At 50.2% G+C, this 230,686-nt stretch carries 181 protein-coding genes, 2 pseudogenes and 1 riboswitch (2 of these 184 only partly in view); of the genes and pseudogenes, 26 read left to right on the plus strand and 157 right to left on the minus strand.

The window, feature by feature from the left end; all coding sequences use genetic code 11:
• The 13 genes from JET16_RS02485 to JET16_RS02545 all read right to left on the minus strand — a co-directional run.
• On the minus strand, positions 1-104 hold the 5' portion of the coding sequence (locus JET16_RS02485; RefSeq protein ID WP_199614001.1) for a carbohydrate ABC transporter permease. 766 nt of this gene lie to the left of the window's left edge; only the first 104 of its 870 coding nucleotides appear in the window; the start codon lies at positions 102-104; its stop codon lies beyond the left edge, outside the window.
• Complete coding sequence (locus JET16_RS02490) at positions 104-1,033, minus strand: ABC transporter permease (protein ID WP_199614273.1); 930 nt, start codon at positions 1,031-1,033, stop codon at positions 104-106. Before JET16_RS02490 ends, JET16_RS02485 begins: the two co-directional genes overlap by 1 nt.
• 265 nt (positions 1,034-1,298) lie before the next feature.
• Positions 1,299-2,642, minus strand: coding sequence for a four-carbon acid sugar kinase family protein (locus JET16_RS02495; protein WP_325176590.1), 1,344 nt, complete (start codon positions 2,640-2,642; stop codon positions 1,299-1,301).
• 50 nt (positions 2,643-2,692) lie between these two features.
• A complete protein-coding gene (locus JET16_RS02500) occupies positions 2,693-3,946 on the minus strand; it encodes a ribulose-bisphosphate carboxylase large subunit family protein (protein WP_199614003.1) in 1,254 nt (417 codons plus the stop codon).
• On the minus strand, positions 3,943-4,629 hold the full coding sequence (locus JET16_RS02505; RefSeq protein WP_233530944.1) for an aspartate/glutamate racemase family protein: 687 nt from the start codon (positions 4,627-4,629) through the stop codon (positions 3,943-3,945). The genes JET16_RS02500 and JET16_RS02505 overlap by 4 nt, the downstream gene beginning before the upstream one ends.
• Positions 4,629-6,632 carry an alpha/beta hydrolase family protein gene (locus JET16_RS02510; RefSeq protein WP_199614005.1) on the minus strand — a complete coding sequence of 668 codons (2,004 nt, stop codon included), beginning with the start codon at positions 6,630-6,632 and terminating at the stop codon, positions 4,629-4,631. Before JET16_RS02510 ends, JET16_RS02505 begins: the two co-directional genes overlap by 1 nt.
• Positions 6,633-6,695: 63 nt before the next feature.
• The gene (locus JET16_RS02515) at positions 6,696-7,970 is read right to left on the minus strand and encodes a Gfo/Idh/MocA family protein (RefSeq protein ID WP_199614006.1); all 1,275 of its coding nucleotides are present in this window, start codon (positions 7,968-7,970) and stop codon (positions 6,696-6,698) included.
• 85 nt (positions 7,971-8,055) lie between these two features.
• Positions 8,056-9,078, minus strand: a complete 1,023-nt coding sequence (pdxA, locus tag JET16_RS02520; RefSeq protein WP_199614007.1) for a 4-hydroxythreonine-4-phosphate dehydrogenase PdxA — start codon at positions 9,076-9,078, stop codon at positions 8,056-8,058.
• A 10-nt stretch (positions 9,079-9,088) separates the two neighbouring features.
• A complete protein-coding gene (locus JET16_RS02525; RefSeq protein ID WP_199614008.1) occupies positions 9,089-10,408 on the minus strand; it encodes a four-carbon acid sugar kinase family protein in 1,320 nt (439 codons plus the stop codon).
• A 12-nt stretch (positions 10,409-10,420) separates the two neighbouring features.
• Positions 10,421-11,929, minus strand: a complete 1,509-nt coding sequence (gene glpK, locus JET16_RS02530) for a glycerol kinase GlpK (protein ID WP_199614009.1) — start codon at positions 11,927-11,929, stop codon at positions 10,421-10,423.
• A complete protein-coding gene (locus tag JET16_RS02535; protein WP_199614274.1) occupies positions 11,926-12,882 on the minus strand; it encodes a transketolase family protein in 957 nt (318 codons plus the stop codon). The genes glpK and JET16_RS02535 overlap by 4 nt, the downstream gene beginning before the upstream one ends.
• 8 nt (positions 12,883-12,890) lie before the next feature.
• Entirely contained in the window at positions 12,891-13,742 is an 852-nt protein-coding gene (locus JET16_RS02540) for a transketolase (RefSeq protein WP_199614010.1), read from the minus strand.
• On the minus strand, positions 13,739-15,169 hold the full coding sequence (locus JET16_RS02545) for an L-fucose/L-arabinose isomerase family protein (RefSeq protein WP_199614011.1): 1,431 nt from the start codon (positions 15,167-15,169) through the stop codon (positions 13,739-13,741). The genes JET16_RS02540 and JET16_RS02545 overlap by 4 nt, the downstream gene beginning before the upstream one ends.
• A 303-nt stretch (positions 15,170-15,472) precedes the next feature.
• On the opposite strand from JET16_RS02545, the gene JET16_RS02550 reads away from it, so the two are divergent.
• Together JET16_RS02550 and JET16_RS02555 are read left to right on the plus strand one after the other, a co-directional pair.
• On the plus strand, positions 15,473-16,519 hold the full coding sequence (locus JET16_RS02550) for a LacI family DNA-binding transcriptional regulator (RefSeq protein WP_199614012.1): 1,047 nt from the start codon (positions 15,473-15,475) through the stop codon (positions 16,517-16,519).
• A gap of 29 nt (positions 16,520-16,548) precedes the next feature.
• Complete coding sequence (locus JET16_RS02555; protein ID WP_199614013.1) at positions 16,549-17,538, plus strand: SGNH/GDSL hydrolase family protein; 990 nt, start codon at positions 16,549-16,551, stop codon at positions 17,536-17,538.
• 482 nt (positions 17,539-18,020) lie between these two features.
• Here the strand turns inward: JET16_RS02555 and JET16_RS02560 are convergent, their stop codons facing one another.
• The 63 genes from JET16_RS02560 to dapA all read right to left on the minus strand — a co-directional run bounded on the left by JET16_RS02560 (position 18,021) and on the right by dapA (position 118,253).
• Positions 18,021-19,436 (minus strand): ABC transporter substrate-binding protein, encoded by a 1,416-nt coding sequence (locus JET16_RS02560; RefSeq protein ID WP_199614014.1) that lies wholly within the window; start codon positions 19,434-19,436, stop codon positions 18,021-18,023.
• Positions 19,437-19,729: 293 nt separating this feature from the next.
• On the minus strand, positions 19,730-20,578 hold the full coding sequence (locus JET16_RS02565) for an SDR family oxidoreductase (RefSeq protein WP_199614015.1): 849 nt from the start codon (positions 20,576-20,578) through the stop codon (positions 19,730-19,732).
• Entirely contained in the window at positions 20,565-21,650 is a 1,086-nt protein-coding gene (gene uxuA, locus JET16_RS02570; protein ID WP_199614016.1) for a mannonate dehydratase, read from the minus strand. Before uxuA ends, JET16_RS02565 begins: the two co-directional genes overlap by 14 nt.
• Entirely contained in the window at positions 21,647-22,678 is a 1,032-nt protein-coding gene (locus tag JET16_RS02575; RefSeq protein ID WP_199614017.1) for a zinc-binding alcohol dehydrogenase family protein, read from the minus strand. The genes uxuA and JET16_RS02575 overlap by 4 nt, the downstream gene beginning before the upstream one ends.
• Before the next feature lie 29 nt (positions 22,679-22,707).
• Positions 22,708-23,982, minus strand: coding sequence for a TRAP transporter large permease (locus JET16_RS02580; RefSeq protein WP_199614018.1), 1,275 nt, complete (start codon positions 23,980-23,982; stop codon positions 22,708-22,710).
• Entirely contained in the window at positions 23,982-24,452 is a 471-nt protein-coding gene (locus JET16_RS02585; protein ID WP_199614019.1) for a TRAP transporter small permease, read from the minus strand. Before JET16_RS02585 ends, JET16_RS02580 begins: the two co-directional genes overlap by 1 nt.
• Before the next feature lie 16 nt (positions 24,453-24,468).
• Positions 24,469-25,470 carry a TRAP transporter substrate-binding protein gene (locus JET16_RS02590; RefSeq protein WP_199614020.1) on the minus strand — a complete coding sequence of 334 codons (1,002 nt, stop codon included), beginning with the start codon at positions 25,468-25,470 and terminating at the stop codon, positions 24,469-24,471.
• 173 nt (positions 25,471-25,643) lie between these two features.
• Positions 25,644-26,345 (minus strand): GntR family transcriptional regulator, encoded by a 702-nt coding sequence (locus JET16_RS02595; RefSeq protein WP_199614021.1) that lies wholly within the window; start codon positions 26,343-26,345, stop codon positions 25,644-25,646.
• 141 nt (positions 26,346-26,486) lie between these two features.
• Positions 26,487-28,304 (minus strand): ABC transporter ATP-binding protein, encoded by a 1,818-nt coding sequence (locus tag JET16_RS02600; RefSeq protein ID WP_199614022.1) that lies wholly within the window; start codon positions 28,302-28,304, stop codon positions 26,487-26,489.
• A complete protein-coding gene (locus JET16_RS02605) occupies positions 28,294-30,150 on the minus strand; it encodes an ABC transporter ATP-binding protein (protein ID WP_199614023.1) in 1,857 nt (618 codons plus the stop codon). The genes JET16_RS02600 and JET16_RS02605 overlap by 11 nt, the downstream gene beginning before the upstream one ends.
• A gap of 229 nt (positions 30,151-30,379) precedes the next feature.
• A complete protein-coding gene (locus JET16_RS02610) occupies positions 30,380-31,987 on the minus strand; it encodes a hypothetical protein (RefSeq protein ID WP_199614024.1) in 1,608 nt (535 codons plus the stop codon).
• A complete protein-coding gene (locus JET16_RS02615) occupies positions 31,984-32,721 on the minus strand; it encodes a glycosyltransferase family 2 protein (protein WP_199614025.1) in 738 nt (245 codons plus the stop codon). The genes JET16_RS02610 and JET16_RS02615 overlap by 4 nt, the downstream gene beginning before the upstream one ends.
• 90 nt (positions 32,722-32,811) lie before the next feature.
• Positions 32,812-34,389 carry a fructosamine kinase family protein gene (locus tag JET16_RS02620; RefSeq protein ID WP_199614026.1) on the minus strand — a complete coding sequence of 526 codons (1,578 nt, stop codon included), beginning with the start codon at positions 34,387-34,389 and terminating at the stop codon, positions 32,812-32,814.
• On the minus strand, positions 34,386-34,763 hold the full coding sequence (locus tag JET16_RS02625) for an HAD hydrolase family protein (protein WP_199614027.1): 378 nt from the start codon (positions 34,761-34,763) through the stop codon (positions 34,386-34,388). Before JET16_RS02625 ends, JET16_RS02620 begins: the two co-directional genes overlap by 4 nt.
• 57 nt (positions 34,764-34,820) lie before the next feature.
• Complete coding sequence (locus tag JET16_RS02630; RefSeq protein ID WP_199614028.1) at positions 34,821-36,323, minus strand: hypothetical protein; 1,503 nt, start codon at positions 36,321-36,323, stop codon at positions 34,821-34,823.
• Positions 36,313-37,881: a nucleotidyltransferase family protein gene (locus JET16_RS02635; RefSeq protein ID WP_199614029.1), complete on the minus strand. Its 1,569-nt coding sequence runs from the start codon at positions 37,879-37,881 to the stop codon at positions 36,313-36,315. Before JET16_RS02635 ends, JET16_RS02630 begins: the two co-directional genes overlap by 11 nt.
• Before the next feature lie 3 nt (positions 37,882-37,884).
• The gene (locus JET16_RS02640; RefSeq protein WP_199614030.1) at positions 37,885-39,585 is read right to left on the minus strand and encodes an ABC transporter ATP-binding protein; all 1,701 of its coding nucleotides are present in this window, start codon (positions 39,583-39,585) and stop codon (positions 37,885-37,887) included.
• 26 nt (positions 39,586-39,611) lie between these two features.
• Positions 39,612-41,378: an ABC transporter ATP-binding protein gene (locus tag JET16_RS02645; RefSeq protein WP_267908644.1), complete on the minus strand. Its 1,767-nt coding sequence runs from the start codon at positions 41,376-41,378 to the stop codon at positions 39,612-39,614.
• A 16-nt stretch (positions 41,379-41,394) separates the two neighbouring features.
• On the minus strand, positions 41,395-42,021 hold the full coding sequence (locus JET16_RS02650) for an adenylate kinase family protein (RefSeq protein WP_199614032.1): 627 nt from the start codon (positions 42,019-42,021) through the stop codon (positions 41,395-41,397).
• A 38-nt stretch (positions 42,022-42,059) separates the two neighbouring features.
• A complete protein-coding gene (locus JET16_RS02655; protein WP_199614033.1) occupies positions 42,060-43,484 on the minus strand; it encodes a nucleotidyltransferase domain-containing protein in 1,425 nt (474 codons plus the stop codon).
• 10 nt (positions 43,485-43,494) lie between these two features.
• On the minus strand, positions 43,495-44,328 hold the full coding sequence (locus JET16_RS02660) for a nucleotidyltransferase domain-containing protein (RefSeq protein WP_199614034.1): 834 nt from the start codon (positions 44,326-44,328) through the stop codon (positions 43,495-43,497).
• 8 nt (positions 44,329-44,336) lie between these two features.
• Positions 44,337-46,364, minus strand: a complete 2,028-nt coding sequence (locus tag JET16_RS02665; RefSeq protein ID WP_199614035.1) for a PEP/pyruvate-binding domain-containing protein — start codon at positions 46,362-46,364, stop codon at positions 44,337-44,339.
• 15 nt (positions 46,365-46,379) lie between these two features.
• Entirely contained in the window at positions 46,380-47,699 is a 1,320-nt protein-coding gene (locus tag JET16_RS02670; RefSeq protein ID WP_199614036.1) for an HD domain-containing protein, read from the minus strand.
• A 345-nt stretch (positions 47,700-48,044) separates the two neighbouring features.
• Entirely contained in the window at positions 48,045-49,016 is a 972-nt protein-coding gene (locus tag JET16_RS02675) for a pectate lyase family protein (protein ID WP_199614037.1), read from the minus strand.
• Between the two features lie 5 nt (positions 49,017-49,021).
• Positions 49,022-51,073, minus strand: a complete 2,052-nt coding sequence (locus JET16_RS02680; RefSeq protein ID WP_199614275.1) for a beta-galactosidase — start codon at positions 51,071-51,073, stop codon at positions 49,022-49,024.
• Complete coding sequence (locus JET16_RS02685; protein ID WP_233530945.1) at positions 51,070-54,915, minus strand: glycosyl hydrolase family 2 protein; 3,846 nt, start codon at positions 54,913-54,915, stop codon at positions 51,070-51,072. The genes JET16_RS02680 and JET16_RS02685 overlap by 4 nt, the downstream gene beginning before the upstream one ends.
• Positions 54,912-55,928: a glycoside hydrolase family protein gene (locus JET16_RS02690; RefSeq protein ID WP_199614038.1), complete on the minus strand. Its 1,017-nt coding sequence runs from the start codon at positions 55,926-55,928 to the stop codon at positions 54,912-54,914. The genes JET16_RS02685 and JET16_RS02690 overlap by 4 nt, the downstream gene beginning before the upstream one ends.
• A 12-nt stretch (positions 55,929-55,940) precedes the next feature.
• The gene (locus tag JET16_RS02695) at positions 55,941-59,069 is read right to left on the minus strand and encodes a glycoside hydrolase family 2 TIM barrel-domain containing protein (protein ID WP_199614039.1); all 3,129 of its coding nucleotides are present in this window, start codon (positions 59,067-59,069) and stop codon (positions 55,941-55,943) included.
• Positions 59,066-61,165: a hypothetical protein gene (locus JET16_RS02700; protein WP_325176591.1), complete on the minus strand. Its 2,100-nt coding sequence runs from the start codon at positions 61,163-61,165 to the stop codon at positions 59,066-59,068. The genes JET16_RS02695 and JET16_RS02700 overlap by 4 nt, the downstream gene beginning before the upstream one ends.
• Entirely contained in the window at positions 61,137-64,232 is a 3,096-nt protein-coding gene (locus tag JET16_RS02705) for a glycosyl hydrolase 2 galactose-binding domain-containing protein (protein ID WP_199614041.1), read from the minus strand. The genes JET16_RS02700 and JET16_RS02705 overlap by 29 nt, the downstream gene beginning before the upstream one ends.
• A gap of 15 nt (positions 64,233-64,247) precedes the next feature.
• Positions 64,248-65,909 carry a hypothetical protein gene (locus JET16_RS02710; RefSeq protein WP_199614042.1) on the minus strand — a complete coding sequence of 554 codons (1,662 nt, stop codon included), beginning with the start codon at positions 65,907-65,909 and terminating at the stop codon, positions 64,248-64,250.
• Complete coding sequence (locus JET16_RS02715; RefSeq protein WP_199614043.1) at positions 65,909-66,757, minus strand: sugar phosphate isomerase/epimerase family protein; 849 nt, start codon at positions 66,755-66,757, stop codon at positions 65,909-65,911. Before JET16_RS02715 ends, JET16_RS02710 begins: the two co-directional genes overlap by 1 nt.
• Complete coding sequence (locus tag JET16_RS02720; RefSeq protein ID WP_199614044.1) at positions 66,754-67,851, minus strand: Gfo/Idh/MocA family protein; 1,098 nt, start codon at positions 67,849-67,851, stop codon at positions 66,754-66,756. Before JET16_RS02720 ends, JET16_RS02715 begins: the two co-directional genes overlap by 4 nt.
• Positions 67,832-70,183: a glycoside hydrolase family 95 protein gene (locus JET16_RS02725; RefSeq protein WP_199614045.1), complete on the minus strand. Its 2,352-nt coding sequence runs from the start codon at positions 70,181-70,183 to the stop codon at positions 67,832-67,834. Before JET16_RS02725 ends, JET16_RS02720 begins: the two co-directional genes overlap by 20 nt.
• Before the next feature lie 59 nt (positions 70,184-70,242).
• Positions 70,243-71,682, minus strand: a complete 1,440-nt coding sequence (locus JET16_RS02730; RefSeq protein WP_199614046.1) for a DUF5605 domain-containing protein — start codon at positions 71,680-71,682, stop codon at positions 70,243-70,245.
• A gap of 36 nt (positions 71,683-71,718) precedes the next feature.
• Positions 71,719-73,149 carry a DUF5060 domain-containing protein gene (locus JET16_RS02735; protein WP_199614047.1) on the minus strand — a complete coding sequence of 477 codons (1,431 nt, stop codon included), beginning with the start codon at positions 73,147-73,149 and terminating at the stop codon, positions 71,719-71,721.
• 211 nt (positions 73,150-73,360) lie between these two features.
• A complete protein-coding gene (locus JET16_RS02740; RefSeq protein ID WP_199614048.1) occupies positions 73,361-74,761 on the minus strand; it encodes an ABC transporter substrate-binding protein in 1,401 nt (466 codons plus the stop codon).
• Positions 74,762-74,879: 118 nt separating this feature from the next.
• Positions 74,880-75,581: a hypothetical protein gene (locus tag JET16_RS02745; protein ID WP_199614049.1), complete on the minus strand. Its 702-nt coding sequence runs from the start codon at positions 75,579-75,581 to the stop codon at positions 74,880-74,882.
• An 18-nt stretch (positions 75,582-75,599) separates the two neighbouring features.
• On the minus strand, positions 75,600-76,484 hold the full coding sequence (locus tag JET16_RS02750; protein ID WP_199614050.1) for an ABC transporter ATP-binding protein: 885 nt from the start codon (positions 76,482-76,484) through the stop codon (positions 75,600-75,602).
• A 1-nt stretch (position 76,485) separates the two neighbouring features.
• Positions 76,486-79,377, minus strand: coding sequence for an ABC transporter permease (locus tag JET16_RS02755; RefSeq protein ID WP_233530947.1), 2,892 nt, complete (start codon positions 79,375-79,377; stop codon positions 76,486-76,488).
• 7 nt (positions 79,378-79,384) lie between these two features.
• Positions 79,385-80,416, minus strand: coding sequence for an efflux RND transporter periplasmic adaptor subunit (locus JET16_RS02760; protein WP_233530948.1), 1,032 nt, complete (start codon positions 80,414-80,416; stop codon positions 79,385-79,387).
• The gene (locus tag JET16_RS02765) at positions 80,400-81,107 is read right to left on the minus strand and encodes an ABC transporter ATP-binding protein (protein ID WP_199614052.1); all 708 of its coding nucleotides are present in this window, start codon (positions 81,105-81,107) and stop codon (positions 80,400-80,402) included. Before JET16_RS02765 ends, JET16_RS02760 begins: the two co-directional genes overlap by 17 nt.
• Before the next feature lie 33 nt (positions 81,108-81,140).
• On the minus strand, positions 81,141-82,055 hold the full coding sequence (locus tag JET16_RS02770; RefSeq protein WP_199614278.1) for a carbohydrate ABC transporter permease: 915 nt from the start codon (positions 82,053-82,055) through the stop codon (positions 81,141-81,143).
• Positions 82,056-82,138: 83 nt separating this feature from the next.
• Entirely contained in the window at positions 82,139-83,005 is an 867-nt protein-coding gene (locus tag JET16_RS02775) for a carbohydrate ABC transporter permease (protein ID WP_199614053.1), read from the minus strand.
• The gene (locus tag JET16_RS02780; RefSeq protein ID WP_199614054.1) at positions 83,002-85,266 is read right to left on the minus strand and encodes a DUF5696 domain-containing protein; all 2,265 of its coding nucleotides are present in this window, start codon (positions 85,264-85,266) and stop codon (positions 83,002-83,004) included. Before JET16_RS02780 ends, JET16_RS02775 begins: the two co-directional genes overlap by 4 nt.
• Positions 85,263-87,395 carry a YIP1 family protein gene (locus tag JET16_RS02785; protein WP_199614055.1) on the minus strand — a complete coding sequence of 711 codons (2,133 nt, stop codon included), beginning with the start codon at positions 87,393-87,395 and terminating at the stop codon, positions 85,263-85,265. The genes JET16_RS02780 and JET16_RS02785 overlap by 4 nt, the downstream gene beginning before the upstream one ends.
• 30 nt (positions 87,396-87,425) lie before the next feature.
• Positions 87,426-88,325, minus strand: coding sequence for a carbohydrate ABC transporter permease (locus JET16_RS02790; protein ID WP_199614056.1), 900 nt, complete (start codon positions 88,323-88,325; stop codon positions 87,426-87,428).
• Positions 88,326-89,243: a carbohydrate ABC transporter permease gene (locus tag JET16_RS02795; protein ID WP_233531016.1), complete on the minus strand. Its 918-nt coding sequence runs from the start codon at positions 89,241-89,243 to the stop codon at positions 88,326-88,328.
• A 31-nt stretch (positions 89,244-89,274) separates the two neighbouring features.
• Positions 89,275-92,253, minus strand: coding sequence for an extracellular solute-binding protein (locus JET16_RS02800; RefSeq protein ID WP_233530949.1), 2,979 nt, complete (start codon positions 92,251-92,253; stop codon positions 89,275-89,277).
• A gap of 25 nt (positions 92,254-92,278) precedes the next feature.
• Positions 92,279-93,400 carry an ABC transporter ATP-binding protein gene (locus tag JET16_RS02805; RefSeq protein ID WP_199614058.1) on the minus strand — a complete coding sequence of 374 codons (1,122 nt, stop codon included), beginning with the start codon at positions 93,398-93,400 and terminating at the stop codon, positions 92,279-92,281.
• A gap of 248 nt (positions 93,401-93,648) precedes the next feature.
• On the minus strand, positions 93,649-96,816 hold the full coding sequence (locus JET16_RS02810; protein ID WP_233530950.1) for an S-layer homology domain-containing protein: 3,168 nt from the start codon (positions 96,814-96,816) through the stop codon (positions 93,649-93,651).
• Between the two features lie 400 nt (positions 96,817-97,216).
• On the minus strand, positions 97,217-98,110 hold the full coding sequence (locus tag JET16_RS02815) for an AraC family transcriptional regulator (RefSeq protein WP_199614059.1): 894 nt from the start codon (positions 98,108-98,110) through the stop codon (positions 97,217-97,219).
• A gap of 67 nt (positions 98,111-98,177) precedes the next feature.
• The gene (locus JET16_RS02820; RefSeq protein WP_199614060.1) at positions 98,178-99,242 is read right to left on the minus strand and encodes a sialidase family protein; all 1,065 of its coding nucleotides are present in this window, start codon (positions 99,240-99,242) and stop codon (positions 98,178-98,180) included.
• A complete protein-coding gene (locus tag JET16_RS02825) occupies positions 99,239-101,893 on the minus strand; it encodes a glycoside hydrolase family 78 protein (protein WP_325176593.1) in 2,655 nt (884 codons plus the stop codon). The genes JET16_RS02820 and JET16_RS02825 overlap by 4 nt, the downstream gene beginning before the upstream one ends.
• A 3-nt stretch (positions 101,894-101,896) precedes the next feature.
• The gene (locus tag JET16_RS02830) at positions 101,897-104,059 is read right to left on the minus strand and encodes an MGH1-like glycoside hydrolase domain-containing protein (protein WP_199614061.1); all 2,163 of its coding nucleotides are present in this window, start codon (positions 104,057-104,059) and stop codon (positions 101,897-101,899) included.
• A gap of 130 nt (positions 104,060-104,189) precedes the next feature.
• Positions 104,190-105,167: a sialidase family protein gene (locus tag JET16_RS02835; RefSeq protein WP_199614062.1), complete on the minus strand. Its 978-nt coding sequence runs from the start codon at positions 105,165-105,167 to the stop codon at positions 104,190-104,192.
• A 37-nt stretch (positions 105,168-105,204) separates the two neighbouring features.
• Positions 105,205-107,565, minus strand: a complete 2,361-nt coding sequence (locus JET16_RS02840; RefSeq protein ID WP_199614063.1) for a glycoside hydrolase family 95 protein — start codon at positions 107,563-107,565, stop codon at positions 105,205-105,207.
• A 78-nt stretch (positions 107,566-107,643) separates the two neighbouring features.
• Positions 107,644-109,371: a glycoside hydrolase family protein gene (locus tag JET16_RS02845; protein WP_199614064.1), complete on the minus strand. Its 1,728-nt coding sequence runs from the start codon at positions 109,369-109,371 to the stop codon at positions 107,644-107,646.
• 48 nt (positions 109,372-109,419) lie between these two features.
• A complete protein-coding gene (locus tag JET16_RS02850) occupies positions 109,420-112,131 on the minus strand; it encodes a hypothetical protein (RefSeq protein ID WP_199614065.1) in 2,712 nt (903 codons plus the stop codon).
• Positions 112,132-112,153: 22 nt separating this feature from the next.
• Complete coding sequence (locus tag JET16_RS02855) at positions 112,154-113,452, minus strand: alpha-L-fucosidase (RefSeq protein WP_199614066.1); 1,299 nt, start codon at positions 113,450-113,452, stop codon at positions 112,154-112,156.
• On the minus strand, positions 113,445-116,129 hold the full coding sequence (locus JET16_RS02860; protein WP_199614067.1) for an alpha-L-rhamnosidase: 2,685 nt from the start codon (positions 116,127-116,129) through the stop codon (positions 113,445-113,447). The genes JET16_RS02855 and JET16_RS02860 overlap by 8 nt, the downstream gene beginning before the upstream one ends.
• Positions 116,130-116,181: 52 nt before the next feature.
• Positions 116,182-117,351 carry an iron-containing alcohol dehydrogenase gene (locus JET16_RS02865; RefSeq protein ID WP_199614068.1) on the minus strand — a complete coding sequence of 390 codons (1,170 nt, stop codon included), beginning with the start codon at positions 117,349-117,351 and terminating at the stop codon, positions 116,182-116,184.
• Positions 117,348-118,253: a 4-hydroxy-tetrahydrodipicolinate synthase gene (gene dapA / locus JET16_RS02870; RefSeq protein ID WP_199614069.1), complete on the minus strand. Its 906-nt coding sequence runs from the start codon at positions 118,251-118,253 to the stop codon at positions 117,348-117,350. The genes JET16_RS02865 and dapA overlap by 4 nt, the downstream gene beginning before the upstream one ends.
• Before the next feature lie 281 nt (positions 118,254-118,534).
• On the opposite strand from dapA, the gene JET16_RS02875 reads away from it, so the two are divergent.
• The 6 genes from JET16_RS02875 to JET16_RS02900 all read left to right on the plus strand — a co-directional run bounded on the left by JET16_RS02875 (position 118,535) and on the right by JET16_RS02900 (position 124,149).
• Positions 118,535-118,798: a copper amine oxidase N-terminal domain-containing protein gene (locus JET16_RS02875; protein WP_233531020.1), complete on the plus strand. Its 264-nt coding sequence runs from the start codon at positions 118,535-118,537 to the stop codon at positions 118,796-118,798.
• Positions 118,795-119,112 (plus strand): copper amine oxidase N-terminal domain-containing protein, encoded by a 318-nt coding sequence (locus JET16_RS02880; RefSeq protein ID WP_199614070.1) that lies wholly within the window; start codon positions 118,795-118,797, stop codon positions 119,110-119,112. The genes JET16_RS02875 and JET16_RS02880 overlap by 4 nt, the downstream gene beginning before the upstream one ends.
• Positions 119,054-120,016 carry a copper amine oxidase N-terminal domain-containing protein gene (locus JET16_RS02885; protein WP_199614071.1) on the plus strand — a complete coding sequence of 321 codons (963 nt, stop codon included), beginning with the start codon at positions 119,054-119,056 and terminating at the stop codon, positions 120,014-120,016. The genes JET16_RS02880 and JET16_RS02885 overlap by 59 nt, the downstream gene beginning before the upstream one ends.
• A 62-nt stretch (positions 120,017-120,078) precedes the next feature.
• Positions 120,079-121,266: a copper amine oxidase N-terminal domain-containing protein gene (locus tag JET16_RS02890; RefSeq protein WP_325176595.1), complete on the plus strand. Its 1,188-nt coding sequence runs from the start codon at positions 120,079-120,081 to the stop codon at positions 121,264-121,266.
• Positions 121,267-121,432: 166 nt separating this feature from the next.
• A complete protein-coding gene (locus tag JET16_RS02895; RefSeq protein ID WP_199614072.1) occupies positions 121,433-122,755 on the plus strand; it encodes a prolipoprotein diacylglyceryl transferase in 1,323 nt (440 codons plus the stop codon).
• 29 nt (positions 122,756-122,784) lie between these two features.
• Positions 122,785-124,149, plus strand: coding sequence for an ABC transporter substrate-binding protein (locus tag JET16_RS02900; RefSeq protein WP_199614073.1), 1,365 nt, complete (start codon positions 122,785-122,787; stop codon positions 124,147-124,149).
• Between the two features lie 54 nt (positions 124,150-124,203).
• On the opposite strand, the gene JET16_RS02905 is transcribed toward JET16_RS02900, so the two are convergent.
• The 4 genes from JET16_RS02905 to JET16_RS02920 all read right to left on the minus strand — a co-directional run bounded on the left by JET16_RS02905 (position 124,204) and on the right by JET16_RS02920 (position 127,777).
• Complete coding sequence (locus JET16_RS02905; protein WP_199614284.1) at positions 124,204-124,920, minus strand: DUF421 domain-containing protein; 717 nt, start codon at positions 124,918-124,920, stop codon at positions 124,204-124,206.
• Positions 124,921-125,009: 89 nt separating this feature from the next.
• A complete protein-coding gene (locus JET16_RS02910; RefSeq protein ID WP_199614074.1) occupies positions 125,010-125,480 on the minus strand; it encodes a GtrA family protein in 471 nt (156 codons plus the stop codon).
• Positions 125,473-126,618: a glycosyltransferase family 4 protein gene (locus JET16_RS02915; RefSeq protein ID WP_199614075.1), complete on the minus strand. Its 1,146-nt coding sequence runs from the start codon at positions 126,616-126,618 to the stop codon at positions 125,473-125,475. The genes JET16_RS02910 and JET16_RS02915 overlap by 8 nt, the downstream gene beginning before the upstream one ends.
• Before the next feature lie 10 nt (positions 126,619-126,628).
• Positions 126,629-127,777, minus strand: coding sequence for an NAD-dependent epimerase/dehydratase family protein (locus JET16_RS02920; RefSeq protein ID WP_199614076.1), 1,149 nt, complete (start codon positions 127,775-127,777; stop codon positions 126,629-126,631).
• A gap of 254 nt (positions 127,778-128,031) precedes the next feature.
• Here JET16_RS02920 and JET16_RS02925 point away from each other — a divergent pair, with 254 nt between their 5' ends.
• Positions 128,032-128,760, plus strand: a complete 729-nt coding sequence (locus tag JET16_RS02925) for a FadR/GntR family transcriptional regulator (protein WP_199614077.1) — start codon at positions 128,032-128,034, stop codon at positions 128,758-128,760.
• 4 nt (positions 128,761-128,764) lie between these two features.
• Here JET16_RS02925 and prpB read toward each other — a convergent pair whose 3' ends face one another.
• From prpB to JET16_RS02990, 13 genes are all read right to left on the minus strand, one after another.
• Positions 128,765-129,691 carry a methylisocitrate lyase gene (prpB, locus tag JET16_RS02930; RefSeq protein WP_199614078.1) on the minus strand — a complete coding sequence of 309 codons (927 nt, stop codon included), beginning with the start codon at positions 129,689-129,691 and terminating at the stop codon, positions 128,765-128,767.
• 20 nt (positions 129,692-129,711) lie between these two features.
• Positions 129,712-131,127 (minus strand): bifunctional 2-methylcitrate dehydratase/aconitate hydratase, encoded by a 1,416-nt coding sequence (locus tag JET16_RS02935; RefSeq protein WP_199614079.1) that lies wholly within the window; start codon positions 131,125-131,127, stop codon positions 129,712-129,714.
• Between the two features lie 20 nt (positions 131,128-131,147).
• Entirely contained in the window at positions 131,148-132,260 is a 1,113-nt protein-coding gene (gene mmgD / locus JET16_RS02940; protein WP_233530952.1) for a citrate synthase, read from the minus strand.
• Positions 132,261-132,297: 37 nt separating this feature from the next.
• The gene (gene icmF, locus JET16_RS02945) at positions 132,298-135,564 is read right to left on the minus strand and encodes a fused isobutyryl-CoA mutase/GTPase IcmF (RefSeq protein WP_199614080.1); all 3,267 of its coding nucleotides are present in this window, start codon (positions 135,562-135,564) and stop codon (positions 132,298-132,300) included.
• A 19-nt stretch (positions 135,565-135,583) separates the two neighbouring features.
• Positions 135,584-136,726 carry an acyl-CoA dehydrogenase gene (locus JET16_RS02950; RefSeq protein ID WP_199614081.1) on the minus strand — a complete coding sequence of 381 codons (1,143 nt, stop codon included), beginning with the start codon at positions 136,724-136,726 and terminating at the stop codon, positions 135,584-135,586.
• Positions 136,727-136,750: 24 nt separating this feature from the next.
• Entirely contained in the window at positions 136,751-137,602 is an 852-nt protein-coding gene (locus JET16_RS02955) for a 3-hydroxybutyryl-CoA dehydrogenase (protein ID WP_199614082.1), read from the minus strand.
• Positions 137,602-138,795: an acetyl-CoA C-acetyltransferase gene (locus tag JET16_RS02960; protein ID WP_199614083.1), complete on the minus strand. Its 1,194-nt coding sequence runs from the start codon at positions 138,793-138,795 to the stop codon at positions 137,602-137,604. Before JET16_RS02960 ends, JET16_RS02955 begins: the two co-directional genes overlap by 1 nt.
• 20 nt (positions 138,796-138,815) lie before the next feature.
• Positions 138,816-139,946 (minus strand): dihydrolipoamide acetyltransferase family protein, encoded by a 1,131-nt coding sequence (locus JET16_RS02965; protein ID WP_199614084.1) that lies wholly within the window; start codon positions 139,944-139,946, stop codon positions 138,816-138,818.
• Positions 139,947-139,963: 17 nt separating this feature from the next.
• Positions 139,964-140,950, minus strand: coding sequence for an alpha-ketoacid dehydrogenase subunit beta (locus JET16_RS02970; RefSeq protein ID WP_199614085.1), 987 nt, complete (start codon positions 140,948-140,950; stop codon positions 139,964-139,966).
• Positions 140,951-140,996: 46 nt separating this feature from the next.
• Entirely contained in the window at positions 140,997-142,007 is a 1,011-nt protein-coding gene (locus tag JET16_RS02975; protein ID WP_199614086.1) for a thiamine pyrophosphate-dependent dehydrogenase E1 component subunit alpha, read from the minus strand.
• A gap of 162 nt (positions 142,008-142,169) precedes the next feature.
• Positions 142,170-143,828 (minus strand): DUF4091 domain-containing protein, encoded by a 1,659-nt coding sequence (locus tag JET16_RS02980; RefSeq protein ID WP_199614087.1) that lies wholly within the window; start codon positions 143,826-143,828, stop codon positions 142,170-142,172.
• A gap of 23 nt (positions 143,829-143,851) precedes the next feature.
• Positions 143,852-144,583 carry a phosphonate ABC transporter ATP-binding protein gene (locus tag JET16_RS02985; RefSeq protein ID WP_199614088.1) on the minus strand — a complete coding sequence of 244 codons (732 nt, stop codon included), beginning with the start codon at positions 144,581-144,583 and terminating at the stop codon, positions 143,852-143,854.
• A 457-nt stretch (positions 144,584-145,040) separates the two neighbouring features.
• Entirely contained in the window at positions 145,041-145,490 is a 450-nt protein-coding gene (locus JET16_RS02990) for a DUF6376 family protein (RefSeq protein WP_199614089.1), read from the minus strand.
• A gap of 154 nt (positions 145,491-145,644) precedes the next feature.
• Here JET16_RS02990 and JET16_RS02995 point away from each other — a divergent pair, with 154 nt between their 5' ends.
• Positions 145,645-146,916 carry an MFS transporter gene (locus JET16_RS02995; RefSeq protein ID WP_199614090.1) on the plus strand — a complete coding sequence of 424 codons (1,272 nt, stop codon included), beginning with the start codon at positions 145,645-145,647 and terminating at the stop codon, positions 146,914-146,916.
• 105 nt (positions 146,917-147,021) lie between these two features.
• Here the strand turns inward: JET16_RS02995 and JET16_RS03000 are convergent, their stop codons facing one another.
• From JET16_RS03000 to JET16_RS03070, 15 genes are all read right to left on the minus strand, one after another.
• Complete coding sequence (locus JET16_RS03000; protein WP_199614091.1) at positions 147,022-147,246, minus strand: virginiamycin B lyase family protein; 225 nt, start codon at positions 147,244-147,246, stop codon at positions 147,022-147,024.
• A gap of 42 nt (positions 147,247-147,288) precedes the next feature.
• Positions 147,289-148,659, minus strand: coding sequence for a (Fe-S)-binding protein (locus tag JET16_RS03005; RefSeq protein ID WP_199614092.1), 1,371 nt, complete (start codon positions 148,657-148,659; stop codon positions 147,289-147,291).
• Positions 148,652-150,070 carry an FAD-binding oxidoreductase gene (locus JET16_RS03010; protein WP_199614093.1) on the minus strand — a complete coding sequence of 473 codons (1,419 nt, stop codon included), beginning with the start codon at positions 150,068-150,070 and terminating at the stop codon, positions 148,652-148,654. The genes JET16_RS03005 and JET16_RS03010 overlap by 8 nt, the downstream gene beginning before the upstream one ends.
• Positions 150,071-150,072: 2 nt before the next feature.
• Positions 150,073-150,231 carry a hypothetical protein gene (locus tag JET16_RS03015; protein ID WP_199614094.1) on the minus strand — a complete coding sequence of 53 codons (159 nt, stop codon included), beginning with the start codon at positions 150,229-150,231 and terminating at the stop codon, positions 150,073-150,075.
• Positions 150,232-150,569: 338 nt separating this feature from the next.
• Positions 150,570-151,421, minus strand: coding sequence for an NAD-dependent epimerase/dehydratase family protein (locus tag JET16_RS03020; protein ID WP_199614095.1), 852 nt, complete (start codon positions 151,419-151,421; stop codon positions 150,570-150,572).
• 323 nt (positions 151,422-151,744) lie between these two features.
• Entirely contained in the window at positions 151,745-152,536 is a 792-nt protein-coding gene (locus JET16_RS03025) for a phytanoyl-CoA dioxygenase family protein (protein ID WP_199614096.1), read from the minus strand.
• Between the two features lie 12 nt (positions 152,537-152,548).
• Complete coding sequence (locus tag JET16_RS03030; protein WP_199614097.1) at positions 152,549-154,117, minus strand: extracellular solute-binding protein; 1,569 nt, start codon at positions 154,115-154,117, stop codon at positions 152,549-152,551.
• Between the two features lie 73 nt (positions 154,118-154,190).
• A complete protein-coding gene (locus JET16_RS03035; RefSeq protein ID WP_199614098.1) occupies positions 154,191-155,051 on the minus strand; it encodes a carbohydrate ABC transporter permease in 861 nt (286 codons plus the stop codon).
• Complete coding sequence (locus tag JET16_RS03040) at positions 155,045-155,956, minus strand: ABC transporter permease (RefSeq protein ID WP_199614099.1); 912 nt, start codon at positions 155,954-155,956, stop codon at positions 155,045-155,047. The genes JET16_RS03035 and JET16_RS03040 overlap by 7 nt, the downstream gene beginning before the upstream one ends.
• Before the next feature lie 118 nt (positions 155,957-156,074).
• Positions 156,075-157,811, minus strand: coding sequence for a cache domain-containing sensor histidine kinase (locus JET16_RS03045; protein WP_199614100.1), 1,737 nt, complete (start codon positions 157,809-157,811; stop codon positions 156,075-156,077).
• A gap of 16 nt (positions 157,812-157,827) precedes the next feature.
• Positions 157,828-159,420 (minus strand): response regulator, encoded by a 1,593-nt coding sequence (locus tag JET16_RS03050; protein ID WP_199614101.1) that lies wholly within the window; start codon positions 159,418-159,420, stop codon positions 157,828-157,830.
• Positions 159,421-159,619: 199 nt separating this feature from the next.
• Complete coding sequence (locus JET16_RS31035; RefSeq protein WP_199614102.1) at positions 159,620-160,444, minus strand: response regulator; 825 nt, start codon at positions 160,442-160,444, stop codon at positions 159,620-159,622.
• 20 nt (positions 160,445-160,464) lie between these two features.
• Positions 160,465-162,102 carry a GspE/PulE family protein gene (locus JET16_RS03060; protein ID WP_199614103.1) on the minus strand — a complete coding sequence of 546 codons (1,638 nt, stop codon included), beginning with the start codon at positions 162,100-162,102 and terminating at the stop codon, positions 160,465-160,467.
• Between the two features lie 65 nt (positions 162,103-162,167).
• A riboswitch (cyclic di-GMP riboswitch) is annotated at positions 162,168-162,260 on the minus strand.
• A 219-nt stretch (positions 162,261-162,479) separates the two neighbouring features.
• Positions 162,480-163,343, minus strand: a complete 864-nt coding sequence (locus tag JET16_RS03065; RefSeq protein ID WP_199614104.1) for a GNAT family N-acetyltransferase — start codon at positions 163,341-163,343, stop codon at positions 162,480-162,482.
• A 112-nt stretch (positions 163,344-163,455) separates the two neighbouring features.
• Positions 163,456-163,947: a DinB family protein gene (locus JET16_RS03070; protein WP_199614105.1), complete on the minus strand. Its 492-nt coding sequence runs from the start codon at positions 163,945-163,947 to the stop codon at positions 163,456-163,458.
• Positions 163,948-164,105: 158 nt separating this feature from the next.
• On the opposite strand from JET16_RS03070, the gene JET16_RS03075 reads away from it, so the two are divergent.
• Positions 164,106-164,660 carry a CGNR zinc finger domain-containing protein gene (locus tag JET16_RS03075; RefSeq protein WP_199614106.1) on the plus strand — a complete coding sequence of 185 codons (555 nt, stop codon included), beginning with the start codon at positions 164,106-164,108 and terminating at the stop codon, positions 164,658-164,660.
• 2 nt (positions 164,661-164,662) lie between these two features.
• On the opposite strand, the gene JET16_RS03080 is transcribed toward JET16_RS03075, so the two are convergent.
• On the minus strand, positions 164,663-166,498 hold the full coding sequence (locus tag JET16_RS03080) for a heparinase II/III family protein (RefSeq protein WP_199614107.1): 1,836 nt from the start codon (positions 166,496-166,498) through the stop codon (positions 164,663-164,665).
• Positions 166,499-166,662: 164 nt separating this feature from the next.
• Here JET16_RS03080 and JET16_RS03085 point away from each other — a divergent pair, with 164 nt between their 5' ends.
• Both JET16_RS03085 and JET16_RS03090 read left to right on the plus strand, forming a co-directional pair.
• Positions 166,663-167,130: a MarR family winged helix-turn-helix transcriptional regulator gene (locus JET16_RS03085; RefSeq protein ID WP_199614108.1), complete on the plus strand. Its 468-nt coding sequence runs from the start codon at positions 166,663-166,665 to the stop codon at positions 167,128-167,130.
• A complete protein-coding gene (locus JET16_RS03090) occupies positions 167,127-170,297 on the plus strand; it encodes an MMPL/RND family transporter (RefSeq protein WP_199614109.1) in 3,171 nt (1,056 codons plus the stop codon). The genes JET16_RS03085 and JET16_RS03090 overlap by 4 nt, the downstream gene beginning before the upstream one ends.
• Here the strand turns inward: JET16_RS03090 and JET16_RS03095 are convergent.
• On the minus strand, positions 170,294-171,073 hold the full coding sequence (locus JET16_RS03095) for a helix-turn-helix domain-containing protein (RefSeq protein ID WP_199614110.1): 780 nt from the start codon (positions 171,071-171,073) through the stop codon (positions 170,294-170,296). The two genes, JET16_RS03090 and JET16_RS03095, sit on opposite strands and share 4 nt — an antisense overlap.
• A gap of 113 nt (positions 171,074-171,186) precedes the next feature.
• Between JET16_RS03095 and JET16_RS03100 the strand changes: the two genes are divergently transcribed.
• The 3 genes from JET16_RS03100 to JET16_RS03110 all read left to right on the plus strand — a co-directional run bounded on the left by JET16_RS03100 (position 171,187) and on the right by JET16_RS03110 (position 176,494).
• On the plus strand, positions 171,187-173,568 hold the full coding sequence (locus tag JET16_RS03100; RefSeq protein WP_199614111.1) for an alpha-L-arabinofuranosidase C-terminal domain-containing protein: 2,382 nt from the start codon (positions 171,187-171,189) through the stop codon (positions 173,566-173,568).
• Between the two features lie 332 nt (positions 173,569-173,900).
• Complete coding sequence (locus JET16_RS03105; protein WP_199614112.1) at positions 173,901-174,776, plus strand: helix-turn-helix domain-containing protein; 876 nt, start codon at positions 173,901-173,903, stop codon at positions 174,774-174,776.
• A gap of 128 nt (positions 174,777-174,904) precedes the next feature.
• The gene (locus JET16_RS03110) at positions 174,905-176,494 is read left to right on the plus strand and encodes a S8 family serine peptidase (RefSeq protein ID WP_199614113.1); all 1,590 of its coding nucleotides are present in this window, start codon (positions 174,905-174,907) and stop codon (positions 176,492-176,494) included.
• Positions 176,495-176,817: 323 nt separating this feature from the next.
• Here JET16_RS03110 and JET16_RS03115 read toward each other — a convergent pair whose 3' ends face one another.
• The 9 genes from JET16_RS03115 to JET16_RS03155 form a co-directional block, all read right to left on the minus strand.
• Complete coding sequence (locus JET16_RS03115; protein WP_233530954.1) at positions 176,818-177,264, minus strand: hypothetical protein; 447 nt, start codon at positions 177,262-177,264, stop codon at positions 176,818-176,820.
• Positions 177,265-177,350: 86 nt separating this feature from the next.
• Entirely contained in the window at positions 177,351-178,577 is a 1,227-nt protein-coding gene (locus tag JET16_RS03120) for an RNA polymerase sigma factor (RefSeq protein ID WP_199614114.1), read from the minus strand.
• A 7-nt stretch (positions 178,578-178,584) separates the two neighbouring features.
• On the minus strand, positions 178,585-178,932 hold the full coding sequence (locus JET16_RS03125; RefSeq protein WP_199614115.1) for a YciI family protein: 348 nt from the start codon (positions 178,930-178,932) through the stop codon (positions 178,585-178,587).
• Positions 178,933-179,046: 114 nt separating this feature from the next.
• Positions 179,047-179,427, minus strand: a complete 381-nt coding sequence (locus tag JET16_RS03130) for a DUF350 domain-containing protein (RefSeq protein WP_199614287.1) — start codon at positions 179,425-179,427, stop codon at positions 179,047-179,049.
• Positions 179,428-179,463: 36 nt separating this feature from the next.
• Positions 179,464-180,771 carry a glutathionylspermidine synthase family protein gene (locus JET16_RS03135; protein ID WP_199614116.1) on the minus strand — a complete coding sequence of 436 codons (1,308 nt, stop codon included), beginning with the start codon at positions 180,769-180,771 and terminating at the stop codon, positions 179,464-179,466.
• 6 nt (positions 180,772-180,777) lie between these two features.
• Positions 180,778-181,014, minus strand: coding sequence for a hypothetical protein (locus tag JET16_RS03140; RefSeq protein WP_199614117.1), 237 nt, complete (start codon positions 181,012-181,014; stop codon positions 180,778-180,780).
• Positions 181,015-181,491, minus strand: coding sequence for a hypothetical protein (locus tag JET16_RS03145; protein WP_199614118.1), 477 nt, complete (start codon positions 181,489-181,491; stop codon positions 181,015-181,017).
• A gap of 1 nt (position 181,492) precedes the next feature.
• Positions 181,493-182,548: a potassium channel protein gene (locus tag JET16_RS03150; RefSeq protein WP_325176596.1), complete on the minus strand. Its 1,056-nt coding sequence runs from the start codon at positions 182,546-182,548 to the stop codon at positions 181,493-181,495.
• A gap of 58 nt (positions 182,549-182,606) precedes the next feature.
• A complete protein-coding gene (locus tag JET16_RS03155) occupies positions 182,607-183,050 on the minus strand; it encodes a VOC family protein (protein ID WP_199614120.1) in 444 nt (147 codons plus the stop codon).
• 104 nt (positions 183,051-183,154) lie between these two features.
• Between JET16_RS03155 and JET16_RS03160 the strand changes: the two genes are divergently transcribed.
• Positions 183,155-184,318: a LamG-like jellyroll fold domain-containing protein gene (locus JET16_RS03160; RefSeq protein ID WP_199614121.1), complete on the plus strand. Its 1,164-nt coding sequence runs from the start codon at positions 183,155-183,157 to the stop codon at positions 184,316-184,318.
• A gap of 40 nt (positions 184,319-184,358) precedes the next feature.
• On the opposite strand, the gene JET16_RS03165 is transcribed toward JET16_RS03160, so the two are convergent.
• Entirely contained in the window at positions 184,359-185,180 is an 822-nt protein-coding gene (locus tag JET16_RS03165) for a phosphotransferase (protein ID WP_325176597.1), read from the minus strand.
• An 86-nt stretch (positions 185,181-185,266) separates the two neighbouring features.
• Here JET16_RS03165 and JET16_RS03170 point away from each other — a divergent pair, with 86 nt between their 5' ends.
• Positions 185,267-186,220, plus strand: a complete 954-nt coding sequence (locus JET16_RS03170) for a DMT family transporter (RefSeq protein WP_199614122.1) — start codon at positions 185,267-185,269, stop codon at positions 186,218-186,220.
• A gap of 9 nt (positions 186,221-186,229) precedes the next feature.
• Here JET16_RS03170 and JET16_RS03175 read toward each other — a convergent pair whose 3' ends face one another.
• The 6 genes from JET16_RS03175 to JET16_RS03200 form a co-directional block, all read right to left on the minus strand.
• Positions 186,230-186,979: a cyclase family protein gene (locus tag JET16_RS03175; protein WP_199614123.1), complete on the minus strand. Its 750-nt coding sequence runs from the start codon at positions 186,977-186,979 to the stop codon at positions 186,230-186,232.
• 25 nt (positions 186,980-187,004) lie between these two features.
• Positions 187,005-188,024 (minus strand): phosphotransferase, encoded by a 1,020-nt coding sequence (locus tag JET16_RS03180; RefSeq protein WP_199614124.1) that lies wholly within the window; start codon positions 188,022-188,024, stop codon positions 187,005-187,007.
• Positions 188,025-188,107: 83 nt separating this feature from the next.
• Positions 188,108-188,986 carry an aldo/keto reductase gene (locus tag JET16_RS03185; RefSeq protein WP_199614125.1) on the minus strand — a complete coding sequence of 293 codons (879 nt, stop codon included), beginning with the start codon at positions 188,984-188,986 and terminating at the stop codon, positions 188,108-188,110.
• A 55-nt stretch (positions 188,987-189,041) separates the two neighbouring features.
• Positions 189,042-189,560 carry a peptide deformylase gene (gene def / locus JET16_RS03190; RefSeq protein WP_199614126.1) on the minus strand — a complete coding sequence of 173 codons (519 nt, stop codon included), beginning with the start codon at positions 189,558-189,560 and terminating at the stop codon, positions 189,042-189,044.
• 14 nt (positions 189,561-189,574) lie between these two features.
• The gene (locus tag JET16_RS03195; RefSeq protein ID WP_199614127.1) at positions 189,575-189,820 is read right to left on the minus strand and encodes a helix-turn-helix domain-containing protein; all 246 of its coding nucleotides are present in this window, start codon (positions 189,818-189,820) and stop codon (positions 189,575-189,577) included.
• A 108-nt stretch (positions 189,821-189,928) separates the two neighbouring features.
• Positions 189,929-190,258 (minus strand): antibiotic biosynthesis monooxygenase family protein, encoded by a 330-nt coding sequence (locus JET16_RS03200; RefSeq protein WP_199614128.1) that lies wholly within the window; start codon positions 190,256-190,258, stop codon positions 189,929-189,931.
• Positions 190,259-190,390: 132 nt separating this feature from the next.
• Here JET16_RS03200 and JET16_RS03205 point away from each other — a divergent pair, with 132 nt between their 5' ends.
• A complete protein-coding gene (locus JET16_RS03205) occupies positions 190,391-191,266 on the plus strand; it encodes a LysR family transcriptional regulator (protein WP_199614129.1) in 876 nt (291 codons plus the stop codon).
• A 51-nt stretch (positions 191,267-191,317) separates the two neighbouring features.
• Here the strand turns inward: JET16_RS03205 and tatA are convergent, their stop codons facing one another.
• Genes tatA through JET16_RS03220 form a run of 3 tightly spaced genes read right to left on the minus strand, consistent with a single transcriptional unit; the run spans position 191,318 to position 193,711 of the window.
• Complete coding sequence (tatA, locus tag JET16_RS03210; protein ID WP_199614130.1) at positions 191,318-191,503, minus strand: twin-arginine translocase TatA/TatE family subunit; 186 nt, start codon at positions 191,501-191,503, stop codon at positions 191,318-191,320.
• A gap of 21 nt (positions 191,504-191,524) precedes the next feature.
• Positions 191,525-192,100: a RidA family protein gene (locus tag JET16_RS03215; RefSeq protein ID WP_199614131.1), complete on the minus strand. Its 576-nt coding sequence runs from the start codon at positions 192,098-192,100 to the stop codon at positions 191,525-191,527.
• Between the two features lie 21 nt (positions 192,101-192,121).
• On the minus strand, positions 192,122-193,711 hold the full coding sequence (locus JET16_RS03220; protein WP_199614132.1) for a flavin monoamine oxidase family protein: 1,590 nt from the start codon (positions 193,709-193,711) through the stop codon (positions 192,122-192,124).
• A 254-nt stretch (positions 193,712-193,965) separates the two neighbouring features.
• Between JET16_RS03220 and JET16_RS03225 the strand changes: the two genes are divergently transcribed.
• Positions 193,966-196,185: a type IA DNA topoisomerase gene (locus JET16_RS03225; RefSeq protein WP_199614133.1), complete on the plus strand. Its 2,220-nt coding sequence runs from the start codon at positions 193,966-193,968 to the stop codon at positions 196,183-196,185.
• A 126-nt stretch (positions 196,186-196,311) separates the two neighbouring features.
• On the opposite strand, the gene JET16_RS03230 is transcribed toward JET16_RS03225, so the two are convergent.
• Positions 196,312-196,935 (minus strand): class I SAM-dependent methyltransferase, encoded by a 624-nt coding sequence (locus JET16_RS03230; protein ID WP_199614134.1) that lies wholly within the window; start codon positions 196,933-196,935, stop codon positions 196,312-196,314.
• A 139-nt stretch (positions 196,936-197,074) separates the two neighbouring features.
• Here JET16_RS03230 and JET16_RS03235 point away from each other — a divergent pair, with 139 nt between their 5' ends.
• Positions 197,075-197,368 (plus strand): hypothetical protein, encoded by a 294-nt coding sequence (locus JET16_RS03235; RefSeq protein ID WP_199614135.1) that lies wholly within the window; start codon positions 197,075-197,077, stop codon positions 197,366-197,368.
• A gap of 22 nt (positions 197,369-197,390) precedes the next feature.
• Here the strand turns inward: JET16_RS03235 and JET16_RS03240 are convergent.
• A pseudogene (locus JET16_RS03240) lies at positions 197,391-198,706 on the minus strand (deoxyguanosinetriphosphate triphosphohydrolase family protein).
• Between the two features lie 104 nt (positions 198,707-198,810).
• On the opposite strand from JET16_RS03240, the gene JET16_RS03245 reads away from it, so the two are divergent.
• Positions 198,811-199,263 (plus strand): cupin domain-containing protein, encoded by a 453-nt coding sequence (locus JET16_RS03245; RefSeq protein ID WP_199614136.1) that lies wholly within the window; start codon positions 198,811-198,813, stop codon positions 199,261-199,263.
• Between the two features lie 48 nt (positions 199,264-199,311).
• On the opposite strand, the gene codA is transcribed toward JET16_RS03245, so the two are convergent.
• From codA to JET16_RS03310, 13 genes are all read right to left on the minus strand, one after another.
• On the minus strand, positions 199,312-200,544 hold the full coding sequence (codA, locus tag JET16_RS03250) for a cytosine deaminase (protein ID WP_199614137.1): 1,233 nt from the start codon (positions 200,542-200,544) through the stop codon (positions 199,312-199,314).
• Between the two features lie 13 nt (positions 200,545-200,557).
• On the minus strand, positions 200,558-201,877 hold the full coding sequence (locus tag JET16_RS03255) for an FAD-binding oxidoreductase (protein ID WP_199614138.1): 1,320 nt from the start codon (positions 201,875-201,877) through the stop codon (positions 200,558-200,560).
• Positions 201,877-202,701, minus strand: a complete 825-nt coding sequence (locus JET16_RS03260) for a creatininase family protein (protein ID WP_325176598.1) — start codon at positions 202,699-202,701, stop codon at positions 201,877-201,879. Before JET16_RS03260 ends, JET16_RS03255 begins: the two co-directional genes overlap by 1 nt.
• A 459-nt stretch (positions 202,702-203,160) precedes the next feature.
• Positions 203,161-204,330: an MFS transporter gene (locus tag JET16_RS03265; protein WP_199614139.1), complete on the minus strand. Its 1,170-nt coding sequence runs from the start codon at positions 204,328-204,330 to the stop codon at positions 203,161-203,163.
• A complete protein-coding gene (locus JET16_RS03270) occupies positions 204,327-204,899 on the minus strand; it encodes a TetR/AcrR family transcriptional regulator (RefSeq protein ID WP_199614140.1) in 573 nt (190 codons plus the stop codon). The genes JET16_RS03265 and JET16_RS03270 overlap by 4 nt, the downstream gene beginning before the upstream one ends.
• A gap of 303 nt (positions 204,900-205,202) precedes the next feature.
• The gene (locus JET16_RS03275) at positions 205,203-206,036 is read right to left on the minus strand and encodes a phosphoenolpyruvate hydrolase family protein (protein WP_199614141.1); all 834 of its coding nucleotides are present in this window, start codon (positions 206,034-206,036) and stop codon (positions 205,203-205,205) included.
• 6 nt (positions 206,037-206,042) lie between these two features.
• Positions 206,043-207,269 carry a Tm-1-like ATP-binding domain-containing protein gene (locus JET16_RS03280; protein WP_199614142.1) on the minus strand — a complete coding sequence of 409 codons (1,227 nt, stop codon included), beginning with the start codon at positions 207,267-207,269 and terminating at the stop codon, positions 206,043-206,045.
• 36 nt (positions 207,270-207,305) lie between these two features.
• On the minus strand, positions 207,306-208,058 hold the full coding sequence (locus tag JET16_RS03285; RefSeq protein WP_199614143.1) for a sugar phosphate isomerase/epimerase family protein: 753 nt from the start codon (positions 208,056-208,058) through the stop codon (positions 207,306-207,308).
• A gap of 29 nt (positions 208,059-208,087) precedes the next feature.
• Positions 208,088-208,450, minus strand: coding sequence for a cupin domain-containing protein (locus tag JET16_RS03290; protein WP_199614144.1), 363 nt, complete (start codon positions 208,448-208,450; stop codon positions 208,088-208,090).
• Positions 208,451-208,479: 29 nt separating this feature from the next.
• On the minus strand, positions 208,480-210,009 hold the full coding sequence (locus JET16_RS03295; RefSeq protein WP_199614145.1) for an extracellular solute-binding protein: 1,530 nt from the start codon (positions 210,007-210,009) through the stop codon (positions 208,480-208,482).
• 29 nt (positions 210,010-210,038) lie between these two features.
• Entirely contained in the window at positions 210,039-210,920 is an 882-nt protein-coding gene (locus JET16_RS03300; protein WP_199614146.1) for a carbohydrate ABC transporter permease, read from the minus strand.
• Between the two features lie 17 nt (positions 210,921-210,937).
• Positions 210,938-211,849, minus strand: a complete 912-nt coding sequence (locus JET16_RS03305; RefSeq protein WP_199614147.1) for an ABC transporter permease — start codon at positions 211,847-211,849, stop codon at positions 210,938-210,940.
• Positions 211,850-211,855: 6 nt separating this feature from the next.
• A complete protein-coding gene (locus JET16_RS03310) occupies positions 211,856-212,857 on the minus strand; it encodes a Gfo/Idh/MocA family protein (RefSeq protein WP_199614148.1) in 1,002 nt (333 codons plus the stop codon).
• 296 nt (positions 212,858-213,153) lie between these two features.
• Here JET16_RS03310 and JET16_RS03315 point away from each other — a divergent pair, with 296 nt between their 5' ends.
• Together JET16_RS03315 and JET16_RS03320 are read left to right on the plus strand one after the other, a co-directional pair.
• Positions 213,154-213,714 (plus strand): helix-turn-helix domain-containing protein, encoded by a 561-nt coding sequence (locus JET16_RS03315; protein WP_199614149.1) that lies wholly within the window; start codon positions 213,154-213,156, stop codon positions 213,712-213,714.
• A gap of 40 nt (positions 213,715-213,754) precedes the next feature.
• Entirely contained in the window at positions 213,755-214,267 is a 513-nt protein-coding gene (locus JET16_RS03320) for a DinB family protein (RefSeq protein ID WP_233530955.1), read from the plus strand.
• A 7-nt stretch (positions 214,268-214,274) separates the two neighbouring features.
• On the opposite strand, the gene JET16_RS03325 is transcribed toward JET16_RS03320, so the two are convergent.
• The 13 genes and pseudogenes from JET16_RS03325 to JET16_RS03385 form a co-directional block, all read right to left on the minus strand.
• Positions 214,275-214,550, minus strand: a complete 276-nt coding sequence (locus tag JET16_RS03325) for a hypothetical protein (protein ID WP_199614150.1) — start codon at positions 214,548-214,550, stop codon at positions 214,275-214,277.
• Positions 214,547-215,917, minus strand: coding sequence for an amidohydrolase family protein (locus JET16_RS03330; RefSeq protein WP_233530956.1), 1,371 nt, complete (start codon positions 215,915-215,917; stop codon positions 214,547-214,549). Before JET16_RS03330 ends, JET16_RS03325 begins: the two co-directional genes overlap by 4 nt.
• Before the next feature lie 45 nt (positions 215,918-215,962).
• Complete coding sequence (locus JET16_RS03335) at positions 215,963-217,057, minus strand: ABC transporter substrate-binding protein (RefSeq protein WP_233530957.1); 1,095 nt, start codon at positions 217,055-217,057, stop codon at positions 215,963-215,965.
• A 46-nt stretch (positions 217,058-217,103) separates the two neighbouring features.
• Positions 217,104-218,240, minus strand: a complete 1,137-nt coding sequence (locus JET16_RS03340) for a BMP family ABC transporter substrate-binding protein (RefSeq protein WP_199614152.1) — start codon at positions 218,238-218,240, stop codon at positions 217,104-217,106.
• Between the two features lie 46 nt (positions 218,241-218,286).
• Positions 218,287-219,066, minus strand: coding sequence for an ABC transporter permease (locus tag JET16_RS03345; RefSeq protein WP_199614153.1), 780 nt, complete (start codon positions 219,064-219,066; stop codon positions 218,287-218,289).
• A 17-nt stretch (positions 219,067-219,083) separates the two neighbouring features.
• On the minus strand, positions 219,084-219,875 hold the full coding sequence (locus JET16_RS03350; protein ID WP_199614154.1) for an ABC transporter ATP-binding protein: 792 nt from the start codon (positions 219,873-219,875) through the stop codon (positions 219,084-219,086).
• A 197-nt stretch (positions 219,876-220,072) separates the two neighbouring features.
• A pseudogene (locus JET16_RS03355) lies at positions 220,073-221,404 on the minus strand (ISL3 family transposase).
• Positions 221,405-221,489: 85 nt separating this feature from the next.
• Entirely contained in the window at positions 221,490-222,209 is a 720-nt protein-coding gene (locus JET16_RS30475; RefSeq protein ID WP_267908653.1) for a CocE/NonD family hydrolase, read from the minus strand.
• The gene (locus JET16_RS30480) at positions 222,209-223,258 is read right to left on the minus strand and encodes a CocE/NonD family hydrolase (RefSeq protein WP_199614156.1); all 1,050 of its coding nucleotides are present in this window, start codon (positions 223,256-223,258) and stop codon (positions 222,209-222,211) included. Before JET16_RS30480 ends, JET16_RS30475 begins: the two co-directional genes overlap by 1 nt.
• 1 nt (position 223,259) lies before the next feature.
• Positions 223,260-224,444 carry an MFS transporter gene (locus JET16_RS03370; protein WP_199614157.1) on the minus strand — a complete coding sequence of 395 codons (1,185 nt, stop codon included), beginning with the start codon at positions 224,442-224,444 and terminating at the stop codon, positions 223,260-223,262.
• Positions 224,441-225,265 (minus strand): MerR family transcriptional regulator, encoded by an 825-nt coding sequence (locus tag JET16_RS03375; protein WP_199614158.1) that lies wholly within the window; start codon positions 225,263-225,265, stop codon positions 224,441-224,443. The genes JET16_RS03370 and JET16_RS03375 overlap by 4 nt, the downstream gene beginning before the upstream one ends.
• 277 nt (positions 225,266-225,542) lie before the next feature.
• Positions 225,543-228,086, minus strand: a complete 2,544-nt coding sequence (locus tag JET16_RS03380; RefSeq protein WP_199614159.1) for a beta-mannosidase — start codon at positions 228,084-228,086, stop codon at positions 225,543-225,545.
• A gap of 134 nt (positions 228,087-228,220) precedes the next feature.
• The gene (locus tag JET16_RS03385) at positions 228,221-229,084 is read right to left on the minus strand and encodes a sugar phosphate isomerase/epimerase family protein (RefSeq protein WP_199614160.1); all 864 of its coding nucleotides are present in this window, start codon (positions 229,082-229,084) and stop codon (positions 228,221-228,223) included.
• A 174-nt stretch (positions 229,085-229,258) separates the two neighbouring features.
• On the opposite strand from JET16_RS03385, the gene JET16_RS03390 reads away from it, so the two are divergent.
• Both JET16_RS03390 and JET16_RS03395 read left to right on the plus strand, forming a co-directional pair.
• On the plus strand, positions 229,259-229,765 hold the full coding sequence (locus JET16_RS03390; RefSeq protein WP_233530958.1) for a GNAT family N-acetyltransferase: 507 nt from the start codon (positions 229,259-229,261) through the stop codon (positions 229,763-229,765).
• A gap of 144 nt (positions 229,766-229,909) precedes the next feature.
• Positions 229,910-230,686: the 5' portion of a TrkH family potassium uptake protein gene (locus JET16_RS03395; RefSeq protein WP_456093977.1), read on the plus strand. It continues 561 nt past the right edge of the window; 777 of the gene's 1,338 nt are visible here — the first part of the coding sequence; its start codon is at positions 229,910-229,912; its stop codon lies off the right edge, out of view.

A 230,686-nucleotide genomic window follows, 5' to 3' on the forward strand; every position in this document is an offset into this window, starting at 1 on the left:
ATCGCAAGCAGATGAAGAAGCGGAAAGATCATCGTGGCCGCCGCCGCCGCCAGAAATGCGTAATTCGCCCATTGAAAGCACTTTTCCCCTAGCGATTGTCTCATTACCATAACCCCTGTTCCGATTTTCGTGCTAGACGGTTGAAGACCCACAAAAGCGCGAACCCGATGACCGATTGGAACAAGCCGATCGCCGTCGTTACGCTGTATTGCCCCTGCAGCACGCCCGCCCGGTATACATAAGTCTCTATAATGTCTCCTACCGAGTATGTCATCGGCGTCAACAGGTTGAAGATTTGATCGAAGCCAAGCTCCAAGAAATTGCCGATGTTAAGCAGGAAGAGCACTAATATCGTCGGGAACATCGAGGGAAGCGTAATATACAGCGTTTGCTTCCACCGGCTCGCGCCGTCCATGACGGCGGCTTCGTACAGGTTCGGATTTATTCCGGAGATCGCCGCCAGGTAAATGATCGTTCCCCAGCCGACTTCCTTCCATATTCCGGACAGTACGACAATCGTACGGAAATATTTCTCCTCCTGCATGAACAAGATCGGCTCGAACCCCATCCAGCCGCGCACTAGGTTCACGATGCCCTGCGACGACAGCAATTCAAACACGATGCCGCCTACGACGACCCAAGACAGGAAGTGAGGCAAGTAAAATAGGCTTTGCATCGTTCGTTTGGCGAGCATCCAACGCACTTCATTAAATAAGAGGGCGAGGATAATAGGCGCCGGGAAACCGAACACCAGTTGATATAACGCAATCGTCGCCGTATTACGGAGCACTTGGTAAAAATCTTGATACGTGAACAGGAAGGCGAAATTGTCCAATCCGACCCACGGACTGCCTAATATTCCATTGAAGATTTGGTATTTCTGAAACGCGATGACGCTCCCGGCCAACGGCACGTACTTGAATACGATGTAGAACGCAATTCCGGGAAGTATCATTAGGTACAACATCCAATGCTTCTTTACATTGCGGATAAATGCATTTTTCGATTTCTTCGGTCGCGGATCGGCCGTCATGGGGACGCCTCGTTCCGGACGGGTTGCCGCAGTCGATGCCATCTCTTCCCGTTCCTCCTCTCGCTGGTACATAGCCATCGTACTTCGTCTCGGATAGGAATCACAATCGCTACATCTTCCACTGCATGAGCAATTATGTGATTCTGGAGGAATGGTTTGCTTATCGGAGTTTCGGTTCATTTGCATTTGAAGTAATGAAGAAAGACCGGCCTTCAGTTTCGAAGGCACGGTCTGCTCGTGGCAACCAATTACCGATATTTGATATTCACGCTTTCCCCATACGCACCTGTTCGAAAAAGGTCTCCTGTCCGACCTGCCCGCCTTTCAATACGATTTCCAGCCCGTCCAAACGATCGTCACCGGAATATGCCCGGCAAAGCGGTCCCCCCGGAACAAGCGGCGCGATCATTTCCAAAGCGTATACGCCAAGCTGCTTCACCGCAAAACCCGACGTGTCCCCGCCGGCAATCACTACCCGTTTCAAACCGGAGGACAACAGCAGTTTTTTCGCGGCTTCTCCCAAGCGGCTGCCGATCAGCTTGCCGCTTTCGGCCGTTCCGAACCCATGCGCCTGAAGCCATTCCTGCGTTTGCACGATGGAGACATCTTCCGGTCCGAGCGCTGTGTATAAAATAACATTTCGGCCGTCGCGCAGCAGCCGCTCAGCCTGTTCCAACGCATCCGTGTCCGCCCCACCCTCCAACATTGAGTCGGCATGAATTCTTATGCCCGCAAATCCATGATTTTGCGCCCATTCGATCTGATCTTGCGTTACGGGCGAACAGCTGCCGGATATGACGAGCAGCCGGTCCGCAGGCTCCGCTTGGAAAGCAGGAGGAACCGGCGGAAGCTTTCCGCTTCGTCTCCAGTGCTTGACCAGCGCGTACTCAATGCCGGATGACCCGACCGCAAACAACGGTGCTCGTTCGCTTTCGCGAGAGAGCAAACCTCCGATTTTCAACAGGTGTTCATCCGTCAACACATCGAAAAGCAATATATCCGGCCGGCTGCCGCACCGTTGATTGTGTCGTTGCTCCAGCATCGGTCCGTCTAACTCCAGATCGAGAATATCCATCAATCCGATCGACTTTGCAGTCTGTTTCGTAAGATGAAGTCGAAGATCGGCTTCATTCATTGGCGTGACAGGGTGCCTGCTCATGTTCGGATGCCGGTCCAAACGAACGGTATGCTCCCCCGCACCGCAAAAATGATTTCCGAACACGGTGTACCGCTTTAAAGCGGGCGCTCCTGCCAACAGCGGAATATAACGTTGTTCCGGAAACAACTCCCTCCCGATGTCGATCGCTTTCCCGATGCTGCCCGTTTCCGGGGAAGAGTCGAAGGTCGAGCATATTTTATAGTGAACGATCCGGGAACCGAATTTTCTCAATGCGGCGAGTGCGGGCTTCAGCGTCCGTTCCATCTCTCGGGGGCTCATCGTCCGGCTGACGCCGGCCACGCCGAAGCCGTCGTATTCACGAAACTTCTCGTTCCATAAAGCCAAGTCGGGTACATCCATAAATAAAATAACGCGCAGTCCACCGTTTAATAGCGCTTCCAAGGCGTCGGTCGAACCGGTGAAATCGTCGCCGTAATAGCAAATTTGCACAGATTTCCCCCCTATCGCCTCGGGACTCTGGGACTCTGAAGAATCCCGATTCATCCGAAAGTGTCCAGCGCCTGCCTCAACTCTTCGTTCGTATGGGCGTACGTTTCCAGATCGGTTCCCTCCAACGCGGCCTCCCATCCTTGCACGAAACTGCGGAAGCCCGCACCGACGCCGCAGGGATGCGCATGAATGCCCCCGCCCGCGATATTCATCAAATCGACCGTCTGCAGCGTCCTGTACGTTTCAGGCGCGGCGCCGGCCCACTGCTTCGACGAAAGTACGGGCAGGACGGTGTCCGATTCACCGAACATCGGCGTCAAACAACTCCGGACAGATTCGATGACGGAAGCGTTGCTTTCGAAAAACTTGTTATTGAGCCCGTTGACGTGAAGATGATCGACGCCGGCCAACCGGCACAGCTTCTGATACGGCGCGAAAGACATGCCGAGATAAGGATACCGCGTCATCATTCCCCACTGATTGCGGTGTCCGTGGATGCATACGGGAGCGTGTTTTCTGAGATGGGCCAATCCCGAAATGCCGACGCTGTTGATGCTGACCATGACACAATTGCCTCCGTGTTTCACTACTGTGTCGAGGTGACGGAGCATCTGATCGATATCGTCGGTAATATTGAACGCGTACATCGTTTTTTTGCCGGTCGCGTCCGCCGCCCGCTCGATTTCCTCCATCGCGGCCTTGACCCGTTCGGACAACGGCGCATATGGCGGGTTGCCGTGAACTTCGTCATCCTTGATAAAGTCGATGCCGGCCGTCGCCAGCTCCCTTACGATCAACCGCAGTTGATCGGGTGTAAGTCCGATATTCGGTTTGATGATCGTCCCGATGACGGGACGTCCGTATACGCCGGTCAGCTCGCGAGTGCCTGTGATTCCGAACTTCGGACCGTCATACCGCTCCAGAAACTGCGGAGGGAGTTCAAGATCGATCAGGCGGAGTCCTGACAATTCTTCCAATTCGAACAGATTGCCCGCCACTGTCGCGAGCAAATTAGGTATTGAAGGGCCGACGTTCTCGTAAGGAAATGCAATCTTCACAATCCCGCGCCGGTATTCTCCTTTGTTTCCGGCGGGTACTTTCGCTCCCGGCAAAGAAGGAAATGCGGTTTTTTCCAGCGGTTCGACGGATATTATCCGGGCCCTGTGCCGTTCCTTCAAGTTGTCGGACTCATTGGGCAAAGCAACGAACGTCCCGGTCGACTGTTCTCCCGCCACTACTTCAGCGGCATGTTCAAGGGAAAACGCCGTTTCGATCCAATACGTTGCGACGATGGAGCCATTCATCGGCGGGATCCCCCTAAATCCGTATATTTCCCTAACCGTTCCAGCTCGGATTTGACGGACAGCACGCCGAGCCGCGGACTGGAATATACCGGAAGACCCGTTTCCCGCTTCAGCGCATCCTCCATTCTCGCCATCGACCCTTGCGCCAACACGAGCGCATCGGCCCGTGCTGCGACCGATATGGCCGCTTCGAGAATGAGTCGGTCGTGCTCCTCGGGCCGTCCGGCGACAAGCGCTTGATACGCGCCGCCGGCCAATGCGTCCAGCACTTCTACGCTGCGGCTCCCGGCTTCCTTCCGAAGCAGACGGCACGTCGGCTCAAGCGTGGTCGGCAGCGTCGCCAGCACTCCGATTTTTTCATATTTTTGAACCGCTTGCCGGGCCATCGCTTCGTCGATCTTGACGATCGGCGTGTCGAACATCGGCCGCGCCCAATCCGCTACCTCGCCGACCGACGAGCAAGTGTTGAATATGACATCGGCCCCGATCTCTTCGGCTTGACGATAATATTGCTGCAGCCGCCGCCTGACGGCCGGAGTCACTTTGCCGGCGCGCATTACGTCGGCGATCAGGCTGTCGTCGGTAATATTGACCAATCTGCACACCGGCAAATGCTCTCGAAACAATAATTGTATCCGTTCCGACAAACCTTGTCCCGTATATACTGCAACTACTGTGGGCATCAAGCGTCACTCCCCGCATTTACCGGATCGTGCCCGGCTGGCGATTCTTGCAGCCGGCCATCTTCATCAAGCCAACGGTCCAAATCCGGCAAATCGAAATATTGAAGCATCCCCGGCAAAATAAAGCTTTGAGAATCCGTTTCGTCGTAAAATGGTTCTCTTATCCAATCCGCGATGCTGCTCATACGGTTATCCATGCGGACGCCCCGGACGCGCGGTTCGAGCAATGCGGCCAATCCGGCGTAGATCGCATACCGGCCGTTTCCGTAAAGTTGAATATCTCCAGGATCGACGTTACTGAGGTTCGACGCCAGTTCGACCGCCCGCAGAACGTCATATGTGCGCACCGCGGCCATACTGTCGCCCAGAAGCATCAATTCGTCCGTATACTTGTCGAGTATTCCGAATCTCTTGAACGGGTTGTCCTGGGGCGAATTGAGATGAGGCAAAAGCGGCCCGATCCCTGTCGGGTTCAACACCATGGCGATTCTGCCGGACTTGCACGTTTCCCTGATCCACCGGTCGTGCGGCGTCAGTTGGTTCGTACCTCTGTCCCATACGGCGACCGTTACCGGGAGTTTGCGGCCGGCAAGCTCCGCGTCGAAAAATTGCAAAGCGTGATTCAACAATCCGCGCTGGCTCCACCAGACGGTGCGCCAGACGTGCATTCCTTCCACTTCTCCTCCGCCATACAGGCGCGGGTTAAGAGCGAAAGATTGCCTGCCGCGATAAACGGTTTCACGCAGCCAGTCCATCGCCCGTTGTTTGCGCACCGCGTCCGGGTATGCAAGACGAGTCTTTTCGAACTCTTCAAGCCGCTCAATATTTTCTTGGTGCACATTTTTCGGTCGTTCCAGCTCCCCGATTATTTGCCCGCTTTTAGTGCATAACAGCTGTTCGGCAGGAAGCAGAGTGATCTTCTCGTCGGATGGCACGTTCGGCCGTCCGACCAGATGTTTGGAGAAAAACCGGGTTGCTGCGCGAACGAGCGGCAGTGTGAACCGGTGCCCGAAATCATCTTCGTATATTTCCAGATTATCGCTCAAGCCGTGCATTTCCCAAAACCTTCGGTTGACGTCGACCGTATGGCGGGCGCCCTCGATCGGAACGGAATCGTATGTTGTCGCCAGTATAAGCACGGGCCGCGGAGCCATCGCCATCACAATGTCTTCGTGATCCAAGCCGAGCGCCGAAAAACCCGGCCATTTCTGCTCGGCGTCCTGCGCTTTACCGGTCATCAGGAAATACGGGCGGTTCATGATAAAGCCGCCTGGAGCGGCGGCCGCGATACGGCTGTCGTACATCATGACCAGCGAAGTTTGCGTTCCGCCTCCGGAATGCCCGCATACGCCTATCCTGGCAGGATCGACCTCCGGCCGCGAGCATAAGTAATCGATTGCCCGCACCGCATCGTGAAGCATATAACGCGCCAAGTTATCGCCCAGCGGCAAACATTGCCGGCCGACTTGCTCGTGCTCCGTGACGCTCGTCATCGGCGCGTGTTTCTCGACCGGATCGTAATAACCGAACCGCTCTCCCTGACCGATCGGGTCGACCGCCAGTACGACAAGACCGGAATGCACGAGATAGTGGCAAGGAGTTTGGTATTCGTCGCAATGCTTCGCCTGTTCGCGATGGCCGCACAGGAGCATCACCGCTCCGCGGGGCCCGGAGATACCGTCGGGAACATACAGATTGGCGGTGACGTACACGCGAGGACGAGATTCGAAGATCACCTTCTCGATGCGGAATCCGTTACCCTGTATGACACCGGTAATCCTCGGATTCAAAGGCGTATCGAGAGGCGGCAATCCGCCGAGGCACCGTTCGATACCCTCCCGAATTACCTGCTGGCGCCGCTTTAAGCCCGCGATGTCTTTGACCTCCGCCCGCGCGCGCTCTCCACTTTCGGCCGCCTTCAGCGCCGCGTCGTGAATCCACCGGGGCAGTTGGCTTTTTATATCGAAATTGGGGATTTGGGTCGATTCCAGCTTCTCATACATTTACACATCATCTCCCTTACTCGTTCTATGCACCAAACCGCGGACAACCTTCGGTTGCTCCTTTCATTCCAACAGTTCGGTAATACGCATCGGCTTGTTCGTTTGAACCGACTTCCAGACCGCTTCGCCGGTGAGCACAGATAATGTACCGGCTTCCGCGCCTGCAAGAATTTCGTAACGTCTGTTCGGATCGGGGCCAAGGAACAAATCCTCGAGAAGCAGCGGATCCCCTCCGCCGTGGCCTCCTTGCCGGTGAATGACATGAATCGTTTCCTTGGCGCCGAACAACGGGAAATAGTCGATGGTTTGTTCCGCCGTGTGATGCTGGCTTCGGCTTACGACTTCCTTCGTTTCGATTCTCCCCTTCGTGCCGTTGATCGCCAAGCGGTATCCTTCGTATGGCAGCGAGAAGTTGACGGAATAGCTCATGATCGCGCCTTTATCGTATTTGACGACGGCCGTATACGTATCCTCAATGTCGATATCCGAATCGAAGATGCAGGCGTCCGGGCGGTATCCGGAGTAGCTCCTCGCTTTCGTATCGAAATTGCTCAAATGATCGTCTACCGGTACAATCGCCTTCGAACGCGAAGACCAGCGCATATAATAAGCGCAATTCTGCTTTACGCGGCAAGTGCCGCAAAATCTTCCGTCTTCCTTCGCGGGATTGAGCTCGCCGTTCTGGCCGTAGTAATTAAGGGCTCCGTAAGCGAACGCTTCGACCGGCTTCTGATCGATCCACCAGTTGACGAGATCGAAATGGTGAGTGCTTTTATGGATGGACAGTCCGCCGGATATTTCTCTTTTGCGGTTCCACCTTTTGAAATAGCTGGCGCCGTGATATGTATCGAGATACCAGTTCAAATCGACCGAAGTGACTCTGCCTACCCGCCCCTCGAGCACCATTTCCTTGATTCTTGAATGGATGGGGTTGTATCGGTAATTGAACGTGACGTACAATGTCCCTTTGCTTTTCGACTGCGCTTCCAAAATTCGTTTGCAATCTGCAGAAGTTGTGGCCATCGGTTTTTCCGAAATGACGTCCATGTCGCGCTTAAGCCCTTGAACGATATAGTCGGCATGGGTGAAATCCGCACCCGCGACGATGACGACATCCGCCTTCGTCTCTTCGATCATCTGCGGGAATTGTTCGGGACGATACACCGGAATGCTATGAAGCTCCGGAAATTTGGCAAAACAATTGTCAAACCGGACCGGATCCGAATCAAGCAATCCGACAATTTCACAATGCGGACGGTATGTGTCCAGAATCGGCTTTATGTACATGCCGTTAGCTCTCGCGCTTACTCCGCATATCACGTATCTTTTTTTCGCCAAAACCGCTCCCTCGTTTCTTCGTTCATTGCTTGAGTTTCATTATACAAACTCCCGAAGGACGGGACGGTGTGGAACCCGACCCATTTTATAGGCCGATCGTGCCGTGTTGCGGCGAGAGGAGCGCGGCTTGCCGAATCGCCTCGACCATGCTAGACTCGTCGGCAATGCCGCGGCCCGCAATATCGAACGCCGTTCCGTGATCCACGCTCGTGCGGACGACCGGAAGCCCGACGGTAATGTTTACGCCCGCTTCCAAACCGAGCACCTTCACCGGACCGTGTCCCTGATCGTGGTACATCGCCACGACAATGTCGAAATCACCGCGAACCGCTCTGTAAAACAGCGTGTCGGCAGGCAGCGGGCCGTATACGCGTATGCCTTCCTCTACCGCTTGTTTGACCGCGGGAATGATTTTCGTCTCTTCCTCGCCCCGGCCGAATAAACCGCCTTCGCCCGCATGCGGATTGATGCCGCAGACGGCGATGGAGGGTGCGGGAATGCCGGTACGCTGCAGAAATTGATGGGACATGCGGATGACTCGCAATACGCGTTCCGGGTTGATCCGTTCGATCGCATCGATAATTCCGATATGAGTCGTTACATGAATCACTCTCAAACGTGGAGCGGCCAACAGCATCGCGTACTGTTCCGTTCCGGTCAAGCGGGCCAATATTTCGGTGTGTCCCGGGAAGCGGTAACCTCCCATGTGCAGCGCCTCTTTGTTCAACGGAGCCGTGCAAATGGCGTCGATCCGCCGTTCCAACGCGAGCTTGACCGCTTTTTCGACAAACAGGTAGGCGGCCCGCCCCGCCTCGGCGGATATACGGCCGTATGGAAGATCGGCGGGGACGGCTTTCATGTCGATCACATGCAGCGCCTCGCCGCCGTCATCCTTCCACTTGCATTCCTCAACCTCTTCCACCGGGCGTATCGCAATATCGACGGACGTTGCTTTCGCCGCCCGTATGATGCTTGCGTAATCTCCGATCACGACCGGACTGCAAATACTGTGAATGTCCGGCCGGGCAAACGCCTTCGCGATGATCTCGGGTCCGACTCCGGCCGCATCGCCCATCGTTATTCCGACGATCGGTTTCGTTTGGTTCATAGCTACCTCCTTAATGGCTTCTTAATGCGTCATGCAGCTGCACCAATGTATATTCATCGCCGAACGAACCGGATTTGGTCACGAATGAAACGTCCGTCTGGGCTCCGGATTTGAAGCCGCTTAAGACGACGCCCGGCAGCAGCTCGCCGGCCACCGTCAGCCTGTTTGCACGGAAAGCGCGGCATACCCCTCTGGACGTTTCTCCTCCGATAACGACAAGTTTCTCCGAGTGTTCCGCCATCCCAGAGGCCATCGCTGCCAGTTCACCCATCCGGTTGACAAGCGATGCGTTCAATTGGGCTGCCGTCATACCGAGTCGGACCGCCCAATTCGTCAATCGTCCGGCTGCTTGATCGGTATCTTCTATAATAAGAGCAGTGCTGCGACCGGACCGGAGTATGGCGCCGGCCCTTTCCGCCGCAGCGGACGACCGGTCCTCATTACCCGGAAGCAATGCATCAGGCGCAACCGTTACCGGGATAACTGCGCTCTGTTCGGCGAGTCGCCCGATCTGCAGCTTGGTCAACTGTGTCCGGCTCCCCGAAACGTATAAAACCGGCCCGTCATACTGCGTCGACTTATTATCGCCGCGCGTCGGAATCAGAGTATCCCCGCTCCCTCCAACGCCGGCTCTCGCACCGGCCAAAGCACTTGCCAATCCTGCAGCTCCGGCCCACAACACGTTGCGCCCGGAATCGTCTATTCTATTGACTAGGTTGCGCAAATCTTCATCCGTCTCCGCATCCGCCACAACATAACGAACTCCGGATTCAGACAGTCTCCGGAGTTCCGAATCGAATGCCGTTTGGTCGCGGCACGCTTCGACGGACAGCATGCCGGCTCCGTAACGCGACTGGCGGGAAAGCAGCGAAGGGATATGTCCTTCAACGACAGGATTCATGGGGTCCGCCGCCAATTCCGTCCGATGCACCGGCAAGCCGTGCACAAGCTGAACGCCCAAGCGTGTTGTTCTGCCCAACCGGGGTACGGCGGGCGCGAATATGCAGAATTCGAATTGCGCCGCTTCCAGAATGGCGTCGCATTCCGCGCCGATGTTGCCGCGAAGAGTGGAATCCACTTTCTTGTAGACAATTCCCGGACTGCCGTTCATCACGAACCGCGCGGCGGCGGCGGCCGTCAACGCGGCATCCCGGGCTGTGCTTCCCCTGCTGTTCATATCCAATCCGCATACTTCAGCTTCGGGAGCTACCGCAGCCGCCTGCCCGCTTTGTTCGAACAGAAGCACCTCCGCAGACCGCCATACCGGGAAAAACTGAACGACCGAATCCAAAGCACCGGTCAAATCGTCGGCAACCAACGCCACCTGCATCGTTGACCCTCCCTATAAAGGCTGCGCCTGCGAAGGCGACAGCACTCTTCCGACAGCTTCTTTCCAGCCTTGGACGTACTTTTCCCGAAGCTCCCGTTTCATCGCGGGCTTATATACGGCGATATCCTTCTGCAACTCCGCGATTTGTTCGGGGGACGTCCAAAAGCCGCTTCCCAGACCGCCGATATAAACCGCTCCCATCGCAGACAGCTCCGGCACCGCGGATTTGACGACGTCCGTCTGCAGCATATCCGCTTGGTACTGCATAAGAAAGCGGTTTTCCGTCGCACCGCCGTCCACCCTCAATTCTTTCAATGATATTCCGGATTCCTTCCGCATCAGTTCGACTGCGTCGTACACCTGGTACACGATACTTTCAAGCGCGGCCCGGGCGATGTGCGGCTTGCCCGAAGCCCTGCTCAATCCGACGATAGCCGCCCTCGCTTCCGCATCCCAGTATGGAGCTCCCAAACCGAAGAAAGCCGGCACTATGAACACTCCTTCGTTATCCGGCAAAGAAGCCGCCAACCGCTCTATTTCCTCAAATGTTCCCGCAAACCCCAGGTTTTCCTTCACCCACTTGACGCAATCACCGCTCGTATGAATAATCGCTTCCAAAGCGTAGCTCGCTTGCCCGTTCAATCCCCACGCGATTGCCGTCACCAAACCGTTCGCCGAGTCGACCGGCGTCGCGCCGGTGTTCATCAATACGGAGGTGCCAGTTCCGTAAGTAGCCTTCGCCGTCCCGGGTTGCAGGCATAACTGGCCGTATAACGCAGCCTGGGAATCGCCGATGACGCCGCATATCGGAATCCGTTCCGCGAACAAATCCGGGTCTTCGGTCACGCCGAAAGACTCGTCGGACGATTTAATTTGCGGAAGCAAGCTGCGCGGCATGCCGAATATGTCCAGCAGTTCATCGTCCCAATCGAGACTCCGGATGTTGAAAAGCAGCGTCCTGCTGGCATTCGTATAATCCGTCGCGTGAACGTTGCCCCCCGTCATTTTCCAGATAAGCCAAGCGTCAATCGTACCTGCAAGCAGCCTGCCTTCTTCGAGCTTAGCCCGAGCACCTTCGATATGATTCAGCATCCATTTATATTTCGTGGCGGAAAAATACGGATCGAGCATCAGCCCGGTTTTTGTGCGAACCGTATGTTCGATTCCATCCGCCTTATATTCCGAGCACATCCCGGCGGTTCTCCGGCACTGCCAAACGATGGCGTTGCTAAGCGGACGGCCTGTCTTCTTATCCCAAATGACCGCCGTTTCCCGCTGGTTGGTTATCGACAAAGCGGCCATTTGTCCGGGCTGTAGGCCAGCAGCATTCAATACTTCATGCAGCACGATCTTTACGTTCTCATATATTTCTAAAGGATCATGCTCCACCCAACCGGGTTGGGGATAATATTGGCGGTGCTCCCGGAAGCTCCGGGCGACGATGCGGCCGGAACGGTCGACGATCAACGCCTTCGTCCCCGAAGTGCTTTGATCCGCAACAAGCATATACCGCATCGTCATGCGCGTTCACGCCCTGCATTCAACATGTTCAAAGCGACCTGCTTGATATGCTCCGCGCTGATGCCGTAATAGTCGAACACTTGGGCCGTCTTCCCGGCAATGGCCGGTTCGTCGGGAATGCCGATAATTTTCATCGGGACGCAGCGGTGCTGCACGACGACTTCCGCGACGGCGGCGCCTAATCCTCCGTAAATGCTGTGTTCCTCCACCGTAATGATTCGTCCGGTCTCTTCCGCAGCTTTCTTGATCGCTTCTTCATCCAGCGGCTTGATCGTATGCATGTTCAAGACGCGGCAGCTCACGCCGCTATTACGCAGCGCTTCCTCCGCGTCAAGCGCGACGCGCACCGTCTCCCCCGCGGCGATCAGCGTGATGTCCGAACCTTCGCGCATTGTGACGGCTTTCCCGATGTGAAAATCGCAATGGCCTTCCGATTCGTATGAATCTTCCACAGGATTGCGGCCGATCCGGACATATACGCCGCCTTCATAATCGACGAGCGCTTCCGTCATTTTCTTCGTCTCGCGGCGGTCCGCCGGAAGGATGACGGCCAGCCCCGGAATCGCGCGGGTCACCGCGATGTCCTGCACGGAATGATGCGACATCCCGAGCGCCCCATAGCTGATTCCGCCGCTTATACCGATCAGCTTTACGTTCGTTGCCGAGTAGGCGACATCCACTTTTACTTGCTCGATAGCGCGCATGCTCAAGAAGCAGGCCGGGGAGGCGACGAACGGCTTCTTTCCGCTCCGGGCGAGCCCGGCGGCAATACCGACGATGTTTTGTTCTGCAATGCCGGTTTCGACGAATTGGTCCGGCAACTCTTCGGCGAACCGGCCCATCGACGCCGATCCCCGCGAGTCGCTCGTCAGCACCATCACGTCAGCGTCTTTTCTCGCCAGCTCGAGCAGTGTATCGCAGAGAATTTGCCGGTTGGCGATCGTGTTTTTCACGCGGTTTATCACGAGATCCCCGCCTTTCCTGCGCGATCCAGCCTGTCGATCTTGCCCCGCAATTCCTCCAGCGCCAACGCCAGTTCGATGTCGTTAGGCACGTGGTGGTGCCATTTCACTTGATTTTCCATGAAAGACACCCCTTTCCCTTTGACCGTGTCGGCCAATACCAATGTCGGTTTACCCGTCTTCTCGGGCACTGCGCGGAACGCGTCGAGCAGCCCGCCGATATCGTTTCCATCGACGGAAACAACGTGCCATCCGAACGCCCTCCATTTGTCGTCCAACGGTTCCAAACCCATGACGTCTTCCGTGCTGCCGCTGATCTGCAGCCTGTTTCGGTCAACGATGCCGATCAAATTGTCCAAGCCGTAATGCGCTCCCGCCATCGCCGCTTCCCATACCGAGCCTTCCGCCTGTTCCCCGTCGCCCATCAAGCAATACACGCGGTAATCTTTGCGGTCCCTTGCTGCGGCGAGCGCCATGCCCACGGCGACGGACAATCCGTGCCCGAGCGCACCCGTATTCATCTCGATGCCGGGCACTTTATTGTTCGGATGGCCGATCAGTCTCGTGCCGAATTGACAGTATGTGTCGAGCTCTTCCTTCGGAAAAAAGCCGCGGTCCGCCAATATGCACCATAACGATTCGACGGAATGTCCTTTGCTGGCGATAAACCGGTCGCGATCCACCCACATCGGGTTAGCCGGATCGATGCGCATGACTTCGCAGTACAACACGGTCAAAATGTCCGCATTGCTGAGCGATCCCCCGGTATGGCCCATTCCGGCGCGGTGGATAATTTTCAGCAGCTCTATTCGTATTTCCGCCGCTTTTCTTTCAAGCTCGAGCTTGTTCATAGAGATCCCCTCATCCATGAGCGGATTTCGCTTTCCGTCGGGTCGACGGGGTCAGGCTTCAAGCCGGGTATATAATTGCAGGCTTCGTATAAAGCTGGAACGACGTCTTTATGAATGCCGACGGAATGATGTACATAAGGGCCTTTAACCAACGTTTCTTCCCACAACGGCCAATCGTTCACTTCGACCCATACATAAGAACCTCTAGTATAAGGCCCTTGAATGCCGCGTGCTCTCCCGAGGAAAATCGAATATTCCCCATGGTCGCCGTCGAAGCGGGCCAACGTCATCGGACCGCCCTTAATCTCTCCTTCATGGGTGCCCGGCGAATGGTCGTCAAACAAGAAGTGTTTGCGAAGCTTCGGCTTGTTCTCGATACTGAGGGAAACCGGGAAGTTGCCGCAATGAAACAGGAGCTCGCCGTTCGGATTTTCCGGATGGCGAATCGTCAAATCGGCGAAAAACGTCGGAGCCTCGTTCATCGCCGCGGCCTGTACCATGACAGATGTAATCGCCCCGTGAATATCCGTCTCGCACGTAACCGGAATTTGCTCGTCCGTAAGTATCGCGTTCGCCAAGCACGGCATGATGCCGATCGCGTCCTGCAGCGACGACCAGCACTGGATGGCGATCGCGGTGCTTCCCGTCTTTGCCGCATAGCTCTTCATAGCCACTTTCAAAGCGGCGATCCGTTTGACGTCGTCTTCCGTAACATCCGAGTAATCAAGCGATGTTTTGATATACTCCACAGTTTCGCTCAACTCTTCGCCGCCGTTCTTTTCGATCCTTTTTACCGCAATCTTGATGTCTTCCAGAGTAATCGGATGAATTTCGATGCCGAACCGTTCCAACAGCTCGCCTTCATTGCAAATCATCGTCCAAAACGACGCCGGCCGCGGCCCGATTTGCAATATGCGCAGACTGCGGAAATGTTTGACCACGTTGGCGGCGGCGATGAAATTTTTGAATCCCCTTTCAAATACGGGATCGTCAACCCGGCTGTTCGTGATATAGGTGAAGGGGACGTTGAACCGCCGAAGCACTTTCCCGGTGGCGAACAAACCGCATTGCGTGTCGCGCAGGCGCATACCGTCTTCCAGAGGCGCTTCGTCTTGCGGTCCCCATAGCAAAACCGGTTTCCCCAACGCTTTGCCGACCCTCCCTACCGTATCTTCGGTCCCGAAGTTGCAATGCGGGAAGAAGACGGCATCGACCTGCTCGTCCTTGAACCGCTTTACGATTTGATCCGCATTGATATGATCGTCATAAAGCAAGCCTTCCTGGTTCAAACCTTCCAAGTCGACGATGTCGATCGAAAGACCGAAACTTTCCAGCTTATTTCGGATTAACGTTTTGTACCGGAACGCGTCCTCGGCGCTAAATACGAATCTCCTTGTAGGCGCATAACCGAGTTTCAACTTTTTCATAAGCTAAACTCCCTTCAATGTTTACTAAACAGAAGTTTTCGAAAATGTTTTACAGTGACGTACATAGGCTATATAGCAACAATTTCCATAACATGATCGTAGCACCGGGTTCGAAAAGCAGTCAACGATTTTTTCTAATATTATTTATAGATTTCACAAAATTATTTTAGTGAAGTTGATAATGGTACGATTAGCACCCATTTCACAATGTGTAACTTATTGATCTTTCAAGACCCAAATAGTACACTAAATTTATTTAGGGATTTTACAGTACTTCTTTCTAGAGATTGGAGCAAACGGATTATGAAGATGGAAGATATCGCAAGGATGGCCGAGGTGTCGAAATCGGCCGTCTCGATTGCGCTCAGCGGAAAGTCCGGCATCAGCGAGAAAACCCGGGAGAAAATATTGAGAATCGTCAAAGAAACGGGATATTTGCCGAGAAGCATGGTTAAAGCGGAGCAAGTTTACGGAGTGTCCAACACGCTCCGGTTCATAGCTTTCACAAATTCCGGCATCGTTCTGGAGCAATATTCGAAACAGCCGTTCTTTATGGAGCTTCTCGCCTTTTTGGAGGAGAAATGTCGTTCACTCGGTTATTCGTTAATGTATTCGGCCATCGATATGCAGTATTTCGATCGGGATATCGACAAATTTCTGAACGACGGCGGCGCAAACGGCGTCATCCTGCTCGGGACGAATTTAAATCGGGGACAAATCCGTCGGGCCGCTCAAGTGCAACCGAATCTCGTGGTGCTCGATACGTGCTTCGAAACGGATGACGTCAATTTCATTCTGATGAACAATATGAAAGGCGCCTACGATGCAGGTATGTATTTGCTCGGGCTCGGTCACCGTTCAATCGGTTATGTTCAATCGCAAGTCCGGATGCACAACTTTGATCGTCGCAAACAAGGATTTCTTGCGGCGCTTGAAGAGTACGGCCTGCAGGCGGATGAATCGTATTTCTTCACGGTATCGCCTACGTTTCTAGGGCCGCAGGACGAATTCAAGCGGCAAATTCAAGTTCGTCTGGAACGGAAAGAGCCGCTGCCGACCGCATTGTTCTGCGAGTGCGACTATATCGCTATCAGTGTTATCAAGTCGTTGGCTGAAATCGGCGTGCGTGTGCCGGAAGACATTTCGGTCGTCGGATTCGACAACATCGCGGAATCGACGATCGTCTCGCCCGAACTGACCACCATTCATGTGGAGAAAGAAAAAATCGCTTCCCTTGCGGTCGAAAAGCTGATCGATCTCATCGACAACAAAGATCAGGTGAAAACCAAAATCGTTGTCGACACCAAATTGGTAGAAAGACAGTCGTGCCGGAGTTTGCAGGAAAAGTAGCGGGATAGCCGGCTTATGGGGGGTTGGGGATGGAACGTTTTTTTCGCAATGCTCTCGATTTTCAATTAGTGGACGGAACGGTTGTGCCGCTGCGGTTTTCCAAAGCGCAAATGGCTTATTTCGAACCGACTCCGTATAAATTCCGCAGCTATAACGCCGCTGGAATATGCCTTGATTTTATAACGGATTCTCCTTTTTTCCGGATATCGTTTCGCGTGAAATTGAAACCGGGTACCAGCGAGCGTCTCTATTTTGATATTTTTGTAGACGATCAGCTTGTCTCCTTCCCTGCCGTTCTAATCTCCGGCAAGGGTACCGGCGATTGGACGGCGGAGCTTCCGATATGCAAAGGTCAGCCGCGGCGCGTCACCGTCTACTTGCCGTATCAGGCCAGAATCGCGGTCGAACGGATGAATGTCGCCGAGGGTTCGCTATGGGAACCGGCGGAGCCGTACGGCAAAAATTTGTTGTGTCTGGGCGACTCGATCACCCAAGGGATGAGCGCCGCCCATCCGTCGTCAACCTATACCGTGCTTCTGTCGCGGTTTCTGGAGATGAACCTGCTGAATCAGGCGGTGAGCGGATACGTGTTCGACCCGGAGACGATCGATCCGGAGCTGCCGTACCGTCCGGATCTCATAACTGTAGCTTACGGCACGAACGACTGGACGGTAATTGATAGCCATGAACGGTTCGAGGAGCGGGCTTCGGCGTATATTCGCAAGCTGACCGAGATGTACCCTAGCGTTCCGATTACCGTTCTGTCGCCGGTTTGGCGCGAGGATTGCGACCACGTGAAAAGGACGGGCTCGTTCGCCGATATTCACGATACGATTGAGCGCATATGCCGCGGTTTCGAGACGGTTCGTTTCATCCCCGGCTTGAAATTGACGCCACACCACCCCGCCTTCTTCACCGACGGCCTGCATCCGAACGACGAAGGGTTTTTGCACATGGCGATGAATGTATTAAAGTTGGGGCTGTTGCATCATGAAAAAAGTTCGCTTGCGCGGTCCTGAATGTCGAATTTCAGTGCTATAAGCGAAAAAGTTTCGCTTGCACGGTCCAGCGACAGACCAAAACAAAGAGCAGTTGGACAAGGGAGAACCTTGTCCGTCTGCTCTTATGCTTAGCGGGCCGCGCGTCCCATAAATACTAGAGCTGCTCAATTATATGACAACGACCATACCATCATAATATGGCAATTCATTGTACAAGTTTGGCAACACTTTTCCTTATTTTCATTGGAAATCTGGTGCTTGGCCGGCATTATGGCAAAACTATGTTTACAATCCGTCGTTCAGACAGCAGGTTATAAACACTGGATTGCCATACTTGTTGCGAACAATCATAATTCATCGAATATATCGCAATCCAACCGCCAAACATAAACTTACCATTGCCATAATGATTTTTTTACCCCAATTGGTCAGCCGATCAATCAAGAGGCCATCCCCTCAGTAGAGATTATCTACTTCAGTGACAGCCTCATGTTTGTAACTTACAGATGCGGGCTGATCCCGCCTTCGCTTTGTATCGCCTTCGTCTCGTCAATCGCTTTGTCCATTTCTTCGTTGACCACCCGCAACGCGGTCGGGGTGTCCTTCGATTCTTCGAAGATGAGCGGGCTGAATACCCCGCGCACTTTCGGATCGATGAACGTCAAGCCCGGTTTGCGCGGAGCAGGTGCGGCGTTTTTCAATGCAAAGAGCGCATTCATATCTTTATCCCTCAATCCGGGCACGTTTTGACCGAACGCTTCACGCACGGCATCGCTTAGCAAAGGAGATCTGATGCCCAGCTTGGCTCTTTCGATTTGCACCTCTTCCGAAAGCAGATAGGAGATGACATGGAACGCCAAATCTTTTTTGTTGGACTGCTTCGAGATATACAAGCCTCCCACGTAAGGCTGATATTTGGAATTCGGCGCTTCCTGAAAGACAGGCACCGGAGCGACGTCGAAATTCAAATCGGGATACTCTCTCGAGTAATTGTAGATCCAGGACTCGACATCTACCGCCATCGCCATTTGGCCTTTAGGGAAATCTCTCACGGTTGTGAACTGATTGCCGGGAATGTCATAGAACCGCCTAAGATTGTCTACAACTTTCATCCAATTGTCACTTACCATCGAAGCTTTGTCTTCGTCGGGGTCGAGCGCGGGCTCCGCGAGCTGATTTAGCATCATATAATATTCCGGATGCTGCTGGTAGCCTTTATAGGTGAGATCCCCCTCCTGGCGCGTCATATTTTTGGCCAATTCATATGCTTCGTCATACGTCATGCCCGGCTTCGGATAGTCCACGCCGAACTTATCGAAAATATCCTTGTTGTAGTACAACACATAATCGTATCCTTCGAAGGGCAGCGAATACAGCTTGCCGTCCGATGAGTTGAGCGACAGCTGCAAGTAGGACGGGTCCAATTTACCGGTGTCAAAGTTATATTTTTTGATGAGATCCGTCATGTCGTATTCCAGGCCGTACCTTCGCACGTACCGGTACGCGTTGCGTCGGGTGTCCTCGAAGATAATGTCCGGAATCGTTCCTTTCGCAATCAAGTCCTCGTAACGCGTGCCGTCGTCCCATAGCACATGCTTGATCTTGATGTTCGGAAATTTTTTTCGGATAAACTGGCCGATGTACTTTTCGAAATCATCCTGCTGCACATAACGTTTCGTTAGAAAGAGGTCGACGGTGTAAAAGAACAACGTGTCCTCCGGCGTAGTGTTGACCACGGTTCCCTCCGGATTGTCCGCGGTTTCGTTACCTCCGGATGTCTCGGTGTTCGCGTTGCCTTCCGAAGTTTCGGCGGTTTCACCGGCGTCGGCCGGTTCGCTGGGGCTTCCGCCAAAGCAACCGGTACCGCCGACCAGCACCAGGGCGATCGCAATCGGCACTAGTAAAAATCTTTTCATGACTCAACTTCCCCCTATCAAAATATTGTGTGGGTGAATTTTCTAAGTAAACGTTTTCACCCATTAACAGAGTATTTTGTTAGGTTAACGCAAACAATAGGGTTTTCCTGTCATGTATAGGGGGATTGATCATTGGTATGCCCTACCATGAAAATAATCGGAATCAGCTATTGCAATTATAGTAACTATTCATCATTCAAATCTCGGTTAGTTTCGCTCAATGGACAAAAGAGAACCTTGCACCAGCCTCAGCCGCCGCAAGGTTCCCCTTCAAGGTTGAGTAAACAGACAGATCAGACGCCAGAGTAAGACATGAATCCGCCGTCTACCGGAATCGTGATTCCCGTAACAAAGCCGGACATATTCTCATCCGCTAACCACAGCAAGGTTCCAAGGAGGTCCTCAGGAGTGCCGAATCTCCGCATAGGGGTATGAGATAATATCTTTTGCGATCTTTCCGTCAAGGAGCCGTCTTCATTGGTCAACAACCGTTTGTTTTGCACGGTCAGGAAAAATCCCGGGGCAATCGCATTCACCCGAATACCCGCCTCCGCCATATGCACAGCCAGCCATTGGGTAAAGTTTTCTATACCCGCCTTGGCTGAACTATACGCGGGAACCTTCGTCATTGGACACGGCGCGCTCATGGAAGACATGTTGATGACAACGGCTCCTTTTTTGCCCAGCATCTTTCTCGTGAACACTTGAGTCGGGATTAACGTTCCCAGGATGTTCAGATTAAACACATAGCTGAATCCTTCTTCCGTCAAATCGAAGAATGTTGTAATCTCTTTATTTTCAAGATCTTCCATTTTAAAGTTTTCGTTTGTTGTAATCCCCTGCGGATGGTTTCCACCCGCGCCGTTGATTAAAATGTCGCAGTCCCCGAACGTTTCGGAGACGATCTTTTCCGCAGCCTTCACGCTTTGGACGTTAAGCACATCGCAGGTAATGGCGATTGCTTCGCCGTTCATGCTTCTGATCTTTTCAGCAACCGCTTCTCCCTTTTCCGCTGTCCTATTAAGAATGGTCACTTTTACGCCTTGACGTCCGAGCTCGACAGCCATTGCGCCGCAAAGGACTCCGCCCCCGCCCGTGATAACGGCGACCTTCCCTTTTAAATTTTCATTAATCGGCAGCATAGGTTCCCTCCCGTTTAGACCTCTCCAAAGAATCCCAGATTCCCCATAAGTACATGATTCCGAGAGCTCGATCGTATAGCCCGTAGCCCGGTCTGCATTGTTCATCAAAAATATGCCGGCCATGGTCCGGCCGTGTATAACCGGTAAAGCCAATGTCATGATACGCTTTCACGATATCGCATATATCTACCGATCCGTCCTGCATCCGATGGGAAGTTTCGATAAAATCTCCATTCTCGTATACTCTTACATTCCGTATATGAGCAAACGGTATGCGGTCCCCAAACTCCCTGACCATCTCCGCTACGTTGTTCTCAGAGTTTACTCCCAATGAGCCGCTGCAAAGCGTGACGCCGTTGAAAGGGCTGTCCACCAGCTTCAGCAGTTTTCGAATATTAGCGGCATTCGTGATAATTCTCGGCAGTCCAAAAATGGACCATGGCGGATCATCCGGATGGATGCCCATCCTAATATCGTTCTCCTCGGCTACCGGAATGATTTGCTCTAGGAAATATTGGAGATTCCCCCATAGCTTCTCTTCCGTCATCCCTTTATACGACTCGAATAATCCGGTAAGATGCTTTAACCTCTCCGGCTCCCATCCCGGCATCTTGAAGTCCGGATTTTCCGCGATTTTCGAAACCAGCTCCATCGGGTCCATGTTTTCCACCTTCGCCATTTCATAGAAAAGGGCTGTTGAGCCGTCCTCCAGCTCTTTGTACAGATCCGTTCTCACCCAATCAAAGACAGGCATGAAGTTATAGCAGATTAACTTCACGCCAACTTGGGCAAGATTTCTGATCGTTTTTTTGTAGTTATCAATGTAACGTTCCCGCGTAGGGAGTCCCAGCTTGATATCCTCGTGAACATTCACGCTTTCCACGACATCAAGATGAAAGCCGTACCTGTCCACCTGTTGTTTCACTTCGAGAATTCTCTCGAGCGGCCACTCTTCTCCTGCCGGGAGATCGTGCAGCGCCCATACGATGCCTTCTACGCCGGGAATGTGCTTGATATGGCGCAGGGGAATCGGATCATTCCCCTCGCCGTACCATCGGAATACCATTCTCATTTCTGCACTCCCCCAACTTCCAAAACGACTTTTCGAACCTCGTTTGGATGTGTTTCAATCAGTTCAATGGCTTGATGAATATCCTCCAGCGCAAAGCGGTGCGTGACAAATGAATCGGCCTTTATTTTCCCGCTGTTAAACCATTCAATCACTTCAGAAAACTTGTCCGACTGCAAGCGTGATCCCACAATGGTCAGTTCGTTCTTCGTTATATGAAGCTGGGCGATTGCCGAAGGGGATTCGCTGAAGCCGAGCACGACAACTCTTCCCGCAACAGATGTGATTTCGACCGCCTGCTCAAATGTTTTTACCGTACAAACCGCATCGATCGTCACGTTAGGACCAACACCGTCCGTAATCCGCTCGATTTCCGAGTTCACATTATCCCTCAGGGGATTCAAGACATAATCGGCGCCGAGCGACCTGGCAAAGGCTAGCTTGTCATCGCTTAAATCCGTAATGATACAGGTCGCTCCTTTGATTTTGGCTGCTTGCAGCGCGCACAAGCCAATCGGACCTGCCCCCATAATAAACACGATGTCACCTGCTCTTACGTCGCCGCGCCAATTGGCTTGAGCGCCGATGGTGAACGGTTCGACCAGAACCGCCTCGTGCCAATCGAGCCGGCTTTCCACTTTATGCACGATTTTCTCGGGGAGGACCATATATTCCTGATAAGCTCCATCCTTGTGGACGCCGTATACCTGAAGCTGCGTACACACATTTTTGCGGCCGGACTTGCAGGCATAGCATTCTCCGCACCACTCGATCGGTTCCATGACGACTTTGTCCCCGATGGCCAGCCGTGTCACATCGGAGCTTGTTTCCACGATTTCCCCGACCATTTCATGCCCGATCACCCGTGGATAGGTCGCAACCGGCGACGTTCCGTGATAAATATGCATATCCGAACCGCAAATACCGACCAGCCGAACCTTGATCAGCACCTCATCCCCCCGTGTAATGCGGGGTTTTTCCTTCTCGATGATGTCAATCTTGCCCGGTCTGACGACTTGTATGGCCTTCAACGTTGTTCACTCCACTCTTCTTTATTGATCTAATTTAGTAATTTGGGTAGTAAAAGTGTAATTTCCGGAACGTAAGCAACCAGGAACAGAACGATCAGCTCGACCGCCAAGAACGGAAGCAAAGCTTTCGCGGCTCTTCCCAGCGTGACTTCCCCAATCCCCGATGCGACAAACAAGCACACCCCGACCGGAGGGGTTACCAGTCCGATAATCAGGTTTAACACCATCATGACTCCGAACTGCACAGGATCCATTCCGACGCTTGTCGCCACCGGCAGCAGAACTGGGAACAAAATGACCAGCGCTGCGATCGTTTCCATGAACATGCCCACAAACAGCAGCAGCAGGTTGATTAACAAAATGACGACGATTTTATTATCGGACACCGTCAAAATCGCTTCGGCGATCATCTGCGGAATTTGCTCGCTGACCAAAATCCATCCGAACAAATTGGCAAGGCCGACCAGAATCATGATGCCTGCGGTTGAGATCATGGACGAGATAAAAATTTGCGGCAAATCGCGGAAACGCAGCTCTTTATAGACAAACTTTCCGACGACAATCGAATAAAGCACAGCTATGATGGCTGCTTCCGTAGGTGTAAAGAAGCCTCCTAAAATCCCATATAAAATAATAACGGTCATCATAATCGCCCAGAATGCGCTGAGGAACGCCTTTCCAATAACGGAAAACGGTTGTCTTTGGCCTTTCGGATATTTCCGTTTCACTGAAATGATATACACCACAAGCATCAGCAGAACACCGATTAAAATGCCCGGTATCATTCCGGCAACAAACAATTTCCCTACGGAAATCCCGGTTAACGTGCCGACAATAATCATAGGCAAGCTTGGCGGGATAATCGGCCCGATCGTCGAAGCGGAAGCCACAAGTGCCGACGCAAAGCCTGCGTCATATTTCTCCTTCTTCATAGCCGGGATCAGGACGGAGCCGAGACTGGCCGTTTCGGCAAGAGCGGTTCCCGAGATGCCCGCGAACACCATTGAGGAGCCGACGGTGGCAAGCCCCAGACCTCCACGGATAAAACCGATGACGGAGTTGGCAAAATGAATGATCCGGTGGGTGATACCGCCTACGTTCATCAAATTACCCGCGAGCACGAAGCCGGGGATGCACAATAAGGTGAATGAGTCGATACCGGCATACATTTTTTGCGGAATAATATTCAACGGAATGTCCAGCAGCAACAAATAGACAAGCGCCGATAATCCCAAACTGAACGCGATCGGCATGCCAAGGAAAATCAATCCGATAAAAACGACGAACAAAAGCAGCGCCATCATTAGTGTGTACCTCTCTTTGCAGATAACTGTTCCATTAGGTTATGCAGTGAATAGAGGACCATTAAGAAGGCTGAAATGCAAATGCTCGCATAGGGAACGGCCATTGGGATCGGCATTGTAGAAGACTGTTGGCCTACACCCAATCCCGCAAACTCCATTCCTTTCATTCCGATGATGAACATTAAAAGAATAACGGCCACATTCAAGATGATGTCATAGAACCGTTTATTTCGGGGAGGCAGCTTGTTGATGAGCATGTCGACGTTGACAAATTCCTTCCGCTTAATCGCGAGAGGGGCGCCGAGAACAATGCCGTAGATAAACAGAAACCGCGCCAATTCTTCCGTCCAAATAAAAGAGAACGGCAGGAACCGGGATAAAATCTGGATGACGACAACTAGGATCAGCGCGGCAAAGACAATAAAGCAAGCCGTTTCGAGCGTCCTGTCGATCCACTTAAAGATTTTCACGCTTCGGGCACCCGCCTTATTCCATGTTCTGGATCTTCTCGTACAATTCCAGCTGCTCTTTGTTCAGACTGTTCTTAACCGCGGGCTCCATCGTTTGTTTAAATGCATCGCGGTCCACATCTTCATTGATTGTCATGCCTTTATCAATCAACTTTTGGCGATAATCGGCGATATCTTTGGCAAAAAGCTGCATACCATATTCCTGAGCTTCTGCTGCGGCTTCTTTGACCGCTTTCTGCAGATCAGGCGTAAGCGATTCCAACTGTTTGTTGCCTACGACCATATAAACCCACTGGCGAACGTGTTCGGTTTGGTTTACGTACTTCTGAACCTCATAGAACGAAGCGCTGTAAATCAAATCGTACGGATTTTCCTGACCGTCTATGACGTGCTGCTGCAATGCGGTGAATACTTCCTTGAAATCCATCGCTTGCGGCTTGGCGCCGACGCTTTTCCATGCATCCAGGAACAGCGGTACGTTCGGAACTCTTATCCTGAAGCCTTTCATGTCATCCGGAGAATTGACCGGTTCATCCGATGTCAGATTTCGGGGTGCCCGCAGATGATAATAGAGCGTTGTAACGCCGACTTTTTCGGAAATCTCTTGTTCGATTTCTTCTCCGATCTCGCTTTCAATAACCTTCTTCATATGGGCTTCATCGCGGAATTCATACGGTACGGCCATTAACGCGGCTTTTGGGGCCCAGTTGGCCATCGTTTCTCCCGAAATGGTCAAATCCGCCGTTCCGGCTTTAATACTGTTGAGCATGTCGGTTTCGCCGCCTAACTGGCTGTTCGGATATACTTTGATTTCAATCTGATCGTTCGTCTTTTGTTTGACCAGCTCCGCGAACTTAAGCGCTGTCTTATGCCAAGGGTGATTTTCGTCCGAAATATGTCCAAGTTTCCAGGTGATTTTCTCTCCGTTTGTTCCAGCAGCCTGATTAGTTTCAGACGCACATGCCGCTTGGGTAATAAGAAGAATGATACTGGCCAAAATTATGAACGTGTTTTTCACGAAACTTCCTCCCCTTTTAATGTTTCCATGATATGAATTGCTTCCATGCACATGAAAAACCGAGTAGCCGACATTAATTATACTAGTATGCAAGATATTGCAAAGGCATTCCTCCTTGACAGGGTATCATCAAAACCGATTGGAAGCGCGTTCATGAAGAGCGAGAAAATTTTCTACTGCTTGAAATAATGCGGATATTTCTTGATGAAATCATCCGTGCTGCTCTCCAGCCAGCGGATATGATCGCTCAACAAACGGTCCGCCTGATCGGCATTGTTCGAAATGACCGCTTCAAATATCGCCACGTGCTCAGCTACGAGCCGTTTCATATGTTTCGTTTCCAGCAGTTCTAAATATCGCATGCGATTCAAATGGCCCCGCATTTGATTGATGATCGACATCAACGTGGTATTGCCCATCGTCTCCAGTATGGTATGGTGGAACTTCTCATCCAGTTGAAAAAAGGTTTCAAAATTTTGTTCGTCAACCATCTTTCTCTGTTCTTCCAATATGCCCTTCACCTGGGCATGAAGCTTTTGAAACCGGCTGTCTTCCGGTTTCCACATTTTGGCCACTTCCTTAAAAGCGTTTGCTTCCAGGCATACTCTGACAAAGCGGGCCTCGTCGATCTTCTTCTTCGACATGTGTGCAATCCGGGCGCCGCGCTGCGGCAGCACTTCAATCAATTCCTCGGCCATCAACCGGCGAAACGCTTCCCGAATTGGCGTACGGCTTACTCCGAGCGTATTCCCTAGCTCCGCTTCGAACACCAGCTGCCCGGGCTCCAGGCGCAAGGTGACAATCGCGTCTCTAATCACTCGGTATGCGTGATCGGATAATGTCTCACTCTTTGTTGAAATATTTGGTAAATCCATAGTATCACCCACCTCAATGTAAGCGCTTCACCTGCTTGTATTATACTTGCATGCTTGCATGCAAGTCAATTCATTTTTCAGGTTGTTGTCATTCATTTTTCAGGTTGTACTACAAAAAGTCGGTACTAGGAGGATCGTTGGCTATTGGTACCACTGCGCTTGTAACCGGTACATTTCCGCGTAATATCCGTTTCTTTCGACCAATTCGGCATAGGTTCCCTCTTCTTCGATCCGCCCGTCTTTCAAGACAATAATGCGATCGGCCAGCTTCGCCACGCCCAGTCTATGAGAGATGAACACTACCGTTTTCCCTTGCGTGACTTGTTCGAATTGCCGGTATATTTCCACTTCCGCTTTCGCATCCAGCGATGCTGTCGGTTCATCGAGAATGAGCAGCTCGCTGTCGCGGAAATAAGCACGGGCCACGGCGATTTTTTGCCATTGGCCTCTGGACAGTTCCGTTCCTCCGAATTCTTTGCCAAGCAGTGTGTCGTATTCCTCGGGAAGTGTTCGGATCATGGCTTCCGCTCCCGATTGCAAAGCCGCTTTGTGAAGACGCTCCTTGTCTTCAATATTCTCGATCTGCCCTATGCTAATATTTTCTCCGACACTTAGCAGGTGGTACTTGTGGAAATCCTGAAATATTGCCGTCGTTTTTACTCTCCATGAATTCAAGTCGATTTCGTTCAAATCGATTCCGTCGATCATGACAGTCCCTTTCGTCGGCTTATATAATCCGAGCAGCAGTTTGACCAGCGTCGATTTTCCGCAGCCGTTATCTCCGATCAAAGCGATTTTTTCGCCCGGCCTGATGTCCAAATCAAGATCCTTCAAAACCATATAATCGTTACCGGGGTAAGCAAACCCGACGTTGCAAAATTGTATTCCCAGCTTCAGCGGTTGACCTGCGGGCAGTTCGATTCCCGTTCTTTCCTCTTCCGGCAAATCTAAATATTCGAAGAAATCCTCGATATACCGCAAATCGTTCTGGACGAGCGCCGTGGTCCACATCATATGGTTCAAATCTCTTTGAAACGACTGCACGGCACGAAGAAAAGCGGCCAGCTTGCCGATCGACAGCAGTCCTTTCGTTCCCAAGAGGAACATCCCTATGATGACGAGAGCGAAGGTAAACGTATGTCCCGTGGAACTGAAAAGATTCAACCGGTATTCACGCCTTGCCAGTTTCAGCCGTTCCCCGATTAATTGACGATTCAGCAACGTCCACGCTTGCAGCACATGATCCTTCAAACCGTACAGACGCAATTCCGACGCGGTATCCCGCGTAGTCATCATACTTCCCAGATATTGCAGTTGACGGCCGGGCGTCGTTTGTTTGCGATGCAGCAAATATTTTTCTTTCAACGATCTGACAAGCACGAGTGTGAAAGTCAAGCTGCCTGCGAATAATGCGAGCGGGATTGCCCAGTGAATGAACACCAAATAAAATAAAATCGAAACGAGTGAAAACACCTCAGTAATAATATGAAAAATAAAGGACATCGTTGTAAAGAAACGGCGGTCCATCCCCTTGTTCACGCGTTTCAACCGATCATAAAATTCTGATTGGTCGAAATCGGCCAATGACAGCCGGTACGCCTTCTGCATGATCTCCCTTTGGCAGCGTTCCTTGACGATTTCCTGAACATGGCTTGCGATCAGGTCGCCGAAAAATTGCATGAACCGCGATAATAATAAAGCCAGGACGAAAGCGGCCAACCAAACGGTCACTTGCTGAGATACGCCTTGTCTCCCGGCGGCGGCATCGCCGACCGCATCGATAAGATTCTGCAGAGAAAATAAAACGGCCAGCGGAATGAATCCTCTTACAGAATTGATAGCCATGACGACCGCCATTTCTTTCGGGGACAGCTTGGCGCATAACCTTAACAAGCGAAGCAGCGTGCCAAAGCTTCTCCTGTACACCTGCCATCGGGTAATACGTTCTTTACTCGACAACCGTACGTCCCTCCTTTGCATTTTCTTCTTGGTACCATTGAGACTGTATCCCGAATAATGCCGCATATTCGCCGTTCAAATTTAGCAATTGGTCATGGCTGCCGCTTTCCGCCAACCGTCCGTTCTTCAGAAAGAAAATGCGGTCGGCGAGACGGGCGGAACCCAACCGGTGGGAAACGATAAGGACCGTTTTGCCTTCGGATATTTCACTGAACTGTTTGTAAACCTCAAATTCGGAGTAGGCATCGAGCGCGGCGGCAGGTTCGTCAAGAATCAATAGACCGGCGTCACGAAAATAGGCGCGGGAGATCGCGACTTTCTGCCATTGGCCTCCCGACAAATCGCGCGACTCCTCGTATTGTTTGCCGAGCAACGTACCGTATCGATTTGGAAATTGATCGATAACAGGATGTATTCCGCTTTGGCTTGCCGCTTCCTCTACCTTTTCCGCATCGGTAAGCCGCTCCACTTCGCCGAATCCGATATTTTCTTCAGCTGTCAGCTGGTACCTCACATAATTTTGGAATACCGCCGCGGCCGTCTTCCTCCAGCTTGCAGGATCGATGTCGGCCAAATCGATGCCGTCGATCAATATACGTCCTTGGGTTGGTCTGTATAAACCCAACAGCAGTAAACATAACGTGCTTTTGCCGGCGCCATTCTCTCCTGCCAAGGCGATTCGTTCGCCAGGACGTATATGAAAACTCAATTGTTCCAGAGCGGGTCCAGATTGACCCGGATACGTAAAACTGACGTTATCGAAACGAATGCCTTCTTTCAAGGGAAATGGAGCAGGAATGCCGTTCTTTTTTTCTTCTTCATCGATCTGCAGAAACTCGGGAACTACTTGAAATTCGAAATAAAACCGGACTAAATCGCTTAATCTGTATGTTGCTGTGCCCATCACTTGCTGCAAGCGGTCAAGCAAATATAAGGTGGACACCACCGCTCCGAGAGAAGCGGTGCCTTGGACGCCGGCGAACGCCGCGGCGCCCATCATGACAAACAATAATATTAAATAGGCAGATTCTCCTTTCATCTTAAGAAGCGCCGTACTTTTTCTGGCCTGCCACAGCTCGGTGATCAAGGTACTAGTATATTGCTGCCATTTGTCGATGATGAACGGCCCGAGTTGAAACAACCGAACCTCTGCGGCGGATTGTCGATTGGTCGCCAGATTCCGCCAATAGCCCTGTTTTCTCCTTGTCGGAGATTGTTCATAATTAACCTGGACAAAACGCTTATTACTTTTAATATGAAAATAAACAACGGGCACGCAACTGAGAACAAAAAATATCGCATAAAACACGCCAAGCCGGTATATGGCATAAAAAATAACGATTAACTGCATGAACGCCCCGATCGCTGCGCCGATTCCTTCCAACACCCGCACCAATTGCCCCTGAACTCTTATGGTGCGTTCCAGATTATTGTAGAAGGCATTGCTTTCGAAGGATTCCAATCGCAATTGCATCGACTTGAGAAACGTTTGACGGTTCATGACGATGGAAGCCTTTTCATTCAAATGTGCCGCCAAATACGGCCGGATGGCGGAAGCAAATTGTTGGAACAAAATCGCTCCGACTAGAGTGGCTATTAAAGGGAGAAAATGAACTGCCACCCTAGAAAACGAATCGGACCAACCGGCAAAGACGGTGATTTCATCGATGAATCGGGTGATCGCCCATAACTCAGCCAGCCAGGTAAGTCCGCCGAACACGCTTAGCAGCAGAAGAGCAAGCGTCAGTGTCGAAGACGCGCCGATCAGTATACCGCCGATATAACGTGTAATTGAATAGATTTTTTGCGATTCATTGGAGACCTCTTTCCAATTTTGAAGTTTCAATGCTTGTATCACCCTTCTTGATTGCATCGGCTAATTGAAATACACCTTTATACGAAAGATAAGTCCCTCTAAATGTTATAGAGGGACTTATCTTTCGTTGGCCGTCATCGGAATCAGCTTTTGTAATTATATTAACGTTGTTTTCCAATTATTGTATAGGTGTAAAACTTTAATTCATAGGGCTAATGCGGCTTTTCCGACCGGTGAGCCGGTGTGCAGCTTTTCTCTTTTAATGAACCTTCGATTGACAATCTTCTTCTGCTGCTTTAAGTAATTGCATATCAAGATCAGTAAATATTTTTATATCTATTCTCAGGGCAGTTAAAATCTTAAATGGATCAACATAAGAATCTGATGATTTACCTAGGATAAAAGAAGGAGTCCTTCTTACTATAATACCGTTTATATAACATTGTAGTGCTATATTAGTATGTCCAATGAATTTTTTTACCCAAGGCGCTCCATATTGCCAACATTTGGGGCTATCTACCCAAGTATTTGCATACTTATCCATCGACCATTCGCTACCCATAGCAAATTGATCCCCCATTAGAACATCTCGTTGAGTTCTTAATGGGCTATTTGCAAATATTTTGGGACTTAAATTCACTTCATTTGCTATCAATTTCCAATTCCATTTTGTTTCATCAACAACCACCTCATGATCAGGTCTCATTCTTACAACAATGTCGTATTTATTACCTGATTGTTTCATTAACTGATGACAAGACCATATTTTATAATGCATTTTAACTGAATTATCCCAATCCTCAAATAAAGGATCTTGCTCATTTTCAACAACTACATAGTTTGTATCATAAACTTGTTGCAATTCATCCTTTCTTACAATAGTACTATCTTTTACTAGAGAGATAAGTGTGGGGTATTTTCTGCATATTTCTTCATAACCTTCATTTACTAACGCACTTTGATAAGCAACCAGGAATTTTCCTGTAAATACCCTTGAAGCCCTATTACCGCTACTAGGCTCAGTCCTTCCAACCGCTTCCCAAACATGAACAAATAAATCAATATTTGCACCCTTCATGAAGGTCTTTTTCCAGGACAAAAAGGCATCTTTCCAACCTCTAAGCTGCCCTGATATGCAAAGGGCTACTCGCGGTATATTATCATTATCATTGTTATTTATTCGAGAAAACTCCCTACTTATTTTTACAAACTCAATAATATTTTTTTTCATTTTCGGCCAAATTAAGTCAGCAAGTATTTTTTGAGCCTCCTGCCTATCATTCAAAGAATCAGGTAAAGTCATATTAATAGCTCGATAGATTTGCATTTCAATAACATCATGGGGTATTACTGGTAATAGATTAGCCTTTGCAATCTCATTAATAAGATGAACATATAAAACAGCTCTAGGTTCAGCCCAAAAATTTAAGTCTTCAATAGCTGTCCTAACAAGTATACTAATATTCTCTTTTGCTTTCATTGCTAGAAGATAATCCCTTACGTGGAAGCAAGAAAAGTGCTTCTTTAATATATCTTTTAAAACATTATCGTTTAACTCGATTCCTTCATATTTTAACTCTCCACATACATAAAGCAGGTTAACAATCCCTGCACGACCAAGTCGATTATTTTTTCGTCCCATCTCCAGCATTTCTGCTATCGGCATTAAGAGATATCTTCGATATTTAGATTTAAAATCATTTTCGTGTTGTACATCGCGTCGAAAACCTTCCAGAATAAATGGAAGTTGTGCTGGTTCTGACCTTTTATCAGATTCTAATTCGAATAATATTGAAGTATTTTCATTTATAGTTAGCTGATAATTATCATTCTGACTATTCCATAGATCTTCTATAAGTTTCTTCATTTTTTTATTAACCTTCGTTGTTCTAAATTTGTAGCAATACATTTTTCATACTCTTCAGGTGTTCCACAAATTATTACTTCATTTTCATTTATTACGGAATAACGTATATCAAGCCCAATATTAATTAAAACATTATATAATGGCGCTATAAAATATTCGTCTTTTATTTTCATATTATTTTTTTCAAAATAGTAGTATGCTTGGTCAAATAATGCTTTCTCTTTAAAATAATATAATCCGTCACAACATAAATTTGATATTTTTTCCTTTTCAGCTGTTTCTATTACCGAATTATTTATTCCTGACCTAACATATGACCAATTTTCCCCTTCTCCTATAAAAACTTCCAAATATCCGTCACATTCTTCTATCCACTGAGGTTTCTCAAAATTCAAGAGAAAAGTATCAATATTAAATATGAATACTTCTTCTTGTCTATTTATGTCATGTAAACCTAGAAATACGGTTTCTGCTTGACCGTTTGTTTCCTTTTCAAATACTTTAACAGTATAATTTTTGATTCCAAGTCGGTTTACTTCATTTGTAACAAACTCTTCGGCATTATAATCATTTCTTGTAAGAAACAAGAACTCTTCGTCGGAAAAATACTTTTCGAACGAAAGTATTGCATGTGAGAACACCGTTCTATCTTGTATAGGCAACATAAATTTGGGAATATTGTATCCCGCAGTAAAGAAACGAGAACTTTTACCAACCATAGGTATTACTATCATAGTATATCCTCCCAATATATGATCGCACTGTGGCTCTCCACTCGGGCTTTACCCTCCCACTTCACGCTGCCTATGCCCTTACATTTTTCATTACAGGAATTGCTCCTCAAATAACAGGAACAGTCTTATAGCGTTTGAGAGTAAGGCTCTCTGACGTATTGGATTATCTGAATGTAAAGGCAGCATGGATATAAATAGGAGAATTGTGATTGGCATTATTTGGTTAATCGTTATGTGATTTTTCATAAACCTTTGTTTCGAAAACTGCTTTTGAATATCTAAAACACGGTTCTTTTGATAGAATTTCAAATCCATTTCGTAATCGTTATTTATTTTAAAATCCATTGCACCAGCAATAATATAATCGTAAAGTCCTATAACAGAATGGGTAAGTTTGGCAATGTCATATCTTAAATCTCCATAGATCGAGAATTGTTTGTCCGACATTCCTCTAGGATCAATCACTTTAATTTGATCATCCCTACTACTATATAGAATATTACTAAAACAAAAGTCTCCATGTAAAACCGCTGGTATAATTGAATCTTTCTTAGAAGTCTGGATACATTCTTCTGCTATTTTAAGTATAGAGAGACAAGCTTGACCATTAAGAATCAACTCCTTTTGTAGATCAAACCCCGTACTTCTACTGAATTCTTCAAGCCTCGAGTATGTTTTCTCTTCAAATAGATTCTCTGCCATTTTTTTCAATTGAATAATGTTTATACTTTTTTCTTCAATTGGTTTTTCTATTTTATTTTCACAAAGCTCAAAAAAAGTGTTGCAGTGAGAAAATATTCGCTCCCAATAAACGACATTATTCTCACCATAAACATACAACTCATTTAAAGGAGTTAAGGGTAAATATTCCAAGATATAGTAAGGTTTCATTTCACAGTATCCATATTCATATACTTGAGGTGTATATGTTTTTATTTCCCATGGTATATTCCGATACCACTCGTATTCTGCCTTTATTTTTTTAGTTTTAGTTCCTGTTTTCTTTACATACCCTTGTGATATGTCTAGTGAATTAAAACTTCGTTCTGTAGTTTTCTTAGCACGAGTATTAAAGTATGTATTCAAATGTCCCAAATCGTACCAAGTGATAATATGTTCTTTCGTCATTGGATTTAACGTTTCATATTCACGAATCGCTCTTATAAAATCCCCATTTGCCGTTTCTAGTGATTGTACCAGTAATTTAATATTTGAAAATGAAAAATAACCGCACCATACTAGATCCTTCTCGAAGCTTTCTCCCCCCACAAATTCCCAGTCATACTCATGCTTAGTAGATGAAATGCCAATTGTATTCAATGATTCCGGGATATTTTCAATTAATGTATCACCATGCAAAACCTTTATCGCTTCATTAAAACTTCCCTTTCTGTTAATTACATAAAGCAATGAATCTGCCAAGCTAATTCCTTCCGGCACAAAAATAATATCTACTTTTAATTGTTCTAGCCTATGCAGGTCTTGTTCCAATATCTTATAGTTTTGTGGAAGAGATATTACTACGTCTTCGTCAATAGATTTTCTTATTATTGATATTTGTAATTCATATAATCTCTTATTTTCTATTGGCAGCATACATGGGGGTAATGATCCAAATTCTGCTTTCAATTCCTGATTAATATAATCACCTGATAATATAATTATCATTTATTTTTTTCCTTCTGTAATAACTCAATTATTTGATGATAATCCATACTTACAAACTCTGAAGGACGAATTGCTTTATCATCAATATAAAATCCATCATAACCACACCACGGTTTACCTACATATATTTCATCATAAGGTACTTGATTTGACTGTAACCAACTAATAATTACTGGTAATGTATTTGCATTTATTTTACCAACATTACCTTCATATGTTCTTACATTTCGACTAGTACATATAACAATCACAAAACCATCTCTTTTATAGTGACGAAGTTTTTCAATAACTGTTTGATTTGGTAATGATTCGTTATAATTACCATGTTTAGTTGTGCAAATGGTATCATCTAAATCTACAATAAGACGTTTCATATGATTACCGCCTTTTTTTCGCGATATGATATATTTGCAATTATTTCTTAAAGACTCTTATCTTATTATTGAAGAAATTGGAAGCGATTTGCCGGAACCGGTAGCGACTATATGCAACAGGGCTAACGGTAAGGGGTCATCAACCCTTACCAATGAATTCATCAAGAAACATCCGTCACAGTAATTTACCTGTAATAATACATCGGCCAGACATGATGCCATGTGATAGTCCTCTTTGCGATATGTGGCTTTATACAATTCCAATAAACCGTATATCATGCGAATATCAGGCTTTTTTATTTCAAAATTCCAATTCGGCTTTTTGTATTTACTTTCGCCAATATCTCCCACACCAATGCCTTTTCCTATGTTACGAAGTATAGTCCATAAAAAATCGTCCTCACACATACGATAGGCCATGGCATACAGCCAAAAAAAATCGGAATTCGCACGGATTGGCGTGAAAACTTTCCCCGCCGGACCGAAATATCCTTTGCGGTCAAGTTGTAACCCCTCTAACGAATAACCGTCCGTTAACATTGGTATAAAACAATTGTCTTCTTCTCGATATGCCTGACGGCCCCAAGCCATTACTTCCTCATAAGCCCAATTTTTAAAATCGTCCCCATCGGCCCCTAAAGTTTCTCCTAAAACAAATTGACATCTTTGCGCTGCCGCACGAGGTTTAAAAATTGTACCCTCATAAACCAGATGACCGTCAGGAATCAAATGAGCCAGTTGATATTGCGCACGGTCTCCACGAACCGCTGGGCCGTCACAATATGAATCCATACACTGGCTAAATTGATAGCCGCTGATACCGACATCATTTTGACGTGTTTCAATATAACGGTATGCAAGCCTCTTAGACCATGCTAATGGAGTTTTTTCACCTGACAGTTTGGATAACATGGCCGCCGCAAAGTACAGATCGCTGCCAGTATTTATAAATGTCAATCCTTCACCCCAGAAAAAAACGCTCCCGCTCTTGTACTCGTGATTCCATAAAGGGCCGAAAGGGATGTCGTAATCTCCGTGCCGATTGAAATCAAGATTGGACCAATTAAGTATATGGGCATTCCACATTGCTTCGATATAACGCTTTGTAGCATCCGGATTAACTTCCCACATTAAAAAATAATCAGGGAAACAGAATTTAACCTCGTGTACTTTTGTTTTATTTTCATTATAAACCGTTTCATGTTTTAACAAATCATAGGCTACATGTCCGCCCCATAACAAGAGGCCGTTTTTATCAGCGTGATCGGCAAACAGTTTTTTGTTAACAGCATCGGCAGCCTCACGGTAGGACGGATCCCCGGTCAGATAAGACATTGCCGCAAGCAGGCGAAACCAGCCTTGTTGATTCGATGGGTTTGACAATAGCGAATCAGAACAAACCTCAGCTGTATCAAGATGAATGGCTTCACCTGATTTCGGATCCAAAGCGTTCACGAAGAATGGTGTGGTTCCGGACCGGTCTTTTCCTTTCTTTAAAAAATAATTAACGTGGTTATGTAACGCGTCCATAATTTTATTCAGAAGATCGTTATGATACATTTTTCTCTCCTCTAGTATTATTTGAACTTAAGTCTTGCAAATTCATGATCACCAAAGGTATAGACGCAATAATAGGTTGTCCGTCTCTAATTATTTTTATATATAATATTGCATAAACCTGATTCTCTATTAAATTGATCTTCCAGTGTTTTTCGCCATACACTGAAGTTAACTCGACATCATCATCTTTATATTGGCAAATGAGACTTCCGACACCTTTTTGCCAGTTCAGCCTCCCTTCGCTGCCAATAAAATATGAATGTCTGCAATCACGATCCATTTGTAAGTCGACTTTAATGTCTGTAACTTGTTTTACCTTTAGATTTATGCTGACTCGCAAGTCTTCTCCCGAAATACTGCAACCCACCCCAATAATTAAACCATCAATATTATTATGCAATGAACTTATGAATACACCTTTCAGCTCCGTTTCATTTTCATCAAAAGAAAATAAACGATAACGGAATTCTTCTTGGTCTTTTGCAGCTGTTATATAGTTATTGGCTTTTAGTTTCAGTACCTGATCCTTTACTTTTCCTTCATATAGATTTTTAGGAACGATAAGATCTTCGGCCGCGTCGAAATAACCCCATATTCTCGCTGACGGCAACTGCTTCTTTATTTTATATTCCTTGTTCATGCAGTATTTTTGCAGTTTTTCAGGAATATAATGATATAAATTATTGTATAAATAGCATACGAACTCCACCGAATCGAAAGCATCAAATTTAACGACTAAATCATGAAATTCCTTTTCATCAAATATTCCGTTACAAGTTAAGTCTCCGATATCGGAAAGCTCGGACAGTTTGACGGGAAGTCTTTTCACTTTCAAATAAGTCTTGAAAAGATGAGCACTGCTTACCAGAACGGACATGCTTGGCTTGATTACATCAATGTTTTTAATGCTTGGGACCGAATATTCCAACAAGTCCTCATACATAATTTTTTTCTGTTTCGGTATTCTTTCCTCTTGCCTGACCGGCAATTTATGTATCAACGGATCGTAACAGTTCATAATATCTTTCGGATATTGATAAACCGGGAAATATTTATGAAAATCCAGATGAATGCCGTTCTTGTCATTCGCCGGGCGATAATTTCCTAATTCATATTCAGCGGAAGGTACTACTAAAGAAATATAACCGAGACTTTCTAAAACGGATCGATTGAATTCCGGGTCATGGCAAAAAAGATCGAGGTCACCTCTGCGCCGTACAAATTTATGCTCCCCGGTCAGCAAATAATTCGTGAATCCTTTTACCGCAATTGGCTTTTTGTCCGACTTATACGCTTCAATATATTGTTCCATAAATGAAATCTTTAGTTCCAAATCGCGAACCGCGATTTCATACTGTTTTTCCAAATGGCTTAAAATTCTCGAATTTAACCATGGCGGGCATTCATCCTTTAAGCGAAATAACAGCCTCGTATCAAGTCGGTGAAAATCAATAAGGTCAAGCAACTTTTCTTCATCAATTTCTTTCGAATGATGAATATCCTGCTTCCCGCCTCCAGCCCACTTCAATATGTCTAAAATATTTTTCATTCCGTTCATGGATCATGCCCCTTTTTCTTCCAATGTATATTGGGTGGTTACTAATTCTTGATAGATGGAACGGTTGGCGAGAAGCTGCTCATGCGTCCCTTGTTCTGCCACGGAACCGTCTTTCAATACGTATATCCAGTCCGCATTCGTAATAGTGGTTAATCTATGCGCAATAATAATTGTCGTTTTGCCTTTTCTCCACTCATCCAAGTTCGCCTGAACTTGACGTTCCGTTTCAAGATCCAATGCCGAGGTCGCCTCGTCAAGAATTAGTATTTCGCTATTGCTTAATAAAGCACGGGCCAGAGCCAATCGTTGACGCTGTCCTCCGGACAGTTGAATTCCCCGTTCTCCCACTTGCGCGTCATAACCGTCTTCCAAAGCTTCAATCATATCGTGAATACAGACCGCCTTGCATGCCGCGATCATTTCTTTTTCGGAAATATTTTCTCTGCCTAACAGCAAATTGCTGCGGATCGTATCCGGAAATAAATAAGGTTCCTGAAAAACGATGGATATCTTTTTAGTCCAATCCTCTCTTTTGATTTTTGAAAGGGGGATCCCGTTAATCATGATCGCGCCTACTTCCGGATCATGAAAACGAATGAATAGCTTTGCCAAGGTTGATTTGCCGCCTCCACTTGTGCCGACAAAAGCAACTTTTTTACCCAGAGGCAGATCGATACATAAGTCTTCAAAAACACACGGAAGTTCCGGAGAATAGCGAAATCTCACATGTTCCAAAGAAAATTTCCTTACCTCTGCGTCAATAGCTTCGTTTCCATCCTTCTGAACTTGTTCTTCCATAACATTTCTGATGCGTTCTACCGCAGCCAAACGAGTGGAGAAATTCGTGACAAAGTTATAAAGTCCCTGTGCGGCTGTAATTAGTTGATTGGAAAATTGATACACGATCACAAATAAACCGACGGATATGTTTCCTTGCATCACTTGATAACCGCCAACGGCAAATATGATTAATGAAGCTGCCCATCGTATCGGTTCCGTGGAAAGCGTGCTTTTGATTTGCCATCTCCATAGACGCATCACATTATCGAAATATTGGGAAAATCTGTGATTCAGTCTCTCGATTTCCCATTGCGTCCGGTCATAAGCTATGACCTCCCTCGTGGAAGATATTCCTTCCTCAATTTGAACCATAAGTGCAGATTTGCTTTCTTGAACTTGTTTCGAAGTTTTTTTCATACGAGGGGCAAAATACTTGCCGAACACGATATATAGAACACTAAGTAAGAGTATCGATACTAATATCAGCGGGCTTGAATAACCGATAATAAAGCATAAGGACGTGAAAGTTACGAAGTGGCTAAGTCCTTCCGGAGTGAAGGATGAAATGGTATTGGTGGCATGTTTCACATCATTGGTCAAATAATTAACAAGCTCTCCGGTTCGTTTGCTTTGAATTTTTTCAACTGGCAGCCGGTGTGTCGCTTCAATCATATCCCGGGTGATGATGCGGTTGAGCAGTAAAGCATTCGAATCCAAAATAAGCCTTGACAAACCGCCGAATACCAAAGCTGCCAGAATAGCCCCGGCAAATGCCGATATTAAAGGTATGAGCAATTCAAATTGTTGTTTCATAAACATATCGTCAATAATATATTTCTGAATACCGGTAAGCATCAAATGAGACCCGGTATGAAAAATCTTGATTACAAAACCGAAAATCAGCAGCTTACGGATCATTTTCATATATTTGAGCATCCATCGGAAATTCCTCATAAGCTTGCTCCCTCTGCCGATTGTTGACCTATAACCAAGTGATAGAACATTCCGCGTTTGTTTATTAGATCCTCATAGCGGCCGCTTTCCGCGGGCTTTCCTTGTTCAACCAGGATCAACCTGTCATAATGCTGTACAGTGGAAAGCCGGTGGGCAACGGCAATCGTTGTTCTTCCCTCCAGGAGAGCATCGAGCGCTATTTGCACTTCACGTTCGCTCAAATTGTCCAATGCCGATGTCGCTTCATCCAACAATACAATCGAAGGATTTTTTACAAACATTCTAGCTATCGCAATACGTTGCTTTTGTCCGCCGGATAATTTGACTCCTCTTTCCCCTACTTCAGTTTCATATCCTTGAGGGAATTCCATTATAAAATCATGCGCAAAAGCTGATTTTGCCGCAGCTATTATTTCATCTTCCGTTGCGTCCGGATTGCCGAACCGGATGTTGTCTATAATGTTTCCGCCAAATAAATACGTTTCTTGAAAAACATATCCGATGGAACGGCGAATTTGCGAAAGAGAAATTTGCGGCAAAGGAACGCCGTCCAGCCTTATCTCTCCTTTCTGAGGATCATAAAACCGGCAAATCAACTTGAGCAGCGTCGATTTTCCATGCCCGCTGGATCCGACAAAAGCTACCTTTTCTCCAGGTCTAATATGCAGTTTAAAGTCTTTAATAACATCAGGTTGGTTAGGATAGCCGAAAGTTATATTGTCCAGGTGCAGCTCCCCATTAATATTAGGCAATATAACAGGTTTGACCGGCTCTTTTACATCCGGTTCTTCTCCTAAGAAAGTATAAAGCCGTTCAGCATGTGATAAAACGACACTTTGCTGAGTAATTAAATAGACCAGTGATACAAGATCTCTCATAACCATAAAATAATAAAGACTAAACGCTACAAATTCACCGATGCTTAAAGAACCGTGTCGTACTAAAACCGCACCGATAACGAATAAAACCAAAGCGCCTGCATTCATCGATAATACTTGCATGGCGCCGCGCAAATAAGAGAACAGATATTGCTTTAACAATGCGTGATGATATTCGCTCTGAGAATCAATCAGTCTCTTTAAATCCCACTGTTCTCTCCCATGAGCGCGAACTTCCAGTAAAGCCGAGATGCTGTCATACAGCTTCTTTCCAGTTTCTCTTCTTAAGTTGAGCGCTTCCTTGTTCCACAATCCCCACTTTTTTGAAAAATAAGGTCCGGCAGTAAAGTAGATTAGAAAGCAAGGAATAATAATCAAGCTCATTTGTGCATTAATGGAAATCAACAAGAAACTTGTAATCAAAAGGGTGATGCCTTTCTCCAATAATGACGGAAAGAAATTACGGTATATTTGTTGAATAGCGTCAGCTTCGGTATGAAACATGGAAAGCGTGTAGCCGACAGGTGTTCTTTCATAATATGAAAATCCGAGTTTCCGCAGATGCGAGAAAAGGGAAAATTGCAAATCTCTTCCGGCCTTCTCCTGGATATTTCTCTGCAACCATTGCCGAAGCACCGTCACCGCAAATAACGCAATGATAAGTAAAACAAAAGAGATAATAAGCCATACGAAAGCTATCTGATCTTTGGAAGGTATAATGACATCAATCAAGCGCTGAATAAACTTCGGTATCGCTAAACCGATCCCCGACATGACGATCCCGCATAAAACAAGTGCTATAAAGTGCCCGCGGTATCGGTTTAAATAAGCGAGCGCCCACAAATAAATTTTTAAATAGTACCCTTTACTCCGAGATGAAATCATAGTACTCACCTGAGGATTATATTATTCGATCCAAACTTGAACATATTTGCTTGTGAATGCTGGCTTCGTTCTCAACGGCATTTAACATATATATATTTGCACCTTGGTTGAAGAGGTATGACACCCCGCTCAAAGTATCCTCACTATACACATTATATTTATTTATAAATTTCTTGAGCTTGAGTTCTGCCTTCTCTACCCCGTGTTTTATTGATTCACGATAAAATTGTCTGCTAACGGATGATTCATAAGCATTCTCTATAAACTTTAGATGAAAAAAACAAGTTTGATTCAGAACCTTATCAATATTTAAAAATAATTCGGCTTGCTTATATCCCCTGGGCATACCGTCAAGTATGATAAACGATTTATCTTTAATTCGCGGTATTAATTCGAAAAGAATCGCATCATATATAATTGGAGCCAGCAATCCCTCGTCTTTTGATTTACGGGCAAGCTCCTTGTGTTGTTTTATTGTTTCAATTTCCTCGGCAGTCAAATATGAAACGACTTCCTTGTCGAGATTGATAAGTTTAGGTACCCTGAGTATGATCGGTTTATGTTTTTCGGACAAATACTCGGATATCCTCGCGATTTGAGTGCTCTTACCGCTTCCGGGAGCTCCGATAAAGGAAATGATCATCCTTGTTGTCCCTTCTTCAAGATATTGTTACTAACAATCTACCTTACGCCGGCTGATGAACTTTTCTTGATTGTTTGCAGTTCATTACACCAATCCGGATACTTTTTTTTCCAATAATCTCTCAATTCATTTTCCGTTGCACAGTCATTAATAAGGTTCGACTCAGTTTCGAATCCGTATTGCGACCATTTTTTCCATGTTTCATTTCTCGTTTGCAATATATCTCCATTCAAGAGATACGACAGACTGCTTAATACGCTTTCCGTTTTCGACATCCATTTCTTTATTTTTTTACGTATATCCGCGCTGTTGTATACTTCCCCGTAATTCCCGATCATGGAGAAAAAATAAATTGCAATATCATGTTTGCAATTACAATCCATTGAATAATCGTCATATGACCCGAGTATTTCGATGCCAAGTCTGGGTTCGACGAATATTGTGTACATTTCAAAGAGTGATTTCGGTAAAAAAACGGCAACGTAATTATTTCCGAAATGATGATTGTTTTTGTTCATAGTTGTTAATAAATGAATAGGGTTACAATTGTAAAATAAGTCGTCATCTAGTGAAACGTAGATTTTAGTGCAATTCGGATATGGTTTGAAATGTCTCTGATACCACCATTCTTCCGCTTTCCAAATACCGTTCGCGGAAATGGCGTCATCGGATATATTTTCCACACAGCAACCTTTCTTTTTATCAACAGCAATCTGTCTCAGTTCACGATGATCTATTCTCATATTTTCAAACAATAACTTCGACCATTCGTTTATTTTGTTCGTGCCATATATGTATCCCGACTTATCCTGCGCAATGTTTCCAATACGCATATGTTCCGAAGCCAAATCCTTCTGACCGAATAAATATGAGCTCCATTGGCAAATATCTTCGTAACGGTGAACGATTATTTCTGTCTTCATGCCAATAAGGCACCTGAAAAATTCGCTCAGACTCCGCTGCCATTGTCCGCGATTCCATTCGCCGAATCGATATTGAACATTTAATAGATAGTACATATTAATTAATTCTCTAACGGCCAGCCTTGTAAGGTCTTTATTCATATTTGCCAAGTTGGGTTGAACCGCAGGGTATGACTCCTGGCCATGTAATAATTTGGCATACTTTGATTTTCTCATCCATCGGATCGGATCGGCTTGAACCAAACTTACAAGGTCTTCCTCACTTGAAATTTTAGGAAAAGATATCAGGCCTTTATCGCCTTCTCTTTTAAAAAAATGTCCCCCTTCTTTCCAGATGCCGCATAAATCCAAAGTATGTTCCCATATATCATGCGAATAACAGGGATAAATAAAATCCAAATCTATGTCGCTAGCTCCGATTTTTTGTTCATCACGCGAAAAGCTTCCCGTTAAATATATACTTTTGTACTTATGAATATCTTTTATCCGATCGATATGCCATTCAAGCCCTTTAATGTAATCAGTGTAATAGGATTTCATGAAATATGCCTCATTCATCGGTATTGTCGTGATATGAGAAAATATGACGGTAGTAATATTCCTTCATATCCGGCGGAAGCAATCCTCTACTGTCGATTTCATCAATTATTTCTGTCAGAATGCTTATCATCTCACTGCTCTTTAATTTATATTCAGTATTTGTAGCCGCGTAATTTTGGGATATGGATTGAATTCTTTCAGTAAGCTTGGCTGGCAACCAAGGAAGAAAACGAATATTATAATAAAAATATTTATTGGAGGGAATCGGCCTCCCGTTTAGTGTATAAAGCAATTGAAAAACATCGTTTACGGCCATATTGATTTGTAAATTCGCAATCAACCACTCTCCCCGATCAATCCAATAGTCGGCGGAGCGGCTCCAATTAAAACCTCTCCAGTTTTCATTGTTCAGTCCCTCATAACTAATACCTTTTTTGCTTAATTTTCTTATTAACTTAACGCTTCGAAATACAATTTCATCTATCGTTAATGCCGCCTGCTTCATCATTTCATTAAGTTTGGTCAGCGGATCGTAAATCGGTTCCGTTTCAAAACAATACACATATCTTTGCTTGTCATTCCATTTCGAAGGAGTCGCTTTGGAAAAGTCTAAAAAGTATGTCCCTATTTTTATTCCATTAAAGACCCCTTCTCCTTTAGGAATTTCTTCACATCGCTCCGGAGAACCGGTTACGATCAAGACATCGACATCCGAATCTTCATTAAGAGTGCCCCGAACTATGCCTCCTTGGAATGCGGCGGCATCGAGCGAATATTTTTCGATCCAATGATGTATGACCGGAAGTGCGGCTTGTCTTCTTTCATTTATAATATTCTTGTGCATATAATCCCTTACATTCCCCTTATTATTCCATTTGATGTAAGTCTCACCTTGTCCCCATCGGAGAAAAGGCTCGTAGCACTATTGCATATGTGCGCAGGTATTCTTGCTTCTCTTAAAACAATTCCTAAATGGCACAGCAAAGATCCTTTATTAAAAATAAATCCCTTGACATTGGACAAATAGGGTATGAATCCTGTAGATGGGCGATCTGCGAGTACAATTACTTGTTGATTAGTTGAGTTAACAATTGCCGGCAGACCGGTAAGCTGATTTCCTTTTATTTGCAAATGATCCTGCTCATCGGTTCTGCTGATCACGCTAAGATTCAATTCCTCGCTCAACTTATCAAGATACTCCAGTTCATCATCTTTGATGATCACAACTTCCCCTTCCGCATAACCGTCGGACATAATTTTTCCATCATCGGACAAAACCGATATCTTGTTTTCTTCCATACTTAAGTCTTTAATAAATAACTTATGGTCATAGAAATACCATTCTATTCTCGGCTCCCTGAATACACTCGAGAAATATTTTGTCATCTTTAGTATCCTGTGAAGCAGGTCTTTATTCATTGTCTTCTCGTTCGAAGCTTTATTATTCACTTTTCGTTTTTCCAGTAATTGCTCATCAAAAATATAGATTTCATCAAATTGTTTTTTGTCCTCATATACCGTATTAAGTTGATCGTCAATAATGATTAATGAAGGCGCCACATCGCCTGTCATAATTCCGGTCATTAATCCGGGACAATACTCTACCAAACATGTACCGTCATCCAATAGCGTGGAAAACCCTCCAATTTCAACCGGTATAACTTCCCCCAGTTGAATCATAAACTCTTTCTTTTGAGGACTACTTTTCGATGTATGATACAACAGCGAACGGATATCCGATAAAGCAAAGTATTTTTTCTGTATCGCCCCTCCTCTGACGATGAAATAATTTGAATGGAATTTGTTGTTTAACAGGAGTTCGTAAGCTTCCTCAATTTGTCCACTTGTAAATTTCAGGAAATGCTCTCCATAGCAATGGATGCCTGCTTTTTTTGCATGATCTCTTATCCAATACTTCTTACTCAACCACTTGATATAAGATTCCCGATACCCATGGGAATCCAAATCCAATTTTTCGCATTTTTCAATATGGTCAAGCGGAATTAATTCGCATGAAAGCGCATTATCTCTGTTCGACCAATCTATGGATAAAGGTCTTGCTTGTAATATAAAGATATCCTTCTTGTCTGAAATCCACTCCATGTCGACAGGGCCGTTCAACATATTTTCGATTTTTAAGGCATTATTTTTAAGCTGAAGCATTTCATTTTCACTTAATTTTTCCGAAGATGCCGCAGAAGTTTCATCTCTGGCTATGCGGCATGTAAACTGGGGTTCAATCCCTTTAACAATATCGCCGGCATCGAATGCCCCCTCCGCCACCATCATATTTTCGGATGGATTTAACGGATTTCGGCTGAATAATACCCCGCTTAAATGCCCGACTGCCATGTTTTGTATAATGACTGCCATTTGTGGCGCTGCTTGCATTATCGTTTTATTGCGGTAATACATTGCAACTTCTGAAAATACGGAACACCAAACATTCCTTACCGCATTTAAAAAATTTTCATATTGATCGATGTTGAGATAACTTTTATAAATGCCCGCGTAACTTTTATTCATACTGTCTTCTCCCACGGCTGAAGAACGTACCGCTATTTTCCCGAACTTCTTTTGCGATTTCCAAACGTTAAATAACTCTTCTTGCATATTTTCCTGAAACTCAAAAGATAGTGTCATTTTCCTGATATTCGAAAGTATCTTTATACAAGAAGGGTCGTTTTTTGTGTACCTATTTAAATATTCACGGAACATTTCATCAATGCCTTGAATCGAACGGAAGGCGGTTGTTGTGAGACAAAAACCGGCGGGAACATTCAATCCTTCTCTAATCAAGATTCCAAGATTTTTAGCTTTCCCTCCAACCAGTGTTTCATCACACTGAGCACATTGTGATAAATTGACGACGTATTTCAATTGAATCCCCCATTTTCAATTTGCAGTAGAAGCGCTTACATAATTCAACATATAGCTTTCATTTATTAGGATCATTTTCTCAAGGAGAGGAGTTAACGGTAACAACCATCTTAAAGTCGAAACGCTGCCGATATCCGCGTTATAAACATTTACATTTAATCGAATTGCATAATTCAAATTATCACTGAATCTTTTATAATATTCCCTTACAGACGATGGCGGCATCCCGCCTCTGTATGCATTGTTTTTCAGACCTCTATCCATCAAGCCTAGAAAGTCGTGGGTTTGTATTAAAAAGCTGACTGTTTTTGCCTCTATATCGGAAATCCAATTCGGTTTATATTTAATCCATATTTTTGCTCCGGCCGCGGCGTGTGCCCCCGGTGTCCATATATTCTTGCATTTCCCTACATCGTGCCACAAGGTTGAGAGGCGTAACAATTTCCTGTCCGTTTCTCTGACATTTTGAGTATTCAGCATCAAAGTCGACATGATTGAATGCTGATAAACCTTCCAGCCCTGATGAGTCGGTTTTTGATCCCATTGTTTTTGGTAGTCGAGAACCATGTGCAGGTATTGATCTTTCTCGGTAGCAGGAGTACTGCTTAGCGTTTGATCGATCAACCATTCCCTGAATTGTTCATCAGGCGCATCCCATGGATTGCTTGTCGGAAGTTTCGATTTTCTAGGAATCGGCACTACTTGAGGTGTCTTCGGATTGGATTTATGCCATTCCATGATTTCATCGCAGACCGTTTTTTCTTTTTCCGTTAAGAAAAAGCTGTAACTTTTACCGCCTTTTTCACGTTTGTGCAGTTCTGACTCCATTTCCTCCCATTCAATGGATTTCGGTGTTGTTGATCGATAAATGCCAAGAAATTCGCTAGTAATATTCGGGAATCTCTCCGCTATATTGCCCCCTTCTTCTTTTGCCTCCTCAATATTACACCAAGGAGTCGGTTCGATTCGGCCTTCAATAAGGTGATCCGCTGTATCGTCATAGCCCCAGATATACTCCATTTGTTCTCCTGACATACGGACCGCTCCGGATAAAGCTTTAATGTTCTTTCGTTGCAAATATACCTTTATATCGTTAATAGACGTTCCTTCAACGGCGATTACTTTCCACCGATACATCGGGTACTTTGCCTGCAATTCCTGTTCAACAATCTTTGCTCTTTCTTTGCCAGGCAATATAACTTCGGTTTCGACAGAAGTCGTCGCAGGGCCGAACTTTTCGTTAAAAAAGGGATAATAGTATGTTTGACCTGTAACAAAAGCATTTTCATCGACAGTGGAGACCGCATTTAAAATCACTTTATTCCAATCGTTCATTCTATTACCTCCAAAAAATTTTTCTATGCTTCTCCGGTCCCTGGACCTATATTTTCGTTAACTTTTGGGAAGTAACATCACATGATGAAATGTAAAGGTTGATATAACCAATTTAAAATCAATTATCCCAATATTTTGTACCAATATTGTATTGGTCAAAACGATCTTTATTAGGGCAATTCTTCCTATATTGATAAAAACAGGTGAAAAAAGAATAGGACATCTAACCTTTAAAGCAAAATTAACTGCCGGCATATCAGTTAATTTCGTTAAGGTGATGTCCTATACCGTTTAATGATGATCGCACGAATATTGATGAATTTCTTCTTGCCGTTTTGCAGTTTATCAAGACCGAGACGGTATCTTCCCCACACCCGCCCCGTTCATGACGATCGACTTGACGTCGGCGGCCTTATCCGCCTTATATTCGTAATAATCGCCCGGATTCCACGTTACGCCGTCCAGCCGCAGCTCCGGCTGCGGGGTGTCAACAAAATAGCTGCCGATATCTTTGATATAGCCGGGCTTTTCCGGTTTGTCGATGTATGTGACGGCTTTTTTCGTGTTCTCGAAATAGTTTTGTTCGGAGTATATTTTCGCCTCTACTCCTACTCCAATGCCATAGGATTGTACTCCGGAGTAATAGTTGTTGTATACATGCACTTCGCCGTAACGCACTCTTGGATGCCGTTGAACGGTTCCGTCAAACCAGTTGTGATGGTACGTCACTTTCAGATTGTCCATATCTCCCACCGTGTTGTCGTTATGGCCGATCAGCGCAGTCTTGTCATGGTTGTAAAACTTGTTCCAGGATACGGTGACATACGACGACGCTTCCTTAATGTCTACCAACCCGTCGGCTGAACTCATAAAATTATTATGGTCGATCCAGACGTGTTTGGACGATTTGTCCACACCGATCGCATCATCAGGCGAATTGGAGAACGTTATGTTGCGGACGATGACGTCTTGAGCGCCGGATATTCGCAATCCCCCGCCGGTAATGTGCGCTGACGAACCCAATCCTATGATCGTTTTGTTCGAGGTCACTTTGTGGATTCCGTTCAAAGAAATCGTTCCAGACACTTGGATAACGTACGGATCGGATTCCTGCATATAACGAATCAATTCCTCGGCGGTGCTGACGGTTACGGTCTTTCCTCCCTCGCCCCCCGTCATGCCGCTGCCCGTCGCGGCGAAACCGACAGGAACGTCGAGCGGTTCGGCAGCGCCGGAGAAGTTCAGTCCCTTGCTGAAAACCAAACCGGCGAATAAAACGAGTAAGCATGCGAGCAAGAAACCCCGGTATTTTTTCATACCCATCAAGCCTCCCGCAAAATCATCACGCCTGCGGGAGGAATCTCCAATACGCCGCTCACGAAGGTATCGTTCAACAGATCGTGCCGCGGCTGCTCTCCGATATCTACCTTCTGCGCATAACCGGTGTGATTCAATAAGAACGTGTAACGTGTACCTTCTTTGATCCGCTGCGTCACTTCCACTCCGGGCGGGACATGAAGCAATGGACTTATCCCTTTGCACTCGCACAGATGCGCAACCCATGTTTGCAGAAACACGGGTTCCGGATCGGAACCGGTATACCACGCCTCGCCTTTACCGAATCGGTGACGCGTCAGCGACGGCGAACCCACGTAAAAATCACTGCCGAATTCGGCAATTACTTCCGCCCCTTCCGGATGGACGATTTCGCATACGAGGCCGCATTCGTATGATTTTCCCAGATTTTCTGTCTCCCGCTTGATGACGGCGACATTTTTCTGATTGGGAAACAGCGCGTCGATCTCTTCGACCCAAATGCCGAGCAGCTTGCGAAGTTCGCCGGGATAACCGCCCAATACCACCTGATCGTTTTCGTTGGCGACGCCGCTGAAAAATGTGACAATCAACGTTCCTCCGTTTTCGACGAAATTCTCCAGCTTTCCGGCAACTCCGGGCTTTACCATGTATAGTAAAGGCGCGATAATAATTTCATATTGGTTCAAGTCGGAATCGACGCTGACGATATCGGTTTGGATATGGTTTTCATAAAATGCGTCGTAATATTTTTGAACCTGATCCAAGTACTTCAATCTCGTAGTCGGCCCGCCGTTGAATTCGACCGCCCACCAATTTTCCCAATCGAACAGTATGGCGACACGACTATTCATGCGCGAACCCGGCAAAGCTCCCTCCAGATTCCGCAATTCGTTGCCGAGTTCAGCACACTCTCTGAAAACGCGAGTATTTTCGTGCCCCGCATGATCGATGACCGCGCCGTGAAATTTTTCATATGCCCCGGAAGAACGCCGCAATTGGAAGAACATGACCGTCTCCGCGCCTCTGGCGACTGCTTGGTAGCTCTGCAGCCGCATTGCGCCGGGCCGTTTCAACGGATTGACCGATTTCCAGTTGAGCACTCCGGGGGTCGACTCCATCAACATAAAAGGAGCGCCGTCCTTCATGCCGCGCATCAGATCGTAGCGGAGCGCGGTATAGCTTGCGGAGGCGTCGTTGGGCGGGTACATGTCCAAAGCGGCAATGTCCATGTGCTTCGCCCATTTGAAATAGTCAAGAGGTTTATATGTCCCGTTCCCTTGAAAATTAGTGGTGACTATTGCATCAGGGATCACTTCTTTGATTGCGTTATATTCGGTCAAATAGCAGTTTAGCAAGCTTTCGGAAGCGAACCGGTAATAGTCAAGCGTAGCGCCCTGAAACGCCGTTTTGTCGGAATCGCTCTTATCCAGACCTTCGCTCAAGCCGCTTGGCAGCACGATATCTTCCCAATCGTAGAGCGTATGTCCCCAAAACCGGGTGTACCATGCTTCGTTCACCTTTTCCAAGGAGCCGTAACGCTTCTTCAGCCATTCGCGGAACGTCATCTCGCAATTGCCGCAATAGCAGCGAACGCCGTACTCATTGTTGACGTGCCATAGGAGCAGCGCCGGATGGGATTTATACCGCTCCGCCAGCTTGCGGGCGATCAATCCGGAATATTTGAGGAAGGTCGGACTGTTCGGACACGAGTTGTGCCTTCTGCCGAATTTTCTTTTCGTCCCTTGATAATCCACAGCCAGCACGTCCGGATATTTTCTGGCCATCCACGCCGGGTGCGCCGCCGTTCCGGTTCCCATGCACGCGTAAATCCCGTTGGCGTGTAGCTTATCCATCACCTCGTCGAGCCAGTCGAACTTGTACGTGTTCTCATCCGGCTGATTCAACGCCCAGGAGAAGACGTTCACCGTCGCGACATCGATGCCGGCGAGCCGAAACAGCCGCATGTCTTCATCCCATATTTGTTTCGGATATTGTTCCGGGTTATAGTCGCCGCCGAATAATATTTTAGGAAAAATGACGCCACCCACCTCTCTCATCTCCCCCCGACGGAACCGGCCGATAAGATCCGAACCGGGCCGAATAACCCGCCCGCGGCAAACTGCGTCTGCCATTCGGCCTCCTCCGGGCGATCCTTGCTCCAATATGCGACGTCCGGATTGGCGCCGACCAGACTCGTCGGCCTGCCGATTTCGTAGTGCGCGCCCAGCGTATTGGTTACCCGGATTCGCAGCCTATATGTTCCTGCAACTGTATCCGGTCCGAGAGAGAATCGGTACGGACTCCATATGCGGACGCCGAGCGGCTTTCCGTCCAGCCATGCTTCCACGGTTCCTCTTACGAAGCCGAGATCAAGAACCGCATCTTTTAACACCGGTAAGTCCACGTAAGCTTCATATTCTACCGCGCCGCTGTGATGCGGCAGATGCAATGCGGTGCGCCAGTCTCCGAGCGGACCTTGCATCGGCGCAGTCTCGAATCGAATCGGAGCTTTCAGAACGGCCGCTTCCGTATCGACGCCGTCCGGCACGATCTTCACCGCTGCGACGGTTCCGGCCCGCTGCGGCGGAAACTGCGCCCGTCCGTTGACGACCGGCGCTTCTGCGCCGCCGATCCATAGCCGCGCCGCACCGGCCGATTCAATCCGCATGGCCGTCGCCCCTATTGGAAGAGGGAAGCGAAGCCATACAGGCTTCCCGATCAATGCGGGGTCGGCGACGAAAGACAGCGGCTTCGGTTCCGGAGCGCTCTCCGGCATGAGCCAGCTTACTCCGGGCAGCGGATGCGGCCTGGCGGAAACCCATAACGATTCCGTATCCGTATAACGAAGCGTCGCACCGTGGAGAACGCCTGCCGAATCCCCCTGTTCATCGATCCAGTCCGGTCCCGTGCAGAAGGAATATACTTCGCCGTTCCGACATTCGACGATTCCGTCCGCGAACACCTCTCCTTTGCCTTCGGGAAGCAAAAACTTGATCTCGTTCTCGCCGGGACGCCAATGCGCCGTAACATCGACCTCTTCTTGGCCTTGTCTGACATACGGATTGAAATCTCCGTGCTCCGTCACTTTGTATCCGTTCACGTACAGCATCGCGCGTCCGCGAGCCGCAAATATGATGCGAACCCGTTCAACTGGGGCGTTCGGGCGGCTTTCAATGAGCTTCTTAAGACTCGATTTCGGATTCGGGTTGTGCGTAAACAGCCACTTCGGCAGTTCGGGACGCGCTTCCGGGTTGATCTCGACACCTACCCGTACCGATCCGCGCTTTATGCTTCTAGCCTTCAGCTTCAGCTCATTATGCCCTAGATTCAAGTCGATCCAGGCCGTCTGTTCCTCCGGTCCGCCGTTCAAGCCGACTTCCTTCCCGTTGATCCATACGTCAATTTCCGCGCCGCTTTCGACCCGAATCCAATATCGCCCCGCTGACGGCGCGATGACATAGGTGCGTGCCCAAGCGGACTCATCAGGTTCAAGTTCCCCGAGATTGAGAAACCGCCGCGGGATATGCCCCATTCGGCCGGCCCATGTTCTCATGGAGAGATCGCCGAATATGCTGCTGTACACGACAGGGTTCGCATGATCCGCTCGAAATTGCTCCCCCTTGCAAGCAATCCAGTAAGCCGACTCGCTCCACAGTCGGGGCGTCCAATCCGCGCAATCCGCGTCGGGATTGTGCCATCCCTCTTCCTCTCCCGGTTTCCCGTCTTCGAGCTTCATCAGGAAATGGCGGCGTTCGACCGGAAGCAGCCCACTGTTGCCGCCATGGAGATCAAAGTCCCCGTACCGGTTGTCGAGCGTTGCAACTGTTCGGATTGTCCATATATCATCGGAAAGCGTTAGTTCTTGGTCCGCACCAATGACGGCTGGTACCACCGCGCTGCCCGCCGTTGCGGCCGCTTTTTCCTCCGAACATACAACCAGAGCCGCCGGCCATGAGTCGAAAGGCACCTCCAATTCAATCCATTCGCCTTGACGCGTATAGGCGAGCGGCTCAATGCTACCGCTGACAGGATCCCAAAGCTTTGGTTCACCGTTGGAACGGAGACGATAAACGGCTGGTTTGCACATAGTCGCATCCGGAGACGCCGGCCGGTGCATCACCAACAGCTGTTCGTCCCGCGGGAGCAGGAGGAATACATCCGCGTCCTCCGTCCGCCGATGCAGGTAATGTCCCGGCCCCTCGACCCTCTTCCGCAGCCGCGTTTCGATCAGCCGTACCGCTTCTTCGGACGTATCGACATAAACCGCTCCGGCCAAATCCCGCTGTTGTTCCGGCACGGCCACGGCGATCACCCATCCGCCCCCGCCGATCCACGATTGCACGCTCCGCCGCGCTTCCTCGTCCATGACGGTCGTGCCGCACAGCAGCAAGACGGAAAACCGCTCTTCCGCAATGCGCAAGTGACCGCCTTCCGGCAATGCTTTGTGCAGCGCAGCGTCGTCCACAATGTCGAAATCCATCCTCGCTCCGCGCAAAGCGCCGGGATAGGTATATTCGCGTCGGTTCCAAAACCCCGTGATTTCACGGTAAATATCTCGGATACGGGTGACATGCTCGTCGGGATCGCGGTTCGCCGGCACCATCGGATGATCGGAAGGCTTCGCATCGTCCAACGACATGTGTCCGCAAATGTCGTACGAAGGGTAATGCACGGCGATGTCGCACACATGAACGCCTTGGCTTAACAAGTAACAAGCACGGCTTACGGTATCGGCGAAAACCGGATAATGCTCGAAATATGGTTGGCGCCACCCGGTATCGGGCGGAGCCCACTCCCACCAGCCGCCTCTCGTGCTGAAATAGTTCGAATGCGGATTGTACAAGGTCGCTCCCGCTTGCAGCCAAGGAACGAGCCAATGCATCGTTTCTTCGAGCGTGCCGCCCCAGCCGCTGGAATGAAACGCTTCAAGCCATACTCTGGAGCCGCCGTGCAGATGGGCCATGGATGAATGCGGCTTGATTTCGCCGTCCGCATCGGACCCGGGCGCATTGAACCAACGGTGGGTCCGGAAATAATCGACGTACAGTCGCTGGGCGCCGTGAGGATCGGCTTTCCGAGCCGGACCGGCCTGATCGAAGCCGATGAGCATGCCGTACTTCCGGTGCCAGTCGCCAAGAGGCTTGAAGAAGGCCCGTTCCGCCAGTTCCGCGATGAGCCGGTAAAATCGGCGGCGAACAACACGAACCCGGTCGTCGGCATAGGGCGAACGGAATAAGGCGGGCAGGACTTCGATCAGGTCCTCGTTATAGCGCTCTGTATAGAGAACCGGGATTTCAGGCGACCACATCGGCATCGGCGGCAGCTCGTCCTGGAAGCTTCCGGCGATCGTTTTCCCAAGTTCGTGCGGGAAACGCCTCTCCATCTCGCCATGTACTCGGTCGATCAACAAGCCAGCCGCATGCGGATCGAGCCAGTTGAACCCTTGCCGGACGACCGCGTACACATGATCGCCGGTTTCCAACAATAGGTTCGACGACACAGGCACTGCATCGCCGCGCGCGAAACGGCGCAGCTGATAGCCTTCGCATTCGGGGTGCGTGGCGACGATCCGCGCGGGCAGATTGGCGCCGGAAAACCCGATTTGATCGTAAAACCAAAGGCGCATCCCCAGCCGTTCCGCTTCCCGCAGCGCAATTTCGAACAGCGCCCACCACGCTTCGCTCAAGTACGCCGGCCGGTCGCTGACAGAGCCGTACTGCGGGCCGGTCGGCGCCAAATTGATAATCCCGATGTTTCGCAATCCTCCGGCGCGAAATTTTCCCATCTGCCAGCGGATTCGCTCTTCCGTCACTTCCTCGCCGCTCCACCACCACATCGGCACGGGGCCGAAAGCGGGGTCGGCCGCCGCGAACCGCTGCTGCAGCTCCGTTATCTTCAAGTCGCATCTCCCTCCTTCGCGAGCATGCGGGATGAGGCGACGCATATCGTTCTGAATTCTTTCCCGAAATTTTTCGTCCTGTCGCCTTCCCTGTACGGCCTGCAGCCGACGTAATAATGGTACAGAACGCCGTTATGCATGATGACCGACGGCTTATGAGCGTGTATCGTGTCGATCTCATCCCCCACTCCGACCGTTACGATCGGTTCGGGGTGTTTCTCCCAATGAAACAGATCTTCCGACACGGCGATTCCTTCTTGAGCGCGCTTATAGTCGTACCCGAAGAAGAACATGGCCCACCTGCCGCCGTCACGGACGACGCAAGGGTCGCTGACGAACCGGGAATCCCACGCTTCCGGGGTCACCTTGATCACCGGATTGCTCTCGTATCGTTTCCACTCGCGCAAATCGGCGGAAGTAGCCACGCCGATTTGTTCGATCCATTTGCCGGTTTTTTGGTTTTTCGCATTATAGAACAAATAAAAGGTTCCATCGTGCTCCACCAGGCATTCCTTGTACAATCCTCCGCTCTCCCAGTCGGCACCGTCCTCGGGCGTCAGAATCGGATCGGGCAGCCTGTGCCATTCGAGCAGCCGTTCGTCTTCCGTCCACGCCAAACCGATGCAGGCGGAGCCTTCCTCGTACCCGTCTTCCGGATACGAATGATATGCCATCCAATACTTCCCGTCCCACTTTTTCAAGACGGGCAGGCCGTCCAACCGGTTTTCGCGCAAAATCCATGTGCCGGCCACATTTTTGGAATCCCAGCGATTCCCTTCTTCACGGCGCAAAATTACGGACAGGTGCTCCCAATTCAATAAATCGTCGCTTACGGCGAGCGCCGTCTGATAGCCGATCCCGTTGAAGCCGACATACATCATGTAAAACTTGCCGTTATGCCCGAATACGAACGGACAGTCGACGGCCCGTTCGTCGAACGCCTCCGGTGCGCCAGAACCGGCGAGCAACGGTTTGCCCCATTTGTACGGAGTCAGATAACGCTCTATATCCATTCACAACACTCCCTATCCATTCATTTGCGAATCCGGCGGCTCCGGCAGCCGTTTGCTCAGCCTCACGGGAGACTGGATGTTCGAGGAAAACGGTTTCAACCTTACGGAAAACGATGTTTCTTTTGGATGAAGCAAGTACTTTTCCAAAGGCGGAGCTTCGCCGCAGCTGTGATTGCCGAGCGGGCCTTGCCGGTAGTCCAGGTTGACGATCGTCTCGGGCAGCCGGACCAAATCGTAAAGATGCTTTGCCCTGGCCAAATCGTGCGCCGAATAATGCGAGACGCTTACATCGAGCAGCGGCGTCCCCGAAAACAAAAGCCCTATTCCCTGCATATTCGTCACCGCCGCCCAACGCACATCCGTTTTGTTTCCATTGTCCTGGGGCTTAATATACGGCACGAACTGACCGTCGACCGTCCCACGGTAAATACCGAGTTTCCCGCTTTCCTTCCGGTCAATGTAACATTCGTGCGGTCCGCGCCCAAACCATGTGAAGCTTTCAAATCCCGGCGGCATCGCGAGCTGCAGTCCGAGCCGCGGTAAATTCGGAAGTCCCTCCCGCGGTACGATATGAGTTGAGATAACGATGTCCCCGGATCCATAGATGGTGTACGACACTTTCGCCTTGAAGCTCGGACCGAGACCTATCGAGCTAAGCACGACCGACACGTCGATCCGAACCGCGCAGTCGCCGTAATGGCGGAGCGACACATCACGGACATAATGTTCAAGCACGTCGTAGCCGGCTTTCTTCCATTGCTTGGCCTGCCTTGCATCGTTGTCGACCGGCGCCCGCCACACGTTGATCTTCGGGCCTGCGGCCAGCAGTTGAACGCCGTGATACGCCAACGAGTTCAACCGGCCGAGCCTTTTATCGAAATCGGCGGCAAAATCGTCACTTTCAACTTTAATCGCAAGTCCGGATTCGGCAGTGCGAAGCGGCGGCATCGAATCGAGCCTGACTGCGGGTGCCGCCGGAGCTGCAGCGGGAACAGGCAAATCGGCCCACGCGACTTCATGTCCGGCCGGCGCCCAGGCGGCTGCTTCACGCAGTACAAAGGAAACATGAAGCCAGTATTCGCCTCCGGGCCGCGCAAAACCGCATATCAATGGAATTGTTACGGTCGCCTCGCCGCCCGCCGGCACGTCCAATCGGGGCAATTCTCCTTGCTCCAATGTTTCTCCGTCGCACAGCAGCGTCCATGTTCCTCGCAGATGGGCGAGCGAGACGAAATCGTACCGGTTTCGAATGCGGACGATTCCCGCGCGCATGTCCACGGGTTCAACGAGTACGGGTTCGATCACTTTCTTGTACTCGATCAGTGGCGGTTTGACCGTCCGGTCGGGAAACAATAGCCCGTCGATGCAGAAATGCCCGCTGTTCGGACGGTCGCCGAAGTCGCCTCCGTACGCATACCATTGTTCGCCGGATTCGGTTGTCCTCCTAATCCCATGATCGGTCCATTCCCAGATGAAGCCGCCGAGCAAACGCGGATATTTATATACAGCTTCCCAATACTCCTTCAGATTGCCGGCCGAATTGCCCATCGCATGAGCGTATTCGACCATCAGGAAGGGCCGCTGATCGTCTGTCTTTTCCCCTTGTTCGATTAAATCTTCCAACGAAGGGTACATACTGCTGACGATATCGACGATCGGGGCGTCTTTCGCGCGTTCATAATGGATCGGCCGGGTCGGATCGGCTTGCCGCACCCATTCCGCCATTGCGTCATGATTTTCTCCGTAGCCCGATTCGTTCCCAAGCGACCAAATAATGACGGAAGGGTGATTTTTATCCCTTTCCACCATTCTCACCGCCCGGTCGACAAAATGCCGCCTCCATGCCGGATCCTGCGCCAGATGGCTTTCGTTGCCGATGAAATGGCACCCGTGCGTTTCCAAATCCGCCTCATCGATCACATAAAGCCCGTACCGGTCGCACAAATCGAGCCAACGCGTGTCGTTCGGATAATGGGACGTGCGGACGGCGTTGATATTGTGCTTCTTCATCAGCAGGATGTCCTCGAGCATCGACTCCATCGTCACTACGAATCCCAGATCAGGGTGAAATTCGTTGCGGTTGACGCCTTTCAAAATAACCGGCTTGCCGTTGACGAACAGCCTGCCGTCCCTAACCGCAACGTCGCGAAAACCGACGTCCAGGCAACCTGACTCCGCAATATTTCCATGCTCATCGGACACAGTGAGCGTGAGCTCGTGCAAGGCGGGATCTTCCGCCGACCATTTGCGCGGGGCGGCAACCGGAATATACGTTTGAAGCTCGATTTCTTCGCCGCCTGCAAGAGGTTGAGGCGTGCGCAAGGTCTCCGCATGAACCTTTTGCCGTTCGTCAACCAGCAGTTCGATCCTTATTTCATGCTCGTTTGCCGGCATTTCCCCGTAATTTTTCACTGCCATCCTCAAGCTGAGAACCGCGTCTTCCCCGTTGCCGGCAAAACGGGTCCGCACCGACATATCGCGTATATGCACATGAGGAGTCGAAATCAAATATACGTCTCTGAAAATGCCGCTTAAGCGCCACTTATCCTGATCTTCCAAATAACTGCCGTCGCACCACTGATATACTTGAACCGCCACAACGTTTTCGCCCGGTTGAAGGAGCGGTGTAATCCGGAATTCGGAATGTATGTGGCTTCCTTGACCGTAACCGGCAAATTGCCCGTTAATCCACAAGTGAAATGCCGAATCCACGCCTTCGAACACGATAAATGTTTGCCGGTCTTTCCAGTCGTGCGGAACGTAAAAGCTGCGGCGGTAACAGCCTGTCGGATTGTGTTCCGGCACATGCGGCGGATCAACCGGAAATGGATACATGCTGCTTGTATAGTGGGGATTGCCGTACCCGTGCAGCTGCCAATTGCCGGGAACGGGAATCGTGTCCCAGCTTTCCGCGTTGAAGCGGCTGTCGTAAAAGCGTTCAGGCGCTTCGGAAGGGCGCCGCGCATAATAAAACTTCCAATGTCCGTTTAACGAGCGGAAGTATGGAGAAGCTCCTCTTTCCCTCTCAAGCGCGGTATGTATATCGGCATAAGGAAACAGCCCGGCATGCGGCGGTTCGGTGTTCCGGCCAAGCACATTCAGATCCTTCCAGTCATTCTTCCAATCGCCCCCGCCGTTCACGTTGCCGCACCTTCTTTCGCCGCCGCGTCGCGGAACCGCAAAGCGTTGGACAATACAAGCGCAATGATCCAGGACGGATTCCAGTTGTTATGATCGCCGCGCTTATGATAATTGGTCTGGTAAAATCCTTCGCCCTGCTCCCCGATGACGGTAAATCCCCATTCTCCCGGCTTTGTGCATATTCCTTGCCCCATCGCGTCGAAGATCGTCCGGCCCATCCGTTCGTATGTCGCGTTTCCGGTCAACCGGCCGAAATTCCAATATTCGAAAGTCGGAAAAAACACGTCCAGGTGATGATTTTGCACGCTCACTCCGGGCCATCCGACCGCATTGAAACCGGCCTCGCGCAATTTCGATCCGCGGTCGTAGGCGGGATTCCAAACATACACATACGTCAGCAGCCAGTCCGCCGCGACTTCCGCCCATAATCTGTAACGCTCGTCGTTCGTAAGTACAAACAATTCGTAAGCGGCCAAGAAGAAATACATGCCCGCTTCTTTGTCCTCGCACTTGGCATCGAGCGTCGACCGGGCGAACGGCCGCTCGAACGTCTCGGCATGCTGTTCATAATAGCGCCGCATCACCTGTTCGGCATGCTCCAAATACCGCCGTTCGCCCGTTACCTTGTAAGCTTTCAGTACGGCGATCAAGCACGGTATGCCGGCTGCCGTAATGATTTCATCCGCGGGGTCGCCGTCGTGCAGCCATGCTGCCGGATATACTCCCGACGGCAAATCCGCGCCGGTAAAAAAATCAGCCGCTTCCCGCACGGATTCGATCCAAGCGTCAGGCGCCTTTCCGTCCCGGTCCCTGAACAGGAGCGCGATTTCCGCCAAATCCGATATCGTTTCGCCGTATGCCCGGCTCGATATGACGGGCCGCTGATTCGAACGGAAATCGTCCCACCGGCCGTCGCTTAGCCGATACGAGCTCCGCCTCAGTCCGGGCGTTAACCCGCCGCTCTCCCTAACGTAAAAGTCGACAGCCCGTTTGCAGCGGCCGATACGCTCCTCGTACCCGCCATCGAATCCGAGCTTACCGTCGCACCATGCAAGCTTCATGCATTGCCCCGTCCACCCGTATAAAAAATGCGGCGGATGACGGGAAACGTTCCCGAACGCGTTCGAGTCGTTGAATTTGACGTAACCGGCCGCACCGGCCGCTTCCCTCCAACGGTCGTCCATGGCGCTCGTCTTGAGGCGGATCATTTCATTCAAGGTGAGCGGCTTTGCCCCTTGCGGGTCGAATAAAAGCAACCCTTTACGAACCGCCTCGCGGAATCCCCAGCCCGCTTGAGCGGCCGTTCCCCAATCGAGCACGTATTCCTTGGTCAGCGTGAAGCCGGGAGGCAGATCGACATATCCTCCGTCGTACGGTTGCGTTTTGCTTTTGCCGACGTATACAACATCCTTCTCCCCATTGAACATCAATACTCCGCTTAGCGACGCCAAAACCGAGACGTCTCCGTCACACACCGCTCCCAGCGAAAAATAATTCACCTTGCCGTCATCCGTTTCGACGAAAGACGGGATCGCATACAAGGAAAAATAGTTCGTCCGGGCATGCTCCGTCCATTCCACATTGACGAACGGAATCGGCAGGCGGTGTTCTTCGCAAATATAGCCTTTCCCCGGACCGGTTCCGAGCCTCGGGACGATCCGCTCCGGATCCGCGGAAGGATTGTTGTTATAGATCATGTGCGGGATTGTTGTAATCTCCCGCTTCCGTACCGGAAGCTCGAAGGTTACGCCTACGGCGGCGTCGGAAACAAGCCGGTCCGTCCGGTTTTCCCAAGTCACTTTCACTTTCAACAAGTCATGTTTGCCGAAGGACATACTTACGGTAACGTTCAACTGATTCAGGAATCCTTCGATCCGGATGCTCCCGCCTTCTTCAACGATTCGCTCGTGCCTGAACCGGGAGAAGTCAAATCGCCATGGCCTGCCCTCGGAGCATGTGAACATGTGCTGCAAGCTGCCTTCGAAATACGGTTCAGCATGACTTGCATGTCGCAAAATGAGGCGGATGGAATCAGGAGTTTCCGCTGCTTCGACCTGCTTTTGCCTGTCATTGCCGGCAAGCGCGTAACGTTTCACTTTGATCAACTCCCTCATTTCGTTCGGCGGCCGCAACGGCGACGGTGTCGTGCAAACCCAATAACGAGACGAGAAACAAGTCAAGCGTCGGGTTGAAGCCGTTGCGTCCGGACAATGGCAAACCGGCGATCACGATTTCGCCCTTTCCCATCCGAATCTTACCGACCACGGGAAGCTTTCCCTTCCCGCCGGCATCTTTGCGTTTGCGATACGTGAAGGCGACCGGCTCGAGCTGCGCTCCTTCCAGCCAGCAGTCGGCGACCGCCCCGATCCGGTCATAAGAAACATGATAGAAGTAAGACAAATCATCCGGATTCATCCACTGCAGCCGGGGGGATTCGCGGTTGACGGCGAGTACGTAGATTCCCTTCATAGGTACGGTTTTCACCACTGAGCCGTCGATATCCCACACATCCGTTCCGGAACCTCCCCGGATGAGCAAAACCGAAGCGCCTTCCTTGACCTTTGGCACAATGGATGCTTGATGGCGGGCAAACTCCTCGCCGGAAGAGACAATCAGCGGCCGACCGTTCCAAGAGACGGGATTGAACGGTTCTCCGTCAAGCTGCAATAACGAGCAAACCCGCTCGGCTTCGCCGCCGAGAAACGCAACTTTTCGAGCGGTCTGTAATCCGGCTTTTGGAAACGCTTCGAAGGCAAAACGCTCCGAATTCAGCCTCTCTCCCCGGTCGTTCACCAGACAGGCGTCGACGTACAGGCTGCTCCTGTCTTGCACCGCAGGCACGGCAATCCGGATCGTACCTGCATAACGCGATGATACTCGTTCGACATGCCCGGCTATTGCGTAATGGCCGTATTCCCGGTCTTCGTCCCGCAGCGTTGCGATCACCCGGCAGTTGTCGTAATCTTTGTGCGTATCGTTCAACAGCCATGCCTCGATTTCCAGCGTTTCCCCTTCGTAAGCTCTCCATCTGTCGCATCTTAAATTGACGCGAACAGGCTCAAGGCAAGCTTGATAGGTGAAAAACGCAGGCTTCGGGTTCCGGTCCGCTCCGACCAGCGCTTTCATCCAACCGGACGGCCATGCGTCGATCAATAGGTGGATCGCAGTGGACACAATATAGTCTGCGCGCCTGCGCCAAGCGTCGGTCATCAATTTCGTCGCTAAGCATTGATGCTTCTGACTCTCGCGCACCCAGTCCGCGAGAGTGCTTTGTTCGGCGAACCAATCGCCGTGCAAACCGTAAGTTTGCGCTCCGACGATTTTATCCGGGGTCCACGGTTCGTTCTCCTCCGCAGGAAGCCATTCTTTAGGATAATGCTTCATCATGACTCCGATGTTGTCCAAGCCTTCCGTCCCGTATTCCCCGCATCCCGTCTTCCAATCGGGTTTAATGGACGGGAGAAAGCCTTTATACATCTTCCCCACCGGAATGACATTGTCCGTATACCACATATTGTAGCAATGAAAGTCCGGCAGTCCTTCGCGGGTCGGGGGATTGTAATCCCCTTCGGCGTTCTTGACCGCCCGGTCCGGGTTTTCGATGTAAATCGCCTGTCTGGCGGCAACGAAGAATGCTTCCAATTCGTCCCGGTGAAGATGGCGGTGTCCTTTCCTTCTCTTTTCCGTCCGGGACGGCTCATTGATCAGCGACACCATGATTGCCGAAGGGTGGCTGCGGATCAGCCGTTCCATCTCCGCCGCCTGCCGTACCGCTTCGCTGAATTGGTTGCGGCGGATAAATCCGAACGTCGGAAGATCGCATTGATGCATCATCCCCAGCATGTCGAAATAGTCGTAGATTTCTTCCTGCACGGGACGCTGCGTAATGCGGTAATAGTTCATATTTGCGATTTTTGCGATCAATATGTCGTCAATCAGCTGCTCGTAATTCTGATTCATGACGCACTGCTGCAGATGGCCCATCTCATTGGCGCCCCTAAGAATAACCGGACGATTGTTTAAATAAAGCGTTCCTTTCGGAGAATCGTACTCGTCCACGAGAAATTTCCGCATTCCGAAATGCCTGTCCCTGACATCCTGCCGATCCGTTCCTGCCTGTAAGCTGACCCTCGCCGTATAAAGATATGGAGATTCCGGCTCCCACAGTCGAAACGACGGTATTTGAAGCCGGTACCGGCAGTAATTGATTCCCGGGCCGGCGTATGCGACTTGGAAAGAAATCGGGCCGATGTTCTCCCCGGTGAAATTTTTCGGCATGATTTCGATCTGAAGTTCAATATTTTCAATCACACGGTTAGCCGTATTCATGATGTCCGCCCAAACTTCCGCACAGCCGTCGTCAATGTTCGGCCGGACAAAGATATCTTGGATAAACAGCTCCGAGCGCTGTTCCAAAAACACCTTGTTGTAGATGCCGCCTCCCGGCGGGCAGTGATGCCATCCGCTGTACGGATCGTCCCATCCCGGTCCGGTCGCCGCATAAATTTTGTCGCCGTCCAGCTTCGTGCCGCCGACTCCCATCATCGGATAGTCGTTGGACACTTCAACCACCAGGCTGTTCTCATTGCGCAGCAGCTCGGTGACGTCAAACTCGAAAGGGGCGAAAAAGCCTTCGTGAGAGCCCACGCATTTGCCGTTGACATATACAGACGCTTTGTAATCGATCCCCTTGAATACGAGGTATACCCGCTTTCCTTCCGGAATCGGGCCGTAAGCGAATTGAGTCCGGTAATATGCGGACCATTTGCCGTTTTCCCCGGTCGGTCCCCTGAAATCGGGAACGGTCACCGTTTCCCAATCTCCTTCGCCTTCCAATACGCGGCGGAAATCGTCGCCTCCCGGCGTTCGATAACGAAATTGAAATTCGGAAATGTCCAACGTATCTCTTCGTATTTCCGGCTCGGTAGTCAAATCTCGCATATAAGGCCGGAATTCCTCGCGAAGCTTGTTCAACTGCGCTTGAAACCGGACGATACGCTCCTCGTGGGAAATATAGCGTTCCGCGGGCGCCTTGTCGCCGCACGGAACAAAATAATTTTTTTCAAAATATACGGGAGATATTTCCTGCAGATCGCCTTCCCTTTCCGGATGTTCGCGAAATGCGATTTCTGCAAACTGATCTAGCTGCGTATCTTGTTCCAACGGTCTGTCCTCCTCTCATCTCATGATGTGTCCGATTTCGAAATCGAGCGTAAATCCGCCCTCATCCTTCGCAAACATTCTTACTTCCGCCGATCCGAACCGCTGCATCCAGCAGCGCTCTTCCCCGAGAAACGGGTCGACGGTCTCCCGTATTCGTTCATCCAAGAAATGCGGCGAGACGATCCACCTGCCGGCGCCCGTCCTGCCGCTTTCCCTCTGCTTGGCCGGGCAGTCTTGCGGCAGAAGCCATTCGGCGATGACCACGACCGCACCCTCTTCCGCCTTCTCGATGAGGGCCGAATATGTCTCATTGGAAAGTGAGGAGCCCCCGGCAATGATCAATTTCGGCAAGCCCAGCATCCGTCCGCTCACGTATCCGTCGTATGCCAGCACGTTATTGACCGGGTAAAACAACGGATGTACGCTTTTTCCGCTGTCGGTCGCGAACCCGTGCTCCAGCGGAAAGCTCGCGAGCGGCACCTGGCGTTTCAATTCGTGTCTGGGAAAATCAAAGCCGGGAATATGCATGCAGCTTCCGTGCGGCGGAATCTCGCCACGGCTGAGAAGGTGCCATATGTGAAACACGCTTTGCGAATGCGTGTCTGCTTCAAGATTGCGGTTGCCGAACAAGTTTTTGTTCTGCCCATAATTGGAATCATCGGAATGGATGATTACGATATCAGGGTCGGCTTGCGAATAATCCCAGGTCAAAGGATGCTCCGGCACATACTTCCGTGCGAATTCCGTCCATATTTCCCCGAATTCCGTTTTTTCAAATCCTCTGCCGGTCGATCTAAGCAGCACGTCGATATTTTCTACAAACAAATGCGACGGCCCCATCCAATATCCCATCTTTAACGCTGAATCGAATTCCTCGGGGGAATGGCCGGGGAATCCCGGAAAGCGGGTAAACCACGTTCCGGCATCGGGTCCCCATAAATCCGCGCAAATCCACATCGATCTCCCGTACTGCTTGGCGGCTCCGAGCGCGGTGCACAACTGCAGCGACTGGAACGATTCCTTCATGATTTTCGGGCAGACGTCCATACCGGCACGCGCCAACGTGTGAAACATGACCGGAAACACTTGTTCGGAGATCAGAGGTGCCGACAGCCGTTCCAATCCCGCTTCCTCCAGCACACGCCTCACATGCCCGGCTCTGGCCGCGGCCGCCCGCTCCACTTCTCGGCGCGACGCGTCCAGGCTCATCCCGTCGGTCGGTCCCCAATGGGGGAACCATCCGTCTTTGCGGTACTGCCCCGCGTTGATTTGCAGATGTTCCGGCTCGTCGTACAGCAATCCGATGCACCGGCCGGTGCGGCCCGCTTCCGCCACTAGATTGTCAGGGACGTCATAACGGTTCGTCCCCTCAACCCAAGGTCCGTTGATGTTGCCGTATTCGTTGCCAAGACAGATGTCCATTTCCGCATTGGCGATATCGCGCAGCAATGTCGAATGGTCAGCTCCGGGTATGACATGATGGACATAAAATTCCGTTTGCAGATCGCGCAGGGCGTTCAAAAACCGCTCCGGTTCCGGCTTCGGATCCTGGGACGGACAGACGCTGCCCGTCCCTGTCCGCATGATCCGGTCCGAAGCTTCTCCTGCCCACGGATCCTGCCATGCGACGACGGGGCCCTGCACTCCGAGCTTCGGACGGTGCGCAGCTCGCTTCATTACCCGTCGCTCCTGTGTTGAAAAGCTTTCCGGATCAAAGTCAAACAATCCGCAACCTCTTCCGGCTTTGCATGCTCCAGTATCAATGGAACGTCGGGCAGGCGGCTGCGGAGCAGCGAAGCGTAAATATTCCAGTCCGCGGTACCTTCCCCGACGCGGGGCGTCGTAAACCCTTCCTCATCGTACAAGGCGTCTTTGGCGTGCGCGACCGGGCAATGCTTTTCGATACATCTGAAGATGTTTTCCATCGCGTTATCCTGGTTGCGCATATCGTCTTGCGTTAAGTAATTAAAAGGGTCCATCACGAACGCCAAGCCTTCCGTTCCCAACGTCCCCATCATACGGAGCGCCTGTTCCGGTCGGGCAAGCACATTATTCGCAAATCCTTCGATCAACAGCACGACGCCCTGCTTGACAGCACGGTTGCGCAGCCGGTCAACGGCCTCAAGCAACCCGCTCCATGCCTCTTCCGTTCTGTTTCCCTCCCAGTCCCGCCAGCTGTTCGTCGGATGGAGGCTGCCCGTCTCGGTGGCGATATATTTCGTGCCGTACGCCTGGCACAAGTCGATCAGCTTCTCGAACTGCTTGAGCTTCTGTTCCCGTTTCTCCGCATTCGGATGGCACAGATTGGTGTAACCGGACAAAGCGATGACAGTGATTCCGTTATCTTCAAATATGCGGCGGATTTTTTCAGCCCGTGCCGGCGACAACGGATCATCGTCCATCAGCCGAAAAGCTTGCCTTGGGTCGACCTGCACGCAGGAAAACCCGTGCCGCCGCCCCGCATCGGCCATCGCATCCGCGGACCATCCGTTATATACGTAACTCATGAATCCGAGCGTATTCATCGTTTCGCCAGCTCCTTCGTAAGGAGTTCTTCCCTCTCAACCACCATGCCTTCACGGCTTGAGAGGACCATAGCCGTCGTCATGGCGACCGTCTGCAAATTGTCTTCGGCAGTGACCGGCGGAGGTGTTCCCTCATCCAGCGCAGATATGAACGCCGACATGGAACCTGCGAATGCGTCCGGAAACCAGGAGCCTTTCAACTTAATCTCGTGAACGATATTTCTGTGCTTCGTCAGCGCGATATGCAGCATGTCGTGCGAGCACCATGCGCTTCCTTCCGTTCCGTCGATCCGCCACGTATAATTATGCGACCGGCTCGCCCGCACGATATTGTTGAAGTGTAGCGACGCCATCAGCGGCTGGCGTCCGCCTTTCGGACCGAATTCCACATTGGCCGAATAGATGAGCGGATCGATCGAATTTTGGTTCGCCAATTGGGCCGTTGTGCAATGAACCCTCGACCATTCCTGCCCGGATCGATTGAAATGCCGGCACAGGTCCGCGTAGTGAACTCCGTGGTCGACAATGTTGAAATTCGGCATCTTGGTCCACCACCACCCAGACTGATCCTGATAGGAGTACATCAAATGCTGGATGCTATAGACTTCGCCCAGCGCATCTTGTTCAAGCAACGTGTTCAGAGCCTTATGCGCAGGCGCCCAACGGGCCTGCTGGTTTACTCCAAGCACGATGCCCAGCCGCTCGGCCTCGTTCTTCAATACATTCGCCCGCTCCAAATCCAGCGCCAACGGCTTCTGGCACAATACGGGCCGCGGCGCCTTCCCTATCTTCCTAAGCGTGTCCAGCCTCGCTTCCGGATGAATGGCCATATCGATGATTCGGACTTCGTCCATGTCCAACAGCTCGTTCACATCCGTGGTCCAACGCGGGATGCCGAATTTCTCCGCCGTGCTGCGCGCCGCTTCCTCGTTGACGTCGCAGCAGGCGGCCACGTGAAATCCGTATTTGCGGTATGCGGGAAGATGCGCCGAGTTCGCGATGTTTCCGCAGCCGATCAGACCGATGCCGTATTTGGCCGCGATCGCGTCGCCAAGTTTCCGGGGCAAGTAATCTTCAGGCGTTATCCATTCCATAATTGGCCGTCACTCCCGCCGTTGTTTTCATAGGTTCCGGTGAAAGCACGTACGTCTTCCCAGCTGCCGTCTCAAACTCGGTCATAAACCCTTCCGACTCGCAAACAACCGGTCGGCCGTCCGTTTCCACGACTAGAGGCGCTTGCGGCCGTCTGCACACGATACGGCATACTCCGTCGACTTTCGCTTTCATACGGCAGCTGACGAGCTGGCCGTCCGCCCATTCGATATCCAGTTCATATCCGCCGCGGGCGCGCAGTCCCTTAACGCTTCCCTGCTTCCAGTCGATTGGCAGTGCGGGAAGCAGCGTTATCTCTCCGCGGTGCGATTGCAGCAGCATTTCCGCTATTCCCGCAATCCCTCCGAAGTTGCCGTCGATTTGAAACGGCGGGTGAGTATCGAGCAGATTTGGGAGCGTTGATTGGGTAAGCAGACTGCGGAGATGCTCGCCGCACTTCTCGCCTTCTTCCAATCGGGCGTAAAAATTGAGCACCCAAGCCCTGCTCCATCCGGTACGGCCTGCACCGTTCTCCAGCCTGCGTTCCAGCGACCGCTTCGCGGCTTGAGCCAAGTCCGGCGTGTGGCGAACATGAATGATTTCTCCCGGATGCAGTGCGAACAGGTGGGAAATATGCCGGTGTCCGGGCTGCGCTTCGTCCCAATCTTCCAACCATTCTTGCAGCTGTCCGTGCTTTCCGACGGCCGGCTGGGGCAGCCTGCGAATGACTTCCGTCCATCTGCGGCGAATCAGATCGTCGGTCTGCAATATTTCCGACGCCTCCAAACACGCCCGGAACAGCGTATACACAATTTGGGTGTCAATCGCAGGCCCTATGCAGAGGCTCCCGACGCCGCCGTCGGGACGGATGAACTTGTTCTCAGGCGATGTGGAAGGCCCGGTGACGAGACGGCCTTGCCCGTCTTCCGTCAGGTAGTCCAAGAAGAAATCCGCCGCTTCCCGCATCACCGGATAGGCACGTTCGCGCAAAAACGTTTCGTTCATGCCGAAGCGGTAATGTTCCCACATATGGAGGGACAGCCAAGCCGCGCCCATCGGCCAGATCGATGCGGGCAAATAATTGCCTTCGATTTGGCAAGATCCCCACATATCCGTATTGTGGTGAGCGACGAACCCTCTGCATCCGTACACCTCCATCGCCGTTTTCCGGCCGTGCGGACGCATCCGCTCGATCAAGTCGAACAACGGCTCGTGACATTCCGGCATATGGCATGATTCGGCTGGCCAATAATTCATCTCCGTATTGATATTCAACGTATATTTGGATTCCCATGACGGCGTATAGCTTTCATTCCATAGGCCTTGCAAATTCGCCGGGTTGGATCCCGGACGGGAACTTGCCATAAGCAAGTATCGTCCGTATTGGAAATAGAGCGAAATCAATCCCGGATCATCGGAACCTTCTTTGTACTGCTGAAGACGAACGTCCGTCGGCAGCGCAGCGCTGTCCCCGTAATCTTCCCCGCGGTTCAGTGTGAGCTTCACGCGCTGAAATTTTGATGCATGCTCCTCTATGTGATCCTGTTTCACCTGCTCGTATGACTTGCTTGCCGCCTGTTCCAACCGGTTTAGGCACTCCGCGTTCGGATCCTCGTGACGGAACGTTGTCGCTGCGGCCAAATACAATACGACCTCATCCGCGTGACGAACGACGAGAAAATCGCCGATCGTCTGAACCAGTCCGCCTTTGGCGACGGCTTTAAGCCCCGTGCAGAAAGTTACCCCGTCCTTGCCGCAATCCCCCTGCATCAGCAGCGTATCCCGTGACGCCTTCAACGTTCCTCCGTCAAACGGTCTACGGGTTAAATGAAATCTCAGATGCAGCTTTCCCGGTTCTTCGCAAGTAAACCGGATGGCGATCACTTGATCGGCGGCGCTGCTGAATATTTCCCTCTCATACCGCAAGTCGTTCAGGCGAAAGCTGACGCGGGCGACGGCCTGTTCCAAGTCCAATTCCCGGTAATATTCGGAAATCATTCCTTTCCCGCCGTTGTGGTACATGTTCAAATCACCCAAAGGCTGATAAGGATTCAGAGATTTCGGAATGGACAGCATCGCCATTTGCGCGAGCTCCTCCGCCTCCGTCTGTTTCCCTTCCGACAATAAACGGCGGATTTCCGGTAAATAGCGCTTCGCATCCGGATTGTTCCCGTCTTTAGGTCCGCCGTACCAGACCGAATCTTCATTCAGTTGAAGCTTTTCCTGGTATACTTTGCCGAAAATCATTGCGCCGAGGCGCCCGTTACCGACCGGGAGCGCTTCTTCCCACGATTTGGCCGGTTTGTTGTACCAAAGTTTATATTCCATATTCATCCCTCCGTAGCTGCAAATAATTGTTAACGCTGACAACCTTCGGTTGCTTGTTTCAGCGTTCAGCAAACCCTTTGAATTCGCAAAGCGTAGTATAGTTTCGCGGGCAAATCGATCCGGAACTTCCCTTCAAACGATTGTCCCGCGTTGGTGACCGTCATGTTCCACGTATCGATCACATCGACTTTATAACGCCCTTCGGGCAGTGAAAAGTCGCGGTATAAGAAACGATGCGGACCGAAATATTGCAAATAATATTCGCCTGCGATCTCCAGTGTGGAAGCATCGAGCCGATTGCCGGTGTACATGATCCCGTCCGGCGCTTCTTCAATCAGCTTCCGTAAAAACTCGATTCTCGGAACGCTCTGGCCGTGAAGCTTTCCTCCATGCGACCACCAAAGCACGTCGTCCGGATGCAGATACGTTTCTCCATGGGTGACATAACCGCCGCGAAATATTCCTTCCCATATCCTGAGCACCATCTCTTCCGGAGTCAGGCTGCCCCACCTGGTATGGATATTCCCTTCGTAACCGCATTCGTCGACGATGACCGGTTTCCCGTAATGCCGGGTCCATTTCGAAATCATCCTGACGTCGGCGGATTGGATGCTCGCATGCGTGACCCACGGTTTTCCGTAGTCGTACAATGTCCGGCAGTTGTGGATCGAACGCAAATGTCCGGCGTGATCGTATTCCTGCACGATGCCGAACAAACTGTCCCAGTCCCCGGTATTCTTTTCCTTCATCAAATCGTATTCGTTCGCGAGCGACCACCATACGTTCCGGAATGCGGCCAGCCGGGCGATCACATAGCGAACGTAACGTTCGTCTTCTTCGGCCGACATCCGGTCGAATCCCCAACGTCCTTCGTCATACGGGTGAAACAATATAATATCCGCTTCGATACCGAGCGCCGACAAATCTTGAATCCTCTTCTCCATGCGTGAGAAATATTCAGGATTGAAGCGCGAAAGATCAAATACCCCCTCCTGGGTTGTAACGAACGGATAAATGCTCGGTTCGGCATCGTTGAATTCGTATGATTTCGGAAACACGCACATTCGCAGTTTGTTGAAAGGCGAATTTTTCAACGTGTCAAGCGTTCGTTCCTGAAGACGCTCGTTCTGAAGATGCCAAACATAACAAGTGGTGCCCATCGGGATATAGCGTGTTCCGTCCGCATACCGGAAACGGCTGGAATCTTTGGCCGTGACAGGTCCACGGTTGCCGGGCGATGGCGGCGTGCAAACAAATTCCCCCGCGATCCCGTTCAATTCCGGGCAGCTGCTGGACGTTTGATATGTGAAAATTCCTTCCTCTTGCGGCATAAAGCGGATCCGGTACACCGAGTTTCCGTCGTAAAACCCCTCGACTTCGAACAGCTGCGTACCTTTCCTGAATTGTGCGCTTAGCCGAACGTCGACGAACGGGTTTCCGCCGGACGGTCCTTCCAAGGCCAGTTCGAATACACCCCAACGTTCCGCTTGCTTAGTCTCGATCAATGATTTCTCACCCTCCCGAAACGGATGTGCGTTTATTCATGTCTTGCAGATGCGAAGAGCGATGTACGGTGTTCCGGGCAAATCGATTTTGCTTCTGCCCCGGAACGTCCCTTCCACCGGCTTCACCGTCATGTTCCACGCATCGATGATTTCAATGCGATAAGAAGAATGCTCGGGAAGATCGACATAACTGTAAGCATGCTGGTGTTTTCCGAAATAGAGCAGCATGTACGTACCTTCCTGCCGCGCTTTGATCCAGTCGGCCGGTCCTTGCTCGAAGATGCCGCGCATGAAGGCGATCCTCTCCATGCTTTCGCCGTACAGCTTCCCTCCTGATGAAATCCACGCTCTCGTCTCCCGGTCGATGAACGATTCGCCGTGTCCGGCATACCCGCCGGCCGACATCGCTTCCCAAAGCCGGTGAGTCATTTCCTCCCCGGAAATATTCCCCCATCTCCGGGAGCTGTTGCCTTCATATGAGATTTCGTCGATGACGACGGGCTTCTTGACCTCGTCCAGCCACCGCGTCGTCATTGATGCATCCCAATGCTGAATGCTCTGGTGCGTGATCCACGGCTTGGAAAAGTCGTACAGCCATGAAGATTCGTACATCTTCGTCCCATTATGGATCGAAAGGAGATGCTGATACGGATCGCGGCGCTGCACGAACCGGAGCAGCCGGTCCCAGTCTTCAACCGATTTGAACTTGTTGAAGTCGTATTCGTTGGACATCGACCACCAAACATTGCGGAAAGCGGCCAGCCGGGCTACACAATATCGCAAATAAAAGCAGTCGGTCTCATAGTCCATATTGTCGAAACCCCAATGGCCCTTGTCGTAGGGGTGGAACAAGATCACATCCGCTTCGATTCCAAGGTTCATCAGATCATTGATTCTTCTTTCCAGACGGGCGAAGAATGCAGGATTAAAGCGCGTCGTATCCGCATCTTCCGGACACGTTCCGGCAAAGGCGAACATCGGCGGAGCCATGTCGCGCGTAGGAAGGATGCACATTCTCACTTTGTTGAAAGGAGAAGCTTTCAATGTCTGCAGCGTCAGCTCTTCCAACTCTTCGTTGCCGTCATGGGTCCAATGATAGCAAGTAGTGCCGAAAGGCATATAGGGCGATCCGTCCTCATACGCGAAATGATGGTCGCCTTTCACCCTCACGGGACCGCGGTTTCCGTCGGACGGCGCGACACAGGCGAAATCGCCGCGCAGGCCGTTCAATTCGTTTCGGTTGCTTCTGGTCTCATATCTCCAGGTGCCTATCCGGTCCGGCATGAAACGGATGCGGTATTTCCCGTCCCCGTCATAAAATCCGTCCGCTTCAATCTGCAAATTCTTATATTGAAAGCTGGCTGACAGATGAACCGCCTGAAACGGGTTTCCATCCGCCGGTCCGTTCAGACAAAGCTCGAACATCCCCCATCGTTCCACTTCACGCTTGTTTCGCTCTGTCGACATCGGTCGGTGTCACTCCTCGCCGTATAAAGCCTATATACTAAATACCAATTATTGGTTCCCTTAGTTTCATTCATTATACAAGGTTCAATTTGAGAGATTATAGGTGATGATTGCTTATTGTATAGGCGAATCGTGTCATTAAAGCCATGTCCGTCAAGCGGAAGAAAAGAAAAGGCCCCAAGCGAGGAGGCCTTTTGCGTTCCGTGTTGCATTATTGATATTTCCACCAATCGCCGCCGGCCTCTTTCAGCTGGATCGTCTCATCGATTTGCTGGGTCATTGCTTCTTCTATCAACCGAAGCGCCGTCGGTGTATCTTTGGATTCTTCGAAGATGTGATTTTGGAATACGCCCCATACGTTCGGATTGATGAACGTAAGACCCGGTTTGCGCGCTTTCGGAACGGCAGGCTTCAAGGCGAATACGTTTTGGACGTCTTTTCCTTGCAATTCCGGCACATTTTGCGCGAAAGCCTGAACTACCGTTTCGTTCATCATCGGGCCGATGAGCGCGTCTTTCGCTCTGGCCATCTGCACTTCTTCGGACAGAAGATAAGAGATGACTTGGAACGCCAAATCCTTCTTGTTCGATTGTTTGGTAATAAACAATCCGTTGAGGTTCGGCATATACTTCGAGTTCGGCGCCTCCGGGAATACGGGCACCGCTCCGAACGAAAAATTCAGATCGGGGTATTCGCGGGACCATTTCGTAACGTTCTCCAGCGTGTCGACGGAAACCGCCATTCTTCCTCTCGGGAATTCCGAAGTCGAGGTGAACTGGTTGCCGGGAATTTCATAAAACCGTCTCATGTTATCCACGATTTTGACCCACGTGTCGGTCGTCAACGATGCCTTGTCATCGTTGGGATCGAGCGCCGGCTCCGAAAGCTGGTTGTACATCATGTAATGGCTCGGGTGCTGCTGCCAGCCTTTATAAGTGACATCGCCGTCTTGGCGCGTCATCGTTTTGGCCAGTTCGTACGCTTCTTCGTACGTCATGCCGACGTGCGGGTAATCTTGACCGTACTTATCGAATATGTCCTTATTGTACACGAGCACGAATTCGTCGTTTTCGAACGGCAGCGAATACAATTTTCCGTCCGAAGCCAATTTGGAAACTCCCAGCATGGCGGGATCCAAAGCGCCGGTATCGAAATTGTACTTTTTAATCAGGTCGGACATGTCGTATTCCATTCCGAATCTGACAATCATCCTTGTCGTGTTGCGGCGCACCTGCTCCAATACGATATCCGGGATCGTACCTTTCGCGATCAGGTCCTCATAACGGGTACCGTCGTTCCAGTGGACATGCTTGATTTGGATGTCGGGGAACTTCTTCCGGATATATTGCCCGATCAATTTTTCGAAATTTTCTTCTTCTTCATAGATCTTATTCTGTGCCGTATAGAAGAACAGCACGTTGTCCGACGTTCTGTTGACCGTGGTGTCTGTATTGCCCCCTTCCGAAGTGTTTTCCGAAGCTTCGGCTGAGCTGCCGTCGGGATTGTTATCGGTTGCTTCGGTACCGGGCGGCGCGGCGTCTCCGCCAAAGCAGCCGGTGGAACCGACGATCACCAAGGCGATCGCAATCGCCGCAAGAAATAATTTTTTCATGTTTTGCAAGAACCTCCCCTAGTCATTTTCAGTAACGGTAACCGTTTTCAAGGAAATCTTACTACAAGCGAAACAACTTATGATTAGGGTGGCATTCCTCATTTATAGGTTTATTGCCTCAATTTCCCGATACGGCCCACGTCAGGGCCGCTTCGAGAAGCTTCCAACCGTCGTCCGTATGATATACGACATTGTCCGGATCTAGATATATAAACACTTGGCGCGCGGGTACCGGATGGTTGTTCAAGTTTTTCCCGCCCTTTTCCAATGCGAAGAGAACCGCTTTTTTCTCGTCGTCCGAAGCCGTTGCGATAATTTGGGCTTCGCCGCCCGGAATCGCAAAGCCGATCGCCCCTTCCGATTTATACACGTCAATGTTTCCGTTCAAACCGGCCGCGAGCGGATGGTTGGCGTCTTTGATCTTGATTGTTTTTCCGTTAACCGTCCCATTATCGACGGTGTCGTCCCACCCGGCCAAATCGATATCGCTAATATTTTGCGGTTCGGCGTATACGACCGGAACGGGAGAATTGTAGAGCTTGGTGCCGACTTTGCCGGAGCTGATGGAAGAACTGACGAACACCACGTCGAAACCGTCCGCCGATTCGGTCGTAAATTCTCCGTCAAATATTTCCGTCACTTCAAATCCCATCTTCTTTATGCGGGAGACGGTTAGAAAATCGCCGCCGCTGCTCGCCTTCTCGACATACAGCAGCTTCTTGCCCTCCAGCTTCACAGTCGGCTCCGTCTTTGACGGCTGGCATGCAGCGATGGCCGCCATCGCAATGACAACGGCTATTACGAGCAAAACTTTTTTCATTACAAACACTCCTCGGTTTTAAAAATTTTTCGGCGGCGTCAGCACGATTTTCCCGTCTTCGAGCGAAACTTGCATCCGGTTCGTGTTTTTCGCCCCGATTTCGTCCAGATAGCTTTGGGGGATTTGCAGACGCCCCGCTTTGTCCATCACGGCGTATTCGATGAAAGACTCTTCTTCTTTGTTCTGCATGCCTTGCTCCAGCTCAAGCAGCTCTTGAGCGTACGTTTTACGGCGGACAATTTCCGATGCCGCCTTGCCGTCGCGGATCGCCACTACGCGGTCGACTTTTTTAGCCAATTGCGGATCGTGCGTGACGACAACGACCGTCAGCCCGAAATTCCGGGTTAATTCCCGGAACAAATCGAGAATCCGGTTCGCCATCTTCGTATCCACCGATCCGGTCGGTTCGTCGGCAAGCAGCAGCTTCGGATGATTGGCCAGCGCAATGGCGATGGCCACCCGCTGCTGCTCGCCGCCGGACAATTGGTTCAACCGGTTTTTCCGCCGATGGCTCAATCCGACCGCTTCCAGCAATTCGAGCGCCCGCTGCCGCTTGCGCCGCCCTTGGAGCAAAATCGGAAGCTCCACGTTTTCCTGCGCCGTCAAATAGGGGATCAGGTTCCTGGCGCTATTTTGCCAGATGAAGCCGACAGTCTCCCTCTTGTATTTCACCAGATCGCTTTCCGACATCTTCAACAGATCTTTCCCGTCGACGGTCAAATGTCCGGCAGTGGGACGGTCGAGCCCTCCAAGCATGTTGAGCAGAGTCGATTTGCCGCTTCCGCTGTTGCCGATGATCGCCATCAGCTCCCCTTCTTCGACGTGCATATCCAGCCCCTGCAAAGCTACGACTTCCAAATCCGCGATCTTATAAACCTTTACCAGACCCTCGCAATGGATCAACTTAATCCTCCCCCAGCTTGACAGCCTGATGGATTTTAATGCGGGACACGACATAACCGAGAATGATCAATCCGACCGCAAGCATTGCAGTTACAATCATATACAGGCTCAAATAATCGTCCTGGTCGAAGGTAACCTTGAACGGCAAAATTTGCGTTTTCGCATCGAACGACATTTCGAACAAGGGCACAAATAACCGGCTCGTAATATTTCCGGTATAGATGCCTATCACGATCGAAGCGGCCGATATCAATATTTGCTCTCCGACGAGCATGGCGATCAGTTTGGGGAATGAGATGCCCATCGCGCGAAATATACCGAATTGAAGCGTGCGCGCGTGCAGCGATATGATCCAATACAACAGAAATCCGACAAACGTAATAAATATCGAAATAATAAAATCGAGCGTCATGACGCCGTTGATAGCCAGTATGAACGGGTCGTTGATCGATTTGATCAGCTCCTGCCGGGCGTTTTTCACCGAGAGGACATCGTAACCTTTATCCGACACCGCATCGTATACTTCCTGACTGCTTGCTTCCGGCTTCAATTTCAACCATACTTCGTAAGGTTCGAGTGCAAGGTTGTTCTGGATGTAAGGCAAATTTCCGACAACGAGCTTCGGTCTCTTAACCTTCTCCGAATCGCCGTTTATTAACGACAAATCGTCCGGCGCCGGATTCCAGGACGGCCAATAATCGATCACCGCGTAAACGATAAAATCCACCTTGTCCGTACCGGACCAACCGAGGCTTATCGTGTCTCCCGGCTTGATATTGTTTTCCGCCGCCATCGATTTGGATACAAGTACGGCGGATGAATTCGACGCGATGAGATTCAAATATCCGTTGAACGGATGATCGAGCAAGCGGCTTCGCATCCAGGCGGTTTGACCGAAATCGTATGTTTCGATCCCCATCAACTGAACTTCGTCTTTGACGGAATCCCCTTCATAAAGGACCGCTTCGTCCTTCAGAAACACTTTCGAAGCGTGGCTTACACCCGGAATTTGCGTGAACGGCAGGAATGACGGTTCTGAATATTGCGTTCTTTTCGGTACGGCAGGCATGGCAGCTTCCTCCCGACCGCCCTGCCCCTCCTCGTCTGAAGCGCCCGCCAATATGACCGGCGGCGCGTCGTTCTCCCAATAGATTTGCATCCTGATGTCGGTTCCGATGTCGTAATAGATTTTGTCTTCCACATTTTTATTGATCGTACGGTTTGCGCTCGCGCCGAATATGCCGGTGGCGATCGTGACGATCATAAACACCATGATGAACTGGTATTGGGATGAAGAACGGCCGATCTGGATCAATGCGGAAGACAAAGACGGCGTCCACCAACGCCTGCCGAGCCGATGCACGATCCGGATGAACAACGGATACCACCTAAGCAGAAATAAAGCCGCACCCAATATAAAAAACGACGGAATGAGAAACAGAAGCGGATCGATCCGGATATCGGCCGAGCTGAAACCGAAAGACAGCATATTTTTAACGCGGGATTGATAGTTTTGCAGCCCGTATAGTGCGATGGCTATCAAAATGACGTCGAAAAAATATTTGTGCCAGAATGATAGTTTTTGCAGCCTTGCCATCTGCTGCTTTCTCCCGACAATCGTAACTCTCGTTGCGAGAAATACCGGAATCAACGTCATCAGCAATGAGAAGACGACGGCAATTAGCGCATATTCGAACGCTTCCCGGTTTACCGCAGCTTCCACTTTAGCGCGCTGCACAAACTCGAGAAACCCGCTGGAAGCGCCCAGCATCTTCGTCAACAGCACACCCAAATACGGTCCGGAGGCAAAAGCGATGGCGCCGAGCACGGAACCTTCCGCCGCGTAGCTCGCGATTATTTGCCAGCGGCTTGCGCCGCGGCTGCGCAATACGGCGATTTCCGTCTTCTGCCGTTCCGTGATCAGGTTGGCCACCATATACAGGTAGAACGCGAGCATCAGCATGATCGGCACGTGCAGCGACCAGAGTAGAATACGCAGCTTCGCTTCCTTCTGGAAATAGACGCCCAGCGTATTCAACGCGGGAACGTTCGAACCGGTACCGTCGAATTTCTCGTTCATATATTTGCCGATCATCCGGTCCGCCCCAAGAAATCCGCTTATGGACGACAGCGTCATCTTCGAATAATCGAGGGCGAAGTACCAATATCCCGACTTGACCGGCAGCTTCCCGCCTTGAACAAATTCTTTATTAAACAAATCAAAATCCAGCAGAAAACTGTTTTTGTAGCTTCCCGGATGGTTGTACCAGTACAAATCCGAATAATCGTTCGGTTCTATGACCCCGACGGGTTTTACACGGATAGTTTCCTTAACGTTGTCGTCCCGGATTGTGAATACGCTGCCGAGCACCATCTTGAATTGCGTCAACGCTTCCGGAACGACAAGCGCTTCATACACGCCGTCAACCGGCTCTTTGGCGGGAAGACGGCCGTCCGCAAGCCGGACTTGCCGTTCAATATCGCTGATAGCCGTGAAGTCGGCCCACACCATGTTGTCTATATCGACTTTCTCCGTATTTGCCGGTGCGAAGCTGTATTTGTCGGTCACCCTCTCGCGTACGAAATATTGCACCGGGATGCCGAATTTGCCGCCGGCATTGCGCAAATATTCGTCCGCGGCCATTACATCGCTGTCTTGCGGCTTGTTCGAAGAAAGGCCGGCCGATAACCAATAGGTGCCCGGATACTGGTTCGTGTTGATTTGCAAATTTTGAAGCTCTTTAATCAATAACCGGTGCAGAATGGCGTTGGTATATATCGGCAAGCTGCTCGTCAAGGCGACGGTCAACACGAGTCCGAACAACAGGCTGAGCTCCAGCCATTTGTTTTTGATCATTTTGCGGAGGATCATAATCAATAACGCCAAATTCATTGCCCCCCTAATAGTTCAAAATCACCGTTTGCCCTTCCTGCAGTCCTTGCCGTATCTCAACCTCCGTCGATGTGACGATTCCTTTCTCCACGTCGATTTCTTTACGGCTCTCGCCCTCGAGAACCTGCACGAAATCCCGGTCCAAGTATGTGCGCAGAGCGGATCTCGGGATGATTAGAACATTTTCCCTTTTGTCCGTCACGATCGTTATTTCGGCGTGAGTGCCGATCCCGGCATCTTTGGGAGCGTTCGGCACATCGATGATAATCGATCTGGAGTTTCGATCCTCAATGTCCTTGTCGTCGCTCGGAGGCGCCGTCATCGGCGTTTGAACGACCTTGCCCTTATAAGTCTGGCCGTTGATTTTCACGCCGACCTCCATGTTGACCGACACGCCCGCCAGATCGACGCGATTTCCCGCCGTGTATACGAGCTTCAGCGCAGTCGGGTCGGATATCGTGATCAATTCTTTGTAAGCCGAAACTTTATCCCCGGGCTTAATTTTGTCGAGATACGTAACCATTCCGTCCACGCTTGCCGTCAACCGCGATTTTTCGAGCCGTTCCATCAACGAATTCATTCGGATTTCGGCACTCTTCAGATCGAGCATTTTCAACCGGATCGATGGATCGCCTGGTTCTTTGCCGGCTTTTTCCTGTTCCAGCGAAATCTTTATTTTTTCAATATTGATTTCTTGCAGCTCTATTTCCGAATCAAGACCGCTCGTTTCGATGGACGCCAACACGTCGCCGGTCTTCACCTTGTCCCCCAATTTCACATTCATTCCTGTAAACGTTCCGCCCGATTCCGTAAAATACAAGTATTCCATCTTGTCCGATTGAAAGGTTGCGTCGCCGACGATTTGTTTCACGATCGTGCCGCGTTTCACTTCGGCGGTGGAGATGTTTTGCTGTACAGGTTTTACAAGCGGCGGCTGCAGCTCCTGCTCTTCAACAGGCAGAAGGGAGCAGCCGGCAAGCGCAGTCGCGAAACAGACGCCGATCGCCGGCATACGAAACATATCAGTCTTCTTTGACAATCTCGCCATCCTCCAATGTATAAACGTGATCGACGATTTCCATGATTGCGGGATCATGCGATGTCAATATAATAGTTATCCCTTCCTGTTGAACGAGATCCCTGAACACCTTTAACACTTGAAGACCCGTCTTGCTGTCTAGCTCGGCCGTCGGTTCGTCCGCCAATATGACCGACGGCTTATGGGCGATCGCTCTCGCAATAGCGACCCTCTGCTGTTCACCTCCGGACATTTCGAACGGCCGGTGGTCCATTCTTCCCTTTAAACCGACCATTTCCAGCGCAGAGCGCGCATACTTCGGGCAGCGGGAAGCCGGAATTCCGGCGACACGCAGGCCGAATTCCACATTTTCATAAGCCGACATCAGCGAAACAAGTCCGAATGATTGAAAGATTAAACCGATTTCTTTGCGGCGCAGTTCGTTGCGTCTTTTCTCGGGCAGCCCGCTTATTTCCGTACCTTTGAAATACACCGCTCCTTCGGTCGGCCGGTCAAGCGCTCCCAATATATTGATCAACGTCGTCTTTCCCGAGCCCGAACGTCCTCTGAGAGCGACCAGCTTCTTTGGAGGAATAAACAAGCTCACTCCCTTTAAGGCGTAAACCGCTTCCGTACCGCGCCCGAACACCCTGGTAACCCCTTCCGCCCGCACAAGCGGTTCGAGATGTTGCGGTTGCTCCGCTACGCTCATGTTTCGGCCCCCTTCTTACCGGGAATTAATCCTTTATTCGACCAATCCGGTTCTTTCCACGCCTTCAATGAACCAGCGTTGGGCGAAAAAGTACAATAGTATCGGCGGAACGATCATCATGAATGTCGTCGCCATACTGAGCGGTTCGGTATAAATGGACGGTCCGCCCGATTCGGCCTCGGCGCGCATGACTGAAGCGATTTGCGAAATTCCCATGGACAGCGGCTTTATATCCAGATCCGTCAAATACATGCTCGGCAGATAGAAATCGTTCCATGTCCAAACGAAGGAAAACAGAAATACGACTAGAATCGCAGGTTTGGCGAGCGGCATCATCACTTTAAAGAACACTTTGAATACGCTCGCGCCGTCGATTTTCGCCGCCTCTTCCAGTTCTTTCGGCTGTGTGGAAAAAAACTGCCTGTAAATGATGACGAACAACGCGCCTTTCAATCCGAGACCGAACATCGCCGGCACGATGATCGGTATCACCGTATTGAGTACGCCGAGCACTCTGGCAAAAATCAGATTCGGTAAAATCGTAAGCTGCAGCGGCACGATAAACGACACGAGCAAGCAGAAGAACAACAATGATTTGAACGGAACCTTGAGCCTGGCAAATGCATAGCCGGCAATCGCGCACGAAAACGTTTGAAACAAAGCCACCGAACAGGAAAGCAGCAAGCTCATCCCAAACGCTTTCGGATATTCGAGCCACTCCCATACCTCCTGCAGGTGTCCCATATAGATCACTCTTGGGACCCAGTTCACGGCCGGATCCAATAAATCGTTTCCGTTCTGGATCATTAACGAAAGCATGCGGAATATCGGCTTCAAATAAATGTAAGCGGCATCGAGCAATATGACGTAGATGAAAAGCTTGAACAACAGCCCTTTGTCCGCTTCCCTGCCGATGACCGCATACCGTACTTTCATCACCCATTCCATGAATGCGGATGGGTCAAACTGTTTCGTCCGCACTCTGATGTTGGTCAGAAACCTATTCACGCCTATCACCCCTTATCGACTTTCTAAACAGCCTGTTTATGCGACTTCATCGTCCTGTGAAAGAGGAAGAAAATTATGGCCAGAAACACGCTGATGATAACGAAGTAAATCCAAATAAGGGCGCTGAACTGCCCGTATTCGCTGTCCCTTACCTTCGCCACGATCGGATTCGTGGGGAACGTGAACAGGTCGACGACCGTGTATATCATATTGAGGAAAATAAACGGCATCATGGCCGGAAGCGTAATTTTCCAGAATGTGGTCCACGGGCCGGCGCCGTCGATTCGCGCTGCTTCGTATGCCGAGTTGGATATCGTCTGCCGTCCTCCGAGAAAGATTAAGATTTGCACCCCCGAATACCATAAAATGAGCACGAACGAATTCAGAATCCAGATGAGCGGCGTCGCCCACGCGGAAGACAGATTCGCGCTGATGAGGTCCGAAACGTTGTACCTGGACATAAAGCCGAGATCGCCCTCGCCTTGCGTAAGAAACTCCTTCACAACCTCGCCCGTCGATAAGATGACGGGAAGGAAGAAAATCGCGCGAAACAGGGAGCGTCCGGCAAACTTCTGATTCAGGATAATGGCGATGAGCAGGGCGAAGATAACGATGATCGGGATCATGAACAGCGTCTGCTGCAGGAACGGTATCAGTTCGTTGTACAATTGGCTGCCGTCCTCCAACAAAATATATTTGTAGTTGTCCAACCCTACATCGTAACTTGTCATGCCCGTTGCAACGATTTGGACTTTCCGGAAGCTCATAAAGAACGAAAATCCGATCGGAAACGCCATAAACGCCAAAAAGCCGATAAACCAAGGAGCGATAAATATGGCGCCTTCCATATAATCAATCAATGACGACCGTAACCTGAGTTTATTGATCATCGGCTGGAACCTCCCGGAATGACGATGAAGTTTTGCGCCGGCACTTGAATATCGCCGTTACTGTAAGGCCGCGTATTGTAATTGACGATGATTCTTTTTCCGTTGGCATAGACGGTTTCCTTCACTTTGTCGGCCAGCGTCCTGTGATTGACGATAAATTGGTTTTGCACGTCGCCGAGCGCCTCGTTGAACCGTTCGTACTCCTTCGTAACGTACGACGCCCAATCGTCATAGTTGGTGCTGTAAAAACCGATGCTGTACGAATTGATGAATTCTTTCGTCTCCGCGGCGGTAAACACGTATGCCGGTGCCGCGCCGTATTCGATCTCGCGCAAGAAGTCGTTCACATTTTCATCCCGGTTGTTCGCATAATGAAATGTGTACGTAATCAACCCGTGCGTCGCGATTTGCGCGAACGGAACCGCTTCGTCCGAGAACAAGTCGTAGGAGTAATCCGGAGCCATGTTTTGTATCGTGCCGATATAAGGCAAAGCGTAAAAGTTCGAATTTCTTCCGATCACTCCGCCCAATTCTTCTTTGATCGTTTGCAGAATCCGCTCTTGAACGTCTCTTCCCTCATGCCTGGAAGATCCGTATTTCGTATTGTAATCGCTGAACAAGTTACCGCCGATTCCGGTGACGGATAGGCCATCGACGCGCAACCCCTTGAATTCCTGCAAATCGGCATTCAACATTTGTTCGACATATTTGTCGCTGACTACCGAGAAACCGTTTCCTCCCAAGGTATGTCCGGCCAAATTGACGACGGCGTGAAATTCCTCTCGGAATCCGTTGGCGCCGGTGTTGTTGATGCCGTATTCGGTGTCCAAATAAACCTTGTACCCGAGACTGTGCGCATAGTCCACAAATCGCTTCATCCCGTCGTAACCGCCGATGCGCGAATCCACCGGGAACGTCGCGCCGTATGAGCTCGCGCCTCCCTGCTGCCACCCGATATAGGTAACGGCCATATTGCGGATTCCTCCGGCGTGCATCGACCCGATCATTTTCTCCGCTTCAGAGGTCGATGTTCCCTTAATATAGAGATCGGATAACGTTCCCCGCTCGCGGTCCCCGCCAATGACGGAAACATAAAGAGGGATATCCTCATTTCCGGGTTCCAACCGATTCAATCCTTTTTCTTCCATCAAATATTGGCGGTATCTTGAGGCCATGCCGACATAATCCGTTTTGCCGCGGTCGAGGATGTAGTAACGGGTGATGCGGTCGCTGCCGAACAACTCGTCTTCGTTATAGGAAATAAACCCCCATTCGACCGGGTCGTTCCTTCTCGCAAACTGAATGAAGCTGGCGCGGAAATTCGTCTGGGACGCAATCCAGTTGTAATTGCTGAACACTCCCGCGGGAGATGCAATGACATTGGCGTATTCCTCGCCGTCATGAAGAACGGCAAGAAACCCTTTGGATCCCGACTTCATTCCGAAGACGGGCATGCTCACCGGGTTGCGGTTATTGATCAGACCGGGGAACGTCATGTCTCTGCCATAAACCCGTTCATCGTATATTTTGTTCACGTTCAGCCTGTTGTCTTTGAAACGGATCAGCGCTCCGGGACCGTCGGGAATGAACAGGTATCCGTTCGCGTCCTCTTCGGTGTATTCGGCGCCGAAGAAAGGATACAACCGCGCCCAGATGAGCCCCAAGTCCTTTTCTTTGATGCCCTCCCGTACAATTGTCGTCTCCACGAAATCACTATCGATTTTCACCCGCACCGGAACGGTGAACCCCAACTCGGGCATCTCGAACGTCAGCTCAAAGCCGCCGGGAATCGTCCGCATACCGTTGACCGCGCCGCCTGCCGCGGATAAGCTCGTTTCCTTCGGCTGCAGGATCGGCTTCGAAAAATCGACATACTGCAGCATCAACGGCGAGGACAGATGCTGCTTCCATACTTTCGAAACCTGTTCCTTGTCCCAATATTTCGGATCCGGGTACGAGCGGTACACGTTTCCGTTTCGCTTGTCTTCTACAATGAAATGACCGGTCGACGAATCCGCTTTCAAGCGCAAAACGTCAGTTTCCGCAACCAGCTGAAACTTGCTTTCGCCGGGCAAATCGACGGTTTCGGCGCGGGAGGCCGCCGACGGCTCCGACGGTTGCTCCGGTATTGTTGCCGTCGCCTCCGAGGCGCGCCATTCGATTTTCACGTTGGCCGCCATATATACGACAGCGGCAACGATGATGACGGTGACGGTTGCGGCGCGTATGTTGATTCTATGAAGCTGTTTTATCCACGTCATCGCAAAGTCACCTCCCGCATCACTTCAAGGGCGAACGAAATCAAATCTCTGGTCAAACCGGTCATGATGAATATGAGCAGGCCTAGAACCAGCATCGTAGCGAGCGTCAGGATAATATTCATTAACGTCTCCCCGACGCTGTAGTTATGAATAAACTGAACTTTCCAGAACATGAGCAGCGCTATCCATATGACCATGCCTTGATCGACAAACTCATAAATGGACGTTTCGGACAGCGTCATCACGTTCGAAACGATCGCCAGCGGAATGCCTACGACGCAATAAGGAACCATCGCGTAAGCGCTGCCGATGAAAATATCTCTCAGACGCCCTTCCCCCCGGTAGATTGAGCTCACCAGATGATTGGCGATGACCCAGGCGATCCATGCGATGAAAAATTGCGTAAATATCGTGTACACATTGATTCGCAGCACGTTATTATACACGAAGCTGGTATTAAACTCACGGAACAACAAGGAGAAATACACGACGATCAATATCAGGATCGCGCTCCAAAAACTGCCCTTGCCTTCGTATCGAATGGCGCTAAACCCGTCGATCGGATGCCTTAACACATAGAGTGCGTGTTTCAGATGCAGCACGATCGAGGGGAGCCGCAATCCGCTCCTGTTGCGCCATTTGCTGCGGTACCCGTGCTTCTTCGTTAACTTGTCAAGCACCTGCAGCAGGATGAAGCCGATCAGAACGAAACTCGCGATCCAAGAAAAATACCGCTGAAACCATTGCAGTCTGATTTGCCAGAACGCTTCGGAATATCCCTCTTGATCGCCGGCTTCGTGAAACAATTTTTTAGCATCTTCGTATTGCTCGTTCTTGAATGCGGCTTGCGCCAATGCCAAGATCGCCGGGTTGAACTGCGGATTCAACCGGAGCACTTCGCGCCACAATTGTTCGCCTTCCTCATAAAAACCCGAGAGGGTCAACTGGTTCGCTTCGTCAACCAACTGCGCGAATTCCGACATGCGGTATTTTTGCACGATATTTTCCTGGTCATCAAGAACGTACAGTTCGTTCTTCGAATTGAAATCGAGCGCAACGGGGTTTTTCATCAAACCTACCTGCGACGTTCCGAAGTCGGACGGCCCCCCCCAGAAGTACATCAAGTTTCCGTTCGGATCGTAATGGGTGATGTACTTGAATTGTTTGTCGGCCACCGCGATATTTCCGTTGCGGTCGACGGCCACATCGATCAGCTGCGGCCTCTTGGCCACGGTGTTCAAGACGGTAGTCCGGGCGTCTACCCCCCGGTACTCCCCGAACGATCCTTGCGAGCTGCGGAGCAGGTTGACTCCGCGGGAATTTAATTTCTTGAGTTGATTGCTTTTGGCGGACCCGCCGGTTACCGTATATATAAAACCGTTTTCATCCGTGGAAAGGCTGTTGATCGTTTCCGGTCTTTTCAGAACTTCCTTGGAGTACATCACATCGGTATACAGCCATTTCTTCAATGCTTCCAGCGGCGTCAGCACCGTCTGATTCGTGCCGAAAAACCCTTGAAAACGGCCTTCCGGGTCGAGCACAAGCAAACCCTCGTAACTTCCCTGCGACGCGACGTATAGAAAACCCCGTTTATCTACAATCAACTTCACGGGGGTGAACACGAACGAATCGGAAATAAATTTGGAATCCGGACGTTCGTATAGTTTTTTCACATTTCCGTCTTTGCCGAGCCGGATCACTCTTTTGTTGCCGGTGTCCGCGATGAAAATATCGCCGTCCGCGGTAACGTATACGCCTTCCGGCTTATTGAGCGGATTGTCGGGTACGGTTATGTACCGTATGAATGTGCCGTCCGCAGACAAATGTACGATCCGGTTATTCCCCGTATCGGCAATATAAATTTCGTCTCTCTCATCGATGAATATATCTTTCGGCTCCTTCAAAGACGATACCGTTCTGTCGCCGGGATTGTTCGGATCGGTCACGTACAGATCCGCTCCGATAACGCCTACGGGAAAATAAGCGGGTTGAAGCCATACAAGATTGCCGTAGCTGTTCCTCGTAAACGTCGAATATTTTACTTCCGCGGAAGCAGGCGCCGGCAGCATTGCGGTGCAAACAATGATCAGGGATAAGATCAGGCGCCACCCGCTTCGCTTATATTTCATGCGTAACCCTCCAAATCCGATTGACGTCTTTCACTTGATCCCCGAATGCGCCATTGTGTTGATCACCTTGTTCTGAAATGCCAGAAAAATAATCAAATTAGGCAGAAACATAAGCAGCCCCGCCGCCGCCGCCGCCCCCTGTCTGGCTACGTTATTGGCCATATTGGAAGTGAGCGTCGAGATGAAGAACGGGAATGTTTTCATCGACTCTTCCTGCATGAACAGTGACGATGTCTCCGTATTTCCCCAGGCATTCTGGAACGCGATGATGCCGATGGTAGCCACCGCGGGCAAACAGAACGGTATGACGATATTCATAAAAATCGTCATCTCCCCCGCTCCGTCCATCTTGGCCGCATCGATCAATTCGTTGGGCAGCTGATCGATAAATTGTTTCATCAAAAACACGCCGGTCGGAACAGCCACCATCGGGAAAACATGGCCGAAATACGTGTTCATAATGCCTAGCTGGCTGACGACCAAGTAGCGCGGGATGGCGACCGTTTCCGGTGCGAACAGCAGCGTTAGAAGTATGGCGGCGAACACCGCTTTATGACCCGGAAACTTATGTTTGGAAATCGCATAGGCGCACAATGCGCTTACCGCCGTCACCGCGACGACGGTGAGCGCCGCCACCAGCACGCTGTTAAAGATGTACCGGGTCATCGGGACCGCCGAATTTTTCGTGATCGCCCAAAGCTCCAAGAAGTTCTGAAATGACGGATTTTCAACGAAAATGGTCGGCGGATATAAAAACAGTTCCTGATAAGGCTTCAATGCGTTGTTAAAAATGAACACGAGCGGCATCAGCATGAATATGCTGAGCAGCACAAGCAGAACGGCCGCGAACTTTTCGATAGGGCTTAAGCGGAACAGCTTCGAATTCGTCCGCCACATCCGCATTTTCCGAAACGCTGCGTTGGCTTGCATCTATTCGTCCTCCTTCGAGCCGAAAATTCCCCAGCAAAATTTGTTGGCCACATACATAAGAAGGAGCAAGAATACGGACAGCGCCGTAGCATAACCGAGCTCCAGCCGGATGAATCCGTAATCGTTAATGTGGTTCACGACGAGATGGCCCGAATATTGCGGCGTCGGATTCATACCGGACAATTGGCTGCCTATGCCGCCCGCGTTGAACGTTCCGACGATGGCCATTACCGCGCCGAACAGCATCTGCGGCTTCATCGAAGGTATGGTAATGTACCAAATTTCTTCCAGACGGCTCTTAATGCCGTCAAGTCTGCCGGCTTCGTACAATTCCTGATTCACGTTCAAAATTCCGGCGAGCATCGCCAAAAATCCGATCCCCATACTCGACCAAAGCGTCACGAATATCATGGAGTTCATTAAATACTCCTTGCTCGTGACCCACAGCACCGGCTCGTTGATCAATCCGAAGCTGAGCAAGTAACTGTTCAAATATCCGATGCGGTCCCCGGAAAGAAGAGGCACCCAGACGATCGCCATGATGAGCCCGCCGGTAAGCGACGGGGTGTAAATCGCGAGTGCGAACCATTTGCGCGTGGCGTTCGGCAATATTGAAATGAGCCATGCGAGCACGAAAGACGCAATGTACCCGCCGGGGCCGACGGCGACGGCGAACTTGAACGTGTTCGGCAGCGCGTATTTGATAAAAAGCAAATCCTGCGACAGCATGTATCTGAAATTGTCCCAACCGACGAACCGCGGCGGCTCCAACGAGTTGAATTGGGTGAAGCTGAGCAAAAATGCGGCCGCAACCGGTACCATAATAAACAGAATGAAACAAATCATGAACGGCGCAATGAACAAGTAAGACAACCGGTAGGACCACAGCAGCTTTGCCGTCCGCACCGCCTTTTGCATCCCGTTTCCGTAATCGTGAGGTGCGCGCAGCTTATCGGCTTCCGTCTTTAACATACTTATCCACACCTTTCCACGGCTCCGTTACTTGCGGCATGTTCATGCTGCGGACGACACTTCCGTTCGTATCGATGAAATTGAATTCCTGCAGCTTTCGGTACATCTCTCTTTCAATATCTTTGATAGCCGTCTCGAGAGAGCTTCTGTAATTGATTCCGTCGACCACCGTCCGGTTCCATGCATTCTGAATTTCGCGGTCAAGATAATAGGAACCGGGAACGTTGGGGACTTGCTTGAACCATCTCCATTGCTCCAAGATGCTCTGAAGGTCGTCCGATTTCCAGGGCAGCTTCACGAACGCGTCGATGTTGGACGTATTCCAACGGAATGTAATCCCGTTTACCGTCTCCAGATCCGTTCCGTAGCGCTCCTGCACTTCGGCGGATGTCCACCATTTCAAAAACTTCCAGGCTTCCTCGGCTTTCTTTGTTTTCTTGAAGATGACGCCCGTCTGCATGCCTCCGCTCATCCAGCGGGCGACGGTGCCGTCCGGCTGCCGAACTCCGGGAATCGGCGCAACTCCCCACAATCCGTTCAATTCGGGAGCGGCTACCATCAGCTGGATATACGTATTAATTTCCGATATTCCGATCGGGTAAATCCCGCTTCGGAACGATTGGTAGAAGCTTGCCGCCTGGCGTTCCACGGCATGTAGATTGTACAGATCCGTCCATGTTTTGAAGGCTTCGAAGCCTGTCGGATTGTTGAAGCCCGTCTTCATTCCGTCATTCGTGAAAAATTCGGCGCCGTTTTGGTAGAAAATCGGCGTATACGTTATAGGCGGCATATTCATATTGTTTTGGTGCAGCGTAGGCAGCATCTTGTAAACGTCTTCCCACGTATCCGGAACTTCCAGACCCAAACGATCCATAATGTCTTTGCGGTAGTACAGCATTTCGAACGTTTGCGTTTCCGGCACGCCGTAATAGCCCCCGTCATAATACAGCGGCGTCCATATTCCCGGCGGAAACCGGTCGTACATTTCTTTGAAATCCGGAAACGACGATAAATCATACAACGCGTTTCGTACGGCGTACTCGAACGGCAAATCTTGGGACAAGCCGAGAGCCACATCCGGAGAAATGTCCGCGGCGTTCATCAACACGAGCAAATCCGATCCGGGCAGCAAATTCACCTTAACCTTGATTCCGGTTTCGGGCGTAAACATTTCGTCCGACAGCTGCTGCAGCAAATTGACATAATCTCTGCCGCGCTGCACCCATACATTTAGCACCTCTTCGTCGTCCACATCGGTGAGTCTCTTCTTCGTTTGGAACGAGTAGAAAAAGTTGATGATCGCGCCTTTGATATTTTCGAGAAAGCCGGGAGTCATTTTCGGAATGTCCTGACCGGCCGGAACGATATAAATCCGGTCCAGCTGGAGCGGCTGGCTGTTTAGCTGCTGCACGAATTCCGCCAATTTTCCTTGTATCGACACGAATTTGCTGCCTTCAAACGGAATGTCGTTGACGTTCCGCAGGTGCGTTTCGATATCCTTCTCAACGGTGACAATGCCCTGCGTTACCGCATCGGAACGTCCGTTAACCGATTCGAGACGCCTTCTGATGTCCTGAAGATTCCCGTAAACACCGCTAAGCTTATCGACGAACCCGGGCAGATCGCGTTTGGTGTTCCACGTCCGGTTCGGATCTACCGTACCGCCTGTAAGCGCTTCGATTTCCAATACCATTTCTTTTAACTGAGCGACCAAATTCTCCATCTCTAACGTCAGCGGTTTTAGCGGAGCCTGAGTCACCCGCATTGAGAGCGTATTTGTGCCTTTTTCCAAATAAAACTCGAATGGCTTGCCTTCGCCGTCCTCCAGCGAGACGCCTTGCCAGCCCGTCGAATATTGGAATCGGTATGCTTCCATTTCGGAGAAAGGGACCTGACCGTTAACCGTGATCGTCCGAAACGACGAACGGTTCGAAGAATAAAACTGCAACGCGCGCATGGCGATTTTATAAAATCCGCTTTCGGGAACGTCGAAGGACCAAGCGACCTCCTGATTTCCCGCAGCCCATTGAGTGCCGCCGATGACGTTATAAGTGATATTCCCTCTCTTGTAAGGCGTCGCGTAAATATCGTTATCGTACCCCAACGCAATGGAGGAATCGCTCTTCCATTGCGCTTGTTCGGCTTCAATGACGATCGGTTCGACGGCGGCGGATGGTTTCTCCGCCTTAACCGCGTTTCTGACCGTGTTGTAATCGGCGACCGTCGACGGCGGCTTCAACGTGATCGATTCGATCGCCATCGGATTGCTGCTTGCAAATCGCAGCGTGTGCTTTCCCGGAGTTAAATGCCAGAGAAGCGGATCGGTATAGGCTCCTCCGGAATCCCGCAGCGGCGCCGTTACCCATTCGCTTGAATCGATCGACTTCGGCCTCATTTCGTCGCCGTAGTCGTCTTTAAGCGCGGGCATCTGATCCTTCCATCTCCGGTACAATTGGACCGATCTCGATTCCACATAATGATTGGCGCCGTCCAGCGTGACGTTCAGAGTAACCGGAAGCCTGTTCGTCCCGTCAACGAACGGATGGTAGGAAATATCGACGGCGTACAGACCGCCCTGTTCGACTTCCACTTCGAATTCGACCCATTCGTCGCTTGCGGAGTTCCACACCAGCACATTGTTTTTGCCTCCGTATGAGCCGACGGAAACATGTGCGTTATCGGACTTGCCGGTGAACGCCGGCCCGGCGATCGTAATAATCCCGGTATGGTTTTCCGCCGCCCCTTCTTTCTTCCACTTTTCCAACACTTCCTGATAAGACGGTTCCAGACCGCCCGGCACGTTCGTCTGCGTCCGGAGCTGTTCTCCGCCGGTACCGGAGCTGTCTTCGGATGCGGCGTGTTCGCTCGAGAAGGCGGGTAATGCCGGACTTAACGCCAACGTTAAAGCCAACATTATACCGGTCCATGTCCGAGATATTCGCAAGAGCGCTTTCAATTTTGACCCCTCCGCCGTGAATAAATTATTGCAGCAGATTTTCGCCCGTATCTCTGTCGAAGAAAATGGACTTGTGCAAATCGAGAGTTAGCGTCAATTTTTCCCCTTCTGCAAACCGGTGTTCCGGGTGGGTACGGACAATGAGCAAGTTAGGCGCTCCGATATCGAGATACAGATACATATCCGCCCCCATCAGCTCGTTGATCTTTTGAATTCCTGCGATTTGTGAGTGCGGACGGGCGTCTCTCATCGCCTCATCCAAGTGGATATGCTCGCAGCGGATTCCTAAAATAATGTTTTTGTTCGCCCTGTTATTTGCTTTCAACTTGGCCGATTGCCCGGCGGGAATTTCCAGATAGTAGCGGTTGGTATGAAACTCCAATAGTCCGGAAGCGTTTTCCATAAGTTTGCCTTCAATAAAATTCATCGGCGGAGTGCCGATGAAGCCGGCGACAAACATGTTCTTCGGGTTGCTGTAGATGGTTTGCGGCGTATCCGCCTGTTGAATGACCCCGTCTTTCATAACGACGATGCGATTGCCCATCGTCATCGCTTCCACCTGGTCGTGCGTTACATAAACCGTGGTGACGCCAAGCTGCTTGTGCAGCTTGATGAGCTCCGTGCGCATCTGCACTCTCAGCTTCGCGTCCAAATTGGACAACGGTTCGTCCATCAGAAACACTTTCGGATTGCGGACAATCGCCCGGCCGAGAGCTACGCGCTGCCGCTGCCCGCCCGAAAGCTGCTTCGGCTTTCTCTCGAGGAACGACTCGATTTCCAACACTCTGGCCGCTTTTTTCACCGCCATATCGATTTCATGCTTCGGCATCTTTCTCATGCGCAAGCCGAACGCGATATTTTCATACACGTTCATGTTCGGGTACAGCGCGTAATTTTGAAAAACCATAGCAATATCGCGATTTTTCGGCGGAAGGTGGTTGACCAGCCGGTTACCGATATATATTTCCCCCGACGTAATATCCTCCAGACCGGCGATCATCCGCAGCGTCGTCGACTTTCCGCAGCCGGACGGACCGACCATCACCAAAAATTCGCCTTCGTTTATTTTCAGATGAAAATCTTTGACGGCATACAGCTTCTCCTTGCCGTAACGCTTTTCCACATGGTTTAAAGAAATGCTTTCCACTGCGACACCCCCTGTGTGCTCGTTCATCGTTTCAACCGGCCTGATTTCCAGAAATATGTATCGTTTTTTCAATTATACAAGCGATCGCTTGACACGATTATGGGTGAGGTTTATCCATTCTATAGGTCATTTGCGCCGCATTTGTTACATTAGTTTTCCGGAATAAAAAAAGCGCCCCCGCCGGCATATGCCGGCAGAGGCAAAAATTTATATAAAGAGGGAGGAGAACCCGAATTCAAGTATTTGTATTACTGCACTTCCACATCGCACGATATGCTTTCCCCATTCGGCGTCATGAATGTAATCGTGAAGCCGAGCAGGTTGTTGTTTGACGGATCGCCGCTTGCAGGAGTGTAGACGATCTTGAAATCGGCGCCGACATAGATACGGTCTTGCATGCCCGCCGTGGTTCCCGGCGCATACTTGAGGTTGTTGATGACGAACGCTCCGTTGAACAGGCTGTTATAATAGAGGAATCTGTCTACACCGTTCGATTTGCCGCTGTTCACTTGCCCGAAATTATGCACCACGGTGAGTTGGTCCATCAATTTGCCGTTCCACGGGTACATTCCGTTCAGCGCTTTGCTGTCGACCTTGTTGTCAGTCTTCTTCGCTTTCAACTCGGATACTTCAATCGGATCGTATTTGATCGTTATGTCTTTCGACTGCGTCTGCATTCCTGTCGGAGTGTTGAACACAACGGTCAGCTTGGCCGTTCCGGCATCCAGGCCGATGATTTTGTTCATATCGTCGTTAAAAGCCAGCACCGACGAATTCGAAACCATCATGTTCGTGATCATATTGTCCGGAAGTACGACCTTTCTTCCGAATTGGTCGGTCGCCCGCACTTCGATCTCAGCACCGAAATCGCCATACCAGGAGAACTGATAAGTCGCATCGGTAACGGTCGAGGTAATCCCGCGATCGTAAGTATACCTGCCGATCGCATACAAGTTGTCTTCTTCAACGTCAACCTCATAGACGAGCGGGGGGTTAACGCCGTCGATCACATCCGCCACGATCGAAGCGGAAGACAACCGGTGTTCCACTGTGTTATCCGCCGTGTTTATTTTTACCAGCGAGGCGGTTAACCGATAAGATCCCGTCTTCGTGCTGTCCGGAATGAATTCGATATCCTTGTCGGCTATATCTTTGATCTCCTTGATCGCAGTCGGATTCGCATCGGATAACGTTACGGCTCTCGATGTGCTCACAGCACCCGCATCGCCGCTTATTCTTTCAAGCTTCAGCTCGACTTTAATATCGGCTAAGGAATTTTTAAAATCTTTGTTGTATTGATCCAAGACGTCGAACTTCATTTTCGTCTTGGTCGCATTCAGCACCGCTTTGCTTGTATCGCCGCCGTCCACGACGATCGACGACGGTCTTTGATCGGTTGCTTCCGGCATAATATGCATATCGAACGTCGCTTGTTGATTGTTCGTCATCAAGTAGACAATGATCGAAGCGTGGCCCGAGCCTTTAATTTCGGCGATCCGGATTTTCCCCTTATTCTTTCCGGTCTCTTGAATCGCTACTTTTCTAGTAACGTTCGAACCGCTGGAGTAATCGATGCGCGTTTCCGGTTTCGCGGCTAATACGATCGGGCCTGTGCTTGTCACCATAATTTTCCTGGTCGTCTCCGCAGCCGCGACTTCGGCCGGAGTCAGAATGTCGCCTTTATCGTCCTTCACGATGATGCCGACATACTTATCGTCGTCTCCTTCGACAAGCGACTCGTCGAAGTATTCGAATTCAACGGAAGCCGGCAGTCTCGGCACGACGATATTTACGGTTTTCTCTACAGACCTTCCGCTGGCGGGTGCAATCAGCTTCACGGTCGCTTCCGTGCCGCTTTCCACATCCCGAGAAGCCTCCAATTGAAGCTCCGGATATCCGTCGTTATCGTAATCGACAAGCTGCGGTTTATCATTGAGTCCATGCCCGATAACCAATTTAATTAATCCGTCGTCCAATATTTTCGTATCGGAAATGCGGTAACCGTACTGGTCGAATGCGGAGAATTGCAGGTAAGCCGTACCGCCGGGTTTGAGGATCGTCTCCGAGCCTTTAAATTTCAATTCTCCGAGTTCTATGGATGCGACCATCTGCGGATCGCCTACGGTAAACGATTTGCTTGCCGTGACGGAGTAAGCTTGGTTTAGCAGAACGGCCGTTATCGGAGCTCCTTTGGGAACCTGCGTCAAATCAAGCTTGAATGCCTGCTTGCCGGGAACAAAGACCGGAGCGGGAGCGTCGAAGTAACTGCCCATAATCCGCGTTGTGAATTGGTCGGTCTCTTCCCCGTATTGGTTCTTCATTTTGTACTCAATCGTGACTTTCCCTTGGGGCAGCGTATCCGAAGGGGCGACGATTTCTATCGAAGCCAGCTTTTCGTTGTCTGCCTCAAATTCCAGTTCACCTTTTTCTACCGCATCTTCTTCCAAACCGATCAGTTTGACCGAATATTTGCCTTTCACAAGGTTTTTATCCATTGTGATCGTGGCGGACATAAAATCGGAGTTCCATTCCACGGTTTTATTGAGAGATTTTCCGCCGCTCCAAACTTCCAGATCGGCTTTGACGATGTCGACGTCCCGATCAAGCTTGACGGATACTTGCTTGGCGCCGGTCGCTTTCGCTTCGATAATCGAAGCTTTTTCCGGTTTCTGAAACAAAGCTTTCGTGTCGTATGCGGCAATCGCAAGCATTTCCCTGGTAGCGTGAACCTTGCCGCCGAAAGTGCCGTCTTCCTGGTTTGCCATGATTTCCTTCTCAAGCGCAAGAGCGACATACGCTTTCGCCCAATCATCGACCGTATCGTCTTCAACGGGCGTCGCATTTTCCGCTTCTTCCTCCAACCCGAGCCCTCGAATCAGGAAAGCCGCCAGCTCCTGATGAGTGACTTTGCCTCCCGGGTTGTACAATTTCCCTTCGGGATCGTTGCCTTTCGTCAGTCCCGCCTCTTTAAGCGCTTCTATGTAAGGCACCGCATACTCGAATCCGGCGGCGACGTCGGAGAAGCTGGACGTTGTAAGCGCTTCATCAACCGGCAATGAAAAAATAATTGCTACCACTTTAGCAAGTTGAGCGCGATTCATCAGCTCGTTCAAGCCGAAATTGTTTTCTGAAATTCCGTTGAACACGCCGCCGCGAATAAGCGCGTCGATTTTTTCCTTAATATCTTCGGACAGTTCCTTCAAATCGCCGAAATTGTCAGCGGTTAATCCGGATTCGGATTGCGGTTGCTCCTCAGACGATTGCTCATCCGATTGCTCATCCGATTGCTGCTCTTCCGACTGCTGCTCTTGAGACGATTGCTCTCCCGAACCGTCTTCTGCTGCATGAGCGGCCGGATTAAACATGTTAAGCAAGAGCAGTAATGAAATCAATAAACATATTTTGCGGTTTATCATACTTACAGCCTCCCGTTTAACGGAATTTTAAATCGGACCACACTCTCTCTCTTAATACGGCATGTTATGTATACATCTTGTTGTCCTGTTGAATCGCTTGCATAGCATGACAATCTCCTCCTTGTTTTAGGCTGGCAGGTAAACTAGAACCTAAACAAAATGGCAAAGTTTATATAATGATTTACAATTGTTGCCTTTCCCCTGTGATTTTTATCATTTCCTAAACTTATTCAAACTGCTGAGAAGCTCGATATACTTAGTAACATTTCATTTTTGAAACAACCGATTAAGTAATATTGTTTATATTATCTAATAAACAATTACACTTTATATTGTATATCGATCATTTCAAGAAAGTTATAGGTGATGTCCGATGATTCTATAGGTGGATCGTACTTTTTCAACCGACCGATATTTCCCCGTCCTCCGTCTCTTGAAAGTTTTTCCGGTACTGTTTGGGAGTGACGCCGGTTTTTTTGCGAAACAAAGCGTGGAAAAACTTCATATCCTGATAGCCGACATGGTTGGCGATTTCATGAATCGAAATATCCGTCGATTTCAATAAATCGCAGCATTTTTGTATGCGCACGTTTTGCAAATACTGGGTGAACGTCAATGAGGTCGATTTTTTAAACAAGCGCTGAAAATGGCTCGAACTCATATAAAAGTAATCGGCCACAGTCTGAACCGTGATGTTTTTCGAGTGATTGTTTTTGATGAAGTCTACGATATCGTCCAGCTGGCTCTTGGGAGAAGGCAGCGCGCCGTATGTCATCTCGAAACGCCGCATCAACGTCAGGATCTGGATCAGCAGCGTGATCAGCATGATCTCGTATCCTTTGTTTCTATTCAGATACTCCCAATGCATGTCTTGGAACATCGTTAGAAATCTATCATGCTTATCCTGAAAATGGAGCCATCGGGCGGAACTTTTTTCCGGGTTGAAAATAATGTCGCTAATTCCGGACTGTTCCCCGAAATAATGCTTCCAATCTTTCAAAATCGTCGTGCGGAAAATGCAATTGTAAACTACCAGCATTTTGTCGTGCTTGGGAGAGGACGGCCGGAAAACATGCGCCGTCCCGATCGGAATGAGGAACACATCTCCCCGCTTAACGGACAGCACCTGTTCTTCGAGATAATGATATCCGCTCCCTTCTCCCACAATGCAGATTTCCACGAAATCATGCGTGTGCAAGCAAGTTGAAAACGATTCCACTTCCCGGTTTACAAATACATCGTTGTCCTGTTCAAAAAAACGTTCGCCCTTCAACTGCTCGACTCTTCCGTTCATGACTTTCACCCCGGTTTCATATAATGACCATGAATGCAATCACAAACTAGTAAATCCGAATCTATCGTCAATTATTGATCCAATCCTTATCGAGGCGCACGTACTTGATACATTTGCGCAGGTAAGAAAAAGCGATATGGATTTTCCCGTCGCGCGTTTGAATTATAGACGGATAGGAATATCCGGTTTCCTTCTCTTTGTACTCGAGATCGGCCATTTGCACGTTTTTCATATATGGCCACGTCTTCCCTTCATCGTCTGAAACGGCCAACGTTAGCGGAGTGCGCAGCGGTTTTTTGCGCCATTCTCCTTTTCGTTCGATCCATCTGAACTGGTCCCGTTCCAATGTAGCGTTGTTGAAGATGAGTGCAAGACGTCCGTCATGCAGCTTGACCGCTTGCGTGGACGAGTTGTTGTTCGGCAATTCGCTCTTCGCCGGCGCGGACCACGATTTTCCGTTATCGCGGGACACGCTCGTGTATATCCTGTCTGCCTGTCGGCTGCGAAACATCGCGTACAACGTGCCGTCGTTCAATTCGACCACATTCATCTGAACCCTGTGCAGACTGTCCGGCACTTCGATTTCCCGCCACGACTTGCCCTGATCGGAACTGAGCTTCACAACGCTGTAATGTCCCTCGCTGGTACAATAATATGCCGGCAGCAGCCAATCGCCGGTTTTCAAAACAAGCGGAGGATGGCGGAGAAATATGCCGGGTTTGTCGTCAAACAGCGCTCGCGGCCCGCTCCATGAATGTCCTCTGTCAGTGGAGGTCATATACACGACCCTTGACGTTCTCTGATTGTGCGGCTCGTTGGAAGTGTGGAAAAACCACAGCTTCCCGTCCGGAGCTTGGAACAGCACCGGGTTTTGTTCGGACCGTTCGGGATCGCGCGTAAGCTCGACCGGTGATGTCCATCGGTCCGATCCTGAAGGAAGTCTCGACATGACTACTTTCGTATCGGGATTGCCTTCCCCGCTGCCCGAAAACCAGACGCACAGCAGATCGCCGTTGTCCAGCTCCAGCAAGTTGGCGGCATGGTTGTCGTTCTCGTACGGAACGGGAAGATAAGCTTCAATTACGCTCGGGTCTTTATCCGACATTCGGATCAATCCGTTAAATCGATTCATGTGATAATTTCCTCCTCCTGATCGCTACTGTTTGTTCCAGCGGCGGGAACCGGCAGCAGTGCCTCTAACTCGTATTGTCCGGAGCCGACTGCATGCGCCGATTGATCCGGCATCCGGATTGTTGCCGTCGTATTAACGGGTATGTTCACCTGTAAACGGAATCGGCCGTCTTGCAATTGCCAAGACGATACGATCTTCCCGTAGAGCGAGTCGTATTCCGCATGCACCTTGGACACACCGATCCCCGGATGGGGTTGAATGCGAATGTGCTTGAACCCGGGTTGGCCGGGATCGGTGTCTATTCCTGCCATGTAGCGGTACAGCCACTCGCCGACCGCTCCGAAAGCGTAATGATTGAACGAGTTCATGCGGCTCGCGTGGATTCCGTTTTCCTCGGTCCACCCGTCCCACCGCTCCCATATCGTTGTAGCTCCGTGTTTAATCTGGTAAAACCAAGATGGAAACGTCTCCTGCAGCAGCAAGTCGTAAGCCGTATCGCTATAGCCGTAATCGCTTAAGGCGGGGAGCAGAAAACCGATTCCGATAAATCCGGATGTCGGATGATTCCCACATTGCCTTATAACGCGCACAAGCTGCCGGGCCGCCTGTTTCGCCAACGGTTCGGGGAGCAGACCGAGCTCCAGAGTAATTGCGTATCCGGTCTGCGTATCGCCTTGCACTTTGCCGTCTAGTGCGACGAATTCCCGGACAAATGCTTCTTTGATCCGTTCCGCCCGAACCCGGTATGTTTCGGCGTCCTCCGCATGTCCGAGTACGGAAGCGATCCGTCCCATCAGAACCGTGCTGTAGAAATAAAATGCTGTGGAGATGAGCTTCTTCGGAGTTTCCGGGCCAAGCGCAAGCCAGTCTCCATAGTTGTTTGCATAGATGTCCCGTACGAGGAATTGTTCGCTTACCCCTTCAAGGAAATTCATGTACCGGATCATTGCGGCGTAATGGCGCTCCAATACTTCGGTGTCGCCGTATACCTGATAGATCGTCCAAGGGATGATCATTCCGGCGTCCGCCCAGCCGGCGCTGTACGGCGGAGTCCAATCGGTATTTTTCCTTTTGTTTAGTCTGCGCTGATGGTATCCGCCGTCGGGAGCCACATCGGGAAAGGACCCCGAAGGAAGCTGGGCGTCAACCATATCGGCCGCATACTTGGCATAGAAACGCGCCGCATTCATATTGAAGCAGCCGGTTCGGCAAAAAACCTGCACGTCGCCGGTCCAACCCAGCCTTTCGTCGCGCTGCGGACAATCGGTCGGAATGCTGAAGAAATTGCCCCTCTGCCCCCAGAGAATATTGCTATGCAGCCGGTTGAGAAGCGGATGGTCCGTCTCGAATTTCCCCGATAAGGGGGCGTCGGTATGCAGCACGACTCCAGTGATTGTTTCAAGATCCGGCTCGCCGGGAAATCCGCTCATCTCAACGTATCGAAAACCGTGGTAAGTAAATCTGGGTTCGTATATTTCGGTGCCTTTTCCGTTTAATATATACGTGTCCGCCGTTACGGCGCTTCTGAGATTCGTCTTGTACAGCGTACCGTCTACGTTGAGCATTTCGGCATGCTCCAATACGATGCGTGCGCCTCTTTCCCCATTTACTTTGAGCCGAACCCGTCCGGCCATATTTTGGCCCATATCGAAAATATAAGTCCCGGATTCCGTCTTAGTGACCGACACCGGTTTTATCAGCCGAGTAATCCGTATAGGCTGATCCGCCTGCGACACGAGATTCCCGCCGTAGCCGGGAAGCACAATCGGCGGCTGCCAATCCGAGTCGACGAATCCGGGGAGAAGCCAGCCGTCGTGTTCCCTTCGCGCATCATAAGTTTCCCCCCTGTAAATCTCCGAATAAATAAGTGCGCCCTCAGACGTCTTCCATGTCTCATCCGTAATTACAAGATCTTCGCTTCCATCCTCATACTCGATATGCGTTTGAACGAGCAGGTAAGGCCTATCCCCGTATTTACGCTTGCCGATCATCGCCAATTTTCCGCAATACCATCCGGTCGCCAATATGGCGGCGACAGCTGTTTCACCTTGTTCCGCATACTCCGTGACATCGTACGTTTGATACTGCACTTTCCTGCCGTAGTCGGTCCATCCGGGAGCGAAATGATCGTCGCCGACCCGCCGGCCGCCGAAGTACAACTCATATAAACCAAGCGCCGTCGCGTAAACGATCGCTTTCTTTACCGGTTTTGGAATCACGAACGTCTTGCGCAAATAAGCGGCAGAGGGATAATTGTCCGTGAGCTCCCCGTTCATCCCGATCCACTTTGCCCGCCATTCGCCAGGGTCGAGCAATCCCATCGACCAGTACGTATGCTTGCTCCACGGCGATGGTATCCCGTCCTTATCCCATACGCGCACTTTCCAGAAATAGCATTTACCGGATTCGAGCGGCTTTCCCTCGTAGCGCACATGAACCGAACGATCGGATTCGACGCGGCCGCTGTCCCACATATCCGCTTCATCGCGGTCAAGCGACTGTCGGCAAGAGGAAACGAGCACTCTGTAAGCTGTTTGCATCGAGGAGCGGTTTTCGGATTCCATAATCCAGCACAATCGGGGATGACGGGCATCAATTCCATGAGGTTTTTCCTCATATTCCGTCAATAAACGCACAATTTCCAACGACACCGTTCAATCCTCCCTTCGGTGAGCAAGTTCACGTAACGGCAGCTCCGCCCGGCACAGTCCGGCATTCGAGAAGACAAGCCTGTCGTTGACGAACAATCTGTATCCTTCGCCGATTCCCGAATCTCCGGCGCGGATGCCGGGTCTCCGGTAGGTGACCCGGATATCCAATCCGGCGGCTTTCACGTTGTCCAAGCTGAAATAATCCAAACCCGCGTCCACCGGATCGAGAACCAACCGGTCTCCTGCAACGGACAATCCCGCGACATGGCTGATCAGCAAATCGATATAGAATGAATGATTGTATTCATGTTCGTCGCTTAACGGTTCGCCGGTCGCGCTGTTGTAATGTTCAACGAGACCGGGTTGATGCAAATCCCGGTGAAAGAAGTGGAGAAACGAAAATTCGCGCAAATAATAAGCGAACTGCCTGTCGAACCGGTGATTTCTCCGCTTGCTTTCTTTCGCGAGCGCGTCAAGAACGATTGAATTCGTATAAGGCCAAGTCGGACCGTCCCATACGCAGCCGTTTCTTCCTTTGATAAAATGTCCCATCCACCCGCCTTCTTTGGAATAGGCCGGACAATCCGCTGAGACGGTCGGGAACGGGCATTTCGTATGAAACTCTTTATCGTCAAACAAATGTTCTATCAATCCGTCGTAACGCTCATCGATCAATTGGGCCCACACCGGATAAAAACCGACGATATTTTTGACGAAAGCCTTTTCATCGGTTTCGTGATGAAGATCGTAAAAGAAGCTCGTCGTTCCGTCCCACATCTTCTCCAGTATGTCTTGCTTGATTCGCTCCGCGAGAGAACGGTACGTTTCCGCTTCCGGATCGCCCAACTCTTCGCACAATTTGGCCACGCCAAGCGTGTTCAAATAATGGTACACGGTGCGGTCTACCCGTTTCAGATATGTATACGTTTCCGGATCTTTCGGATTTTTCGGGTAATTGTGAAAATACCAATAGCTCGGCTGATATTCCTTCCCCGTTCGCGTATGACGGTATTCGATCATCAGTTCATCCCGCTCATTTCCGTGCAACCGCTTCCATGAATCGATCTGCATCTTCATCGAAGGCAGCAATTCCGCCATTGTTTCGGTATTCCTGTGCACCAAAAACAGCTGATAGGCCGCCCAGCAGGAAAAGTTGGCGAACGAATGCATTTTTGTATCTACCGTCATGCAGCAAAACAATCCGTCTTCGCCGCTGCCTTCTTTCATGTTTTTCAGGGCGCCTTCGCCATAGACCGGATCGTGGTACCACTTAGCATCCGTAATATGAAGCGGAACGGACAAGTTGATCAGCTTGCTGAACTCCCATCCGCCTTTGCCGAATGGAGTCTTGCCTTTCTTGTGCGATCTTCCTTCGTAAAACAATGGATAACGCAGCAGACCGTACTGCGGGTCGGCCAAATTGTGGCGCAGAATAAACCAACGGTACGCCCACGTTTTGTCCAGCAGAGGGTCGCTGCTGCGAAAGACCGGAGCTTTTTCGAACCATTTCCCGTACTCTTGTCTGTAATCGGCGAGCACGCGGCGGGCCGAACGCCGGCTGAGCGCGTACCCCGCAGCTCTTTGTCCAAGCAGCTCCGGACGGTCTTTCCCCCGGATTCCCAATGACAACGCGACTACAAATTGCTTGGATTCGCCAGGCTTCAGCCGAACCTGCTCCAACAGCGCTTCATCGCTAACGGCTAGCGCGGCATCGATATCGAAACTGTAATGCTCGATGGTAAACGTGCCGAACAGCTGATTTTCCCCGTTGCCGTTAAAAACATGATCGAACGTTCTCAGCCGAAGCACGAGATCCTCGCCGCTCCGGTTCGTCCAAGTTTGGCAAGAAACGGCGCAATCGTCCCACGTTATAAATTTTTGTTCCGAATATAGCAGGGAGCTTCCTTCGTATTCCATGAATAGATGACTGGGAAACCATTCGGTCAGGCACGGTTCGAAGCTGTCCGTTAAATTGTTGTCCACCGTAAATAACAGCGGGATGTTCGTTTTGTGAATAAAATCGAACCGGCCGGAAAAGCCGGGTGCGGGATCCAAATAATCGGCCCAGAGCCGCGCGCCGGTCGAACCGAGCAGCAGCGATCCGGGCAGCGTGCGGAGCGACTTCTTTCCTGCGCGCAGTTGTTCGTCCCATGGAGCTGTAGACATCGCGGTTTCCCCCTATTCCATCATACCGGACTTCGGTGTATGAAATCGGCATTTCTGCTATATTCGTATTATATATCGGATTTTTTGCCTGTTAATGGTAGTTTTGTTTTCAACTATAGGGCAATCGCACTCAATTCCGTACAGATATTTTCCAAAATGCGATGCGCTCCCGTCTCCATGTATACGTGACGTAAATATCGTTGCCATCTGCAACGATCGCCGGGTACGAATATTGTTTTTCACCCCGGTCCAGCTCGAATTCATGATCCCACGTTTGCCCGTTATCGCCGGAAATACGAATAACGAGAGGAGTCCGCGGGCCTTTCGTACCGCTTTCCGGCCGTACGGGATTATAGGCCAGGACGAGATTGCCGTTGTCTAATTTGGCCAAATCGATTCCGCTGTTATTGTTCGGAAGCGAAGTGGGATACGCGGGACACCAGGTTCGCCCTCCGTCCGTGGAATCGCTTCGGTAAATCGCGCCTTCGGTGCTTCGCGTCAGCATATGTACGACTCCTGGAGCGGACTCCCACAGAGCCGGCTGGATGATGCCTTTCCCAATCAACCTGCTGTGGTCCAACGGCACCGTTTCGCTGCGAATCCACGTTTCCCCGCCGTCATAGGAAATATCGACGAACGCGTCCCAATCGGGTTCGACGGACGCCGGCGCGAGAATCGTACCGTCGCGCAATACGATCGGCTTGTTTTTCACCGGACCTCTTCCGCCAGTCATATCGCCTTCAACCAATGGAACGGGGATGGACCAAGTGCGGCCGCCGTCCTGCGACCGCATCACCATCGTTGTCCATTCCGATATGTTGTGTCCGACCTTGTAGTATAGAAACAGCACTCCGTCCCGTCTTCCGAACAGTACGGGATTCCAGTGCGGAACGCCTTCCTGATCGGCCACTTTCACCGGAGAAGTCCATCCCCCCTTCTCCCTTCTTGAAGTCCAAATCGCGACGTCGCCGGCCCGCTCTCTCGTCCCGCCGAACCAAGCGGCAATAACTTCCCCTTCGGGCAGAAGCTCAAGGGTGGAGGCATGACAGCTTAGGAAAGGCCGGTCATCCTCAAAGATAAATTCCTTGACGCAATCAACATATTTCATCGTTCGTCTCCTTATTTGTTATCGTGTCCCTTCGCGTTTATGTCTGGGGGACAACTTCATATTGTAGCCCGGAACAAGTTTGAAAAGCGACGAGGCCCGGTTCGGCCTGCTCGAAATCAATACCGCGCCCCTCCAGAAGAACCCGGACGGGATGAGCCGTCCGCAGCCGGCACGTGCCGCCGGAAATCGAAGTAATGACTGCGCGGGAAAGTGAACGGTCTTCCCATTCCATATCGACCTCGTAACCGCCGCGCGCTCTTAATCCTCTAACGGCGCCCCGGCTCCATTGCTTCGGAAGGGACGGCAGCAGGTGTATCGAACCGTCATGGCTCTGCAGCAGCAATTCCGCGATTCCGGCGGTACCGGCGAAATTTCCGTCAATGGAGAAGATGTTCATCTTCACTTTCGGATGACGGTGGGCGTTCATCATATTCGGATGCAACCCGGAAAGCAGTTCGATCAAGAAGCGGTGAGCCGGTCCGGCTTCCCTTAACCGCGCCCACAGGCTGACCAGCCATGCGCAGCTCCATCCGGTATGCCCGCCGCCGTGTTCAAGGCGCCGTTCCAACGATTTCTTGCATGCGGCGGCCAATTCGGGGTGTTGATGGAACGTAATCCGGTCGCCGGGGTGGAGTGCGAACAAATGCGCGATATGGCGGTGTCCCGGTTCGCATTCGTCGAAATCCTCTTCCCATTCCTGCAATTGGCCGTACCGGCCGATACGGAAAGGCGGGATGCGCGACTGCGCCAGCTCGAGTTCGAGCCGGAACGCTTCATCCTTGTTCAGGATGCGGCTGGCTTCTATGCAATGAGTGAAAAGCTGCGCGATGAGCGCCAAATCCATAGTGGAACCTTTGGTAACGCTGCTTGTTTGACCGTCATCGGCGATGAATGTATTTTCCGGAGAAGTGGACGGACAGGTTGTCAAATAGCCGTCTTCATCTTCCACCAGCCAATCCAAACAAAACATCGCGGCTTCTTTCATGGCAGGGTACGATTTCTCAAGAAAAGCCTGATCCTGGCCGAATGCGTAATGCTCCCATAAATGCTGGCATAACCATGCTCCCGCCATCGGCCAGAATGCCCAGCTGGGAGACCCGCCGCCGGGAGTCGCGGTTCTCCATATATCGATATTGTGGTGGGCGGTCCAGCCCCGGCAGCCGTAGTGCACGCTGGCGACCTTGCTTCCGGTGATTCTCAGATCGTCGATTAAATCGAACAACGGAAGGTGGCATTCCGCGAGATTGCAAACTTCCGCCGGCCAATAGTTCATTTCGAGATTAATATTGGTCGTCCAAGCGGAGCACCATGGAGGCTGCATGCGATCGTTCCAGATGCCCTGAAGATTCGCCGGTTGAGTACCGGGACGGGAGGCGGACATAAGCAAGTATCTTCCGTATTGAAAGAACAAAGCGGCAAGTCCGGGATCGCTCTCGCCTTTCTTAACGGCATCGATGCGGGCATCCGTCGGCCATCCGCTTCTGTCGTCTCCGTCAATATCAAGGGTTACTCTGCGAAACAGCCGTGCATGCTCGGAAATATGCCGGTCTTTCAATGCTTCGTATCCGAAAACATCGGCTCTCTCCAGCCATCGTTCGCACTGCAGCGCGGAGTTTTCCCCATAAGCGCAAGGTTCTTTGTCATAACCTTTAAAGCTTGTGGAAGCGGCTAGCAGCAGAATAACCTCTCCTGCGCCGCTGACGCTGATTTGGCTTCCGCTAACCGCTACCTTTCCGTTTGCCGCCGAAACGTGCAGGACGGCGTCGAACCCGATCCCTCTTTGATCCGCGTAACTAACAGGCTCCTCCGTTCTGACCGTATTCGGAAGCATATGTACCGGAGCGCGCCCCGACATAGCGATCCGATTGACGGATGCTTTACGGACGGAATATTGCAGCGGGCTGTGCAGGAACGCCGTGAACGATTGTTTTTTCTCGCTGTGCAGCCGCACCGCCATCACCTGATCTACGGCGGACACGAATATTTCGCGGCTGCAAGCGGCTCCGTCATGCCGGTAGGACACCCGCACGACGCCTTCGTCCAGATCCAATTCTCTGCGATAGTCCGTAATTTCGCCGTTCCCTTCGAATATCAGCTCCAAATCACCAAGCGGCAAATATGATTCTGTCCAAGGCCCTTGCATGTAATTTTCGATTATTTGTTCCGCTTCCGCGTATTTTTTCGTAAATATCATTTCGCGGACGCGGCCGAGATGCCGTATCGCGTCGTACCGGACAGGATCGCGGGGTTCCCCGGACCAGAGCGTGTCCTCGTTCAATTGGATCCGCTCGCGTTGCGTCCCGCCGAACACCATCCCGCCGAAACGTCCGTTTCCGAGCGGCAGCGCCTCAATCCACTGCGCAGCCGGTTTCGTGTACCATAACTTGTTGCCGGGCATGCTTCGGTTTCCCTCCTCTCGTTATAACCGTCATAAGTTATGTCCAGTATCGGACGGCAGCGAGCCGGCTCCCGGCCGCTACCAAACCAATTCCCGTTCCGGACGCCTGTATCCGTATTCCCGCAGCGGAGCTTTATCGTGCATCCGGCGGTGATTGTACAACGGGTGCTCGGCGCCTTCCGGGACAATGCGGTAGACCGTATCCCCACGCCAATGCGCTTCGAATTGTTGATGGATCGCTGTTTCCGTCGTGACGGAATGATGCAGCGGGAACGCAATGACGATGCGTTCACCGGAGCGGGCTTCCCCTAACGATAAATACCGCTGTTTCACCCAAATGCTCGGCTGCGTTCCGGTTTGCACTTCCGTCTCCCCGTCCCGGTGCCGTTCGATTTTCACTTTGGCGTAACCTGCCCAATCGGGAATGCGCACTAACAATCTCGGCACGTCTTGGCGGATGTCAAGCTCGACGCGCCCTTCATGCGGAAGATGACTGTTCACATCGAGCCAGCGCGAGCCGCGGCTGAGCAGAAAATTCACGCTGACCGTCCCGTTCCGTTCCGTAACGGTGTTGCTCCAGCCCATGAACAACCCGCGGGTTCCCGATCCGATGCAGCACATCTGCAGGTCGTTCGTGTGCCCTCTTCCGAAGTTCACATTGCAGCAAAAATCGTTCGGCGCGGAATACCCGGCAAACGCCCCGCGGGCCCGTTTAGCCGCCATGTAGTACGAAACCTCTCCCGGAATGTCGCGCGATGTGTCGCCGGATTGCTCCACCCAATCCAAATTGAGCAGCTGCGATTCGACGAGATGGTTGCGTAGGAAACGTTCCACAACGCTCCAATACTCGGTATATCCGCTTCTGGCCAACGCGATGCCGCACGAAATCAGGTCAACCAAAGAACAAGTTTCATGCTCGTACGCCTGCTCCCGCAAGTCGCCCGGAGTCCACCCGAAAGAAGTGCACTTGGTCAACGCCCAATCGTAGCTTTTCTTGACAAAATGAGTGATCGATGCGTCGCCCGTGAAGATGGCGAATCTCGCCAAAGCGTCCAACGTGCCGATTCTCGTGTGGAAATGGCCGCTTCGGTATGCGAGCGAATCGTTGAAGCTTCCGTCCGGCAGAAACACGCCGCTTCGATGCACGATGAGCGCCGAGAAAAATTCGCACAGCTCGTACGCGTCCGGATTTCCCGTCACTTCGTGGTATTTGAGCAGAGGCATGATCAACCGACCGCAGAAAGCCGCCGGGTCGGGAGCGAGGCGAAGCTGCACGCCGTTGGCGGAAGGCCATCCGCCCTCTTTGTATTCCGAGGCCGGATAATACCAGACGTCCCGTTCCTTGACGGCAATCCGCTTGAGCGCCGCCACGTGTTTGTCCGCGGCTTCCTTCGCCTTCGCGTCCCCTGTCGCCATGTACCAAGTCGTCAATGCAAGGATGACCGCGCGCTGGTCGATCATATTTGCGTTCGGTTCCCAATTGAAATGCGGATTTCTTTGCCGATAGCTCAGCCCGTCTTCTTTAAAAAAGCTAAGCAGATTTTTTCTGTATTGTTCCTCGACATCTCTGCCGTCCTCCAGCCCGGACATATGGCGGGCCAAACACATCGCGTCCACCAGCCTGCCGTGGCTTGAGCCGTAATCCCAGTCGCCGTGCGTTAAAAATGCGGGTTTCTCCATCAAATTGCCGGCGAAGAACGGAATGCCGCCAAACTCCGTATCGGCAAATCCGATCATCGCGTTCAATGCGAAGCCGGCGCGCTCCTCCAACAACAATGTGTCGGGAACCAGTCGATTGTCAGCCATTTCACGATCACTCCCATGCGTTATAATTTCGGAGAACTGCATCGGCGCTCACTCATACAGCCAATCGAGCGTATCGATGCCGTCGTTTCTATGTTCCACGTCCCGCGGCCGCATTTGTTCGTCGTCGCGAATGACACCGAGGATGAGGTACGCCCCTTTGCCGAAATCGAGCGTGTGCCGCCCCGCCTCATAACGGTAGGCGTGTACATTCACCGAAGGATAGGCGAACAACCGCAGCCCTTTGCGCAATATCGGCATATATCCGCCGCGGTCGTCCGCGTGCGTGTTTTCCTCCAAACTCGGAGGCTGCAGCCACTGTTCGTCCTTCGAGTTGAAATACCCGATCATTACTTTCGACGGCTGCGGCAGTTCGATGTCCACCGTGCAGCCCAAGCGGCCCGCCTTCATTTGGCTGAAGCGGATTCCCGTCAACCCGTGCAGCTCTTCCGCACAGCCGGTAATGCGGGTATCTCCGTCCATGAACGCGAAGCCGCCTTTCTCCACTACGTACGCCTCTGCGTCAGAAGAATGCAGCGTGAACGGTGCTTCCCGGTAAGCGGATATTGGTTCTTCCTTTCGTTGGAGCGCCTCCGGCAACATTGCGGAGGCAAGCTCATTGACATGAGTGCGGAACTTCTCGAGCTCGGTTTCGTACAGCGGCAAACAGTCTTTCCAATGTCTGAACGCGAAACCGTCCCGGACCGGAACTTTGCGCTGCGGTGTTTGCATGCTGTTGGCGTATAAATACGTCGTTTCCGTTATTTCCGTGAGTTTCCTGTAATGTTCGGCGCTTTTCTCGAGATGCGTAAGCGCTTGCTCCAGCAGCTCCACATGATTGAAAAATTTTCCTTTGGCCATATGTTTATACGTCAGAACGGCAAGCGCAGCTCTCACTTTATGCGAATAGAAGTAAACCATGCGGCGAATCGCTTCCACATCGCCGGCCAACCGTTCGAATTCTTCGCGCTCCAGTGTAACGAATGCGCGCGCCTCCTCTATCGCAGCTGCGGCGTCTTCTGCATGACGCTCCGCATCGGCGATTGTTTCCGGAGGCGTCTCGCCTACGTGCGGTTCGCCCGCCAGTTCCTTCATAACGTACTCTTCCAGACGTTCGCCCTCCGGCGATTGGGATTCCCATAAATCGGGCCATGGCATATGCCGGTCCGGATTCGTCAGTTGGCTCATCGTCATTCCCAAGCTCATCGTTTGCCGGTTTCCTTCGGTAATGCCGAATCTCCGAAGCAGCTTCGGGGCGCACTCCCCGAACGCGTCGTATGCGTCCAGAATCGCCGCGCCGGCTTCGGGAGCGCCGAACCGGCGGCCGAGCGCCCCCCTCCAGAAGTGACGTTCGGCATCCGGATCGCGATCGGGATTCCATGCGTAACGGAACCAGGCCGCAAACCAAATCCAATCCCGGTCCATCTGTCTCAATCTTGGTTCCGCCCGGTCGGGCGAATACGGCCAATCCCAAAAAAACAGCGGATATAGATGCAGTCCGTTCGCGTTCAAGCGATACTTAGCCGCCTGCATACACTTTTGGATGAATGACGGCGATCCGTAACGGAAAGGTTCAAGATTGGCTAGAATATGCACATTGATGATATGTACCGATTGTTGGGAAGCGAGCTGCCGGTGTATGTCCTGCCACTTGCCGCGCGGCGTCCAGGTCGTCAACGATTCCCCGTTGTACTTCGCTTCCGTATACAAGTTCGGATACAGCGGCAGCGCCGCTTCAACGACTTTATTCGCGTCGATCGTGTGCGAACGAAGAATGATCGGCGGAAGTTCCTTTGCATTCATCTCACGCAAACCTTCCAGTACGCCGGACAAAATCGTTTCGTTGAACCACTCCACGCCGTAAATTTGTCCCTGCAGCGCTTCCCCGAGGCATACCATCAGCCCCGCGTTCGGATACGCGCGGACGAATTCGGCGAGCGATTTCTTGTAATAATCGCTCGTTAAAGGCAGCGGCTTCGGCTGATGCAGCTTCAGCCCGTGCTTCTGCGCGAACGGCAGCGGAATGTGGATGTTGTAAAACTTTAGCACGACCCATATTCCCCGCCTGCCCGCTTCTTCCGTCAGCCACCGGAACGTATCCGCGTTGAGGGCGAATTGTTCCTCCGTTACCTCCAGCGCTTCCGGATAATCTTCCAGCTTCACTAGGGAGGAGAACGGGTGGCCGCTCCATATATAGATCACATTGCAGCGCTCTTCCAAGAGCATGTCTAGAAAATCCAACCACAAATCACGATCGTAAAACCATGGAAATCGGTCCGGCGTTATCGGGTATTCGTACGTTTGCCTGGGCGGTTCGACCGTCGTCTTCTGCAGGCCGATCGCCGGCCCCCGCAGTGCAAAGCGCGGGGCGTCCCCGTAAGCGAAATCTTTCGGCAACTGTCCCGCGTTGCGTACGCGGCGGGCGATCTCCTGACAACCATAGAGCACGCCGGTATCGTTACCGCCGGAAACCGTGAGCAATTCTCCGGGGTTGGCCGCAATATAAAAACCTTCTCCCCGGGGTGCATCCGTATGGTACAGCAGCACATCACGATCCTCCAGCTGCCGCAAAAACTCCGACTCGCTGCGGTTTCCTGCGTAAATCTTCATTCCCGGGACTGACCGGTACCGGTCCCACCCCCAGGGCGTTGTATCCTCAAGTACGGCATATCCGCATTCGTGCAGAGCAGCTTTCAACAGATCAAGTCCGTATCTCACCCTCGGGGAGGGATTGCTGTCGTATCCGAGACAGACGCTTTTCATCGGTGTACCTCCATCCTGCATACTATTTCAGAAACAGCTCGATAACCGGCACCGCGACGTCCGGCTTCTTCACGGGAAGCGACAACGTCAATGTTTCCGCGTCCCTGCCTTCCCGGAAAGCCCCTTCCGCCATCGTGCTCTCGGCCGCGCCTTCCCGCATTCGGATTTCCGAACAATCGTTCAGCAATTGGGCATATTCCACTTTGCCGGCAAATCCGTGCAAATGTATATTTTTGAACGGCCAACTGAAGACGTGCACATACATCCGGTTCGTCGCCGGATTGTAAGTTAACCGGCAATCTTGAGGACGAATATACGATTCAGGCGCTTGCGTGCATCCGTATATCGAACGGCCGTGCCGCTTCATCCATTCGCCGATTCCCTTCAACCGCTCTAAGGAGCGTTCATCGAACTCTCCGCGTCCGGTAGGACCGACATTAAGCAGCAGATTTCCCCCTTTGCCGACCGTATCGATCAGCATCTTGATCAGCGTCTCCGCGCTCTTCCACGTTTCCTCGTCGCGGTGGTACCCCCACGAGCCGCTGAACGTATGGCATGTTTCCCACACCACCCGTTGACCGTCCGCTTTGACCCATTCCTTCGGCATATACTGCTCCGGCGTCGTAATGTCTCCTCCGACCTGCAGCCGGTCGTTCAGCAAAATATGCGGTTGGAGTTCCCTTATCAATCCGACCAGCCGTTCGCTGCCCCAATCGTCCTTCCCTTTCCCCGGTAACCCGTTTTCTCCCGGGAAAGAAAAATCGTAGAACATCAAATCTACTTTTCCGAATTGCGTCAACAACTCTTTCGTCTGTCCGAGCAAATACTCCCTGTACTTGTAAAAATCCCTCTTCCCGCTTTCCTCGATAAACTTGGGATCGAGACGAAGCGGGTGCTTCGGATCTACCGTATAATGGGGATGATGCCAATCGATGAGAGAGTAATAGAACCCGACCTTCATGCCGCGTCCGCGAAACGCTTCGACTATCGGCCGCAGCAGATCGCGGCCGGCCGGCGTATTCGGCGCCTTATAATCGGTCAGCTTGCTGTCCCACAAACAAAATCCCTCATGGTGTTTCGTAGTGATTACGAAGTATTTCATCCCGGCTCCGGAAGCGTACTCCGCCCACAGCTCCGGATCGTACAAATCGGGGTCAAATCGCCGGAAGTACTTATCGTATCGCTCATCCGTCATCTTCTCCCGCGATTTCAACCACTCGTGCCTAGCGCCTAACGAATACAGTCCCCAGTGGATAAACAGCCCGAACCGGTCATGAACGAACCAGGAGCTGTCACCGGCCGTTTTTTTAACCTCAAACATTGTCCTTAGCCCCCTTAACCGGTTGCAACCGGGATATGAACGTATAGCTTCCGGAACCGGTCCGGTATAAGGCTTTACCGTGCCGCGAGCCGACATAACGGACTTCCTCCGTCCGGCTTTCATCCGTTTCGATCACCGTCCCCGGCACATAAATCGTGGCGGACGCGTTTGCCGGAATGGCGACATTCAATGCGAAACTATCGCGATCCAGCTTCCAATCCACCCCGATCTTTCCATACACCGAATGGAACTCGCCTTTGGCATAAGTCAGTCCCCCGCCTATCCGCGGATGAATTTCGATATGCTTGAAGCCCGGCTGCTCCGTATCCGTTGCGATCCCCAGAATGTTCTGATACATCCATTCGCCTACGGAACCCAACGAGTAATGATTGAACGAATTCATCTCCGGAGTTTGGAACCCGTTCGTCTCCGTCCATCCGTCCCACCGTTCCCATATCGTCGTTGCCCCGTGCTTGATGGAATAAAGCCAGGATGGGAACGAATCTTGATTTAACAAAGTATAAGCGACATCGTCTCTTCCGCCCTCGGTGAGAGCGGAAAGCAGATAGCCGACTCCAAGAAACCCCGTCGATAAATGGTCTCCGTGCGATTTAATGTTTTCCGTCAAATGCGATAATGCCAATTCCCTTTGCTTTTCGTTAAGCAGCAGGTTCATCTTCAGTGCGAGCGCGTACACCGTCTGCGTATCGCCTTTGATGCGTCCGTCCGCGCCGACGAAAGCGTCGGAGAAAGCATGTTTGATATCTTTAAACAAAGCCCCATACTTGAAGGCATCCTCGGTATAACCGAGCGCTTTCGCGGATTTTGCCAGAAGATCGGTGCTGTAGGCGAAGTATGCGGTATCCAGCACGTCTTTCGGCGTATCCGCGTTGATGGAAAGCCAGTCGCCGTAGTTGGAGTAACCCGGACGGATCAGGCCGTTCGTGTTCGATTTCAAATATTCCACCCATTTGACCATGGCGGAATAGCACCGTTCCAATATGCGTTTGTCCCCGTACATCTGGTATACCGTCCAAGGAATGATGATACCGGCATCGCCCCACCCGCCGTTATCGGGAGCGAGCCAGTTCAATTTTTCATTACGGAGCTTGAACGCTTCCCATCCGGCATCCGGCGCTACATCGGGAAACGCTCCGGACGGGCGTTGGGCGTCGATCAGGTCGGTCATATACTTTGTAAAGAAGCGGGCGACATCCATATTGAAGCTCGACGTGCGGGCGAATATTTGCGCGTCTCCCGTCCATCCGAGCCTCTCGTCGCGCTGCGGGCAATCGGTCGGGACGCTGAGGAAGTTGCCGCGCTGCCCCCACATGATATTGCTGTGAAGCTTGTTGAGCATGACGCTCGAAGTTTCCAGCCAGCCCGTTTGCTCCGTCGCGGAATGAACCGCTTTGCCGATGACCGTCTGCAAAGTAGGAGGAGCCGTCAGACCGGCTACTTCAACATAACGAAATCCGTGAAACGTAAAATGAGGTTCGAAATATTCAACCTCGCCGCCTCGTATGATGTACTTGTTCCGCTGAACCGCTTTTCTCAAGTTATCGAGGTACAGCGTGTGCTCATCGCTCATCATTTCCGCATAAGTGACGGTTATTTCCTGACCCTCGACACCGTTTTCCACTTGAAGCCGGACCCAGCCGACCATATTTTGACCCATATCGAAAATGTACGTATTCCGCGGAGTTTTGCGCATACTGACAGGCAGCAATTCCTTCATGACCCGAACGGGCGGATCCGCTTGCGACGTAAGGCTTCCATCGTAACGATCCAATACGACGGGAGTTTCCCAAGCCGAATCGTCAAACCCGTCGAGCTTCCAGCGTTCCGGCTCCAGGCGGGCATCGTACGATTCGCCTTTGATGATATCCGAGTACAGGATCGGTCCGGCCGTCGTCTTCCACGACTCGTCGGTCACAACACGCTCGACGGATCCGTCCTCGTACTCGATATGCAGCTCAAGGAGCAAAAATGGGTTGTCCCCGTATACATTGTTACCGAACATTCCCACATGCCCTGCGTACCATCCCGTACCCAATACGGCTCCCAGCACATTGTTTCCTTTATGCAAAAATGCCGCCGCGTCGTAAGTCTGATATTGAACTCTGATATTGTAATCGGTCCAACCGGGTGCGAAGCGGTCGTTTCCGATTCTTTCCCCGTTGATGTGCAGTTCGTATAAGCCCAATGCAGACGCATATATGAAAGCGCGGCGAACCTCCTTCTCGATCGCCACTGTTTTCCGGAAATACGGGGACGGCGGAAGCTCCGTATCATGCCGCTTTTTTCTGCCGATCCAGCGGGCTTTCCATTCGCTTTGCCGCAGAAACCCCATCGACCAAGAGGCTGATCTGCTCCATGACGACACGTTGCCGTCTTTATCCCAAATTCTGACCTTCCAATAATATGTCCGGTTCGATTCCAGCGCCTTGCCTTCATATACGATATGGACGGACTGATCGGACGGCACTTTCCCGCTGTCCCACATATCGGCCGCGTCTTCGTTCAGCAATTCGGGACGGGAAGCCGTCAATATTCGATAAGCCGTTTGCTTCTGGCCGTACTCCGCCGATTCTAAGATCCAGCTTAACCGGGGATTTGTAGTATCGATGCCTAATGGATTTTCGCAATATTCGGTTTTTAAACGTGAAACATTCATAATTTTTTTCGATTCCTCCCGTCATGCTTGTATTGGACTTGCATTTATCGATTTAAAGCAGCTTTGCGTATATCGCTTTCATGTCTTGTACCGAAAGCGTTTTGGGATTGTTGTTCAACAGCCGCGTCACTTTGGAAGCCGAATCGGCCAAATCGTCCAAGTGCTCATCCGAAACGCCGAATTGCCGCAAACTCCGGGGAATATTCAATCGTTTCAACCAAAGTTCCATCGTTTCAATCACACGCTCCGCCGATTCGGATGCGGATAAACCCGCTGTGTCCAGCCCCATTGCTTCCGCGACCCGCTGCAGCTTCCCGGTTATGGAGCCGATCTGGTATCGCATCACGTGCGGAAGCAGCATCGCATTGGACAGACCGTGTGATATATGAAACTTTCCGCCGAGCGGATAGGCTAAAGCGTGCACTGCCGCCGTACCCGCCGAAGTCAAGGCCATTCCGCCGAACATGGATCCATAGAGCATTTCCTCTCTTGCTTTCAAGTCGGTTCCGTTGTCATAAGCGGCGAGCAAGCTGCCGGATATTTTCCGGATCGACTCCAGCGCCATCATATCGCTGATCGGATTTGCTTTATTGCAAATATAAGATTCCAACGCATGGGTGAGCGCATCGACTCCCGTTGCAGCCGTCACATCCCGTGGAAGCGTAAGCGTCAATTCCGGATCCAACAAAGCGATTCGCGGGAGCAAGTAGCTGCTGACCGCGCCGACTTTCAGCGATTCGTCCGGCAAAGTGACGATCGCATTAGGAGTAACTTCCGATCCGGTTCCCGAAGTGGTCGGAATCAAGACGGTCGGGACGCCCGGTTTTTCCACGCGGTCGATGCCAAGCATATCGCGGATGCTCCGGCGGTTCGTTCGAAGAACGGACAGCAGCTTTGCCGCATCGAGCACGCTGCCACCGCCGATTCCGATATAAACATCGAACGGCTCCCCTTCTATCGACCGGTGCAGCTGCTCCAATTGATCTGCCGTCGGTTCAGGCCGTATGCCGGTCAGCTCATCCGAACCGATCCCCTCATTGCGGAGCTGGCGGCGGATATCCGCAACAAATCCCTGTTTATGTATGCTGGGAGAGCTGATGATCAGGACGTTTCGGACATTCCCGATTCCCGCAAGACGTTTCCCCAGCATAGAGAGACTGCCGTTCCCGGCAATGATGCATTCGCTCGTGCGGAATACCGAATGGCTTACCGCTGCGCTCATTGTATTTCTTCCTTTATATAGCCCATTTTTTTATAGTGCCGGAGCAGGTTTCTTAACGTTTCTTTCAAGGAGGGATCCGGCGGAGCGATCGGCGGCCGGCACGGGCCGGCTTGCAGTCCCATCAGATTCATAGCTTCCTTGAACACGGAAGGCAGCGTTGCTTGTTTATATGCTTCCGACAGCGGACGCAGCAAGCTTTGCGCTTCCTTCGCCGCGCCCAACTCTCCGTTCCTCCAATGGGAATAAATCGCCGTGATCAGCTCCGGAACGACATTCGCCGAGCCGCTTACCCCTCCTTTACCGCCGGCCATCAACGTCCATAACAATAAAGAATCAGATCCGGCCAGCACGGAAAAATCCGGTCCCGTTGCGTGAATATATTGTAGGATCATGTCAAAATTGCCGCTGCTGTCTTTAATTCCTACGATATTCGAAATATCCGATAACGCGGCCACTGTCTTCGGTTCCAGATGGAGTCCCGTTCGGGCCGGAAAATTGTACAGGACGATCGGCAGCGACGTCCATGAAGCCACGCTTCTGTAGTGGTTAATTAATTCATGTTGGGTTAACGGCAGAAAGTACGGCGTAATAATCGACAGCGCATCCGCTCCGGCCGCTTCCATCTTCTCCGACAAGTTCGCGACTTCTTTGGTGCCGATCCCCCCTGTGCCCGCATAAACCGGCACTCTCCCTTTCGTTTCGTCTACAACGATCTCGACGATATGAATTTTCTCTTCCATCGTTAACGAGAAGAACTCCCCGTTCGTCCCCAAACAAAACAGTCCGTCTACCCCCGCGTCAATAAAACGGTTGACGAAACGACGCACCACGGGTTCATTCAACTCATGTTTTTCAGTAAACGGCGTGATCAGTACCGGAATAACCCCTTCGACTCGCTGCATGATCATCCACTCCTTCGTGCTTTCAATTTATTACTAAAACGGTTGGCAGTCATAGGGGATTCGTTCCACGTTTATAGGTTATTTATCCCTTCTTCCCATCGTCCGGGGCGGTCGGCAAGTAGAAACAAACAACCTATAATTATGGAATTAAACACCTATAAATGAGAGAACCGCTTTTTATACAATAGGATTGTAATTTGTAAGCGCTTTTAATTTTATTTTATTGAAAGGCGGAGATAAGATCAGTGAAAAGGTTTCTTATGTGTCTCATGATCGTTTTCATGGCCGTTTCGTTAGTTTCCGTTGCCAACGCTGCTTCAGCAGCAACGGAGGTTCAAGTTTATTTCAACGGTGAGCAGATCCAATTTGACGACGCACAACCAGCTATATTAGACGGCCGCACACTTGTTCCGTTCCGCAAGCTGTTTGAAACCCTTGGATTTAATGTGAAATGGAGCGATGCCCAGCAGCAAGCAACTGGAACAAAAGGAAATCTTACGATTGAATTAACGATCAACAGCAAGCAGGCGNACAACCAGCTATGATAGACGGCCGCACACTCGTTCCGTTCCGCAAGCTGTTTGAAACCCTTGGATTTAATGTGAAATGGAGCGATGCCTTGCAGCGAGCAACTGGAACAAAAGGAAATCTTACGATTCAATTAACGATCAACAGCACACAGGCGAAGGTCAATGGAAAGCTCGTTTCCCTGGATGTTCCTTCTCAGATTGTCAACAACAGCACAATGGTGCCGCTTCGCTTCGTCTCAGAGAACAGCGGATATGAGGTCACATTCNAATGTGAAATGGAGCGATGCCCAGCAGCAAGCAACTGGAACAAAAGGAAATCTTACGATTGAATTAACGATCAACAGCAAGCAGGCGAAGGTCAATGGAAAGCTCGTTTCCCTGGATGTTCCTTCTCAGATTGTGAACAACAGCACAATGGTGCCGCTTCGCTTCGTCTCAGAGAACAGCGGATATGAGGTCACATTCGATAGCAATGGGTCGGTATCGACCATCAACATTGGGTCCGGTACCTCCGGCAATAACGGCGGAAGTTCAACCAATATTAAGACGACTCCGGTTTCCCTGAAAGGAAAGAAAATGGCCATCGTCGGCCGAACCAGAGGACAAGCCGAGGAAGATAACGCAGTCGCGAAACGGTTTATGGTTCTCGGCATGAAGGTCACACTTGTGGATGAAAAACAAGCCACCGTTAAATTGCTCAAAGAATATGACATCGTCTATTTCTCTCCGACCGTGAACGAAAAGTATGTCAAGGACGGTCAAATGAAAGGTCTCGACAAGCCGCAAATTTACGGCAAGAGACAAGGTATGGCCGGCATTAGTCTGGCTCCTCCTCTGAAGCCGGAAGAAGATGGGGACGACGAGGAAGAAGAAAAGGAAAAAACAAGATTCATTTCCTTTAAGGACCCTAAACATCCGTTCGCAGTCGGTCTCAGTTCCCCCTCAAAAGTAGAAGTGTTCAGGAAGGTTGATGAAAAGAAGGACAACATGATACAGCTTGGGGTTGCCGGCACAAAAATGGGAAAAAATGCGAAAGTGGTCGCAACCGTCGAAGGCAAACCGAACGAACCGTACATTTACCTCTACGAGAAAGGATCGAAAGCGGATGACGGCAGCGTCGTGCCCGCACGCATCGCGTACGCTTTCGGAGCCATCGGATTCCACAAGCAATTAACCGATGACGGATGGAAGATTTTCACCAACATTATCGTTTGGGCCCTGCAAAAACAATAACCGGAAAAACATAAAAAGCCGTCCATTGTCCGAAGATTCATTCATATGAGGGGATAAGATCAGTGAAAAAATTTCTAATGAGTCTCATGATCGTTTTCATGGCCGTATCGATGGTTTCCGTTGCCAACGCTGCTTCAGCAGCAACGGAGGTCCAAGTTTATTTCAACGGTGAGCAGATCCAATTTGACGACGCACAACCAGCTATGATAGACGGCCGCACACTCGTTCCGTTCCGCAAGCTGTTTGAAACCCTTGGATTTAATGTGAAATGGAGCGATGCCTTGCAGCGAGCAACTGGAACAAAAGGAAATCTTACGATTCAATTAACGATCAACAGCACACAGGCGAAGGTCAATGGAAAGCTCGTTTCCCTGGATGTTCCTTCTCAGATTGTCAACAACAGCACAATGGTGCCGCTTCGCTTCGTCTCAGAGAACAGCGGATATGAGGTCACATTCAATAGCATTGGGTCGGTATCGACCATCAACATTTGGTCCGGTACCTCCGGCAATAACGGCGGAAGTTCAACCAATATTAAGACGACTCCGGTTTCCCTGAAAGGGAAGAAAATGGCCATTGTCGGCCGAACCGGAGGAAAAGCCGAGGAAGATAACGCAGTCGCGAAACGGTTTATGGTTCTCGGCATGAAGGTCACGCTTGTGGACGAAAAACAAGCCACCGTTAAAATGCTCAAAGAGTATGACATCGTCTATTTCTCTCCGACCGTGAACGAGAAGTATGTGAAGGACGGTCAGATGAAAGGTCTCGATGTACCGCAAATTTACGGCAAAAGACAAGGCATGGCGGGCATTCGTCTGGCTCCCCCTCCGGATCCGAATAATACGGAGGATCGGGACGAGGATCCGGACGACAATACCCCAGCTTCGGAAAAAATAAGATCAATTACGTTTAAAGACTCCAAGCATCCGATCGCTGCCGGTTTTTCCGGAAAAGTAGAAATATTCAGGAAAGTCGATGAAGAAAAGGAAAAAATGACCCAATTGAGTGTCGGCGGCAACATTCCAATCGGAAAAAATGCCAAGGTGATCGCAACCGTTGCCGGCCAGCCGGACAAACCGTATATTTACGTTTACGAGAAAGGATCGAAAGCGGATGACGGCACCGTCGTGCCCGCGCGCATCGCGTACGCTATCGGAAACATCGGATTCCATAAGCAATTAACCGAGAACGGCTGGAAGATTCTCAACAACATCGTCATATGGGCCTTGCAAAAACCGGAACAGAAATAACGCTTAGTTTATAAAGCCTTTCATTGGTCGAAAGAGGCTGCCTCCTTCAAAGCGGTTCCACTCTGCTGAGGGGCGGCCTTTCTACTAAATAATTGATGTTGGGAAGGTTGACTTGGCGGCGATTCCGCACGGGTGTGGAAAACTACCATATGGAGGGATATACTCAATGAAAAAGTTCCATACGTTTCTTTTTATCGCTTTAATGACGGTTTCGGTGATCGCATGCTCTTCAAATCAACCCTCGCAGGAAGCTGACGACGGCGCTTCGGAAGTTACGGATACGGAAACGGCTGCACCGGAAGCCGGGGAAAGTAATCCGCAATCGACGGATAGCGATACTGCCGCTGAACCTGACGAAACCGGCGGCAATGATACGCAAACGGCCGATAACAATGCTGCAACGGATGATAACGGTGCGGAGGAACCGGCTGAAACCGGCGACAACGATTCGCAGACCGCGGAAAACGACACTTCAACCAAACCTGCCGAAACCGATGACAATAAGGATACGCAGACACCGGATAAGGAAACTTCAACGAAGCCGGCGGAAACTGACGACAATAAGGATACGCAGACACCGGATAAGGAAACTTCAACGAAACCGACGGAAACCGAAGATAAGAATAAACAGACGCCGCCGGATAACGACACTTCAACGACGAAACCGGCGGAAACCGAAGATAAGAACACACAGATGCCTCCGGATAACGACGCTTCAACGAAACCGGCGGAAACCGAAGACACGAATACGCAGACGCCGCCGGATAACGACACTTCGACGAAACCGGCGGAGACGGCGGCAAAGCAAGTTTCTCCCAAGGGAAAGAAAATGGCCATTGTCGGCCGGACCGGAGGCAAAGCCCAGGAAGATGCGGCAATTGCGAAACGCATGATGGTTCTCGGATTGAAGGTGACGCTGGTAGATGAAAAGCAAATCTCCGTAGAAAAGCTCAAACAATATGATATCGTCTACTTCAGCCCGACCTTAAACGAGAAGTTTGTTAAGGACGGTCAAATGAAAGGCCTCGACGTGCCGCAAATTTACGGCAAGAGACAAGGCATGGCGGGCATTCGTCTCGCTCCCCCGCCGGATCCGAACGCCGATCCTGACGATGAAGAATCAACTTCGGAAAAAATAAGATCCATCGCCTTTAAAGACTCGAAACATCCGGTTGCAGCAGGTTTCTCCGGAGAAGTAGAAGTGTTCAGGAAGGTCGATGAGGATAAGGAAAAGATTAAACAGTTGGGTGTTTCCGGCCAGAAAACGGGAAAAAACGCGAAGGTGATCGCAACCGTGGCTGGACAACCGAAAGATGCATACATTTACGCTTATGAGAAAGGATCGAAAGCGGACGACGGCACAGAAGTGCCGGCACGCATCGCATATGCTTTCGGCAGCATCGGATTGCAACAACAATTGACCGAAGACGGGTGGAAAGTTCTCTCCAATATCGTCATATGGGCTTTGCAAACTCCGGAGAATCCGTAACGGTATTTATATGGAAGGGGAATTTTCCAATGACTAAAAGCTTTATCCTGGCAGCGCGCACCTCCCTATTGGCGCTCGCGGTTATCGTTTCCGGCTGTTTCGGCGGAAGCAACCAAACCGCCGGCGATTCCGGAGGCGAAGCTTCCGAAGACGAATCCGGCACGGTGATCAACAATACGCCGGAAGACGAGTTATTTTTCTATACGGCGCAAAACAAAATCTATGAAGAGGAAGAAAATTTCGAGAAACTGATCGGACAATATATCAGAAAGAAGTTTCCCGACATTAAAATCAAGCATATCCACTGGAACGACGGTACAAGATATGAGGATTTGATCGCTAAAGGAACGATTCCCGACATCGTGCTTGAGGATGTCCGCCGGAACACGACCCGATTGATCGGCAGATTCAAGCTGGAGCACGATATGTCCGACCTGATCAAAAAATATAATTTCGACTCCTCGGTACTTAGTCCGGCTGCCATGCAGGCTGTTGCGAACGCGTCGAACGGAGGCACATACTCGCTTCCTTTTGAAATCAACGATTACGTGCTTGTTTACAACAAAGACATCTTCGATAAATTCGGCGAAGATTATCCGGAATCCGGCATGACATATGATGAAGCTTACGAGTTAGCGAAAAAACTGAGCCGTCAAGACGGAGATATTACATACAAAGGGTACCAGCAGCACCCCAGCCATTACATGCAGTTTAACCAGCTCTCCGCGCCAGCGCTTCACCCGGAAGAAGACAGGGCTTATATTACAACGGACACATGGATGAAGCTGGTGAATAACATCAGGCGGTTTTATGACATTAAGGGCAATCAGTTCACATCGACCACTTACTTTCCGCAAGGAAAAATGGCCATGTCTGTGGATGTCGTGGAAAATGTCGTCAAATGGGCCCGCGAATATCCCGATTTGAACTTCGATTTCGCGGCGGTTCCCGTATTCCCCGAATCTCCCGGCTCGAAATATCAACCGAATATGAACGGTTTGTTCATCACTAATCAGTCCAATAAGAAAGACTTGGCGTTTCAAGTGATCGCTTATCTGCTTTCCGAGGAGGTGCAGATGGAAAGAGCCAAACAGGGCGTCGTCAGTCCGATGAACAGCGAACAGGTTGTTCAGGTATTTGGGCAAAACGTGCCGGAATTGCAAGGTAAAAGCGTACAAAATATTTTTGCCCTACAGCATGCCGTTCCGGCTCCCCGCAAACCGGGATTGACGTTCATAGATCCGAAAGTGGCGCAAATATTCCAGCCGCTGATCTTCGAGGAGTCGAAAGACAACGTAACGGCGCTGCGCATCGTGGAGGAAGAAATGAACAGGCAGATCGACGAGACGAAATTATTGAAGGAAGCCGGCGGCGACTGGTGGAAGTGGCAGTAGACAGCATGTCATATTAAATTTGAAAAAACCGCCTGAAAAGGCGGTTTTCGCATGTCAATGGTGCAGAGGGCGCGGCGATATGTTTTGATTTTGTATGGTGATATTCATCTCTCTCTTGTCGTTTATGGTGGCCAAAAATATGTCCTTGAGTTGGAGACCTTTTTCGCTGATTTGGTTTAAGATCCAAACTTCATCCAAGTTAAGCTCATTCACCGTCCCCTGTTCGATTCGGCCTTCCATTATAACGGCATACGAAATACCGGATTCCGTTTTTGTAATTCCCAGGTCCTCGGCAGTGACCGCAGCTTTTTCCGTTTTTTTGTGAACCGTCAGCTTGCCGCTAGCTTCAAGTACGGCCGTATCGACGGCGGCGATATCAAACACGTCGTTTTCTCTAAGCATTTGTAAAATATTATCGATCGAGTACTTTACTTTTTTTAAGTTATTTACAATGATCTTGCCATCCTTAACGACTACAATCGGTTCGAACGTAACCCATTTGCCAAATCGGCGGTTCTTAACTACCAGCGTGGAAACCGATTTTTGCAGCAAGCCAACGCCCGCGACCGCAAAGGCGGTAGGGATATGTTCGATTCTAGGATCGGCGATATCGGCTCCGACAATCGAGCCCAGTGAAACAATGATAAGAAAATCAAATACCGGCAATTCTCCGATGGACCTTCTGCCCATAAATAATGCGATTATCAGTACTAAGGGAAAGATGGTAATGATCCGGCCGTAAATAATTAATATGTCTTTGATTGTTTCCATCACAATACGATACCTCGCCTGTATGTTTGAGGAAAAAAATAACAGTAGTTATGTTTCCCTGCAATTCCGCAAACATACATGTCTCTTGATTACCTGCGTATTGACAGATCGCTTTTGTTTCCGTGGTCTCTCACGAAAACGACATATTTCATTAGAAAATAACTGCAAGCCGAAGATATCGCCGTGGACAATCCTTTCGCGACGTTGTATTGCGTCCACGAAGGTATGCTCCATGAATTTGAGCTTAAGTAAGAGTAACCTAATAGGAATATGACGTTGCCGATCAAGAGAGCAAAACCGGCTTGAAGCGCAAACCCGAATTTTTCACGAATGCGAAAGGTAGCCCGGCGATGAAACGTAATTCGCGAATTCCAAATGTAGCTGTTTGTAACGGCAGAAACGTATGCAATGGTATTGTATACGGTTAGCCAAGTCGGATCGGTTGCAGGTCGAATCCACAGCAGCAAATTCAATATACCGAAATCTACTAGAGCATTCGCTCCGCCTATGACGATAAAGGAGAATACCGAAACCCAATTATCTTTCCCGGTGCTAGGCATCTCTTTCCCTTACCCGGCTAGCGAAGCGTGTTTTCGTATTCAACGCGGCCGTATAAAACCCCAACAACTGTAAACTCGGTCCGTCCCAACCGTACGCGAGCGCCGCTTGACGAGCTTGCTCCCCTACCTCGCGCAAAAGCCGTTCGTCACGAAGCGCCGTGAGCACTGTATGCACGAAATCGTTCGTTTTCGCTGGATTGAACAAGAAGCCGGTTTTCCCATTTTCAATTTGCTCCCGGGTCGGACCGCTTGCTGCGGCAATGACGGGCAAACCGGACACCATTGCTTCGAGCAGCACTAAACCAAGGGTTTCCGTAGTGGACGGAAAGACGAATACGTCGCTGGATGCATAAGCTTTCGCGAGTTGTTCTCCATGAAGAAATCCGGTGAATGTCGTGCGCGTGCCGGCGAAAATAGCCTCCAGCTGCTTGCGGTGAGGGCCATCCCCTACTATGGCCAGCCGGGTGTCGTCGGACGCGGATAACACGTCCCGAATTCGTTCAATCTCCTTTTCCGCAGCCAATCGTCCGACATATAGCAGAAGGCGCTTATCCGGCTCTCCGCCGGAAAGCAGTCTCCTCATCTCCTCGCACCTGTGATTCTCTCCAAATATTCCGACATTCACTCCGCGATTCCAAAGCCGGACATTCTTAAAACCGCGGGCGGTTAGTTCCTCCAACACCGAGTTCGACGTGCATAAATTTATATCTGCCCGGTTATGCAGCAATCGCAAGTACGTCCACAGGATCGGCTTTAACCATGGCAGTTTATAAAAATCGGCATACTGAGGAACGTTCGTATGATAAGATGCGATCATCGGCCAGCGCCGTCCGAACCACACGCCTGCAACTCCAAGCATCGCCGGATTCGCGACATGCACGATATCCGGATCGAATGTCCGCAAAGCTTTGCCGACTGCCGGTGACGGTAAAGAAAGTTTTAGGTCTTTGTATAAGAAAAACCGAAACGAAGGAATACCGCATACGGTCGCACCTTCAAAATCGGTAATTCCTTGGTCCGGGGCGATAACCATCACCTTGTGCCCTTGTTTGAGCAGCCAACGGACGGTCGAGGTTAACCGCGTTACGACACCGTCAGTCGAAGGATAGAACGTTTCGGTTACGATAGCAATTTTCATAATATCGCTATCAACTCCAGTTGACGTTCGGAAGTACATTCTCCGATATAACTCGATCTTTATGTATTACTACAGACCGGAAGATTTCACTAAGCACGTCATCCGTGAGTAAATTCGGCTGCAGACCGAGGTCCTGAAGTTTGGTGTTTTTGGCGTTATAATAATGCGACTCCTTCTCGATACGCGGATTTTCCAGATGGGTAATGTTGACGGTAAACCCTTCTTGTTCCGCTACCCGTTTCACCATCTTGGCCAAATCCAAAACTGAGAATTCTTCGGTAAATTGGTTAAATACTCGGAACTCTCCCTGATCGGCCGGATTTTCCGCCGTAATTTCAATACAGCGAACCGTATCCGTTATGTTAAGGAAACCGCGGGTTTGGCCGCCGCTGCCGTAAACGGTCAAATCATGGCCGATCGCCGCTTGGATCAAGAAACGGTTAAGCGCCGTTCCGAAGACGGCGTCGTAATCCAACCGATTGGACAGCGCCGGATCAAGTTTGGTTTCCTCGGTATGAAGTCCGTAAACAATGCCTTGGTTCAAGTCGGTGACGCGAAGACCCCAGACGCGGCATATAAACATTAAATTATAACTGTCATGAACTTTGGATAAATGATAGAACGAGCCCGGCTGTTTCGGGAACGGAAGCACGTCTTTCCTGCCGTTATGTTCAATTTCGATGTAGCCTTCCTCGATGTCGATGTTCGGTTGACCGTATTCTCCCATCGTTCCAAGCTTGATGAGATGACAGTCCGGAGCCATTTCACGGATGGCGTAAGCAACGTTCAATGTACCGACTACATTGTTTACCTGCGTGAAAATCGCGTGCTCGCGGTCGATCATCGAATACGGCGCCGAACGCTGTTCGGCGAAATGCACGAAAGCTTCCGGCTGCGCTTGGCGCATCACTTCTCGCAAAAAATCATAGTGATTCAAGTCTCCAATATATGTACGTATGGTCTTTCCCGTTAATTCCTTCCATCGGTTCACCCGCTCCTCAAGGGAAGAAATCGGCGTTAGCGAATTGGAACGAAGCTCTTTGTCCCATTTTCGCCTTGCTAGATTGTCGATAATTGTCACATCATGACCTCTTTGTGAAAGATAGAGAGCTGTCGGCCATCCGCAAAAACCGTCCCCGCCTGCAACAATAATTCTCATATGAAACCTCCGCAATTGAAATAATTCGTATCCATACAACAAAGTAACATCCAATTATTAATAAAGTATAAAAATTGGAAATATTTTTATTGTATTTTTATTTTTATACTTTTTTTTATGAATATCAAGTTCACTCATAATATGCGAGATTTATAAGACAATTTCGAGGCAAACAACGTTGACGTTTCTTACGGATTGTTTTTTTGCTATCCCCTATTCCGGCAGCGTATTATTAAGTTATGAGGTGGTCTTATATGAGGTCCGAGCCGTCGAAAAGCCAAAAAGTATACCAAATCATTTTTAACCATATAAAACAATCATTCGATAACGGAGAATTTAAACCCGGAAGTAAACTTCCGCCAGAGAGAGAATTGGCGGCCAGGTTTAACGTTAGCAGAACGTCGATCAGAGAAGCGCTTCGGGTTCTTGAGAGCAATGGCGTCGTAGAAGTCAGGCACGGCGACGGTACTTTCATCCGATCGTCGGAAATTCAATCCGTGTTGGACAGCTTATCCGAATCGAATTACAAAGTCGACGAAAAATTACTGTACGAAATGCTGGAGGTCCGCATGGTGCTTGAAGCCGAATGCGCGTATATTGCGGCACAAAAAGCGACCTCCGCGGATTTGGAGCATATGCGCAAATGTCTCGACGAAATGTCCAAAGCGGAACATAACGAGGAGTTAGGCTATATCACCGACTCGCAATTTCATTTCTATATCGCTCAAGCCACACATAACTCGGTGTTCATAAAATTGATTCAAACATTCAGAGAACAGATGAAAGATACGATTCGAGTTTGCCGGCATTACCGGTTTAAGCAAGAAGGACAATTTCAAGCCACACTGAATGAACATAAAGAAATTTATCTTGCCATCGCATTGAAGGACGCCTCCCGTGCCAAAGAACTTATGCAACAACACATTACGCATATTAGAAACGAAATGGCGAGAGTATCCGTTGAAGGTATGGACGTTAATTAATACGCTACCCGTCGTCCTCCGAGATCGGATTTGCCGGCAGCGCGGTCTTTGCAATTTTTCCGTCCAATTTCTCGTAATCATAATATCGAATCGTCTTATACAGCTCCGCGCGGGTTTGCATATCATTCAACGATCCGGATTGTGTGCCGATTGCGCCGATTTCCGCGAAAACTCTTTCGTATGCCTTCGCGGCCACCCGCAAAGATGAGACGGGATAGATGACCATGCGATATCCCCAGCTTTCAAATTGCTCCGCGGTATAGTACGGAGTCCTGCCGAATTCGGTCATGTTTGCAAGCAGCGGACAATGTACGGCGGCGCTGAAGAGTTTGAACTCCTCTTCGCTTTCCAACGCTTCCGGGAATATGCCGTCCGCGCCCGCCTCAATATATCGATGAGCCCTTTCGATCGCCGAATCGATCCCCTCCACGCTCTTCGCATCCGTCCGGGCGATTACATAAAGCGTAGGACTCACTTCTTTGATCGTACGAATTTTTTGAACCATTTCTTCTGCCGGAATCAGCTTCTTCCCGTTCAAGTGTCCGCACTTCTTCGGCATTTCCTGATCCTCGATTTGCACCGCTGCCGCCTTCGCCTCGACCATCTCCTTTGCGGTCCGGGCGACATTCAATATCCCTCCGAAGCCCGTATCGATGTCAACAAGCACGGGAAGGCCCGAAGCGCGCACCAGCTCGCGGGCACGCTCCGCCACCTCGTTCGAATAGATCAAGCCCAAATCCGGCAAACCTCGGCTTGCCGTATATGCGGCTCCGGAAAGATAGATCGCTCTAAAGTCAAATTGCTTTGCAATTCTAGCCGCCATCCCGTCGTGCGTACCGGGAATTTTTACAATCGATCCGCTGCAAACAAGTTTTCTAAATTGCTCCGCCAGCTGCCTCTGTTCCGCTTCTTCTTCAATCAGCCACGACATACGCTACCTCCGGTGAACCGTCATATAACAAACATACTCATAAATTGCGGAACCGTCATCCCGGTCAGACAATTGAAATCGAACGTTTGCCGAATAATTTCGGCCGTCCTCTTCCGCGGAAATCTAGTGGACAAGCTTGCTTCGCACTTTTCGATCACCTTAGGCAAACCTTCGTATCTGCGCCTGCGGTGTCCGATCGGATATTCGCACACAACCTTCTCGGTTTCGGTACCGTCCTTGAATCGGATTTGTATCGCGTTTGCAATGGAACGTTTGTCAGGATTAAGGTAATCTTCGCTATACTGTTTGTCTTCAACGACAACCATCTTTTCCCGGAGCGCATCGATTCTCGGATCGCTTGCCGTCTCGTCCTCGTAATGCTCCGCGATTAAGTTGCCGTAAATCAACGCGACGGCGACCATATATTGCAAGCAATGGTCCCGATCCGCCGGATTCGTCAGAGGACCTTTCTTGTCGATGATGCGAATCGCGGATTGATGCGTAGTCAATGTGATGCGGCTGATATCGTCGAGACGGTCCTTTACTGTATTATGTAGAGCAAAGGCGCACTCGACCGCCGTCTGTGCGTGAAATTCCGCCGGGAAGCTTATTTTGAATAACACGTTCTCCATTACATATGTCCCGAGCGGGCGTCCGAGTTTTAATTCCTGTCCTTTACATAAAACGTCCTGAAACCCCCATTTGTCCGCGGATAGCGCGGTTGCGTACCCCATCTCGCCGATTAGCGCCATTAGAGCGAGCCGGACCGCACGGCTGGCGGCGTCGCCCGCCGCCCAAGATTTGCGCGAGCCTGTGTTCGGCGCTTGACGGTATGTTCTCAAGCTTCCCCCGTCAAGCCATGCGTTGGAAAGAGCGTTTACGATCTCCTCCTTGGTGCCGCCTAATATGGCGGTTACAACTGCCGTGGAGGCGATTTTGACAAAGAGCACATGATCCAACCCGACGCGGTTCAAGCTGTTTTCCAGCGCCAAGACCCCTTGAATTTCATGAGCTTTAACCGCTGCCGTCAATACGTCCTTCATCGTAAGCGGCGATTTCCCTTCGGATATCCGGCAGCGGCTTACATAATCCGACACTGCAAGTATGCTGCCCAGATTGTCCGAAGGGTGACCCCATTCCGCGGCCAGCCAAGTATCGTTGTAATCGAGCCAGCGAATCATGCAGCCGATATTGAATGCCGCATGAACCGGATCCAGCTCATATCTCGTACCGGGTACCCTCGCCCCGCCCGTCAAATACGCTCCGGGCACAATCGGCCCTATATGCTTGGCGCATTCCGGAAACCGCAATGACAGGATTGCCGTCCCCATCGAGTCCATCAATACATACTGTGCAATTCGATAAGCCTCATCGCTCTCAACAATATAATCCGTTACATAATCCGCTATATCGATCAACAGCCGGTCCGTCTTCATCTCGCAGTTTCCCCTCCACTCTACTGATGCAAGCCTCGCGGTCCTCTATAAAGAACGCGTGGTCTGAACAGCCTGTTGTTCTCGTGCTGCTCCATCACATGGGCGCATATTCCGACCGTCCTGGCCGCAAGAAATACCGGGGTGAACAAATCGATCGGTATTCCGAGCAAATAGTATACAGGTGCGGCGTAATAATCCAAATTCGGATATAGATTTTTCTCGCGCTTCATGACATGTTCACCGATCACGCACATTTCGAATAATTCCTGTTCGTTCTTCTCTTTCGCGATTACCGATAATGCTTCTTTCATCAGCAAGGCGCGGGGGTCCGGCTTTCTCATATATACGCGGTGTCCGAAGCCCATAATGCGTTCTTTCTTGGCCAATTTCTCCAGTATCAACGGTTCGATTCCGGCTTTCGTGCCCGCTTCCAGAAGCATCTTCATCACGGCTTCGTTCGCGCCGCCATGCAGCGTTCCTTTCAGCGACGCCACCGAGCCGGTCAACGCTCCGTACATATCGGATTGAGTGGAGGCGATAACCCGGGCGGCGAAGGTGGAGTTCGGCATTTCATGCTCGCTGTACACGATGAGAGATTGATCGAATATTTGTTCCTCCAATGAACCTGGTACATTTCCTGTGATCATGTATAAAAAATTTCCTGTATAAGACAGATCCTTGCGCGGTTCCATGTGCGGCATTTTCAACACGGACCGGTAGCCGTTCGCAACGATTTGCGGCACCTTAGCCAGCAACCGGATCGATTTCCGGTAGTTCGCTTCCCCGGAACGATCTTCAAGCTCCGGATCGAAGCTTGCGATCGCGGAGATGCCCGTTCGCAATACATCCATTATGTTCGATTTCTCCGGAAGCAGCCTCAGCATGGACATGACGTCTTTGGGAAATTCGTATTCGGATTTCAAATTCTCTTCCAACGAAGCTCTTTGTTCCTTGTCCGGCAAGGATCCGTCCAAGATTAGTCCGGCTATGTCCAAATAAGACGCCTTCTTTGCAAGCTCGATCAAATCGTATCCGCGCACTACGATTTCTTCATTTTCCACATCAAGGTAAGAAATGGACGTCTCGCTTGCAATTACGTTTTCCAGACCAGGCCGGTACTGTGCATCCGTCAATTCCAAACACACCCCTTCATTTGTGAGATGTTTTACATCACATATTTCTGCGGTATTGTCCCCCCACCTCATACAGCGCGCTTGTGATTTGTCCAAGAGATGCGACTTTTACGGTTTCCATCAGCTCTTCGAAGATGTTACCGTTTGTAAGCGCAGCTTGCTTCAGACGCTCGAGTGCATCCGGGCATTTCGTTTCATGCTTTGTCCGGAAGGAATGAAGATTGGCGATTTGGGTTTGTTTTTCCTCTTCCGTCGAGCGGGCCAATTCGATTTCATCATTTTCTTTGCCGCCATTCGGATTTATGAACGTGTTCACGCCGATGATCGGCAATTGTCCGGAATGCTTCATTTGTTCGTAATAGAGAGATTCGTCTTGAATTTTTCCTCGCTGATACTGAGTTTCCATCGCCCCCAACACTCCGCCGCGATCGTTTAACCGTTGGAATTGCTCCAGAACGGCTTCCTCTAGAAGATCGGTCAGCTCTTCGACAATAAAGGAGCCCTGCAGCGGATTTTCGTTTTTCGCCATGCCCATTTCCTTATTGATAATCATCTGAATCGCCATAGCCCGGCGAACGGAGTTCTCCGTCGGTGTCGTGACGGCTTCATCATAAGCGTTCGTATGCAAGGAATTGCAATTGTCATATATCGCAATCAAAGCTTGTAAAGTAGTGCGGATATCGTTAAAATCCATCTCTTGCGCATGCAAGGATCGTCCGGACGTTTGAATGTGATATTTCAGTTTTTGGCTGCGGTCGTTTCCGTTGTATTTATGTTTAATGACAGTCGACCAAATCCGGCGCGCCACGCGGCCCATGACGGCATATTCCGGATCCAGGCCGTTGCTGAAGAAGAAGGAGAGATTAGGGGCGAAATCGTCGATATGCATGCCGCGGCTTAAGTAATATTCGACATAAGTAAATCCGTTCGCCAGCGTAAACGCCAGCTGGGTAATCGGGTTGGCGCCGGCCTCGGCGATATGATAACCGCTGATGCTGACAGAGTAGTAGTTTCGCACGTTGTGATCGATGAAGTATTGTTGAATATCGCCCATCATTTTCAAAGCGAACTCGGTCGAGAAAATGCACGTGTTTTGTCCTTGGTCCTCTTTCAAAATGTCCGCTTGAACCGTACCGCGTACCGTTTGCAGCGTATAGGCTTTGATGTTTTCGTATTCTTCTAAATTTGGCTGCCGGCCCCCGTTCGTATGCGCAAAGCTTTGCACCTGCTGATCGATCGCGGCATTCATAAACATGGCCAATATAATCGGGGCAGGTCCGTTGATGGTCATCGAGACGCTTGTAGAAGGATGGCATAAATCAAAGCCGGCAAACAGCTTCTTCATATCGTCTAAATTACAAACGTTGACGCCGCTGTTCCCGATTTTCCCGTATATGTCCGGCCGGACATCGGGGTCTTGCCCGTATAATGTGACGCTGTCGAAAGCGACGGACAACCGTTTCGCATCATCGTTCCGGCACAAGTAATGAAATCTGCGGTTCGTGCGTTCCGGCGTCCCTTCCCCGGCAAACTGACGCCGCGGATCTTCGTTGGTGCGCTTGAACGGAAATACGCCGGCCGTGTAAGGAAAATGACCGGGTACATTTTCCTTGAGAAGCCATCGCAATATTTCGCCGGATTCTTCGTACTTCGGCAGGCTGACTCTTGGAATTTTACTGCCGGACAGCGACTCGGTATATAGTTGAGTGTAAATATGTTTATCGCGCACTTTAACCGCCAATGTCTCTTGCTTGTACGTTTCCCGGAGCTTCGGCCATTCGTCCAACAATTTCTCGCAATCGGGGTGCAGCATCGATGCGTAATGCTCTATCATTCCGTCAAGCTTAGTTGAAATATATTCGGCTTCCCGTTCCGTAATGACCCGGCCCCGGTCAGCTTCGGCCAATTGCTTGGTTCCCGTCAATTGATGCAGCTTTCTGGCAGCTGAAACTTGTTCTTCAATAAACTTTTTGTACCCGCGAACGGTTTGAATGATTTCACCCAAATAACCGGTTCGATCCGGCGGAATGACTTCATTTTTCTTCGTAACCTTTCGAATTGAACCGTCATATTTTGCCGGCCGGCTGACTCCGGTTATCTGCTCCACCATCTTCATTAGGCAGGCGAACAGCACTTTGGTGCCCGGATCGTTGAATTGGCTGGCGATCGTAGCGAACACGGGCAGCTCCTCGTCCGGAACATCGAACAACTGCCGGCTTCGCTTATATTGCTTGCGCACGTCCCGCAGCGCATCCTCCGATCCCCTTCGCTCAAACTTATTGATGACGATAACATCCGCCAAGTCGATCATATCGATTTTCTCGAGCTGCGTTGCCGCTCCGAAATCGCTTGTCATGACGTACACCGCAACATCGCATATCCCGACGATCGCAGAGCCGCCTTGACCGATTCCGCTCGTCTCGACAATTACAAACTCGTATCCGGCCGCCTTCACAATATTTATCGCGTCCTTAGTTGCATTGCTTATCTCCGATTTGGAGCCGCGTGTCGCCATACTGCGCATAAACACGCGCGGATTGTTGACCGCATTCATCCGAATGCGGTCGCCAAGCAGCGCTCCGCCCGACTTCAGCTTCGAAGGATCGACGGAAATAATTGCTATGGTGCGACCGGGGAAACTATCGAGATAGCGGCGCACCAATTCGTCAGTCAATGAGCTTTTGCCCGCTCCGCCTGTTCCTGTTATTCCGAGGACGGGGGCTGCCGGCTTGTTTGCAAGCAAATGCTTGACAGCGGCACGAAGAGATTCCGATTCGATATTTTCCTCTGCCATCGTTATTAATTTCGCAATCGAGCTCCAATTACGTTCCGTTAAACCGGCTACCTCTTGCTCCAACCGTTTCGGTGTCGGAAAATCGGACTCCCGAACGATATGGTTGATCATACCTTGCAGTCCTAATTCGCGGCCGTCATCCGGGGAAAAGATTTTGGCAATGCCGTATCGCTCCAATTCCTCGATTTCCGAAGGGATGATGACACCACCCCCGCCGGCGAATATTTTTATATGACCCGCCCCCTTCTCCCGAAGCAAGTCAACCATGTATTTCAAATACTCGACATGACCGCCTTGATAAGAGCTTACGGCGATCGCTTGCACATCTTCTTGAATCGCCGCATTTACAACCTCTTCCGCCGAACGGTTATGTCCGAGGTGGATCACTTCCGTACCGGAAGCCTGGAGTATCCGTCTTATGATATTAATGGAGGCGTCATGTCCGTCAAACAAAGAAGCAGCCGTAACGACACGCACATTGTTTTTCGGCCGTAATACAAGCGTCTCCAACGTTCATTCCACCTTACGATTAGTCTTTAAGCAAATGTTTGGAGATCACGTTCCTTTGAATTTCGTTGGTGCCTTCGTAGATTTGCGTCGCTTTTGCGTCCCGGAACAGCCTTTCTACCGGGTATTCCCGCATATAACCGTACCCGCCGTGGATTTGAACCGCCTCAATGGCGGCTTCCATGGCGGAATCCGAACTAAACCTCTTCGCCATGGACGCTTCTTTGGCGCATTTCAACCCCCTGGATCTTAAATGGGCCGCTTGGTAAACGAGCAGCTTTGCCGCTTCCGCCTTAGTCGCCATGTCGGCCAGCTTGAATGCAACCGCTTGGTGGGAAGCGATCGGCTTCCCGAATTGACGGCGTCTCTTCGCATAATCGACGGAGTATTCCAAAGCGGCTTCCGCGATGCCTAAAGCTTGTGCCGCAATGCCGATTCTTCCGGCGTCAAGATTGTCCAGCGCGATCTTAAATCCTTCTCCTTCTCGCCCCAACAAATTTTCCGAAGGCACCTCCGCATTGTCAAAGATGAGCTCGGTTGTGCTGGAGCCGTGCAAGCCCAACTTCTTCTCTCTTTTCCCCACCGTAAAACCGGCAATCCCCTTCTCCACGATAAAGGCGGATATACCTTTCGTTCCTTGAGCCGGATCCGTTACGGCGAAAGTTATATACGTATCAGCATACCCTCCGTTCGTTATGAAACTTTTAGTTCCGTTCAAGATATACCGGTCACCCCTCCTTACCGCGGATGTGCGAATACTTGCGGAATCGGAACCGGAGTTCGGTTCGGTTAACGCAAACGCGGCGATAAACTCGCCTGAAGCCAGCTTGGGTACGTACTTTCTCTTTTGCTCATCATTTCCGTAATAAACAATCGGATTCGTTCCAACCGAAGTGTGTACCGACAAAATGACGCCTACGGCCGCGCTTACCTTTGAAATCTCATGAATTGCCAAAATGTTCGACGTAAAATCCGCGCCCGCCCCGCCCCATTCCTCAGGAACCGAAATTCCCATCAAGCCGACTTCCCCCATCTTCCGGACGGATTTCAGCGGGAATTCGTCCTTCTCCTCCATCGACTCAATTGCAGGCGCAATTTCTTTGCGGGCAAAATCTCGAATCATACTTCGAAGCGCTTCTTGTTCGCTCGTCAACGGCAACATCATGCTGCATGCACTTCCTCCACGCTGTTATTCGTAGATGTAAAAGCCGCGTCCTGATTTTCGTCCCAACCAACCCGCTTTCACATATTTTCGAAGCAGCGGGCAAGGGCGATATTTGGAATCGCCGAAACCATCATGCAATACTTCCATAATATAAAGACATGTATCCAAACCGATAAAATCCGCAAGCGTTAACGGACCCATCGGATGATTCATTCCCAGCTTCATGATCTCATCCACCGCTTTTGGAGCCGCAACCCCTTCATAAACGCAATAAATCGCCTCGTTGATCATCGGCATCAGCACGCGGTTCGAAACGAAACCGGGAAAGTCTTTGACTTCAACGGGAATCTTGCCCATTTGTTTAGACAGCTCACCGATCACCGCGTAAGTTTCATCCGAGGTGGCGATACCGCGGATGACCTCGATTAATTTCATAACCGGCACCGGATTCATGAAATGCATGCCGATTACTTTATCCGGACGCTTCGTTGCCGCTGCAAGCTCCGTAATGGACAGAGAAGATGTATTGCTTGCCAATATCGCATGCGGAGGACACTTCTCATCCAGCTCCTTAAACACATCCGTCTTTGCTTGCATATTTTCAATGACCGCTTCTATTACAAAATCCGCTTCTTTGGCATCGGACAAATCGGTGGACAAAGCGATTCGGCTGACGATTTCATTCATTTCTTCCGGACTTCTTCTGCCGTTCTCAACATCCCGCGAAACGTTCCTCATGATCGTATTTAGACCTTTTTTGACGAACAAAGGATTGATATCATTCATTATTACTTGCAATCCTGACGCTGCGGCAACCTGAGCGATCCCGCTTCCCATCTGTCCCGCCCCGATCACCATTACCTTATGAACCGCCATCACTTGTCTCCTTCCACCTCGACCAAAATCGCATCTCCTTGCGCCGCTCCGCTGCATATTGCCGCAACACCCAGCCCCCCGCCGCGGCGGCGAAGCTCGTAAATGAGAGTCATCAGGATACGCGCGCCGCTCGCTCCTATCGGATGACCTAACGCGACCGCTCCGCCGTTTACGTTCACCTTCTCCGGATCCAAGCCAAGGATTTTACCGCTGGTAAGAACAACCGCTGCGAACGCTTCGTTGATTTCAAACAAATCGATATCGTGCAGCGAATATCCGGTTTTCTTCATCAGCTTCCGGATGGCCAGAGCAGGTGTCGTGGCAATGTAAGGCGCTTCCTGTCCGGCCTCGGCGTGCCCGAGGATTGCGGCAAGCGGCCGTTTACCCAGAGCTCGCGCCTTCTCTTCTCTCATCAACACGAGAGCTCCCGCCCCGTCATTCACGCCCGGCGCGTTCCCGGCCGTGACGGTTCCATCCTTGTCGAAGATGGGAGCCAGTTTAGCGAGCGATTCTAAACTTGTGTCCTTGCGGGGTGCTTCGTCAGTGTCAACGGCGATCTCATCGCCGCTTCTTTGCCGGATCCGAACCGGCACGATTTCTTCCCGGAATTTGTCTTCTTCTATCGCGCCGATCGCTCTGCGGTGACTTCGCAGCGCCCATGAGTCTTGTTCCGAACGGGATATGTTATATTCCCCCGCAACCATGCTGCCGTGCACAGCCATATGAACTTGCCGGAACGGACAAGTCAGGCCGTCATGCACCATGAGATCGAGCAGCGCTGCGTTTCCCATTCGATTGCCCCATCGCATATTCGGGATTGCATAAGGGGCGTTGCTCATGCTCTCCATGCCGCCCGCCACAATAACGTCCGCATCCCCGGAGCGAATGATTTGATCGGCGAGCGTTACTGCCCTCATTCCGGATGCGCATACTTTATTGATCGTCTCCGAAGCCACATCCCACGGAAGACCGGCAATTCTCGCCGCTTGCCGGGATGGGATCTGTCCGCAGCCTGCCTGAAGCACCATTCCCACAATGACTTCGTCCGCTTGCTCCTCACGAATGCCGGCGCGGCTAAGCGACTCGCGGATGACGATGCCACCCAAATCGACGGCCTGCAATTGCTTCAAACAACCGCCAAATTTCCCGAAAGGGGTTCTTGCCGCACTGACGATAACCGTTCTTTTCGACATGGCGACGCCTCCGATCCCGCTTAATAAAGCTTGGTTTCCGGGTCGTAGTTTTCAAGCCGTTTCCTTACATTATGCAGGAATCGCCCGCATAGAAGACCGTCTAACACACGATGATCCAAAGAGAGACAAATATTTACCATATCCCGGATCGCTATCATATTGTTAGCGATTACAACCGGCCGCTTGACGATTGCTTCGACGCTTAGGATCGCGGCTTGCGGCGGATTGACAATCGGTGCTGAAGCAATCGAACCGAAAGCGCCTGTGTTGTTAACAGTGAAGGTTCCATCGGACGTATCGTCGGCGGCAAGCTTGCCTTCTTTACATTTCCTGATTAACTCATCCGCAGTCTTTGCGATTTCTGCGATGTTTTTTTGATCGGCATGTTTGATTACCGGAACGAACAGCGCGGTATCGGTCGCCACAGCAATCGAGATGTTGACGGCTTTTTTTACGATGATTTTGTCTCCGCCCCACTGCGAGTTTATTATCGGATATTCTTTTAACGCTTCCGTTACCGCTTTAATAAAGAAGGGCAGATAAGTAAGTTTGATTCCTTCTTTCTTCATAAATTCATCCTTAACCCGATTCCGGTATTCGACCATATTGGTAACATCGCATTCCACCATCGTCCAGGCGTGAGGAGCTTCGTTCTTGCTTTGGACCATTCGATTCGCGATCGTTGCACGAACCGACGTTACAGGAATGACCCGATCCTGATCTTCATTGAATTGTTTTTTCCTTGCCGAAGCCTCCAACATGTCCTTCCGTGTAACCCGTCCGCCTTCGCCCGTTCCTTGAATAGCGGAAGGATCCAGGTTATGCTCATGCGCAAGCCTCAATACGGCAGGCGAATAGAGAACCGCGGCGGCATCCTTTGTTTCCGGATCATTGTGCTGCTCCGGCCCCGGTTCATCCGTTTCAATGCTGCAGATCAAAGCGCCGACGGCAACCGTCTCGCCCTCAGCCGCAACAATCTCGCTAATCGTTCCGCTCACCGTTGACGGCACTTCCGTCGTTACTTTGTCAGTCGTCACTTCGCAGATGGGATCATAAGCGTTTACTTTATCTCCTTCTTGAACGAGCCATCTTTCAATCGTTCCCTCGACAACACTTTCACCGAGCTGGGGCATGAACACTTTTTCACCCATGCTGGCCTCCCACTGGTTTAAGATTGAGCCAACCGCTTCATCGCCCTGTACACTTTATCCGGATTAAGCATGAAGAAATCTTCCATTGGCGGACTGTAAGGCATGGCGGGCACGTCGGGACCGCACAACCGCTTTACCGGTGCATCGAGCTCGAATAAACACTCCTCCGCAATAATCGCGGATACCTCTCCTCCAACACCTCCCTCTTTATTGTCCTCGTGGATGATCAACACTTTGCCGGTTTTTCGTGCAGCTTCCACAATAGCTTCCTTATCAAGCGGATAAAGTGTACGTAAATCTAATATATGTGCGTTATACCCGTCCTCCGTTTGTAATTTTTCTGCCGCTTGCAATGCAAAATGTAAAGCGAGTCCAAACGAGATGACGGTGAGGTCGGAGCCATCCCGCTTTACTTCGGCCTTCCCGATCGGAACCGTATATGGCGCCTCCGGAACTTCGCCTTTAATTAACCGGTAACACTTCTTATGCTCAAGGAGCAAAACGGGGTCTTCATCACGTATTGCAGAAATTAAAAGTCCTTTGACATCATAGGGTGTGGAAGGTGCGACTACCTTAAGTCCCGGCGTGTTGCAAAACATCGCCTCGATGCTTTGCGAATGGTACAAAGCGCCGTGAACCCCTCCTCCCCAAGGAGCGCGAATGACAAGCGGACAAGTCCAATCTCCGTTGGACCGGTATCTCATCTTCGCAGCCTCGCTGACGATCTGGTTCACGGCGGGCATAATGAAATCGGCAAACTGCATTTCTGCGACCGGCCTTAATCCGTAAGCGGCCGCGCCTATAGCGACGCCGACAATCGCGGACTCCGCCAGCGGAGTGTCGATTACCCGCGCTTCTCCGAATTCTTCATACAGACCTTGGGTTGCCCGAAAAACGCCGCCTTTTACACCCACATCTTCACCTAACACAAATACCTTTTCGTCGCGGCGCATCTCTTCGCGAAGCGCCCGGTTCACCGCTTCAATATATGAAATCAACGGCATGATCCCGCCTCCTTGCTTAGTTTCGCGGACAACCTTCGGTTGCCTCCTAATCCGCATAAACATGCTTTAGGGCATCTTCCGGTTCCGGATATGGCGCTTGCTGCGCATATTCCGTAGCCTCATCGACTTCCTTGACGATCCGTTGAATAATCTCTCTTTCTTTCGATTCGTCCATTACTCCGGCGGATATTAAATATTGAGCAAAGAGCAGTATCGGATCGTTTCTTTTGGCTTCCTCCACCTCGCCTTTCGAACGGTAGCGGTCATCGTCATCCGAAGAGTGTGGAGTGATCCGTGTCGTCAGCGCCTCGATCAACGTCGGACCTTCTCCTCTCCTCGCTCTGTCTACAGCCTCTTTCATCACCCTGTACACTTCCAAAGGATAGCTTCCGTCTACCGTAACGCCCGGAAACCCGTATCCATTCGCCCTAGCCGCAATGCTTTCGCCCGCCACCTGCTTCGAAAGCGGTACCGAAATCGAGTACTTATTGTTTTGGCAGAAGAAGATCACCGGCAGCTTATGGACGCCCGCGAAGTTGGCCCCTTCATGAAAATCTCCTTGATTGCCCGAGCCTTCTCCGAAGGATACGTACGCAACAAGATCCTTGCCTTCCATCCTTCCCGCCAAAGCAAGACCGACCGCGTGCGGCACTTGGGTGGCGACGGGGCTGGAGCCCGTTAATATGCGGCGCTTCCTGCTTCCATAATGTCCCGGCATTTGCCGGCCGCCGCTGTTCGGATCCTCCGCTTTGCCGAAAGCGGACAGCATATGTTCCTTAGCAGTCATGCCGAATACGGTGACGGCAGCCAAATCGCGATAATAAGGACAAAGGAAGTCCTTGTGTTTATCGAGCGCGAATACGGCTCCCGTTTGGGCGGCTTCTTGTCCTTGGCAGGAAATGACAAAATGAATTTTGCCCGCGCGATTAAGCAGCCACATCCGTTCATCCAGCTTTCTGGCAAGCAGCATATAATAGTACATTTCCAGCACTTGTTCATCCGATAAACCCAAAGCTCTGTGTTTGATTTCGTTCCCGACAGGAACAGCATTGTTCATGTGCTTCACCTTCCCCGGTGATTTTTCAGTGGTCTAATCAATTTTAGAATTGGTCTTACCAATATCCTATGCTGCTGCTTCGCTATCAGTAATAGGGTAAAATAAAAAAAGCAGCCGTTACAGGAGAACCTGCAATAACTGCTTTTTGCATGAACTGCATTGTCAATCATTCGGCTGTATGTCCGATATCGCGCGATTAATTCGCTCTCTAGTTTTCAGCAGCCGGCCGGCATCCGTCGGATATTGTTCAAACGTAATATCGCCGCCCGCTTCTTCATGTATCAATTCAAGCGTCTTTTCTTTGCCTATATATGATTCAAGCAGCTGCAGCGCACGCAAATCCTGCAGCGCTTCATAGAAAACTTCCATTCTGATCGATTCAATGGGACCGTCTCCCCCTGGATATACGAGAAAAGCGTCACCGGAAGGAAAGGCATGCATCGCATCGGTCACTTTGAACGGATCGACCGGTTTGCGCGAGTATTGCGAATACCAGAAATTGTATCCCCAGTGAAGGAAGCCGGCAATGTCATACTTGTACAATTGCATTCCAATAATCCGGTTGCGTGACGACGGAAAGCAGAAGAAGCGATTTGAAACTTTCTTAAATTGCGAACAACAATAATATGTCCACAAGTCAGGCACTTTGTTCTCCAGAAAAGAATCCATATGGTTGCTTGCGGGAATGGGCCGCTCCACCAGCCCCTTCCGATAAAATTCGTAATCTGACAGCGCGTCGATAATCGGAAAACCGTCCAAATGTTTTCTTATTATTGCGCTTGCGCTTCGATATGAATCAATATGGGATATATTCGGTTCGTCCGATATATGGAAATAACTGTACGATTCTATGTTATGTTTCTTTATGTAATCCACCAGCGCGGGAAGAAATTGGCCCAGGAAGTTTTTATACTCTTCTCCCGACGCGTCCGTCTCCCAACCGAATATTTTTTTGCTCTCTCCGTTTTCCGTTGCTATGATTTTTGGAGCGTGTTTCGCCCCCCACTGGGTAAACAGGTGCGAAAATTCAAAGTACTCGATGCCTTTACTTCTGCTTAGTTCGATCCATCGGGTCAGCTTATCAAAGCCGAACCGGTACGTTTCACCCGTCTTCTCGACATCGACAAGCTGTACGGTGGGGCGCTCACCGCCTACAGCCGTATCTAGCGGCGGTGTGAACAGCGGAGTCAAGATCATGTTCAAGCCATGCTTGACAGCAGTCTGTATGTATTTGCCGATCATTTCCCAATGCTGTTCGCTGAACACGTCATATCGGTAGTAAGTTGCAATACAGTCCGTATGGAACCACTCCGTATGAATGAGACGCTGATTCGGCAGCTGCGCCGGAATGACTTCAAGCTCGAACCGCTCTGTCGCCAAAGTCTCGCCTGATGCCGTATCAAAGACGATCTTAATCGCATGAACGCCAGGATCCGTGTCCGCATTAACTTCCACTGTCACCCACACGCAGCGCCATTGTTTCGGTAAAGCGGTAATTCCATCGGAATCGATCGGATATAGCGGATCCGGATAAAGACCCGGTGCGGACCGTAAGATGTTCTCGTCATGACCGGAGTATATAGGCATTTCCGACGGAACCAACCCGACGGTTCGGACCGTAATCAAGTCCGTCAAATCGGACTCAATCCGTACTCTTAATTGTTTCATTATTGCGTTGGAACGGAATGCGACCTGAAATGAGAATGTTTCGTTTCGCAACGCAGAGAACTTATTGAACGGAGCATCTTTCAACTCCTCGTCGGGAAAAACTTTCGAAAGAGAACTCAAACACCTGGTTTCAAGAAACGCTTCTTCCGCCATCCCTCATTCCCCCTAGCTTAACACTACTGAATCTTATGCTTCTCGGCGGACGTCAGCCGTCTTCCGCTCACATCCAAAGCGATTTTTCCATTGTCCAAACCGATGATCCGGGAGGAATATTTTTCAGCCATTTCGATATTCTGAAATACACATATGACTAAGATGTTTTCATGTTTACAAAGCTGTTTCAAATCCTCCAACACTCGTTCCGCCGAATGCGGATCAAGATTGGATACGGGGTCGTCAGCTATAATGATTCTTGCTCCCCGGCCAAGCGCCCTGGCGATCGCCACCCGCTGCTTCTCGCCGCCGCTCATCGTGTCGATTTTCTGAAACGCTTGGTCAAGCAGCCCAACTTTTTGCAAGAAATCCATAGCGCGGGTGTATTCATCCTCCGACGGTTTGCCGCCGAGCAGCAGACGCCAGAAAGAAAACTGGCGGAATCGCCCGCTAATTACATTGCGAAATGCCGTCTGCTTTCCATTGAGCTGCGGCGAGGAATCTATAAATGCCCAATCTTTGCTTAACTTCCAGCGAGTAAACCACGACTGATTCATTTCATAATTGACGCCTTTATATAACAGATTCCCTTCATCCCATTGTTCCTTTAACCCTAAGCAGCGTACTAATGTGCTTTTTCCGCTGCCGCTTCCTCCGACGATTGCAACGAATTGTCCGGATTCCACATGCAGATCAATCCCATTGAGAACAACCGCGTCTCCATATTTTTTAACCAATTTTCTAACGGTGAGCATGGTCGATGACTCCTTTGTAATTATTGCAGGCTTGTCTCATTTGATTATAACATTGAAATTCATGAAGTTTTATGCAGTAATGGATTATTTCAATGTTGAAACCAAACCTTCCTTTTTTCGCGGTCTTATTTTCTCAATATGGATATAAGCACGGGAGCATCAGGTACAAACCGAATATGCTGTACTACTTCAGGAAAGGAGCTGGCTTTCGCATGGCAAGAACTTATCGCGCTTCACAGACCGTCCCCCGCTGTTCAAGATTTTGCAGAAACGTCTGCAACCGTCTCTTCATCTTTGGCCGGCGACAATGCATTAGAGACTGTCTGAATTGCGCCGGATTAGTGGGAGGATTTCCAAGATCGCGAACATCCTCGATATCAAGATCTCATTCATGCAACTGCAAGAAACGGTAATTATAACTCAAGCAAAAAGGCGGGCATTGGAAGCCCGCCTTTTGCTAGCCGCCAAGTTGTTCGAACTGTTGGAGCAGCAATGTCATTCTGCTTATGGTGTCCAATATTTCCGCTCCTCTTAACTGCTCCAGTTCGGTTATGCCGTCGTTAATTTTTCCCAGATACGTGTCGATTTCTCCAATCAGCTTCTCATTGTATCCGACGAGTTCGCGATGAATGTCATTCGCAACAGCGGGAACGTCTATTCCGTTAAAGTTTGTGATGTCCTCACGAAGCTGTTCGAGCTGAGTGACTAGCGTTTGGCGGGCTTCTTCGCTTAAAACCGCTTGCTCGACCATCGAAGGAAATTGCTCCGAGAACGATTGAGCGTTTGTAATTAATTTTGTAGCTTCACTTACATAGTCAATCGTGTTATTCACTTCCGAGACGATCGAACAACCGGATAATAAAGTAACACAAATTGCAAGAACACAGACAAGACGATATTTATTCACTCTCTCCAACCTCCGAAATGAGCTATACCACTTATTACTTTGTATACGGGGTGTTGGTTTCAAAAATCATCGAATAAATCTGTCACTCTAGAACTAACCTCCTAATAAGTGTAGAATACGTAAATAGATGACTCAACAAGAGAGGATCGACAAAGTGGGAAACTCGCGTCAGCTCGTACGCGTTTATATTATAAACCAATCTTTGCATTGGTTTATTATCGGAATGCTCATACCGGTGATAACATTATTCAAGCTTGAAAAAGGAATGAACCTGCTGGAAATTGGTTGGATCGCCGCATGCTATTCCGCAACTGTGATGCTGCTGGAACTGCCTACCGGCGGTTTATCGGATGCGCTAGGCAGGAAAAGGGTTTATCTGATCTCCCTCGTCATATTGTTCATTTCGTGTTTTTTTCTACTAATCTCTTGGAACTTTATTACACTGGCGATAGGCACCGTATTATTCGGGCTTGCAAGAGCTCTATCATCCGGGTCAATCGACGCGTGGTTTGTGGACGAATACAACAGAATGGAACCCGACGGAGATTTGCAATCAAAATTGGCCAAAGCCGGTATATATATTCCCCTTGCTCTCGGATTGAGCGCGTTGATTGGCGGAATTTTGCCTGATTTACTGGGAACGAGGACAGTAAATTTAGGTGCCGGCATCTATTCTATTAATTTTATAGTAATGGGTGTAATGCTCATTGTTCAGTATATTATTACAAAGATAAATGTTATTGAAATAGCGCATACTTCCCGTTCTTCCAAAATACTTGACGGATTCAAACGATTGCCGGTTGTCATCTCCCACTCTATTCAATACGGTTTCAAAGACACGGCGGTACTTATGATGCTATTATCTGTGTTCGCATGGGGATTTGCCTTTGTCGGACTGGAAGATTATTGGCAACCGCAAGTGAAGGGAATGCTCGGCGATAAAGAAACCGCAAACACTTGGATCTACGGTTTGCTTACAGCCGGATACTTTCTCTCGGCTTCTGTCGGAAGTTTGTTGATTAGCTCATTTTCCAGCAGATTGACTTTACAGACTCCGACACTCCTCTTTTTACTCCGGTTGTTGTTGGGATGCTTATTTTTCGTGTTGGCTTTGCAAAACAATATCCCGGGCTTTGCCGTCTTCTATCTTATACTGTTTATGGTTAACGGATTGGCGGGCGCCCCCGGTCAGGCACTGTTCAACAATCAACTGAAGGAAGAAAACCGGTCGACGATGCAGTCGCTTTACTCATTTTTCATGCAGTCCGGAGCGCTTGCCGGAGGCATCGTTCACGGTTACGTCGCATTCCATTACTCGGTCTCAACGGCTTGGTTTGCGGCGGCGGCGGTGTTGGCGCTTTCAAGTTTCACGTATTTAAAAATACCGGAAAAAATCTCAATCAAGGAGGAAACGGCAAATGTCTAAAAGAAGAGTGGATCGAATTTTTCCAAAGATAAGTAGCCGTCTTCTAGATAAATTAAGAGGACGGGCTCTGCATCTGCAAGGCACCGTCCTTCATTGCAATATGACTCAATCCGAAAGCTTTAATCGCCCGATCTGACTGCATTCTTCCGCGAACCATACGGCACCGACCGGACCGGCATTTGCCGACGGAATTGGAAACTCCCTAATGTCACCGTCTACCGTAATTCGGCCGATTCGATTGCTCTGATTTTCGGTAAACCATAAGGCCCCATCCGCGCCCGTTGTAATAAATGACGGATAACATGCTTCCAAAGGAATTTTTCTTGTCATTCAACCAAATATCCGGTTGATAGCCGGTTTACCGCGTCCGGTCTACTCGGAACGCCGCAGCCGCGAATACAAGAAGTCTACGATGTGCATCACTTCCAACGTTTCCCGAGGCTTGTGCCTTTCGACGCCGAGCTTCATTTGGAGCAAACAGCCGGGATTGCTTGTAAGCAAGTAACGGGGATTCGTTTCGTTCGCATGACCCATCTTGCGTTCCAATATTTGTCCCGCCATCTCCGGATTCGTGACATTGTATATCCCCGCGGATCCGCAGCAGCGGTCGGATTGCTCCATCTCGACGAACTCCGTTCCGGCGATTCGCTTCATCAATTGCCGCGGCGCGTCTCCAGTCTTCATCACATTGCGCAAATGACATGAGTCTTGGTATGTAATGCGAACCGGTTCCGGGTGGTTTTGGGAATCGGCTGCGTCAAGAGCGTCAGGCAGCCGTCCTTTGTCCACAACGAGTTGACTGACATCCTTCACCCGTTTAGCAAACGATATCGCGTCTTCTTTTACAGCGGAATCACCCTCAAGCAGATGATCGTACTCGACCAGAATGGCGCCGCACCCGCCGGCGTTGGAGACAATGTAATCGACATTCGCATCTTTGAACGCTTGAACGTTGCGGCGGGCGAGCTCCCGCGCCGTGTCCGTCTCTCCGCTGTGCGCATGCAGCGCGCCGCAGCAGCCTTGCGCCGTCGGCACGACGACCTCGAAGCCGGCTTCCGCAAGCAGCTTGGCCGTATTGACGTTCGTTTCGGTAAACAGAACGTCCATGATGCAGCCCCGAAACAATCCTACACGGGCGATGGGCTCTCCGCGTGCGGAAAGGAACGTTCCGATCCGGTCGGCCACCCCATTAGACGAAGCTTCAGGCAGCACGGCCTCCATTTCTCTTAAGTGCTTCGGCAAGATGCGCAGCAAACCGATCATACGAACCGCTGCCTGCACCCCGGAACGTTGGTAAAACCGGAGCAATCCGCCGAGCCGCTTCATTCTGCGCTCGTGCGGGAACAGATGGCGGAAAACCAGCGTTCTGATGCATGAGACCGCGGCCGTATGCTGCGGATGATCTTCGATCGCATCCCGCGCCTGCTCGATCAATCGGCCGTATTTGACGTCAGCCGGACATACCGGTTCGCATGCCCGGCAGCCGAGGCAATGATTCATCTGTTCGCGGAACCGTTCATCCGGCGCCATCAGTCCGTCGGCGACGGCTTTCATAAGCGCGATGCGGCCGCGCGGCGATTCCGGCTCCAGACCGGTTTCTTGAAACGTCGGGCACGCCGGCAAACAAAAGCCGCACCGCATGCAGTTCGTCAGTTGATCGTAATCCAGCTTCTGAAGCAGAGTGCGGGCAAGCGGATTATCGAGCACGATATCGGGCTTGCCTTCCTTATAACGTTCAACCATTCCGCTCTATCACCACTCTTCTGCGCGACTGCTTCGGGAACAGCTTGCCGGGGTTCAACAGTTGGTGCGGATCGAAAGCCGTCTTGATGCCTTTCATAACCTCAATGCCCGCCGCCCCGACCTTCCACTCAAGGTATGGCGCCTTGACGATTCCTACGCCGTGTTCTCCGGTAATGGTTCCCCCAAGCTCGATCGCCGCTTCGAATATTTCCTCGAACGCTTGCTCCACGCGATGAATCTCTTCTTTATCCCGCGCATCGGTCGTTATCGTCGGATGCAGGTTTCCGTCGCCCGCATGGCCGAACGTTGCTACATGAACATTGTATTTCTTCGCGATTTCGTTAATGCGCCGCACCATATCGGCGATCTTCGAACGCGGTACGGTGGCGTCTTCAAGGATCGTCGTCGGCCGAATCCTGGCCAGCGCCGTGAACGCGCTTCTCCGCGCCGTCAACAGCTTCTCGGCTTCCTCCCTGGTCGAAGCCACCTCCACACGCGACGCTTGCTCCTCCTCGCAAATCAAACGTATTTGCTCGATGTCTCTCTGCACCGTCTCGGGTTCGCCGTCTTGTTCGATCAGCAATATCGCATCCATATCGCGAGGCAGTCCGAGCTTGGCGAAATCGTCGACGACCCGGATCGTCGGATTGTCCATAAATTCAAGCGTTGCGGGAATGATGCGCGCTTCGATAATGGACGAAACGGTGCGGGCGGCGCCGTACATATCCTTGAACAACGCAAGCATCGTCTTCTTCGCTCTCGGTGGCGGGATCAGCTTCAACGTCGCTTCCGTAATGATCGCAAGCGTTCCTTCCGACCCCACTAACAGCTTAGTAAGGTCATATCCCGCCACATCCTTCATCAACTTGCCTCCCGTGCGGATGATTTCGCCGTTGGCCAGCACCGCTTCGAGGCCGATGACGTAGTCTTTCGTCGTTCCGTATTTCAAACCGCGCAAACCGCCCGAGCATTCCGCGATATTGCCGCCGATCGTGGAAATGCGCATGCTGCTCGGATCCGGCGGATAAAACAACCCTGCCGCTTCGACGCGCTTAATGAATTCTGCGGTTATGAGTCCGGGCTGAACGGTTGCGGTCAAGTTTTCCAAATCGAGCTCCAGCAAGCGGTTCATCCGGTGCATCACCATGACGACCCCGCCCTGGACAGGCACCGTCCCCCCGCACAAGTTCGAACCCGAGCCGCGGCTGACGACGGGAATTCGATGCGCGGACAGAACTTTCATAATTTCCGATACCTGCTTCGTATCGGATGGGTAAATGACGCCGTCAGGCAGCGATTGCAGCATCGGAGTGCCGTCGTAGGAATGAGTGACAAGCGCTTCTTGATCGTTCCGGAAAGATTTCTCACCGACTATGTCTCTAAGCTGCCGGACAATATTGAGGTCCAACATCGTTATATCCCTCCTTGAGGGTTTCGATCAATTGCCGATTCCGGCTTTGGCGGCTTATTCACCGCCTTGACGGCCGGATATGCATCACCTAACGTCACCGGCAGTACGCCGCAGAACTCTATAATGCCCAGCAGCGCCTTCGCCGCGCTTTCGAGTGCCAACGGCCGCGCTTCGTATGCTGCCACGTATGCCGGGATATCGGGAACAGTCCGATTTTTTCCCGAAGCGTCATGCGTGCAAGCAACGTCTCCACGTCCAATCGTCTCACTTCCCCGGCAAAGTGTAAATAGGTTGTCTGCGCCCTATCTAATGCGCACCTTCCTTATCCCATTCCGCAAGCACACGCCACAATCCTGCTTCTTCACCGATCATATTTCCGTTGGTACTTTTCGATCTGCTGGTAATTGTTCTATTAGATAAACCGTTCAAACCCTTCTAACTTGTGTAGTTAAAAAACATGGCAGCTTGCCGGCTGTCTCCTCCGGCAAGCTGCCATGTTTCATATGCTTGATTCGAAACCTTCCCGCCAAGTCGGATACACCGGCTCCCAACCATATTGCCTTCTCGCCTTCGCATTCGAAGCTCCGCGTTCCCAACCGCTGCATCCCGGTGCGTACTCCGGCTCCGGCGCACCGACCGCCGACGCATATACCGGGAGCCATATCGTCCCCGGCGCCGGTTCGTCATCCACTACGTTCACGGGACCGTTCGGCCATTCCAATGCAGCAAGTGCTGCCCGCGCCGCATCCTCTACATGCAAGAACGACGTAACGCCCTCCGTCGCTTTCATCTCCATTCGGCGCACTTTTTCGGCAATCATGCCGTTGCGGTCATACCAAGTCCCAGGACCGTATAGCATACCATAGCGAAGAATGACGTATTCGGACATTTCGGCAACCGCCTTCTCTAAAGCAAGAACGCCGTTTACCGTCGTTTTTCTCGGCTCCTGAGCCTCAACATCCAGCGGAACCTCTTCCGTCGCAGGCCCTTCATCCGGCTCATATGTCCAAGATATGCTTTGGGCAATCATACGCCTTACGCCGGCCGAATGCGAAGCGTCAACCAGATTTCGTGTCCCCTCCTTTCTAATTCTTGCATTGTCCTCCAAGTTGTAGTCGCTTAATGATGTGAGCTGATGAATAACGACTTCCGGACGAACCTTGCTAAGTGCAGCGAAAACCGCATCCCGGTCCAAAGCGTCGGCAACGATCGGCGCCGCGCCCATTGCTTTCATGGCTCTCTTGGACGCTTCGTTACGCGTCATTCCGTATACTTCATATCCATTGCGTACCAACAAAGGAAGCAGCGAACGTCCGATTACGCCGGTTGCTCCCGCAACAAATATCTTCATAGTCGCACCTCCCGCAAATAAGACAAGAATGAGCACGGATTTGTGACATCTGAATCGGAAAACCGCGCTACATTTTGCTGGCGAGGAATCGGTTCGTCCCGTGTACAGCGGTTCTGGTTCATCCTTCATCTGCAGCGGTACGTTATGCCGCAACAATAGACAAACTATTGTTCTCCTCACTGTTGCGGCAAATTTTTCCGCTGCACAACGGTTAAACCGCTCTTGGCGCCTGATTTGTCGGAGGAGCGGCAATTTTTGCCGCTGTGTTTCAACAAATATCGGAATTCGCTCTGCAGCGGCAATTCTTACCTCTATTCAGGCGCCTATTCAACTACATACAAAGCCTTCAGCAGCACCATCGACTCTTCCGGCACGTAGTACTTGAACTTGTTGTCGCTTATAGCGCCAAGGAGCTGGCGGCGAATCGGATCCGCGTCCTTCAGCAGCCGCTCCGAAGCTTGATGATAATCGATCGGCCGCATCCAGATCGGACTGTACCCTAAAAACAGCTGGCGTCTTGTATATTCCGAATGATTCGGGGAACCCGCATGCCACAAGTTTTGCGCAAATATAAACACATCGCCGGGCTTGCCGCACACCTGCACCTCTTCCTTCAGCTTTTGCCGCACATCGGTATGGTTCGGGTTATAAGGCTTGTTATGACTCCCCGGAATTACTTTCGTATTGCCCCGGTTCGGCTCGGACATGTCGCTCAAAATATAGCATGTTTTGATATAGAAAGTGGGTGTTATGCCGTTGATCTTCGGAAACTGCGGATGAGGGCCGTCCTGATGCCAGTCGATAAAGCTGTTCGTATTCGTCTCCAAATCGTCTGGATTAGGCTTACGAACCGTCAAATGAGAGATATGAAGCTGAATATTGTATCCTAACAAGTTCACTATTAAAGGCAGCACGACGGGTTCGTCAATGAGAGATAAAAACTCCGGATGCCGTTCCACACTGTTATAAATGTTGTAAGAGAGACTTTCCTCTTCTTCTTCGAGCACCGAATCGACCGCTTCGTTCAATCGCTTCACTTTTTCCTCGGAAAGCACGTTGCGAAGAATTAAGAATCCTTCTCCCATGAATTGCTTCTTCAGCGCAGTAATATCCATATTGATCCCATATTATTTACCGTAACCGAGCGCTTTCAATTGTTCGTTGGCAGCATCCAACAAAGCCTTGTAATTCATCGTCGTTTCGAGCGTGTTCAGGAATGCGTCATATTCGTCCAGCGTCCGCTTCCCATATACGAACTTTGCCAGTTCCTCTTCGATGTACCGGTCGGCATCCGCGGCGGAATAGCCTTCCGGAATGTCGACAAATCCGTTCAATGCCTCGATGCGCGGTTGATCGTTGGCAAACTTGATATAATCCGCTTGAGCAGCGAATTTCGTCTGCAAATATTCCATTTCGGGTCTGCCGGTAAATTGATACAGCCATGAGTAGCCTACTTCACCGATTTTATCCGTCGGAACGACCTTCCCGCCGTCGACCGTAAAATGCGTCCCTTCGACTCCGTACTGAACGAGATTCGATCCTCCATCCGGATCCGAAATATAATTGAGAAGATCGAAGATTCGCTGCAGTTTCTCCGGATCTTTCTCGAGAGCTTTCGGAATCGCATAGCGTCCGGGAGAATTTCCAATATCCCAAGGGCCGTCGAATTGTCCACCGGGTCCTTTCGGAGGCGCGATCTGAATCCATTCCGCTTTCGGGTTGACGGTTTTGATCTGTTCGACAAATTGTTCTTTTGTCATAGCCGGCCAGTCGATATAGACGATGCCTACCTGTCCCTTGATCGCTTTCTCCTGATGCTGCAATGCCGTGTTCGCAAGCAGCTCGGGATCGACGAAACCGGAATCGATCATCTGCCGGATGAACTCGAGCGCGTCTTTCATCGCCGGATCGTATAATGCATTGACAATTGTGCCGTCTTTTTCGTAGAAGTTGGCGGGCACCGGCATTCCTACCCCGAAGGCGCCGAACACCGGAGCGAACGCTTCGAGTTTTCTGCCCGTCAACCCGTACGTATCCTTCTTTCCGTTTCCGTCCGGATCGCCTTCCGTGAACGCAATGGACACCTCCAGCAATTCTTCGATCGTCTCCGGCACCTTCAACTGCAATTTATCCAGCCAATCTTTCCGGATAAAATACGTAGTATACGGTATTTGCGGCGATTTGGAGATCGCGTATACTTTTCCGCCCACCATCCCCTTCTTCAAACTGTCTTCCCCGATAAACGATTTCATTTGCGACAATTTGTCCATATACGGCGTCAAATCGAGGAGCAGTCCTTGCTTCGAAAATTGCAGAAGCTGCGTACGGTCCAAACTGAATAAATCGGGGAAATTTCCGGAGGACATCCGCACGTTCAACTGGTTTTTATAATCGTCGCCCGAAGGGTACACCGTCAAATTCAAATCGATATTCAACGCTTTATCCAATTGCTGCTTTATAATATCTTTGTCCGGCGGCGGCAAATTGCTCCCGGGTTCGATGATTTCGAGTTTAATCGTTTTTTTGGAATTCTCAACTTCGGATTTGCCGCTCTCTTCATTTGTTGAACCGGGCTGATCCGATTGTCCGGCACCCGGTGCCGCCGTTTGTTCGGCGCCTCCGCCACCTCCGCAGCCGGCAAGAAGCGAACCGGACAGCAAGATGAACGATAATAGGATAACAGTCAGTTTCCGCATGTCTTTTAACCCCTTCATTGTTTTTTATTGAATGAGCGCCGCATCGCTGGCCAGTTACAATGCGCCGCCCAAATTAACCTTTGATCGAGCCGAGCAGCATCCCTTTCGTGAAATGCTTCTGTATGAACGGATACACGACGATGACAGGCAAACTGGCGATCATTACCGAAGCCATCTGCATCGTCTGCGTAGGCATCATGTTTTCCGCGTTTTCCAAGGGCTGCTGGCTTTGCATCAAAATTTCGCGCACAACGACCTGCAGCGGGAATAACGTTCGGTCCGTGACATAGAAGATCGCTTGAAAAAATTCGTTCCAATGACCGACGAGGTAAAACAATCCGACGGTCAGGATCACCGGAACGGAAAGCGGCGCCACAATCTGAAGCAGGATACGGAATTCCTTCGCCCCGTCCATTCTGGCGGACTCGAACAGCTCCTCGGGAAGCCCTTCGAAGAAGCTCTTCATGATCAGTACATTAAAGCTCCATACCGCGTTCGGCAATATCATCGCCCAAACCGTATCGAGGAGCCCGACCTCCTTCACGGTCAAGTAAGTCGGAATCAATCCTCCGTTAAACAACAAGGTAAACACGATCATGAGCAGAAATATTTGTCTCCCCGGCAGGTTTTTACGGCTTAGCGGATACGCCATCAATCCTGTCAGCACAAGATTGACGGCGGTTCCGACAATGGTGATAAACACGGTCACTTGGAACGCCTGCGGAATATTCGATTCGGTGAGCAGCTTTAGATAAGCGGAGAAAGTGATTTCCCTCGGGAATAAAATGAATCCTCCGTTACGCAGCACCTCCCCAAACGGCGTTATCGATACCGACACGACATACATAAGCGGAAATATGGCGGCGAGACCGCATACGGCAAGAATCGAATAGACGAACGTATTAAAAATTTTGTCTTCCAAGCTTCTCACCATATGCCCTCACCCCATCTCTTTGCCATTCGGTTCGCCAATAAGACGAGAATCAAGCCTATTGCGGATTTAAATAAGCCGACCGCGGATGCAAGGCTGAAATTCATTTGCTGCAAACCTGTTCGATACACCCACGTATCCAAAATATCCGCTACAGGATACACTTGAATGTTGTAAAGAATATAGATTTGATCGAACCCTGCGTCCATGAGGTGGCCCAATTTCAAAATAAACAGCAGGATGATGACATTTCGAATGCCGGGAAGCGTAATGTGCCATATCATCAGGAGACGGCTAGCGCCGTCGACCCTCGCTGCTTCGTATAACATTGGGTCGATCCCCGCGATGGCCGCCAAGTAAATAATCGCGCCCCATCCTAGGTTTTGCCACACTTCCGAGCCAACGAGTATGCTTCGGAAATAATCGGTAGAAGTCATGAACGGAATCGATTCCCCGCCCGCCTCAACGATCCATCGGTTGACGAGTCCCCCGTTTTGCGATAACAACGCCAGCAATATCCCGTAGATGATAACCCATGAAAGAAAGTGAGGCATGTAGGTGAGCGTTTGCACAACGGACTTCAACCATCGAATGCGGCATTCGTTCAATAATAACGCGAGCATGATCGGAGGAATCATACCCCAGATCAGCTTATAAAAACTGATCAACAGCGTATTGGTGAGCAGCTGCTCGAAATAAGGCGAATTGTAAAACGTTTGAAAATGTTTATACCATGGACTCGCCCACGGACTTCCGGCAATTCCTTCCATAATGGCGAAATCCTTGAAAGCGATAATGACTCCGTACATAGGGTAATATCGAAAAATAATGTAGTAAATTACGCCGGGTAACAACATCAAATAGAACGCCCGGAATTTCCACACCGTTCTCCACATTGCGGCGCCCATGAAATCCTCCTTATCAGTTTGAATACGCTTTCAACTTAGCGGTTTCAGTATAACTGACTGACTCTTTGCGCCGATATACAGAAAACGTGTAAAAGTGTTCGAAAAAATAACATCTTTGCTAACTCAAGGGAAGATCGATCCTGACGACCGTTCCGACCCCTTTCATACTGCCGATACGCAGCCCGTACGAACTGCCGTAGTGAATCCGGATTCGTTCATGGACGTTATTCAATCCGATTCCGGTAAATCGGTGTTTTGAAGCTTCCGCTTCAGACCGCTGCGTCAGCAGCGGGATATTTTCACGCGCCAGGCCGACTCCGTCGTCCCGGACGAACAATCTCAGCTTTCCTTGCTCCGAGCGGCCTTTGATCGTCACTCTGCCTCCGCCTTTCGGGGCGATGCCGTGAAACAACGCGTTCTCCACGAGTGGCTGAAGCGTCAGCTTCAAGATTTTGCAATGCATGACACTCGGATCGATATCGAACGAATAGGCGTATTTTGTCCCAAACCGGACTTGCTGGATTTGCATATACATCGTAAGACCCTCAAGCTCTTCTTCGATCGAAACGAATTCCGTGTTTTTGTCAAAACTGAACGAAAGCAATTTTACAAGCGAACGGATCGTGTCGCGTACCTCGTCGATTTTTCGCTGTTTGGCCAAACTGCTTATACAAGCAAGGGTATTATAAAGAAAGTGAGGAGCGATTTGGCTGCGAAGCATTTTCAGTTCATATTCCTTCTTCCTCTCTTCCGCCCGTTTCGTTTCTTGCAGCAGATAGTGGATTCGCTCCAGCATTGCATTATAGCTCTTGGCCAAACGGCCGATTTCATCGCGTCGCGTTTCCGACAGCTTCGGCACGACATGAAAGTCGTCCAAGCGGTCCATCTTGTCGACAAGCCGGCGAATCGGCCTTGTAAACTGCCGGCTTAGCGTGAACGCGCTGATCAGAAGGATGATAACCCATATAACCGTCGCCGTTCGGTAATTGTTATACAGCCGCTGTAAGTCATGATAAAAATAATCCTCGGCGATGAATGCGATGAGAGACCATCCGAGCCGGTTTTTATTCGATTTGACGGCGATAAGGGGTTCGTTGTTTCCGTAAATGCTTCCCACGCCGACCTTCAGGTCCTTGAGTTGTTTTGAAAAGTAAGGTTCCAGTACCGGAGGGTAAGTTTTCGGCTGAAAGGGCAGCAATTTATCGCGGGGATCCAACCGGTTGATGACATTTCCGTTGGCGGTAATCAACGTGAACGACTGATAGATCATCGGCGCGATCCGGGACGTCAGCAGCTCCAAATTCACCTCGGCAATGACAACGCCTTTCACTTGGTTCGAGCGGTCCGTTATCGGCCGCATATAAGCTATCGTCTGTCCCGACATAGGAGAATAATATGGCTCGCTTACATTGATAGCTCCGTAATTGTCGGGTGCGGCATTGTATAATTCCTTCAAATGCGGGTTTCCGATGACCTCATAGAACACTTGTGAGTTGGAGTATACTTTGCCGTCTGCGCGTACGATATACAGCGTTTTTGCAACGGAGCTGTTATAGCTCGCATATTTTTGCAGAGTTTCTACGGCCGCTTGCTCGTTCCCGTCTGCAAGTAGATCGTGCCGGGTCGATAACAGCAGAAGGATATTTTCGACACCATCCAGGCTGGCATCAATGAATTGGTTCGTTCTCGCCACCAGCAATTCCGCGTCTCTAGTCACTTGTTCTTTGAACAGGCTTTCCGCTTCGTTCAAATTGTTCCAAGCAAGCACCATAAATAATGTCAGTGTGACAAAGAACAAATATATGAATTGCTTTGTCGCAAGTCCAAGCCCCGTATACCAATGAAACAGCTTCATCCGGCAGTCCTCCGTTCTAAGAATTGTCGGATGCTCCGCCAAGTCTCTTGAAATCCGTCGGCGCCACTCCCGTCCAATTGCGGAATGTAACGGTGAAGTACCGGTAGCTGGGAATCCCGACCTCCTCTGCAACCTCATATACTTTCTTGTTGGTATTCTTTAATAGATCGATCGCTTTTTCCATCCGCAAACGGGTAATATACCGATTCACAGACTCTCCTGTTTCTTCTTTAAACAAGCGGCTGACGTACTGAGGACTTAAACCGACGCGCTCCGCAATTGCCGGCACTGAGATATCTTGCTTCAGATTGTCTTTGATCCACTGCTTGGCTTCCCGAATTTCCACTCGCATTCTTTCCGCTTTTCCTCCTGCCGATTGAAAGTCCTTCACGAGCAATGAAATTAAACTCCGGAGCGTCTGCGCTTCAGTCAGCTGAACATGAATCGATCCGTCTTTGAGTAGACCGTCTTGTTCATGCAGCCGCTGCAGCCGCCAATTAAACAGCCATTGTTTTAATTGGTTCGGACGGATGCGCTGTTTTACGCACCAAACGGAAAAATCATGCTGAAAGTACGCGCATAATTTATCCGTATCCCAGCTTGCTTTCCTGATATTTTCAAATAACTGCTTCTTGTGCTCATCCGTCATTTCCGCCATTGGAATCGGTTCGCCATCAAATATATTCCGACTTGTATCCCCGTCATAAAATCGAGCCTCTTTCCACAACGAGGTCGTATACAGGGCTTCGATAAAGTCCGTCCTGTTCCGAATCGGTTCGCTAATCACCGCATGCATAATCAGATCCGTTTCGGCGTTGCAAACATTCCGTTCATATTCGGATGTCAGCTGCCGGAACAACCGTTCCACCATCCGCTCCATGTCGGCCACGCTGCCCGAACGGGAGAACATAATGAAAAGTTCGTCTCCTGTAACGGATACCCACGCGACACAGTCCGGATACTCCTTCTCAAAGGTATCAATTACGGCTTGTATATCCTCTTGAACGAACACGAATTCGCCGATTGGGATGTCGATAAACAAGCGTACAATACGGCAAAGAGTTTCGGTTCCTAATCCGAGAAGCCCCCAATCCGAATCGCTGAGAGAAACGTCCGTCTTTGTGTAGGAATCGGCATTATTCAGCTCCTTCAATAGGTTTCCGACCAACTTGGACTGCAATGTTCTTCGTTTCGATTTTTCATTGTTTCGAACACTTCTTTCCCGCTCAAATGCCTGTTTCGCTTTCATCAGCGCCTGCTTCAACTCTGCCTCGTCCATGGACACTTTCAAGATGTATTCCAGCGCGCCTAAGCGGATCGCTTCTTGCGCGTACTGAAATTCGCTATGGCAAGTCAACAATATGACTTGAACGGAAGGATAGGCGCTTCGCAGTTCGCGTATGAGAGTCAGACCATCCATAATCGGCATCGCAATGTCCGTTACGACCACATCGGGGACGTGTTCATGACACTTCTGCAAAGCATCTTCGCCATTCTCCGCTTCTCCGATGACCACCGCCCCGCACGACTCCCACGGAAAAGCCCGAAGCTCCTGCCGCAGCGGGATTTCGTCATCGACCACCAGCACCGTCATCGGTTTATCCGCCATCGTTTTTCTCCTTTCATCATACTAAGGGGAAATCAAGTATTAATTCCATTCGAGTAAGCGATTGCATTGCAATTAGTCATTATATGATGTTAATCCTATCTTGATCTATGCACAAAGTCCGCAAAAATGTACGAAAACTGATAAAAACAAAAGACCCTGGGATTATTTTCCCAGGATCTGCGCTTTAAATCTATATTCACTAACTGACTCCCCGTTTATCCGCTAGCTGCTTGTCCAGCCAATGAATCAGTTCGCGGAAACCGTCCAACGAAAACTGGATGGCTTGTTTCTCCTGATTCTCGCCGTGCATCTCGACCAACATTTTATTTTCATTCTCAGTGCATACGACATGATAGGTTACCGCACTGCCGTTAATCTCCTCATCCCAATTGCACATATAGCTTGTGACGAAACTAGGTCTGGACTTTCTTGGCTGTTCCATCGGTTTTTCCTCCGCCGGATTATATTGTCTAACTTCCTCTTCTTCATGAACTGCTTGAACTTGCTGAACTTCCTGCCGAACATCCGGAACATCCGCTTCCCCTTCTATGTCCTGCCGGTCTTCTAGGACGGTTTCCGTTGTTGCGGCGATTTCAAGAGAAACGTCGTCATCTTCCGGTGTATGTACCGTTCGGGATGCAATAGCTTCGGCCGCAAGATAAGGTACGGCGTATTTACGAATAATTTCATTCATACGATCCGGCTTGAAAGGCTTCATGATGTACCCTTTGGCGCCTGCGTCCAAAGCGTCGAAGATTAAGTCCTGTTGATTGCTTGCCGAGCAAACCAACACAACGGCTTTAGGATCGATTTTCATTATTTCCTTGATCGCTTCGATCCCGTTCATCTCCGGCATCGTCAAATCCATCATGACGATGTGCGGTTTAAGAGTTACGTACAGCTCTACGGCTTCCCGGCCATTCGCCGCCTCACCCGCAACCGTGTAACCGAACTGTTTCAAGTAATCCGCGGACATCTTTCGCATAAAATTCGTGTCATCTACTATAAGAACACTGTAAGACATTATCGTACCCTCCCCTTCGCTTACCTGATTTTCAACACTTCATCAACGGTCGTTTTGCCGCTTCTCGCCTTGAACAATCCGTCATAAAACATTGTTTTGTGACCTTTTTTCTTTAAATATTCTTCATATTCGACGACAGGAAGCTGTTGAGAGATCAGTTTGCGCAGCGTCTCATCGATCGTTAATACCTCATATAAGACCGTTTGTCCGCGATAGCCGCTATTGCTGCAAAGTCTGCAGCCGCTCCCCCTGGTTACGACCATCTTCCCGTTGAAATGTGCGCTTACCATGGTACGGAAATTACCGAAGACGGTCTTGCTCGCTTGTTCTTGTTCTTGCTGCAGCAAATTATGCTCTTCAAACAGCTTCGTCTCCTCATCCGTCATCGGTACGCTCTGAGCGCATTGACTGCATACTTGGCGAACGGACTGTTGGTGAACGACACAAACCAGTGAGGAAGCTACGAGTCTTGAATCGATCCCGAGCTTTTCAAACCGTTTAATCGTTTCGATCATACTCGCACTTTCTATTGCTCCAATCAGCAAACAATCCGTGAGTGACGCTTTTACCGCAATCTCGCCGGTATCGACGCCTTTCATATCTCCAACCATTACGATGTTGGGGTTTTGCCGCAATATCGCTTGAAGACCTCGTCCGTACGTTAAACCTGCCCGTTCATTGACCTCGACTTGAGTAACTCCTTCCAGCCGGTGTTCAATCGGATCTTCAATCGTGCTGATCTGCAGTTCGTCTTTCTTGACATGGGCAAGTGTGGAATAAAGAGTTCCGGTTTTGCCGCTGCCGGACGGACCTGAGATAAGAATGAGTCCGTTCCGGCGCTGCAACGCGTTCTTCAATTCTCCCAGCTGTTCCTCCGAAAAGCCAAGCTCGGATAATGCGCTAATTTCTTGTAACCGTTTCTTTATTTTTAGAAACGCATTCTCCCCGTGAAGCGTCGGAAGCGTTGAAGCTGTTACATCGCATGCATGCTCATTGATTGTTGTCGCAAATCGACCTTCATGCGGCAATAGTGAATCGGTTGAGGGAATTTTCGCCAATCTTTTAATATGATGAATAAGAGCTTGCTGTTTATCTTTCGCGATTTTCTTTTTCGCTTTCAACCCGCTTTCCAGCTTGTATTTGACAACCAGCCCGGCTTCTTGCGGATCCAAGAAAATCTCGTTCGATTTGTCGTTTAGACATTCCGTTAGCAGTTCAGTCAATATTTGTTCGCTCTCGTCGTCGCCGTAGTGAAGCTTTATCATCTGCTGCAGCTCGGATCGCATGGCGATCAAAGGTTGAATGCTCATCCCGGTAACTGCCCGAACTTCATCGATCGTTTCTTGATGCTGCGGATCAAGCATGGCTAACCTTATTTTGCCTGCTCTTCGTTCAACCGGTATGACATTCCGTCTTGCGGCCAACTCTTTATCGATCAGTTGAACCGCATCTTTCTCTATGATCGCTTCGTTCAGATGTATGACAGGGACGCCAAGCTGAAACTCAAGCGCTTCCGACAATTGCAACTCCGTAATCGCCCCTTGATCCACCAAGATTTCGCCGAGCTTTGTCGATGAATGCACCTGTTGATCCAAAGCCTTTATCAGCTGTTCTTCCGTAATAAGGTTATTCATCTTCAAAAGTTCGCCGATTCTCATAGTGGCCTCCTATTTCAAGGAATTCTGCGGCAAGAGGTTTTTTTAACAACAAAAAACCAAGCATCGCGAGCAACCCGGCGGTCATGTCATCGATAACGATGATGTAGATCCGTGGCTTTGCGTCCCTGACTTTCGTAACAGGTTTGCCTTTATTCATATACTTGGTTTCGAACGTTAACGATCTTTAAATCTAAGTCTATTATATCAGTAGGAAAGATTAGAGAAATAGGCAAATAGAACGGAGTTGGAATTAGGCCTCATTTGCAAATATTACTCCCATAGACCTGAATATTGTCGAATTTTTTTACATTATGAAATATGATTAGGCATAGATTGGAAAATGCCGTAGACCATCATAGTTCGTTCGTACTGGAGTTCTAACGATTCAGTTTCAGACTATATTCCCGCCTGTTGCAGAATTGGACATATCCGATTTTTCTAAAAGCATTGGCCATCGGTATGTTATTCACGTCGGTGTCAGCGCGTATGGCTGTCTCTCCGGCATTAATCAACGTTTCGGTTCCATGATGGAGCAATAGCCGGATGAAACCCTTTCCCCGATACTCAGGAACAACACCAATATACCCTATGGTGGCAAAAGTCGGGCTTTTCGCAGGCATCACCAATCCAATCAATTGACCGTCATGAGCGTAAGCAAGCTGCCACCATGCCGGGTCATATTCCATCTTCGTAAGATCCTCAAACATGCTTTGAGCTTCCATCTCTTCGCCCAGCAATTCCCGGTCACGTTGTGAGCGGCGGTCCAGCGTGCCTTCGGTTACGCGTTTGATCGCTTCGACAAACCGTGCTTCGCCTGCTTCGGTAAACGTACGAAATATTAAATCATGGGATATCGCGGAGAGCGCGGCTTTATCGTTCCATTCAAACCGGTACGTTTCACGCTGTATTTTAAAACCGATCTGCTTAAGCAATATTATCCGTTTTTCCGGAAAGTGCTGCCATTGCGGCCAACAAGAAGGTGAATCAAGAACGTACCCTGTCTCTTCAGCTCCCAGCTCTCGCATTTTTGCAGTCATTTGTTCCAAAAATTTAGTTCCTGCAGCAAGGTGGTCTTCGTTTTCCCAATCCAGATCCAATAACACCAAATCCAGAGGTTTATCTAAGGTTGGCAATGTCCAGAACGCTGCCCGGCCAACCATTCGATTTCCGGTTTCGGCGATAAAACACCAGTCAATCCTCATGCTTCCGGCCGAAAACATGCTTTCCGCATACCGTTTCATATCAAGCGCCCGGCCGGCATCGTTTCCGAATTGAACAAAGCGGTCGAGCTCCTCGTAAGTACGGATAGGGCGAACAGTTATGTTAGGAATATCGTTTCACTCCTTAGGCGGATTACTCGTATGAGCGGTTTGACGGCCATGAACCTTGGAGCTTTCGGATCTGTATGATTTGGCCGGTGTGATATGCATCATGAAGTATAAGACTGAACAACGAAGTACCCACCGGCCGCTTCGGGATTTCCCGCTCCAAGTCGTCATCGCCGTATCCCACGATAATGCCTCGAATCGATTTGTGAATCTCATCCATTTTACGCACCGTTTCTTCCCAAGCCGACGGGTCGGCGGATGCGGCGGCAAACGTGTCGTCATTCGTTATTCCTTGCGGGAATTCCTTTTCTTCTCCTGTTAACCGCTTCAAAAATCTTTCCTTGTAGAACATCAAGTGTTGGACGTTCTCCCAGATCGTATTGATCGAAGCTCCTTCCGGCTTCCAATTTGCCTGCTCGGCCGTCACCCCTTTCAGCGCTTCGGCCAACGGCGGATACCAGTCTTCCTTGTCATAGCAAATATCCCACCCGTGCAGCAAAAATGCTTTCTTATCCATACAAATCCCTCCCGAATAAATTATGTAACGATTAAAATGATATTTTGGTAGTTACAATCGGATAGTAACACATGTGAAATGCAGTTGCAAGTAACTAGCAAAACATATTTTTACATGTTACAATCATCAGAATAAAAATACCGGAGTGGAATGACATTATGTTGTGGGATGATTTCTTGAACAGCGATTATCACGATTGGAGGGGAGGAGACCGGTCCGAAGACAGGCTGGACAAGGCCGGATGGCTGGATCAATGGCTCGGGGAACACCATCTCTCCGTCACGGGCAGGCCGACTGAGGAAGAGATGGCGGAATTGAAGCGGTTTCGGGCATTTTTATTTGATTTGGTGAAACGGCTTGTACACGGCTCCGAGGCAAGCCGCGATGACATCCGCACTCTGAATAAGTTATTGGCCGGCGGACCCGTAGTTCGCCAAATCACAGGCAGCGCCGGCGGTTACCGGTTGGAAACGCAACATTTTTCAACTCCCGTAGAATGGCCGCAGGTAATGGCGGAAATCGCAGCTTCCTTCGCCGATGTGCTGATAAACGGAGAGATTTCCCGTATCCGGATTTGCGACAATCCGGATTGTTTATGGGTTTACTACGATAACACGCGCAATCGTTCCAAACGGTTTTGCGACGACAAAATGTGCGGCAACTTAATGAAAGTCAGACGCTTTCGCGCACGCAAGAAAAGCTCGGAAATATAAGATTAACCGTCGTCCAACGACACTTCTACAACAATTGCCGCATCGGTCTTCGGAACCCGCAACTGCAGATCTATGCAGTACAGCCACTCCTTCCCCTCATTGCCATGTATGAACGGTTCCCGGATGACGCTCAACACAAGCTGCTCCGGGTCGTACGTCAATTGTATGCCGGTACCGCGGCTGCCCTTGATGCGTACGGTTCCATCCCGCATCACGACCGGATCGAAGAAAGTGACGAAACGTTCTGTCAATCCGGAGGGACATTCACTGAAGCTATATCGATCCTCCAAGCGCAATGCGCCGGATCGCTTATCAAACCGGAAATGCCTTATAAGCGAAAGCAGCTTCGGACACGAATACGCGCCCGCGATATCCATCACATATTCGTCCGCAGCATCCGTTATGATCGCGGAGTGTATTGTCGCGCGATGTTGCATTCCGGCCAGTTGATACGCGCCCTCCACAATCGGTACGGAATGGCCGTGCGATCCGGTGTAAATGAGAGAATATCTGGCGTCGCCAAAATACTGTTTCGAATAGACGCCGGAACCCGGATCGGCAAGCAGCTGCTCGCCGTCGACCAAATAAATAAAGCTGCCCACATCGTTATGGTTGTGCGGTTCGCCGTTATGTCCGCCTTTGGCGGAAAAAGCGGTCTTACGGGTGCCGATCGTACGGCGGCTGACCAGAATTTGCGCATCCTGCAAATAATAGTCCGCATCGCGAAGCCCGCTCCCGGCATCGGATAGGTTGTTCCAAACCAGATTGCGTATGACGAACAGCCACCGGAAACAATTGTCGCCGAGAATGCCTGCTTCGTATTGACGTTCCGGTATTTCAAGCTCTTCATACCGCGATTTTAAATAATGCGTTAACCCCGGATGGTAATCATACGTTTGCGAACTGTCCGAATAGCTGAGCACCGCGTTGCCGTACAAATAACATTTTTGTTGGAACAACGCAATGTTTTTTATTTTCTCTCGCTTCATCAAATCGATCCGACCGCCGGTCCTTTGCCGTAGCAGCTCGGCGAAGCCGGCATAAAAACCGAATCCGTAGTTCCAGTAAAGTATGCCTTCAAGACAAGCGCCGTCGTCCGTAAACCCGCCCACAAAGCAGTCCAAAGTGTCCGCAACGCGGCGAAGGATAGGGTAAAGAGCATCGTCGTCCTGGATCAGGTACATGGCTGCCGCTCCGACAGAACCTGCGCAAACCGCGGCCCAGTTCATATCCGTCGTCTCCCACCAATACGCCGTGGATGCGGATAAATAAGGATCCAGCACGCGAGACCTCGCTTCTTCGCGAGCGCGGTATACGACGAGCTCCGGCAAGACGTCTTCAAGCAGGTGAACGATTTCGCACAGATAAAGAGCGGTTTCCGCGTTAAACAAATCGATTGTTTCCCGGTGATTCGCTTTTTCGGTGACGCGAAGACTGTTACCTCCTAAATGCGCAGGCAGGCACCAGGTGTATTCGCCGCATATCGCCCATATCGTGTCTTCCAAGGCTTCCACGTATCGAGGGTCGCCGTCCGCAAGCGATAACACCGCAAACACGTCCAACCGCCTTCTTCTTTCGAAATAAACTTTCTGAAACTGTTCTCTATCCCCCGTCGTATCATAGAGCTTATATAATCGAAATGGAATCGTCTCGATCGGCTCCTTCAACAGCCGATCCCCGATTGACCGAAATTCATTCAATTTGCGTACGAATTCAGGCGAAGACTTCCGTTCATGCCATCCCTCCCGGCCTTCCGGGAAAAGCAGACGCCGGCCGTCCCCTCCGCTCTTCATCGTTCCGTACTGCAGTCCAGTCAATATCGCCTGCATTTCCACCAATACATTTCCCCTTTCCTTACCTATGGGATTCGTCAATGACCGGTGTTTTTCCTTTTGTCTTGACGATGATTAGCTCCGATGATATAGTTCTTGTGTATAATTGTTCGATAATGAAACTATTAGACAAGCGAACTAAATGTACTAACCAGGGAGTGAGAATTAAATTGATCGAAGGAGCCGTGCTCAAACAACTGATTGAGCGGTATCTGAAAGCAATGTTCCTTGTGGAAAGGAAATTCGGCGTTTTGCTGAAGGATGAGCTTGTCGGAGACTTGACCCCCGAGCAAAGCAAGATACTGCTCTATATTCGTACAAACGAGTCCTGTACTTCGACGGAGCTGGCGGAAGCGTTCAGTGTGGGCAAAAGCTCCGTCACCGCCATTATCGCCAGATTGGTCGATAAAGACTTAGTCCGACGCATACCGGACCGGAAAGACCGCCGCGTCATATATTTGTCGTTGACCGGCAAGGGGCGCGAGGCTGCACTAGAAATCGAAGAAAATACCCACCGGGTACTGTCCCGACTTATCGCCAATTTTACTCCGGAGGAGGCGAGTGCGTTTATCGAAACGTATGAGAAGTTGGCGCGTGTGCTTATGCAAGCTTCGGAAGAAGGAGAGATCGGGAAATGAGAACGGTTTTGAGATGGCGGTGGGCTGTGTTGGCGGCATGGCTCGTTGCAGCCGCCGTACTGATGGTTACGGCGCCGAACATGGAGCAGCTTGTACGCGACAAAGGACAAATCAGCGTACCCGACGGTTCCCCGTCTGCGCTGGCCGGGAATTTGCTGAAGGAAATGAATGGCGGAACCGCCGATGAATGGTCGTCTGCGCTCGTATTCCACAACGAGAATAACCTGACCCCTTCCGATAAAGAGGAAATTAAGCGCGGGCTGCAGAAGCTCCGGGACGACCGGCATGCCGGCGTAACCAACGTCGTCACCCATTACGACACGCCCGAACTGGAAAACCAGTTGGTGTCCCAAGACGGCAAGACGGTCCTTGCGCTCGTCAGTCTGGAGAAACACGGCCGGGAGCCGGCACAAGCGCGCGACGCATTATATGCCGCTGTCGCGGATGTCAATGTGGACCATTATTATACGGGCGGTTGGCTGATTGAAGAAGATTTGGTCGAGAGCTCGCAGGAAGGCCTTAAGAAAACCGAATGGCTTACCGTTATCTTTATCGTGGCCATCCTGTTCGTCGTGTTTCGTTCAGCTGCGGCTCCCTTCATTCCGCTGCTGACCGTCGGATTGACCTATGTGGTTTCGCAATCGATCGTTGCCTGGCTTGTCCGGTATCTTGATTTTCCATTGTCCACGTTTACGCAAATTTTCTTGGTTGCGATTTTGTTCGGAATAGGAACCGATTATTGCATATTGCTGATCAGCCGGTTCAAAGAGGAACTCGCGAAGCGCGGCGACAAAGCGGATGCGATTGTCGAGACATACCGGACGGCGGGCAAAACCGTCTTCTTCTCGGGGCTTGCCGTTCTAGTCGGATTTGCCTCGATCGGATTCTCGACTTTCGTGCTGTACCGTTCGGCGGTCGCCGTTGCCGTCGGGATCGCAGTTTTGCTCGTTGCGATCGCGACGCTCGTTCCGTTCTTCATGATGACGATGGGCAAGGCGATTTTCTGGCCTTCTAAAGGAGCGATGGAGCATAAGGAAAATGGGCTATGGGGAGCGGTCGGCCGCTTCTCCATGAAACGTCCGGTGCTGGCGCTCCTGATCGTCGCGGCGGTGGCGGGGCCGTTTCTATTCGCGTACAAAGGAACGCCTTCCTTTAATTCGATGGATGAGATCGGCAGCAGCTTCAAATCCGTGAAAGCGTTCGACATCATATCCGACAGCTTCGGTCCCGGAGAGTCACTCCCCTCGGCGGTTGTAATCAAAGCCGACAAGGAGTTCGATACCCCCGAAGGTTTAGCGGTCATCGAGCAGGTGTCCCGGGAGCTCTACCAAATAGACGGCGTCAAAACGGTTCGCAGCGCAACGCGGCCGACCGGAGAGGCGCTTGAGGATTTGCAGGTGGCGAAGCAGATGGATGCGCTCGGCAGCGGGTTGGGCGAAGGCGAAGACGGATTGAGCAAAATAACCGAAGGTCTTGCCGACGCCGGCAAGTCGTTAAGCGACAACGCACCCGAGTTGAACAAGGCGGCGGACGGCGCGAATCGCCTGGCGGACGGAACTGCGGAGCTGAAAGCCGGGATTGTCAATCTTGGCGACGGTCTGAAGCGGATCGAGACCGGACTTCGGGATGGAACGGCCGGTGCGGGAGAACTGAAGAACGGGCTGGCTCAGGCGCAATCAAGCGCGGAGCAATTGGCGGCGGCAAGCGAACAATTGCTGGCCAACTACCGGCAGATGGGATCCGGGCTGTCGCAATTGTCGGAGACGTATGGCGGCGTTGGGACGAAAGTCAACGAGTTGACCTTGGGGCTTTCCGAATTGGGCAAAGGCTTGAGCACACTTGCGGATAAATATCCGGATCTGGGCAGCGATCCCGACTTTGCGAAAGCGCAAGGAGCAGTGGCGCAGCTGCAATCCGGCGCTTCGGAGCTTGGCGGAGGCATCGCGCAATTGAATGCGCGGCTTGCCGGGATTGCGCAAGGGCTGCAGCAGGCTAACGACGGATTCGCCCGGGCTTCCGAAGGGCAAACCAAGCTGGCGCATGGGCTTGGCCGGATAGTAACCGGCATTGGGCAGCTTCAGGAAGGTATAGCTCAAGCGGCGGACGGCCAAGGGCAAATCACGGCTCAGCTGCCGGAAGTCGTTGGCGGCATCGAACGAATTGAGCTTGGCCAGCGGGAGCTTGGCGACGGTTTTACCCGGCTCGCCAGCCGGCTTGGAGAGTTGACCGACGGGCTTAATCAGAGTGTTGACGGTCTGACGCAGGTCACGGATGGGTTGACGTCGGCGCAGCAATATTTGCTCGAGCTGTCCTCCGCTCCCGACAAGCAGTTGACCGGCTGGTTTCTGCCGGACGAAGCCGCCCGGAACGAAGAGTTCCGGGATGCGGTCGGAATGTATGTCTCAAAAGACGGCAAGATCGCCAGGTTCGATGTGGTGTTCGACACAAACCCGTATATGTTGGAAAGCTTGAAGAAAGTCGACGAGCTACAGGCTGCGGTCGGAAGAGCATTGAGAGGGTCGGCTTACGCTCAAGCGGAGTATGCGGTTGACGGCGTTTCCAGCATCAACAACGATTTATGGAGCATCTCCGGGGCGGATTATTCCCGAACCGTCGTCCTTATGATGATCGGAATCGGCTTGATCCTTGTCGCCATGTTCCGCTCCATTGTAATCCCTCTCTATGTGATGCTGTCGCTTTGGCTGACCTATTATACCGCGATGGCGATGGCGGAAACGCTCTTCGTTCGCATCCTGGGCTTGTCGAGCATCAGTTGGACCGTGTTTTTCTTCGGCTTCGTGATACTCATTGCGCTCGGAGTCGATTACAGCATCTTCCTGATGGACCGTTTCAAAGAGGAGCGCATGTTGGGCGCTAAAGAAGCGATTTTGAAGGCGATGCGGAGCACCGGAAGCGTAATAATGTCGGCCGCGGTCATTCTGGGCGGAACGTTCGCGGCGATGATCCCTTCCGGCGTCATGTCGCTCATGCAAATTGCCACGGTCGTTCTTTGCGGTTTGTTCCTGTACTCGTTCGTCATGCTGCCGTTGTTCGTACCGGTGATGGTCCGCACGTTCGGGGAAGCGAATTGGTGGCCGATGAGAGGCAGGGAAAACCAGGCGCGGCGATTAAAGCAAGAGGAATCGGCACAAGCGGTATGTAATTAGCGCTGCGACCTGAATTGGCTTGGCGTGACGCCTACGAATCGTTTAAACTGTCGCATAAAATGGGTGTCGTTCTCATAACCGCACATCTTCGAAACGGCAGTCACGGATAGCGAACTGTTCTCCAAAAGATACTTCGAATACTCCAGCCTGCTGTTGATCATATCCGAAACGACGGAACACCCGAATAGTTCCTTATAAATATGCTGGAAATACGATTTGCTCAAGTTGACGCGCGAAGCGATCTTTTCAACAGGCAAATGTGTTTGCGGCGAACTGTACAGCTCGTTGCGCAGCTCGGAAAACTCGCGAAAATACCGGTTCATCTTTTCCGGTAAAGCGGCTCTTTCGAGAAGATTGCTAAGCTTCAAGAAAAGCGTTCTTATATCGGTGTCAATAATCTGTTCTCGTAACGGACCTCCAAGCCTGTTGATGCTATGCAAATCTCTTATATACCTTGTTATCAAATACGGGTCGGCAGCCTTGATCAGCGTATCCAAAGGGAAATTCAACTGCTGAAGGAAATCTGTGACTTCACTGCCTTCGCAATGGAACCAGTCGTTGACGAACGGTTTCTCCGAATCCCGGTAAAGATGAGGTGTCGCAGGGCGGAAAATAATGAATGTATTTTTTTCCGCCGCCACCCTCCTTCCATCTATAACAACCTCCGAATTGCTTCTGAATAAAACAAAGGCATAATTCCCCGCCCCTGCCGGACGATCTATCGCAATCCCGTCCTTGTGCACAATATTATGTCCGCAGCTAATCAAACGAATCATTATCGAATCCCCTCAAAAAGCACGATAAGTCAGTTACTTGCCATTATAGATTATTGTTTCCGAGCGGACAAGCACTTACAATCTGAGAAAAACAGTCAAGGAGACAGAAATCGATGAAAGCAGAAGCGGTATTAAAAGTATACACACAAGAACGCGGCGCGAAGTTAGGCGACATGTTCGGCATTTTTTTCGAGGATTTGAATCATGCGGCGGACGGCGGACTGTACGCGGAGCTCGTTCGAAACCGTTCTTTCGAATTTGATCCGATCGATCGCGCAGAATACCATTCGCTGACAGCCTGGGAAAAAGTCGAACGCGGCGGCGGGAAAGCGGAAATTACCGTAGAGGAAGGGCATTCGTTACACCCGCGAAACCCGCACTACGTTGCCATTGATATTGTATCCGAGGGCGACGGTGTCGGGATTATGAATCTTGGATTTAACAGCGGAATTCCTGTCAGGCAAGGAGAAAATTATTTATTTTCGGTCTATGCAAGACGAGATGAGAGCTTTGGCGAGCCGGTTAAAATATCGATTGAAGCTATTGACGGCACCGTTCGAGGAGAAACAACGATCACGGTGCATTCCTCCGAATGGACAAAATACGAAACGTCAATTACGGCCAATGCCACCGATACCGGCAGTCGTCTAGTCATTGTAACGAAGGGAAAAGGAAAACTTTATCTCGATATGGTATCGCTCTTTCCGGCAAAGACATTTCGCAACCGGCCAAACGGCATGCGGGAAGACATTGCGACGCTGATCGCGGATCTAAAACCGAAGTTTATGCGTTTCCCCGGCGGATGTCTGGTGCATGACGGTTCATTGAATGCCGATGACAGAAACTCGATGTACCGGTGGAAAAACACGATTGGCGATCTCGAGCAAAGACCGGCCAGACGGAATAACTGGGGCTATAATCAGACACTCGGTTTAGGTTATTACGAATATTTTCTGTTCTGCGAAGATATCGGCGCCAAGCCGATTCCGATTTTGCCGGGCGGAGTCGACCCGCATCATAATCGAATCGTTCCGCTTGAAGAACTAACGCCCTGGATTGAAGACGCCCTGGATTTGATCGAATTTGCCAACGGAGATTCTTCCACCAAGTGGGGTGCCGTACGGGCGGAGCTGGGTCACCCTGAACCTTTTAACCTGGAGTATATCGGCATCGGTAACGAGGAAGTCAGAGAGCCGTTTTTTGAACGATATCCGTACTTCCACAGGGCGATAAAAGAGAAATATCCGAAGATCAAAATTATCAACACAAGCGGACCGTTTGCGGCGGGCGGAGAATATGAACGAGGCTGGAAATCGGCAAGGGAGAACAAATCGGATCTTGTAGACGAGCATTATTATCAGTCTCCGGAATGGTTTCTGGCACATATTGACCGTTACGATGACTTTAAGGCCGATGACCCGAAGGTGTTTTTAGGCGAGTATGCTTCATGGGGAAACACCTATTATAACGCTCTTGTAGAAGCCGCTTTTATGACCGGGCTGGAAAAAAACGCGCACGCGGTAGGGCTGGCCTGCTACGCGCCGATGCTTTGCAATGTAGACTATGTCAATTGGAAACCGGACTTGATCTGGTTCAACAATCATGAAGTGTATGGAACGGCAAATTATTACGTGCAGAAGCTGTTTATGCACCATCAAGGCGATCAACTGTTAAAAATGGAAGCAACCGGATTGGAGAAAAAACAAGAACCGACGATGAAGCCGATTAACGGTGCGATTGCGCTTGGGACAGACCTTTGCTCAATTCGGTTTTCGGATATTCGGCTGGTTAACAGCGATACCGGAGAAACGAAAGATTTCAATATGTCTTCTGCCGAGCTTTCGGATACGACTGAGGATCGACAAAACGGATCGGCTATAAGAACGCTGGATTTGGGAGAAACGGATTGGGAAAACTATACGCTGACTCTAAAAGCCAAAAAGGTCAGCGGGCCCAAAGGTTTCAACATTTATTTCGGAAAACGCGACGACAAAAACCAGCTGATCTGGGAAATAGGCGGCTGGGCGAATGCGGACTCCAATATGTGTTCCAGCGTGAACGGCAGAACCTCTTGCCTCACCCAATGCACATTTACTCTGGAATCCGGCGTTGAACACGAGTTTAAATTAGAAGTTTCGGGAAGACAGATCCGCGCTTACATTGACAACGTGCTATTCAATGAGACGGAAGACAAGATTCCGGTTATCGAGCCTCTGTATTTTTCGTCAAGCATCGAGCATTCCACAGGCGATGTCATCATAAAGGCGGTCAATGTACATGAGAAAAGCGTTCATACGCAAGTTGTTTTGGAGGATATGCAAAAATCGTCTTTGACCGTTGAAGTGTTTGAGATGTCCGGCTTTGCGCTTGATGACGAAAACAGCTTTTCGTCTCCTGAGCGGGTATCGCCGAAGCAGAAGCAATTTATCGCGGAAGGCTGCAGTTTTTATTACAATTTTCCAAAGCATTCTGTTACTGTCTTCAGAGTGAAATGATCCCGAAAATTTAAGAATACGAAGGTTATTAATGAAGAGAGGCTAACCCTGACGCAAAATATGCGGGTTAGCCTCTTGCTTATTTAACATCCGCTCAGCGAATTTGTCGAAACACCCAATCGCCAGTAACAATACTTTGATCGGATGATGTTATTTTTAAAGAAGCGCATCGTACAATCGTGCCATCGTTGTCACTTCTCGTACCAAATTACTTTTTAATAAAGAGTCCTATTGCACTTGTTTTGAATTATAATGAATGATGATGGTGCAATAACAGATCGAATACTATCGAATTATCATACAATATTACGAGGAAGGATATGTGACTACCCATGACATATGCACCTCCCTCCGGGAGAGAACGCACCGAGCTTCCGGACAAGACGTTTCCGATCAATGTGTTTACGGTGTGCGAACCGAAGAGCCCTTCCATACCGCCGCATTGGCATGAGCATCTGGAGTGGATGTATATTCGACGAGGAAGCTATCGGGTTCAAGTGGATTCTTTATTTGAGGATGTGGTGGAAGGCGACATAGTTTTTGTCAATTCGAGGCGGATTCATGCCGCTTTCCCGTTAGGAAAGCAAACGGAATTAACCGCGATCGTCTTCAACGAGGCGGTTATCCGGAACAGCGCATTGGACAGCACCGAGAAAAAATATATTCTTCCCATCATAAACAATGAATGCATTGTTCCGGCCATATTCAAAGCCGGCGGTTTCGCAACCACCTGCATTGAGGAAAGTTTGATCCGCCTAATGAGAGAATTCGAACATAAACAAGACGGTTATGAACTGTTTGTCAAAGCGGAACTGCTTCTATGCTTGGGGCACGTGTACCGCAGCGCTGAAAGCGGAGATGAAAGAAGAAAGAACCGGCCGGAAAGAGAAGGGGCGATAAGTCCGGTCCTCCGGCATTTGACCGAGCGATTCCATGAAGCGCTCACCGTAGATGAAGCGGCTCAAATGTGCAGCCTCAGCCCCAATTATTTTTGCAATCTCTTTAAGAAGACGACCGGCAAGACGTTCATCGAATATGTGAACATGCTGCGGATCATTGAAGCGGACCGTCTGCTCCGGGAAACGGATTGCAGCATCAACGAAGTGGCATACCGGGTCGGTTTCTCCAACTTGACTTATTTCGGGCGCGTGTTTAAAAAATTAAAAAACGTTTCCCCATCCGACTTGCGAAGACAGTTAATTACTTAGGGCTGCCTATTACTTTCGGAACTGCGATTATCTCACAATATTATGATTATGTATTTTCACATATCGTCATTGCACGGTTAATACAATGTATTGTCTCGCCAACAACGTATCGGAAGGAGATTTTCATTGTGAGAAGAAAGTTACAAGCCGGCAATTTTTCGAAAGTTATCGGTGTATTGCTCATACTGCTGCTGTTCGCCGCCAATGCTGCCGCAGCGGCTCCGGAGCAGGCCGAGCGGCATTCGTACCTTGTGGGAATGCAGCCGGACGTCCCGCCTAAAGCGCTGGAAGCGAAGGGTATTCAGTTCGTATCGCATTGGGACGATCTTGACGCGGTTCATATCATTGCCACTGCCGCGGCTATTAAAGGATTGGAACGCAACCCTAATGTAACTTACATCGAGGAGGACCGCCCCGTATTTGCAAGCAGCGACGGCGCGCCTTACTCTGATGGAACACTTACTTGGGGGTTACAGGCAATTCACGCCGAAACCGCTTGGAATCAGAACGCTGCCGGCAACAATATCAAGGTTTGTGTATTGGATTCGGGCATCGACTACAACCATCCGGAGTTTAATCGGGATGGCGCATCCATTATTAAAGGCAGCAAAAATTTCGTCAATGACGGACATCCGGATGCGCGTGACGGCAACGGACACGGCACACATGTCGCAGGCACGATATCCGGACAGACCGGCAATAGCGGAAGCCGAATCGGAGCGGCGCCCGGCGTGGATCTATACGTTGCCAGAGTGCTTGGCGACGACGGCAGCGGAACGACGAGCGGCGTAATCAACGGCCTTAATTGGTGCTTGCAAAATAATGCCGACATTGCCAACCTGTCGCTTGGCAGCAGCACTTCTTCACGAACGGAGCAAAGAGCCTTCGATCAAGCTTATCAGAACGGGCTGCTTAGCATTGCCGCCAGCGGAAACGACGGCAGCCGCAGAATCGGATACCCGGCCAAGTACAGCTCGGTTGTGGCGGTAGGCGCGGTTGACGGTAATCTGAATCTTGCCGATTTCTCCAACTTCGGCAAAGAACAAGAGCTTGTCGGACCCGGGGTGGCGACGTTATCCAGCGTTCCGGCAGGCACCGGAGCGAACAGTACCGCCAAGGAGATACAGGACGGAGTTGAAACAAGCTATAAGAGTCACGGACTCGAATATTCGGGTAACGGCAATGTAACGGGCCCTCTCATTGCTTGCGGCTTGGCCGATTCCACCACCTCCTGTTCGGGCAAACCGGACTCGGGCGCCTGGATTGCATTGATTGAACGGGGGAATATCAGCTTTGCCGAAAAGATCCAGAATGTTACGACCCAAGGAGCGGCGGCGGCAATCATAGTCAATAACGATACCGCAAACCCCGATGATCCGGGAAGTTTCACTCTGGGAAGCCCAGGAGACTGGATCCCGTCGGTTTCCGTCTCCTACAATAGCGGCAATAGTATTGTGAATGGCGGACTCGGTACCGGAGTCGTGAATGTTTCCTCGTGGGATTACAGTTATTTCGACGGCACTTCCATGGCGACGCCGCACGTTTCGGCAGCCGCGGCTATTGCTTGGTCCGTTAACCCGGCCTTGACGAATGCACAAGTTCGATCCATACTGCAAAGCACCGCTTCGGATTTGGGCGCCGCCGGGAAGGATAACCAATACGGGTACGGCTTAGTCCAAGCCGATGCCGCCGCTCAAGCTGCAGTGAACGGGTTGTAACGTTATGACTTTCCTACGTCACCAGCAAAAGAGAGCAAGTTCGGATATTCGTTGATTTAAGAGTATCGTTGTGATGAAGAGCGGTAAAATTCGCCGTTATTAACGTAGCAATCGCAATTTTCAGTGGTATTAACGGTCGCAGAGACCGTTACTATCGCCTAGAGGCCCGATTTTCTTGCTTTTGGTTGCTTTCGGGCGTTATTAAGAGCAAGCCGGACTGTTAATTTTAACCGCTATCCTAAATTTTTCCAAACCTACGGTCGAAAACGCCGATAATAATGCGCCAGAAAGTGAGACGTGTTCGAAGCCTGACCGATTTTTTCTTACTGCGCTTGAGCCTGCCAAGGTGCGGGACCGGTAATTTGCATCGAAAGCAGCCTCGCATTGCGCAAGTGCATTTCGGTGACATCCTGCCAACGAATGATGTTTTCTATAAACGGTTTGAAAGAAGCCGGAGCGGCGTCCCTCATGACCATTAATCCCGCGCGCACGTTCCGGTCTCTTTGTTCGGCGCTTTGCATGCACGATATCATCGTTTCAACGATCGACGGATGGTACTCCCCATTCAACAACCTTTCGGCGGATCCGACGGCTGTCACGCGATGATAGGATGCCGGGACGAGATGAGTATGCATTTCCTCATTTCCCTGCAAGTCGCTTGTTTGCGGAATATGAAACAACTGAGTGCTCATCGAACAAACCATTTGTTCCCCATTAAGGCTTGCGTTTAATTGCACCGAAACCGGACGCCACATTTCATTTTGTCTCAACGAAACACACACCTTTTCAATAATAATAGGCGATCACCTGATACATTGTATGCAGGTATCGCCTATTTGCTTCTATATTCCGGTACTCACTGAACTTGGCAAGCCTGATGCTTTAGAAACTCGCGTATGGACGGATCCGTGCACAAACCGATGGCTCGGCTGTAAGCAGCCCGGGCTTCCTCAGATTTATGCAGCCGCTTGAACAAATGAGCGGATAACGCCCAATAAGGTTGATATTCCTTCACAGCTTCGGCCGGGATCGATTCAAGCAGCTCCAGCCCTTTGCCGGCGCCGAACGACTCGGCAAAAGCGGCAGCTCGGCCGACCGAAGCTCCAATTGTCGGAGCTAGACGTACGAGCCCCTCATATAACAGAGCAATCTCTTGCCATTCGGTGCTGCCGGTCCATGCACGCTGGGAATGCACCGATTGAATCGCTGCTTCCAGTTGGAAGCGGCCGATGCGCCCGGCTTGTGCGGCTTTGCTTAGACAGCGCTCCGCCTCCTCGATCATGGTTCGCGACCAAAGCGACATATCCTGCTCCAAGAGCGGTACGTAGCTCCCAGACTTGTTGCGCCGCGCGTCGCGGCGCGCTTCGCAATGAAGCATGAGCGCAACCAGTCCCAGCACTTCGGGCTCCGAAGGCATGAATTGCACGAGAAGTCTTCCCAAGTAGATCGCTTCTTCGGCCAATCCTTTGCGGCGCGGGTCCACTCCGGCCACATCTTCCCACCCGCTGCCGTAGGCGGCATAGATCGCTTCGAGCACCGAGTCGAGCCGCTGAGGTAATTCGCCGGCATCGGGAAGGTCAAAACTAATTTGTTCGTTCCGTAATTTTGCTTTTGCGCGGGAGAGCCGCTGTCCCATCGTTGAAGGTTTTACCACAAACGCAGACGCGATACGGGCGGCGTCGATTCCCAGCACAGACTGAAGCATAAGCGGCGTGCGCACGAGCGGGTCGATATCGGGATGGGCACAAATGAACAGCATCTTTAGCCGTTCATCCGGAAACTCTATGCCGGAGGATGCCAATTGTTGTGCTTCTTTCGCCATGGCGAGCAGCATCGGTGCGGCATTGGCGCGCACGCGGGCACGGCGAGCGCCGTCGATGAGCCGGCGCCGCGCCGCGGTAAGCAGCCATGCTTCGGGCTTATCCGGCACACCAATACGCGGCCATGTTTCCAATGCGGCGAGGAAGGCGTCGGCCAATGCGTCCTCCGCCGCCGACAAGTCGCGCCAGCGTACGGCCAGGTAAGCAATCAGTCTCCCGTATGAATCGCGGGCCGTCCGTTCAACCGCGTGGTATGCGTTCATGGCGTAATCACTTTAACGGCGGTATATTTTGCCGGACTTCAACCGCATTCACCGGACTCCGGGCCGCCCACTGCAATGCGGTGTCAAGGTCAGGCACATCAATGACGAAAAAACCGCCGAGCTGTTCTTTGGTTTCGGTTACCGGCCCATCCTGCACGAGCATTTCACCGTCGCGGCGTCTTAAAGAAGCTGCGGTTTCCGGAGGATAAAGTCCGGAACCGCTCACAACGACGCCGGAATTACGCAGAGCATTAACATAGTGAGACCAACCTGCCAAATATTCCTTCTGCCGCGACGGATCGGTTCGATTCGAGAAATCCTCCGGGCTTTCGTAAAACAGAAGTGTGAATTGCATTGTTATTTCTCCTCTCAAAATTATTGAGTGAGCCTTATCGCTCACTCAATATAATGACGGGACGGATGTATGGATTTCGACATCGGCCGAAAAAATTTTCTGTAGACGGAAGCTCTACATCAAGAATGTGCCTATTACAATGGAGACACCGATGATAATGGAACGGAGCAATTGGGCAACTGCCAAATTTCCTTCTGCGATTTGATCGCATACTTTAAACTTGGGTGTTAACCAGTCAAATATTAAGTACACCAAGCATAAGACAATGATGCCGACCGCGGACCATACGGCCATTGACAGCCATGAATTGGAGCTGTAAGAAACCATCGCGACAATGATGCATAGTCCAAGCAGCTTGCTTCCCATATAGATGCCCGCCGCTTCATTCCCTTTGTTAATTTCTTGTGAATCGTTGAACCGGGTTAATAAACTAAACACATAAGCGCCGACACAAAGAATGGCCAATAGAATGAGAACCCCAATCACTACATTCATAATATCTGTCAAAAATGCGCCCACCAGTCATTCCTCCTATAATTTTGATACTGCCGCCGGACAATAATAAGCCATGTCGCCTGTGATTTTTCCGCCAATGCGCGGGAGCAGCCCTGCATACCGGCCTCCTATGACGTACACCCCGGTTAACAAATAACCGGTAAAAGCCCCTTCTTCCGTGTTGACCGATAGTCGTTCCATCGGGCAAAATTGCTGAAACACTTTCGGTTGGTTTTCATAGTACTCTCTCACTTCCGGGACCTCCGCATCATTGTGCCCCCGCTCCGATTGCACAAGCGCCCCGGCCCCGTTAAACAACGATATTCCTTTTCCTTCTCTCCCCCAATACCCCTTGGCCACATACGGAGTATTCGTTTCAACGAAAGGCGAGTCGATATAATAAGTAGGCAAAAAGTAATTCGCTATCGCCGACATTTCCTCTTCATTAAACAGCGTATAACCGCAATATTGTTCGGTCATATGATTTCTTTCGTACAACGACCAAATGAGCGCAATAAAACCTTTGCTTTGGGTGATCGCGCTTTGAGCCGGGTTGATCAACCCCAGCTTATTTTCCGTCAATAAGTTGACGAGCTCTTCGCCGATCGGAGCACCGGTTTCGTTGTCGGTGTCGTGAATTTGATACTCTAACGGGTATAAACGGTAAAGAATACTGATCTTTTCACCCTCAAAATACAAACCGTCGACAGGTATGATCTCCAGTTGGTCAAGCGGCGCATATTTTACGCTATATCCCAACTCTTTGACCGCATCCATCAAATATAGCGTATTGGCCTTGTCCTCCGCGTGCCAATCGTAGCAGCTGAAGACGACGAGACCGGATAATCCTTGCGTTCCGTAATAATCGATCAATCGCTGAAACGCGGATTGTACAGCCGCCTTCATGCCGGACGAGGGCATCGCATATGAAGTATATAGTTTAATCATCTCATTTGCGAGATATGCCGTTTCCGGGATGCCTGTCGGTGTGTCCGTGTTGTTTTCAATGCATTTGATCCCTTGCTCGTTAACGATCCAATCTTGTCTTGAAACCCCGTGGAACGGAACTTCCATCCTCGCGGCCGGAATCAGTTCGGCATGGATTCCAAGCTGCTGTTCTAAAAATCGATCCGGCAAATGCCGTTGCGCGAATCGAAGTACCTTCCAATAAATATTGTCGATTTGCTCCGCAGCCCGTTTAAGCTGTTCGTACTCCTCGCTCCGATAGACCGTAACGGACGGAAGACAATATTGTTTGCCGTACATGCGATGATACGGGATATGCTCTTCGAACGTTCGAAAGATATCGTCATGCTGCCTGCCAAGTTCTACAATCCGCTTCAACTTTCATCATCCCCCGGAGCTGATTCCGCTGGAGCCGCCGCTGCCGAACCCCTTCATCGCACTTTTGGACTTTGATTTTATTTTGACTCCGTCGACATCGCCGTCTTCGCAATAACCCAAATCTTCCGATAAATCGTCGCACTCTTCCTCAAGCGATGTATCGCCGCATCCCGTCATCATCACAGGAACCGTGAGCATCAGCGCGAAAGCGGTCATCTTCTTCGTCTTTCCTTTCTCCCCCATTTATATATCCACCTCCCTAACATAAAAGACGACTTTGTTCCGGTCGTTGTCGAGCAACGAATAAATCGTCTCATACGTATGTCCCTCAATAATCAAATAATGGTCCAAAAGCATCCGGGCAATATCTATTAAACCGTCGTCCGGAGCAATCAACTCCGTATTTACAAAATAGCTACCGTCGTATACTTTCCATTCCGCTTCAATGCGCGCGGACACGCTGCAGTATTCGAACGCGGCTTCACGAATCGCCTCCCCGTAAGGCTGGTTTCGTGCGTCGAACGGTGCAACATAAATATGGTGCAGTTCAAAGTTTTCGGACTCGTTCGACGAATGAACATACAATTGATTGCGGATCAACGTTGCGTTTACGAGTTTTCGAATAAACAATTCCTCACGAGACACCGTCGCTTGATCGACAAGCCGCACAACCCGCCTGTCGGCTTCCGACCACTCTTGATAACACAATGAGTATTCCATCTTAGTCCTTACGTCCCGCGCCAGTTAGTTTTGCCAGTATGCTTTCGTCGGAAATGACGAACAGCCGCGCGTCCGACGGTATCGCTTCATCCAGCTTCCGGTTTATGTTCATATCACCTTTGTTTGAGATGAGCGTCGCTCCTTTGCTCAATAAATCCGTGAACGCGTCGCGGAAAGTCCGCCATGAAGCGTCGACCGGAACTTCGTAAATATCAGCCCCGTGCCGGCGGCGCAGAAGCTGTGTGATAATATCGATATTCCCCTCCTTGAGCGCCGAACGGACGGCAAGGCGGGAAACCGCGTCATAAGACAAAATGAACTCGTTCACCCGAACGTGGCGGAAATTTTGAATATGTTTATCCAGCATAATCTCCACTGTCGTATGAATATGCGGGGCGATTCTCTCGAAGCTTGACGCGATCAGCAGCGATTTGCCGTCGACCAGCGATGTTTCGTCGATGCGGGGATCGGCGAAAATAATTGCGGACCGCGCCTTGTCGACTCCGGCTTTCAGCAATATTTCCTCGGAGGTTGGATCTCCGTTTACGTAATGCACCTTCGGGTGGTCGAACGGGTGCTTTTCGACTTCATCGATAATGACAACTTCGTCGTTCGGATCGAAGGCGAGAAGCTCTTCTATCGCGAGCTGCGCTTTCTTGCTCCAGTTCACAATAATGATGTGGTCTTTGCCGTAATAACTCATTTTCCCCTCTCCTCTTCTGCGATGAAATTCGGCGATGGTATCGATGATTTTCCCGATGACCAAACTTAGAAGACCGATGCCGAACACATATAGAAACATTGCCAGAATTTTGCCGGGAACCGTTGCGAGATAATAGTCGCCGTAACCAACGGTCGCTATCGTAGTCATGACATAGTACAGCGCATTGAACCAGTTCCCGAACGTCTCGGGTTCGAGCATGTAACTCAAGGCGGAAGTCGCCAAAATGAATACGATCGTGATACCGGCAAGCAGAGAATTTTTCAGACGCAATAGTTTCGTCGAAAATTTGCGCAATAAATGCAAAAAGTAACACCTCCGAAAAAAAGCAACCATAATGTATACGTGGGATTAAAGAAATAGTTACTTTATCCCGTAAACTTTCTGATTCCCGTTATTTATCGTTTTCCAACAACTCAATGATGACTTTAAGATTTTTGACCGTGTCCATATATGCATAACGGCCTCCTGTGTAATCGCCTTTCTGAATGAGGGGCATACCTTCGGCTTCCATCGCCGATATTTTATCGCCCATCCCTTCAACGGAAAATGCGATGTGGTGGACGCCTTCGCCGTGCGTATCCAGAAATTGTCTCCATGTGCTCGGGTGCTCATCCGGTTCAATGAGTTCCAATTGCAGCGAGCCCATATCAAAGAAAGCAAGCTTTGCTCTCGCCTCCGTCGGTTGACCGTTGTAACGCGCATTCGTTTTATCGAGCGTGTCGGTCAAAAACCATTTCGGTTTCTCAACCCCGAAGAAATCCGCGTAAGCTTGGGAAGTTTTCTCGATGTCCCGGACGATGAGTCCGATTTGCGTAATAAATTGAGTGCCTAACATATTGATGATTCCTCCTTATAGGAACATATTGTTTACAGGCGAACACTTGTTTGTTATGATTCTTCTATGCAATTATATAACAATTTGGGAGGATTGGTCATCCGATGGACTCGTTGCGCAACGGTTTAATTGCGGAATTTTTGTTTGACGGAAACGCTCTCGACACCGGCAATTCAGGCAATTACAGCGGGCAAGTGTATGGCGCCGTTCCGACGGCGGATCGTTTCGGAAATCCCGGAAGCGCTTACGAGTTTGACGGAATCAACGACTACATCTTGGTACAGCCGGCTCCGAAGTTGAATAAGGAAGCGTTCTCGCTTTCCGTCTGGGTCCGTTACGGTCGCGATGCCAAGCTTTCCTGGTGGAACAATGCGATCATCTCGCAGGACGGCCATGAAGGGCGGCGAGTATTCCAATTGAGCACCTATGACAACCGTGTTACGTGGCACCGGTTTTTTCAATCCGACGAAGTGTTCGTCCAGGAACCGGTGAGGACCGGGCTTTGGGAGCATTATGTGACCGTGTTTGACGGAAGCACGCATAAGCTGTATCGGAACGGTATCCTCATGACCGAGAAACCGGGCCGATTAGAACCCAATGAAGAGGAGCCGCTGTATATCGGACGAAAGTCTACCGACGAGCCTTACTTCTTCTTCCACGGCGCCATCGACGACATTCGAATGTATGACCGCCCCCTGACAGACGATGAAATTATCGCTCTCTATACCGAGAACGGTTGGGATAATCCGAAATTTATTGCGGCGGCGCAGCGGGCGAAATCCGGCTCGGACAGTGTGGAAATCAAGCACAAGCGGGAGCCGAATCAGAAGCTTAGAGTCGAAAACACGAACTTCGCCTACTCGATTTTCGTGAACTGCCGTGCGGAGGACGTCAAGTTTCACGACGTATCGATGCCGGACTTGTCGATCGAATGCGCGGATCTTCGCCGAACAAGACTGCATAATGTGAACTTCAGTAACGGTAAAATAAGCGACGCCAACTTGAGCGATCTGGAAATCGACGGCGCACAATTGGGCGGAGCTTACATTCATAACATCGGGTTGCCGCCGAAAGGCCATCCGGCTTTCGTGGAAGGCGCGAAACAGCGTCCGCTGCGTTTCGAGAATTGCGATCTCCAAGGAAGCAAAATTGAAAATTGCAATTTAAGCGGTGTCGCAATCGAGCGCTGCAACGTGCAAGGGACGACCATTGACGGCATTTCCGTCGAAGCGCTGCTCGACGCATATAAGCTTAGCAGGCAAGTTTAAGTGAACTTAGCGAGGCTGCCGATAATGCGGCCTCTCTTATTTACCGTTCCAATTGTAGGAGTCTTCTATCAATAAGATCCAAGAGCCACTCTCGTTCGCCGGGGACATTTTCCCGCAGCCTGGCGGCCGCGACAGGCAGCATCCATGCTTCGATTTCGGCAAGCTTTACCTTCGTAAGCTTTCGATACTCCTCCAAATAATTAGTATGTAGTATGTTCTTTATTAATCGGATCGGCAAAGCCATAAGTTTGGAAGTTCCCGGCGGGATAAACGGCGTCCGGAACATCAAGCAGGTTCTGGCCGCATCTCCCGCAGGATCGCCCGTGCAAGCATTGGTCCAGTCAATCGCAATCGATTCGGATCCGGTCATAAGGATATTATCCGGGTGGAGATCGCCATGGCATATCCGGGAACCATCAGGCAAATCGTGAAGAACCTTGCATATTGTTTCCGTTGTCTCTTTGAGCAGCTCGAATGAAACTCGTATTGCCCGTTCCATTGTTACTTTCTGACGGGGAAGCTTCGCTCCGCTGCAGCAATGAATATTGCTGTGGAGCTTGGCCATTGTACGCGCGAAGAACGCGGCTCGCCATGGTGAAGCTTGCATAATGGCCAACATAGAGGACCCTCTGATTCGATCGAATACAATCCCATTCCGGCCGCACTCCTCTACGATTTCATAAACAGCCGGCGCAGGAACGCCCGCATCTTTGACTGCTTTCGCAATTTCCGCTTCATGACTAATCATTTCCGGTTTGCACCAATCGTAATAAAGCTTTAATATTTTATTCTCTTGCCACTCATAGACTTCGGCTGTCATCCCTTTGCCGATCAACGCGCCTTTTTGGATATGACCCACCACCTTTTTAGATTGTATAACCCCTTTACTCGCGCACATTTTGACCATATAATGAATCCCAATTGCAATCGAAGGATGGAAAAGGAACTATGAGTCATAATAAATCGCTCGAAGACCGCAGGTCTGAGCTGTGGGCATATATCGCTCTGCTAGTGTTGGCGTTCATTTGGGGACTTCACGGAGTCGTGGGAAAATCGCTTGAAGCGCGCATGAACCCGCTGTCCCTCACCGTATGGCGTTATACTTTTACCACGATATGCTACTCGTTGATTTGGGCCGGAAGCATTAGACGGATATTCTCTTACGATTGGCGAACGCTTGTTCAACTCGCGCTGGCGGGTGTTTTGATCGTTGTTATATATCCGCTGTTCTTCTATCAATCGCTCCCGTTTTTGACACCGATCGAAAGCCTTGTCATCATGAACACTTCCCCCCTGCTTGCCGCATTAATGGCATTCGGTTTTTTGCGGGAACGCATCAACGCATGGGGCTGGGCGGGAATTGCGGTTTCTTTCGGCGGTATCGCGCTGCTGATTCGAGGCGAATCGTCTTTTCAAGGCACGCTTTATGGTTTCGCTTTATGTGCCGTCGGAGCGCTTGCCTTCGCCGGGTATGTAGTGCTGACGAGACGATTGATGCAAACCGTGGCACTGAAGGAAATGCTTACCGGAACAACGGTAATCGGAACAATCTGTTTATGGCTGCTCGCCGCAGTACAGGGTGAACTGCAAGGAGTTTGGGTTCCGATCTTCAATCTGAATGGCAGCGGTTGGTTTGAGCTTCTGTTTGTCGTTCTGTTCGTCAGTGTGTTAGGTTATGCGTTAAACGCTTACGGCGCCAAGCGTCTACCGGGAGGAATTGCGGCCGCCGTCAGCCTCTATCCCCAGCCTGCATTCGCCGCATTGTTTCAGTGGGTATGGTTCGGTCTTGTGCCGACAGTATGGAGCGTAGCAAGCGCATTGCTGGTTTTCGGCGGCGTTGCGCTCAGTAAATATCAAGGACAGGCAAAGGCACCGAAGCCGAAGCCTGTCGTTACCAAATAAATTCGGCTGCTACGGGATAATCGCCACCGCTCTGATCGGCGAACCGGTTCCATTGGCTATCTTTAACGGCAATGCCATGAAGAAACATTTGGGCGGCAGCAGCTGCAAATTGTCCAGACATTCTATCAAGTAGATTTGTTTGCGCAATACTTTCTGATGGAAATAACAGGTTCCTCTAATAACACCTTCTACTACCGGTGTTCCGACAGCCGCCGTATCCGTTCCGACGGCTCTCGCTTTCTTGTCTATCAAATAGTCCGCTACGTCCTCCGTGAAACCTGGTTGATTATCGGCGTAGTAACCCCACTCCTTCGAAGTCGTCCAATAACGCATCCAACCGAATCGGATCAATACAATATCGCCTTCGTCAATGTCCGTTTCGGTCTTCCGCAATGCGGCTTGAATATCCGCAAGACTCGCTCTTTCTCCCGGTTTCCACTCTCTATCGCTTAAATCAATGACCGTGCACTTGCCGATCAATGCATCCGGCATAACATTTTCAATTGTTAATGTCGTTAAATCTCCATGAATGTGAAACGGCGCATCTGCATGAGTCCCGGTATGCTCGCCCATAGAAATCAATTGGTTTGCGTATCCGTCGTGTTCATGCGTTGCCGCCGCGTCGATCGCTAGAGGTGGATGAGTCGGCCATCTTGGGATCCCCTTCTCCAATAAAACCGATAAATCAATTATCTTTGAAGCTCGAAAAATATTATTTAATATAGTTAACGAATCAACGGAAATGTTCCGCATCTCCATTTTAGATGCCCCTCCCTCATCTACTTCAATTGATTAACGAGGTTAATTTTCGTTCTTCTAACTGCGGTCCGTACCTGCTCGCTGCCGTATCACTAATATGCTTTTTCAAAAATTCGGCTTCATCGATCCCGTCAAAGTAACGACCCAAGAAATGTACAAACACATCCAATCGTCTAAGTTGAACCAAGACCGGCAAAGCTTCAATCTCCGGATCGCTCAACGTTACGGCCGAAGCGAATCCGTCCATAAACAGCTTCAATTTATCCCAGAACACCGAATCATTCGGTTCCTTCACCATCATATCCGAGATGCAAACGGCCGCTTCCATCACCCGAAGATCCCTGGTAACAAACTCGAAGTCGAGAATTGCCGAGATGCGGTGATCGGATCCTGCCAATACGTTCGATTCGTTCAAATCGCCGTGAATGATTTGATGAGGCAGTGCGGTCAGACGAGGTCCGAAATGGTTGAATTTCTTCAGTTGATCTCCGATCCACCGCAGTTCGCGGGATACATCCTGAAACGGTTTCGGAGCATGCTCGCACCATTCGATCACTTTATGCATCGGGCAGTTCGGATGAGTTTGTTCAATCTTATAGTAAGGTTGATATATGAAGGGCTGCTCTATTCGGACGTTGTTTAGAGCAACCAATAACGAACCGGCGCTTTGGCCAAACGAGTAAACGGTTTCCGGACGGTCAAACACGGGATTAACCCCGGGTATGTATCTCATCAAGCTTGCTATTTTATCCGATCCGTCGTTTAACCGAACAACAGTTTGTCCGCTCCGTGTCGAAACCGGCTGCGGCACTTGAAACGGCAGGGCTGTATATTTGGAAAGCTCCGCCAAGACGGTGTGCTCGATCATTACCTTTGACTCGTCCTTATGAGTTTCATAAATGCGCAAGACGTATTTGTTACCTTCCACTTCTACATACAAAGTTGTATTGTTTACCCCGCTGGATCCGGTCGTAACATTCCATTGCGAACCCGGCTCGAAATATGAAGATAACAGTTGATCGATCGCTACCGCGTCAGACTTCATTCAGAAGACTCCTCTTAGCAAAATAAATGATAAAAAGTGACGCTTGTTCGGCGTCACTTCGGATGCGACAGCTATGCAGCAGACTACGCGATGGAAGTCGGTGCGCCGAAGATGGTGCTATAACCGCTAATGGAGCTTAAGATGCGCTCCGCCTCTTCATCTTTCATGCTTCCATACCTTTCGACGGCGTCAACGATTTTCGGGAACAGGTGTATGTCGCCCGCGCTGGCGAAACCGGCCAAGCCCGGGAAAGAAAGCACGAAATGCACGCAAGCGTCGATTATATCCTCCCGGTCGAACGGTTCATACCAAGTTGCGTATGTACGGTGCTGGTTTTCCGCCCATGGACCCTTCGCGATCGCTTTAATCGCTCTGACCGCGGCTTGCTGCTTGCCGGCTTCTTCCATTAACGCGTCGAACGATTCGCGATATTCGGGAAGCGAGAACATGTAATAATTCAGAGGTAATAATACCGTTTCAAAAGGATACCGGCGAAGAGCCTCCAAATGCGTTACCGGAGCTTGATGCCCGTGACCGGTAATTCCTATCGATTTTACAATGCCTTCCTCCTTCGCCTCGATCGCAGCTTCCAATGAGCCGCCTTTGCGGGTGCATTGATCAAGCTCGTCGATCGTTCCTACGGCATGAAGTTGGAGCAAATCGACGGAATCTACCCGCATTCTTTCCAGGGAGCGGTAAATTTCTTCCTTCGCTTTTTCTTTTGTCCGTTCTCCGGTTTTCGTAGCGAGAAATATATCGTTTCTCACCTTGCTGATGATCGGACCCATACGTATTTCCGCATCTCCATAACCTGCTGCCGTATCGAAATGATTAATGCCGTGCCGAAGAGCAAAAGAAATTGACTCGTCGGCTTCTTGCTGCGTAACGCTTCCAAGACTCGCCGCGCCGAACATGACCACTGAGCTTTCATGACCGATTCGTCCTAATTTCCGATTTAACATTCCGACACATCCTCCTTAGAAGCTGATTTGCTTTCATTATACTTTATTATCAGCCCTAATTGTTTAATTTGGTCATTTGAAGAACGTCGAACAGATTGATTCTTTGCCGGGTTTGATCATGATATAAGCCGTTATCCTGAATGCGGTCAACGAATAATACGCCGTTCAAGTGATCGATCTCATGTTGGATGCATCTGGCTGTATAATCTTCGGCTTCTATAGTAACCGTTTCTCCGCTGCGGTTCAGGCTCGTTAATTTAACATATTTCGCCCGGCTAACTATCCCTGTATATCCGGGAAACGACAAGCAAGCCTCCGGTCCAGTCTGATCTCCCTTGGATTCCACAATTTCAGGATTCATGAGCTCGATTAACCCTTCTCCGCAATCCATCACGATAACCCTTCGCAGTATTCCGACTTGCGGAGCCGCCAAGCCCGCTCTGCCTTCCGCTGCATAGATGGTGTCCGCCAAATCATCGAGCAATTTTAGAATTTTTGGACTGACCTGATCTACTGGCTTGGCAATCTTTCTTAAAATCGGATCGCCGAAAGGAAGAATTGCTCTTTCTGCCATAGCTTAGCTTCCTCCTACGCGTTCAACGTCTTCATGTATGTTGGCGTGTGTGACCATAGATCGCTTGGTGTGCATTCCAAAGCCGTACACAAAGCATCCAAGGTTTCCGCTTTCATCTGTTTCGGTTCGCCGTTGATTAAAGCGCTAATAGAAGGGGCGGACAATTCGTATCCGGCCTCCTCCTTTAACAAACGGGCCAACTCCGCTCCAGTCCAAATTCCTCTATCCGCCATAATCTTTCGCAGCATCCAAACCAGCATATGTTAATCCTCCAACGCTTTAGGCTCCACCTAAAAATATTAGGCACCGCCTAACATAACATTATTTCCAAAATTATTCAAGAAAGAAAAACCACCAGACAAGGCGGTTCATCCATTAAACGAATATTCTCTTTCGACCTTGCAAATCCTCACTGTGTAATTGTCGTACCAGACTTGCTTTCCTTGCTCTTGCGCAATTTTGTGCATTTCGTTATTCTTCCAATGTCTAATCGCTTCTAAACTTGACCAATAGGAAATGGTAATGCCAAATCCCGAATCGTTTCTCGCACTCTCGACTCCCAGAAACCCCGGCTGATGCGCAACAAGTTCGTCCATCTTTTGATCCATCTCGCTGTAACCGTTGTCCCCGGAAGAACGGCGGCTCGTGAAAATGACTGCATAATACGGCTCCGCCGCCCCATGATCATTACCGTTCATTACCCTCTGACCTCCTAAAATTATTCGAATTTCGACCTTGATATGATTATAAGCATAAGTTTTGAATAACAAAAATGAATGTTTGTGATATCATGAATGAAAATGATTCATGTAAATTGAGGAGCGGCATCTATGAAACTCAATAAATACGAGATTTTTGTTAAAGTAGTAGAGATGGGAAGTTTGACAAAGGCCGGAGAAATGTTAAATCTCACACAATCGGCCGTCAGTCATGCGATTTCCGGATTGGAGCAGGACATCGGGCTCACGCTTCTCATAAGGAACCGCTCAGGCATTCAATTAACCAGCATTGGAGAACGTTTAATCCATTATTTCAAAGAAATCAAACAAATCAACGATAGGCTTTATCAAGAAGTTTCTTTAATCAAAGGTTTGGAAATCGGCACCGTGAAGATAGGGGTTTTCACAAGTATTTCCATTCACTGGTTACCGGCTATATTGAAACAATTTAATGTTGCGTTCCCTTTTATTGAAGTAAAATTACTAGACGGCAACTATCAGGAAATTGAAAATTGGATAGCAACCGGGGCAATTGATTTCGGTTTCGTAAATTTGCCTACTCATAATGCATTAGAAAAGGTTTCACTGAAACAGGATAGAATGCTCTGCATCCTTCCCCCGGATCACGTTCTCCGCGGGCAATCAACGATTCGTCTGGAACATATCATTGACGAGCCGTTCATTATGCCGATCTCGGGTTGTGACACGGACGTACGGCGAATTTTGTCGGAGAATAAACTCTCGCCGAAAGTCAAATACGAACTGGAAGATGATCATGCGATTATGTCCATGGTTCAGAACGGATTGGGTGTAAGCATTCTCCCGGAAATGATTTTGTCTGGGACGCCATATAACCTGTGTGTCCGTCCATTGGAAGGGGGATATTTTCGCACTATCGGCATTGCTTCCGTTTCATTTAAAAATGCTTCCCCGGCAACCAAAAAAATGGTTCAATTCATCACTGCATGGGTGGATCGGCTAACTTGAAAACCGCGCTCCCCAACAACGTGCGGGAAGCGCGGTATTCCTTCAATATATTTAACTCTTGACTCCCTGCTCCGGTTCCTCCTTTGGCTCGGCAACCAGTTCGCGCGCCGAGCTTTTGAACTCGCTGAGCGTCCGGCCGACCGCTCGTCCCAGCTCCGGGAGCTTGGAAGGGCCGAACAAAATCAAAATAATGATAACGATCATAATTAGACCGGGAACGCCGATACTTTGCAGCATATGTCACAACTCCTTTCTTCCTTATTTCTTCTTGGGATATACGGCGACCGCCTCGATTTCGATAAGCCAATCCGAGTTGACAAGCCCTGCAACGCCGACCGTGGAACGCGCCGGCTTGACCGGATTATCCTCCGTATTGAAAAACTGGCCGTACGCATCAAACCAGCCTTGATAATCGATCTTCCCTTCCTTCGCCGCATCCGCCACCAAGTAAACGCGAAGATATATTACATCCTCCATCGACAGCCCTTTCGCATTCAACTGCTTCTTGATTTCCGTCAAAACACCGATTCCCTGCGTCTTCGTGTCGCCATACCGTTCGTAAATCGTTTTGCCGTCCTTATTCAGCAGAGGAGGAACCGTCCCGCTCGTAAACAGGTAGGAACTGCCCGCCGGCACCGACACTCCGCTAGAAATAGCTGAAGTCGGGCTGCCGTAAAATTCCGATTCGTGAATCGGTTCGTCCGGATATTTGTTCGGGGTGTCCGGCAAAGCGGAAACCGCGCTCCATCCGATCATTACGGATAAACCAATGACGGCGGTCACCGCCGCCAGCTTTTTTATTCCGGTTCTATTCAAGTTCTTGGTAGCTTCCATTACGTTATTCCCCTCTCATGTTCAACTCTGCATTACCCTCTTATGAATCGCCGTGACTGCCAGCCGTGCCGATTCGATCGCTCCCGCCATCCATCCCGGCAAGTAGCTGATATGCTCGCCCGACAAATATACGCGCCCGTCCGGCTCGCACAGAGTCGGATAATACTTTTTCCTGTCGTCCTCGCTATATTCGCCCCATCCGCCCAAATTGTAGGGTACTTTCGGCCAATAAATCGAGAAGGATGTCTCAAAATCCTTGTAAAATTGATCGTGGATTTTGGCGCCCTGCATTAAGGCTTGCTCTTCCCGGCCGGCCACGCTCATCTCTCCGATCTTCTTCGCTTTCGGACCGAAGTTGTAGTAACCGACAACGACACCTTTCTTGGAGAAGAATCCGCCGGACGGATACCAAATCTGCGTGATATCCATATTGGTCGTTGTGGTGCCTCCGTATATTTGCTCATCCTCTTCCCAGAAACGCCTGCGGAACTGCAGTCCGATTTTGCCGGTTTCCGCGTAATGAACGCTTGATATCGCCGTTTTCATCTGCGGGGAAAAATCGGCAGGAATGTCCTTCAGCACAGGCAGCGGAATCGTACAGATACAATAGTCGCCGGTCACTTCCTTGAACTCGCCGAAGCGATCCGTGTAGCCGACCCGCACACCGTTTGCGTCTTGTCGAATTTCCTTAACTACCGTACGGTATTGAATATATTTTCCAACCCTCTTCTCGAATGCTTTGCCGATCATATCCATACCTCCGACAGGCTGGAACATCATCATCTGCTGGTGATACGAATATTCCGAGCTGAAATACTTGCCGAAGCCGCTTTGCAAAATAGCGCTCAGCGAGAACGGATCCCGTATTACACCCGCGGTGAGTCCGCCGCCCGGTTCTTCCGTATACCCGCCGCGATAGGAACCCTTATAGAACAAATCCGGGTTCAGATCGCCTTCCGCCCTTAAGTACTCGACAAGCATCATCTTTTCTTCCGGGGTAACCGGCAAATCCAGTTTGTTCTGATCGACGGCTTTAGCCAGCATTTCCGCGACGTAGCCGCGGACATCCGCTTTAGCGGCACGCTTGCGTATTTTCTTCGAGGACAACTCTCCTACGTTCTCGTTGTAATAATAGGCGTGTTCGTTTACGTTATGGAACGCTTCAAGCTGAACGCCGAACTCCCTGCAATATTCCAACGTGACATGAAACTGCGGAATGCGGGCGGGTCCGGGATTGAAATACAGCCCGTCATCGAAACGAGCCACTTGTTTAACGCCTCCTGTCTCCGTTACCGCATCGCCTCGGCGTATGCTCCAGTTACGGCCGCCCGCACGGTCGCGCGCTTCCAAGATGACACAATCGTAGCCCGCTTTGCCGAGCTCATAGGCAGCGGTCATACCGGCCAGGCCCGCACCGAGTATTACGATCCGTTTGCCGTTGCGGCCGGCCGCTTCACCCCTCTTCGGCGGATCGTAGTCCGCCGCCTTCAATGTTTCCGGCGACAGAAGTCCGAGCGTCCCCATGACGCTGAACATGGCGGCAGCACCGCCAACCTTGCCTAGCACGCCTAGAAATTCCCTCCGAGTCATATCTTTCCCCGGCTTGTCCATAACGTCATCCTCCTCTGCTGTATAAAGTGACTCTACGACAAAAAATAGCAGAGGAGGTTTTCTCATGTCACGATTTGCGTCAATAAATATGACATTATTAATTATTTTTCTTTTATAATAGTCTCTTAATGTAATATTGTATGACATATACTAGACACGAAATCATAGATTGCCGGACATAACGGATAGGAAGGATGAACAAAAACCGGATTTCATATATAATAATATTTGAAGATTAGGGACTCGAGGTATCTATGAAAACATTGGTAATCGCAGAAAAGCCCGACATGGGCAGAAACATCGCCGCAGCCATCGAGCCGAAAGCCGTCAACAAACGGACGCATCTGGAAGGCGAGCGGTATATTATCACTTGGGCGATCGGCCACCTGATCGGACTTGCCGAACCCGACAAATACGACGATAAGTATAAAAAGTGGAACATTAACGATTTGCCGATCATCCCCGAACAGTTCAAGCTGATCCCGAATTACAAGACGAAAGATCAGCTCAAAGTGATTTCCGAATTGGCCAAGCGATGCGACAAGCTGGTGAACGCTTGCGACGCCGGACGGGAAGGCCAATATATTTTCTCGTTGATCCAACGGTACCTCAAGCTCCCGCAGCCCGTTCAAAGACTCTGGATTTCGGATTTGACTCCCGAGACGATCCGCAGCGGCTTCTCCAACTTGAAGGACGGCTCGGAATACGAAAATTTGACGAAAGCCGCCAAAGCGCGCAGCGAAGCCGATTGGTTGATCGGGATGAACGGTTCCAGAGCGTTTACCACCAAGCATAACGTGCTTCTGTCGATAGGCCGCGTGCAGACGCCGGTGCTCGCTTTAATTTACGACCGGCAAATCCAAATCGAATCGTTCACCTCCCTTACCTATTATGAAGTGAACGGATATTTTACACAGGGCGAAGTCAGGTACAAGGGCGTATGGCAAGGGCAGCAAGGCGCGCGCATCGATGACCGCAAGCTGGCGGACGCAATCGTCGCCAAAACATCCGGACAACCGGGCCGGATCGCGAGCTATGAAATTAAGGAAACGAAGGAATACCCTTATAAACTGTTCGATTTGACGCTATTGCAGCGGGAAGCGAACGCAAAGTACGGATATCCCGCCAAGAAAACGCTGGACATAGCGCAATCATTGTATGAAAAACACAAAGTGATCACCTATCCGCGTACGAACTCCAATTATGTGACCGAACAAAACATTCCGGAGATGCATCGGGCATTGGACTCTCTTAGAGGAACATCGTACGACCGGCTCGTACAAGGCGCATCCAAACAATTGGTACATATCAAAAACTTTAACGTATGCAACCCAAGCAAGGTGGAAGACCACCACGCGATATTGCCGACCTATAAAAAACCCGGAACCCTTACTCCGGACGAGCAAAAAATTTACGACTTGATTGTGAGACGCTTTCTTGCACACTATTATCCCGCCGCCGAGTACAAACTGCACACGGTATTTACCGAAGTCGCTCAAGAGACGTTCAAGACGACAGTCAAAGAACTGCTCCGGCTCGGTTGGAAGACCGTATACGCCGATCAAGCGAAAGAGAAGGATAAAGATAAAGGGAAAAAGAACGAAGATCAGGAAGAGGAAGAAGAAACGGACAACCCCTTCCTGCTCGACGCTCAACAAGGCGTAATATGCGAGAAGTCCGAGGTGAAGGAGAAGGAAACGAATCCTCCGAAGCACTATACCGAGGGCACATTGCTCAAAGCGATGGAAAGCGCGGGCAAATCGATCGAAGATGAAGAATTGCGCGATGCGATGAAAGACTCCGGTCTGGGCACGCCCGCGACACGCGCGGCGACCATCGAGCGGTTAAAGCATGTCGAATATATCAGTATGCAGGGCAAGAGAATCGTAATTACTCAAAAGGGCCGCACGGCAATAGAAGTCATTCGCGGAGCGGGCGTCGAATTGTTGACTTCACCGGAAATGACCGGGCATTGGGAGCGGCGTCTGAACGAAATTTCGAAAGGCTTGGCCGACGATCAGTCGTTTATGAATAAAGTGAAGCAATTCGCCGCAGTGATCGTGGATAAAGTCCGCGCCCAACAGAGGGTAGACAGGTCCGCATTTGACAACGGCAGCGTCTCTTCTTCCCCATCCGTGAAGAGCAAACGCCATTCCACGAACACGAGCAGCCGTACCGCTTCTTCCGGCAAGCCGGACGGCGACAATACGATTGCCTCTTGTCCCCGCGAAAGCTGCGGCGGGCATATCTTTATGGGGCGCAAAGGCTACGGCTGCAGCAAATATAAAGAAGGCTGCACGTTCGTCATCTGGAAAACAAGCTTTGGAAAGTCGCTGACAGATACCATGATTAAATCGTTAATTGAAAAAGGAAAGACGAATAAACTAAAGTTTAAACGCAATGACGGCACATCCTTCGATGCGAGAATCATATTGAAGGATACGAAAACCGGCGGCCTGGAGCTTGAAATGTAAGCTCCGGAACGCCGGTTTTCTGTAATAATGTTTCGCTGAATTTGCAAGCTCATGTCGTCTTACCGCGATTGAAGTCGATTCCTGCGCTTGCTCGGGAAATAATCGAATACTCTGAAAATTCCCGCTTCATTTCTTGCATACGGCTACTCCGATGAAATAACGGACTCCTTCCCGCGGCTTCTCGAAAGTCACGCCTCTTTGATAGTAGATGTCTACATCAGCGAACCGGTCAAACAGTCCCTCGAACTCTTCCGGAGTCATTTGATAATAATGGTAAGGTTCGCTCGTCGGCATCCCCCGGCCTCTGCCGAACGGGCTGGACAGCACAAGAGCACCGCCCGGCCGCAGCATCCTGTACACATTGTTCATGAACGTCTGCTCATCCGCCACATGCTCGATCGTTTCAAAGCTAAGGATCGTATCGAACGTCCCGAGTTTGTCCGGCAGACGGGCGTCCACCGCATCTCCTTGCACGTATGTCACCTTTTGATGATTGTATTCCCGGTTTGCGTATTGAATCGTTTCTTCGTCAATGTCGACGGCGACAATTTCCGTCACTTCGCGTTTGCGTTCTTTCGCCACCATATGTGAACCGTACCCTGTACCGCATGCGATATCCAATACTCTGCCGTTAACGTAAGGTGTGGCAAAATAATATCTCGCCAAGTGCTCCAACAGCATTCCGTTGGCCGGCTTCATCAGCTTCGGAATAATTCTTTCTCCCGTCCATTCAAGCAACCGCTTCACCATGCTTCATTCGTTTTATCCATCATACACTTTTCGGCTGTTGCGTCCAAATCCGCACCTATACGGTTGCACACAACCGGTTTTAGGGAATAATTGTGATATGATAAGTAGCATCACATGTTGAACAAAGGGCGTGTAAACCGTGGGCGTAAAATTTAATAGAGAATACAAAGATATTATCAACGATATGGTCTATTCCATCGGCTCCATCGCCGATTGCCACGAATGCTTCGAAATGAGCCGTGTCGATTGGGATTCACTGGACGGGAATGAACGCACGGAATGCATCCGAACTTTGGCGGACGATATTTTTTACGGATTGGGAAGCAGTCCGAGGCTAGCCATCGGTTCCGGGAAAGTCGAATACGATCCCGATCATCACTTGATCAAGGTGTATCCCGATCCGAAGATCGTTCATGTCATTAAATTGATTTGAAAATGGCGCGGAGAGACCACTTTCAATCTCTCTCGTAGATGGAGCCGGTCCGGCTGGCGAATAATTCTGCGTATACCTTCTCCGCATAGGAGTCCGTCATGCCCGCAATATAATCCGCCACAAGCCGTTCCCAGCTCCACTTCCCTTTATGCTGCTGGTAACTCTCAATCCAGTCCGGAGGAAGTATCAGACGGCCTGTGTCATACTCTTTAAAGCTGTCCCAAAGCCGCCGTACGATAATCTCGCTCCGTTTTTGCAGCCGCTGTACCCGAAAATCCTTGATCATCGTTACCCATGCCAGCTTCTTTAAGATTTCCATCGTACGCAGAAGGTCTACGTCTTGCTCTCCGTCGCGAACGAACGTCACGCGTTTCCAGTCCGCCTTCGAATCGTCGATAATTCCAACCTGGTTCGCGAATTTACTGACCCAACGCGCTTTCATTTCGCGCCGCGCGCGTGAAGCTTCCCGGCCGCATTGGGCGAATATCGCTTCCCACTGCAGCAAGTAGTTGCTCAACACTTGTTTAACGAGCGCTTTTAAATCGATTTCTTCCCAGCCGACGTCTACTTTGCCGTGGTCATCCACGATTTCCTGGATGACATTGTTCACGAGCCGCTCGTCTTCGAAGAAGCTTTGATTCATCTGGATTTTACCCGCTCTGATGCCGTCTTCGATGTCATGGGTGGAATAAGCGATATCGTCGCATAGATCCATCAATTGCGCCTCAAGAGTCGCGCAGCCGGCAGGCATGTTCCAAGTGTCGCGCAAATGTTTGATGCCGTGCCATTCCATAGAATATACGCCTTTAATCCGTCCGGCTCATCGAGACAATACGGGTATTTATTGATCGCGAGCAGCACGGCGGCGGTTAGATCCAATCCGCGGTCGCTGCCGGCTCTCTTCTCCAAGAACATAAGGATCCGGAAGTTTTGCGCATTGCCTTCGTACGGCATGCCATGCTCCTGCATCAATAAGTGATTGAGCACCTCCTCGCCTTTATGGCCGAACGGAGGGTGCCCCAAATCATGTGCGATCGCCGCGCATTCGACCACTTCAGGCTGCAGCATTAATCCGGGATGCAATTTTTGGGCGAGAAATGGATACGTCTTTCCAAGCCGCCGGGCGACTTCTCGCGCAATTTGCGATACCTCCAACGAGTGGGTCAGACGGGTGCGGTAGTAGTCGCCGGAACCCGCGCCGAACACTTGGGATTTGCCCTGCAGCCGCCTGAATGCCGGCGACTGAATCAATCGCGCGTAATCTTTCTCATATTCGTCCCTGTCTTCGCTCGATAATGTGTTTTCCGTATCAAACAGCCGAAGCTTTCGTATGTTCATATGGTGTCCCCCGCGTTCGCATGTTGATAATTATACTTTATGACATTTTAGCATGTATAATAATAAACGTCTTAATTTAGAGAGAGTACAAGGAGAGAAATCGTATGGAAAAACAGCTTTCCCCTTTAGTCGATCTATTGGATCTGAAGCCTCATATTGAAGGCGGCTGGTACAGGGAGGTATGGCGTACATCGATAGAAATTCCACAGCCGGTGTTGGGATCGAAGTACTCCGGTCCGAGAGCCGCAGCTACCTCGGTATATTTCCTGCTGCACCCGGGGGAAGTTTCCAAGTGGCACGCGGTGCTTTCCGACGAGCTTTGGCTGTGGCATTCCGGCAGTCCGCTGCTGCTGACGTTAGGTGGGAAAGGTGCGGAACCTAAACAATCGGAGGAGATTGTTCTCGGAATGGATTTATCCAAGGGACAACGACCTCAAGCGCTTGTGCCCGCCTCGATCTGGCAAATGGCGAGTCCGATGGGCGATGAGCCTGTTCTTGTTTCCTGCATCGTGGCGCCGGGCTTTCACTTCGACGACTTTACGATGATTCGCGAATAACGATATGCAAAAACCCGGCCGTTTGAGTTTAAGGACGGGTTTTTTGCTTTATTCCAGATGAATGAATGTATTGGCCGGATGCGTTTCCGCGATGATGGCGCCATGGCTGACCACATAACGGCAGACGGGCTGCAATCGAAGCAGATCGATGGTATTTTTCACCGGCATAATGACGAAGCTCGCCGGATTCCCCTCTTGAATGCCGTATTCATCTTGAATTTGCAGTATCTTTGCGGCGCGCGAGGTGATCATGCGAATCGCCTCTTCCATCTCTTCCGTCCCGGTCATATGCGCCAGATGTACGGCCATATGTGCGGCCTGCAGCATACTTCCGGTACCCAGCGGATAGAACGGCGTCATCATATCGTCGTGCGCGACGCTCGTATTAACTCCCGCCTGCCAGAAGTCTTTGATTCTCGCGATCCCTCTCCCCTTCGGATAAGGATCGAACCTCCCCTGCATCGCTGCGTTGACGAGAGGGCATGCGACAATGTTGATATTGGAACGGGCGGTCAAGCAAAGCAGCTTTTGAAAGTACGCCTCGTTATAATAAGAAGACGCGCATGCGTGGCTTGCGGCGACTTTCTCTCCGAGACCGGATTTAATCGCCAACTCGGCCGTTACTTCAAGAAACCTTGAATGCCCGTCATCGGTTTCATCGCAAAATACGTGCACCATCCGCCCGTGCCGTTCCGCCAGCGCAAAGGCGAACTGAAGCGATGCGACGCCGTCCTCCCGGGTATACTCGCAATGAGGGATTGCGCCGACACCGTCCGCTCCCAATTCCAGCGCCTTCTCAAGGCGCCGCTGATTGTCCGGACAAGAGTAAATGCCGTCCTGCGGAAACGCGATCACCTGCAGCTTCATGTAAGGCGCCAATCGTTCCCGTAATTCCAGCAGCGCTTTCAACGCCGTAAGATTCGGATCGGAAATATCGGCATGCGTCCTCACATATAAGATGCCTTGCGAGATCTGACTGCGGATAACCTGCATTGCGCGGCTGATCACATCTTCTCGGGTTAGCCGCACCTTTCGTTGCTGCCAAATCCGGATTCCTTCGAACAGCGTGCCGCTCCGGTTCCGCTCCGGTTCCCCCGCCGTAAGCACCGTATCCAGGTGAATGTGCGACTCCACGAACGGCGGCAGCATGAGCGCGCCTTCCGCATCTATCTCCTTTGCGGATACCACTGTGCGCAAATCGCCGATTTTCGCAAACACTCCGTCCCTTATACCGATATCGACGGGATGTTCTCGGTCCGGAAGCCGAACGTTCCTGAACAATAAATCAAACTTCTTAGTGTATTTTCCCTGGGTTTAATAATCCTCGCGGATCGTTTTCCCGTTTCTTTCTTTGCATTGCGCCGACTTCGCCCCGCCCTCCGTTATCGAGGACCCACGTATGCGGGTCGTAGATCTTCACGCCGGCCGATTCGAAATAGGAAATGATTTCATACAAACGATCTTCTGTCGTGTACTTGACGATGGGAAGCGATGAGGGAGTAATCTTGCCGCCGCTTCGCACCCATTCGAAATGAAGCAGCACTTCATTCCCGAACTTCGCTTTAATGCTGCGAACCTGCTCCAAATACGACTCCGGCGAAAATCCGGCCTGCAAATATGTGATTTCCGGATCCGTGCTCAAACCCCACAGCGTCGTATGATTCCAAGAAAAATCCGAAAGTCCGATCGCTTTGCGGTAGCTGACAGCCGGGATGACGTGGCCGACTCTTCCTTGGAATGCTGCAGCCAAAGCGGTTATCGCACCAAGCGTACCATCTACGGTTTCCAGAAGAACGGCGGCGGCGCCGGTTTCGAGCACTTTCGCCAGCGGCTTGAAGTACGAAGGAATCGGCCATTCGACCGAACAGACAAGTCTTTTGCGTACGGAATCGTCTTTGGCCAGTGATTCGGAGAATAATAACGCTTGTTCGAAGCCGTCAAAATGAACGATCGTCTGCATCCATTCTTGCCGCGGCGCAAGCGGTATCGTCAGCTCAGTAACGATTCCCGTCGTTCCGTAATTATGAATGTAATTGAACAGCTCCGGTCCCCGTACAACCAACCTTCGGGGTTTCTCCTCCATCGTGTATATGACAGCCTCGAGTACGTTGCCGTCCCACAAATTTCCCCAGGTAATCGAACCGATCCCGCCGGAACCGCCGCATACGAATCCGCCGACCGTCGCCTTCATGAACGTGCTTGGGTAAATGCGGAGCTCTTGTCCTTGTTCTCTAGCCTTCTTTTCCAGTACGCCGAGACGAACTCCGCACTGCACTCGGGCGAATCCGTCACCCAATTCAAGAATCCGGTCCATGCGGCTTACATCCATCACGAGACCGCCTTGAAGCGGCACCGCTTGACCGTAGTTCCCCGTACCCGACCCGCGAACCGTTACCGGAACGCGGTGCCGGTGTGCGAATGAAAGAGTAAACTCGACGTCGTCCTCATCTGCAGGCACGACGATACCGTCCGCTATTTTATCTTTTAGCTGTCTATCCAGAACCGGCGAGTACCAGAAATAATCTTTCGACAATTTCTCGCGGGTAGTTATATCGAGAAACAAACGTTCATCGCCCAACGCATCCCGCATCTCCTTCTCCCATCCGATCGCCATTACACTCTCTCCTTTTTCAAGCTTTTCATATCAAATGCAGCGATCTGCATTAGCGCTTCGGAGATTATATTGCCTGCGGCGACAAGCATCTTCATGCCCTTCTCTTCGGAGGCTTTGGTTGCGTCACCGGAAATGCCGGTTGAAGAAAGATCGTCCATCACCCACGCGAAAGCTTTTTTCTTAAAAGACAAACATGAAGTTTCAGCCGGGAAGTCCGGCAGCTCGCAAGGAGCAAGCTCGTCGTGCACCCACGATCGTTGTATAGCCATTACGAGTGAAGTTTCTACTTCCCCTGCATGAATTCCGGCTTTCCTCTCGATATCGTCGATCAAAGAATCCCCTATGCCCAATGCGCCTGCATCAAGCCGAAAAACATCGAGTCCGCAGGCGATCCGGATTTCTCTTGCCATCATGTTCAACAGATCCGTATTGCCACCATGCGTATTGAAGAGCAGCAGTTTGCGAAAACCGCTTAGTTTCAGGCTGCTGCCGATATCGCTCAAAACTTTCATGAGAGTGTCGGCGGATAACGATATGGTGCCGGGATGTCCCAAGTGCTCCGTGCTTTTCCCATAGGATAGAGGTGGCAGCAACCAAATGTTCGCATCGTCCGGAAGCAGTTCGAAAGCTTGCGTTAAGAGAGCTTCGCCGATCAATGTGTCTGTGTAGACAGGCAAGTGAGGACCATGCTGCTCTACCGCGCCTACCGGCAATACGATGAGAGCATCGTCTTTGGCAATTTGCTGCACTTCCAGCTTGCTGAGTCGCGGGAAAAAATGGCGGTCCCACGCTTTACCCGTATATCGAGTCACCATGGCGGTCATGTTCCGGGACACCTCCGTTTACACACCATTTTATTTTAATGTTAGGTTCGAGTAAATAATTTTCACATAAATTTGGAGGTATATATAAGGAAGTGAATGGTTTTTGTGACTATTGCATTAAAATTGCACCTGAAGCAGTTCTTTTTTGCACATATTGTTTTTGGTTGAATATTTCCTGTTATATGCATGTTACTTTTCATTACGAAATAAGTTGGCGGGAAGTGAAACGCGTGTACATTGGCGAAACAATGTAAGCATCAAAAAGCCCCCACCTTGTCATCAAGTAGAGGGCGACCTATGTTAAAATCAAGATTTGAATACGCGGCAAATTAGCGGGTAACGACGGTGACTAAAGCAACAAGCTATCTAGTGCCTTCGGATCCTTCGGATCAAGAAACTTCGGAAAAGACTTATTGTTTAGTGAACATATGCTCGTTCTGTTATTATAGAAACAGGTAACTAATCTCTTTTTGCGGACTCGCCGTTTCGGCAGGTCTGTTTTTTCCTTTTTTCCGCGCTGTCCTTGATAAACAAACCTGTTGCTCCCACTATGGCGAAAAGGATGAACATGGCGGGATAATTAAACGCCTGGGCTACCATGCCCGCCAACTGGGAACCGATCATCTGTCCTAGGGCGAGAAGGAGAAAGGGGACTCCAATGCCCGCCACCGTCCGGTCGGGATAGACGCGGATTCCCCACACCAACAGCACCCCGGTCAGATACACATAGGAAGCGCCAAAAAGAGCGCCCGACAAGAAAACCGGAAAGATGCGGGAAAGGAAGACTGGAAGCAACAGGATGGACAGCGCCAAACTCACAACACCAAATCGATAAGACCTGGCCAAACCGATCCCTTCGATCACCTTCCCCGCGATCCCGCCGATAATCCCCGCAATGCCGATGATCATCCAAAAAGTGGATGTGACAAACCCGGAATAGGAACTCTCCTGGACCAGATAACCCCGCGAAAAGGTCCAGTAGGAGGCACTCGAAATCCCGATGATGATGGACGCCGAAAACATTGGAGCGATTCCCTTGCGCAGCAAGGAAGAACCCTTACTTTCTGTTTCTTCTTCCCTTCCCCCGGGCGGAATTACCGCGGTGTTCCAACAGAGGACCAGGAGCGCGATCAAGGCGAAGACGAGATAAGCGGTTCGCCAATATCCCGCAAGCAGCAAAGCCGCCGGCCCGGAAAGGATAATGCCCAGCCCGGTTCCCGAGTTGATCCATGTGTTCGCCCGATCTTGCAACCCTTTCGTTATCCTCCCGCTCACGACCGTCGCGTAGGGCGGAGAAGCCAACCCGGTGCTGGCGCCAGCGGTCCAGACGCCCGCGGCGAACCAGATGGGGTTTTGGGAAAGTGCCATCAGAAGCATCCCGACAAATGCCGAAAAGCCGGCCGCCGCGATGACCCTGCGTGGACCCAGGCGTGGGGTGAACCGAATGGCCAGAAGGATGGCCACGCAATAAAAGAAGTACGAACCGGAAGCGATCCACCCGGATGTCGCTTTATCTAAGCCCAGATCTCGGCTGAACTCCGGGAGCAACAGCCCGTAGCCGAATCGCGCAAGCCCGTAGCACACCGCGATCATGGCCATCCCCGGATAGACGAGACGTGTGAAGCTCATTGACCCCTCTCCTTCCCGCATGATCGGTCCGATATTTCCTTTACGATGGATGCCGCGCGTTTCGTCACTTCATCCGCCCCCAGGACTTGTGCCATCGCTGTCACGCCTTCCAATACGAGCGCCAATTCAGCGGCCAATCGCTCTGGATCGGGTGCTCGGTTTTTCCGCGCCAGATCCTCCAGAAAATGAACCAAGTTCTTTTTATGGTCCCGGGCGATCTTCTCAATCGGGCTCTCTAGACCGGAAAACTCTTCGATGGCGCGCAACAGCATGCAACCCCGGTTTCCCTTTTCCACCAACCATCTTCCGTGAGCTTGAACGACGGTAATGAACGGATGCTCGGGGGATTGGGCGATCGTCGCGTTCAAAAACGACCAATACTTTTTTTCTCTGTGTAGCAACACTTTCTGAACCAAATCTTCCTTCGAGGTAAAATGCCGGTAAAGCGTCATGGAAGCGACACCGGATTCCTTGAGGATTTCATTGATGCCGGTTGCGTGGAATCCCTTTTGGTAAAATAGGGTTTCTGCGGCATCGAGAATGTCCTCTTTCTTTGTGGATGGAGTCATATTTCCACCTCCCTAGGTAGAACGTTCTTTATACAAGCGCTTTGACTTTATCATCGTAGCTATTTTCTGTCAAGAAAACGCTATGGCGGGAAACTCATGTATTGCTTCGTTTGAAAGTATCGGATATAAGCGACGGTGTATGATTTTGTTATTGATATTGACAATTGAGTCAATGGACATTGACTAATTTCTCAATCCGTTCTGCTGATCGACCAACTTTTCCGCAAAGAGAGCAAACGTTTCCTAGTACTTCGACCGTAATTGCCATGCCGTTGGACCTCCGATCCCTGAAAAAAAGGGCCGTCACAAGACAGCCCTTCCCCCCTTAAATCTTCGCATCTGCTCCGTAATCGCAACCTCTGTCGGCAGCCGTTCCACGCTCGAAGCGCCGAAGAAACCGGAAATGCCGCGCGTTTTGCCTAGTACATATTGCACATCCTCCGGCTCCGAAATCGGCCCACCGTGGCAGATGACGATAATATCCGGATTCACGGACCTGCCCGCATCGCAGATACGCTGCACCAAGTCGGCCGATTCGTCCAACGTGAGCGCCGTTTTCGCTCCGATCGTCCCTTTGGTCGTCAAGCCGACATGGGCAACCAACACATCCGCCCCAGCTCGAGCCATCTCGATCGCATCGCCCTCATTGAATACATAAGGAGTCGTTAATAAGTCCAACTCGTGCGCCAAGCGAATCATATCGACTTCCAGCTCGTACCCCATGCCCGTTTCCTCTAAATTTTGTCTGAATGTCCCATCTATAAGGCCGACGGTCGGAAAGTTTTGTACTCCGGAAAATCCCATATCCTTGAGCTGCTTCAAATATACGTTCATCATACGAAACGGATCGGTGCCGCATACGCCGGCCAGTACGGGAGTGTTCTTGACAATAGGCAATACCTCGCCGCCCATGTCGACTACAATTTGGTTCGCATCCCCGTAAGGCATTAGTCCGGCGAGCGAGCCGCGTCCGGCCATCCGGTATCTTCCCGAATTGTAAATAATGATTAGATCTGCGCCGCCCGCTTCCGCACATTTCGCGGAAAGACCGGTCCCCGCACCGGCTCCTACAATAAACTTCCCTTGCTCCGTCTGGGAACGCAGCCGAGCCACAATCTCTTGTCTTGGAATCGCCATATCTCACTATCCTTCTTTCGTTTGTTCCAGCAGCTTTAGCAAGCTTTCCGCAATGACTTCAGCCACTGTGGGATGGTTAATATCGTCCTCCAGCTCAATGAAAGGAATATCCGGGAGCAGATGCTCCTTAATTCCTTCATGCAGGGCGAGCCGCTCTTGTACACCATCGAACGGCTTGCCCGCCATATCCAATAAGGACACTCCGGCTTTCGGAAACACGACGATCGCGGGCGCCTTACTCTCATTCAGCTTGTTAGCCATAATCCGGCCCAACTCACGGTTCTCCTCCACCGTCGTTCGCATCAACGTAGTCGTCGGGTTATGCTGATAGAACACCCGCTCCTTAAATTGCGGCGGAACGGTATCCGGCGGACCGAAATTGACCATATCGAGCGCTCCCACCGAAACAACCTGCGGTATTCCGGCAGCACCCGCCGCCTCCAATCGATTCGGTCCCGCGCTGAATATTCCCCCGACAAGCTCGTCGGCCAGCTCCGTCGTAGTAATATCGGCAACTCCCTTGATATAACCCGCTTTGATAAGCTCCTCCATTGCCGAACCGCCTGTCCCGGTAGCGTGAAACACGAGCAAGTCGTAACCTTTGTCCTCCAAAATTTCCCTCACCCGCGTTACGCACGGCGTAGTGACGCCGAACATCGTCAAACCCAGCGTTGCTTTATCGTCCTCCGCACCCTGCTCCAGTTCGATCTGCCGAATCATTCCGGCTAACGCATAAGCGGCGTTGCTCAATATTCGCCGGGATAACCGATTAATGCCCGCGATGTCGACAACCGAGTACATCATCATGATGTCCTTCACGCCAACATACGGCCTTGTATTGCCCGAAGCAACGGTGGACACAAGCAGCTTCGGCACTCCGACAGGCAATGACTGCATAGCCGAAGAAGCCACCGTCGTTCCCGCAGTTCCTCCCATCCCGAACATTCCGCCGACAATGCCCTGCTCCTCCAGTTGCGCCGCGATCGACGCAGCTCCCCGGGCCATAACGGCAACCGCCGTTCCGCGATCGTTCAGCTCCCGCAGTTTCTCAATACTTGATCCTCCGGCTCTTGCCACTTCATCCGCCGATACATCGGGCGTAAATAGCGGTTCCCCAAGAACTCCGGTATCGACAACGAAACATTCCGCCCCGCACGCCTCAAGCGCATCTTTCACGAATTGATATTCATGTCCCTTCGTATCCAAAGCTCCGATTATCACCGCTCTTTTCACCGCAACACCAGCTCCTTCAAGGATCTGATTCGATTCTCACTTCAATCCGCCGCGAATAAATTCATAACATGCCTTCATGCCCTGAAGTATGCCGCCGCCGCTCTCTTCGTCCGCAGAAATCCATCCCTCGTAACCGATTTCTTTAATTGCTTCGAATATCGGTTTGAAATCGATAGCCCCTTCTCCGAGCACTCTCCAATCTCCATTCTCGAAATCTTTGAGATGAAAGTTATCGATCACATGCCCGAAACTGCGGATCAGCTCCGCGACATTGCCGACCCCGGACTTCACCAAGTGCGCGGTATCCACCGTTAACCCGACGGATCGATCCCGTACCCGGTCGAAAAAGATGTCGAAATCTTCGCGATACATCACCGGCTGATCGTAATGATGGTGCAGCGACAGCTTCACGCCTCGATCCAGCGCTTCAAGACCGAGTCCGGACAGCACGTCCGCATATTCGCGTATATCGTCGGTAGTAACCTGCGCCCTGGGAACGCCGTGGCAAAATACGATGAGATCCGTCCCAATGCCCGAGGCAAACCGCAAAACTTTCCGAAGCTGCTCAATACCCTCCTCATCCAATCTTCCTCCAGTGATGAGCGCCGAGCCCACACCGGGCAAGCGCCCCCATTCCTCCTTGAATCTTTCCGGCTCATTAAGAAACGGCAAGTATTGCGGTCCCTTCAATTGCAGTCCGTCATATCCAACCGCTCCGTACTGCTCGAAGAGCAGCATCTGTTCCTCCATCAAAGAGGTGGGTCTCGAAAAAGCGAGCTTTATGTTCATATCAAAGATCTCCTCATCAATAATAAGGCTTATTCCCCGATCGTCTGCCGGTCCGGCGCCGAGTAAGCGATAATCATGCGGCACGGCTCCCAGCTCGTTACCGTTGCGTTATGAGGCACATTGCGCGGAATACGCAGCATCATGCCGGGTTCCAGATGATAGGTTTCGTCTCCTAAGGTATGGTCGCATTCCCCGGATAGCACAAAGATGATTTCTTCGCAATTCGGATGCACATGCCTGGGGTTCGATTGCCCCGCGTTGATATAAACCATTCCGAAGGTCATCTCGCAGTCGGGATCGATCTCTTGGCCGCAAAGCCATTGAATCTTCCCCCAATCCATGTCCAAAATACGCGCCTTATCCTGCGTTCTCAAATCCGTAATGGTTGCCATACGCTTAATCTCCTTCTTTATATTTATGTTTACTTGGATGCCAATCTTTCTTGATATGCCCCATTCATTTCTTCAATAATCTTCTGATAGTTCGGATCGCGCTTCAGCTCATCGATCAGGCGGTCCCACTCTCCGATCTTAGATTTGCCCATAATAATTTGCGTCTTCAGATCGTTGATTTTCTTGTTATAGTCCGCGCCTAGCCTAATGTCGGTTTCCGAGATCAATCCGACGGTAGCATTCGGAGTGCTTATTTTCGATTTCTCGTCGATGATTTTTTTATTCCGCTCAAACACTTCCTTCGGCATACCCGGTGCGAACGCATACATATAAGGGTCGAATTTCATGAACAGCTTGCCGAACGAGCCGACGCCCACGCTGTCTTTCACGGACTGTTCCGTCGTCACATAGAAACCGTCTTCCTTCGTATGATGTATCCCTTCAAGACCGTACAGCGACATTGTTCCTCCTTCTTCCGAGGCGCCGAAATCGAGTACGGACAATATTTTCCTCACTTTCTCTTCGGGAACTTTCTTCGGGATCGCCGCTACGCCGATGAATCCCGTCCCCTGGCCGGTAAACTGCTGTCCGTTCGGACCGGCAAGAGAAACGAGCGGCAGCCATTCGACGTTCGGATCGCGTTTCCACTGGTCATACGTCCAACGCCACAAAGCTTCAATCGTTTCGTTCGTCACCCCGGCGCTGCCGCTCGTCGCCAAATCCCAGAACTGATTGTCTTTCATGACGGAGAAATCCGGCGGAATGAGCCCTTCGTCAAACAGCTTCTTTCTGTAGAGGATCGATTCCCTCATTTCCGGCTCCAGGGTAACGTCAATGAGCTTTCCGTCCGCCTCTTTCCATCGTCCGTGCGAAGCTGTAAATATTTGTTCGATAATTCCATGCCCGCGCATCGTAAATCCGTACGTATCCTTTTTTCCGTCCGGCTTATTTTCCCTGAAAGCTTTCATAACGTTATACAGATCGTCCGTCGTCTGCGGTACCGGCAAGCCCAGCTTATCCAGCCAGTCTTTGCGGATGGCCAAGCCTCCAACCTCCAGCGGACGGACAATGGGGATGACATAGTTTTTGCCTTTAATCTTCGTATTTTCCCAGATAACCTTAGGCGAGTTCATTAAATTTTCATAGTCTTTGAGAAACGGCGTCAAATCCCAGAAAGCTCCCTGCTTCGCCATCGTCTGAAACTGCGCATTCGTAAAGTCCATTATCTTTACAAGATCGGGCAGATCGCCCGACGCCAGCGCAACGTTCAACTTATCGTTATATATCGTATATGAGATCCACGTTATATTCAGTTTCGTGTTCGTTCGTTTCTCGAATTCTTTAATTACCGGATTGTCCTCGGCAGGCGGCTGGGCGATCGAAAAGTCGCTCATGATGTTAATTTCCATTGGCGCCTCGGATTTGGGGTTATCGGAGCTTTTTGCCTCCTGATTCGGTTGATTATCCGCCGGTTGGTTCGAACCGGAACCGGAGCAAGCCGATAAAACCGTTATGAAAAACAACAAGACTGCGATACTTATGGCAACCGTCTTTTTCATAGCAGAACCCTCCCCATCATATGTTTCGATCATCCTTTGATCGAGCCGAGCATAACGCCTTTGGTAAAATGTTTCTGCAAGAACGGGTACACCGCCAAGATCGGCAAAGTTGCGATAACAACCGCGGCCATCTTGATCGTCTGCGTCGGAATTTGCTGCTCCGAAATCATCTCCGCTGCAGTCGATCCGCCCGTCGACGTTTCCGAATCGATCAGCATATTCCGCAGCACGATTTGCAGGGGCACCTTGTCGAAATCGTTAATAAACAGAACGGCGTTGAAAAATGTGTTCCAATAACCGACAGCGTAGAACAGTCCGAATGCGGCGAGCGCGGGCGCAGAGAGCGGGAGCACGATCCGGAAGAATGTGCCCCAATCGTTGCAGCCGTCGATCAGCGCTGCTTCCTCCAGCTCCACCGGTATGCTGTCAAAGAAGCTTTTCATCAATATCACATTCCACCCGCTGATTAAGACAGGTATAATCAACGACCACACGCTGTTAATCAGTCCGATTTCTCGAACGACAAGATAATTGGGGATAATGCCGGGATTAAATAGAATGGTAATCAGAACCATCAGCATGATGATTCTTCTGCCCCTCAACCTCTTGCGCGACATGCCGAACGCCATGGCCGCCGTAAAGAACAAGCTCAATCCTGTCCCGACCGTCGCCAGAAACGTACTGACAGCGGTTGCATTTTTAAATGCGGGTGTCGTTAATAAGTACTTATAAGCGCCGACATTCCATCTTTCAGGAAACAGAACGAATCCGTTTTTCTGCAAATATTCGTGCGATTCCGTGAAGGAGACGACAAATACGTAGTATAAAGGAAACAGAGTAAGCAGCCCTATGACAGCTAATACAACGATGTTGACAACGTCGAACAGCCGACTGCCAAAGCTTGCCTTCATGTCCGGCAACCCCCAACTTAATAGACTCCTTCCTCGCCTATCCGCTTGGCAAGCCGATTTGCCAATATGACAAGAATGAGACCTACTACCGATTTAAATAATCCGACCGCCGTGCTGTAGCTGAATTGGCCTTGTTGTATTCCGTTGCGGTACACATACGTTTCAAACACGTCCGCGACGTGGGCGACCGCGCCGTTCGACATCAAGAACACTTGCTCGAAACCGACGTCCATAATGTGACCGAGCCTGAGAATCAACAAGACCAGTATGACGCTCCTGATGCCCGGCAGCGTAATATGCCATACTTGCCTCCATCGGCTTGCGCCGTCGATTTTCGCAGCTTCGTACAACTGCGTATCGACTCCCGTAATGGCCGCCAAAATAATGATCGTTCCCCAACCCGTTTCTTTCCAAATGTTTTGCAGCACAAGCAATCCCCAGAACGTATCCGCATTCGTCAAAAAATCGAACCTGCTATATCCCAACGATTCTATGATCATGTTGATGATGCCCGACGACTGCGACAGCAATAGAAACGAGATGCCGGCTATAATGACCCAGGATAAAAAGTGCGGGAGATATACGATCGACTGGATGACCCTTTTGAACACTTCATGGTTTAATTCGTTCAGCAGCAAAGACAGCACTATGGGCAACGGGAAAAAAAATAACAAGTTCAACAAGCTGATCATCATCGTATTGCGGAAGAGCAGCATGAAATCCGGGTTAGAGAAGAATCGGACAAAATGATCGAGTCCGACCCACTCGCTGTTGAATACCCCCATATAAGGCGAATATTCCTGAAATGCGATAACGATCCCCCACATGGGAACATATTTAAAGAGTAAAAAGTAGAGTACGCCCGGCAAAACGAGCAAATAGAGATATTTGTCGCGTATGATATCCGACCGGAGAGCGCGCCATCTCATATTCCGTTACCTACCGCTGGCCACACCTTGATTTAGAAGGACAATCCGCTGCTCCTTGGCGGAAACATACGCTGCGTCAAGAACGGTAACCGTTTTCAAATTATCTTGAGCACTGTTGGGCGCTTCCTCTCCGGTTTCCAATGAAACAAGCAGTTGGTTTAAACCTTCGTATGTCGCCACTTCTCTGGAAACGCTATTATCCCAGGTGGCTTCGGGCGATCTTTCGCCTTTGCGGTACAAGCTTACCGAATTATGGCCGCCCGCAATGGTGCCGGTTTCCCCTATGACGATCAATTCGCCTTTGCCGAAGGCGGAGGAGAAGCTTTGAACATATGTCGCAACCGCATTGTTTTCGTACACCACTTGGACGGTCGCATCCGTTTCCCCCAGGCAGTCAATCGCCGCTGAGGACCGGGTTTGGCAGACGACCGATACGGCTTCGCTTCCGAGGATTTGCCGGAATCCGTCAAACCAGTGAATGCCCATGACCGAAAGCGCGTGTCTCTCTTGTTTGAGACGCCAGCCTTGATCCTGCCGGAAAAACAAGTTGGTGAATATGATGGACGTTACGCTGCCGATCAATCCTTCGGCAACTTTACCCTTCACCAATTCGAACGGGAAATGGCGCCTGAAATTTTGATTCACCGACACAGCAACACCGTGCTTCTTCGCCTTCTCCGTTATTTCGACCGCTTCGGCCAGCGTATCGGAGAACGGCTTCTCGACGAATACAGGCAAACCGGCTTCAATCAGCGGGAATATGACTTGCTTGCGGATCGAAGTCGGCGTGCAGACAACCGCCACATCAACGCCGCTGTTTTGAATAAAGTCTTGCAAATCGGTAAACCGCTGCGGAACGCCGTACTTATCCGCTCTGGCGTTGAGAGTTTCGACGTTCGGGTCGCAGAGCGCGACGATCTCAATCCGCTCCGGATGATCCTTGTACCCGACAAAATGCAACTCGCTTACTCCGCCTGCGCCCACGATACCCACTTTATACTTTTTCATTGTCTTTTCACTCCCTGAACGTTATGATTGGTATTTGATTGTAAATAATTCCGCTCTCGGACTCCCTATTACATTACCCGCCAACACCCCCTGGATAGATCGATCAATTCATAGCGGCCAGTTCAACAACAGTAATGCTTAATCAACCTAATTGTATTTTATTCAACCATGTTGAATGAAATGATTATAAAATACGTTCTTAATATTTGCAACCGCTTTCTTGTTTCGATGCCATAATTGCAAACTCAATAAAAGTTGAAGTATAGTATACTTATCAATTTTACATGAGGGCTGCTATGGACCTGGGAAGAAAAATCCGATTGATTCGCAAAGAGCAAAAAAGAACTCAAGATGAGATCGCGCAAATATGCGGATTTACAAAGAGTCTGCTTTCCAAAATCGAAAGCGGCAATACGATGCCTGCAATTGCGACGCTTATGAAAATCGCGAACGCGCTCGGAGTTAAAGTTTCGGATTTATTGGAGCAGGAAGCCGGGAACGAAACGGTAATGGTCGCGGCCAGCCAATACGAGGATACGTCCAAATGGATCAAAACGAACAAAGGCTACTCTTTCTTCGCATTTGCGCTGGAACGCCGGAATAAAGTAATGCAGCCTTACATTTTTATCGCTAATAAAGGGGAAATCAACCGCCATACGTTTTCACATGAAGGAGAAGAGTTCATATACGTGCTTTCCGGCAAAATGAAATATAAAGTCGGTAATGTGGAATATGAAATGGGTCCCGGCGACGGTGTCTATTTCAATTCTTTGGAGGAACATCTCGTTATCCCGATTACGAAACAAGTGAAGTATATGGCGGTGTTTACGGAGTATCAGTCGAAACCTTCGGAGTGATATAAGCCGCTCCAATTTATAAAGAGAGAGGAATGGTGTAATGAAACACTATGATTTTACCCCGGACGATCGGATGTTTCCCGTCGTTGGACTCTTGCATTCAATGGTTACATACAACTATCATCGCTTAAAATTACTGGTAGACGGGTTAACTCAAGTCGAGATTGATTATAAGGGTCCGCATGAAGAACTGAACAGCATCGCACAACTGTTAAGACACCTGGCCGTCGTTGACCTTCATTGGGTATATCGGCTGCAAGCGAAAGACGTGCCGCAAGAGTATCGGAATCGATTCGGACCAATGTATGACAACGAAGGTAAACTGCCTATGGTAAAAGATGTTCCTCTTGAAAAACTGCTAGAGGAATATGATGAAATCCAAGAAATGTTCAGGCAAATTTGCTTAAAGTTAACCGACAACGACTTAAACACCGTTGTACCGTACGGGAATGGTCAAACCGCCGCAATCCGTTGGGGTATTTGGCATATCGCCGACCATAGCAGGCATCATTATGCTGATATTGTCCGGTTAAAAAAGATGATTCGCAAATAAGAGCAGATCAAATAAACGCATGCTTCTTCAAAGCGCTCGCTACCTTCGCAACTCTGGCGCCCAATCTCGCAGCCATGATCAGCTCCCGCTCGTCCGACAGCTTGCTCGCGGCGGCTTGCCTCGCTTCAGTCCGATTGCGCACGGAATCGATTTCCGCAATGCGAACCATCCGAACGGAACAGCCGTCCACCGCCTCCGCCCCGCCGGCAACGGCCTGCGCCATCCGAAACACGTGTCCATAAGCGCTATAATAAACAACAAGTATATTCGTCGCCGCTTTCATACTTTCAACGTCCGCCTGCTGCCGCCGAATGAAACAGCTTCAGTCACCGAATCCCATATGAAGCTTAACGCCGAATCGTTCCAACCGGCACGGCTCGCAGCAATCTTAAGCCATCTTCCCCCGCGATAGACCCAACGCCGCTCCGGAAGCTCCGTAAACAGTTCTTCCGGCGACCTACCGTCAAATATAACGAAATCCGCCTTATTGCCGGCTTTCACGCCGTAATCCGTTAGCCCGAGTACGGCGGCGGGGATATCGGTGATCATGCGGAGCAGCGTGCGAAGGTCGGACGGGCTCCCCATATGCGCCGCATAAGCGGTGACCAGACCGATCAACACAAGATCCCCTCTGCCGAACGGATGGAAAGGATCATGAATGTTGTCCGAAGCCGCAGCTAACGGAATTCCGGCGGCGAGCAATTCCTTAACCCTCGTCACGCCGCGTCTGACGGGAAACCCGTCTCGCCTGCCTTGCAAGTACAAATTTGCGCCGGGCAAAGTAACCGCACCTAACCCCGCTTCGGCCATACGCCCGATCAAATGACCCGCGACCTCATCCGGCATTGCCGCCAACGAACAAAGATGACCGACTGTTACACGGCCGGTAAATCCGTATTCCATCGTGCGCTTCGCGATATGGGACACCGTCCGGATATTCGGATCGTCGCTCTCGTCCGTATGCAGATCGATCGGCCGGCCGTACCGTTCGGCAAGCCGGAATATCGCATCGATGTCCTCTTCCTGCGTCGAAGACAAATGCGGAGCTCCGCCTAACCCGTCCACCCCCATCCGAATCGCCTCTTCCGCCACTTCCATCTCGGCGGAGGAAAGCTGGTTGTACGGGCACATCGGAAACAGCTGCAGCGTCACATACGGAGCAAGCGCCTCCTTCACCTCAAGTGCGGCTTCAATTGTGCGCAGAGCGACATCGCGGCCCGCCTTCACATTGAAATCCAAGTGCGTCCGAATGGCCGAAGTGCCGAATGATATGGCCTGCATAGCCGCACGGGTTATTCGCGCCTTAATCTCTTCTTTCGTAAAGGAAGGAGAAGCGGCCGCATAATTGCGAACCGCTTCCTCAAGTGTGCCGGACTCGTTGCCGACGCGGGGCAAAGTGAACGATTTGTCGAGATGCATGTGCGCATCGACAAGTCCCGGCAGCAGCATGTTCTCCCTCACATCAATGACGATCTCATCGGCCTGAGCGTAAGCGTCGGGCTTCCATTCGTCAAGCGGGATCGATCCGGCGACCATCACCGCCCCCGATTGCGGCTCAACAGACGACCAAACACCTTCCTCGGCCACCGCAGTGTAAAGCCGGGCTTCATCCGTCAGCGGCAAGCGAACGTTATACAACAACATTTTCATCGAATCCGCCTCCTTCCGCCGCATACTTTTCAAACCATATTTACTTTACTTCTTCGGCAAATATTCGTTGGTGTACACTTTGCTTACATCTTCCTTCTCATCCAACAATCCGATTTCCAGCAATTGATCCGTCAACTCGGACCAGCGCTCCTCGGTCATATAACCGACTCCGCCCGTTTCCGCATCGCCGCCGTACACCAATTCCATCTGATTTTCGGCTCCGTATTTCATGCCGTCCAACGTCATATCCGGATTTTTCTCTTGGATGAACGGATTCACTTCTTCATAGTTCGTCTTATAATAATCCCAGCCTTTAATCGACGCTTCGACGAAAGCTTTCACGAGCTCCGGCTTCTCTTGAAGCATCTTCTCCGTAGTGAACAAGATGTTGGCGTACGGATTGTAACCGGAATCCGCGTGCAGCAGCATTCCCGTCTCGACGCCTTGCTCCATGAGAGCGAACGGCTCGGCTGTAACGTATCCTTGCGTGACCGAAGTTTTCTCGTTGATGAAATTGACAAGCGAGCCGGTATACTTCATCTCCTCGACCTTGCCTTCGAGCGCATACTTCTTCTTGATATATTCCCAGTACCCCGCCGCAGCGGCAACGTACACCTTTCTTCCGGCCAAATCGGAGAAATCTTTAAGGTCTTCCTCTTTATGAAATATTAATCCTTGCGGGTTTTTCTGAAACAGAGCCGCGATGGCCACAAGCGGAATGCCTTCTTTTCGCGCCAACAACAAGCTGTCGGCTTGAGTCATGCCGAATTCGGCCTGACCGGAGGCGACGATTTGCGTGGACGAAATTTGCGGTCCCCCCGGTTGAATCGTCATATCCAAGCCGGCTTCTTCGTAAAATCCTTTCATCAAAGCGGCATATTGCCCTCCGTGCTCCGGTTCGGCAAACCAGTTCGTCACCTGCGAAACTTTGACGAGCTCCTTCTTCTGCGGTTCGGCGGCAGCCGGCTCGGACGGTTCCGTCGTTTCGGCCTGTTCCGTACCGGCGGGCTCGCTTGCCGCATTATCGCTCGTTCCGCCGCATGCGGACACGATGCTTACAACAAGCAATAAACCGATCATCAAGGCAAAACGCCGGCGAAACCACCCCGTTCTCATATCTCTTTCCGGACTCTTCTCCATACTCCCACCTCCGAATATATTGGCACTGCCGCTTGTCGCTTGGCAATTATTGAGGAATCGTTCCTTTGATCCCTTTGACAAACCAATTCATGCTCAATATATCCTCGTCTTTCATTTTCACGCCGTCTTCGAGCCGCTTTTCGCCCGATTGGTCGTAGATCGGTCCGTGAAACACATTGAAAGTGCCGTTCAGAATTTTCTGCTTCTCCGCTTCGACCAAATCTTTGACCTCTTGCGGCACGTTCTTTCCGAACGGAGCGATATCGACCATACCTTCTTTCAAACCGCCCCAATACGATTCGGACTTCCAAGTGCCGTCGATAATGCTTTGGATCGTCTCGACATAGTACGGACCCCAATTTAATGTAGGGTTCGTAATGTACGTTTCCGGAGCAAAACGATTCATATCCGAATCGTTCCCCATTCCCCATACGTTACGCTCGGCTGCGGCTTGAATGCCCGCGGGCGAATCTTGGTAGTTCGCGAGAACGTCGACCCCTTTGTCCAACAGGCTGACCGCCGCTTGCCGTTCCGTTGCCGGATCAAACCAGGTGTTGCTCCAGATGACGGACACTTCGACGTCCGGATTGACGCTTTGCGCGCCAAGCGTAAAGGCGTTGATTGTAAAAATCACTTCGGGAATCGGAAAAGCTCCGACATAGCCGATTTTGTTGTTTTTCGTCATTTCCCCCGCCGCGACTCCTGCCAAATATCCTGTCTGGTAGCCTCTGCCCATATATGTGCCCAAATTCGGCAGCGTCTTGTAGCCGGTTGCGTGAAGAAACTTGACGTCGGGATATTTTTGCGCAACGTTGTACATCGGATCCATATATCCGAAGCTGGTGCCGAAGATGATATCGTGGTCCTGCGCGAGCTCTTCGAAGACCCGCTGCGCATCCGAACCTTCAGGCACATTCTCGACTACCGTCGCTTTAATTCCGAACGTTTCCTCGACCATTTCCCTTCCTTTGTCGTGCTCGAACGTCCAACCTCCGTCACCCGGAACCCCGATATATACGAAAGCCACGCGCGGCAGCTCTTTTTCTTGTTCCGTTCCGCTTGTATCACCCTCTTGCTGCGGCGGCGTTTCGGTATCCGAAGCTCCGGTCGAGTTCGGCGATTGAGAACATGCGGTGATAATCGTCAACATGATCGCGGCAAGCAGCATACCGAACTTTCTCATATTTGTTTCTCTCCCTTTTTGAATTGTCTCATGTTTATCGGGTGTTCTAAGATTCGTGCCTCATCTCGGATTCGTGCCAAGAGCTCAGCATCCATTTCGAAAAGGCGTTCACCAGCAAAAAGAATCCGATGCCGACAACCGAAGCCGACAAGCCGCAAGCGAATAAATACGGAGTTTGCAGTCTTGATGAGGCGACAGTGATGGCGTACCCCAATCCTCCTTTCCCGCCGCCGATTCCGGCGATGTATTCCCCCACGATGGCGCCGATGACGGCGAGCGTACACGATATTTTTAAACCGGCAACAATGTAAGGAAGCGCCGCTGGAATTCTGAGCCTCCACATCGTTTGCAGCTTCGTGGCGTTGTATAAATAAAACAAATTTTTCATGTTGTTATCCGTGGAGTTTAGACCGATCAATGTGTTGGAGAGCATCGGGAAAAATCCGATCAGGAAGGCGATAATGACAATGGCGTTCATCCCGGCGCCGAACCAGATGACGATAATGGGAGCTACGGCAACAATCGGGATGGTCTGCAAAATAATCGCGTACGGGTATACGCTTTTTTCTATGATTTTCGAGACGGCCAGCAGCACCGCTCCTCCGAGCCCGAGTACGATGCTCAATAAGAAGCCGAGCACCGCTTCGGAAATCGTAGTCCAAACGGAGATCATCAAGCCGTTCCAATTGTTTGACGCAGCCGCTGCAATGTCCGACGGTTTCGGCAATATATAAGGGGGCATGCCGAGCAATGTCACAATCAATTCCCAGCCCCCGACAAACACGATAAAGGCAATAAGCGGCGGAGCAATTTTGTTTACGCTCATAATGACATCCCCTCTGCTCAATGCTTTAACGCTTCGGACACTCTCCGCACCCTTTCGCTGAATTCCGAGGCCGTCCGGAACGCATCGGTTCTCGGGAACGGAGCCGGAATATCTACTGTCGCGGATATTTTGCCGGGCCGGGGCGTCATCACCGCTACGCGCGTGGATAGAAACACGGCTTCAAATACATTATGAGTGATGAACAACACCGTCATTTGCTTCTCCCGCCGCCATATATTTAACAGTTCGTCCTGCAGCGATTGGCGCGTAATTTCGTCGAGAGCGCCGAACGGTTCGTCCATCAGCAGCAATTTCGGCCGGGAAATGAGCGCCCGGGCGATGGATGCCCTCATCTTCATGCCGCCCGACAATTGCCGGGGCAAAGACTTCATATAATCCTTCAGCCTGACGAGCTCCAGCACCCTTTCCGCTTCGTGCCTTCGCTCCTTCTTGGATACTCCGCGCAGCGCGAGAGGAAGAGCTACATTGTCTTGAACGCTGCACCAAGGGAGCAGCGTATGTTCCTGGAACACGAATGCGAGGTCGTTATGTTTCCTGGCTTCCTTCGGAGTGGTCCCCAATATTTCAAGCTTGCCTCTCGTAGGTTCGGCAAGGCCTGCAATCATCTTGAATATAGTAGATTTCCCGCACCCGGACGGCCCGACGAAACAAAGAAATTCGCCTTCCGCAATGTCGAGATCGACGTTCTTAACCGCAACCGTACCGTCGGGGTATATTTTGTCCAGACCGTGCATTCGCACCAACGGCCGGGTATATATATTGGCACGGTTTATCGTCGCAACTTGCATCGATATTCCCTCCCGTCTACATCGATTCAAGCATGTTGATGAAGTTCATTGTAGGCAGATGGGAATTATAGGTCAATAATAATGACGTAATTTTGTTATAATTCATAACGCAAAGGGTGTTTTTTGTGCTTACGCACGTAAGTCGCTATGGACTGTGTAATATTTACGGGTATTCGGATTTTATGGTGGAAAAGGGCTTATAATTCGCCCTTCTCCAATTTCTCAATCAAGGTGGAAATGTTGATACCAAGGAGCTCGCTACGCTCACGAACCACGCCAATTGAAGACATTTTATCGAACATCGGATAGTTGTAGTCACGAAGTTCATAATCATTCATACGCTTTTGATACTTTGGTTTACGTTCCTTTGTAAGCCCCTCTGTAAAGAGTATTTTGGCTCGTAATGCTTCGAAGGAGTATCCCCTTCCTACACGGTTAATGACACGTATCAGGTTGTTTATAGACTCTGTATAAGCGTTTGTGATGCGGTGGTCGAAGTAGGCGAATATCTCTTCTTCCCAATTCGTCATAGCCTTAGTAAGAGGCTCAAAGGCGGATTGCATTTCCTTGGGTATCTTGACTTTTCAATCGTGATATTTGAAATATGCTTCCTGTCTGCTGTCGCTATCCCACAAGTCGAAGAATGATTCCTTCAAGTCATAAGCTATGCCGAGAGAGGGGTAATTCTTCGTCCATAGGTCAAGCGTAATCTTATCCATGTCCGTGAGCTCTTTGTGGCGTTTCAAGAGGATAAAACGGTCGTGCATAAGACCACGCCGTTCCTTCGCTGATAAGCCCACTCTAAGCTGTTTACGGACGGTTTCCAACGCTTGGTTCGCCATACGGACAACGTGAAACTTATCGATAATGATAATCGCCTTCGGCAGTACAGCCCTAACAGCGTCTTTGTACGGTTGCCACATATCCATTGTGACGTATTGTATTCGTCCTCTGTTTGGAATGCGTGAGAGGTTGCCTACAACGGTTTCCTTGTTACGATTGGGCAGAATGTCTAACAAGGTACGTTCCTCGATGTTGGTTAAAACGCATCTTGGCTTGATAATGTGGATTTCGTCTATACCGAGCCAATTAGGTGTTTCAAACCGCAGAGTCTGTTCCAGACGGTTAATGTAATCCCGAAAGATATTGCGAATGGTTTTTTCGTTAAGCCCAACATCTTCTGATATGCTGACAAACGTGCGTTTTAGGGTTTGCTTTTCAATGTAAGACAATAACCGCTTGGTACAGTTTCGCTTTTCGTCTATGGTGTGCTCTAACCGTTCCCAGAAGGTTTGATTGCAGTCTCTGCACCGATACCTCTGACGTTTTATGAGAAGCCCTACACGCTTTCCGTGAATCGGCAAGTCCATACTCAATTGCTCACGGTTACCGTGCTTGTAGAGGTTCGTTTCGTAACCACAATGAGGACAAGCCAAAGGTGGAGAGTTCGTCTCCACCTGAATTTGAAAGTCATAGTCATTCTCCATTATTCCGAGAATCTTAAAAAACGAAAGATTAAGTACGTCCATAAATTTCCTTCTATTCGTAAATAATGATCAAGCGAATTACATACTGAAAACAGCATCAGACAATTTCAATCGTACGGACAGTACATTAGCTTTTTGGTATGATCGGCAGAATAATTGAAGAAGGATGTTCTTCATCATGAAAGATGGTTTGCCGAGCGATCACAACATCCTCAGCCTGATCCTCACCGAAATTTCTGCCAGTGTTTGGATTTCGGTCCCAACGCGGGAAATTACTGCTCGTTATATCCAAGCGGATCATATGTCCTTTTTTGAATAAATTGCTTGTTGACCATAAATCGATTTCAAATAAATAAGCTTTTCCAGGCTCGATTAAGCTCGGAGCTTCTCCTTTAGCAGCATTCCGATAGCGGGCACGTATAATTCCATCGGTTAGATTTTGTGCATACCCATCGGGATGAACATCTACCAATCGCGCGACAAAGTCTGTATCTAACGTACTTGAACTTGCCCACAGTTTCACTTTAATCGGTCCTGTCACTTCTACGTCTTCTTCTAATACGGGAGTTGTATAAACTAATACATCATCGCGTGATTCAATCTCTCTCTGATCGAATGCACCGCTGTTAAAATCAGGAGGCATCATGATCGCTCCGCCTTTAGTTATGACTGGATTCAAGGGATCGTACGTATAATGATCGGCTTCCTCTTGATCTGGTATGATTGTACTAAGCACTCCATCGCCTTGAAGCGTATTGGCATGTCCTTGGCTATGCAAGTAGTACGGAGTGAAATTTGTCCGAGCAAGCGGCCATTCATATTCATCGCGCCAAACATTCTCGCCCATCACAATAGCTTGATCGGTGCTTCACTGATGATACCGATGTCCTTTCCTTTTAAGAAATGATCAAACCATCGCAATTTGAGTCCGACCAAATCCACGACAGCGGAGTTTGCAGCCAATCCAAAATTTATTTCGCCAGCTTGATGACTGTGATCCAAATGCATCCATGGCCCGATGACTAATTTGCTCTGCCGAGCTTCCGGACTACCGCCTTTGTTACGCATTTGCAAAAAGTTTTCAATGGTTCCTTGCAAGAATATATCGTACCAACCTGCAATGTTAAGTGTAGGAACCGTTAACTTGTCATATTTCCCCTTCAACGATAATGCATCCAAATAATCTTGATCCATGCCGCGCTCAAAATGTTCAAGAATTAAGGGAGCCACTTTATTTCGGGCAAAAGGCGCAAAATTTTTCAATGGCAGTGCTTTAATCTCCGTTTTTAGTTGATCAATATCTGAAATTAACTGCGCCAAAGCAATAGCTCGTTCTTGCTCATCCGAATAAAGTCTTGAGAGCGTGTCCAGATACATTCCTAATTGCCAATAGGACAAAAAACCGAGTTCAAGCGCTCCTCCCCGATACATTAATCCGTCAAAGGGATCGCTCCAAGAAAATGAAGGAGTAGCTGCTTTGAGCTCTCGTGGATTCTGCAGCATGCCTGCCCACTGTACGAATGCGGAATAAGATTCACCAAACAAACCGACTTCACCATTGCTAAAGGGTAGTTTGCTCGCCCAGTGGATGGTCTCAAAGGTATCAGAAGCTTCTTGTATACTGGTAGAGATAAGCTCCCATTCACCTTCAGAAGCGGATCTTCCCCTTGTATCTTGAACGATGACCACATATCCCTGCCGAACTGCACGAGAAATATCGTATAATCCAAAAGAAATGGGGGGAACATCTTTATTATAAGGATGGCGATTGAGTAGAACGGGCCACTTTCCTTCCTGATTGGGCCGATAAATATTAGCACGCAACACGATCCCATCTCTCATTTCAACGGGAACATTAAACTCTGCAATCATCTGCTTTTCCAACGGATTTGTCATATCAAACGCTCCTTTTTTCTACGATAATTAAAGTTTTTTTATCGATTCTTAGACTGACAAAAGTTAAAAATACGCCTACAAAAGTTACCAAGGCAGCTACCAAAGGCAATGCACTTAAATTGAGTGAAGGGTTCTCTATCACGATCCCGCCTAAAAATGCCCCAAGCGCATTCCCCATGTTAAAAGCAGCCACATTCAACCCTGAGGCAAATTGGGGCGCATCGGAAGCTTTTTCTAAAATGTGCATTTGCAATGGAGGAATAGAAGCAAACGCTGAAACCCCCCAGATAAAGATCGTGATGATTGTCGCTATCGGATTGTGGACGGTAAAGGTTAAACTGGTCAAAACCACTGCCAGTACAATTAAGGCTCCGAGTAATGTGGGCATCAACCAGCGATCAGCCAGCTTTGCTCCCACAATGTTACCAACTAAAGTACCGATCCCGTAGATGAGCAAGATTGCAGAAACATCATGGGAATCGACTCCCGTGATTTGCTCCAGCATAGGAGTAATATAAGTTAGAACAGTAAAAACTCCGCCAATACCAAAAACGGTCATCATAAGCGCCAATAATACTTGGGGGCGACGCAGCACACCGACTTGTTTCCGTAGAGATGCCACTTGTTCTTGTTTCATCGAGGGAACCAGTAACGCGATCGCCACGAAAGCAATAGTCCCAATCCCTGCAATCACGTAAAACGGCATTCGCCAGTCGTAAACAAGACCGAGATAGGTGCCTAAAGGCGCACCCAATACGGTAGACAAAGTCAAACCCAAAGCCACTAAAGCAAGTGCACTTGTCTGTTTATCTGGAGGAGCTAGTTTGGCTGCAACGACATAGCTTTCTCCAAAAAATGTTCCATGCATAAATGCACAAATAATCCTAGCGATCATCAAAAAAGTATAATTCGGTGCCCATGCGCAAAGAAGATTTCCGATTGCAAATCCCCCAACAAGCAATAAAAGCAAGTTTTTTCGAGAGATTCTCGAGAAGATAATCGATACGAACGGAACGCCTATTACAACTCCTAGTGCATATCCTGTAATTAAAAGACCCGCTGCAAAAAGTGATACTTCCAAGTCTTCGGCAATCGTAGGCAAAAGCCCCATAGGTACTAATTCGGTCGTGCCGATTCCAAATGAGGCAAGAGTTAACGCCCAGAGCGCAATTGGCATACGGTTCATTGCATGAACCCTGCTCCCCAAATGGGCATCTGACTCTCGGTCACATACCGCAATTTGTTGCTTTCTTGAGGTGATAAATAAACTTCCCTGCTCGGCATTTCCGGGCTGATCCGGTAGCCGTTCTCCTCAATCCAGGATCCTAGATCGATGCTCACTGGCGTATCCACATCTGGACGGCTCATATGGGTCACCGTCGCAACGATCATTTCCGGCAACACCTTCGTCTGAAAGCGAGCCGTGTCCTGAAGCTTGCGCGGGATTGGGCAAGCTATTTCCAGATCGATGCTGCTTTCACACTCCGGACAACCATGCCACATCACCATATGGGTAACAGGCAGCGGTATTCCATTCCATTTTAAATATTCGTCGATTTCTTCGAATAACCCAGGAATACTTGCTCTATCCGTGGTCTCTTTAAGCGTTGCAACCCTTAAGGGCTCGACCTTCTTAACCACAACCTCATAATGAGAAAGACCATCACTTTGCCGTTCAATTTGCTCTAGTCTGACCTCAATACGCCTTAAACGCTCCATTTCCGACTGAATCAGCGAGTGCAGATCCGCCTGCTTAAGTCGAAACATTCCGCGAATTTCCGCTGTAGATACGTTATCATTCAGAAGCTGTTTGATTTGTTCAAGTGTAAAACCAAGATCCTTAAACGCCAGAATTCGATGCAGATCAAGCAATTGTTCGCTCTTGTAGTAACGGTAACCGCTTTGTTGATCCGTGTAGGCAGGTTTTAGAAGTTCAAGTTGATCATAAAACCGTAATGTTTTAGCGGGAACTTGGCTTAACTTTGAGAACTCGCTGATTTTAAACATGGGATTCACTCCTCTCTGTTCTCGAATTATAAACCTTCCATACAAGTGGAAAGTCAAGTAAAAAAATGTTGCAAACCGACAGCTAACCTCAGTTTGCAACAAATGGGAATTTTAATCACACCACATAATCCGATTTTATTTAATAACGTCAACGGGCTAATTTCCACCATAAAATCCGAATACCCATATTTACTTGCTCAAAATTACGCATCAGCAAAAAACGGCCTCCCCGCATTTGCGATGCGAGAAGACCGTTTTTCGGTATTTCACATACTGCTTAGACAACAAAATCAGCCATTGAGCGAACTGTCAGCTTTCCGGGAGATGACGGAACGAATCCGGCATTGCCGCCGTCTTGCCTGGATAAAAACTGAACTGTTTTCGGTATGCCCGGTATAAGATCGAAGTAATTGTCCGTAAAAATTCCTTCAACCTCCGCCGAAATCCACACCTGCTTCGCGAGAACGTCCGTTTCAAGCGTAAACCTTGTGCTGTCGCTTCCCGCTTCTTCCGAGACGGTAATAGCAGGTGTGAGGAGCTTTATATCCTTGGACGAAACAAAATAATGTTCCTTGCTTTCCACTATTTCACCCGCTTGTTCCAACAGCGCGAGCAGCACGACGGAATTCGGGTCGCAGCCGTCAAGCAGCTGTTCGGTTTGCAGAGATACAACCTTCTCCGCCGTATTTGCCTTGATTTGCACCGTATACGTTTGTTCTTGCAGCAGCGATCCTTTGAAATCAAACAGCTTTAGATGGAGCTTTCCGTCGACCGGCGCAAGCGAGTCCGAAACGATATGAATGTCGATACGCCCTTCGTTCGTTCCGTCGAATGATACCATTACATCGCGGAAACTAGCTTTGGCGTAATATTGAATCGCCTTCCATCTGCCGTAATAGTCCATGCTGGACCAGGAAGCTACCGGCCAGCAATCGTTCATTTGCCAATACAGCGTCCCCATGCAGAACGGCTTTCTCCGGCGGTGCGCTTCAATAGCCGTCTTCATCGCTTCCGCCTGAAGCACCTGGCTCATGTACAGGAACGACGGGAAATCTTTCGGTTCCTTCAAATACATGTCCATATATTTTTTGATCAAGCGGTTGCCCGATGGATGGCGCTGATGGCAAAGCATCACTTCGGACAACAGCTCCATCTCGGATTGTTCCGCATACGAGCGGACCGTCTTCTCTTCCGGGAACGATTGGAAGCCGTACTCGCTCATGAAGCGGCCTAAGTAAATATTGTAATTTTCAAAAGGTTCCACCGCATGCCAGACACCCCAATAGTGGATATCGCCGCTCGTCGTTTGGTTGCCGGCATGCTGATTGATGTCGCCCGTCAACGCCTGCATCGGCGAAGACGGCCAATAGTCCGCGGTCGGATCGTTCTTGCTTACGGCATCCGGTAGAATCCGGTGGAAGATCGCCTCGTAGTCGGCCCAAATTTTCTCGCGTTGTTCCGGCGTATACTGCTTCTTCCATCCCCAGCCGGCCTCTTCGTTATAGTGCGACCAAGCGGTGTCGATCTCGTTGTTGCCGCACCACAGCGCGATGCAGGGATGATTTCTAAGCCTCTTTACGTTCTCTTCCGCTTCGATGCGGACATTTTCCAAGAAGTGTTCGTCTCCCGGGTACATGCTGCAGGCAAACATGAAATCCTGCCATACGAGAATTCCATATTCGTCGCACAGCTCGTAAAACTCTTTATTCTCGTAAATGCCGCCGCCCCATATGCGGAGCATGTTCATGTTTGAGCGTACCGCGCTTTCGATTTCGTGCCGATACCGTTCATACGTGACTTCGGTAACAAAGCTGTCGTTCGGTATATGGTTCGCGCCTTTGGCGAATACCGGAATACCGTTCAGCTCGAAATAGAACGATGTGCCGTGCTCGTCCTTCTCTCTGACAAGCTTGATCGATCGAAGGCCGGTTTTAACGGATTTTTGCGCTGCCGTTTCGTTGCCGACTCTTAGCGAGGCAGTGAATTCATACAGATGCTGCTCGCCGAGCCCTCTGCTCCACCACAGCTTCGGCTGCTCGATCTCCGCATCAAGCTCGATTTTGTTTGTTCCGGCCGCGAGCCGCACTTTCTTCTCCCATTGCCGGCCGTCCGTCGATAAACGGAGAAGTCCTTCCCAACCGTTATCTGCTTCAATTTCGATCACGGCGGTCAGTTGTGCGGACTGCTTCGTCACGCTCTTCTGATGGATGTACACATCCGTGATGCGAACACCGGACCAGCCTTCCAGCCGCGCTTCCCTCCATATGCCGCTCGTTACGAATCTCGGTCCCCAGTCCCAACCGTAATGGTAAGGCGCCTTTCTGGCGAAGATGCTCACCCTTTTGTCGCCGAGTCCGCCCGTCTCCGATTGATCGTTCGAGGCGGGAAGAGCATAATCCAACTTTTCCAGCTTCGGCAAATCTTCTTGGATCGGCGAGCGGAAGCGTACTTTTAACGTGTTGTTTCGCCGCTGCAGCTTATCTTTCACGTCGGCTTTCCATGTGCGGAACATGTTGTCGGCGGACAACACATGATGTCCGTTAAGATATACATCGGCATATGTGTCCAAACCGTCAAAAACAATTTCCACATTTGATTGGCTAAATGTTTGCTCATCTACGTCAAACACGGATTCATATTCCCAATCTTGTTTGTCTATCCATTGAAGTCCGCGTTCGTTCGTGCCGTAGAATGGGTGTGAAATCTTGACGTTGCGCAGAAGGTCGGTATGAACGCAACCCGGAACCTTCGCAGGCAGCCACTCATGTTCGTCGCAAGCTTTAAATTTCCATTGCCGCAGTTTCAACTTTGCTTCGGTCATTATATCCTCCTTGGTAGTCAGAACAGTAATAATTCATATTATAAATGAAATGACCTAACAAATCGTCACTAACAAAAGAGAAACTTTGCGAAACTTGAATTTTGTTATATGAAAGAATAACGTTAAGATAACATTCAAACCTCATCCCAAAGCCGGCGCGCGTTGTCGAATCCGATCTTCGTTCCTCTCAGGCAATCTTCCATTCCTTCAAATTCGATCGATATGTAACCGTCATACCCGGATTGCTTGATGACGCGAATCACTTCCGGCATATCGATGTCGCCCTGTCCGACGATCGCGCCGCGCAAATAATTGCCCGATGCCGTCCGGAACCAGCCGTCCCCCGGATTGCGGTACGATGGCCGCAAATAGAAATCCTTAAGATGCACCATCGAGGCGAATAGGATGTTCTTCTTCACGGCCGACACGGAGTTCTCGTCCGCGCACATGAAATTGCCGACATCCAGCGTTGTTTTATAATTCGGCCGATCCACCGCTTGCACGAGACGAAGCACCCGGTCGCTCGCTTGAACGTAATAGCCGTGATTTTCCACACTCGTCGTGATGCCGTACTGCGCCGCATGATCCGCCACTCTCCGGCACGCTTCCGCCATCCGGTCCAAATCGCGCTCGAACCTGTCGATACCGATCTGGTCCATCGGCCTCGACGCAACGTCGTGACGCATCAATTTCACACCTAGGCGCGCGGCGATATCGACTTGGCGAATCACTTTCCGCACTTCTTCCTCATAAGCTTCTTCCGTATCGGTCACGAAGTTGCCCCCGACGGCATAATTGCTAATCTCAATGCCGGCTTCCTCGGCCTTCCGGCGGATCGTATCGATCAGCTCCGGCGTTTTCTCCAAATCGAAGCCGAGCGGCACAATCTCGATATGCTCCCCTCCGTTATCCGCAATCCACTGAATCGCGTCCGCAATCGTCATCTTTCCGCTTGCTATCGCTCCATACAAGCTATAACTGCTGATTCCGAGTTTCATACGCTTCTTCGGCCTCCAATGGTATCCTTTCATCCGATCAACATATTAGATAATACCATATCGCGAGCCCAGATACTTGCAAAAATCGGTCGATCCAAAACCGCATCCGGTTATTCTGGCAAAAAATCCAAGAGAGCATGTATAATAAGGAAAAAACACGATAGGGTGACACATTTGGCGAACGAACTGAAAATTGTAGAGCTCACATCCGTTGAAGGATACTTCGGCGAGCTTTCGAAGCTGCTCATCGACGTTGTGCACGACGGCGCGTCCATCGGTTTCCTGCCTCCTCTGGAGCTCCCGGAAGCGGAACATTACTGGAGAAACGTATTATCGCCCGGCGTGATTTTATGGGTCGCCGAATGGAATGGTATAATAGCCGGAAGCGTCCAACTTCACCTGTGCACGAAACCAAACGGACTCCATAGAGCGGAGATCGCAAAATTAATGACACATCCCGATCTCAGAAGGAAAGGAATTGCACACTCCCTCATGCTGCACGCCGAAGAAAGAGCGAAACATGAAGGCAGGTCGCTGCTAGTTCTTGATACGCGTGAAGGAGATCCTTCCAACATCCTGTATACATCCATTGGATATATCGAATCCGGTCGCATTCCGAATTATGCGAAGTCTGCGAACGGAGAATTGGACGGCACGGTTTTTTACCATAAAATCATTTAAGACAGGGCTTGGATAACAGGCTCTAAATATAGGAACCATAAAAACACAGAGGAAAATCCCGGAAAGGGGCAAGATCCATGGAGCGAGCCGCAAAGTGTTCGTGAGTAACGAAAGCAGAAATTATAGAACCGAGTCAGGTGATAAATTTTGAGAAAATGGAATCAAATCAGATTAAGTCCCCCACGAACATTAGCGCTCGGCTTTTTGATCATAATCCTGACGGGCACTTTGCTGCTTATGCTGCCGGTATCGACGCACCCCGGATACCGGCTTTCTTTCATTGACGCTTTATTTGAAGCGACATCCGCCGTTTGCGTCACCGGATTGGTCGTTGTCGATACCGGTTCGGCATTCACAGTTTTTGGACAAGTCGTACTGCTGATGCTGATTTCAATCGGCGGGTTAGGGTTTATGACATTCGGAATCATGATCGCCGTTCTGTTAGGCAAGAAAATCGGCTTGTCCGACCGATTGCTCGTTCAAAGCGCAACGAATCAATTCTCGTTATCAGGGTTGGTAAGGCTGGTTAAAATCATCATTCTTGCAACCTTTATAATCGAAGCCGCGGGGGCGGTCTTATTAGCTGTTGTTTGGTCGGGCGAGATGGGTTGGCCGAAAGCGCTGTATTACGGTGTGTTTCATTCGATATCCGCTTTCAACAACGCAGGATTCGGATTGGAAGCGGACAGTTTAATGAAATGGGTGGCGAACCCCGCAATAAATATCATTATCGCTGCTTTATTCATATTAGGCGGTCTCGGATTTACGGTAATCATGGATGTCGCAGCGAAGAAAAGTTTCAGAAGATTGTCTCTACATACAAAATTGGTGCTTGCCGCTACATTCGTGCTGAATCTCGCAGTTACTCTTATAATCTTCAATATTGAATACAACAATCCCAATACGATAGGACAATTGTCC

This window comes from Paenibacillus alkalitolerans, from assembly GCF_016482785.1.
Taxonomy (GTDB): domain Bacteria; phylum Bacillota; class Bacilli; order Paenibacillales; family YIM-B00363; genus Paenibacillus_AE; species Paenibacillus_AE alkalitolerans.

Coding starts and splice junctions, on each gene's coding strand:
- JET16_RS03025 (WP_199614096.1), bottom strand. CDS start 152,536: ATGGATATTACTGCGCTGAAGAAGCAATTCATGGGAGAAGGATTCTTA.
- JET16_RS02970 (WP_199614085.1), bottom strand. CDS start 140,950: ATGCCGTTGATTTCATATATTGAAGCGGTGAACCGGGCGCTTCGCGAA.
- JET16_RS02915 (WP_199614075.1), bottom strand. CDS start 126,618: ATGAAAATTGCTATCGTAACCGAAACGTTCTATCCTTCGACTGACGGT.
- JET16_RS03105 (WP_199614112.1), top strand. CDS start 173,901: ATGACATATGCACCTCCCTCCGGGAGAGAACGCACCGAGCTTCCGGAC.
- JET16_RS02555 (WP_199614013.1), top strand. CDS start 16,549: ATGGAACGTTTTTTTCGCAATGCTCTCGATTTTCAATTAGTGGACGGA.
- JET16_RS03145 (WP_199614118.1), bottom strand. CDS start 181,491: ATGGAATACTCATTGTGTTATCAAGAGTGGTCGGAAGCCGACAGGCGG.
- JET16_RS03225 (WP_199614133.1), top strand. CDS start 193,966: ATGAAAACATTGGTAATCGCAGAAAAGCCCGACATGGGCAGAAACATC.
- JET16_RS02790 (WP_199614056.1), bottom strand. CDS start 88,325: ATGCAAGCCAACGCAGCGTTTCGGAAAATGCGGATGTGGCGGACGAAT.
- JET16_RS30480 (WP_199614156.1), bottom strand. CDS start 223,258: ATGACAAATCCGTTGGAAAAGCAGATGATTGCAGAGTTTAATGTTCCC.
- JET16_RS02980 (WP_199614087.1), bottom strand. CDS start 143,828: ATGGCGGAAGAAGCGTTTCTTGAAACCAGGTGTTTGAGTTCTCTTTCG.
- JET16_RS03095 (WP_199614110.1), bottom strand. CDS start 171,073: ATGATTCGTTTGATTAGCTGCGGACATAATATTGTGCACAAGGACGGG.
- JET16_RS02525 (WP_199614008.1), bottom strand. CDS start 10,408: ATGCAGGTGGCGTTGGTTGCCGACGATTTGACCGGTGCTTTGGATTCG.
- JET16_RS02715 (WP_199614043.1), bottom strand. CDS start 66,757: ATGAATACGCTCGGATTCATGAGTTACGTATATAACGGATGGTCCGCG.
- JET16_RS03170 (WP_199614122.1), top strand. CDS start 185,267: ATGAGTCATAATAAATCGCTCGAAGACCGCAGGTCTGAGCTGTGGGCA.
- JET16_RS02975 (WP_199614086.1), bottom strand. CDS start 142,007: ATGAACAATGCTGTTCCTGTCGGGAACGAAATCAAACACAGAGCTTTG.
- JET16_RS02710 (WP_199614042.1), bottom strand. CDS start 65,909: ATGAAGCGAGCTGCGCACCGTCCGAAGCTCGGAGTGCAGGGCCCCGTC.
- JET16_RS02615 (WP_199614025.1), bottom strand. CDS start 32,721: ATGATAGTAATACCTATGGTTGGTAAAAGTTCTCGTTTCTTTACTGCG.
- JET16_RS03270 (WP_199614140.1), bottom strand. CDS start 204,899: ATGACTCCATCCACAAAGAAAGAGGACATTCTCGATGCCGCAGAAACC.
- JET16_RS03255 (WP_199614138.1), bottom strand. CDS start 201,877: ATGGCGATCGGATGGGAGAAGGAGATGCGGGATGCGTTGGGCGATGAA.
- JET16_RS03195 (WP_199614127.1), bottom strand. CDS start 189,820: ATGCTGGTTTGGATGCTGCGAAAGATTATGGCGGATAGAGGAATTTGG.
- JET16_RS03000 (WP_199614091.1), bottom strand. CDS start 147,246: ATGACAAGAAAAATTCCTTTGGAAGCATGTTATCCGTCATTTATTACA.
- JET16_RS03315 (WP_199614149.1), top strand. CDS start 213,154: ATGGACCTGGGAAGAAAAATCCGATTGATTCGCAAAGAGCAAAAAAGA.
- JET16_RS03155 (WP_199614120.1), bottom strand. CDS start 183,050: ATGTTAGGCACTCAATTTATTACGCAAATCGGACTCATCGTCCGGGAC.
- JET16_RS02830 (WP_199614061.1), bottom strand. CDS start 104,059: ATGTCTACAGCTCCATGGGACGAACAACTGCGCGCAGGAAAGAAGTCG.
- JET16_RS02765 (WP_199614052.1), bottom strand. CDS start 81,107: ATGAGCGTAGCGGAGCAACCGCAACATCTCGAACCGCTTGTGCGGGCG.
- dapA (WP_199614069.1), bottom strand. CDS start 118,253: ATGCAGCGAGTCGAAGGGGTTATTCCGGTACTGATCACGCCGTTTACT.
- JET16_RS03005 (WP_199614092.1), bottom strand. CDS start 148,659: ATGGTTGAACGTTATAAGGAAGGCAAGCCCGATATCGTGCTCGATAAT.
- JET16_RS02670 (WP_199614036.1), bottom strand. CDS start 47,699: ATGAACGATTGGAATAAAGTGATTTTAAATGCGGTCTCCACTGTCGAT.
- JET16_RS02595 (WP_199614021.1), bottom strand. CDS start 26,345: ATGGATTTACCAAATATTTCAACAAAGAGTGAGACATTATCCGATCAC.
- JET16_RS02540 (WP_199614010.1), bottom strand. CDS start 13,742: ATGAACAAGCTCGAGCTTGAAAGAAAAGCGGCGGAAATACGAATAGAG.
- JET16_RS02780 (WP_199614054.1), bottom strand. CDS start 85,266: ATGACGTGGATAAAACAGCTTCATAGAATCAACATACGCGCCGCAACC.
- JET16_RS02795 (WP_233531016.1), bottom strand. CDS start 89,243: ATGCAAAAGGCGGTGCGGACGGCAAAGCTGCTGTGGTCCTACCGGTTG.
- JET16_RS03350 (WP_199614154.1), bottom strand. CDS start 219,875: ATGCAAGTTGCGACGATAAACCGTGCCAATATATATACCCGGCCGTTG.
- JET16_RS03285 (WP_199614143.1), bottom strand. CDS start 208,058: ATGAACATAAAGCTCGCTTTTTCGAGACCCACCTCTTTGATGGAGGAA.
- JET16_RS03050 (WP_199614101.1), bottom strand. CDS start 159,420: ATGGCGGATAAACCGATGACGGTGCTGGTGGTCGATGACGAAATCCCG.
- JET16_RS03345 (WP_199614153.1), bottom strand. CDS start 219,066: ATGAGCGTAAACAAAATTGCTCCGCCGCTTATTGCCTTTATCGTGTTT.
- JET16_RS03200 (WP_199614128.1), bottom strand. CDS start 190,258: ATGAACGGTAATGATCATGGGGCGGCGGAGCCGTATTATGCAGTCATT.
- JET16_RS02740 (WP_199614048.1), bottom strand. CDS start 74,761: ATGAAAAAATTATTTCTTGCGGCGATTGCGATCGCCTTGGTGATCGTC.
- JET16_RS02850 (WP_199614065.1), bottom strand. CDS start 112,131: ATGAAAAGCGTCTGTCTCGGATACGACAGCAATCCCTCCCCGAGGGTG.
- JET16_RS03035 (WP_199614098.1), bottom strand. CDS start 155,051: ATGGTGAGAAGCTTGGAAGACAAAATTTTTAATACGTTCGTCTATTCG.
- JET16_RS02735 (WP_199614047.1), bottom strand. CDS start 73,149: ATGTCGACAGAGCGAAACAAGCGTGAAGTGGAACGATGGGGGATGTTC.
- JET16_RS03335 (WP_233530957.1), bottom strand. CDS start 217,057: ATGGAGAAGAGTCCGGAAAGAGATATGAGAACGGGGTGGTTTCGCCGG.
- JET16_RS03305 (WP_199614147.1), bottom strand. CDS start 211,849: ATGAGATGGCGCGCTCTCCGGTCGGATATCATACGCGACAAATATCTC.
- JET16_RS03020 (WP_199614095.1), bottom strand. CDS start 151,421: ATGAAGATATTTGTTGCGGGAGCAACCGGCGTAATCGGACGTTCGCTG.
- prpB (WP_199614078.1), bottom strand. CDS start 129,691: ATGTCGTGGCTGATTGAAGAAGAAGCGGAACAGAGGCAGCTGGCGGAG.
- JET16_RS02925 (WP_199614077.1), top strand. CDS start 128,032: ATGAGGTCCGAGCCGTCGAAAAGCCAAAAAGTATACCAAATCATTTTT.
- JET16_RS02550 (WP_199614012.1), top strand. CDS start 15,473: ATGAAGATGGAAGATATCGCAAGGATGGCCGAGGTGTCGAAATCGGCC.
- JET16_RS03150 (WP_325176596.1), bottom strand. CDS start 182,548: ATGGTTGCTTTTTTTCGGAGGTGTTACTTTTTGCATTTATTGCGCAAA.
- JET16_RS03125 (WP_199614115.1), bottom strand. CDS start 178,932: ATGCAATTCACACTTCTGTTTTACGAAAGCCCGGAGGATTTCTCGAAT.
- JET16_RS02650 (WP_199614032.1), bottom strand. CDS start 42,021: ATGATCATTTCCTTTATCGGAGCTCCCGGAAGCGGTAAGAGCACTCAA.
- JET16_RS02620 (WP_199614026.1), bottom strand. CDS start 34,389: ATGATAATTATATTATCAGGTGATTATATTAATCAGGAATTGAAAGCA.
- JET16_RS03340 (WP_199614152.1), bottom strand. CDS start 218,240: ATGAGAAAGTTCGGTATGCTGCTTGCCGCGATCATGTTGACGATTATC.
- JET16_RS02655 (WP_199614033.1), bottom strand. CDS start 43,484: ATGAAATCCTATTACACTGATTACATTAAAGGGCTTGAATGGCATATC.
- tatA (WP_199614130.1), bottom strand. CDS start 191,503: ATGCTGCAAAGTATCGGCGTTCCCGGTCTAATTATGATCGTTATCATT.
- JET16_RS02680 (WP_199614275.1), bottom strand. CDS start 51,073: ATGAGAGAGGTGGGTGGCGTCATTTTTCCTAAAATATTATTCGGCGGC.
- JET16_RS02835 (WP_199614062.1), bottom strand. CDS start 105,167: ATGAAATATGTTGATTGCGTCAAGGAATTTATCTTTGAGGATGACCGG.
- JET16_RS03310 (WP_199614148.1), bottom strand. CDS start 212,857: ATGAAAAAGTATAAAGTGGGTATCGTGGGCGCAGGCGGAGTAAGCGAG.
- JET16_RS02675 (WP_199614037.1), bottom strand. CDS start 49,016: ATGAAAAAATACCGGGGTTTCTTGCTCGCATGCTTACTCGTTTTATTC.
- JET16_RS02920 (WP_199614076.1), bottom strand. CDS start 127,777: ATGAGAATTATTGTTGCAGGCGGGGACGGTTTTTGCGGATGGCCGACA.
- JET16_RS03325 (WP_199614150.1), bottom strand. CDS start 214,550: ATGAAAGCGGCGACGAATATACTTGTTGTTTATTATAGCGCTTATGGA.
- JET16_RS02645 (WP_267908644.1), bottom strand. CDS start 41,378: ATGATTTCATCTCGGAGTAAAGGGTACTATTTAAAAATTTATTTGTGG.
- JET16_RS03370 (WP_199614157.1), bottom strand. CDS start 224,444: ATGAACCGTATGCCAATTGCGCTCTGGGCGTTAACTCTTGCCTCATTT.
- JET16_RS02640 (WP_199614030.1), bottom strand. CDS start 39,585: ATGAAAATGATCCGTAAGCTGCTGATTTTCGGTTTTGTAATCAAGATT.
- JET16_RS02660 (WP_199614034.1), bottom strand. CDS start 44,328: ATGCACAAGAATATTATAAATGAAAGAAGACAAGCCGCACTTCCGGTC.
- JET16_RS02865 (WP_199614068.1), bottom strand. CDS start 117,351: ATGAGCGCAGCGGTAAGCCATTCGGTATTCCGCACGAGCGAATGCATC.
- JET16_RS02810 (WP_233530950.1), bottom strand. CDS start 96,816: ATGATAAACCGCAAAATATGTTTATTGATTTCATTACTGCTCTTGCTT.
- JET16_RS03040 (WP_199614099.1), bottom strand. CDS start 155,956: ATGGGCGCCGCAATGTGGAGAACGGTGTGGAAATTCCGGGCGTTCTAT.
- JET16_RS02690 (WP_199614038.1), bottom strand. CDS start 55,928: ATGGATATAGAGCGTTATCTGACTCCGTACAAATGGGGCAAACCGTTG.
- JET16_RS02895 (WP_199614072.1), top strand. CDS start 121,433: ATGAAAAAGTTCCATACGTTTCTTTTTATCGCTTTAATGACGGTTTCG.
- JET16_RS03070 (WP_199614105.1), bottom strand. CDS start 163,947: ATGGATAAGAAAGCATTTTTGCTGCACGGGTGGGATATTTGCTATGAC.
- JET16_RS03295 (WP_199614145.1), bottom strand. CDS start 210,009: ATGAAAAAGACGGTTGCCATAAGTATCGCAGTCTTGTTGTTTTTCATA.
- JET16_RS02510 (WP_199614005.1), bottom strand. CDS start 6,632: ATGTATGAGAAGCTGGAATCGACCCAAATCCCCAATTTCGATATAAAA.
- JET16_RS02820 (WP_199614060.1), bottom strand. CDS start 99,242: ATGAATCGATTTAACGGATTGATCCGAATGTCGGATAAAGACCCGAGC.
- uxuA (WP_199614016.1), bottom strand. CDS start 21,650: ATGAGAATGGTATTCCGATGGTACGGCGAGGGGAATGATCCGATTCCC.
- JET16_RS02910 (WP_199614074.1), bottom strand. CDS start 125,480: ATGCCTAGCACCGGGAAAGATAATTGGGTTTCGGTATTCTCCTTTATC.
- JET16_RS03300 (WP_199614146.1), bottom strand. CDS start 210,920: ATGAAGGCAAGCTTTGGCAGTCGGCTGTTCGACGTTGTCAACATCGTT.
- JET16_RS02960 (WP_199614083.1), bottom strand. CDS start 138,795: ATGTCGAAAAGAACGGTTATCGTCAGTGCGGCAAGAACCCCTTTCGGG.
- JET16_RS03320 (WP_233530955.1), top strand. CDS start 213,755: ATGAAACACTATGATTTTACCCCGGACGATCGGATGTTTCCCGTCGTT.
- JET16_RS03090 (WP_199614109.1), top strand. CDS start 167,127: ATGAGAACGGTTTTGAGATGGCGGTGGGCTGTGTTGGCGGCATGGCTC.
- JET16_RS02770 (WP_199614278.1), bottom strand. CDS start 82,055: ATGGAATGGGTGATGAAAGTACGGTATGCGGTCATCGGCAGGGAAGCG.
- JET16_RS02855 (WP_199614066.1), bottom strand. CDS start 113,452: ATGTTTGAGGTTAAAAAAACGGCCGGTGACAGCTCCTGGTTCGTTCAT.
- JET16_RS02545 (WP_199614011.1), bottom strand. CDS start 15,169: ATGAAAAAGTTGAAACTCGGTTATGCGCCTACAAGGAGATTCGTATTT.
- JET16_RS03260 (WP_325176598.1), bottom strand. CDS start 202,701: ATGACCGCCATGGTGACTCGATATACGGGTAAAGCGTGGGACCGCCAT.
- JET16_RS02745 (WP_199614049.1), bottom strand. CDS start 75,581: ATGAAAAAAGTTTTGCTCGTAATAGCCGTTGTCATTGCGATGGCGGCC.
- JET16_RS02860 (WP_199614067.1), bottom strand. CDS start 116,129: ATGAATGTTTCACGTTTAAAAACCGAATATTGCGAAAATCCATTAGGC.
- JET16_RS03180 (WP_199614124.1), bottom strand. CDS start 188,024: ATGAAGTCTGACGCGGTAGCGATCGATCAACTGTTATCTTCATATTTC.
- JET16_RS03185 (WP_199614125.1), bottom strand. CDS start 188,986: ATGTTAAATCGGAAATTAGGACGAATCGGTCATGAAAGCTCAGTGGTC.
- JET16_RS03130 (WP_199614287.1), bottom strand. CDS start 179,427: ATGAATGTAGTGATTGGGGTTCTCATTCTATTGGCCATTCTTTGTGTC.
- glpK (WP_199614009.1), bottom strand. CDS start 11,929: ATGACGATGCGGTATATGCTTGTTGCGGATCAAAGCACTTCGGGGACG.
- JET16_RS02815 (WP_199614059.1), bottom strand. CDS start 98,110: ATGAACGGAAGAGTCGAGCAGTTGAAGGGCGAACGTTTTTTTGAACAG.
- JET16_RS03030 (WP_199614097.1), bottom strand. CDS start 154,117: ATGCGGAAACTGACTGTTATCCTATTATCGTTCATCTTGCTGTCCGGT.
- JET16_RS03380 (WP_199614159.1), bottom strand. CDS start 228,086: ATGACCGAAGCAAAGTTGAAACTGCGGCAATGGAAATTTAAAGCTTGC.
- JET16_RS03175 (WP_199614123.1), bottom strand. CDS start 186,979: ATGGAGATGCGGAACATTTCCGTTGATTCGTTAACTATATTAAATAAT.
- JET16_RS02630 (WP_199614028.1), bottom strand. CDS start 36,323: ATGTATCATAACGATCTTCTGAATAAAATTATGGACGCGTTACATAAC.
- JET16_RS02985 (WP_199614088.1), bottom strand. CDS start 144,583: ATGCTCACCGTTAGAAAATTGGTTAAAAAATATGGAGACGCGGTTGTT.
- JET16_RS02950 (WP_199614081.1), bottom strand. CDS start 136,726: ATGATGTTGCCGTTGACGAGCGAACAAGAAGCGCTTCGAAGTATGATT.
- JET16_RS03375 (WP_199614158.1), bottom strand. CDS start 225,265: ATGTTTAAAATCAGCGAGTTCTCAAAGTTAAGCCAAGTTCCCGCTAAA.
- JET16_RS02610 (WP_199614024.1), bottom strand. CDS start 31,987: ATGAAGAAACTTATAGAAGATCTATGGAATAGTCAGAATGATAATTAT.
- JET16_RS03275 (WP_199614141.1), bottom strand. CDS start 206,036: ATGGCGATTCCAAGACAAGAGATTGTGGCTCGGCTGCGTTCCCAGACG.
- JET16_RS02725 (WP_199614045.1), bottom strand. CDS start 70,183: ATGAATATGGAATATAAACTTTGGTACAACAAACCGGCCAAATCGTGG.
- JET16_RS03330 (WP_233530956.1), bottom strand. CDS start 215,917: ATGAAAATGTTGTTGTATAACGTTCGCTTGCCGCTGACGGATGAAGCC.
- JET16_RS03220 (WP_199614132.1), bottom strand. CDS start 193,711: ATGGACAAGCCGGGGAAAGATATGACTCGGAGGGAATTTCTAGGCGTG.
- JET16_RS02965 (WP_199614084.1), bottom strand. CDS start 139,946: ATGGGTGAAAAAGTGTTCATGCCCCAGCTCGGTGAAAGTGTTGTCGAG.
- JET16_RS03215 (WP_199614131.1), bottom strand. CDS start 192,100: ATGGAAGCTACCAAGAACTTGAATAGAACCGGAATAAAAAAGCTGGCG.
- JET16_RS02625 (WP_199614027.1), bottom strand. CDS start 34,763: ATGAAACGTCTTATTGTAGATTTAGATGATACCATTTGCACAACTAAA.
- JET16_RS03120 (WP_199614114.1), bottom strand. CDS start 178,577: ATGAACGCATACCACGCGGTTGAACGGACGGCCCGCGATTCATACGGG.
- JET16_RS03140 (WP_199614117.1), bottom strand. CDS start 181,014: ATGGGGGAGAAAGGAAAGACGAAGAAGATGACCGCTTTCGCGCTGATG.
- JET16_RS03230 (WP_199614134.1), bottom strand. CDS start 196,935: ATGGTGAAGCGGTTGCTTGAATGGACGGGAGAAAGAATTATTCCGAAG.
- JET16_RS02840 (WP_199614063.1), bottom strand. CDS start 107,565: ATGCCCGGCAACAAGTTATGGTACACGAAACCGGCTGCGCAGTGGATT.
- JET16_RS02505 (WP_233530944.1), bottom strand. CDS start 4,629: ATGCCCACAGTAGTTGCAGTATATACGGGACAAGGTTTGTCGGAACGG.
- JET16_RS02490 (WP_199614273.1), bottom strand. CDS start 1,033: ATGACGGCCGATCCGCGACCGAAGAAATCGAAAAATGCATTTATCCGC.
- JET16_RS03010 (WP_199614093.1), bottom strand. CDS start 150,070: ATGTTGGACCTCAATATTGTCCGGCAGCTTAGAGACATAGTCGGTGAG.
- JET16_RS02755 (WP_233530947.1), bottom strand. CDS start 79,377: ATGAATTTGGCGTTATTGATTATGATCCTCCGCAAAATGATCAAAAAC.
- JET16_RS02905 (WP_199614284.1), bottom strand. CDS start 124,920: ATGGAAACAATCAAAGACATATTAATTATTTACGGCCGGATCATTACC.
- JET16_RS02560 (WP_199614014.1), bottom strand. CDS start 19,436: ATGAAAAGATTTTTACTAGTGCCGATTGCGATCGCCCTGGTGCTGGTC.
- JET16_RS03385 (WP_199614160.1), bottom strand. CDS start 229,084: ATGAAACTCGGAATCAGCAGTTATAGCTTGTATGGAGCGATAGCAAGC.
- JET16_RS03060 (WP_199614103.1), bottom strand. CDS start 162,102: ATGAGAATCGGCGAACTTTTGAAGATGAATAACCTTATTACGGAAGAA.
- JET16_RS03245 (WP_199614136.1), top strand. CDS start 198,811: ATGGAAAAACAGCTTTCCCCTTTAGTCGATCTATTGGATCTGAAGCCT.
- JET16_RS03065 (WP_199614104.1), bottom strand. CDS start 163,343: ATGAAACGGTATGCGGAAAGCATGTTTTCGGCCGGAAGCATGAGGATT.
- JET16_RS02500 (WP_199614003.1), bottom strand. CDS start 3,946: ATGAATGGCTCCATCGTCGCAACGTATTGGATCGAAACGGCGTTTTCC.
- JET16_RS03045 (WP_199614100.1), bottom strand. CDS start 157,811: ATGAAGCTGTTTCATTGGTATACGGGGCTTGGACTTGCGACAAAGCAA.
- JET16_RS30475 (WP_267908653.1), bottom strand. CDS start 222,209: ATGGGCGAGAATGTTTGGCGCGATGAATATGAATGGCCGCTTGCTCGG.
- pdxA (WP_199614007.1), bottom strand. CDS start 9,078: ATGAACCAAACGAAACCGATCGTCGGAATAACGATGGGCGATGCGGCC.
- JET16_RS03100 (WP_199614111.1), top strand. CDS start 171,187: ATGAAAGCAGAAGCGGTATTAAAAGTATACACACAAGAACGCGGCGCG.
- JET16_RS02775 (WP_199614053.1), bottom strand. CDS start 83,005: ATGATCAATAAACTCAGGTTACGGTCGTCATTGATTGATTATATGGAA.
- JET16_RS02635 (WP_199614029.1), bottom strand. CDS start 37,881: ATGAACGGAATGAAAAATATTTTAGACATATTGAAGTGGGCTGGAGGC.
- JET16_RS03290 (WP_199614144.1), bottom strand. CDS start 208,450: ATGGCAACCATTACGGATTTGAGAACGCAGGATAAGGCGCGTATTTTG.
- JET16_RS02580 (WP_199614018.1), bottom strand. CDS start 23,982: ATGATGGCGCTGCTTTTGTTCGTCGTTTTTATCGGATTGATTTTCCTT.
- def (WP_199614126.1), bottom strand. CDS start 189,560: ATGGCAGAAAGAGCAATTCTTCCTTTCGGCGATCCGATTTTAAGAAAG.
- JET16_RS03160 (WP_199614121.1), top strand. CDS start 183,155: ATGGACTCGTTGCGCAACGGTTTAATTGCGGAATTTTTGTTTGACGGA.
- JET16_RS03075 (WP_199614106.1), top strand. CDS start 164,106: ATGTTGTGGGATGATTTCTTGAACAGCGATTATCACGATTGGAGGGGA.
- JET16_RS31035 (WP_199614102.1), bottom strand. CDS start 160,444: ATGTCTTACAGTGTTCTTATAGTAGATGACACGAATTTTATGCGAAAG.
- JET16_RS02720 (WP_199614044.1), bottom strand. CDS start 67,851: ATGGAATGGATAACGCCTGAAGATTACTTGCCCCGGAAACTTGGCGAC.
- JET16_RS02565 (WP_199614015.1), bottom strand. CDS start 20,578: ATGCTGCCGATTAATGAAAATTTAAAAGGGAAGGTCGCCGTTATCACG.
- JET16_RS02845 (WP_199614064.1), bottom strand. CDS start 109,371: ATGGCTGACAATCGACTGGTTCCCGACACATTGTTGTTGGAGGAGCGC.
- JET16_RS02935 (WP_199614079.1), bottom strand. CDS start 131,127: ATGAAGACGGACCGGCTGTTGATCGATATAGCGGATTATGTAACGGAT.
- JET16_RS02955 (WP_199614082.1), bottom strand. CDS start 137,602: ATGGCGGTTCATAAGGTAATGGTGATCGGGGCGGGACAGATGGGAAGC.
- JET16_RS03205 (WP_199614129.1), top strand. CDS start 190,391: ATGAAACTCAATAAATACGAGATTTTTGTTAAAGTAGTAGAGATGGGA.
- JET16_RS02785 (WP_199614055.1), bottom strand. CDS start 87,395: ATGAAATATAAGCGAAGCGGGTGGCGCCTGATCTTATCCCTGATCATT.
- JET16_RS03265 (WP_199614139.1), bottom strand. CDS start 204,330: ATGAGCTTCACACGTCTCGTCTATCCGGGGATGGCCATGATCGCGGTG.
- JET16_RS02900 (WP_199614073.1), top strand. CDS start 122,785: ATGACTAAAAGCTTTATCCTGGCAGCGCGCACCTCCCTATTGGCGCTC.